Here is a 226419-nt window from a genome sequence, read left to right on the forward strand (position 1 = left end):
CCCGTAACCAACTTTACTTGCTGAACGTCGTCTTGGGAAACCGGAACGGCGTTTTTTGCTGTCTGGGACAGAGCAAGAATGCCCGCGAGGTTGCCTTCGAGGCTGACAGCCGGCACTCCGGTCTCCAAGTCGGGGGTGACTGTGATCCGGTCGATCAAGCCGCGCAGAATATCGGCAGCCTCCGTTCTGGAGCCTGCGCTGTTCAGGGAAGTGGCAAGGCTCTCAACCTGCTGGCGATAGAACTTGCCCATGTTGGGGTGGACCAAGATCGGGTCTTCTTTGGCGGCTGCCAGTTTATGCTCCAGATCCTGTTGCCGTTCTTCCAATGTGATCATGCGGTCTTTCAGCTTGCTTGCTGGCACACCGTCACAGATGGCATCCACAAGCTTTTCCTGCTCCCCGATAACCTTCCTGAGTTCGGCCTTGTCACGCTCGATCGAGGCGTACTTGGTTAGTCTCAGCGTATTCAAATGGCGGTTGTATTCTGCGGCAAGCAGTTTGGCTAAATCGGGGTCCATCAAATGATGACGCAGACCGCCAAGAACGTAGTCTTCCAGTGTTGCCCGTTTGATCCCGCGCAGGTTTTTTCAGGTACGCTTGTTGCGCGCGGTCGAACAGCCGAGATGGGTTTGAGAGATAACTGAATAACCGTCACCACAATGGCCGCACTTGTTAAGACCGGAGAGAAGATAGCGCGGACGGCGGCGATCCCACATGCCATCGCCGGTGTTCTATTTGACACGGAGGTCACCCTGACGGGCCTTGACCCGATCCCACAGGTCCTGGTCGACAATGCGCAGGTCCGGAACGTCGTGGACCACCCAGGCGGATTGGTCATTCAGACGCGAAATGCGCTTGCCGGTGTCGGGATCTTTGAGATAGCGCAGCCGGTTCCAGACCAGACGGCCGATATAGAGTTCGTTGTCGAGTATCCCGGTGCCCCGCTCGAGATTGCCGTTAATGGTGCTTTGTCCCCACGCCTTTCCGGAAGGTCCGTGGATGCCATCGGCGTTTAGGTGTGATGCGATGGCTTTCGGCTATTTTCCGACGGCATAGTCTGTAAAGATCCGGGCGATAATGTCGGTTTTGTGTGGATTGACCGTCCGGTCACCGCGAACAGCTTCACCGGAGGCATCGAATTTTTTGACAACGTCAAAGCCGTAGGAGTTACCGCTTCCAGATTTACCGGCTTGGCTTTGTCAGAAGAAATTGGCTTGAGCCGGGCAAGGCAGTTTCGTAGCGTCTATCCATGACAAAACGAGACCCTTTCAAGTACTATCAAAGCAGCCCTGAGATCATCCGCCTGGCGGTCATGATTTACGTTCGCTTTCCCCTTTCGCTCCGAAGCATCGAGGACCTGCTGCACAAGCGCGGGATCGACATCAGCCATGGAACGGTGCGGTGCTGGTGGAACCGGTTCGGCCCAATGTTTGCTGCTGAGATCCGGAGAGAACGGGTGCAGCAGTTGCAGTCGTATTCGAACTGGCAGTGGCACCTGGACGAGGTTTTCTTGAAGATAAACGGCGAGACGCACTACCTTTGGCGGGCCGTGAAACACGAGGGCGAGGTGCTCGAAAGCTATGTGCTTAAGCGGCGCAACTGTAAAGGGGCGTTGAAATTCCTCAGGAAAATCATGAAACGCCATGGCAAGGTTCAGGCGCTCGTCACCGACCAACTGCGTTCCAATGACGCTGCGATGAAGGTCATCGGCAATGCTGATCGGCAAGAAACCGGTCGTTGGCTCGACAACAGGGCGGAGAATTCTCACCTGCCGTTCCGAAGACGAGAACGGGCCATGCTACGCTTTCGGCGCGCGCGAAGTCTGCAGAAATTTGCCGCCGTCCACGCCGCCGTTCACAACCATTTCAGTGAGCGCCACCTTTCCTCACGCGCCACTTTCAAGCTCAACCGCGCCGCCGCACTCTCTGAGTGGCGTCAGCTTCGTTCAGCATAGGTTCTGGCGTTTGGCGGCAGACTGAGACCGGTTCGAAATGGTCGGACAGCACCTATTGAAGTAATCTGCAGCAAAAAGAGCGTGAAATTTTTTATTCAAATAAGGCGGAGAAGACTGGAGAAATGAAACCGCTTTTTTTGATCATAGCTTACCTTGTTGCCGTCACATTGCCGTTGATCTTGTCGCGGTCGATCGGAGGACCACCACGCCCGTTTCACCAAGAACTTGCATCTGGTCTTGGTATTCTTGCCTTCTCGATGGTCCTCATGGAATTCGTCCTCTCCGGTCGCTTCAAGAGCATTTCGAATGGCGTTGGCATGGATGTGACCATGCGGTTTCATCAGGTGATGGCGCGCACGGCGCTAAGTTTTGCCTTGCTACATCCCTTCCTCTACCAAGGTACGCCTCCCGGTGGTCAGCGTCCATGGGACCCAACGCGCCAACTGACGATCACAACCGATTTCTCCAACCTGTCCACAGGCATTGCCGCCTATCTGCTTCTTCCAAGCCTTGTTCTACTGGCAATCGGACGCACTCAACTGGACTACAAATACGAGACGTGGCGCCGGATACATGGTGTCGGCGCACTCTTGATCGCGTTACTCCTGTTACATCATACCGTCTATGCGGGGCGATATGGATCGCAGCCAGTGATGACAGGATTGTGGGTGGCAATGACGGGTGTCGCGGTTGGGTCGCTACTTTATGTTTACCTGCTCGTGCCATTTCTGGACAAGGCTCGCCCGTGGCGCGTGGCCACAGTTGTGCAATTGACGCCAAAGCAGTGGGAATTGTCAGTGAAACCAGATGGTCATTCTGGCCTTGATTACAGGGCTGGGCAATTTGTGTGGTTGAATGTGGGGCAAGGTTCGTTCTCGATGAAAGAAAACCCATTCTCTATTTGCTCCGCGCCAGGTGCCGGATCGAAAATTTCCTTCATGATAAAAGAGCTTGGCGACTTCACACGAACCATTGGCCAGATAAAGGCTGGAACAGTCGCTTATCTTGATGGCCCTTATGGCAATCTGTCTATTGATGGCCGCACCGAACCCGGGGTCGCTCTTATTGCAGGTGGTGTGGGGCTGGCGTCGCTGCTTGGCATCCTTAGGCAAATGCGCTTGGCCGGAGATCCACGCAAGGTGAAGTTGATCTATGGAAACCGGGTGGTTGATCAGATTGCCTATCGTGAGGAATTGGGCGCGGAGGGCGTATTCTATGTTCTGTCAGAACCGCCAGAAACCTGGCACGGAGAGACAGGTTTCATTGACGCAGCGCTGATGGATCGCGTTTTTTCAGCAGAAGAGTTAAGCGAATGGGTCTTTGTGATGTGCGGACCGGGGATCATGATGGATATCGTTGAAGATCACCTGATTGAGAGGGGCACACCCTCTCATCGTATCCTGTCGGAGCGGTTCGACTATGACTAATCCATTCAAAGATATGAGTCTGCGGCGACGGATTTCCTTGACGATCTGGGGTCTGAACATCGTTCTATATTTGATAGTTCTGGCATTTGCACTGCGCTGATTCACGGCTTTAATTTTCACGAGTTTACTCCGCGGGCAGGCTTTAGGGCTCTTTGCATTTCAGACTTCCCAAATTTGGGTAGCCCGGCTTGAGTGTTAGCACATGCCCCGCCTTTGGTTCATGGGGTGATTTTTTGAGTCGCGAAGGGCCCTGAAGCAAAGGTAATGGGTCGAAGAGAAATGCTGACGTGGGCTCGGAGCGGACTTGCGGCGACGCGGCACGCATCCTGATTATCCCGCTCGTCTGATCGACGTGAGCGGCCCATTACAGCCGTTCACGGATCCATCTGATGCTGCGCTGCAGCTTTCGCATTGCCGTCGTCGGCGCATAATGCAGCATCTCAACAGCCTCAATAACCGGTGTGCGGACAATGTGACCGCACTTGTTAACAGTTGTTGCTATGGCGCTGCATCGCCCAAGCCATTCAGATTAGGGAAGACTGAACTTCATCGCTCGAATTTGGAGTTAAGGTGTCGGGGCCCCGTACGCGGAACTGATGAGCTCGCGTGCTGCTGTGCGGCCGTCGGGGCATGCGAACAATCAAGGAAGGACCGCTAAATGATCGACGGCGAAACACTGCCCGCTCCGCCCGTTATGCCTGAACCCGAGGACGATTCAAAACCCTTGCGTGTGAAGATCAAGGACGCGATTGACGCCCGCGATTCTGAGACGCTGGCGGCACTTCTGGAGCCGTTGCCGCCGTCAGCCGCGCTGCGTCAATTGCTGTTGCTGGTTGCCGACGATCGCGACGTCTTGATGACGTTGATCCCTACGGACCTGGCCGCCAAGCTGATCGTGGAGGCGCCTGTGCAGGCCGCCACCGATTTGTTAGAGCGCATGGAAATCGACCGCGCCGCAGAGGTGCTGGACCAGCTGAGCTCTGACCTGCAGGCAGACATTATCGGCAATTTCGAGACAGAGGATGCCAATGCCATTCTGGCTCGTTTGCATCCGGATGATGCCGCCGACGTCCGGCGCCTGGCAGAATACAAGGATGGCACTGCGGGCGGCCTTATGGTTGCCGAGGCGTTTAAGTTCTCCGAGACGGCAACGATCGGGGCTGTTTTGCAAGGAATTGTTTCAGAGGAAGCGGATTTCGAACGCTACCGCGGTCAGCATCCCTACGTCGTCGATGCCGAGGACCGCCCGGTCGGAGTCGTTTCACTTCGCAACCTACTTACATCCAACCGTAGTGAAAGGCTGGCCACTATCATGGTGCAGCCAGTCACGATCGGTGTGGACACAACGCTTGACGCTCTGCAGGACCTCTTTGACAAACACAATTTCTTTGGGCTTCCGGTCGTGGAAGCTGACGGGCGATTGGTTGGTGTCGTGTCACGCACGGCGGTACACGACGCCGCCCTGGCGCGGTCCGAAAGCGAAAGCCTGAAACGACAAGGCATTGTGGGCGACGAGTTGCGCTCAATGCCGACCTGGTTGCGGTCACGGCGGCGCCTTGCTTGGTTGTCGGCCAACATCGTACTGAACATAATTGCCGCGTCGGTGATTTCGGCTTACGAGGAAACCCTCGCGGCGCTCATCACAATTGCCGTCTTTCTGCCTATGGTGTCCGACATGTCAGGGTGCTCAGGCAATCAGGCTGTCGGTGTAACCATGCGGGAATTGGCGCTGGGTGTCGTGCGAACCAAGGATGCGATGCGGGTTTGGCGGAAAGAAGTCACGGTCGGAATTATCAACGGAATCGCCTTGGGTATCCTGATCGGACTGGTGTGCTGGATCTGGAAGGGTAACCCGTGGCTTGGCCTTGTGATCGGCACGGCGCTTGCCATCAACACAGTCCTGGCGGTATCTATCGGCGGTGTCGTCCCGCTGCTTTTGAAACGACTCGGTCAAGATCCTGCGGCAGCCTCGGGGCCCCTTTTGACGACCATCACCGACATGGCGGGGTTCTTTCTTGTGCTTAGCTTGGCCAGCCTAATGATGCCGTTGTTGATCTGAACCTACTGCGAGCAGTTGCTATTTGCCCAGTGGCTGGTTGCGAACTTCACTGCCAAGACAATTGCACGGCAGGACTGCAAAATTTAACTCGGTGCCGACACAGATGCGGCGGGGGGAATGTCAAAATCTAGATTATACGAGCCACAAGGAAGGCCCGAAGCTGTCCTCCACTGTTTGGAATGAAGCCGCATCGCAGCTTTCGCATCGTAGATGCGCAGCATTAAACCGTCGTTTTGAAATAGATCTTTTTTGCGGCCGCTTGAACTTGTGAGCCGATCTCAAAGTGGCCTTGCTCCAAGTCAAAGACGGACCTGAGCCTCATGCAATTTTTGTCGTCGAAGATCGAAAACACAGTTCGCTTGCGCCATAGGACAAGCCGGTCCAACACCATTGGCGCGAGCAATGCCAGCCGGATCACCCGACTGACATAGCCTTGGCAGACGGGTCGCCCTGAAGCAGTTTGTGCAGCCAATCAAAGTGCATTTCGGCCCATCGCTGATGACCTGCACCGCACAGATTCCGCTATTTTGGGTAAGATCTATTCAGGTTTTGATCTTCCTGGGACCCGGCAACGGAAATGCCGGTCATGTTCTTTCAGAATACCAATGATCTGTTCTTCGGTGAATCGGGATTGTTTCATCTCTGGTTATTTCAATTGGACCAGAGCCTATCTCAATTTGGATTAAATCAAGGGGACAACATCAGAGCAAACGGCGCCCAAAAGGGACGCCGTTCACAAAATGCATAAGAAAATATGAGCCTTTAGAACGTAAAGTTTAGGCCTATTTGCAGGCCATGGCTTTCGTAATCACTACCGAATGCTCCGCGATAGCCGCTCTGCAAGACAACCTTGCGAGACCCTCTGGCAGAGACCACACTTTCAAGACCAAGGTTCAGGCTTACCAGGTTTTCACTCAAACCATCCACTGTATACGAGATTCCGGGCAAGCCTACCAATCCGCTTTGTATGACGAGGTCATCACCAGATGCATTGGTATATTCAAGGCTTCCGGTCAGGAGAGTATCACTGGAAACACTTTGAATTTGATATTCGCCGCGAACACCGACTGAAGCCATGAGAGTGTCACCAGATTGCTTTGCGACATTCAGGTTCCAGATACCTGCCCCAGTTTCAGTGAAGGCATCAGTTGAGACGTCATAGTATTCCAATGATGCGGTCGGGCCGAATTTGAAAGAGCCGAAATCTTTCAAGTAGTCAACTTTCAGCGCAGCAAAGAACTGTGAGCCATCGGTATCACCTCGCGCCGTTTGCCCCATCACAGTTCGGGTGGAGTCATATGACAGATCCTGATAGCCTATTAGCGCTTGAAACAAACCTCCTTCACCAAACTGGTTCCGCGCAAAAGCAGCCAGAGAGTATCCGTCTGTGTCAATTTCGCCAAGGCCTTGATTGGCATCGGCCGATCCGGTTGTACCGCCAACTATCACACCAATAGAGGTGTTGGAGTCCGAAAGGCGTTTTTCCAAACCCAGAGAGAAGGACGCCATATCAACATCATAACCGACAGACCCGGTTGTGGGGTCATAGGATGAACGCGATCCACCTATAGAGAATAGTCCGTAAAGACCGTCACCCATCACCCAAGGCTGCGCGACGCCCTGACTGGAAATAACGTCTGCATCTCCGCCGGTTCTTTCCCAAGGCACTGAGTAGTCCAAGATTGTCGCAATTTGGTTGCGGGCAGCCTCAAACCCAAGGCTGGAGAAAGCCGGCGCAAAGCTGAACCCGATACTATTCAGAGCCGTTGATCGGTCTGCCGGACTGAGAGCGAGCATGCCGACAATCGCAGCTTGATAAGCCGCTGCATTCCCCAAATCCCAATAAGGCACATTTGCAGCCGCATCGAGATTGCCCGCAAGCTTAAATTGATAAGTGTCTTGAGCACTGGCGACGATCGGCGCGAAGATTGGTACGAGACGTAAAGTGAATTCGCCCCCGTCAACTGTGCCAACGGTCATAGTGTAGTTCAGGTTGGCATTGCGCAAATCCTCGACCGCATCCACAGCAAAAAGACCATTGGCCTGCGCGAGTGCAACAATGTCAGCAGGGACCAGACCACCGTCAACATAACCGAGATCAGCCACAGCAACACCCAGCGTCGATGCCAGTTCTGTCAGCCTTGAATTAAGATTAGCAGCGGTATCCAGCGTTCCATAGGTCCAGCCACCTGCAGCAATATTATTCCAGGCGACTAATGACGACTCGTCGGTCGGGTCGTTGTTATCGTCCCAGAACAGACCATTCGGCACCATCGAATTGTCAAGGAAGGCCGTTCCGAAGTTTGCGACATATTCGGTGTTTCTCAGCGCACCGAAAGCGAGTTCGTTAACCGACGCTGTGAGGTCAAGTGTCGCCTTGTTCGCCGAGAAAAAACCGATCTCGCCTTCGTTACCGCCGTCGCCGAACAGCCCGTCAGGCAGACCAGAGCCAAGGCCAATTTGGGTGGCCGCCAGATTGAACAAAACAGCGTTGTTAGGGTCGGCGGCGTCCATCAGAACGCCATTCGAATCTAGCAACTGCAAAGAGAATCCGGTCATCCGAGCACCGGTAAAGTTAGACACCTTTCCAAAGGTGAAGTAATCCACTGTCGGGGAAACCATACTCGGTGTCGTTTGCAACCTCATGTCGAATGGTGCTGGTCCGGTGATGTATGTCTTGATCCGCTTTCCGGATCCGGATTCGGAATCACAGAAAACGTCAGGATTACTGGCCATCAAGCAATTCGTAACGTTGCCGCGAGACGTGAGACCGGAAAAATCTGTAACGATCTGTTGAAAGGGATCAACATATGTAAATCCACCCGATCCGTCAGGTATTCTTGTGCTGGTGAAGGTGACGGCTTTGATGCCCGGTTCCACCACACCTTCTGCCGGGTCGGAAAAAATCATACCGTCCCCGAATGTGCCGATCAAAACATTGTCGGGCAAGACATCAGCCCAAGACGCACTGCATGACAAAATCAACAGTGCTGCTGGTGCGGCAGTTCCAAACTTGTAACTCTTAGATTTCATCGAAATGCTTCCTTCTGTTGCACTCATACGACCTGAAGATATTCAACTATTGGAATGCGAAGCCCATTGATCTAGATCAACGTGGGTGCGTGATCGAGATCAGCTTAGGAAGAGTGTTGCATAAATGCGTCGAGCAGAGTTCTTTGGTGCGGCACGCAGCTAACTGTCGCTTGTCGAACTTTTCAGCCTGACGCTGGAATGTGGCGGTTAACCGATGAAACGGTCCTGCAACTGCCCGTTGGTAAATACGCGGCCTTGGCGCTGTTTGTGAATTGCAGCAATGCCGGATGGTAATACTCACCGCCCGACCTGATAGCGCCCTCAGACCTCTTGCCCCTCAGGCGGCGCGTTTGTGTTCGCCGGGGTGATGAACACATACCGGTCCCCGGCTTCGCGCAGTTGCTTGGCTGTGTGCTCCGGGTTGGCCTGTAGGTCCCGCTGCAAGTGATCAGCCGTATCGCCAAAGAACCGTTGCGGATCGTCCATTTCGATCCCTTCCAACGTCGCCAGCGTGATTGTGCTGCCCTTGATGTTTTTCAGGAGTGTGCTGGTGTGATACTCGCGCTGCACCTCCTTGAGTGGGTTCGGGTCAGCCAAGACCTTCTGATCATAGACGAACTGGGCTTTGTTCCGCTGTCCAAGACAGGCGCCGGATTGCTGTTCGAGATCATATCCCAGCGCTACGAGCGCGGCTCGATAATCATCACCTCAAACCTGCCCTTCGATGACTGGACCGAGGTCTTCGGCTCAAAACGCTTGACCGGAGCCATTCTGGACCGCCTGACCCATCATGTGCTCATCCTCGAAATGAACGGCGAGAGCTTCCGTTTGCGTCAAAGCCGAAAAGCCCAATCCTGAAAACCATAAACCCGGGATCAGAAGGGCTGGCCTGCGGCCAGCGCGCCTTGACACGCGTCAACTATTTGGCGAGCACGCGCGCCAAGGCGCCGCTAACTCCCAACCGAACTATCCAATTTTACACCGGGAAACTGACCCTCTTTGCGCCGGGACTGACATGCCCTTGAGATGTCGAAGTGAACGGCCAAGGCCACCGAATTATCGTTCCGCTCGCTTTCTTTGCTGCAAAACGAAGTGGATTATGCGGAATGTAAGCTTTCAAAGTTCAACGTTGGAAGATGGGCGCCAGCGGTGAATGCCCGGAAACCGTCCACGAACAAAGCTAAAAGGTAACAGATTTGTTGAAAGCTGTAACAGAAAATGTTTAGAATATCGCTCAACATTTCTGTTACTTTTTTTAACATATTTGCTACTACTTTCAACAATCCGTATACTTTTTTAGGGAGTAATGGGGGGAGAACATGGAATTGCAATCTCTATGTTTTCCGCTGCGTATGCGTAAATATTTTGATCTGGAAGATATCTGACAATTTTGCAGTCTCTATCCAGTACGAAAGGCCTACTTCATAACCCCCAAAGCGTCCTCCTTCTGGGCAATAGATTTCTCACGCTATGACTTCGAATTCATTCGGACTCGCTGCGCTCGCAGCCGTGAATCGTTATTTCTGTTCGCAGTCTAATTATAATTTTTCTGGCAATCTTCATTCTTCGACTTTCGATTTCTGCTCGAGCCAGTCCGCAATAATCCTGCGGATCATTTCCGGCCGCGTTGGAAGATCGGCTTCGTCTCGTCTCACGTCGTCAAGGGCCTGCAGCATGTCGGCATGAAGACGTAGGGTTACTGCTGAGGTGTCAGTCTTAGGCCGCCCAAATTTAACCATTTTAAGATTCCAGAATTATCTATTGACTTTATGATGGCATAATGTCATAGTTATGCAAGCGAAGCAAGAGGTGCAACTCTCACTCCGCTCTAATCACAACGATCTGAGAAGGAGATCATCATGACTAAAAATATTACTATCATTAACACACCGGCTTCGGAAGCCACGGGCAGAGCGCAATCCTATCTGTTTGAGCATTTTTGCGAGCTCATGACCCGCGTATTTATGGCGTTCGAAAAGGAAGAGTGGGCAGAAGACGCTGGCTTTGATATTGCGTTCGGTCAGTCTGTATCGGATGCGGACGCCGCCTGGAGATTGGTGGCCATTCGAGCTGAAACCGTGACAGCCGTGCAGCCTCTTTCCGTGAATGACTTGGTACTTCACCGCATGGCAGGGCTTATTTCGCGAGCCGTGTCAGCAACCAGTCTCGCTGCGCTGGAGGCCGTTCAATCGCGAGCGGTGCATTGCATTGCGCAAGCCCCGGCGCATATCGCAGCGCCAGTTCGCGATCTCGCGGATGAGGCCCAGACCTGCATTGATCAAATGATCGAGCATGCGCTGACCAGCGGATCTTGTGAGAGACCCGGTGCGGGTCTGCCGCTGGCCGCCTGATTTTCAGAGATTTTCAAGAGCTATTGAATTGCCCTGTTGGCGCGTTTCGGCGCCTGCGGGCCCCAAACATATTTACAAGGAATTTCCTATGTTTAAACAACCGCCCCTGAGCGGCTTCGAAGCGCTGTTCGCGTCTCGCGCTGCCCACCTCTCGGATAGCGATATCCGTCAATTTCCAGACCTGTCACCGGACTTGCTCACACGCCATGCAAAATGGTTTGGCCTGTCTGGCGAGCACCTTGTGGACAGCATTCTGTTGCGCTTCGGGATCTATACCTCGCAGCTGCCAGAAATGCTGCCTGCCGATCGCATCGTCTATCATCCTGATGGCGACCTTCGACTGCAGATCAAAACCTGCTGTCGGCCTAGAAATGGATATTTCCACTTCAGCCTCACCAAGGGGTACCATCGCTCTCCAACCGGCGTGAAACCCTACGCACCGGATGACTTCGATATCGTTGCGCTTGTCGCCCTGTCTGAAAACGTCGTGAAGTTCACCGCGGACCGGCATCAATCTCATCGGATTGCGCTCTCTGAAATCGATCTCCTGCGCCGGGAGCCATGCGTCAGTCTCGAGCGCGCCGTCAAAGACCTAGGCCTATCGGCGACAAGGGTTTCCACTCCCGGGCCGGCACCGGTCCTCAATGATGGGAGGGGCCTATGACCAACAAAACTGAACCAAATTCTACACCCCCGGCAGACTTCCCCTCGGATCTCGCAGGCGCTATGGCACGGAGCCTGTTCGACACTGTGTGGGACGGTATCGTAAAGCTTTCCAGAGCACCTGCAGATCCAGATGATGAGGATTTTATCGCAAATCTGCCGGACGATATGATCCAGTCAGCCGCCGAAAGATCCTGGGAGCGACCGAAAACGCCGCTCGCGGACACCATGACCGAGGCTGAGATTGCGGCGGCGATCAGCGTGGGTGATGATCCTTGGGCGCAATCTTCTCGTGGCTGCGGGCGAGCCTTGCTCAAGGGTGACCCGCCTCCGTCTTTGATCGCGGCGGCCCTGACATTGGAACAACTCGTGGGCAGCGAAGTGCATCTGCAAGACCTATTCTGTCCGGGCAATGTAACGAATTTTGTTTGCCCCACTGGGTCGTTCCTTTGGGCCCTGGCTCAGATCCTCCCAAACGTGATCGAGCACTGGAACGGGTATCTGACCGCAGGAAGGAAGGCAGACCTGCATTGGTATGTTCAAGATGAGGACGATGGAAGCGCGCTTAAAAGCCGTCAGCGCAGGCGGGGCATGCAAGACGCGCGCATCGAACGCAGTCTCGCCCAGGGCGCTTCTGTTTTAATGGTGACCTTCGGGAGTTCACATCCGTCTGATGCCATGAATGCGCTCGTGACACGGACGGTCGCGTGGACTGGCATCACTCCGGAGATCGTGATTGAAACCATGCGCCTGACCCATAGCTCGACAGGGCACTTGGCCACGGCTGAACTCCGCGCCCGGTTGCCAATTGGGGGAAACCTAAAAGCCTTTAGCCCGGCCCAGATCGACGCTGCCTTCGCCGCACCGACGACACTTATGGTCGCTGATCGTCTTGCGGCCATCGCCAAAAAACTCGTGACGCAGATGCCGGAACTGACGCTTGACGCCATTCATGGTCTGAAGGAAGTGCGCCTGTCTCTAGATCGCATGCTGAACGATTTACGGCTCTGGAGAGATGGCGCTCTTTCTTGGTCCGAGGTGGCATCAAGCGCGGTCTTCCATGGTCCGCCTGGCACGGGCAAGACCACTTTGGCCAAAGCCTTCGCGGGGTCTGCGGGTATCCCGATCATCGAGACTTCATATTCTGACTGTCAGAAGCACGGGCATCAAGGCGATATGCTCGCGGCGCTGGACAGGGCCTTCGCAAAGGCGAAAAATGCCGCTCCCGCGGTGCTCTTCATCGATGAACTGGACAGCTTCTCGCAGCGAGACGCTCGACGATCTAACACCGACTATATGCGCGGTGTGGTGAATGGATTGCTTGAACAGATCAACAGGGCGAAAGATACAGGCGGCCTGATCGTGCTTGGCGCGACCAATCACCTGGAAATTGTTGACCCGGCAGTGATCCGCAGTGGCCGCTTTGATCTTAAGCTGCATGTGCCCTATCCCGACAAGAGCGGGCTCGAGGCAATCCTGGCTGCGAAACTGGGGCGAGAACGGGCGGGCGAGCTGCGTCTTGCATCTATCGCAGATCGGCTTTTGGGCCAGTCGGGCGCGATGGCGGAAGCCGTCGTTCGCGACGCAAAGGGGCGCGCCCGGGCGGATCGAACACCGGTTCAACAGCACCATCTCGACAGCGCAACCGGTCAAGTCGTGCCCCGGCTTGATGACGAGATGCTGCGCCGGGCAGCCATCCACGAGTCGGGTCATGTGGTGGTGATGGTCCGGCTTGGCTGGTCTTTTCCAAAACGTGTTTGCCTGACAGCTCAAGGGGGGCAGGTGGACCACTTTCCTTTCAGGATGCTGACGCCCACAACGGCTCAGGAGCGGTTGCAGGTTCTATTGGCAGGTCGCGCTGCAGAGATCTGTGTGTTCGGCAATCCGAGCTCTGGAGCTGGCGCAGGCGAGAAAAGCGATCTTGCCCAGGCGACCAGCCTCGCCCTCGCGATCGAGCGTCAGTGGGGTTTTGGGGAGAGTGGCCTTACTTGGGATGCTGCGACCGCGGACGAGACGTGGCGGGTTCCTGAGGACGTCAGGCACCGCGTTGAGCGGCATCTGCTGGAAGCCGAAAAGAAGGCTCTTTCTCTTGTCGCGGCGAACAAGGCACATGTCCTGGATTTGGCAGACAGACTGATGCGCGCCCGAGAACTAGACGGGCGGGATATCGAACAGTTCATGCAGGATGCGGATGCCAGGAAACCGGCCATGGCACCGGCAAAAGCAGGAAGCAGCGTGCATGACGCAAACCTGCCGGGCTGAACGTGGCTCTGCACATCGCATGAAGATACAAACCCCGCCCGGCGCGAGAGGCGCCGGGCGGGGTCTTGTTAAAGCCCTGCTCTTGATCAGACCTCAGGGCGGTCAGCCACCCAGTCTGAGATGATAGTGCTGCGCCAGCCTATGAGGCGGTCCGTCAGTTGGATCGGGGCCGGAAATGTGCCCGCATTGACGTGTCTGTAAATGGTCGAGCGGCTGAGCCCGGTAATGTCCTGAACGTCTTTTTGTCTTAAAATCCTATCCGTCATTTATGTCCTCTTTCTATTTTTATGAGGCATACTTAACAGAAAATTATTAAACTCAGGTTTACGTTTTGTTCAGGTTTTTCCGCTTACATACGCCGCCCAATCGGTCATGAAAGTCGCGCGCTTCATGACATAGGCCGTGCGATTGTAGGTATCGATGGCGGCATCTCCCTTCCTGACATGGCCAATGCAGGCTTCTGCGATCTCGAAGGGACAATCGGTCTGATCTGACAACCAGGTCCGCAAGGACGCCCGGAACCCATGGGGGCGCGCTGCAACATTAGTCTCCACAAGATGATTTCGCATGGCCATCTTGTTCAAAGGCCCACCTCGCGCATTGGGAAACAGATACCCGTTTTGTTCTTGCTTCTTCGCCAATGCGATCACATGCAAGGCTTCCTGGGACAAAGGCACATCAAACCCGGCCGTATTGGAGGCGCGGCCTTTCACGTGCAGAGGCGGGATCTGCCACATCTCTCCTTCGATCTGTCCCAGCTGCATGTTGTTCACGGAATCTGCCCGCACCCCCGTCAGGATCAGCATTCGCAATGCCAGTTGCACCGGATCGTCATCGGAAAGGGTCGCGTAGAGGGCGGGGACCCCTGACCATGGAAGGGACAGACTTTGTCTGACCGGTTTCTTGTTCTCTCCCAAGAGAATGACCGCTTCTTCGATGACAGCCCGGTTTACAAGGAAGCCTTTGGCCCGCGCATACTTGAATACGGTTCTGAGCCGGGAAAGGGCTTTCTTGGCCGTGACCGGTTTCTCATGCCAGATCGGGGCCAGGGCATGCGCAATGTCGTCCTGATCGATCTTAACAATCGGCATCTTGCCCAACTTGGGCAGAAGATGCAGGCGCAGGGGGCTGACCCATAATCCGTCCGCGCCACCATGCTTCAAGCTCGCCTTGTGTGTGCCGTACGCCTCCCACGCGAGGCTTTCCAGACGACCATCCCGGGAGTTCGACTGCTGTCTCTCCAGACGGCGCTGTTTGACCGGATCAATATCGGCCTGCACCTGCAGGCGGACCCAGTCCGCTTTCTTGCGAGCCTCGCCTAATCCGATCCGCTTGAAAGATCCGATCCCCATTTCCCGTTGACGACCCCACAGTTGAAAGCGGAAGGTCCATTGTGCCCCGCCATCCGCGCGCTTATGGAGCCATAGACCCTGTCCATCGCAGTGTTTTCCCACTGGGAGTGATTTAAGTTGTGCGACTGTGAACACGTTCGATTTTGCCATTGATATATCTCCTTTATTATCTACGATCTCAAGTGACACTGCCCGGAATTTCCCGGAACAGAGTGACACTATAACCCACTGAACCTTAAAGGAACTTTAAGGCCGGTGAGACGTCATGAGACCGCATGACACAAAGAAGATACCCCTCCGGCGGGGATATTTTTAGCAAAAAGAAATGGCGGTTTCTGTTTTCGTTGGCCCGCGCTGTGCTGGCGCCGTTATTGGCGCGACGTTTGGCTGGGCGGCAAGGACAGTCGGCGGACGCTATGCCGAGCAACTGGCCCCGCCCAAAACGCAGAATTTCGCGCAGTGGGGATGGTTCAGCGCCACGTCGCGCTCTGCCTCGGCCAGCGTCTCGCCGAGTTCGAATTCGGGCGCGTAGGGCAGCAGGGTACAGGCCAGCACGGCAGGCTTGGCGGCCCCCTTACGTTTGACCACCATTCGGGATGAAGCGCACATCACGGCATCGGGTGATTTCCCCAAAATATCCCAGCAGGCGGTGGTAATTTCGGGCACCTCTGTTTCCTCGTCCATTTCCGGAAAGAGGACAGTCGCGCCGGGGTCTGCGGCATCGATGTCATAGCCATGCTGCGCGTAAAGCACGGCGTAGCCGGCCCGGCCCTCGGCCTCGCTCTCGCCCCAGACGGTGCGGCCGGCGACGGCCATCCTCACGCCCGAGTCGCGCAGCCAGTCCATACCTTCGATCGTGCGGGCGAACGCGCCTGTGCCGCGCTCCTTGTCGTGCAGCGTTTCGGACCAATGATCGACCGATATGCGGAACGTCATCTTGCCGGGGTAGGCGGCATTCAATTCCTCGATGCCCGCGCGCATGGATTTTCGCATCATCGGCCGCATCGCGTTCGTCAGGATCAATACGTCGTATCCTCGCGCGAGCGCCGCGCGCGTCATTCCGATCATCTGAGGGTTCATAAACGGCTCGCCGCCGGTGAACGCGATTTCGCGCACTGGCCATGCGCGCACTTCGATCTGGTCCAGATAGTCCGCTACCTCGGCCTGTGTGATGTAGACCAGCGCGTCATTGGTGGGCGAGCTAAGGATATAGCAGTTTGCGCATTCGATGTTGCATAGCGTCCCGGTATTGAACCACAGCGTTTCGGCGCGGCTCAGCGCGACATGTGCGCGCGGCTCGCCCTTGGCGGTGTGCAGTGGATCGCGGAATTTACCCGCATTGGGGAGGGCGGGGATAGCGGCGTGTTTCATGGCATCCTTTCGGGAGCTGTCACAATGTTACCTAACGCGATGCCTGCCTTAGGGAAACCCGGGCCTTGGTGTCTGACACAGTTGTGAACGCAGCGCAGAGTGCTAAGGTGCATGCTGACTCAGGAGGCATGTCCATGGTATCGCGCGTCATTCCCGCCCAACCCTTTGATCTAGTGATCTTTGGCGGCACTGGCGATCTGGCCCGGCGCAAGATTTTGCCCGCGCTCTTTCGCCGTTTTTGTGCGGGCCAGATGGACCCGCAGGCGCGCGTCATCGGCGCCGCGCGCGGCGATTTGGACGATGCGGGCTACCGTGATTTTGCGCGCGCCGCGATCGGGGAGTTCGACGATGATGTCTGCTGCGCCGCCGAGCATTTGGACGCGTTTCTAGGGCAGCTGAGCTATGTCACGCTGGACGCGCGCGGCGACGAGGGGTGGGGCGCGCTGTCGGCGCTGCTGGACGGGGCCGACCGGATCCGCGCCTTTTACTTCTCGGTCGGGCCGGGGCTGTTCGGCGATCTGGCGACGCGGATTGAGGCGCATGGCCTGGCCACGCCAGACGCCCGCGTGGTCGTGGAAAAGCCGTTCGGCCGCGATCTTGCCTCGGCGCGCGCGCTGAACGCCGAATTGGCGCGCCATTTTGACGAAACGCAAATCTACCGGATCGACCATTATCTGGGCAAAGAGACGGTGCAGAACCTGATGGCAATCCGGTTTGCCAATACGCTGTTCGAGCCGCTGTGGAATAGCCAGTATGTCGACCATATCCAAATCACCGTGGCCGAATCCGGCGGCGTTGGCACGCGCGGCGGTTATTACGACAAAGCGGGCGCGATGCGGGACATGATGCAAAACCACATCATGCAGCTCTTGTGTCTCACGGCGATGGAGCCGCCTGCGAAATATGACCCCCACGCCGTGCGCGACGAGAAGCTGAAGGTGATCCGCGCACTGTCACCGGCCCAGCTGGGCGATGTGGTGCGCGGGCAGTATGAGGGCACCGATAGCCTGCCAAGTTATCGCGGCGAGGTCGAGGACCAAGACAGCACGACCGAGAGCTTTGTCGCGGTCAAGGCACGGATCGGCAACTGGCGATGGGCCGGCACGCCGTTCTATTTGCGCACCGGCAAGCGGCTGCGCGCCCGCGCCAGTGAAATCGCTGTTGTTTTTAAGGATGCGCCTCATTCGATATTTGGGTCTGACGCGGGGCGGCACCGCAATATCCTGACCATCCGACTGCAACCCAATGAGGGCATAGAGATGGGCGTGACCATCAAGGAGCCGGGACCGGGAGGGATGCGCCTGATCGATGTGCCACTGGACATGACCTTTTCCGAGGCACTTGGCCCAGATGCGGACCTAGTACCGGACGCCTACGAGCGGCTGATCATGGATGTCATTCGCGGCGATCAGACCTTGTTCATGCGCGGCGACGAGGTAGAGGCAGCGTGGGAATGGACCGACCCTATTATCGACGCGTGGGAGGCATCGAATACGCCCCCGTGCCCTTATGCGACGGGTAGCGCGGGACCCGATGACGCATTGGCCCTGATGCACCGCGACGGGCGCCGCTGGCGGGAGATTAAGCCATGAACCTACAGGAATATCCCGACGCCGAAGTTATGGCGATGGGCCTCGCCGATGTGATCGGCACTCAGTTGAACGCAGCGCTTCGCCAACGCGACCGCGCTCTGTTCGTGGTGCCGGGTGGCAGCACGCCCGGTCCTGTCTTTGACACGCTGTGCGGTGCGCGGCTGGAGTGGGAGCGTGTCGACATCATGCCCAGCGATGAGCGGTGGAGGCCTCAGGCGCATCTGCGCTCTAACGCGGGGATGATTGCGGAACGCCTGATGGTGGAAAGGGCGGCATCCGCCACGCTGATACCTCTTTATGTGGCAGATACCTCGCCAGAGGATGCGGCGCCGGGGCTGGCGGCGGCGCTGGCGCCGCGCCTGCCAATTGATGTGGCGATGGTTGGCATGGGCGAGGATATGCACACTGCCTCGATGTTTCCTCGCGCAGCTAATCTGGAGGCGGCTCTGGCCCATGACGCGCCGCTGCTGGTGCCCATGCGGATTGAGGGTGAGCCGGAGCCGCGCATTACGCTGGCCGCGCGCGTCCTGATCGGTGCGATGCATCTGCATGTCGTGATCACTGGCGATGCCAAGCGCGCGGCGCTGGAGCGTGCGTGCGGGATGGACGCCGCCGAGGCGCCCATCTCGGCGCTTTTGCACGATGCCACCGTACATTGGGCGCCCTAAGATGTGGCGCGATCTCAAATCAATGGCAACCACCGCACGCGGTCGCGGCATTGCGCCTCTTTTTGATGGGACGCGCGCCGCGGATTTCACGGTGCGGTTCGATGGGATGCTGCTGGATTATTCCAAGACGTCGATGGATGGCGCGGTGCGGGGTGCGCTACTGGCGCTGGCCGAAGAGCGGGGCGTGCCAGCGCGCCGCGAGGCAATGTTTACCGGAGAGCCGATAAACGAGACTGAGGGCCGCGCCGTATTGCATACCGCGCTGCGCAATCTGTCGGGCCAGCCTGTGATGGTGAATGGCGAGGACGTCATGCCCGGTGTGCTGGCGACCCTTGCGCGGATGCGCAGCTTTGCCGGTTCAGTGCGCAGCGGCGCGTTCAAGGGGGCAGGCGGAGCTATTACCGACGTGGTTAATATCGGGATCGGCGGCTCGCACCTAGGCCCCGATATGGCCGTGCGGGCGCTGATGCCTTATGCGGACGGCCCTCGTTGCCATTTCGTCTCGAATGTGGACGGCGCCGACATCGCGGGCACGCTGGCGGGCCTTGATCCTGCGCGCACGCTGGTACTGGTCGCGTCCAAGACGTTTACCACGACCGAGACGATGACCAATGCCGCAACCGCCCGCGCTTGGATGGCGGCTACGGTGGATGATCCCGGCGCGCAATTTGTCGCGCTCTCCTCGGCCGAGGATAAGGCAGGGGAATGGGGCATCGACCCTTCGCGCGTATTCGGGTTCGAGGATTGGGTTGGCGGGCGCTACTCCATCTGGGGGCCGATCGGGCTGTCGCTGATGATCGCCATCGGAGCAGAGAACTTCACCGAATTCCTGCGCGGCGCAGAGGCGATGGATATCCATTTCCGCAAGGCACCTGCGCAGGATAATATGCCGATGATGCTGGCGCTAACGGGCCTTTGGCACCATCAGGCCTGCGGATATGCGACGCGCGCAGTGCTGCCGTATGATCAGCGGCTGGCGCGGCTGCCCGCCTATCTGCAACAGTTAGAGATGGAATCGAACGGCAAGGGCGTGGCGATGGATGGCCGCACGCTCAACTATGGTAGTGGCCCCGTCGTCTGGGGCGAGCCGGGGACCAACGGACAGCACGCATTCTATCAGTTGATTCACCAAGGTCCCGAAGTGGTGCCGTGTGAATTCATGGTCGCCGCGCGCGGGCATGAGCCGGATCTGGCGCATCAACACGCGCTGCTGGTCGCCAACTGCCTCGCGCAGTCCGAGGCGCTGATGCATGGGCGGGACCTGAACGCTGCCCGCGCATTGATGAAGGAAATGGGATTTACCGGCGCCGAGCAGGAGCGGCAGGCACGCCACCGCGTTTTCCCGGGCGCGCGCCCGTCCACCACGTTGATTTACGATCTGCTGACCCCGTATCGTCTGGGGCAGATCATCGCGCTTTACGAACACCGGGTTTTCGTCGAGGGGGTGATCTTGGGCCTTAATTCGTTCGATCAGTGGGGGGTGGAACTGGGCAAGGAGTTGGCCAATACGCTAGGCCCGGTTCTGGCCGGTAACGTGCCGATGGACGGCAAGGACGGATCAACGCAGCAACTCGTAACTTACGTGCAATCTTCAAACGGTTGATCCGCCCTCTTCGCCTTAGACACCGCCCGCGGGGGAGCGTGCCAATGGCGTTCCGTACGCGCCTCAATAGCTTGTGACGCTAAACCCTCTGCCTAAGCTCGGGCTGTGCAATAGATACGCGTGCAGCCGCCGTAAAGTTTCACGCCGCGCGCGATTTTCTGCCTGATCGTGCGTCATGGCTTGGGGGGGGATGGAACCTTGGCCTACTTCTTGCGTTAGTGCATCGGCGCATGCGTTCTGTTGTTCCGGCGAGAAGGACGACATGCGAGAACGAGAGATAAGAAGGAGTTTTTTAATGAAAAAGTGGATAACTGCGGCCGCCATGACGGCTGTACTGGGCCTTGGCGCATGCGAAAACATGACATCTAACCAGCGTACGGTCGCTGGCGCTGCAGGCGGTGCTGCCGCTGGACTGCTGACCGCCAAGGCGCTTGGTGCTGGCAGTGACTGGCAACTGATCACTGCCCTCGGCGGCGCTGCTGCCGGTACGGTCGTTGCGCAGAACAACCAGCGCAAAGTGTGTGCCTATTCGCGCGGCGATGGCACCTATTACGAGGCGGCCTGCCCGTAAGTTTCGCGACATTGGATTTAGAAAGGCGCGGCAGTTCTGCCGCGCCTTTTTTCGTGTTTGATGGTCATCTAGCCTGCACCAAATCCGTGATCAACGGGAGCGGCATCAACTAGCGAGAAACTTCGCCTTTACCCTCGCAGCACGCTTGGCCCGGCATATTCAGCGGCCTCGCCCAGCATCTCTTCGATACGGATCAGCTGGTTATACTTTGCCAACCTGTCCGAGCGTGCCAGTGAGCCAGTTTTGATCTGCCCGCAATTTGTGGCGACGGCGAGGTCTGCGATGGTCGCATCCTCCGTCTCACCCGAGCGGTGCGACATCACGTTGGTATAGCGCGCGCGATGCGCCATATCCACGGCGCGCAGCGTCTCGGTCAGCGTGCCGATCTGGTTGACCTTGACCAGCATCGAATTGGCGCATCCGCGCGCGATGCCGTCTGCCAGCCGGTCGGGATTGGTCACGAACAGATCGTCGCCGACCAGTTGCACTTTGTTGCCCAGCTCGTCCGTCAGCGTCTTCCAGCCGTCCCAGTCATCCTCGGCCATGCCGTCCTCGATCGAGATGATAGGATAGTCGGCGACCAGCCCGGCGAGGTAGGCGACGTTTTCGCCTGAGGTCAGCGATTTGCCCTCGCCAGTCATTTCATACTTGCCGCCCTTGTAGTATTCGGTCGCGGCGCAATCGAGGGCCAGATAGATATCCTCGCCAGGTTTATAGCCCGCCTTTTCAATGCTTTTCAGAATGAAATCGAGCGCTTGGCGCGCGCTGGCGATATCGGGGGCAAAGCCGCCTTCGTCGCCGATGCCAGTTGATAGCCCGGCGGCCTTCAGCTCGCCCTTGAGCGTGTGAAACACTTCCGCGCCCATCCGGATTGCCTCGCGGATATTCTCTGCCGCGACCGGCATGATCATAAATTCCTGAATATCGATGGGGTTATCTGCATGCTCGCCGCCGTTGACGATGTTCATCATCGGCACTGGCAATAGACGCGCGGACGTGCCGCCGACGTAGCGATAAAGGGGCTGGCCGGTGTAGTCAGCCGCCGCTTTCGCCACCGCGAGCGATACGCCGAGGATCGCGTTCGCGCCCAGACGCGACTTGTTGTCGGTGCCGTCCATTTCAATCATCGCCAGATCGATCGCCACCTGCTCGGTCGCGTCGAAGCCGTCGAGCGCATCTGCGATCTCGCCGTTGACGGCATCAACGGCGTCCAGCACGCCCTTGCCCATGTAACGGGCCTTGTCGCCATCGCGCCGCTCGACCGCCTCATGCGCGCCGGTGGATGCGCCCGACGGCACAGCGGCGCGGCCCATTGTGCCGTCCTCTAACGTGACGTCGACCTCAACAGTGGGGTTGCCCCGGCTGTCGAGGATTTCGCGTGCGTGAATGTCGATGATGCTGCTCATGCGTGGTTCCTTATGGATGACAGTGCTTTGCGATGCGTTTAGCAAAGCTGCGCAGTAAAGGGAAATACCCCCGAGGCTATAGCGGCCCGTTGGGCTTGGCCTGCCGGAACGCGCGGCGGGCCAGCCGCTGTTCGCGGATCAGGGTATAAAGGCCGGATGCGATAATTATTGCCGCGCCGATCAGCGTCCACACATCAGGCCGCTCGCCCAGCAGGGTCATGCCGATGATCAGAGCAAACAGCAGCCGCGAGTAGCGAAATGGCGTGACAGCGGCAATTTCGCCGATGCGCATGGCGCCAACGATGAAGTAATACCCCAAAACGCCAAATATCAAAGCCCCCAGTAGATAGGCCCAAGCCAACAATCCCGGCATCGCAGCGCCGCCTTGAATGGCCAGCATAACCGCTCCGGTCGGGACCATAGTACCGAACGCATAGCACGACAGCTGCATCGACGACACGTGCGACGGAATTGCCCGCGTTGCCAGATCGCGGATGGCAAGGCCGATCACTGATATGACCGCAAAGACCGACGAGATGTGGAAGGCATCCAAGCCCGGCCGCACGATCAGCAGCACCCCGGCGAGGCCCACCAGAATGGCTGACCAGCGCCGCCAGCCCACCTGCGCACCCATAAAAAGTGCGGCGCCAAGCGTGACCGCCAGAGGTGTCGCCTGAAGGATCGCCGAAACGGTTGAAAGGTCCGCAAGCGCCAGCGAGGTGACATACGTGACCGCCGCGATAATCTCGCCCAAGTTGCGCAGCATGACGGGGCGGCTCAGCAATACCGGGCTGATAAGGCGGGTGCCTTGGGCGCGCGCGGCGACGGCGAACACTGCGCATCCAGCGCCGCCCAGCATCATCAGAATTTGCCCAACAGGCATGTCCTGCGACAGCAGCTTCACGAAGAGATCCTCGATAGCGAATCCCGCCATCGCCAGCACCATCAGCATGCTACCGCGTAGGTTATCCATCAGAGTGCCCTTTCCGGGACAAATCAGGCGCGCAATTTCACCCAGACTGGAACGTGGTCCGAAGGCTTTTCGCGGGCGCGCACGTCGCGGTCGATCTGGCAATCCTCCAGCAGGTCCGCACACTGAGGGCTTAGCAGGAAGTGGTCGATGCGAATACCGTCATCGCGATTCCACGCGCCCGCCTGATAATCCCAAAAGCTGTAGTGACCGGGGCCGTGCGTTTGCGCGCGAAACGCCTCGGTAAAGCCGAGGTTCAGCAGTCGGCGAAAGGCGGCCCGCGTCTGGGGCAGCGCCAGAGCATCCTCTTGCCAGACCTCAGGGCGCTTTGCGTCCTCGTCCTGTGGGATCACGTTGTAATCGCCGGCCATTAAAAACGGCTCCTCCAGCGCCAGCAGGGCAGTGGCGCGGGTCTGCATCCGCTCCATCCATGCCAGCTTGTAGTCATACTTTGGCCCTGGCACCGGATTGCCATTCGGCAGGTAGAGGCCGCAGACGCGGATCGCGGTGTCCCCTATCACCGTCGCCTCGATCCAGCGCGCTTGGTCGTCGCTTTCATCGCCCGGCAGACCACGCGTGACATCCTCAAGGGGCAGTTTCGACAGGATCGCGACCCCGTTAAATCCCTTCTGCCCGTGCGTCTCGACGGTATAGCCGCGATCCTCGAAAATCTCGCGGGGGAACGCCTCGTCAACGGACTTGATCTCTTGCAGCAACACCACGTCGGCGCCTGCCTCATCCAGCCAATCGGGCAGGGCGTTTATGCGGGCCTTTATGCCGTTGATGTTGAATGTGGCAACTTTCATGGGGCTGTCCTCGCGGTCTGTGATGCGCCGCTACTCTATCGCCTAGCGGCGCGACAGGGGCAAGCAGCACATGGCGGCGAATCGACGGCGGATGGGATGGTCTCAAGATACCGATTCCATCTGTCGCGAATCGGGACACACGTAAAGGTTGTGTTGTAAACGACTGTTTCAAGATCAGAAACATGCCTTAAAACACCCAAATTACCCCTGTGGATAAGTTTTTTTGCCTACCAAGAATAGTCAAGAGTCCGTGCATCTTAGGCCATGTTCTTGATTTTCAACCATGGAGAGAACTCGCCTTTAGGTTGAAAAATGTCTTGGCAGTTTTGCGGCGAGGTGCCAGCCTTTGGGGGTCTGAAACATAAATCTGGGGATTAAAAAAATGACAGCACAACTCAAAGTTGAAGCAACTCTCGCCGCCATCAAAACAACACACACTGCCAACCTGCATGACGGCGCCGCGACCGAGATGTTCACATCGTCCATGGCGCCGAGCATGACAGCCGACATCTCTGCCGGCGATGCGGTGCAAATGTTCACTTCGTCGATGGCGCCCAGCCTGCGCAGCGACGTGTCCGCTGGCGACAATGTCGAGATGTTCACTTCGTCCATGGCACCTTCGGTTCGTGCCGATGCATCAGCTGGCGATAACGTCCAGATGTTCACTTCGTCGATGGCCCCTTCGGCCCGCAGCGACGCATCTGCCGGCGACAACGTTGAGATGTTCACATCCTCGATGAGCCCTGCAGCAACAGCCGACGCCGTCTCGGGCGATGCGGTTCAGCTCTTTACCTCGTCGATGGCACCTGCCGTGACAGCGGGCGAAGCTGTGGGCGCATTCACGTCCTCAATGGCACCTGCGGCCGAAGCGCGCGAAGGCGACGCTGTCGAAATGTTCACCTCGAGCATGTAAGACCAGCCTCCGAAACGCAGCAGAACGGGGCCTTGTGCCCGGACCATTCAAATGGAGATCGCCAATATGACCACCATCGTCCAGCTCAACGTCCCGTTCCGGCAGCACAGCAAGGCCGCACGCCAAGCGGCCTTGCTCAAGACCTTCGCCCAGACCCGCCGCACCCAAGAAGACGTTTTCTGGCTCAAGGAAAACGCCGAGATGCTGAACATTCTTGAATGCACAGGTGCAGAATTGGCGCCAAACGCGCTGGGTGCGTATCAGAAATTTTACAACGACATCGAACAGCGCATGGAATTCTTTCCGCAGTATTATCGCTTTTTGCTGTCGCTCTGCCTGGATCTAGAGGATCTGGGAATGCCCGGAGACAAAGGCGCGGTGCTTACCGATTGGGTCGCGCGGCAGGGCCTGGCCGACGCCGAGCTATCGGATCTGCAACGCGCCGAGGCGCGCCGCCTATGCGCCCGCCGCGGGGTTGAGCCACTGCCGGGCGATACCGGCCTCGACGACCGACTGCGCAGTTTCGCCGCGCGCTCGCAGACATTTACTATGCCGAACAAAAAGGCTGCGTACGAGCTGACGCATATCGTATTTTATCTATCCGAGTATGGCCGCGTCGATCCGATGCTGGACACGGATGCGCTGCGCAGCCTGATGTTTGCCGGAACGCTCGCCTTTTTGGACTTTAATGCCGATCTTCTCGCTGAAATTTGCCTCGCACTGCGATTTTCCGGTGCAGAAGCGCCCGAAGTGTGGGAAATATGGCTGACCCAGCAAATTCGCACTTTCGCGCTGGAGGAGGGGGACGGCCTGCAAGACGATTATCACGAGTACCTGATGCTGAACTGGTTTATGACGCGCGCGGGTCAGGGCGGCTTTGGCGACTATGTTCCTGAGGGGCGCGTCACATTTGCCCGTACACGGCCCGGCTCGGCGCCGCTGCGCGAGTTGTCGCACTGCATCTATTCCATGGGCGACGCCCGCTCGGCCGATTGGGAGGTCATGCGCAGCGAGGTCGCGGCGCACGTGTCGGACGAGGCGCAGGCGGCATTGGTCGCGGCTGAAGCATCGACCGATCAGTTCGGCGCCTTTTTCGAGGGGTTCGCGCGGGTTGGTTTGCGCGGCCGGATGGCTGGATCGTGCCCCTCGATGGGTGCCGCGGTATGATAGGCGCGCGCATAACGGGCGCGGCCATTGCAATCGGCGTTTGCCTGACGGTGGTTTACACCGCGCTCATTTCCAGCGCCGATGCGATTACCAAGATGTTTGCGGCCAGCTATGCTGCGCCGCAACTCTTTGCATTGTCGGGCGGTATCGTTGCGTTACTGGCCTTCGCGTTCAATCGCGCAGGGCATAACCCACGCGGCTTGTCCACGCATTGTCCGCGCGCCATGGCATTGCGCAGCGTGGCAACTGTGCTGGGAGCCGGCGCGTTTTTCTATGCATTCCGCTTGCTGCCCTTTGCCGAGGTATTTCTCTTTATCGCGATGATCCCGCTTTTCACGGCGATCCTGTCCGGCCCGGTTCTGGGCGAGGCGGTGCGCCCGCAAGCATGGGGCGCTGTCATGCTGGGTTTTGTCGGCCTGTTATGCCTTGCACCCGGCGGGTTGGAAACTTTGCAGATCGGCCACGCTGTCGCGCTAGCGGCTGTGCTATTGGGGACTGTGTCGATGATGGCATCGCGCTATATCGGCGTTCGCGAGTGTAATCTCTTAGCGCAGGTGTTCTGGCCCAATCTGGCGCTTGCCACTGTCTCGGTCTTCGCCTTGCCGTTCGTTTGGGGGCCGATGGGGCTGGGCGATCTGGGCTGGGCCGTCGTCTATGCGGCGTTGCTGTTCGCTGCTCGCTGGGTGCTGGTTGGCGCACTCAAGGCGTTGCCAGCATATGTGATCACGCCGCTGATGAACCTGCAATTCCTATGGATGGTCGCCATTGGCGCCACTGTTTTCGGCGAAGTGCCGGGGGCCGCGCTGTATCTAGGCGCCGCATTTGTGATCACAGCGGGAGGTTGGTTGATCTACGACCAAGCGTTTCCAGGCGTCGAAACGCGCAAAGTGATACCCGCTGAGTAAAGTGATACGTTAAGTTTTCGGGGTATCTGGCGGATTACATGGAAAAAGACGTGCCGCAGCCACAGCTGCTGCTGGCGTTTGGGTTTTCGATAACAAAGCGCGCGCCGATCAATTCCTCGCTGAAATCGATAACCGCGCCTGTTAGAAATGGCAGAGATATCGCGTCAACCACGACCTTCTGGCCTTGTCCCTCCAGCACCAGATCGTCATCGGCCGGCGTGTCCAACTTAATCTCGTACTGAAAACCTGAGCATCCACCGCCCTCAACGGCGACGCGCAGAGCCTGTCCTTGATCGGATGCGCCAATCTCACTCAGGCGCTCAAAGGCGCGGGGGGTGACGTGGGGGGGCAGATTCATTTGGGTGGCCTCCGGGGGAGTGGTGCGTTTGGGCTGTTTCGCAGCGCCTCGAATTGCAATATATGGGGCGCAGCACCCCTCGGCAAGGAGGCCGTCCCGAATGACCTCGCGTATCGCCGCGCATCCAGATCGCTCGCGTAGACGCCTCGCGCCCGAGGAAGAGAGCGAGTTCCGCTCGTGTTTCCAGCGCGATCGCGACCGGATTATTCATTCCAGCGCCTTTCGCAGGCTCAAGCACAAGACGCAGGTGTTCGTCGCCCATGAAGGTGATTATTTTCGCACACGGCTGTCCCATTCGATCGAGGTGGCGCAGGTGGCGCGCACGATCGCAGGCGCCTTGGATCTGAATGGCGAGCTGACGGAGGCCGTCGCGCTGGCGCATGATTTGGGGCACACGCCCTTTGGCCACACGGGCGAGGACGCACTGCATGCGATGATGGCGCCCTATGGCGGGTTCGATCACAACGCGCAGGCGATCCGCATCGTCACCATGCTGGAGCGGCACTATGCGGGCTTTGACGGGCTAAACCTGACGTGGGAAACGTTGGAGGGGTTGGCGAAACATAACGGGCCCGTGATCGGTGATTTGCCTTATGCACTGGCCGAATACGATGCCCTCCACGATCTGGAGCTGCACACCCACGCCAGCGCCGAGGCGCAGGTAGCCGCACTGGCCGATGATATCGCCTACAACAATCATGATCTGCACGACGGCCTGCGCGCTGGCCTCTTTACCGAGGTCGAAGTAGCCGAGCTGCCAATTCTGGACGCTTGTTATGCCGAGGTGGATCGCCTGCATCCCGGTCTCGATGCTTATCGCCGCCGTCACGAGGCGCTGCGCCGGGTGTTTGGCGTAATGGTGGCAGATGTGATCGTAACGTCGCGCGATATCATCGCCGCAGCGGGATGCAAAAACTCCCATGATGTGCGGCATCTGGGCCGCCCGGTGATCCGCTTTTCGGACGCGCTGTGGCGCGATCTTCAGGTCATCCGGCAGTTTCTCTTTACGCGGATGTACCGGGCGCCGATGGTCATGGTTCAGCGTGCCCGCGCGTCTGAGGTGGTCGAGGGTTTGTTCCCGTTCTATATGGAGCGCTCGGAACATTTGCCGCGCCGCTGGCAGAGTGATGTGGCAGCAGCAGACACAACGACCGAGCTAGCCCGGCTGGTTAGCGACTACATCGCCGGAATGACCGACCGCTATGCGCTGGCCCAGCATGCCGCGCATCTGGGCGGCGCTGGTGGCGCGGGATCGTGGCCCGAAGGAAATGGCCCCGAGGGCATTGGAGAGAGACGCAATGGCAATTGAGACAGCGGGCGCGATGTCGCCGGTTATGGCTTTCGCGCTGGTAGGCGCTATTGGTGTTGGTGCGCAGTGGCTGGCCTGGCGTCTGCACCTTCCGGCCATCGTGTTGATGCTGTTGGCAGGTCTCGCTATCGGGCCGGGTCTGGGCCTTTTTGACCCGGAGCGTGATATCGGCCCATTGATGGGGCCTATGATCAGCATAGCGGTCGCAATCATCCTCTTTGAGGGCGGTATGACGCTAAATTTGCACTCTCTGCGAGAGGCAGCGAAGGGCGTCAAGCGGCTGGTGCTGATCGGCGCGCCGCTGGGCTGGGCCGGATCGGCACTGGCGCTGCATTATATCGCAGGTCTTAGCTGGGCCAGTTCGGCAGTGTTTGGCGGCATCATGATCGTCACCGGGCCGACCGTGATCGCGCCGCTTTTGCGTACGGCGCGCCTCAGCAAGCGCCCGGCGCAGTTGCTGCAATGGGAAGCGATCGTGAACGACCCCATCGGGGCGCTGGCCGCGGTTTTGGCGTTTGAGGTGGTGTTGGTCATCTACTCGACCGAGACGTTCGGGGCCGCGATCTGGGATATGAGCATCGGCATCGTGACTGCAACCGCGATGGGGATCGCCGCAGGCTGGCTGCTATCTGAGGGCTTTCGCCGGGGGCGCGTGCCAGAATACATGAAGGTGCCGGTGCTCTTTGCGTCGCTTTTGCTGGTCTTTGCCGTTGCCGATGGCATTCTGCACGAAAGCGGGCTGTTGGCCGTGACGATCATGGGCTTCTACATCGCGAATGCGGAGCTGCCTAGTTATACCGAGTTGCGCCGCTTCAAAGAGCACGCGACGATCCTGCTGGTATCGGGCGTGTTCATCCTGTTGGCAGCCTCGATGGACATTGAGCGGCTGAGCCTGCTTGGCTGGCCCGCGCTGCTGTTCGTACTTGCGGTCGTCCTTGTTGTGCGTCCGCTGACAGTGATGACCTCGCTCGCCTTTTCCAACATCCCTATGCGTGAGCGGCTGCTGGTCGCGTTCACCGGGCCGCGCGGTGTGGTGCTGGTGGCGGTTGCTGGCCTCTTCTCCACCCGGCTGGTCAGTGCGGGTATCGAGGACGCGGCACTGCTGACGCCCTTGGCCTTTGCATTGGTCGCGGCAACGGTGGTGCTGCATGGCTTCACGCTGCGCCCGCTGGGCCGGATGCTGGGGCTGGCGGGCGGGCAGGTGCCGGGCGTGATCTTTGTCGGCGGATCGCGGTTTAGTGCGGCCTTCGCGGCCGCCCTCCAGGAAGAGGAGATCCCAGTTCTGATTGCCGATGCCAACCGCGCCCGCCTGCGCAGCGCGCGCGAGGAAGGCCTGCCTATCTATATCGGCGATATCCTCTCGGACGGGGCTGAACACGGCGTGGAATTTATTAGCTTTGGCCGCGTCGTCGCCACATCCGACAATGATGCCTACAATACGCTGGTTGCCACCGATCTGGCGCCCGAATTTGGGCGCGAGCATGTATTTCAGTTGCGCCGTGCCAAGCAGGAACAAACGCGTCACGCGCTGCCTGCCACGCTGGGCGGGCGCACTATTGCGAACGGTTTGCGCTATCTTGAGCTGGGCCGCCATATGGAGGAGGGGTGGGAGATCCGCGCGACAGGCCTGACAGATGAGTACGGGCTGGACGAATGGCGCGGCGATAACCCCGACTCAATTCCGCTGGCCGAGATTACTCCGGGCAAAAACATGCGCATTCTGGCAGCGGATGCGGAGTTGAAGGCCGGGCCGGGCATGCGCCTGCTGGCACTGTCGCCCGCGCGTGACCGGATGAATGAAGCGGCAGAGCGCAAAGGCGATGAGGGCGCCAAGGAGGCCGCAGCCGAGGTGGCAGTGCGCGCCAATGACGCATCGGCGGATTGACGCCCCGCCTTTCAGTGCTAAACGGGGGGCAAACGGACTGCCAAACCGGGGCGGAATTTGAAGGATAGCTGCGATGAACCTTTTTAACGATATCCGCGGCGTCGTTTTGGACGCGCTGGCCACAATGACGGCGTCCGGTACGCTGCCTGCCGGGCTGGACCTGAGCAACGTCACAGTAGAGCCGCCCCGCGATCCGGCACATGGCGACATGGCCACCAATGCGGCTATGGTGCTGGCCAAGCCTGCGTCGCTCAAGCCGCGCGATATCGCCGACGCATTGGCCGCCGAGCTGGCGCGCGATTCCCGGATTGAGACCGCCGAAGTGGCCGGACCCGGCTTTCTTAATCTGCGTCTTTCGCCAGATTGCTGGCGCGCTGTTGTTCGCTCGGTGCTGGAGACCGGAGATAGCTTCGGACGCTCGACACTGGGGCAGGGCGCCCGCGTCAACGTCGAGTATGTCAGCGCCAATCCCACCGGCCCTTTGCATGTGGGTCATACGCGCGGTGCGGTGTTCGGCGATGCGCTGGCAAGTCTGCTGGACTTCAACGGCTACGACGTCACGCGCGAATATTACATTAACGACGGCGGCGGGCAGGTCGACACGCTCGCGCGGTCGGTCTATCTGCGCTACCTTGAGGCGCATGGCCGCGCGGTCGATTTCCCTGATGGCACCTATCCCGGCGACTACCTGATTGAGACGGGGCAGGCGCTGAAGACCAAGGTTGGCGATGCTTGGGTCGACCAGCCCGAGGATGTGTGGCTGGCCGAGCTGCGCAGCTTTTCCACCGATGCAATGATGGACCTGATCCGCGCCGATCTGAAATCGCTCGGCGTCGAGATGGACAAATTCTCGTCCGAGAAATCATTCTACGGCACCGGCCTGATCGAAGAGGCAATTGCCTCGCTCGACGCCAAGGGACTGATATACGAAGGTGTGCTAGAGCCGCCCAAGGGCAAACTGCCAGAAGATTGGGAGCCGCGCGAGCAGACGCTTTTCCGCTCGACCGCGCATGGCGACGACGTCGACCGGCCCGTGCGCAAATCGGACGGTGCGTGGACCTATTTCGCGCCCGACATCGCCTATCACTACGACAAGGTCACGCGCGGGTTTGACCTGCTAATTGATGTTTTTGGCGCCGATCATGGCGGCTATGTGAAACGGATGAAGGCCGCCGTTTCGGCCCTGTCGGATGGCAAGGTACCTTTGGAGATTAAGCTGACCCAGCTGGTCAAACTCTGGAAAAATGGCGAGCCGTTCAAGATGTCCAAGCGGGCAGGAACGTTCGTCACCCTGCGCGACGTTGTCGATTTGGTGGGCGCCGACGTGACCCGCTTTGTAATGCTGACGCGCAAGAACGACGCGCCGCTTGATTTCGATTTTGACAAGGTGCTGGAGCAGTCCAAAGATAACCCTGTGTTCTACGTCCAATACGCCCATGCGCGCGTCCGGTCCGTGCTGCGCAAGGCAGATGCCGCTGGCATCGACGTATCAGATGCGGCGCTGAACGCGGCTGACCTGAACCTGATCGCACACGAGGCCGAACTGGCACTGGCGCGCAAGATCGCGGAGTGGCCCCGCTTGGTTGAGATCGCGGGCCGCACGAGCGAGCCGCACCGCGTCGCCTTTTATCTCTACGATCTGGCGTCGGATTTGCACGCGCTGTGGAACCGTGGCCATGACGTGCCAGAGCTGCGCTTTATCCAAGAGGGCGATCCGGCCACGTCTCAGGCGAAAATCGCCCTCGTTCGGGCCGCAAGCGTTGTTATTTCCGCAGGTTTGGGTATCTTGGGCGTAACTCCGGCTGAAGAGATGCGATAAAAATTGCGCGCCGCCGGGATGACTTGAGGCAGATTTCACACCCCGGCAGCTTTGTGTGCGCCGGTGGACGAGAGGCGGGACATGGCAGATTTCCACACGCGAGATGCAGCAGATGACGATGCTGGCAGCGTTTACGGCACGGCCCAAACCGCGCCACGATGGGACGGCGACAAGCCGCAAAATCCTGTATCCCGCGCGACTTACGCTCTCGGCTCCATCATATCAGTCGGTCTTGTGATCGGCCTTGGCGTCTGGGGCTACAAGCTGCTCGTGCGCGACGTCAGCGGTGTACCGGTTATTCGTGCAGTCCAAGGCCCGATGCGCGTCCAGCCCGAGGATCCGGGCGGGCGGCAAACGTTGAACCAGGGGCTGTCGGTCAATGATGTAGCCGCATTGGGCACTGCCGCCGCCGCGCCGGATGAGTTGATCCTCGCGCCCGCGCCCCTAGACCTTAGCGAAGAAGACGCGCCCCGTGCGCCCGCGCCTGAGCGCCCCCAGCAGGCCCGCAGCGAGGCCCCGGTGCCCGAAGTCGCGCAAGTCGAAGATCCTGCACCTGCGGCGGAGCCAGAGCCAGAGGTGGCCCCCGTTCCGGATGAAGTCGTTGTTGACGTTCCCGACGATATGCTGGCCCTCGCCGCCGCTATCAGCGAAGGCATCACGCCCATGGCGGAGCTAGACGATGCGCCAAACGCCCCGCTGCCCGGTGCAGAAGAAGGCACCGCCGACGAGGACGAACAGGCCGAGCAAACCGATGGCAATATGGCCGCATCGCTGCGCCCACGTGCGCGCCCGGCGGACTTGCGCAACGTTCTGCAGGTCGCCGCTGCTGCGCCCGAAGGCGGGGTTCGCGACGTCGATCCCGACTCTATCGCCATTGGCACGCGCCTGGCGCAGCTGGGCGCCTTCGCAAGCGAGGAAATTGCGCGCGACGAATGGACCAGACTTGGCAGCCGCTTCGAAGAATATCTGGCTGGTAAGGACCGCGTCATCCAAAAGGCCACCAGCGGCGGGCGTACATTTTATCGCCTGCGTGCGATGGGCTTTGACGATCTGGCCGATGCGCGGCGCTTTTGCTCGGCTCTTGTGGCCGAGAAAGCTGAATGTATCCCAGTCGTTACACGATAATCCTAATCTAAGAGAGCATGGCAATGATGCGCTTTGGTGCCACTATACTGGACGCGGCGGGGCATAGGCTAAGTGCGGACGAAAAACGCTTCTTTGCCGACGCAGATCCATTCGGTTTCATCCTCTTTGCGCGCAACATTGACACCCCAGATCAGGTGCGCGCGCTTTGCGCGGACATGCGCGATGCAGTGGGCCGCGACGCGCCTATTACGATTGATCAGGAGGGCGGGCGCGTGCAGCGCCTGCGTGCCCCGACATGGCGTAACTGGCCTGCTCCGCTACCCCATATTGAGGCGGCAGGCGACCGCGCGCCCGAGGCCATGTATCTACGTTATCGCCTGATTGCGCATGAATTGCACACGCTTGGCATAGATAGCAACTGTGCGCCGCTGGTCGATGTGGCGGGACCGCAAACCCATGAATTTCTGCTTGATCGCTGCTATGGCACCGATCCTGACCGCGTGGCCGAACTGGGCCGCGCTGTGGCGGATGGTCTGCTGGATGGCGGCGTTTTGCCGGTGCTAAAACATATTCCCGGCCACGGACGCGCGCAGGCCGACAGCCATCTGGATCTACCAGTGGTTGAGGATGACCTTGCCGCGCTGACAGCGTGCGATTTCGCCCCCTTCAAGGCGCTGAACGATCTGCCAATGGGCATGACCGCGCATTTGGTTTATTCAGCTATCGACGACAAGCCTGCGACAGTCTCGCCCAAGATGATGCGGCTGATCCGCGACGAGATCGGCTTTGCTGGCCTAATCATGACCGATGACATTTCAATGAAGGCACTCAGCGGCAGCCTGACTGGTATCACGCGCGCATCCCTAGAGGCGGGCTGTGACATTGTGCTGCTGTGCAATGCCTCGCTGGAAGAGCGGCGCGCGGTGGCAGACGCTGCAGGACGTCTTGATGATGCCGGACAAGCGCGGGCAGAGGCAACGCTGGCAGCCCGGAAAACACCCACCGAGGTTGACATTTCCGCGCTGGAGGCAAAGCTGTCCGCCATGAGCGGCGGCATAACATATGGCAGATGACGATTGGGAAGACCGGCGCGCAGATGCCGCCGAGAGGCTCGCCGCCGAGGCGCTGATCGTCGATGTTGACGGCTATGAGGGCCCGCTCGACCTGCTGCTGACGCTTAGCCGGACACAAAAGGTGGATTTGCGCCGGATCAGCGTTCTGCATCTCGCTCGGCAATACCTTGAATTTGTTGAGAAGGCCCGCGAACTCAGATTAGAGTTGGCGGCCGATTACCTTGTCATGGCCGCATGGCTGGCCTTTCTTAAATCACGGCTGCTTCTGCCGCCCGACCCTCAGGACGAGGGGCCGTCGGGCGAGGATTTGGCCGCGCATCTCGCATTCCAGCTTGAGAGGTTGCAAGCCATGCGCGACGTTGCTGCGCGGCTGATGGCGCGCGGGCAGCTGGGGCGCGACTTCTTTGGGCGGGGCGCACCCGAGAGTGTGACGCGCACGCGCCGCATCACCTATACCGCCTCGCTGTTGGATCTTATGCAGGCCTATGCCCGCACCCGCACACGCGACGAATTTCGCCCCTACGCGATGGACCGTGACGCGATCTTTTCGCTAGAGCAGGCGCTGGACCGGATGCGAGGGCTGATCGGGTTTGCAGGTGACTGGACCGATATTTCGACCTATTTGCCTGAAGGTTTCGGCACCGACCCAGCGCGCCGCCGCTCGGCTGCCGCGTCAACATTTGCCGCATCTCTGGAGCTTGCAAAGGAGGGCCGAATCGAGCTGCGCCAAGCCGAAGTATTTGCGCCCATCGAAGTCAGAAGACGGAGTGAAGAGCGTGGCTGAAGCGACTGAAGAAAAAGAGGAAAGCCTGTTTGAAGCGCCTCCTATTGCCGAGCAGGAGCGCATGGTCGAAGCTATCGTCTTTGCCGCGTCTCAGCCGATTACGGTACGCGAACTGGATCTGCGTCTGCCGCACGGCAGCGATGCCGCAGAGGCGCTGGTCCATCTGCGAAAACGCTACGCTGGGCGCGGTGTGCATCTGGTACGTATCGGTGATGCCTACGCGATGCGCACGGCACCCGACTTGGGTTTCTTGATGGAGCGTGAGACCACAGAGATCCGCAAGTTGAGCCGTGCCGCGATCGAAACGTTGGCGATCATTGCCTATCACCAGCCGGTCACCCGCGCTGAAATCGAGGAAATCAGGGGCGTGTCGGTCAGCCGAGGCACGGTTGATCAACTGCTCGAAATGGAATGGATTCGTTTTGGACGTCGCCGGATGACGCCGGGCCGCCCGGTGACGTTCGTCGTGACGGATGTCTTTTTGGATCACTTCGGGCTGGAAAGTGCCCGTGATCTGCCGGGTCTGAAAGAGCTGCGCTCGGCGGGCCTTCTGGACAGCCGTCTGCCGCCATCGTCGATGCCGGGGGCCGCAGCCGACGAGGACGAGGACGACTTGCCATTGAACGAGGGCGATCAGAGCGAGCTTTTTGAAGAATAGTCAGCAAACGCCCTGAAAACACCGCGATCTTGTGCTATGTAATCTAGGCGAGGGCAAAAGCAGGAGGGCGCAATGAACGCCAATACTTTGATTAACATGGCTGTGCGCATGATCATGCGCCGTCTAATGCGCGGCGGTGTCAACGCAGGGATCGGCGCATTCGGCAAGCATATGAGTAAGGGCAAGGAGGGCGGCCGCGCGCCTGACAGCAAAGCCACGCAAAAACGCGCCCGGGACACGATGAAAATTTCGCGGCGTATAGGCCGGATGTAAAACAGCATGAAAGGCCGCTTATAGCGCCTTGAAATGCTTTGATAGTTTCAGACCTTGACCCTGATAGTTTGAGCTGAGCCCGGCGCCATAAAGCGTATCGGGCACTTCGCTCATACTCTCGTATATTAGCCGTCCTACGATCTGTCCGTGCTCCAGCACGAAGGGCGCCTCATGACAGCGCACCTCAAGCACGCCGCGCGATCCGGTGCCGCCAGCCGCGCTATGGCCAAACCCTGGGTCGAAGAAGCCGGCGTAATGCACACGAAATTCGCCCACCATCGCCAGATAGGGCGCCATTTCAGCAGCGTAGCCCGGCGGGATATGCACCGCCTCGCGGCTGACAAGAATGTAGAACGCACCGGGATCGAGGATGATCTGGCCGCGATCTGTATGCACCTCTTCCCAGAAGTCTGCGGGCGCATAGTGGCCGATCTTATCCAGATCAATCACACCTGTGTGCGGCTTGGCGCGGTAACCGACCAAGGTGCCACTGCGCGGTTTCAGATCAACGGAAAACCCGAGGCCGTCATCAATGACCGGCGCCGAATCGACGAGCGTATCGGTGCGGTGCAGCGCCGCCAGCGCCGCGTCGCCGAGTACCGCATCACCACTGGTGAACCGGATCTGGTTAAGCCGCATCCCGGGCCGCACCAGAACCGAGAAGGAGCGCGGGCAAATTTCCGCATAGAGCGGGCCGTGATAGCCCGGTGGGATACGGTCGAATTCGGCGCCGCCATCTGTGATCGTTCGCGTTAGTAGGTCTAGTCGACCTGTCGAGGATTTGGCATTTGCCGACGCTTGAATGCCAGATGGCAGCGCCAGCGATTCCATCAGCGGCACGACATAAACGCAGCCCTTTTCCAGTACCGCGCCAGCGCTGAGATCGATGCGATGCATTTCGAATTCGGACAGGCGATCCGCGACGGCGCGGCCCTCACCGGCCAGAAACGATGCGCGCACACGGTACGCCATCGTGCCAAGGCGCAGATCAAGGCTGGCCGGCTGAATCTGTTCTGGAATCACAGCAGGATCGGCAATAATGGCCCGCTCTGCGATCATTGATTTAAGTTGCTGGCTGGAGAGAACCCCGGTCATCGCGTCATCCCTTTGGCGGTTGGGGTCTGATAGCGGCTTGGGAGGGGCGTGGCAATTCTTGCGTCGCCCCGTCGCCACATGATCTGCCCGTGGCAAGACGCTGGATCGGTAGTGCGAATTTGCGAAAGAGGAGGGGAGTTTTTGGTCGGGCTAGCAGGACTCGAACCTGCGACCTTCCGTCCCCCAGACGGACGCGCTACCAGACTGCGCCATAGCCCGACGATTGCGTCGTCATATCTGTTTTTGGGGCAGGGACAAGGGGTAATTGCCATTTTTCGTTCCGCCACGTCACGGCGTTTTCGCGTTGCCGGACATGCGCGACCTAAGATCGGTCAGGCGGTTGGCAATATCGGCAATGCGCGCTGCGTCTTGGGGCTTAGGCTTGCGGTCGTACGCCGCCAGGTGGGTAAGTGCAGAGGCGGGCGCAGGCTCGGTATCAGACGGATCGTCCGCTGTCTGGACCTGCTCAACGCGAGGGCGCGTGTCACTTTTGGCCTCGGGCGCTTCTGCCTCAGTCACAACTTCGTCCTCGGGATCGACGGGCTGCGCCATGCGCTTGGGTGTAGGCTCCGGACTTGCACCAGAAACCTCATCAGGTGCTTCGTCTTCGACTTGGGTATCCTCGGACGTGGCGCTGCCATCGCCGTCAGGTGTATGCTCGGGCGGGGCTGCGTCGCTTGGATAAGCAGCCTCAGCCGCCTCGGTGATCGGAGCGGCCTGATCGCTGGCGGCGCTCTCGCTGGGGGCGGTGTCCTCAGTCTGCTTGGCTGGCTCTGGCGCAGTCAGGTCGGCCGGTTCCTGAAGGGCGGTATCTTCCGGCGAAGTATCCTCGACCGAAGGTTCTGGCGAGACCGGCGCGCTTTCGACATTCTCTTGCTGGACGTCTAGCACGATATCGGTGGGCTCAGAATCGTTTTTAGCGGGCTCTTGCACTTTACTGGAGGGGGCCGGCGCTTCTGCTTGAGGACGCCCAAAGTTGACGATCTGGCCACGCGGCTCGACTTCGGGCACGTCCAACGCAATGCCCGCGACATCGGTGTCTAGATCGCCGTCAAGGGGCGGTGACATCGCCGCTACATGGTGCACGCCCTGTTCACGCATGACCTTCTGCACGCCCTTTATCGTCATGCCCTCGTCGTGCAGCAGCTTGCGAATGCCGCCCAGCAGTTGCATGTCGGCAGGGCGGTAATAACGGCGCCCGCCGGCACGCTTGACGGGCTTCACTTGGGTGAACTTACTTTCCCAAAACCGCAGGACATGGGCGGGAATACCCAGCCAGTCTGCGACTTCGCTGATCGTGCGAAAGGCGTCTGCGGATTTGGACATAGTCTGCTCTAGTGCTTGTTGCCGGCGGCCACACGATCTTTCATCAGATGCGAAGGACGAAAGGTCAGGACACGGCGCGGATTAATCGGGACTTCTTCGCCGGTCTTGGGATTGCGGCCCACACGCGCCGATTTCTCACGCACTGAGAATGTGCCGAAGGATGATATTTTCACCTGCTCGCCGCGCACAAGTGCGTCGGACATATGAACCAATACGCTTTCGACCAGTTGCGACGAATCGTTGCGAGACAGACCAACCTCGCGAAAAATTGCCTCGCTCAAATCCATACGTGTCAATGTCTTGTCAGTCATAGCCATCCCCCCGATTGCTTTGGATCGTTAATAAATTTCTTTTGGTAAACAATAGGGGGATAGAAATTTGCGAGTCAATTACAATGACTTGGAGGCGGCAGTTTAAGCGAGTTTGAGGCCAATTTTGGCGCAGCTACCACCGGAGGGCGACTGCGCCCCATGCCAATCCGCCGCCAATCGCCTCGCTCAGGATCAAATTGCCGCGCTTGATCCGGCCATCTGCGACCCCAACGGACATAGCGAGAGGAATCGATGCGGCCGACGTATTGCCGTGGTCTTGAACTGTCTGAATCACGTGCTCCATTGGAACATTCAGCTTTTTCGCGGTGCCTTGGATGATGCGGATATTGGCCTGATGCGGCACAATCCAATCGACATCCGCCGAGGTGAGCCCCGTACGCTGCAACGCTGTCTCAGCGGTCTGGCTTAGCTTCTCGACAGCTTGGCGAAAGAGGGGATTGCCCTGCATACGCAGCTTGCCTGCAGTGCCGGTAGACGACACGCCACCATCGACATACAGCATCTCGCGGTAGCGACCGTCGGAATTTAGATCTGTCGAAAGGATGCCGCGATCCTGGGCGGTTCCCGCGCCCTCTTGGGCCTCAAGGATCAGCGCACCGGCTCCGTCACCGAATAGCACGCATGTGCTGCGGTCGGTCCAGTCCATGATTCGGCTGAACGTTTCGGCGCCGATAACCAGCAGACGATCAGCCTGGCCCGATACGATCATCGCGTTCGCGGTGCAAAGCGCATAGATGAAGCCCGCGCAAACTGCTTGCACGTCGAAGGCAAAGCCGCGGGTCATCCCAAGTTCGGCCTGCACTATTGTCCCGACCGACGGAAATGTGAGGTCGGGGGTAGATGTGGCGACGATTATGCCATCAAGGTCGCCTGCTGAGATACCAGCGTTTTCCAGTGCGGCACGCGCGGCGCGGGTGGCCAAATCGGACGTCAATTGACCGTCTGCCGCGAAATGGCGCCTTTCGATCCCCGAGCGTGTCCGAATCCATTCGTCGCTGGTATCTACCAGCGCCTCGAAATGGCTGTTTGGGACGATGCGATCCGGCAGATAATGCCCGATGCCGATGGGGACGGCGCGGCGGGTCATAGCGCTTTTTCCGGTGTGGCATCATTTTCGGCTGCGTCGGTTGTATCATCGGCAGAGGGTACTGTGGCGGAAGCGACGCGCGCCGCCAGCTTTGCCGAAAATCCACCTTGGGCCAGCTGAAACGCAAGTTTGACGGCAGCCGAGACGCCGGTCGCATCTGCCGCGCCATGTGATTTCACGACTGTGCCGTTCAGACCTAAAAACACGCCGCCATTGAATCTGCGCGGGTCGATCCGCTTTTTCAGGCGGCGCAGCGAAGGATAGGCCAGGACCGCCGCAATGCGTGACAGCAGCGAATACTGAAACGCCTCGCGCAGCAGGTCGGCGATAAGATTTGCCGTGCCTTCGCCGGTTTTCAGCGCGACGTTGCCGGTGAATCCATCCGTCACGATTACGTCGACAGTATCGCCGGGCAGGTCGCGTCCCTCGACGAAGCCCACAAAATCGAAATCGGCACCGCGTGCGTGGGCACGAATCAGGTCATGCGCCTCGCGTAGTTCGGCGCGGCCCTTATGCTCTTCTGTGCCGACATTCAGCAGGCCGATGCGGGGGCGCTCCACGCCTAGCCCCTCGCGGGCATAGGATGCGCCCATGAGGGCATATTGCATCAGATCTTTGGCATCGGCGCTGATATCGGCGCCGCCATCCATCAGAAGGTTGAATCCTTGTGGATTGCGGGAGGGCCACATCACTGCAATGGCAGGGCGGTAAATTCCGGGCAGGCGACGAAGGCGTAGGACCGACATCAGCATCAGCGCGCCTGTATTCCCGCATGAGACGCAAACTGTCGCCTCGCCGCCGCGCACTGATTCGAGTGCCGACCACATTGAGGTGTCCTTGCCGTTGCGAGCGACATGGCCGGGCTTGTCGTCCATAGTGACGACACCGCGCGCGTCGCGCAGCGTGCAGCAGTCTGCCAGCGCGCGGTGCTTCGCGACGAGCGGTTCCAGTTCGTCCTTGGGGCCGTGCAATATGAACGCAATATCAGCGTTTTTCGCGGCGCTGGCAGCGATGCCTGCGATGACTGTGGCGGGGCCCATGTCCCCGCCCATGGCATCGACCGATACAACAGTCTTGCCCGCAAACAGCGTGCCGGCAGGGGCGTCGCCGGAATCGTCAGCCAATGGCCGACGCGACGATGTGCCGGCATTGCCTGTCTGCGCCGGAGTGCTGGCCGATGTGCTATCTGGACGCGCGATCATGCGGACGATCCATCCTCGATAATATGTCCGGCCAGCGACGGCGTGCTAGGTGAGGTGTGGATCAGGCCGCGTCTTCGTCCAGATCGACCTCGTCGGCCATCGCGACGATTTCGCGATCAGCGTAGTGGCCGCATGCCGAACATACGTGGTGCGGGCGCTTCAGCTCGCCGCAGTTCGGGCACTCGTTGGGGTTGGCGCCACTGAGGGCGTCATGTGCGCGACGATTGTTGCGGCGCGATTTCGATACTTTGTTCTGCTGGACAGCCATGTCGCGATCCCGATTCCTGATGGGCCGGTGCGGCCCTGTTTCCATTAGGTTCCGCGGCTCTTAATCCCTCAAGCGCCGCAGGTACAACCCTAAATTCCGGTGAAGTCGCGAAAATACAGCGAATTGGCGTTATCGCAAGCGATTTCTCGCAAAGGAATGGCAGATGGCGCTCTTTATTCGTCGTCGTCCATCTTGGCGCGGAGGGCTGCCAGTCCTGCAAACGGCTTGACCGCGTCGTCATCCAGCGGGTCCGCGCCGGGGGGCGCGGCGGCGGCCTCGGCAGCGCCTGCACCGACTTTGCGAGGATAGTCGGGCAGGGCCAGCGCGACCGCCTCGATCAGGACGCGGCCCAGATCGATGATATCGCCCAGCGGCTCTTCGGCCTCGTCATCCGGGATGGGAACGCCGTCTTCGGATGTTGGCTCCAGTTCCTCGGGGCGTGGCATGTCGGCCAGAAAGCGGCGCTGGACGCGCGCGTCGATGCGGCAGGTCACCGGCTCAAGTGTTGCAATGCAGGCCTGCGACGCGGTCGCGCCCAACTCGGCGGTCAGTTGCCAATCGCGGCGGCCCAGCGGTGCCAACTCTCCGCGAAAGGTCAGCTTGCGCAGCGCGAGGATGCCAAGCTCATCGGCCATGAGGGCGCGCGCGGCGGCGTCCGGCGCAATGTCAAAGGGCTGCGTCGTGCCCTTGGGCAACTCGGCCACGCGGAGGACTACAATATCTGTGAGCGGCTTTGCCATGGGCGGGACGCTTCCTTTCTTGAACCTTGTAGGCTCATTGCTGTAAGCCGGATAAAAGGCCCGGCGGGCCGGGATGCAAGAGGGCAGTCATGTTTGGGACCGATTTTTCGCTAAAGACCGTTTGTGCGGTGCTTGCCGTCATGTGCTTTGGTGCGCTCGCGGGATGCACTGCATTATACCAAAATCACGGATATGTCCCGCCTGATGAGGATTTGGCGCAGCTTGTACCGGGCGTCGATACGCGCGCTAAGGTCGATGAAGTGATCGGCGCGCCGTCGGCGTCAGGCGTCCTTTCGGCGGGCGACTACTACTACGTACGAAGCCGGGTCCGTAGTTTCGGCATGTTCCGCCCCGAGGTTATAGACCGCCAAGTGCTCGCCATCAGCTTTGACGCGCGCGATGTGGTCGCCAACATCGAGCGCTTCGATCTGCGTGACGGCTATGTCGTGCCGCTATCGCGGCGCGTCACGGATTCCACCGTTGAGGGCAAAGGGTTCTTGCGCCAGATGTTGGGTAATATCGGCAACATCAACCCAGCCGATTTCTTCTAAGACCTCGCTGCTGCAATGCAGCCCGACTTGACCGATCGCTTTAAGGGTGGCCAAGCGCGCCGCTATATCGTGCGCGCGGTGGCAAGTGCCTCTGACCTGCGCGCAGCGCAGGCACTGCGCGGGGCGGCATTCGGTCTAAGAGGGCCTGACGTTGATCCGTTAGACGACATCTGCGAACATATGTTGATTGAGGACCGGAGGCTGAACAGGCTTGCCGGTTGCTTTCGCCTGCTCCCGCTGGCCAGCGGTTCAGACATAGCGCGCAGCTATTCGGCGCAGTTCTATGATCTAAGTGCGCTGACCAGCTATGCTGCCCCGATGACTGAACTGGGGCGATTCTGCATCCACCCTACCGCGCGCGATCCCGATATCTTGCGGGCTGCATGGGCGGCCATCACTGCGCATGTGGATGCTGGTCGGGTGGAAATGCTGTTTGGCTGCACATCATTTCGCGGCGTCGATCCCGCACCCTATGAGGGCGCTTTTGCCGCGTTGGCCCGCGCGCATCTGGCGCCGCGCGCATGGGCGCCGGTGGCCCGCGCTGCGCAGACCATACCTCTTGGAGGGCGGTGCGCGCGTGCCTCGCTGGCCGCAGTGCCGCCGCTTTTGCGTAGCTATCTGGGGATGGGTGGCTGGGTTAGCGATCATGCCGTGGTCGATCCGGCGATGAACACACTGCACGTCTTTACCGGGCTGGAAATTGCGGCGATTCCGCCTGCGCGGCAGCGCTTGCTGCGCGCCACGCTTGACGGCGGCGGCGCGGCGCGGTAGCGGGCGCCATGGCAGCACGTCCTCCTCTTTTGCAACTCAGCGACATCTCCCTCACCTTTGGGGGCGATCCTGTGTTTTCAGACCTATCTTTGGTCGTCCAGCTCGGCGACCGCGTCGCGCTTGTCGGGCGGAATGGATCGGGCAAATCGACCCTGTTGAAGGTTATGGCCGGTCTGGTCGAGCCGGATGCAGGCACGCGCACCGTCGCGCCCGCAGCCTCGGTCGGGTATATGGAGCAGGAGCCGGACATGGCCGGATTCGCCACGCTGGGCGATTTCGCCTCAAGCGAGCTGGACCCGGCCGAGATGTACCGCGTCGAGATGGCAGGCGAGGGCCTGAAGTTTGATCCCGCCCGCGCAGTCAGCACCGCCTCTGGCGGCGAACGGCGCCGCGCGGCGTTGGCCAAGCTAATGGCCGAGGCGCCGGAGTTGATGCTACTGGACGAGCCGACGAACCACCTTGATATCGAGGCAATCGCGTGGCTGGAGCAGACGTTGAAGGACACGCGTACAGCCTATGTCCTGATAAGCCATGACCGTGCATTTCTGCGCGAACTTACGCGCGCAACCCTTTGGATAGACAGGGGAATGGTGCGGCGTCAGGAAAAGGGTTTTACCCATTTCGAGGAATGGCGCGACAAGGTTTGGGAAGACGAGGACCAATCCCGTCACAAACTGAACCGCAAGATCAAATCAGAGGCCCGATGGGCCGTCGAGGGTATCAGTGCCCGTCGCAAGCGCAATCAAGGCCGGGTCCGCGCGCTTCAGGATTTGCGCGCGGAGCGTAGTAGCCAGATCAAGCGTCAGGGCGCCGCTGCGATGGCGCTGGATGCTGGGCCGAAGTCCGGCAAGAAAGTGGTTGAAGCCATAGGGATATCAAAGGCTTACGGCGGCAAAGTGATCCTATCGGACTTCTCACTCAAGATGCAACGCGGTGACCGTGTGGCTCTGGTCGGCCCCAATGGAGTGGGCAAGACCACTTTGCTGAATATGTTGCTGGGCACCGAGGCGCCCGATAGCGGCACGATCAGCCTGGGGACTAATTTGATGCCCGCGGTTTTCGATCAGGCGCGTGCGCAGCTGGACCCCGATATGAGCCTCTGGGACAGTCTGACAGGCGATCCGGACATGCGTGTATCGGGCAAAGCTGATCAGATCCTCGTGCGTGGCTCGCCGCGCCATGTGATCGGCTACCTCAAGGAATTTCTCTTTGACGAAGCGCAGGCGCGCGCGCCCGTACGGTCGCTGTCGGGCGGTGAAAAGGCGCGGCTTCTGCTGGCCAAACTGATGGCCCGCGAGAGCAACCTACTGGTGCTGGACGAGCCGACGAACGACCTGGATATCGAGACGCTGGACCTCCTTCAGGAGCTGCTTGACGGGTATGACGGCACGATCATCCTCGTTAGCCACGACCGCGATTTCCTGGACCGCGTCGCCACCACCACCATCGCCATGGAGGGAGATGGCAATGCCACCGCCTATGCTGGCGGCTGGAGCGACTATCGCGCGCAACGCCAAGAGGGCGGTGCAGCGGATTCGCCAAACGCAGGCGGCACATCAAAGCCGAAGGCTAACGCCCCGGCGCAAAAGGAAGTAGCGCCAAAGATCAGCTTTACGGAGAAGCACCGTCTTGCCGAGCTGCCCCAGGTGATCGCGAAGCTGGAGTCTGAGATCGGCAAGCTGGAAGGGCTGATGGCAGATCCAGAACTCTTCACGCGCGAGCCGGTGAAGTTTCGCAAAGCGACAGAGGCGCTGACTACTAGGCAAAAGGCGCTGGCCGCTGCCGAGGAGGAATGGCTCGTGCTGGAGGAAAAGGTCGGCTGATCAATTCAGCAGTCGGCGACCTCAGGATCAAACCAAAGCCCGCAACATTCTTTTGAATGAAAACAGGCGTTCATCAGCTAACTTCGAAGATGGAGCGGGTAACGAGAATCGAACTCGTAACTAAAGCTTGGGAAGCTGCCGTGATACCTTTTCACCATACCCGCCGTGATGGTCTGAATAGCACTTAGGCATCGTCGTGATCAAGGTGAAATCAGCAACCTGAGAGTCGCACATTGGCGCCGTTAATGCAGGCGTCTTAGCCGCCCCAGCTGCGCACAACGCCGCAATCCATGTGAACAAAGTTCGAGCGGGAGTATTTGCCGACGCCGCCTGCGTTGCAGGCGATGGCCGCCTTGCCCATCTGTCCAACCGAGCGGGAGCCAAGGCGTAGATCGGCGGCCTGACCCTTGAGGTGCAGAGAATTTTTGGCGACGCCGCCTGATTTGCTGCGCAGCATCGAATTAGTTTGAGGCGTGCGGTAGCCCGACAGCAGTGTGTAAGGCTCGCTTGTATCCATCAGGTTATGCGCGGCGACCATGATGTCGATCGTTCGGATGTCGATATTCTTGACCGCGTCCGAACGCCAATCGCGCATGAAGGCCGAAATCTCATCGACAGATTCGCGTATGTATTGGCCTTCGATCCAGTAAATCGTATCGATCCGTTCACCGGTGCGCGGCGACGTCATGCGCAGTCGGCGTATGTCGCCGGCTCCGCGCAAAAAGCTGAAAGCATTTGCATATGTGGGGGCTGCGATTAGGGCTGTTGCCGCGAATGCACCAAAGAGTGCACGCCGCGACAGGCCATTCGAAGATGTATCTGTCATTGCTTTGCCTGTCCGTCGCTTCAAGTTTCCCCCGCTTGTCGCGGGCGTTCATCACATCCCCAGATGCTCTTGTAGCTATGACATATTAAGAATCGCTAACCAAGCTTTCGGTTCCCTCATATTTGAAATTCAATAAATTTCGGCATTAATCCGCGCATTTCCTGTTGGGCGTGGTGTCATTGCAAGGGGTTGATGCGTTTGCGACCCATACGATGTAAACCGTGGTTCGCGCTGCGATCCGGGGTGGACAAATCTAGCGTGGCAAGGCTGTCTGAAGATACGACAGCCACCTTTGCCATCTGCCGGGAATTCAAATGATCATATCAGCTATCTTCAATGCCACGCGCCGCGCGCGCCGCGGGATTTTGCCCGCTGCGGTCGCTCTTATGATCTTTGCAGCGCCGCCCGCCTCGCTGGCGGGTGTCACCGCGTTCAAGCAGGCGGTCGCCGAGGGCGCCGCGCGGGACGATGCGCTGGCCGCGCATTACCGCACCAGCGGATATGACGCAATCTGGACAGGGCAAGACGAGGCCAGCCGCGCGCGCCGTCTGGCGCTGCTTCAGGCGATCGACGCTGCGCCTGCGCATGGTCTGCCGGCCAGCCGCTATGACGCAGCGGGCCTCATGACCATGATGCGCAATGCCCGCACTCCGCGTGATATCGGCGCGGTCGAAATCGAGATGTCGCACGTTTTCCTACGCTTGGCCCATGACATGCAAACCGGCATGCTGACGCCCTCGCGCGTTGATTCTAACATCGTCCGCGACGTCCCCAAGCGCGACGCAGCAGAGTTGCTGGGCGCATTCGTTGCGTCTAATCCCAGCGGTTTCTTTCGTGGGCTCGCGCCAAAGTCAGGCGAATATGCACGCTTGATGCGGGAGAAAACACGGCTGGAGGGGTTGCTGGCTGCGGGTGGCTGGGGCCCTGCCGTGCCCGCCGCATCGCTGGCGCCGGGCCAGTCGGGCGCGGATGTAGTCGCGCTTCGAAATCGGCTGATGAGGATGGGATATCTGGAGCGGACAGCCTCGGCCAGCTACGACATTCCCCTGCAGCAGGCTGTGCAGCAGTTTCAGGCATCCCATGGCTTGGTCGCGGACGGCACCGCCGGCGGGTCTACCATCGCCGCCATCAACGCACCTATTTCCGAGCGCCTGCCGATGATCATCGTCGCAATGGAGCGCGAGCGCTGGCTGAACATCCCGCGGGGCAAGCGCCACGTTTTGGTCAACCTCGCCGACTTCAGCGCCCGCATCATGGACGACGACAAACTGACGTTTGAAACGCGCGCCGTCATCGGCAAGAACGCGGCCGGGCAGGAAAGCCCGGAATTCTCGGACGAGATGGAATATCTGGAGATTAATCCGGTCTGGAACGTCCCGCGTTCGATCACTGTTAAGGAATACCTGCCGCAGATGCAGCGCAATCGCGGCGCGATGAGCCATCTGAAGCTGTACAATTCGCGGGGCCAGCAAGTGAGCCGTGCAAACGTGAATTTCAACGCCTACACCGCTCGGAACTTTCCATTTGATCTAAAACAGCCGCCCTCGACGCGCAATGCGCTGGGACTGGTCAAGTTCATGTTTCCAAACAAATACAACATCTATCTGCACGACACCCCGTCAAAAAGCCTGTTTCAGCGCAACGTCCGCGCATTCAGTCACGGCTGTATCCGTCTGCAGGACCCCTTTGATTTCGCATACGAACTACTGTCCCGCCAAGAGGCCGATCCCAAAAGCTACTTTGACCGTATTCTGAATTCGGGTCGCCAAACGCAGGTGCGGCTGGACCAAAAGGTTCCGGTGCACATTATATATCGCACCGCCTCGGTTCCTGCGAAGGGGCCGGTTCAGTATCGCGGTGATGTCTATGGCCGTGATGGGCGGATCTGGGACGCGCTGCAAAAGGCAGGGGTTTCGCTGCCCGACGTTCAGGGGTAGATATCGCACCGCCAAGCATGGGGTGCAAAATGTCCTACACCATTGATGAAATCGCGCGCGCTCTGGGGGCTACAGCCCACGGCGCTGTTGATCTGCGCGTCACCAGACTAGCCGAGCCGGGCGATGCCGGAGCGGATGACCTGGCACTGGCCACCAAGCCGGAATATGCCGCCGCGTTGCCCGAGGGCCGCGCGCGCGCCGCGCTGGTCTGGGAGGGCGCCGATTGGCAGGCAATGGGGCTGGAGGCCGCGATCATAGCGCCGCGTCCGCGCTATGCGATGTCGGGCCTCACACGGATGATGGACCTTGGCGAGGGTTGGGGCGACGGTATCCACCCCACCGCGGTCATTCACGACACAGCCGAAATGGGCGAGGGCGTCCATGTCGGCCCGCTTGCCGTGATTGGCGCGCGGGCGCGGATCGCTGCAGGCTGCCGGGTTGGGCCTCAGGTATTCATCGGCGCGGATGCGGAAATTGGTCCAGATGGCCTGATCCGCGAGGGCGCCCGCATTGCAGCCCGCGTGCGCATCGGGGCGCGGGTGATCATCAATCCCGGCGCGGTTATCGGCGGCGATGGTTTCAGCTTTGTCACGCCCGAAAAGTCGGGCGTCGAGTCGGTTCGTGAGACGCTTGGGGATCAAGGGGATGCCGCCGCGCAAAGCTATGTGCGCATTCACAGCCTTGGCTCTGTCCGTTTGGGCGATGATGTCGAGGTGGGCGCGAATGCTGCAATCGACCGCGGGACCATCCGCGATACTGTCATCGGCGACCGCACAAAGATCGACACACTCGTGATGGTCGCGCATAATGTGGTGGTCGGCACTGACACGCTGCTATGCGGTTTGGTCGGTGTCGCGGGCTCGTCGCGGATTGGCAATAACGTGGTGCTGGCGGGGCAGGTGGGTGTTGGTGACAACCTCTTTGTCGGGGATAATGTGATCGCCGGTGGCGGCACCAAGATCCTGAGCAATGTGCCCGCCGGGCGCGTCGTGCTAGGCTATCCTGCGATGAAAATGGATGCGCATATCAATATGTACAAACACATGCGCCGCCTTGGTCGGCTGGTAACGGACGTTGCGCAGCTCAAAAAATCGGTTTTCAAGGATGGGCCGAGTGACTAATTCGGTCTCACTATCCCAAGGAGGCGCCGCATGAGCATCCCTGACCGCGTGATCGCCATTATCGCCGAGCAGGCCATGCTGGAGCCGGGCGACGTGACGTTGGAGTCGACACTCGAGGATCTGGGCGTTGATAGTCTGGGCCTCGTGGAGAGTATATTCGCCATCGAGGAAGCGTTCGACATATCTGTACCCTTTAACGCGAACGAGCCGTCGGCAGGCGATTTTGACATCTCGACCGTGGGTGCCATCGCGCAAGGTGTACAGCGGCTGGTCGCCGAACAGTCGTGAAACGCGTCGTTATCACCGGCGCCGGAACCATCAATTCTTTGGGCCAAGATGTGCCATCGACCTTTGAGGCGATGCGCGAGGGGCGCTGCGGGATCAGCGATCTGGAGTTTCGCGATGTGGAGCGTCTGTCGATCCGTATCGGCGGTCAGGTCAAGGGATACGACCCCGAAGCCGCGTTCACCCGGCAGGAACTGGCGCTCTATGATAGATTCACCCAATTTGCTGTGATTGCGGCGCGGCAGGCCATTGCGCAATCGGGGATCGAATTCAGCGAGGAGCTGTCGCTGCGCGCCGGCGTCGTGCTGGGCAATTCGGGTGGCGGAATGACCACCCTCGATGAGAATTACCGCTCCGTCTATGAAGACGGCAAAAACCGCGTCCATCCCTTTGTGGTGCCCAAGCTGATGAACAATGCCGCGGCCAGCCATGTGTCGATGGCATGGGACCTGCGCGGCCCCAGCTTTACCGTCTCGACGGCCTGCGCATCATCTAATCACGCTATGGCGCAGGCGTTTCAGATGGTGCATGGCGGCCTGTCGCCTGTGATGGTGACGGGCGGATCGGAATCCATGTTGTGCTTTGGCGGGGTCAAGGCCTGGGAGGGTCTGCGCGTGATGTCAAAGGACGGCTGCCGCCCGTTTTCGGCTAATCGTAACGGGATGGTGCAGGGCGAGGGGGCCGGGATCTTTGTCTTTGAGGAATATGAGCATGCACGCGCACGCGGCGCCGAGATTCTGGCCGAAGTGATCGGCTATGCCATGTCGTCGGACGCGTCCGACATCGTCATGCCGTCCAAGCAAGGCGCGGCGCGGACGATATCCGGCGCGCTGCGCGATGCGCGTCTGGCACCCGAGGATGTGGGATATATCAACGCGCATGGCACCGGAACGGCCGCCAATGACAAGACCGAATGTGCCGCCGTTGCGGACGTGTTCGGGCGTCACGCCGACAAGCTGATGATGTCGTCCACCAAATCTATGCACGGGCATCTGATCGGCGGTACCGGCGCGGTTGAACTCTTGGCTTGCATCATGGCGGTGCGCGATGGGGTGATCGCGCCCACGATCAACTTTGAAGAGGCGGACCCCGAATGTGCGCTGGACGTTGTGCCGAATGAAGCGCGCGAGGCGCATGTCGACGTGGCGCTGAGTAATGCGTTCGCTTTTGGCGGGCTGAATGCGGTACTGGCGCTGCGCCGAGCAGAGTAAAGGGCGCTGTCTGTGCCGCGAATGATCCGTGGCCAGCACCCCGCCCGCCTCATGTGGTGCTCAATTCATATCGCGCAAAAAAAGGGCGAGCCTTTCGGCTCGCCCCTGAATTCTTGACGTCAGCGACAGTTACTCGGTGAACGCGGCCACCGCTTCGAACCCTGCGGTGAACCCGCTGAGCGATATGTCGATCTTGACGATCTGATCTGGCGCCTGCGCGGGCACCAGCACCATCTGCGCCTTATTGCCCTTCTTGAACGCTGCGATGTCTTGCTCTGTCAGGCCGATCTGGGCAATGCAGCCAGCCTCGGTGCAGACGCGGTAGGGATAGCTCTTGGCCGTGCCGCCATCGACCGAGATTTTCAGCTCTTCGGTCAGCAGCGTGATCAGTGGAACGATAGCCGTCGCACCGGCAATGGCAGGGGCCTGATTTTCGATTCGAAAGATGCTGAACTCGGCCACAGGATTGCCGCCGGATTCGCGCAGCAGCTGGTAGAGCTGGCATGGATCCTCGCCATCGGCATTGTGGAAGCAGCGCAAGCTCCAATCGCCGAATTTTTCCTTAACATACACTGCGGGCTGATCAGTGCCGACCTCCCGCCCGGTCGCAAAGCTTTCGTCGGTGGCGGTATCGGCCGTATCTGCGGCCTCTGAATCTGTTGCCTCCGTGCTGGCGGCCTCAGAGGCGCTATCGGTCGCTGTGCCTTCGGTCGCTGTGCCTTCGGCTGCGGTGCCGGTCTCGGTCGCTGCGCCAGTAGTGGCATCGGCCTCGACGCCCGTAGTCGTCTCAGTTGCGGTGTCGGCTGCGGTGTCCTGCGCATAGCCTGCGCCAGCGAGGCTCATGGCGGCAGCAAAAGACAGTAGTGAAAGTGATCTGGGCATAGTGTCCCCGTAATTCATTGAAGTTTCATGGCGCGTCTAACATGGAGCGCGGGTGCTGTCAGGATAAAACATCAGACCCATCAAGCGTGCAAGGCGGATTTCCGCGCGGAGATCTGCAGCGCGGCAACAAGCCCGCTTCCAAAGAAAAAGGAGCCTCGCGGCCCCTTTTCCCCTATTCTCCCTGCCGGACTTGGCCGGCTTGCTCATTAGGACGGACGCTACGGCACGAATAATTCTTCGTCAACAGTCAAAATTGCGTGATCTTTCAGACCCTACAAATTGCAGGACGCCGTGACGTGCCACCAGCGAAATAAGGGCGAGCGGAAAAAAGGCCGCACCCATGGGCGCGGCCAGTCTGACAGGGAGGAAGTCACCCCGGCACCCAAGGACATGATGCGCCGGAATGAAATTGATACTGGCACCATTAGGTTAAGATTGTATGTTCATGCGGTACGCCCAGACTGCGTGCGCAGGCAGTAAAGGCGGTAATTGTGAGCGACAGCATTTTCATCGGTGGCGGCGGGCCGGATTACGCGGCGGCACAGACCCTTGGCCTGAAATACGCTAACCGGCATGGCCTGATCGCTGGCGCCACCGGCACCGGCAAGACGGTGACACTGCAAATCCTCGCCGAAGGCTTCTCGGCAGCGGGTGTTCCGGTGTTTCTGTCAGACGTCAAAGGCGATCTTTCCGGCCTCGCCGAAGCGGGCAGCGACGACTTCAAGCTGCACAACGCCTTCACCACCCGCGCGTCCAAAATCGGGCTGACGGAGTACAACTATCAGGCGTTCCCCGTCACGTTTTGGGATCTCTTTGGCCAGCAGGGCCACCCGGTGCGCACGACGCTTGCCGAAATGGGACCACTGCTGCTGAGCCGTCTGATGGAGCTGAGCGAGGCACAAGAAGGCATCATGAACATCGCCTTTCGTGTCGCCGACGAGCAGGGGATGCCGCTACTGGACCTCAAGGACCTGCAATCGCTGCTGGTTTGGGTTGGCGAAAATCGCGAGACACTGTCGCTGCGTTATGGCAACGTATCAACGGCCTCCGTGGGCGCGATCCAGCGCCAGCTTATGGTATTGGAAAATCAGGGTGGCACCGAACTCTTTGGAGAACCTGCGCTGGAGCTGTCGGATCTTATGCATATCGGCGCAGACGGGCGGGGCCAGATCAACATCCTCGCTGCAGACAAGTTAATGGGTGCGCCGCGCCTATATGCTACTTTCCTTTTATGGCTGCTGTCCGAGTTGTTTGAGACGCTGCCTGAGGTAGGCGATCCGGACAAGCCCAAGTTGGTATTCTTCTTTGACGAGGCGCATTTATTGTTCGATGACGCGCCCAAGGCGCTGGTGGACAAGGTCGAGCAGGTCGCGCGCCTGATCCGCTCCAAAGGGGTCGGCGTCTATTTCATCACGCAAAACCCTGATGACGTGCCCGAAGATATTCTTGGCCAGTTGGGCAACCGGGTTCAGCACGCTTTGCGCGCATTCACCGCGCGCGACCGTAAGGCGCTAAGCCGCGCGGCCGAAACTTACCGGCCAAACGAGCGTTTCAGCACCGTTGATGCCATTCGCGACGTTGGCGTGGGCGAGGCGGTGACATCCATGTTGGAGAACAAGGGCGTACCGGGCATCGTGGAGCGAACGCTGATCCGCCCGCCATCATCCAAGCTGGGGCCGATCAGCGATGCCGCCCGCCGCGCCGCGATGCAGGCGTCACCAGTCGCAGGCAAATACGAGGCGTTGGTTGATCGCAAATCAGCCTATGAGATCCTGAGGGACCGGGCCGATGAGGCCGCCAAAGGAGCCGCAGAGGCCGAAGTGGAAGCGGAGGAGAAATCCGTTGCCGAGCGCGAGTTCAACGCGGGTCGCCGATATTCAGGCAAACGCGTCGACCGTTCCACCGCGCAGCCGCGCGAAGGCATGGGCCTCCAGTTCGGCCGCGCAGCTGCAAATGCGGTACTTAAAGAGTTGAAGGGGACCACGGGCCGCCGTCTGGTGCGGGGTATTCTTGGGGGACTTTTCAAGGGACGTTAACCCATCGCAAGGTAAGGCAAGTCTGGCAAAATGCGCGCAAGGCAGCTAGTCTGTTGCTAAGATAGAAACAATAAAGGGGCAGCCACAATGGCAAGCCGTAAATCAGCAGGCAGTAAGATGAAATCTAAGGGACTAAAATCCAGCCGGCCCAGTGCCATGCCACCCAAGACACCAGCGCCCCTGCGCGCGCAGGGCGGGCCGACCACGCTGGTCCCAAAACCACCTCTGAAGGGCGAAGATACCGGTAAAATCGCGAAGCCGCCACGCGACGCCTCAATGCCTGATGATGCAGGCGACAATCCCCTCAAAAAACAAGAGTTGATCGCGAAGGTCGTCGAACGCTCGGAGGTGGCTAAAAAGCACGCCAAGCCGGTCATCGAGGCCATGCTGGCGGTGCTGGGAGACGCGCTTGCTGAGGGCCGCGATCTGAACCTGCAGCCCATGGGCAAGATCAAGCGTAAGCGCATGAAAGAAACTGAGAAGGCGCGCATTATCGTCGCCAATATCCGCCAGCCTAAATCACTGGGTTCCAGCGGCAATGCGCCATTACCCGGAAGCACGCCTGGCGGCGCACTCGCCCCACCCAAACAATCGGTTGCAGAGGACGGCGAGGGGCGCTAAAAAACGCCCCGAGGGTGATTAGCTCAGTGGTAGAGCGCTTCGTTCACATCGAAGATGTCAGGGGTTCAAGTCCCTTATCACCCACCATCCTCTTGCTACATATTCTGTCGTTAAATTAATCGCTTAGGTATGCATCCTGAATGCGATGTGATGCAAGTCGGCTGCAGATTAACGCTGATAAGCGGGAGTAAGATGTGATCGATAAATTATGGCTAGATTAGCACAAAGAGAGCCATACGCATGACGTTTAGGTCACGCGGGCGTCGCGAGATTTCAGGTTTTACTAACGTTATCAGGATGATGTTCGATAAAGATAATCTATTGAGTGTGTCACCGCTATGACACCCGGTGCGCGTGTCCAAGCTGCGATTGAACTGCTCGACAGTATCGATACTGGCGGGTCCGCCGAAAAGGTGCTGACCAGTTGGGGGCGCCGTTCGCGCTTTGCCGGGTCAGGCGATAGGGCAGCGGTCCGTGATCACGTCTTTCAGGTGCTGCGCTGCTATCGGTCCTACGCTTGCCTCGGCGGGGCGCAAACTGGTCGGGGCCGTATGATCGGTGCGCTGCGTGCTGAGGGGCTGGACCCCGCGGACACCTTTACGGGCGAAGGTCATGCGCCTGCGCCACTGACGAACATGGAACTATCTGCCGGTGTTGAGCCGGTCGGCGCTGATGCCCTTGATCTGAACGATTGGGTGCTGGACGAGTTTCGCGCATCGCTCGGCAGTTGCGCTGAGGCTGCTGCCATGGCTCTGCGCACGCGCGCGCCTGTGATGGTGCGCGTGGATCTGCGCCGTGCCACGCGCGACGATGCAATTGGGGTGTTGGCTGGAGATAACATTAGCTCCGCCGTTCATCCGATTGCAACTACAGCATTATGCATTACTGGCGGTGCCCGACGTATTGCGCGTAGCCGAGCTTATCTCGACGGAATGATTGAGCTTCAGGACGGTTCCGGACAGGCGGCGATGGAGGCGATTGAGCTGGAAGGCGTGCAAAGCATCCTTGATTATTGCGCGGGCGGCGGTGGCAAGGCGCTGGCGCTCGCCACACGGTCAGATGCGCGAATATACGTGCATGATGTTGATCCGTCGCGGATGCAGGATATTCCTGCGCGTGCGGCGCGCGCAGGTGTGAGCATCACCTCACTTTTAACATCAGCTTTGCCGCGTAAGGCGCCGTATGATATAGTTTTATGTGATGCGCCATGTTCTGGCAGCGGGACGTGGCGGCGCACTCCCGAGGCAAAATGGCGTCTGACGTCCGAAAGGCTAACGGCATTGACGCAATTGCAGTCTCAGATCCTGCCCTCTGCAGCGGCGCTTGTCGCCCCTAAGGGTCAGCTCATTTACGCCACATGCTCGCTGCTGAAAGCAGAAAATGAGGATCGCATAGATGCCTTTTTGAGCACGGTGCCGGGATGGAAACTTGTGCGGGCGAGGCGCTTTGATGTGACTGACGGTGGTGACGGCTTCTTTCTGGCCCGGATGATACGCCTCTGATAACTGCTGCCGGAATTCTGAATTCTCTGCCCTGCGTTAAGACGACATTAATCCGTTTAAACGAATATCTAAGGGACCGAACCCGTAGCACGAGGCCTGTTCGCTTGACCATATTTGTAAAAACTCTTGGCCCGATCCAACGCGCGGCTACCCAGATGCGCCCGCATGCCGGACTTATCCTTTGTTCGGCCGTTCTGTTCGCGATAACCGCGTTCTTGATTCAGCCGGGGGCAGAGCGGTACCTCACTGTGCTGGTATCGTTGGCCTTGGGATGCAGCGCGCTCTGGATTGTGATTGTTTCGCGGATCGGCGATTTGGCGGGCGCGCAGGCGGTGTGCGGCGTACGCACGCTGATTGCGCATGATGCGGCGCCTAGCATCGTCACTGGCCCCGACGGTGCCGTTATCTATTGTAATGATGCGGCGGAGCGAGCCTACAAGGCACGAAAGTTCGATACCCTGCCAGCGGCATTGCAACAACTCATCGCCAATCCCAGCGCGTTGCTTCATCGCCTCAGGACAAAGGCGGGATCCGCAGGATCAGCCCACGAGGATATAGTGACTGGGACGGGCCATGTGCGCCTGTCGGTCCACGAGGCCGGGTCTGAGATGCTGTTGTGGCGGATCGAAAAATCGGCAGACATCGCCGCGCGTCGCAGCGATGCAGTGCCCCTGCCCATGCTTACGGTTGGGCGCAACAACGCAGTCCTTTTTATGAATGACGCCGCTCGCTTGCTGATTGGCGAGCGGGCCCGGACCCTCGACCGGATTTGTCCCAAACTGCCGCTCAGATCGGGACAAATGAATGACATCAGCACACAGTCTGGTGTGCAATCATGTCTGGTTGTGGAGCTTGAGGGAATCGCTGGCCGGCGCGAGGTTTTCGTGCTGCCCGGCATCGCCGCCACGGAGCGTCCTTCTGATGGGTGGACATTCTTTGACGAACTGCCCGTTCCACTGCTCAAGCTGACACGTGCGGGTGCAATCCAGCTTTGCAACAAGCCGGCGAGCGATCTTTTGGGTTGCAGAGACTGGACTGGCAAACAGATTACCGACCTGCTTGAGGGGCTGGGTCGATCTATTCCCGACTGGCTGGAGGATGCCGCACTGGCGCGCGGCACAACGCATTCAGAGTTTTTGCGCGTGCGACGCTCTGATCGGGAGGTTTTCCTTCAGGTGACACTCAACCGCGCCACGGAGGACGGCGAGCCTGTGCTTATCGCCGTCTTGAATGATGCGACCGAATTGAAATCGCTCGAAGCGCAATTTGTCCAATCACAAAAAATGCAGGCAATCGGCCAACTTGCGGGCGGTGTGGCGCATGATTTTAATAACTTGCTTACAGCGATTTCCGGTCATTGCGACCTGCTTTTGCTGCGCCATGATCAGGGCGATTCGGACTATGGCGATCTTCTTCAGATCGCTCAGAACGCAAATCGCGCCGCAGCGTTGGTCAATCAGCTGCTGGCCTATTCCCGCAAGCAGACCCTAAGACCAGAGGTCATGGACCTGCGCGACGCGATGTCGGATCTGACGCATTTACTTAACCGCCTTGTTGGTGAAAAGGTCATTCTGTCGCTCAATCACGATCCGACCCTATGGTCGATCCGCGCAGACAAACGCCAGTTTGAGCAGGTGGTCATGAACCTCGTCGTCAACGCCCGCGATGCGATGCCGGATGGAGGCGAGATTCGTATTGAAACTCAGAATGTAACCTTGACTGATCCCATCCACCGCGATCGGGCCGTTGTGTCACCCGGCCGCTGGGTTCGCATCAGCGTGACCGATGAAGGTAGCGGTATCCCGCGAGATCGGCTGCAGAAGGTATTTGAGCCCTTTTTCACTACAAAACGGACCGGCGAGGGAACCGGGCTCGGCCTTTCCACGGCCTACGGGATCGTAAAGCAGACCGGTGGTTTCATATTTGTGGATAGCGAGCATAACGCCGGAACCACGTTCTTCTTGATGTTCCCGGCTTACGAAAACGTTGTCACACCAGTCAAAGCGCTGCCCAAACCTCAATTCGACGAAAGCCCGGCAGAAGGTATCGTGCTTTTGGTCGAGGACGAGGCACCGGTACGCGCCTTTGCATCGCGCGCGTTGCAGATGCGTGGATTTACCGTTCTGGAGGCCGATTCAGCCGAGGAGGCGCTGGAAATCTTGGCCGACCCAACCGTCAGCGTAGACGTCTTTGTCACCGATGTGGTCATGCCCGGACTTGATGGCCCGAGCTGGGTGCAACAGGCACTCAAAACGCGGCCGCACGCGCGCGTAGTGTTCGTTTCAGGATATGCCGAAGAGGATTTTGGCGATACGCAGGCTCGAATTCCAAACTCGGTCTTTCTTCCAAAGCCGTTTTCGTTGACAGATTTGACGGAGATCGTGCAGCGCCAACTACAGTAGTCGTAGCAATGACGCGAAGACTGGTGCCTAGTCAGGAGAATGTTAAGTGCCTGGCCTTGATACCAAAAAACCAAAAAATGGCTGGGCCAGTCGCCGGACGGCAGCGCCTCGTTCAGTTGATCGGCGATGGGATCGGCTCTGGGCGGTAAGTTCCATTGGCCTCCACACTATCGTATAATCGAAAATCTGGCGCGTATTTTCGGCGTAAGACTGCCTCAGTTGCGGGCAGCAATATCAGTGGATCCTTGGGTGATGCGTTCATCCGCGTCGTGCTGAGGCTGACACCTAGCCTCGATTCGAGATAATTCGTAAGACTGTGTTGATCATCATATCGAAAAAGGTGCGTGGCGGCGGTGCCGTTCTTCTGTGGCTCTAGAAATTTCGATTGCGATCCCACATTGGCGGGTTGGGGCTGCTTTCCCTGAACATACCCTTGGACGAATGTGTCGAAGCTTACGTCATGCGTTCCAGTTGGGCGGCCCTTAAGAAAGGGCCTCTGGCGATAACGATACCAACTTCCCAGCCAATCAATGGGCTCGCGTATGACCGCGATCACATGCAAATCTTCTCCGATGAATTTTTCCAAGGCAGGCCGAAAGAAGCGATTGTAGCGAAATACGGGCGCGTGTTTCAGTTCAGGCGGATCGTTGATTACCATAGATGCGTGTGGGCCGAGGGCTGCTTGCCATGCGGTCGTGCCTGTCTTTGGTACTGACAGGAAAACCAATTTGTGCTTGGAAAACACCAGCATGTCTCTCTCCGTGGGGCGCAGGCGACCGTCATTAGCCGACCTTAACCCTTTATCAATACTTATCGCCAAATGTGTAGTTATGAATATTTGACTTGAAATGTTCTCTGTTTGTCTTCATTTAGCTTGGAACAAGAAGAGAACATTTACAGCAATTGCCGCTTGGGGCAGGGTGTGGAATAAGGACGGAAATGCAATGGCAACGGCAGATCTTTTGACGATGGACAATAAAAAAAGCGCAGACAAGCAAAAGGCACTCGACAGCGCGCTGGCGCAGATTGAGCGGCAGTTTGGTAAAGGATCGATCATGAAGTTGGGGGACAACCCCATCACGGATATTGAATCGACGTCTACCGGATCACTCGGTCTTGATATCGCCCTTGGTATTGGCGGCATTCCCAAAGGCAGGGTCGTCGAGATTTATGGCCCTGAAAGCTCGGGCAAGACTACGCTAACGCTGCATTGTGTCGCTGAGGCGCAAAAGAAGGGCGGCGTTTGCGCGTTTGTTGATGCAGAACATGCGCTGGATCCACAGTATGCGCGCAAGCTGGGCGTAGACTTGGATGAGCTTCTAATTTCGCAGCCAGATACGGGCGAGCAGGCGCTTGAGATCGTGGATACGCTGGTGCGCTCGGGTGCCGTCAGCATGATCGTGGTCGACTCCGTTGCGGCTCTGACGCCGAAATCTGAGCTAGAGGGCGACATGGGCGACAGTAGCGTCGGCGTTCACGCTCGCCTGATGAGCCAGGCCATGCGTAAGCTGACGGGTTCTATTAGCCGTACGAAATGTACCGTCATTTTTATCAACCAGATTCGTATGAAAATTGGCGTTATGTTCGGTAGCCCCGAAACGACGACGGGCGGTAACGCGCTGAAATTCTACAGCTCGGTTCGTTTGGATATTCGGCGCATTGGCGCACTCAAAGACCGCGACGAAGTCGTTGGTAATGCCACGCGTGTTAAGGTCGTCAAAAACAAGGTCGCGCCGCCGTTCAAGCAGGTCGAATTCGACATCATGTATGGCGAAGGCATCAGCAAGATGGGCGAGATTTTGGATCTGGGCGTCAAGGCTGGTGTAGTCGAGAAGTCTGGTAGCTGGTTCAGCTACGGGGATGAGCGCATTGGCCAGGGTCGCGAAAATGCGAAGACTTTCCTCAAGGAAAATAGCAACATGGCGCTAGAGATTGAGGACAAGATCCGCGCGGCGCACGGCCTTGATTTTGACATGGCCAACCCTGCCGATGTTGCCAGCGGAGACGACGAAGATCTCATGGAGGGCTGATTGGCCCTGCCTGCAAGTTAAGAAGGCCCGGCCGCATATACGCGCCGGGCCTTTTTTCTTGCGGTGGACAGGCGTGGCGGGGCCGGATAATCAGAGCGTCGCCCAACCCGTCTGAAAACGCCGCGAAAAGAGGTTCCCATGCCGACGCTGAACGATATCCGCTCGACCTTTCTGAGTTATTTCGACCGACACGATCACCGCGTTGTCGAGAGCTCGCCATTGGTGCCGCGCAATGACCCGACGCTGATGTTCACCAATTCCGGAATGGTTCAGTTCAAGAACCTTTTTACCGGGGTTGAGCGGCGGGACTACGTACGCGCGACCAGCAGCCAAAAATGTGTGCGCGCGGGCGGCAAGCATAACGATCTGGACAATGTTGGATATACGGCGCGCCACCACACATTCTTTGAGATGATGGGCAATTTCAGCTTTGGAGACTACTTCAAGGAGGATGCGATCCGCTTTGCTTGGGAGTTGCTGACGCGCGATTTTGGCATCGACAAGTCCAAGTTTCTGGTGACAGTTTATCATACCGATGTTGAGGCAGCAGCCATCTGGAAGAAGGTGGCCGGCCTCGGCGATGATCGCATTATTCGCATCGCCACTGACGACAACTTCTGGTCGATGGGCGCGACGGGCCCTTGCGGGCCGTGCTCTGAGATTTTCTATGACCACGGGCCAGAAATCTGGGGAGGCCCTCCGGGCAGCCCGGAGGAAGATGGCGACCGGTTTATCGAAATCTGGAACCTCGTCTTCATGCAGAACGAGAGGTTTGAGGACGGCACGCAGCGTGATCTGGACATGCAGTCGATTGACACCGGAATGGGGCTAGAACGGATCGGGGCGCTGCTTCAGGGCAAGCACGACAATTACGACACCGACGTTATGCGCGCCCTGATTGAGGCCAGCGCACATGCCACCAGCACTGACGCGGACGGGCCCGGCAACGTGCATCACCGGGTCATCGCTGATCACCTGCGGTCGACGTCCTTTCTGATGGCCGATGGCGTGATGCCGTCGAATGAGGGGCGCGGGTATGTCCTGCGTCGCATTATGCGACGCGCCATGCGCCATGCGCATTTGCTGGGGGCCAAGGATCCGGTCATGTATCGGCTGGTGCCATCGCTGGTCACGCAGATGGGGCAGGCCTTTCCCGAATTGGGCCGCGCTCAGAACATGATCGAGGAAATGCTGCGACTGGAGGAGACGCGTTTCAAGCAAACGCTTGACCGCGGACTTGGCCTGCTGGACGAGGCGTTGCTAGATCTTGGCGAGGGTGCAGACCTGCCCGGTGCCACCGCGTTCAAACTCTATGACACGTTCGGCTTTCCGCTGGACCTGACGCAGGATGCGCTGCGTGAAAAGGGACGCGGTGTGGATATCGCGGGATTCGATGCGGCGATGGCCGAGCAAAAGGCCAAGGCGCGCGCCGCTTGGGCCGGCACCGGCGAGGCCGCTGATCAGGGCGTGTGGTACGACATAGCCGAGGCTAGCGGCGTGACCGATTTTCTTGGCTACGACACTGAGAGCGCCGAGGCGCAGATCGCCGCACTGGTCCAAGATGGTGCGACGGTCAAGAGCGTAGGCGCGGGCGAAACCGTTCAAATCGTGCTGAACCAAACGCCATTCTATGCGGAATCGGGCGGTCAGGTGGGCGACCGTGGCACCCTGCGCTGCGAAGACGGAGAAGCGCGGATTACTGATACGCGTAAGGTAGCAGGCGTGTTCATCCACTTTGCTGAGGTGACGCGCGGCACGCTGACCAAGGGCGCGGCTGTTCAGATGGAGGTCGATCACGGCCGCCGCAGCGCTATCCGGGGAAACCACTCCGCGACCCATTTGCTGCATGAGGCACTGCGGGAGACGCTTGGCGACCATGTCGCGCAACGCGGCAGCCTGAACGATGATGGGCGCCTGCGTTTTGATTTTAGTCATACGCAGGGCTTGTCGGAGGATGAGTTGGCTCGCGTGGCGGCGGACGTGAATGCGTTTATCCGCCAGAATGCACCGGTCGAGACGCGGATAATGACGCCGGACGAGGCGCGAGCGTTGGGCGCGCAAGCGCTTTTTGGTGAGAAGTACGGCGACGAAGTGCGCGTCGTTTCCATGGGTGCGCAGGACGGATCGGGCAAAGGCGCGGACAAAAGCACTTACTCGATTGAGCTGTGCGGCGGGACGCATGTGGCCCAGACGGGCGATATTGGCCTGTTTGTGCTGCTCAGCGATACAGCCTCCAGCGCGGGTGTGCGCCGAATCGAAGCGCTGACCGGGGCTGCTGCGCTAGAGCACCTCACAGATCATTCCAAAACGCTGACCGAGATTGCGGGCGCTTTGAAAGTCCGTCCAGCTGATGCACAGGCCCGCGTCCGCGCGTTAATGGACGAGCGCCGCACGTTGGCGAACGAGGTCGCCCAATTGCGGCGCGAGCTGGCCATGTCGGGCGGTGCGGGGCAGGGCGGCGAGGCCGAGATCGAAGAGATCGGCGGCACTAAGTTTATCGCACAAGTGGTCAGCGGCATTTCGGCGAAGGACCTGCCAGGCCTTATCGACCAGCACAAAGAGCGCATCGGTAGCGGTGCCGTGTTGCTGATTGCGGACACTGGCGGCAAGGCTGCGGTTTGTGCGGGTGTGACCGATGACAAGACGGGCGCGCTGTCCGCAGTTGACATCGTGCGCACTGCTGTCGTTCATCTAGGTGGCAAAGGTGGCGGCGGCAGGGCTGACCTGGCGCAGGGCGGCGGCGCTGATGCGTCGGGGGCCGGCGCCGCAATTGACGCCGTCCGCACATTACTGAAAGGTTAAATATATGCCCGCACTTTGGATCGCCCATGTCACCGTCACCGACGAGGAAGCTTATGGTCGCTATGCTGCGCTGGCCGGGCCCGCTATAGCAGCGCATGGTGGCCGCTTTGTTGCGCGAGGTGGCCGTTTCGTACAGCTTGAGGGCAAAGAGCGTCCGCGCAACGTGGTAGCGCGGTTCGACAGCGTCGAGGCCGCTGAAGCCTGCTATCATTCGGCAGAGTATCAAGAGGCGCTAGATCACGCGCGGGGCGCCTCAGAACGCGAATTGATGATCGTCGAGACAAGCGAGTAGCGCTAATCCGAAGGCCTGACCTAAGCGTCGCTGCCAGCACTGCCAAAAATGCAAACGGCCAGATGTAATCATCTGGCCGTTTTCGAATTTAATTTTAAGGCTTAAGCCGACTTTGAAGCGCGCTTACGCTCGTGCGGGTCGAGGTGCCGTTTGCGCAGGCGGATGGAGTTCGGCGTAACCTCAACCAGCTCATCATCGTCGATATAGGCGATGGCTTGCTCCAGGCTCATCTCGACGGGCGTAGTCAGGCGAACGGCCTCATCGGTGCCCGATGCGCGCACGTTCGTCAGTTTCTTGCCCTTGAGCGGGTTCACTTCCAGATCGTTTTCGCGGCTATGTTCGCCGATGATCATGCCGGTATAGATCTTGGTCTGCGGGCCGATGAACATCTTGCCGCGATCTTCGAGGTTCCAAAGAGCGTAGGCGACCGATTCGCCGTTCTCCATCGAGATCAGGACACCGGCGCGGCGGCCCGGAATTGGCCCGCGGTGCGGCGACCAGCTGTGAAATACGCGGTTCAGCACGCCGGTGCCGCGCGTGTCGGTCAGGAACTCGCCGTGATAGCCGATCAGACCGCGCGACGGAATATGCGCGATGATGCGCGTCTTGCCTGCGCCTGCGGGCTTCATCTCGGTCATCTCGCCCTTGCGGGGACCGGTGATCTTTTCGATAACGGCGCCCGAATACTCGTCGTCGACGTCGATTGTGACCTCTTCGATTGGCTCAAGACGCTCGCCATTCGGACCCTCACGCATAAGGACTTGGGGGCGCGAAATGCTCAGCTCAAATCCTTCGCGGCGCATATTCTCAATCAGGACGCCCATCTGCAATTCGCCGCGGCCGGCGACCTCGAATGCGTCACCGTCGGGGGTGTCGCTAATTTTGATGGCGACGTTCGATTCAGCCTCCTTCATCAGGCGGTCGCGGATAACGCGGCTTTGCACTTTCTTACCGTCGCGGCCAGCCAGCGGGCTGTCATTGATACCGAATGTAACAGTGATGGTGGGCGGGTCGATGGGCCGCGCCTCCAGCGCTTCGTCCACGGCGAGTGCACAGATCGTGTCGGCCACCGTTGCCTTGGACATGCCGGCAAGGCTGACGATATCGCCGGCTTGCGCCTCTTCGATGTCTTGGGACGCCAGACCGCGGAATGCCTGAATACGCGTGACGCGGAACTGCTCAATCTTTTGGCCACTGCGGCTAAGGGCTTGCACGGTCGCGCCGACCTTCAGCTTGCCCGATTCTACGCGTCCTGTCAGCAGGCGGCCAACGAACGGATCCGCGCCCAGCGTCGTGGCCAGCATGCGGAAATCTTCGTTCTGATGTTTGACCTGCTTCGGCGCGGGGACGTGGTTGACGATCAGCTCGAACAGCGCGGACAAATCCTTGCGCGGGCCGTCCAAGTGATGATCGGCCCAACCGGAGCGGCCAGAGGCATACATGTGGGGGAAATCCAGCTGATCCTCGTCCGCATCCAGGTTGCTGAACAGATCAAATACCTCATCCAGAGCGCGATCTGGCTCGGCGTCGGGCTTGTCGACCTTGTTCAGCACGACGATGGGGCGCAGGCCCAGTGCCAGCGCTTTGGACGTGACGAATTTGGTCTGGGGCATCGGGCCTTCGGCCGCGTCAACCAGCAGAACAACACCGTCGACCATGCTGAGGATACGTTCCACCTCGCCGCCGAAATCGGCGTGGCCGGGCGTGTCCACGATGTTGATGCGCAGGCCTTTCCACACGACGGAGGTCGGCTTGGCAAAGATGGTGATGCCGCGCTCACGCTCTAGGTCGTTGCTATCCATCGCGCGCTCGTCCACGGCCTGATTGGCGCGGAAGGCGCCCGATTGCTTGAGCAGCTCGTCCACCAGCGTCGTTTTGCCGTGGTCAACGTGAGCGATGATCGCGATATTGCGAAGGTCCATTCGGGTCAATCCTTGGGGTTTTTTTCAGCGCCCTATAGCTTGCGCGCGTGATTTACCAGCGCAAAGGTGTGGGGGCGCAGTTATCGGCGGGTAGATGTGGCAGAGTGTGTGCCCTTGCGCAGTGTTTACAGGCAAAGCGTCGTGGCGCCCAAATCACGCAGGACGGCGCCGGTGCCCGTCTTGAACCGGGTGATGCCAGGGATGCGCGCGGTATCGGTGCGGCCAAGATCAAGCCGTTTGTAGCCGGCCTGCGCCAGATGACACGACGCGCGCCACATCAATAAGGTATGCGCGTTCAGGCTGCGCCCATGCGGGCCTGTCCAGCCGATGTGATACGTGGCTGTAGGTGCGTGGAGCAGCATTAGCATAAACGCGACGGGAGTGCCTTGTTCCTCTGCGATCAGTATCAGGGTGCCGTCCGGAGCAATTTGTGTCCATTTTGCGATGAATTTATGCGGTAGAGTAGCATAGCGCCGTTGTGCGCGCTGCGCTGCCTCCTGCGCCAGCAGCGGGCCGTCGCGGGCCAGATCGAGCGGGCGAATGGTGACCGCTAGATCGAGATTCTCGGCCCGACCCAGCCGATTGCGCCACTTGCCGTGTTGCGCGCTGCGGCGCGCGGCCTCGCTGCCTGTCAGGTTCAACTCTGCCATCTGCACACCCTTGGCTACGGGCAAGCCCTTACGCGGCTGGCCTGCATCCGCGCCGATCGCCCAGAGGGCACGCCAAGGCGCGGCGCGGGAAAGGCCGGCGAGCGCGCGATTCTTTTGGTCGGTCGATGCGCCAGTTGCCCAGACGGGTCCGCGCGGTAGCCAAGCGATACGCAGCGGTCCGACGCGCCGGGCATAACTCCGGGCGCGCGCTATCTGGGCGCCATCCTCAGTTACATCCATCACTGCCGTCTCGCAGCCAAAGCTGCGCATGACGGCGGCGTAGGTGTCGCTTTGCTGGAGGGGGGTGCCGGGCAGATTACCTGCCGTGGCCGGATTGGCTAGGGTGATTTGCATGGACGCAACTTAGCCGCGCCCATGCCTAAGATTTCGTTAAGGTGCTATCAGAACGGGATCTCGTCGTCGAAATCGCGTGAGGGGGCGCTGCCGCCGCCTGACCCACCGCCCGATCCGCCGCCAGACGGTCCGCCGCGATCACCGTCGCCGCCATAGCCACCGCCGCTGTCGCCGCCATAATCGCCGCCGCCTCCATCGCCGCCGGAGTAGCCGCCGCCACCACCACCACCGCCGTCGCGACCATCGAGCATGGTCAACGTGCCGTTGAAGCCCTGCAACACGATCTCGGTCGAGTATTTATCGACGCCGGCCTGATCCTGCCATTTGCGCGTCTGAAGCTGCCCCTCGATGTAGACCTTGGAGCCTTTCTTCAAATATTGCTCGGCAATGCGCACGAGACCCTCGTTAAAGATTGCGACGGAATGCCATTCGGTCTTCTCGCGCCGCTCACCAGTGCTTTTGTCTTTCCAGGTTTCCGAGGTGGCAATGCGCAGGTTGCACACTTTACCGCCGTTCTGGAACGTGCGCACTTCGGGATCGCGGCCCAGATTGCCGATGATGATGACTTTGTTAACCGACCCGGCCATGCGCGTCCTCCTTATGGGGCTTGGAATTTAACTCCGTGTTACATCACCTGAACAGGGTTAATGCCAGCCTAAAATATGGCATGACGAGGGGCTCGGCGCGCGTAAGGCTGGAATTATCCGGCGGAATCGGTTAGCCAGACACAGACTTGGGTGGAAAAAGCGATTTCAGCATGAAGATATTTCCTGGAACTGCAGTCGTATCCTGCGCGCTGGCATTCGGTTTATTTACGCAGATGGGCCATGCCGAAACACTGTCGACTAAAAGCCGCGTCAAGATGTTCAAATCACAGACCAGCGTGCTGGATAATCGCGCGGCATCGCAATACAAAGCGTCCGTGCGTCTGCAGCCAGCCGCGATCAACACGCCGACCAAGTGGGACAACGCCAAGACCTACACCGGCAAATATCGCGGCGAATTTCTGATGATGGCCAAGGCCGCAGCACGCAAGCATTCGGTGCCCGAGGATCTATTCCTGCGGTTGATCCAGCAAGAGAGTGGATGGAAACCGGGCGCACTTTCGCACAAGGGCGCGATCGGGCTGGCGCAGCTGATGCCGGGCACGGCCGCGGTTCTGCGCGTTGATCCGCACGATCCACAGCAAAACCTTGAAGGCGGCGCGCGCTATCTGGCGATCCAATTCCGCGAGTTCGGAACGTGGCGACTGGCGCTGGCGGCGTACAATGCCGGACCGGGTGCCGTAAAGAAGTACGGCGATGTGCCTCCCTACGAGGAAACCACCAATTATGTGCGCGTCATCTGGGGCAGCTGATCGGTCACGCCTTGCGGGCGCGCTTGCGCAGCTCTGATGGACTGGCCTTGGTGTGCTGCGCGATAAAGCGCGAGAAGTAGGCCGCGCTGCCAAAGCCCAGTTGGGCGGCGACATGACGGATTGCGTCGTCTCCGTCCTCCAGCATTTCGCGAGCGGCATGCAGCGTGCGCTGCACCAGCAGATCGGCAGCGGTCAGATCGCAGCACGCCTTGCAAGTGCGCGTCAGATGCGTGGGCGTGACCCCCAAATCGCGGGCATAGTTGGCCATAGGCTGTCCGGTGCGGTGGTTTTGCTCAACCAGAGATGCGTAGGCCGTCACCAGCCGCTGCGCAGCGGTAGGGCGCGGAGGCACCTCCTGATCGATCAGCGCGCGGCGCAGCCAGACGGTAATCAAAATCGCAAGCGCCTGCGCCGCTTCATCCGCGAAAGGTCTCATCCGGGCTGCCTCGCGCGCCATGGCGTCCAGTAGCGCCGTAAGCTCGGCCTGATTCTGTACCTCGCGGATGCGCAAATGCTCAGGCTGGTCCGGCATCAGGGCAGGGCCGCCGGGCGCAATCAGGCAGACCTGACCATAACAGGCCGGGCCGATATCCAGCGAGAACAGCGTTCCTGCAGGCACGGCAAGTGCATTATGCGCACCAATGCCGCGCCTTACGCCGCTAACCGTGGCGCGCGCCTGCCCCCGCGTGACCCAGATCAAGGCATGACGCGGCTGGCTATGCGGCAAATTCAGCCGCCAAGGCGCGCCGCGCGACCATTGCGCAAGCGTCAAAAGTTGTGAGGTGTCGGTCATTCACGTCTGCCCATGTCGGAATGGTCCAAGTTTATCCCGCGATTGCAGGGATATACATTGCAAAAAATCGTAAATGGGAAAATCGGCGGTTTTAGGGCAGCGTGATGGCCTGCCAGCCATTCATACGCGCACGAAACCACGTGCGCTGGCGCTTCGCAAATTGCCGAGTGGCGATCGTGGCGGCGTCGGTCGCGTCCTGTAATGGCATTTCACTGCGCAGATAGGCCGCCAGTTCGGGCGCGCCGATAGCCTTGGCACTGGGGCGCTCCATTCGACCGCTATCTATCTGAGCGCGTACCTCATCCAGCGCGCCCGCCTCGATCATCGCATCCAGTCGCCGCGCGATGCGCGCATTCAGCCACTCACGCTGGGCGTCCAGCAGCAGGGCATGACAGCCAGCCAGCGGCAGCAAGGGCGGCGGCGTACTATCCTGCCAATCTGCCAGCCCGCGCCCGGTGGTGCGCTGCACCTCCCATGCGCGCTGCACGCGCATGGGGTTCTGCAGGTCAATGCGAGTGCGGGTTGCAGCATCCAGCGTGTCGGTCATCTGGTCGAGCTTGCCTGCGTTGCGCAGGCCGTCGCCCTCGGCCCGGACGTGCGGCGGGGTCGGCGGAATTTCGGCCAGCCCCTCGGTGAGTGCTGTAAAATACAGACCTGTGCCACCGACGATGATCGGCCTCGGCCCGTGTGTTAGCAGCGGCGCTACATCGCGCAGCCATTGGCCCACGGAATACTCTGCATCCTGAGGGACGTGGCCATATAGCGCGTGAGGCGCGCGCGCCTCATCCGCCTGCGTCGGGCGCGCGGTCAGCACGCGCCACCCGGCGTAGACCTGCATGGAATCGGCGTTGATGATCCTGCCGCCGAAACGCTCTGCGATTTCTAACGCCAACGCCGATTTGCCAGACGCTGTGGGTCCGGCGATAAGCACGGGCAGATCCTCGGATATGTTCAAACCGCTCAGCATGGCGGCGCTTTTAACGCAGGCACTTGGCACTGGCGAGGCGTTTTGCCGTCTCGGCCACATAAGAGCCCCGTTTAAACGATTGAACTATGCCGCCGTTTGCGACATTTTGCGCGCCAGACAGCCGCAGACAGCCGCAGATAGCGCCAGCCAGCCAATCAGGAGTCATCCCATGCCCGACAGCGACACCCCCAAGACGACCTTTCGGCGCGTAATGCTGAAAATCTCTGGGGAGGCGCTGATGGGTGATACGGCATATGGCCTGCATCCGCCCACAGTTGAACGGATCGCGCGCGAAGTTAAGGTTGTGCACGACATGGGCGTCGAGATTTGCATGGTCATCGGCGGCGGCAACATCTTTCGCGGGTTGCAAGGCTCTGCGCAGGGGATGGAACGGACGACCGCCGACTATATGGGCATGCTGGCCACCGTGATGAACGCGCTGGCAATGCAGAGCGCCCTGGAAGAATTGGGCGTATTCTGCCGGGTGATCTCGGCCATCCGCATGGACGAGGTCGCCGAGCCATACATCCGCCGCCGCGCCGTCCGCCACTTGGAGAAAAAACGCGTATGCATCTTTGCCGCGGGCACGGGCAATCCCTACTTCACGACTGATACCGCCGCGACACTGCGGGCCAATGAAATGGCGTGTGAGGCGATCCTGAAGGGCACCAAAGTCGACGGCGTCTATGACAAGGACCCGATGACGAACCCTGATGCAGTGCGCTATGATCGCATCACCTATGACGATGTGCTGCAAAAACACCTAAAGGTTATGGATGCCAGCGCAATTGCACTGGCGCGCGACAACAATCTACCCATCATCGTCTTTTCCCTCGACGAGCCGGGAGGCTTTAAGGGCATCTTAGCCGGTCAGGGTACATACACAACTGTCCACGCCTGACAGGCGCCCGGTCGATATTGGCCGCGAACTGATAGACTGACTGCAAGAGGATACATCATGGCCGACGATATCGAAATCGACACAGCCGATCTGGAACGGCGCATGGAGGGGGCGATTGCATCGCTTAGAGTCGAATTTGCCTCGCTGCGCACGGGCCGCGCCAGCGCCTCGCTGCTGGAGCCTGTGATGGTCGACGCCTACGGCCAGATGACCCCGATCAATCAGGTTGGCACCGTCAACGTCCCAGAGCCGCGCATGGTCACGATCAACGTGTGGGACAAGGGGCTGGTCAACAAGGTTGAAAAAGCCATCCGCAACAGCGGCCTTGGTATTAATCCGCAAATGAACGGCACCATCATCATGCTGCCCATTCCGGAGTTAAACGAGGAACGCCGCCGCGATCTGACCAAAGTCGCATCGACATATGCCGAAAACGCCCGCGTCGCCGTGCGCAACGTGCGCCGCGACGGCATGGATCAGATTAAAAAGGGCAAGGTAAACGGCATGTCCGAGGACGACCAGAAATTCTGGGAGACTGAGGTGCAGGACCTGACCAACCGCTTTATCGGCCGCGTGGACGAAACGCTTGAGACGAAGCAGGCGGAGATCATGCAAGTTTGATGTTTGGACGCAATGGCATAAATGGCGCAGGATGTGTCGAAACGGCGGGCGTTGAGGCGCAGCAGGGCCCGCGCCATGTCGCCGTCATTATGGACGGCAATGGCAGATGGGCGCAGGCGCGCGGGCGTCCGCGCCTTTTTGGCCACCACGCTGGCGCAAAGCGCGTGCGCGAAATTGTAAATGCCTGCCCTGATTTGGGGGTCAAGTATCTGACGGTCTTCGCCTTTTCCACCGAAAATTGGAATCGCACTCAGACCGAGGTCGCGGGCCTGATGAGTCTCTTTCGCCGTTACATCTCCAAGGAGACACGCGCGCTGCGCGACGAGGGCGTGCGTGTGCGCTTTATCGGGGACCGGGTGCGACTGGATAACAAGCTGGTCGTGCTGATGGACGAGCTAGAGACGATTACAGAACTAAATGACCGGGTTCACCTGACCATCGCGCTGAATTACGGCAGCCGCGATGAGGTGAGCCGCGCGATCAAAGATTTGGCAGGCGACATCGCTGCAGGCACGCTGGCGCCCGAAGATGTGGATGAGGAAACGCTGACAAGGTATTTGGATACAAAGGTTTTGCCCGATCCAGATCTTGTTATCCGTACGTCTGGCGAGGCTCGCGTGTCAAACTTCCTGCTGTGGCAATCGGCCTATGCGGAATATGAATTCGTCGACACGCTCTGGCCCGATTTTACCAAAGATATCTTCGCCGGGATTGTTTCCGCCTATGGCGTGCGCGACCGGCGCTATGGGGGGGTCCGCCCGTGACCCGAAAGGACCGTTGGAGCGATCTGAACGTCCGCCTGATTTCGGCTGGTGTAATGATCGTGCTCGGCATCATTGCGGTTTGGCTGGGCGGCGTCCCCTTTACAGTGGCCATCTGGGTGCTGGGCGGCGCTATGGTCTGGGAGCTGTCGAGGATGCTGGGCGGGCAGGCTTGGGCGCCGGGTATGGGCGTGGTCGCCTCGCTTGCGCTGGCGCTGGCGTGGCTGCTGCCAGTGTGGCTGGCGCTACCGGTGCTGATCGCGGTCGCGTGCTTTGGCGCATGGCAAATCGCAGAGCGCCGAATCCTTTTTGGCGCTTTTGCGGCAGCGATCCTTTTGGCTTGCTACGCTACGCTCCTCTTGCGGATTGAGGCGGGCATGGCGTGGCTTCTGTGGGTCGTTTGTGTGGTCGTCGCAACTGATGTTGCAGGCTACGTGGCTGGGCGCGCTTTGGGCGGACCCAAGCTATGGCCCGCGATCAGCCCTAAAAAAACATGGAGCGGTACTGTCGCTGGCTGGCTGGCAGCAGGCGTTATGGGCGCCGGTTTTGGTATTTTTCTAGGCGAGGGTACAGGCCTAATGCTGCTTTCGGTCGTTCTGTCCGTCGCGGGGCAGGCTGGCGACATTTGGGAGAGCTGGATCAAGCGCCGCGTCGGCGTCAAGGACAGCTCCAACCTGATCCCCGGTCATGGCGGCGTGCTGGACCGGTTCGACGCGATGCTAGGTGCGACGTTGCTCGCCGGCGCGCTCTGGCTCTTCGGGCTGTTGCCGGGCATTATATGAGGCGCATCACTATTTTGGGTGCCACCGGCTCGATCGGTCAAAGCACGCTCGACCTGATCCGCCGTGCGCCGGGCGATTATGCGGTGGTTGCGTTGACTGGTGGACAGAATATCGCGCAGCTAGCACGCGATGCTTGCGAACTGCGCGCAGAGGTGGCGGTGACCGCTGATCCGGCACGGTTGAACGATCTTCGCGCCGCGTTGGACGGCAGCGGTGTTCGCGCGGCAGCGGGTGAGGCCGCGTTGATTGAGGCCGCAACCATGCCCGCCGACTGGATCATGTCGGCCATCGTTGGCGTGGCTGGACTTGCTCCGGGGCTGGCCGCATTGGGGCAGGGCACTACACTGGCGCTTGCCAATAAGGAATCGTTAGTGACCGCGGGGCCACTGATGCTTGCCACAGCCGCTGCGCATGGCGCGCGTATCCTGCCGGTCGACAGCGAACATTCCGCAATCTTTCAGGCGCTCGTCGGCGAAGATCGCGCCGCGGTTGAGCGTGTGGTGATCACCGCGTCGGGCGGCGCGTTTCGCGATAGGCCGCTGGCCGAACTAGCGCATGTCACAGTGGCCGAAGCATCCAAACATCCCAACTGGGATATGGGCCAGCGCATCACAATCGATAGTGCCTCGATGTTTAACAAGGCGCTTGAAATCATTGAAGCCAAAGAATTCTTTGACCTTGAATCTGATTGCATTGAAGTTCTGGTGCATCCGCAGAGCACCGTTCACGCGCTGGTTGGCTTCAACGACGGCGCGATGATGGCCCATGTCGGTGCGCCCGATATGCGCCACGCCATCGGCTATGCGTTGAATTGGCCGCACCGGCGCGCGCTGCCTGTCGCGCGGCTGGATCTGGCCGCGATCGGTACGCTTGATTTTGCGCACCCCGATCCGGCGCGCTATCCGGCGTTGGCCCTCGCGCGGCAAGTGATGGCGGCCGGCGGTCACTCTGGCGCGATCTTCAACGCAGCCAAAGAACGCGCGCTGGATCACTTCATTTCCGGACATATCAATTTTACAGCGATGAGCACGCTAGTCGCGCGCGCTCTGAACGAGATCGGCGGCGATACCAGCGGCGAAATCACGCTTGAAAGCGTGGGGCGCTGGGACCACCTTACACGGCAACACATAGATCGGCTTGTCGCCGCCTGACGCGTGCGCCGCCAGCACTCACAAAAGCCACCAACGGCAGAATAGGACATCTCTTGGACATCTCCGCGCTTATCCCGCAATTCGGCAGTTTTATCGGTGTGGTGGCGGCCTTCGTGGTCGCGCTGTCGGTGATCGTGGCGATCCACGAATACGGCCACTACATCGTTGGCCGTTGGTCCGGGATCAAGGCTGAGGTGTTCTCTCTCGGGTTCGGTCCGGTCATCTACTCGAAGGTTGACCGCCATGGCACGCGCTGGCAACTGGCCGCGCTTCCCTTTGGCGGCTATGTAAAGTTCCTCGGCGATGCGGATGCGGCCAGCGGCAAAGATGTGGCCGCCATGGCGGCCACCCCGCCCGAGCGGCTACGCCAGACGATGCACGGCGCACCGCTATGGGCGCGCACTGCTACTGTCGCTGCGGGACCTGTCTTTAACTTTGCGTTGTCGATCCTGATTTTTGCCGGCGTCATGATGGTGCAGGGCCAGCGGGCCGAGCCGCTGGCAATCGGCGCACTAAAGCCGGTGCCGGCCCAAGGCGTCGAGTTGCGTCCCGGCGATACAATATTGGACATCGCGGGCGCGGGCGTGCCGGGATACGATGACCGCGGCGCGTTCGACGCGTTTTCGGAAGCCCTGCCTAACCAACAGGTGATGGATTACCGCGTTCTGCGTGACGGCACTGAGGAAACCGTGCTAGGGCCGCATCCGCTTCCACCGATTGTGACTGGTCTGGCTCCGCAATCGGCGTCCTACCGTGCGGGAATAAAGACTGGCGACGTGATAACCGCCGTGAACGGCGATCCAATTTCGTCCTTTACTCAGCTTAAAAACATCGTTGAGGCATCGAACGGCGCGCCCCTCGCGCTGGATGTGTGGCGCAAAGGCGAAACGTTGTCGCTGGAACTGACACCGCGCCGCGTGGACGAGCCGCAAGAAAACGGCGGCTTTGCCACCGCGTGGCGCATAGGCATCGCCGGCGGCTGGGCATTTGAGCCGGGCACAGAGCGGATGGGCCCGCTGGCGGCACTGGGAACCGGGGTGGAGCAGACCTATGCGGTCGCCGCAGGCTCGCTGTCAGGCCTCTACTACATGGTGACAGGCGCAATCAGCAGCTGCAATATGTCCGGCCCCTTGGGAATCGCCCAGGCATCGGGGGCAATGGCGTCACAAGGCGCATCAGATTTTATTTGGTTCATCGCTGTCTTGTCGACGGCCGTGGGACTATTGAATTTGTTTCCCGTACCGGTTTTGGACGGCGGACATCTGGTGTTCTACGCCTATGAGGCCGTGGTGGGGAAGCCGCCCAGCGACGGTGCATTGCGGGTAATGATGACCGCAGGTTTGGTCATGATCTTAGGCCTGATGGTCTTTGCGCTCTTCAACGATATCTGGTGCCCTTAAGGCCAGTAATCGATCTCTGCCCACCACATATTGCGACTTTGCGGCGTAGCGAGTAGGCACGCCGCAAACACGATTTGCCCTTATTTTGCCACATTTTCGCGCCGGATCGCGCCATAATGCGGCGTCATACCTCGTAGCGAAGCTGCCCGTTAACCAAGGGCGCCACGCATCAGACGAGGAGATGACCGATGCAACACATCACCGGCGGATACAAAGGCCTCGGCCTATTTATCGATGTGAACTGCGATCGCTTTCTGATGCCCGGCGCACTGGCTATTGCGCTCTTTGCAGGGGCATACATCGCCTCACTCTGAGGCGTGTCTGAACCGCTCACTTGTCTGCCTCAGTGGTGCGCTCTTGGGCGGGCGCGCGGCTGAATTGGCATTTTGACAAGCCCACCCGGACCCGTTACTGAAAGTCGTTATTAGCACGTCTGACCGGGTGGAAACATGAACCTTACAAATTTCCTGTGCGCGCTGCGCCTTCGCAAATTTTCGCGCGGTAGCAGCGAAACCCGTACCGGGTCTCGCCGTGTTACTGCAGGGACGCTGCTCATCGCGTCTATGGCGCTCGTGTTCTCACTGGCGCCCACAGCGCCAGAGGCGCAATCTTACCGCTTTACCAACGTCGTGATCGACGGCAACCAGCGGATCGAGTCTGGCACGATCCTGACTTATGCGGGCATCGGGCGCGGGCAGACCGTTTCGGCGGGCGAGTTGAACGAGGCGTATCAGCGCATCGTCGGCAGCGGGCTATTTGAAGAGGTCTCAATCGATCCACGCGGTAGTACGCTGCAGATCACGGTTACTGAGTATCCGACGATCAGCAAGATCGCCTTTGAAGGTAACAAGAAAATCAAGGACGAAGATCTGGCCGGCCAGATCGAGAGCGCTTCGCGAAAGGTCTTTAATCCGGCCACGGCCGAGCGCGACGCCGCGACTATCGTCAGCGCATATGCCGAAAGCGGCCGCAGTGCTGCGCGCGTCAATCCAAAGGTAATCCGCCGCAATGATAACCGCGTTGATCTGGTTTTTGAGGTTTTCGAGGGCAAGAAAATCGAAGTTCAGCGTCTTAGCTTTGTCGGCAACCGTGCCTATTCAGACCGCCGGTTGCGCCGCGTCGTTGACAGCAAGCAGGCGGGCCTCTTTCGTGCGCTGATTAACCGAGACACCTTTGTTCAGGACCGTATCGAGTTCGACAAACAGTTGCTGTCAGATTTCTACGCTGCGCGGGGATACGTCGATTTTCGCATTACAGGCGTCAATGCCGAACTGGCGCGTGAACGTGACACCTATTTCCTGACCTTCAACATTCAGGAAGGCCAGCAGTTCAAGTTTGGCCGCATCACCACTGTTAGCGAGATGAACGGTGTGAATCCCGCCGAGTATCAAGATGTGTTGAAGGTGAAGCCGGGTCAGATTTATTCGCCCACGCATGTCGAAAACTCGATCGCCCGTATGGAGCGTTTGGGTGTTCGGCAGGGCGTCGATTTCCTGCGCGTTGAGCCGCGTATCACCCGCAACGACCGCAATCTCACGCTGGACGTGGAATTCGCGCTGGTGCGCGGGCCGCGCATCTTTGTTGAGCGGATTGATATTGAAGGTAACACCACCACATTAGACCGCGTGATCCGCCGCCAGTTTGATACGGTCGAGGGCGACCCATTCAACCCGCGGGAAATTCGCGAATCTGCCGAACGCATCCGTGCATTAGACTTCTTTGAGACGGCCGAAGTGGAGGCACGCGAAGGCTCAACCCCCGACCAGGTTATCGTGGACGTTGACGTTGAAGAGAAAAGCACAGGCTCGCTGTCGTTTGGTGCGTCCTATTCGACCAGCAGCGGCGTCGGCTTCTCGGTCGGCTTTGCCGAGCGTAACTTTCTTGGACGGGGCCAGCGCCTATCGGCACAGGTTTCGGCTAGCGCAGATCAGGCTAATTACAGCCTCAGCTTTGTCGAACCTGCCTTTCTGGGCCGCGACGTGGCGTTCGGGCTGGACTTTGGTCTGATTGAGACGACTGATGACTTTGCTTTCTACGACACCACGATCGGGACACTTCGCCCCAGCCTTACTTTCCCGGTCAGCGAAAATGGTCGCCTGTCGCTGCTCTATAGTGCCGCGTATAAGGACATGAGCAACTATACAGGCACCAGCGGCATCCTCGCGAACGAGACGCTGCGCGGCGGGGAGTTTTCTAGCGGCTTGGGTTACGAGTATACCTACGATACCCGCAGGACAGGTCTGAACCCGAATGCAGGCGTTTTGCTGTCCTTCGGGCAGGAGTACTACGGTTTGGGCGGCGATCAGGAATACATCAAGTCCGGCTTTCGCGGCATTGCCCAGACCAAGGTGCTGAACGAAGAGCTGACCTTGCGTGCCACCTTGGAAGCCGGCGCGCTGAACTTCACTGGCAGCGATAACAGCCGTGCCGTTGATCGTTTCTCGGGCCAAATCATGCGCGGCTTTGAGCCAAACGGGATAGGACCCACAGAAGCAGGCGAGCAACTGGGCGGCGACTTCTTTGCCTCGCTGAAGTTCGACGCTGAGTTCCCTCTGGGCCTGCCGGACGAGTATGGCATCACCGGTGGCGCGTTCTACGACATCGGCAGCATCTGGGATATCAACACGGCAGGCGCAACGGGCGTTCTGGCCTCGACCGGGTTCAAGGCACGCCACGCAGTTGGCCTGTCGGTCATCTGGCAGTCACCGTTCGGCCCGCTGCGCTTTAACTTCTCCGAGGCGCTGCAAAAAGAGCCGGGCGACAAGACGCAATCGTTCGATTTGTCCATCGCCTCCAGGTTCTGATGCTACTGGATGTGGCGAGGGCTGCTTGCCGTTTGATGCGGGGGGCGGCCCTGACGGCGGCGCTTACGCTTTGCCATCTGCAGGGCGCGCAGGCGCAGGATGTGGGCGTCGTTCAAAGCCAGATATTGGTGCTGGACCCGGATCGCTTGTTTGCTGAAAGCCAAGTGGGCCAACGGCTGACCGATCAGTATCAAAGCGAGCGTGACGCACTGATCGCAAGTAACCGTGAGCTAGAGGCGCAACTGCGCGGCGAAGAGCAGGCGCTAACCGCATCGCGCAGCACGATGAGTGCGACTGATTTTAGAGCCGAGGCCGATGCCTTCGACGCGCGCGTCCGCTCGATCCGGACCGAAAATGAGCGCAAGGCGCGTGATCTTGAGCGGGGCCGCGAACTAGCCCCCTTGGCCCTGATGCGGATGGCCGAGCCGATTTTGATTCAGGTGATGCGCGACACGGGCGGGCAGATTATTTTGGATAATCGCCAGGTTTTACTACGTGCCGACGCAATAGACATCACGGATCTCGCGATTGCGCGTGTCGACGAGACGATTGGCGATGGCACTGACATAGGCGCAGAGGCGGCGCCGATCCCCGATGCACCGAAGTCGCAAGATACTGCGCCGGAAGCGGGCGATACCGCTGATTGATCCGGTGGTTCTTGCTCCGCGCTGGCCGAATTGTTACATGGTTGCGCAGCTTGCCTGCGCCGCCGCGCGCGCCTGAAAGGAATTAAATGACACAGCCGCTCGCCTCTGCCGACATCTCCATGATCCAGCGGCTGATCCCGCACCGCTATCCGTTTTTGTTGGTAGACAAGGTGCGCGACATCGACGGATATCAAACCGCCGTCGGAATCAAGAACGTGACGATGAATGAGCCGCATTTTCAGGGCCACTTCCCCGGCAAGCCGATCATGCCCGGCGTCACGATCATTGAGGCGATGGCGCAGACCGCTGCCGTCATGGTGGGCACTGCGCTGGAGATGCAGGACAAGAATATGCTGGTCTATTTTATGGCCATCGATAAGTGCAAATTCCGCCGCATGGTCGTACCTGGTGATGTTCTGGAAATGCAATTGACGACCGCACGCGGCAAGCCCGGTGGCAAGGTTTGGAAGTTCGCGGGCGTTGCCACCGTTGACGGCGAAATGGCCTGTGAGGCCGAATTCACCGCCATGATGGATCTTGGCGCCGCATGACCGCGGCGGGCATCCACCCCAGCGCCATCGTTGAGGCGGGCGCGCAGATCGGTGCAGGCTGCACCATCGGCCCGTTTTGTCATATCGGCCCGGATGTCACGCTGGGTGACGAGTGCACGTTAAAGAGCCACGTGGTCATTACTGGCCAGACGTCTATCGGAGCGGGCAGCACTATCTACTCGTTCGCCTGCATCGGAGAAGTGCCGCAAGACCTAAAGTTTCAGGGCGAGAAGACTCGTCTAGAGATCGGCGCGCGCGCCCGTATCCGCGAAAATGTGACGGTCAACACCGGCACGGCGGGCGGCGGCGGCGTAACGCGGATCGGCGATGACTGTTTGTTGATGGCCGGATGCCATGTGGCGCATGACGTGCGCATCGGCGACCGGGTGATTGTCGTGAACAACGCTGCGCTGGCCGGACATTGTGTGATTGAGGATGACGTGATCCTCGGCGGTCTGTCGGGGGTACACCAGTTCGTGCGGATCGGGCGCGGCGCAATCATCGGCGCGGTCACTATGGTGACGAACGACGTCATTCCCTATGGGCTAGTGCAGGCGCCGCGCGGCGTATTGGACGGGCTCAATCTGGTCGGGCTAAAGAGGCGCGGTGTGGGCCGGGCCGACATTACCGCCTTGCGCGCCGCGTTTCAGATGCTGGCGCAGGGCGAGGGCACCTTTCAGGAGCGGGCGCGCCGTATGGGCGCCGAATCGGATAGCGCTTATGTGGCGCATATCGTCGATTTCGTGACCGGTGACAGTGATCGCTCGTTTCTCACGCCGGGACAGGGCTGATATCGTGACAGACCGCCTCGCCATTCTCGCCTGCGGCGGTGCGCTACCGGTGCTGCTAGCGCAAGCGCATCCAGATGCGCTTCATTATACGCTGCGCGGCGTACCTAGCGAGTTGTCCGGCAGCGCGCAGGAGTTTGCGCTGGAGAAGATTGGCTCGCTCTTTGCGGCGATGAAGGAAGCCGGTATTGGCCGGATGGTTTTTGCCGGATCGCTGAGCCGCCCCGCACTGAACCCCGCTAAATTCGACGCCGAGATGACGCGCATTGCCCCCGGACTGATGGCCGCGATTCCGCAGGGCGACGATGCGCTGCTTCGCTTTGTCATCGCTACGTTCGAGGCGCAGGGACTTACCGTTCTTGGTGCGCATGATTTGCTACCGGGTCTGACGGTTGAGCAAGGGCTGGCCGTTGGTCCTGTACCAAGCGAGGCCGAATTGGCCGATACCGCCCGCGCGGCGCACATCCTCAGTGAGATTTCTGCGCTGGATATCGGGCAGGGCTGCGCTGTTGCAGCTGGGCAATGTTTGGGGATCGAGACGGTGCAGGGCACTGACGCTTTGCTGGCTTATGTGGCTCAGGTGGCACCCGAGCTGAGGCGCGGGCAACGCGGCGTCTATGTCAAAGCGCCCAAGGCGGGGCAGGATCTGCGCATTGATATGCCCACGATTGGCCCCTCGACAATTGCAGCGGTCGCCGATGCGGGTCTTGCCGGTTTGGTCGTTGCGGCGAATCAAGTTGTAATCATAGACCGTGACGCGACGCTCGCCCTTGCCAAAGAGCGCGGTATTTTCCTGATATCCCAGATATTTGCATGAAGGTGTTCATCCTCGCCGGTGAGGCCTCTGGCGATCGTTTGGGCGCGGCGCTGATGGCTGGCTTGAAAACCCTATCAGATGTTGAGTTCGAGGGAATCGGTGGCCCCTTGATGCAGGACGAGGGGATGGACAGCCTCTTTCCAATGGACGAGCTTAGCGTCATGGGCATCACTGAGGTGCTGCCAAAATATCGCCACCTCAAACGCCGAATTCGCCAGACAGCTGATGCAGCTTTGGCGAGTGGCGCGGATGTCTTGATCACCATCGACAGCCCTGATTTTTCGCTGCGCGTCGCCGGTCTGGTCAAGACGCAGAGCGATATTCGCACGGTCCATTATGTTGCGCCGTCGGTCTGGGCATGGCGGGCCGGGCGGGCGGCCAAGATGGCACGCGTCATCGATCATGTGCTTGCCTTGCTGCCGTTTGAGCCGCCCTACATGCACGCCGCCGGTATGGAGTGTGATTTTACCGGCCATCCCGTCGTGGCCGAGCCGCAGGCAAGCGCGGCCGAGATGGCTCAGTTCAGGGCGCGCCACGCCTTGGGCGACGCGCCCGTGCTGCTGGTTCTACCCGGCTCTCGCAAGGGCGAGGTGGCCCGGCTAGGTCCGATTTTTGGCCGGGCACTGGCGCCTGTGCTGGCACAGCATCCCAGCCTCAGGCTGATCGCGCCAACGACAGCGCATGTCGCGCCGGTGTTGCGCGAGGTATCGGCAGATTGGCCGACTGCGCCGCTCATCATTGACCCATCGGACATGAAGAGTGATGATTACAAGGCTGAAAAGAGGGCGGCATTTGGCATCGCATCGGGCGCGCTGGCAGCGTCTGGCACCGTCTCACTAGAGTTGGCGGCAAGCGCGACACCCATGGTCATCGCCTATGATGTAAGCTGGATCAGCCGCCAGATTATTGCGATGATGCTGAAAATTGATACGCTGACGTTGGTCAACCTCGTTAGCGAAACGCGCGCAATTCCAGAGTGTAACGGGAAGCATTGTAATCCGGCAGAGATATCGGCAGCGGTGCTAAAGATGCTGGATATGCCCGGCGCGCAGATAGCCGCGATGGAGGATACTATGCTACGCCTTGGCAAGGGCGGCGAGGCGCCGGGCCTACGCGCCGCTCGTGCGATATTGGCGGGCCTGAAGCGTTAGTAGCCGCGCCAGATCCAACCACCGCCCAAGATACGGCTGCCGCCCGCCTCATAGAATACGCAGGCCTGACCGGGCGACACGCCTTCCTCAGGTGTCAGCAATTCCACCTCGGCTGTGGTGGCCGACAGGGGCCGGATTACCGCCTCGCGCGGCGCTCGTGTCGACCGGATCTTCACCATCACATTTCGCTCTGACACCGCATCGAACGTATCGTCGCCTAGCCAATTAATCTCGCGCACGGGCACAATCGCTGCGCTCAGTAGCTCCTTTGGTCCGACGATGACTTGACGCGCATCCACATCCAGTTTGACCACATATAGCGGCGTCTCTAGCCCGCCGATGCCAAGGCCGCGCCGTTGGCCGACGGTGTAGTGCAACACGCCGTTGTGCTGGCTTAGGACGTTTCCGTCCATGTCGACGATCTCGCCCGGTTCAGCGGCGCCGGGACGCAGCTTCTCGATGACGGAGGCGTAATTGCCATTCGGGACAAAGCAGATGTCCTGACTGTCAGGCTTGTCCGCGACGCTTAGACCGTATTTCGCGGCCAGTGCGCGGGTCGCATCCTTTGACGGCAAGTGGCCGAGGGGAAAACGCAGATAGTCCAGCTGCTCCGCCGTAGTGGAAAAGAGAAAATATGACTGGTCCCGATTCGCATCCGCCGCCGAGTGAAGCTCTGGGCCGTGCGTGCCCGTCTTGCGCTGGATGTAGTGCCCGGTTGCCATGCAATCGGCGTCCAGATCGCGGGCGGTCTCTAGCAAATCCTTGAATTTCACCCGCTCGTTGCAGCGGATACACGGTACGGGCGTGGCGCCTGCCAGATAGCTGTCTGCAAACTCATCTATGACAGCCTCCTTAAAGACGTTCTCATAGTCGAGGACGTAGTGAGGAAACCCCATTTTTTCGGCCACCCGCCGCGCGTCATGAATATCGAGGCCCGCGCAGCATGCCCCTTTTTTCGCTAGCGCCGCGCCATGATCGTAGAGCTGCAGTGTCACGCCGACGACGTCATAGCCTTCCTCGGCCAGTTGCGCCGCCACGACCGAGCTGTCGACGCCGCCCGACATCGCGACGACGACACGCGTTTCGCACTCAGGCTTGGCAAAGCCGAGGGAGTTAAGGCGGTGTGCGGTATCCAGGGACATTGGGCAGGGTCCGTTTGAGGGGCGTTATTCTGTCACATAGTGGTCCGCGCGGCAAAACGCAAAAGGCTTTCCAGCCTGAGTGCGAACCCGGTTTAGGCAAATCCTAGCTATTTGGATCGCGTCGTTTCAGGCGCCGTTAAGGCTAAGTCGGCCATCTTGACCTCGTCAGCATGAGGATAATGACGATGTATTTGAAAAAAGTTGAGGGCCCCCGGGCCGTGACCCTGCCAAGCGGCAAAGTGATGACGCAGGCCGATCTACCGCCTGCCGATACCGCGAGATGGGTCGCCTCGCGCAAGCTGTCTGTGGTGCGCGGCGTTCTCTATGGTCTTGTTACGCAAGGGGAAGTTTGCAAACGGTATCAACTGAGCGAAGAAGAGTTCGAGGAATGGGTCCGCGCGGTGTCGCTGCATGGTGAGGACGCGTTAAAGGCGACGGCGCTGAAGATTTATCGACAACCTTGAGTTGTTTTCGCGAAATGTTCGCCTATGGTAACTTGTAGTTAACCAATTTTCACCAGTGTGTGAATAACAGGTCATTTTGCGGAGATTAATGAATGCGTGTCCTTCTGGTAGAAGACGATCCTACAACATCCAAGAGCATCGAATTGATGCTGACCCATGCGAACCTCAACGTCTATACGACCGAGTTGGGCGAGGAGGGCATCGATCTAGCCAAACTTTACGACTACGATCTTATTTTGTTGGATTTAGGTCTTCCCGATATGACGGGCCATGACGTTCTTCGTCAGCTTCGCCTTGCGCGGATCGAAACCCCGATCCTTATTCTGTCTGGCGCCGACGATACCGACAGCAAGATCAAGGGCTTCGGTTTTGGCGCAGACGACTACCTGACCAAGCCATTCCACCGCGAAGAGCTGGTGGCGCGTATTCATGCGATCATCCGTCGGTCAAAGGGGCATTCGCAGTCGGTGATCCGGACGGGCGTGATCAATGTCAATCTCGACGCCAAGACGGTCGATGTCGCAAGCAAAGCAGTCCATCTTACTGGCAAAGAGTACCAGATGCTTGAGCTGCTGAGCCTGCGCAAAGGCACAACTCTGACAAAGGAAATGTTCCTGAACCATCTTTACGGTGGCATGGACGAGCCTGAGCTAAAAATCATCGACGTCTTTATTTGCAAGCTTCGCAAAAAGCTGACCGAGGCGACAGGCGGTCAGAGCTACATCGAGACAGTCTGGGGCCGCGGTTATGTGCTGCGTGATCCCGAACCTTCCGAGGTGGACCAAGAGAGGCTGGCGGTAGGGGCCTGAGACGACAGGGCCGGGGCAGAGGATAAAACTGTGGCACCAATCTGCACTTAACCGCCGCCTTTGTCCTACTATAATCCCTGCGAGACGAGGGTTTTTGAGTGCTGCAAGCGCATCTCTCTCGCTTGCGCACTGGACCTCACCGTTGCTGCGTCTTATCACGTGATCGACATGGCCGGCCCGGCGCGACAGGGGCCGCCGAGCATGGAGAGCACGGATGCAGGACGCGCCTGATGTCGACAAGCTGACCGAGGAGGAGGCCAAGGCCGAACTCGCGCACCTGGCCAAGGTTTTGCTGAAGGCTAACCTAGAGTATCACGCGGGCGACGATCAGCGGCTGAATGATGCGGAATACGACGAGCTGAAGAGGCGGAACACTGCGATTGAGGCGCGCTTTGCCTATTTGAAACGCGCCGACAGTCCGAGCGACGTGGTCGGGGCTGTTCCATCCGGACGCTTTGGCAAAGTAACGCACGCTCAGCGCATGATGTCGTTGGGCAATGCCTTTGATGCGGGTGAGATCCACGACTTTGATGACCGTATCCGAAAATACCTAGGTCTTGGTTCAGATGCGCCTCTTGCCTACACCGCCGAGCCCAAGATTGATGGGCTTAGCCTAAGCCTGCGGTATGAGGCGGGTACGCTGGTCCAAGCCGCGACACGCGGCGACGGCGCTGTGGGCGAAAACGTGACCGCTAACGCACGCATGATTACCGATATTCCCAAAAATCTTGATGACGCGCCCGAAATCCTTGAAGTGCGCGGCGAGGTTTATATGAGCCACGCCCATTTTGAGGCACTTAATGTGCGGCAGTCAGAGGCGGGCGCCAAGACGTTTGCCAACCCTCGAAACGCCGCTGCCGGATCGCTGCGCCAACTGGATGCCGAGATCACGCGCGCACGCCCCTTGGCGTTTTTCGCCTATGCTTGGGGCGAGGTCAGCGCGCCTCTGGCAAACACACAATTCGGCGCGGTCGAGCGGCTTGCTGCCCTTGGATTCTCCACGAATCCGTTGACCGCGCGATGCGATGGCCCCGCCGATCTGCTGGCACATTACGCCGACATCGAACAGCGCCGGGCCAGTCTGGGCTATGACATTGATGGCGTTGTATACAAGGTCGACGATCTCGATCTGCAGCGCCGCCTCGGCTATCGTAGCACGACACCTCGCTGGGCCATCGCGCACAAGTTTCCGGCCGAGCTTGCGTGGACGCGGCTTGAAGCAATCGATATTACAGTGGGCCGCACCGGCGCGCTTAGTCCTGTCGCGCGGCTGTCGCCCGTGACCGTCGGCGGCGTCGTCGTTAGCAACGCGACGCTACACAATGAGGATTACATCGCAGGGCGCGGCGGTGATGGTGGCGATATCCGAGACGGCAAGGATATTCGCGTCGGTGACTGGGTGCAGGTTTACCGCGCCGGCGACGTCATCCCCAAGATTGCAGATGTCGATCTGTCAAAGCGGCCCGAAAGTGCCGTGTCATTCGAATTCCCAGTGATTTGCCCCGAATGTGGATCGGACGCGATCCGCGAAGAGGGCGATGCCGTCCGGCGTTGCAGTGGCGGTATGATCTGCCCTGCCCAAGCTATGGAAAAGTTAAAGCATTTTGTCAGCCGCGGCGCATTCGACATTGAGGGGCTGGGCGCCAAACAAGTCGAGATGTTTTATCGCGATGATCTGCTTCCAATCCATACGCCCGCAGATATCTTTACCCTGCAGGCGCGGGATAATGAGAACCTTTCGAAGCTAGCCAAGCGTGACGGTTGGGGCGCGACAAGCGCGGGCAACCTCTTTGCTGCGATTGAAGAGCGCCGGACCGTGCCACTGGCACGTTTGATCTTTGCGCTTGGTATCCGCCATGTCGGCGAGGTCGCGGCCAGCGATCTGGCGCGTCATTTCGGCAGTTGGCAGGCGTTTGTCGACGCGGTTGATGCAGCCGGTCCGGCGGCAGCCCGCCACCTGCAGGCTGACGCAGCCGAAGCAGAGGAACGGCGTATTGCCGCCCGTGAGGGTCGGCGCGCACGGATCAAACCTGCGCGCGATGCGGTTTGGGACGGCACAAGTGAGGCCGCGCGCGCGGCTTGGGATGATTTGATCGGTATCGACGGCATTGGTGCGACGGTGGCGGTATCCCTCGTCACCGCGTTTCAGCAGCGGGCTGAGCGCGCTTCAATCGACCGCCTGATCGCCGAATTGGCGGTCGAGGATGCCGCCGCGCGGGACACGCGCGGCAGCCCCGTCGCGGGCAAAACCGTCGTCTTCACCGGCACACTGGAGAAGATGACCCGCGCAGAGGCCAAGGCGCGCGCCGAGTCCCTGGGCGCCAAGGTGTCGGGGAGCGTATCGGCGCGGACCGATATTCTAATCGCTGGGCCGGGCGCGGGGTCCAAGGCCGACAAGGCCGCCGAACTGGGCGTCCAGACAATGGATGAGGACGCTTGGCTTGCGCTGATCGGCGGGACATGAGCGAGACGCCCAAAGCGCCAGCCAAGGGGCGGCCCGAAGCGCTCTTTCCGCTCTTTGCGGATATCGAGACGCTGCCGGGTGTTGGACCCAAATCGGCCAAGCTGATGGCGGCGCTGCATGTCGAAAAGCCTGTAGATCTGGTCTTTACCCTGCCAGCATCCGGAATTGACCGTCGCAAGCGGGCATCAGTGCTGGGCGCCGATCTGCCAGGCGTTGTGACGGTCGAAGTAACCGTTGGCCAGCACTGGGCGCCTGCGCGGCGCGGCGGCGCCTACCGGGTTACGGTGGAAGATGCGCAGACCAGTTTTCAGATTGTTTTCTTTCGGGCGCATGATGAGTACCTGCGCAGGATGCTGCCCACCGGCGAACGCCGTATCGTTTCGGGCAAGGTAGAGCTGTTCGACGGCGTGGCGCAAATGGTGCATCCCGACCACATGCTGCCTGTGGAAGAGGCAGGCAATATCCCAGATTTTGAGCCGGTCTATCCGCTGACAGCCGGACTGACCCAAGGCGTAATGCGCAAGGCTGTGGCTGGCGCGTTGGCTCGCCTGCCGGAGGTCGCCGAATGGATCGATCCCGGGCAAAAGGCGCAAGAGGATTGGCCGAATTGGCCGGACGCGCTGCGAGCGGCCCACACGCCGCAGGCGATGGCCGACTTGGGTGCTGCGCATCCGGCGCGCGTTCGGCTGGCCTATGATGAGTTTCTGGCGCATCAGCTGACACTGGCGCTGGCCCGGTCGGCGTTCAAACGTGCCAAGGGGCGCGCGACTGTTGGCAGCGGCAAATTGCAGCGCCGTGTAATGGACGCGCTGCCCTACAGGCCGACGGGTGCGCAGACGCGGGCCATTTCCGAAATCGCCGCCGATATGGCGCGCGAGATCAAGATGAATCGCTTGCTGCAAGGCGATGTCGGATCGGGCAAGACATTGGTCGCGCTGAACGCACTCCTGATTGCAGTCGAGGCGGGCGGGCAGGGCGTGATGATGGCCCCGACCGAGATCCTTGCGCGGCAGCATCTGGAGGGGTTGCGCCCGCTAGCCGAGAGCGCTGGCGTGGTGCTTGAAATCCTGACCGGCCGTGACAAGGGGCCGGAACGGCGCGCAAAGCTGGCCGCGCTAAAGGCGGGCAATATCCAGGTTCTGGTCGGCACGCATGCCGTTTTTCAAAAGGACGTGGAGTTTGGCGATCTGCGCCTTGCCATCGTGGACGAACAACACCGCTTTGGCGTTCGCCAGCGGCTAGAACTTGGGCGCAAAGGCGCCTCTGTCGACGTGCTGGTAATGACGGCAACACCCATCCCGCGCAGTCTGAGCCTTGCGCAATATGGGGATATGGACATCAGCGTTCTGGACGAGAAGCCGCCGGGCCGCAAGCCGATCTCGACCGCGATGGTGAACATGGCCCGCATGGATGAAGTTGTCGATCATCTGCGCCGCGCCATCGCCGAGGGGCGGCAGGCCTATTGGGTTTGCCCGCTGGTCGACGAGAGCGAGGTCAGCGATCTAAGCAGTGCGGAGGAACGGTATCGCCGTTTGCGCGCAGCGCTTGGCGAAGGCGCGGTCGGACTTGTCCACGGCCAGATGCCGCTCGAGGACAAGGATGCAGCAATGCGCGCCTTTCAACGTGGTGAGATATCCGTGTTGGTTGCCACGACGGTGATTGAGGTGGGCGTCGACGTGCCCAACGCCTCAATCATGGTGATTGAGCGCGCCGAGAGCTTTGGCCTTGCGCAACTGCACCAGTTGCGGGGCCGGGTTGGCCGCGGCGAGGCGGCGTCGACCTGCCTATTGATGTATCAGGCGCCTCTCAGTGAGGGGGGCGAGCGGCGGTTGGTAACAATGCGCGATACCGAGGACGGTTTTCGAATCGCCGAGGTTGATCTGGAAATGCGCGGCGCGGGCGATGTGATCGGCACCGCGCAATCAGGCCTGCCAAGGTTTCGCATCGCCGATCTGGAAGGGCAGGCAGCGCTGATGGCAATCGCGCAAAGCGACGCGCGCAAGTTGCTATCGGACGACCCTGAACTTATCGGGCCGCGCGGGCAGGCCGCGCGCGTGCTGTTATGGCTGATGGAACGCGATCAGGCGATCCGTTTAATTTCAGTGGGTTAGTCGATACATCACGATTTGTTCACGAATGTTCTTAATAAGTTCTTTACATTTCCCGCGAAAAATGAGAACAAAGTGGCAACTGATCAATTGAAAGGTCGTTGCCATGATACACCAGATCAAAACAGTCGCCGCCCGCTCGCAAGAGACATTGCTGGGTGATGCCGTAGGCGCCGCTGCCTTGATGGTCATGTTAATGGGATGCCTCTATCTGCCGGGCCTTGCCCAAGGGTTTTGATAGAGGGGTTCTGATCAACCAGTTTCTGCCTGCGATATCCTGTGCCTCTTCGCTGACCGCATCTCCTGTCCCCAAAACTTGATGCAACGCGATTGACACTGCCTGTCACCGATCGTCTCGGGGTTCTAAAATCCCCACAATGGCGAAGAGGGTCCCACACGGGAAAACGCATACTTCCGCCGCCATCCAAACCGGATGTGCGGCGGTTTTTTTGTTGTATGTGGTTAATCTCAGGCGCAAGCCGTCTCGATCGCCTCCACGGCCGCGTCCAGCGCCAGCATGATCGACGCGTGCCGATTCTTGTATTCGCGTGCCGGCATCAGCACTTCGAGCCCGTCGAACGGCGCGGCGGGTGGCGGGCCATCCTCCTTCAGCATGGCGCGCAGCGCGCCTTGCGCCTCGCGCACCTGCGCAGACGTGCAGCCGACGATGTTTGCGCCGACCACACTCGCCGCCGCTTGGCCGAGGGCGCAAGCCTTCACGTCCTGTCCGTAATCGGTGATGGTGCCATCCGCGCATGTCAGGTCAACTGTCACAGTTGATCCGCAAAGAGGCGCGCGCCGCTTAACCGTCGCGCCGGGGGCGTCAAGCCGGGTGTGCCGGGGAATGTCGGCCGCCAGTGCGAGGATGCGGGTCGAGTATAGCTTGATCATATCGGTATCGGCGGTCATGGCTGGTCCTTCGCAGTGATGCCCCTTAGATAAGGCGCGCACCGGCAGATGCAAAAGGAAAGTCCGATGAGTTTCGATCCTGCAAGTTTGACGTATAATGATACCAGCCTGATTCCTGCGATCGCGCAGGATGCCGCGACCGGCGAAGTGCTGATGATGGCATGGATGAATGCGGACGCTGTCGCCCAGACGCTGAAGACAGGGCGCGTGACGTATTGGTCGCGCTCACGCAGCGCACTCTGGATCAAGGGCGAGACGTCGGGACATGTTCAGAAACTGATCGAGTTTCGCGTCGACTGCGACCGCGATTGCCTGCTGCTAAAGATCGAGCAGACGGGACCAGCCTGTCACACCAACCGGCGCAGCTGTTTTTACACGGTGATTGAGGACGGTGCTGAAAAAGTTGTGATGGCGCCCGTCGCTGACTGATTGCTTGGTTATTCGGGGCCAATACAACGCGCTAGGGCAAGCCGCAGATGCGGCGAATATCCTGCGGTGTCGCACCGTCGTCGCGGTATTTGGCTATGGCGCGGGCGTCGTCACGCTTGGCCAGACGCTTGCCCGCATCGTCGCGGATCAGGCGATGATGGTGATAGGCCGGAGTGGGTAGAGACAGCAGGCGTTGAAGGATCACGTGGATTGCGGTCGCGTCAAACAGATCGGCGCCGCGTGGGACCAGCGTGATGCCTTGGGCTGCGTCATCCACCACGACCGACAGATGATAAGACGTACCCATGGCCGTGCGCGCGAGGACGATGTCGCCAATTCCCTCAACGGCGTGACGCCAATCGATAGTGATGAGGCCTGTCTCTCCGTTCGGCCCGGCGCCGATTTCCGTAAAGGTGAGCGGGGCGTCTCCAAGTGCTGCATGCGCGGCGCGCATGTTTAGCCTGAGCGCGACGTTGTCGGGTAGCGACCCTTGCGCTGCGGTCTTCTGGCGGCATGTGCCGGGATAAACGATGCCGTCTGGGCCGATCAGCGGAGTGCCTTCCTGCGGGGCGCTGGCCGAGGCGGCAATATCGCGCCGTGTACAGACGCAAGGATAGATTAGGCCGCGTTGCCACAGTGTGTTAAGGACGTCGCGGTAGTCGGGCAGGCGATCCGACTGATGCATGACTGGCTGCGTCCATGAAAGGCCGAGCCATGCCAGATCGTCATATATCTGCGCCTCCCACTCGGGGCGACTGCGCGAGGTGTCTATGTCCTCGATCCGCAGCAGGAACGTACCGCCCTGCGCCTGTGCCAGATCATATGCAAGCATAGCAGAGTACGCATGACCCAGATGTAAAGGACCCGTCGGGGATGGGGCAAAGCGCGTTCTAATGGTCATTTTAGATCAACCATGCTCCGTCCTATCCTCATCCAAATCATGTGGTCAGGTCGGACTTGAATCCAGCCACCCCTGCCAGGCTTCCTTGGCGCGGTCGGTATAGGCTTTGTAGCGGTCCATGCGGCCACGGCGTCCGCCCTTCAGGCCCTCGACAGGGCGGAAAAGACCAAAATTGACGTTCATCGGTTGAAACGTTTTCGCCTCGGCGCCGCCAGTGATGTGGTGGATCAGCGCACCCATCGCGCTGTCCTGCGGCGGTGTATCCAGTGGCAGGCCCAGTATCTCGGACGCGGCGAGGCGGCCGGCGAGCAAGCCCATGGCGGCGGATTCAACGTAACCCTCGACGCCGGTGATTTGACCGGCGAAACGGATGTGTGGGTGCGCTCGCCAGCGCATCTGGTCGTCCAGCAGCGTGGGCGAATTGAGGAATGTGTTGCGGTGGATACCGCCAAGCCGGGCAAAGCGCGCGGCCTCGAGGCCGGGGATCATGCGCAGCACGTCTGCTTGCGCGCCGTACTTCATCTTGGTTTGGAAGCCGACTATATTGTATAGCGTTCCTAGCGCGTTATCGCGCCGCAACTGAACAACCGCCCACGGCTTCACGTCCGGCTGGTGCGGATTGGTCAGGCCCACAGGCTTCATCGGGCCGTGGCGCAACGTCTCGCGGCCGCGCTCGGCCATCACTTCGATCGGCAGGCAGCCGTCAAAATAGCCAGCTGTTTCGCCCTCGTGAAATTCGGTCTTGTCGGCGGCCAGCAGCGCGTCGATGAAGGCGTCATATGTCTCGCGGTCCATCGGGCAGTTAAGATAGGCCGTGCGCTCGTCCTCGGTCGCGCCTTTGTCGTAGCGCGACTGCATCCAGGCGCGCGACATATCTATGCTGTCATGGTGCAGGATCGGCGCGATGGCGTCAAAGAACGCAAGCGCCTCCGTGCCGGTTTCCGCTGCGATGGCCTGCCCGAGTGCAGCAGAGGTCAGTGGACCTGTGGCTATAATCCAGTGCCCGTCCTTGGGGATTTGGGTAATTTCACCGTCTGATATGGTGACGTTCGGATGCGCCCTCAGCGCTTTGGTCACCGACTCGGCAAAGGGATCGCGGTCAACAGCCAGCGCACCGCCTGCGGGCAACCGATGCTTGTCTGCGGTTTGCATAATCAGGCCATTGGCAGCGCGCATTTCCCAATGTAGCAGGCCGACCGCGTTCTGCTCATCATCGTCCGAGCGAAAGGAGTTGGAGCAGACCATTTCCGCCAGATCACCGGTGCGATGGGCAAAAGTAGCAACCGTTGGGCGCATTTCGTGAATGATGACCTGCACACCCATATGGGCGGCCTGCCATGCTGCCTCGGCCCCGGCCATGCCGCCGCCAACGATGTTCAAAACTTGTGTCATAGCGGGCGAGATAGTCCATCGTCGGCGCTTTGGAAAGGGCTCAGCTAGGGCCGTTGTACCCCGCCGCTATTGCTCGCGTGAGGCCAACATTTCTGACGCTCAAGAACAGTGAGGCGTCACGGCTGATGTTGGGGAAGTAATTTCGGGTCACCGCGCCGGGCAAGTCGGTGGCCAGAGAGAGGCTGGCCTGGAGGGACATGACTGCGGCTGCGGTGACCGAAATTCTCATTTGAAGTTAGCGCTAAAAACTATTCGTAGGAAGCATAACTTAGACGAATGGGGCAGAAAGACGGCAGATGTGGAGATAATAAGGTATAAAATTAGAAACATTTCGCACGGATTGGCGAAGATTGGCGGAGAATCATCAACGACTGTGGTGCTTTTTCGCCTAATTTACCGCGAATCGGGTCGCGACTGGGTGCGCCCGGGGATGAGCCTGACAAGAATAGCCGCGATTCGCTCGGCTGTGTCGGTCATCAACATTGTTGCGGTCACGATGGCATCGGTGTGGAATTAAGTCTCCTAAATCGGCAACTCCGCTTAATCGTCGAAGGCGTGCTTCAGGGCCGCTGGACGTCCGCGCAGGTGCCGCTGCGCTCAATCATCGCCATCTTGTCACTGCCTATGATATCCGCTCATGTGAATCGACGGCACAGGGCGGGGTAAGCATGACGTTAAAGATGAGCGTAGATGATCTGGCCCGGTTCATGTCCGCGGAATTTCCGCAGGTGGCAGATGATTTCGTGGTTGAGGATTTGCGACCGATGCATCTGACCATTCGCCTGAAAATCGGCGCGCAGCACCTGCGCCCCGGCGGCACGGTGTCGGGCCCAGCGATATTCGCGCTGGCCGATGTGGGGATGTATCTAGCCGTTTTAGCAATGATCGGGCCGCAGGCGCTGGCCGTTACCACGAATTGCAGCCTTGATTTCATGCGCAAACCAGCCGCGGGCGCGGACCTTATCGCGGATATTCGCTTTCTCAAGTTGGGGCGCGTGCTGGCGGTGGGGGATGCCATGATAAGATCGGACGGAGCAGACGAGGTCGCCGCGCGTGCCAGCCTGACTTATGCGATCCCACCAGCGCTGCGGGGTAGGAAGGGCTGATTTCAGCAAGCAGTGATGGGGTATTAATATACCCAATTTCTAAGCCATTGAAATGTTGATGTTTTTACGTACGGGTGCGTATTGACGCGGCGCAGACACCCTATATAACCCGCTCATCACCAAGGGGGAACCGGACCTTTCCACACCCCCAGCGGCAATTAAGGATTCTGCGGTCATGAAGACATTTTCTGCGAAACCGGCGGATATCGACAAGAAATGGATCCTGATCGATGCTGAAGGCATCGTTCTGGGACGTCTCGCGTCGGTTATCGCCATGCGCTTGCGCGGCAAGCACAAGCCCAGCTTTACCCCTCACATGGACATGGGCGACAATATCATCGTCATCAATGCCGAGAAGGTTCAGCTGACCGGCAAGAAACGCGACAAGCCCAACTATTGGCATACCGGCCATCCGGGCGGTATCAAATCACGCACCACCGGCGAGATCCTCGAGGGCAAGTTCCCCGAGCGCGTCGTGATGCAAGCGGTAAAGCGCATGCTGCCAGGCAACACCCTGAGCCGCACCCAGATGACAAATCTGCGCGTCTACGCCGGCGGCGATCATCCCCATGAGGCCCAAGGCCCTGAGGTGCTGGACGTCAAAAACATGAACTCCAAGAATACGCGGGTGAATTACTGATGGCTGACGAAATCAACTCCCTCGAAGATCTCGAAGCGATCACATCGGGCACCACGAATGTTGAGGCCCTCGCACCGCGCGAGCCGGTCCGCGACGAATTAGGCCGCGCCTATGCGACAGGCAAGCGGAAGAACGCGATTGCCCGCGTCTGGATCAGGCCCGGGTCGGGCAAGGTCGTCGTCAACGGCAAGGAGCTGAACGTGTATTTCGCGCGTCCAGTTCTGCAGATGATCCTGCGCCAACCCTTCACCATTTCGGGTACCGAGGATCAGTTCGACGTGATGGCCACGGTCGTCGGCGGCGGCCTTTCTGGTCAGGCCGGCGCGGTCAAGCACGGTATTTCCAAGGCACTGCAGCTTTATGATCCCAGCCTTCGCGCCGGTCTAAAAGCAGCAGGTTTCCTGACCCGCGACAGCCGCGTTGTCGAGCGCAAGAAGTACGGTCGTGCCAAGGCGCGTAAGAGCTTCCAGTTCTCCAAGCGTTAAGTTTGGCGGATACGTTTTGCAAAAGGGCCGCCTTCGGGTGGCCCTTTTCGCGTTCAGATTAGGGTGTTGCCGCAAGTACCTGATTAAGTGGCAAAATCAACTGTGCCAGTGAGCCACAAAAGCCAGATCGCAAGCGCCCAGTTGACGGCAAATCCGGCAAATACCACCAGTCGCGGCAGTCCATAAGGCCGGCCATCCGCCACCTTGCGGCTGCTCGACCATGCCACATACCCCAGTCCCGACGCGATCGAGATAGCGACCGTCGGCCCAAGTCCCACTTGGGCCGACTGGGCCATACTATATGTCAGTAGTTGATAACCCGCGCCGATTGCCAGAAACACCAGCGCTTGCCAACGATCCCGCATCACGAGATAGCCCCCGAAAAAGAGCGCCGATAGCGCGGCTGTCATCGCCATATCTTATACCTCAGATTACTCATCCTGCGCGATCAGGCCTAAACCTCGCAGGTAAATTCCGATACCCGATTCCAGCAGATCCTCTGGTGCGAACGGGCTGGCGGCCCCCGGTGCGCCGCGCGCGAATAGCTCAACCACACCATGGCTCATCGCCCAGATATGGGCAGAGAACATGGCCGCAGGCGGGCGTTTGCCCTCCGGGATATGCTCGCAGATGCGGCCTGCCGCCTCCTCTAGTACGCGGCGCGCGGCGAGGGCGGCAGCGGCCAGTTCGGGCGTTCGGTTGACCGATATACCGCTTTCGAACATCGCGATATAGTGGCCGGGATGGCGCCGGGCAAAGGCGAGGTAGGCGCGCCCAGTCGCCTCGAACGCCGCCAGCGCCGACGGCTGGCCGGATTGGTACGCATGCTCCATAAGCGCGCCAAACATCTCGTAGCCCTGCAGCGCCGCCTCGGCGATGAGGTCCTCGCGGCCCGCAAAGTGGCGATAGACCGCGGCTGGCGTGACGCCCGCACGACTTGCCGCTTCGGACAGCGTGAATCCTGCAGGCCCCTTCGCCTCTATCAGGGCAAGCGCGGACTCCACCAATGCCTGGCGCAGATTGCCGTGATGATACCCGCGTTTAACCATTCGTAGCCTGGCTTGCAGATGCATCCACCCAAAGGTCCGGCCCGCCGCTGATCGCAGGATCGGACGGACCGATGGCACCTGCATCTTTGCCGTCATAGGGCACGGCGTTCAGGATACTCTGGATAGCAGCAAGGCGTGCGCGCCGCTTGTCGTCTGACCGGATAACCGTCCACGGCGCATGCCGCGTATGGGTACGGTCTAGCGTCTCGCGAATCGCGACCGAATAATCATCCCACTTTTTTAGCCCTTCGACGTCGATCCAGCTTAATTTCCAATGCTTTAGCGGATCGCCCTCGCGGCTGAGAAAACGTCTTAGTTGCTCGGCCCGGCCGACATTTAGCCAAAATTTGATCAGGATAATTCCATCCTGGGTCAACATGCGCTCGAACGCGGGCGCCTGCTCAAAGAAAAGCGCCCGATCGGCGTCGGTGCAAAAGCCAAAGACATGCTCGACCACTCCGCGATTATACCAACTACGGTCGAAACACACGATTTCGCCGGCGGCAGGAAGATGGGCGGTGTAGCGCTGAAAATACCATTGGGTTGCCTCGGTGTCTGATGGCTTGGGGAGGGCAACGACCCGCGCGCCGCGCGGATTAAGATTCTCTCGCACCCTCTTGATTGTGCCGCCTTTCCCGCCGGCGTCGCGCCCTTCGAATATAATTGCGATACGCGCGCCAGACGCCTTGGCCCACGCTTGCATTCGGACCAGCTCAATCTGCAACATGTGCAGGTGCGCTTCGTACTCCTTGCGTTTCATTCGCGATGAATACGGGTGGTCCGGCTCAATAATTTCGTCCTTGCTGGCTGCGCGGATAGCCTCGCGGATGTGCGCCGGCGCGCCATGTTGGAAATACGCGCTGATCGCGCCGTCAAAAGGCAATGTCATCGTATATATCTCCTGTCCGGGGAATAGTATGGGGCGCAGCGGTGCAGGGTGCAACGGGCGCTAAAGGCCCGCGCGTCTCGCAGCCCGGTCGATGGCGGCGATCACCTCGTCCGCGGCCACGTGCTGTACCATATGGCCAATACCGGGAAGGCGGGTGAGGGTCGCACCGCGAATTTGGCGCACCAGCTTTTCCGAGTGTATCTCTAACCCGACGGTCGTATCGGCGGTGCCATGCAAAATTTCAGTGGGCGCGGTAATCTGGCCATAGAGCGGCACAAGATCCTCAATCTCGCCCAGTAGGTTAGCGCGCTGATCGGCATTTGCGCGCAAGGATATGCGGCGCAGCGTCAGGGGCGCGCCGATGAAGTCCGAATACCCTTCTGGCGCCTCCTGCGGCGCGAACACGGCCTCGACCGACGATTTTACCACCGATTGCGGGACGAACGCGGTAAGCGGCGGCACGATCAGCGCCTGTCCCCAAGCCGAGGACGTCACGTCGTAAAACCAGCCCAGCCCGGTGTCCCATGGGTTCGACGCCGCCGCCACGGGAATCAGTGCGGCCACGTCATCTGGATATTGGGCGGCCCATGCAAGGGCGACGGCGCCGCCATAGCTTTGCCCCATGAGAATCGGCCGGTCTGCGCCCAGCTGCCGTGCGGCGGCGCGCAAAAGCGTGGCCTGCTGCATTAAGGTCGCACCGGTGCTGTTCAGCCGCTCAGTATAGCCCAATCCGGGGCGGTCGAATACGATCACGCGGTAGCGCTCCGCGAGGCGCGGCGCGAGTGAGAATGTCATGTCGCGCGTGTTGCCGCTGGCGCCGTGGATAAGGACCAAATCGGGGCCGGCGCCCATGACGACCGCATGAACCTGCGTGCCATCCACGTCCAGAATTTGCCCTTCGGGGGGAAATTCCTGCACTGCGCGCCTCTCTCGAACTGCCGCTGTCACCTGAACCGCGGCAATGAACAGCGCGATAGAAAGGCCGAAAAGTATCATAGCCTTGCGCACCTTTTCATATCCCAATCGCGGCGATATCATAAGGGACAGTCTGATAGATCTGGCTGATCCAGTTGCCGTAAAGTAGATGCGCGTGGCTGCGCCAACGGTTGCGCGGCGCAACTGATGGATTGTCGCCGGGATAGTAGTTGCACGGCACGTTAATCGGGGTGCCAGCAGCGGCGTCGCGGTCATATTCCTGCTTCAGCGTATCGCTGTCATACTCAAAATGGTTAAAGACATAGAGTGCGCGATGCGCCGCATCCTCGACCAGACAAGGCCCTACCTCGCTTGAGTGCAGCAGGGTGGTCAGGCCGGGCGCCGCGTCGATTTCAGCTTGGCGCATTTCGGTCCAGCGACTGACGGGGATCACCAGATCGTCGGAGAATCCGCGCAAGTAAGGCGAGGCGGGTTGCATGTTTTCATGGCGAAAGCAGCCGAAAGCCTTGGCGTCCAGCATGTGTTTTTGGACGCCGTGCAGGTGATTTATCATCGCCATGCCGCCCCAGCACACACCAAAGGTCGAGTGGACATGGCTTTGCGTCCAATCGAACACGCGGCGAAGCTCGTCCCAATAAGTGACATCGGCGAACTCCAGATGCTCGATGGGCGCGCCGGTGATGATAAGGCCGTCAAACTTCTCGCCCGTGGCGGCCACTTCGGCAAAAGAGCGATAGAAGCTCTCCATATGATCGGCGGCGGTATTGCGCGCCTGATGCTCGCTCATGCGGATGAGGCTCAGCTCAATCTGAAGGGGGGTCGCGCCGATCAGCCGGGCAAACTGGTTTTCAGTCTGGATCTTTTTCGGCATCAGATTCAACAGGCCGATGCGCAGCGGGCGAATATCCTGCGTGGCTGCCTGATCCTCGTCCATAACCATGACGCCCTCGCGCGTGAGCACGTCGTAGGCGGGCAGGTTCGAGGGGATCTTGATAGGCATGGGGCAGGGTCCGGATGTTTGGGAAAATCTTAGATAGGCGTTTGAGTGCGCCTCTCAATGGCATCGGCGATCACATCATTAAAACTGGCGGAATCATTGACGCGCTCGACATCTGCGGGGGTTAGTGTGACGCCCCATGAGGCCATCGCTTCATACCGCGGTTTGCGATGCGCGAGCGCGCGGGCATAAGTCCAGCGGATGAAGCTATCAGGATCAACATCGGCCTCTTCCATGTTGTTATCGCGTAAGTAATCGCTCCACGCTGTGACCAGAAACTCAGGCAGATATGCCATCGGCTTGGGCGCGCGATCAAAGCGGCGGATCAGCTCTGCGGTGTGGGCCTCGCTACCCTCAAGCCGGACCAGCAGGCAGTGCTGCGACAGTTCTGTCAAAAGCGGATCGTTCGGATCGGTCCCATCGGCCCATTCGCAGATCGACCCGCCCGTGTCGCAGATAAAGTGCGGATACCCATAGAGGCGTGCAGCGCGTTCGATGAAATATCCTGTATCGTTCAGCGCCGCGATTTCGGCCCGGCGAAACTGTTCCTGCCGGGTGCGGTATTCAGCTATTGGCATACCGCCCTTGGCAACTGACCCTGGCTTGCCCAGATAGGTCGAGACGGGGGCGAGGTTATCAAATGTGATATTTGAGCCGATATAAATCGAGTCGGACAAGAGCAGATCGCGTAGGAACGGCACCTGCATCGCGTGCGCTTTGGCGTTGTCGGCGATCAACTCGCCCATGTGTCGCGTGCCGATGCGGTAGTCGATTGAGTAATGAAACCAGTCGCCAGCCTCGCGCAGCATATTCGACAGATGTGTCTTGCCCAGCCCAGACATGCCGTAGAAGAGCACGTGTTTCCGCGGCGCGTTGCGCCAGCTTTCAGCGTCGGGATATAGCATTGTGCGGCCTTTGGGATGTTTCACCCCGATGCCTAGCCAGCGGGGCGCACGGCGTCAAACGCTAACGCCTATTCCCATTCGATGGTACCGGGCGGCTTGGACGTGATGTCGTAGGTCACGCGGTTGATGCCACGCACCTCATTGATGATGCGCGTCGCCGTTTCGCCCAGAAAATCATGGGTGAAGGGGTAGTAGTCGGCGGTCATGCCGTCGACGGACGTCACCGCACGCAGGGCACAGGCGAAATCGTAGGTCCGGCTATCGCCCATGACGCCCACGGTGCGTACTGGCAGGATCGCGACAAACGCCTGCCAAATCTCGTCATATAGGCCATGTTTGCGGATCTGGTCGATATAGACGGCATCAGCCTTGCGCAGGATGTCCAGCTTCTCGCGGGTAATTTCGCCGGGGCAGCGGATGGCAAGGCCGGGACCGGGAAAGGGATGGCGCCCGATAAAGCTGGCGGGCAGCCCCAACTCCATGCCGAGGGCCCGCACCTCGTCCTTGAACAGCTCGCGCAAAGGCTCGATCAGTTTGAGGCCCATCTTTTCGGGCAGGCCGCCGACATTGTGGTGCGATTTGATCGTCACCGAGGGACCGCCAGAGAAGCTGACAGATTCGATAACATCAGGGTAAAGCGTGCCTTGGGCCAAGAATTCGGCGCCGTCGATGCCGTTTGCGTATTTCTGGAACACATCGATAAAAAGGCGGCCGATTATTTTTCTTTTGGTTTCAGGGTCGCTTACGCCATCAAGCTCACCTAAAAATAGGTCTGCCTCATCTGCGTGAATCAATGGGATGTTATAGTGATCGCGGAACATGGTGACGACTTCATCGGCCTCGCCCTGTCGCAGAAGGCCGTGATCGACGAAAACGCAGGTTAGTTGATCGCCGATCGCCTCGTGAATGAGAACAGCCGCGACAGAGCTATCGACGCCGCCTGATAGTCCGCAAATCACCTGTTTATCGCCGACCTGCTCGCGAATTTGGCGAACGGCCTCTTCTCGGTAGGCGGCCATGGTCCAGTCGCCAGTAAACCCGGCGTCCTGGATGAAGTTCTGATAGAGCGTCTTGCCATTCGGGGTGTGGTGCACCTCGGGATGGAATTGGACGGCGTAAAACCTGCGTTCCAGATCGGCGGTGACCGCAAAGGGCGCGCCGGGCGAGGTGCCGTAAATCTCAAAGCCGGGCGCGATGGCAGCAACGTGGTCGCCATGGCTCATCCAGACCTGTTCGCGCTCTTCCAGAAACCAACCTTTGAGCAGGTCGATACGCTCGGCTGTCGGCGTGACATAAGCGCGGCCAAACTCGGCAGTTCCGTCACCGCGCTCAACGCGGCCACCCAGCATATGCATCATGACCTGCTGGCCGTAGCAGATGCCAAGTACGGGAACGCCCATCTCGAATACCGACTTCGGGGGGCGGGGCGATCCTTCGTCGATAACGCTGGCCGGGCCACCTGACAGGATGATGGCGCGCGGGGCCATTTCCGCCAGAAAGGCATCGGTAACCTTCTGGAATGGATGGATTTCGCAATAGACGTCCAACTCTCGCAGGCGGCGCGCGATAAGCTGCGTCACCTGAGAGCCGAAGTCGATGATAAGAAGGGGTTCGTGGTGTGTCTCTGTCATGGCGCCCTAGTAGGACGGACCGCGCTTTTGCGCAAGAGGGGCGCGCGTGTCGCTTTCCCCCCACAAGTGGCGCAATTTAGCCCCGCCGGGCGTAGGCGCTGGGATATTGAGGGTGCAGAAATCGGCCCCCAACCGGGGGCGGCAAGGCATTAAAGAGGGGCACATCATGGCAGAAGCATCAGCTGGTAGGCGCGCGCGTGGGGGCGGAGGCGCCGCCCGCCGCGCCGAGCGGACTGCAGTCAGCGTCGAGACCGCCAAGTATATCGAACGCAACATCCCCGTCTATGACCTGCTAAGCGAGGAAGCGCTGGAGATTATCGAGACGAACGCCGAGACGGTTCTGGCCGAAATTGGCGTCAACGTGGTCGATAACCCCGCCGCGCTAGAGCGCTGGCGCGAGGCTGGCGCCGAGATCGACGGCGAGCGCGTGCGCATCCCCCGCGGGTTGGCCCGCAAACTATGCGCGACCGCGCCCAGCCGCTACACCCAGCACGCCCGCAACCCCGAACGTAGCGTCGAGATCGGTGGCAAAACCCTCGTGACTGCGCCGGTCTACGGCCCTCCCTTCGTCCGCGATATGGAGGGCGGACGCCGCTATGCCACGATGGACGATTTCCGCAAATTCGTGAAGCTGGGCTATATGTCCAAATGGCTGCATATGTCGGGCGGCACCGTCTGCGAGCCGACGGATATCCCCGTGAATAAACGCCATCTGGACATGCTCTATGCCCACATGACCCTGTCGGACAAGCCGTTCATGGGGTCGGTCACCGACCCCAGCCGCGCACAGGACAGCGTCGATATGTGCGGCATCCTCTTTGGCGAGAAGTTCGTGCAGGAAAATACGGTGATGACGTCGCTGATTAACGTCAACTCGCCGCTGACGTTTGATGACGTGATGATGGGCGCGCTAGAGGTTTATGCCGCGAACAATCAGGCGTGCATCATTTCGCCCTTTATCGTGGGCGGTGCCATGGCGCCTGTATCAGTCATCGGCACGCTGACCCAGGTTCTGGCCGAGGTTATGGCGGGCGTCGCCTATAGCCAGCTAATCCGCCCCGGCGCGCCGGTAATCTTTGGCGCGTTTGTGACGTCGATCGATATGAACTCGGGCGCGCCCACATTCGGGACGCCAGAGGCCACCAATATCCTATACGGCGCGGGGCAGCTTGCCCGGCGGATGAACCTGCCGTTCCGATCAGGCGGCGCGCTCTGCGCCTCTAAGCTGCCCGATGCGCAGGCCGCCTACGAATCAGCGCACACACTGAACGCGGTTCTGCTGGGCGGCGTGAACTTCATGCTGCACAGTTGTGGTTGGCTGGAGGGCGGGCTTGTCTCCAGCTTTGAGAAATTTGTGATCGACGCCGACCAGCTGGGTGTGCTGCATCATCTGGCGCGCGGCGTGGAGCATGACGAAAACGGCCAAGCCATGGACGCCATCCGCGAGGTCGGCCCGGGCGGGCATTACCTTGGTTGCGCCCACACACAAGCCAATTTCAAGACCGCGTTCTGGCGCACCGAACTGCTGGATTACAAGCCGTTCGAGACGTGGGACGAGGAGGGCGCGCGCGATACGATGACGCTGGCCAATCTTCGAATGCACCGGATGCTGGACACCTACCAGCGCCCCGCTCTGGATCAGGGCATCACAGAGGCGCTGGACGAGTATATCGCGAAAAAGAAGGCGTCGATGCCCGACGCCTTCATGTAAATACCCAAGACCCCACGCGGCCCTTATTTCTAGGCCGCGTGGGCCATGCGCAGGATCTGCGCCTCGCCCATCATGGCGATCAGAATATCAACGTGCTTTGCTGCAGAATATCGCGTGCGATCACTGTGACGCTGCTGGTTCAGCGTATCTTCCATTTCTGCCAAACGGGCCAGCGCGGCGGCGCTGCGCGGTAGCGCGCCGTATCCTAAATGGCGGCGCAGATGCGCGTCGCGCCTGTATTCGGCGGCGCCAATGCGCGCGGCACGGATCAAAAGGCGCGGACGGCGCAGGCTATCGAGGGCTTTGAGGATTTCAGGCATCTTTGGTCTCCAATCTGAATTGCGACCTTTTCATGGCACAACTATGGCGGGTGTTGCGCAAAGCGGCGATCCATCGCTCGCACCTGTTTCTCTTTGTTTACACCTTGGAAACCATTGTTGCCAAACCGTTTACAATTAACGAACCGGTAACTTTTTCTCGCATAGGTTGCATGCCAAAGACGTGGATAAGTCTGTGGATAAGCAGCGGCGAAGGGGCAACGACCCCAAATGGGAACGCCGCGAAAAGGCTAAAAGAAGGGTAATGATGTTGAACTGGGGAACAGACAGCGGCGGTGCGCCTAGCGTGCCGTCATGGGTGCCGCAAGGGGCGATGCTATACCTCGCCCATACCGAGCAAGGATCGTCGATCCGTGCCCTTGCGCGACAAAATGGCTGTCACGCCTCGACGGTTCTGCGCCGTATTCGCAACATCGAAACCCGCCGCGACGATCCTATGGTGGACGAGGCGCTACGCCGCCTTGGCTGCCGAATTGCACCGCGAGAAGAGGCCGGCTCCCATCCTCAGGAGACTGCCGTGAATACCCAGACAAAAGAAATGCCAGCAGACGTGGCCGAAGTGACCGAAGCCCAACTGACGCGCGAGGCGGGCCGTATTCTGCGCCGCCTGTCCGAGGCGGGGGCAGTGCTGGCCGTCGCGGCGCAGATGGACAAGGCTGTTGTGGTGCGCGGCGATGGTGGGGGCGATCCGACGCGTACCGCTGTGGTTGACCGGGCAGTGGCCGAGGCGATGGCGCTTAAGGGCTGGATTGCTTGCGACGCGCCAGGACGCCTCGCGCGGTACCATATCACGAAGGCTGGCCGCACGGCACTGGGCGGTATGTTGGCCAAGGCAGAAAACTCCGCGTCAGGATTCGCCGATGCGCAGGCGCCGTTCAGCATGAAGGAGGGGGCAAGTGAGGCGCCCGGCCGCGTCCGGTACAGCGCATGCGACAGTCCTCTGGCCTCGCTGGCCCGGCGGCGCGACCGCGACGGTACCCGCTTTGTCCCCGATGATCTGGTGCGCGCAGGCGAGCGCCTCCGAGAGGATTTCGAGCTGTCTCAGATGGGCCCGCGTGTGACGCAGGACTGGAGCCGATTTTTGACCGCACCCGGCGGCGGTGGCGGCGCCGGCGGCCATGCCCGCGGCTTTGAGGCTGCCCGTCGCCGAGTTGAGGGTGCGTTGCATGATCTGGGTCCCGGCCTGGGTGATATAGCGCTGCGCTGCTGCTGCCATCTAGAAGGATTGGAGAAGGCCGAAAAACGCATGGGCTGGTCTGCACGCTCGGGCAAGATCGTGCTGCGCATCGCGCTGCAGCGGCTGAAACGGCACTATGACGAGTTGGGCGAAGCGGGCGGAATGATCGGTTAACGCCCGTCAGCCCCCGACAACGACGCCCACAGTATAGGCGACCACAGCGCAGACGGTGCCGACCAGCACCGTCTCGCTCACCGTGCGTGTTAGCCGCTCGCCAGTGGCGCTCCAGCGTAGAAGGCCAAGAGCGACCAGCGCCGCCCCAGTCGCACCCACCGACAGCCAGAATGTCTGTGGTTCGGGTTCAAGCAAAAAATAAGGAATTAACGGCACAGCGCCGAAAATCACGAAAGATACAAAGGTCATAAACCCCGAAAGGGCCGGGTTTTCCTGATCCGGGTCCAGCATTCCGAACTCGTATGTCATCATCAGATCACCGGTGATCTGAGGATGGCGCATCAAAAGATCGGCGAGGCTGCCGGCGTCGCCTTCTGGCACGCCGCGCTGGTGAAGGATCTGGACCAACTCGCCCCGCTCATGCGCGGGGTTCTGGGTAATTTCGATCATCTCGCTGGCGCGGCGGTTACGGTAAAGATCATGCTGCGAGCGCATCGAAAGGAATTCGCCCAACCCCATGCTGACCGCGTCGGCGAGAAGGTTGGCGATGCCAAAAACGAGTACGGCGATCCCGCCGATTTGTGCGACGCCGTCGGCCTGCGCCCCGGCAAAGCCTGCGACAATCGCAAAGGTGGTGACGATACCGTCATTGCCGCCATAGACGATCTGTTTCAGAAACTCTTGGGTGCGTCCAAGGGCATGTGCCTCGCGCCGGTGCGTTCCCCAGTCCATTGCTGCCCCTTTTTACTGCATACAGTTTAGAAGACGGCGCGAGGCAGGTCCACAAACGATGAACCCTGCCGCACAAAGCGGCGCGCAGAAAAAAGAGCGGGCCGCCAAGCCCGCTCTCGTTTGTTTCTTGTTACCCAAAGATCACTTCAAATCAAAGCGGTCCGCGTCCATCACCTTGGTCCATGCGGCAACGAAATCATGCACGAAACGCGGCTGTGCATCGTCCTGCGCGTAGACCTCTGCGACGCTGCGAAGCTGCGAGTTGGAGCCAAAGACCAGATCGGCGCGCGTGCCAGTATAGCGGACTTCGCCAGTCTTGCGATCCTTGGCCTCGAACGCATCCTGCTCCTCGTCCGTGCTGGTCCACTCGATATCCATGCGCAGCAAATTGACAAAGAAATCATTGGTCAACTGGCCGGGACGGTCTGTCAGAACACCGTGCTTCGTGCCGCCATGGTTTGCACCCAGCGCACGGATGCCACCAACCAGAACCGCCATTTCAGGCGCCGTCAGGTTCAAAAGCTGCGCGCGGTCGATCATTAGATGCTCGGCTTTGACGCTGAACTTTTGCTTTTGGTAGTTGCGGAAGCCGTCAGAGACAGGCTCCAACACGTCGAAGCTCTCGACATCGGTCTGCTCGGCGCTGGCATCGGTGCGGCCCGGATGGAACGGCACGTCGACCGTGTGCCCTGCATCGGCGGCGGCCTTTTCCACCGCAGCCACACCGCCGAGCACGATCAGATCGGCGAGCGACACAGGCTTGGAGAACGCGGACTTGATCGCTTCCAGCTTGTCCAGAACCTTTGCTAGGCGGGCAGGCTCGTTCGCGTCCCAGTCCTTTTGCGGGGCCAGACGGATGCGCGCGCCGTTGGCGCCGCCGCGATGGTCCGACCCGCGATAGGTGGAGGCGGACGCCCAAGCGACAAACACCAGATCCGCAGTCGAAAGGCCACTGTCCAGAATCTGGCTCTTGAGCGATTTGATGTCAGCGGCATCCACCGGTGCATGATCCGCAGCAGGGATCGGGTCCTGCCAGATCAGATCCTCGGCCGGCACGTCCTTGCCCAGATAGCGCGTCTTGGGGCCCATATCGCGGTGGGTCAGCTTGAACCAAGCGCGCGAGAATGCCTTTGCAAAGGCCTCCGGGTCTTTGTGGAAGCGGCGCGAGATCTTCTCGTATTCTGCGTCGAACCGCATGGCCAGATCGGCTGTGGTCATCATTGGCGGATGCATTTTGCCTGCCTCATGCGCGTCGACGACCATGTGCTCGGGCTTGGGGTCCCTTGGCGTCCATTGTTGCGCACCTGCAGGGCTCTTGGTCAGCACCCACTCGTTATCAAACAGCACGTCGAAATAGCCCATGTCCCACTTTGTTGGATTCGGCTTCCAAGCACCTTCGATGCCAGATGTCGTGGCATGAACGCCATGGCCGGTCTCGTGGCTGTTTTTCCAGCCAAAGCCCATATGCGCCATGTCGCCGCCCTCAGGTTCAGGTCCCATGTAGATGGGGTCTGTTGCGCCGTGTGCCTTGCCAAAGGTGTGACCTCCGGCAATCAGCGCCACAGTTTCCTCGTCATCGACGCCCATTCGGGTAAAGGTCTGGCGAATGTCATAGCCCGACGCGACAGGATCGGGATTGCCGTCCGGCCCTTCGGGGTTGACGTAAATCAGGCCCATCTGAACGGCGGCAAGTGGGTTGTCCATGATGCGTTCGCCGGAGTAACGGCTGCCTTCCTTGTCAGAGGTTTGCAGCCATTCTGCCTCGGCGCCCCAATAGACGTCTTCTTCGGGGGCATAGATATCGGCACGCCCACCGCCAAAGCCAAAGATTGGCCCGCCCATCGATTCGATCGCCACATTGCCTGCAAGGATTAGCAGGTCAGCCCAGCTGAGGTTGTCGCCGTACTTCTTCTTGATTGGCCACAGCAGACGGCGCGCTTTGTCGAGGTTGCCGTTATCAGGCCAGCTGTTCAGCGGTGCAAAGCGCTGGTTGCCGGTGTTCGATCCGCCGCGTCCATCAGCGGTGCGGTAGGTGCCGGCAGAATGCCACGCCATCCGGATAAAGAGGGGGCCGTAGTTGCCGTAATCGGCGGGCCACCAGTCCTGGCTGTCGGTCATCAGCGCATGCAAATCGGACTTCACAGCGTCCAGATCGAGTTTCTTGAACGCCTCGGCGTAGTTGAAATCCGCACCCATCGGATTGGGGCTACGGCCATGCTGGTGCAGCACGTTGACGGGCAGTTGGTCAGGCCACCAGTCGCGATTCGTGCGCTTGGCTTTGTTGGTGACGGGGCATTTCAGATTGCCGTCCATGGTGTTTCCTCCGTTGGGGCGCCTGCCGGTGCGGTGCGCCTGATGTGTTCGCTGATCCCTGAGCGCGAGGCATCTGGAATCATTCCAAGTTGAACATGAGTGTTTCGAGCTATAAATGCAAATTGCAGTTTCTTCTGATACCGATAAGGAAAAGCTATGAACGTCACCTTGCGCCAATTGACCTACTTTCGCGCTTTGGCCGAACATCGGCATTTTGGCAGGGCGGCGGCGTCCGTCTCAGTTTCGCAGCCGGCCCTGTCGGTCCAGATCCGCGATCTTGAGCATGACTTGGGACAGCCACTGGTGGAGCGGCGGGCGCGCGACGTGGTGCTGACGCCTTTTGGCCGCCTTATGCTAACCCACGCAGAGGCAGTTGGCGAGGGCGTGCGCAGCATGGAGGAGGCCGCGCGCTGGCATGGCGGGCTGTCGGGTCGCCTTCGCATCGGACTGATCCCGACGCTGGCGCCCTATCTGCTGCCCGGCACGCTGGAGGCATTGCGTAGCGGCGACATTTCCATGGATGTGCAGGTGCAGGAGGCCAAGACGGATCGTCTGATTGCCGATCTGGTCGCAGGTCGTCTGGATGCGGCCGTGATGGCGCTGCCCATTGAGGCGGCGGGCCTCGTGGCGCAGACGCTGTTTGAGGATCGTTTTTTGCTTGCGGGCAGCGCGGCGCGGCTGGACGCGATGAAAAGCGGGGCCGAGGCATTGAGGCCCGATGGTCTGGGCGCGCAGCAGCTTTTGCTGCTGGAGGACGGGCATTGCCTAACCGATCAGGCACTCGATCTATGCGGTCGGGGCAGGGGGCATGCCCAGATCGACATGGGCGCCTCATCGCTGGCCACTTTGACGCGGCTGGTTGCCGCAGGATTTGGCCTGACGTTAATGCCCGAACTGGCCGCTGAGGCGGAGGTGCGCGGCGCACCCGGCGTGCGGCTGGTGCGGTTTGCCGCGCCCGAGCCTGCGCGAACGGTGTGTCTCGTGCGGCGGGCTTCGACAGGGGGCGAGGGATGGTTTGCACAGTTGGCAGAAGTGCTGACTGCTGTGGGGACGGGGATCACCGCGGCGGTGCGAAAGGTGTGAGCTTCGCCTTACCCGCGGCGGCCGGGCGCACGCCGCGTGACTTAGCCCTCTGATAAATCGTCGCAATCGTCACAGGGCCGCGCCGCAATACTGGCAACTCTCCCGTTCCGCCCCTATAGTTACACCAACCTACCACACCATTCGCGGGGACCAATTCGTGCGTGATCTGAAAATTCCGAGCCAGCGCCATCCCGAAAAGGCGCGCCGCCCCGACAACGTACAGCCGAAAAAGCCTGACTGGATCCGCGTCAAAGCGCCCGGTGGCGAGGGCTACGCCAAGACCGCCCGCATCATGCGCGAGCATAAGTTAACGACAGTCTGCGAAGAGGCGGGCTGCCCGAATGTGGGCGAATGCTGGTCCCAAGGTCACGCGACCATGATGATCATGGGCGAGGTTTGCACCCGCGCGTGCACCTTTTGCAACATAGCCACCGGCAAGCCGCCCGAAGATCTGGACGCGTTTGAGCCGGGCCGCGTCGCCGATGCCGTGCAAAAGCTGGGGCTGAACCATGTCGTCGTCACCTCGGTTGATCGCGACGATGTGGCCGATGGCGGGGCCGAGCATTTCGCCCAGACAATCCGCGCTATCCGCCATCGCAGCCCCGACACCACAATCGAGATTCTAACGCCCGATTTCCTGAACTGCGACCCTGCGGTTCTAAAACTGGTCGTCGACGCCAAGCCGGACGTGTTTAACCACAATCTAGAGACTGTGCCGGGCCTCTACCCGTCCGTCCGCCCCGGCGCCCGCTATTTCCACTCCCTTCGCCTACTTCAGCGCGTAAAGGAAATGGACCCCAGTATTTTCACCAAATCCGGCATCATGGTCGGATTGGGAGAGGAGCGCGCAGCCGTCCATCAGGTCATGGATGACATGCGCGCCGCCGACATTGATTTTCTGACCATCGGGCAATATCTGCAACCCACGCCCAAGCATCACGTTTTGGATCGTTTCGTGACGCCCGAGGAGTTTGCAGCCTACGAAAAGGCAGCGTTCGGCAAGGGTTTCCTGATGGTGTCTGCCACGCCGCTCACCCGCTCGTCCTATCACGCGGGGGATGATTTCGCGCGTCTGCGCGAGGCCCGGATGAAGAAGCTGGCCTGAGATCACAGACGGGCCAGCGCGCGGTCTATCGCGGCGATGGCTATGTCCACCTGCGCGGGCCCGAATGTCAGTGGCGGTCGCAGTTTCAGCGTCTGGCCCAGTGCGCCGGATGTGCCGGTGATGACGCCCTCACTAGCAATTAAATTGCCCAGTCGCGCCATTTCCGCACGGCAGAACGGCGCGCGGGTATCTGCATCTGAAATCATATCCAGCCCATAGAACAGTCCAGCACCTTGAACCGCGCCGATAACCGGATGTCGTGCTTGCAAACCCTCTAACGCTTCGCGGAAATAGCTGCCGGTGCGCGCGGCATTGGCCAGCAACCCTTCATCTTCGATCACGTCGATCACTGCGTTCGCCACGGCGGCTGATACCGGATTGCCGCCAAACGTGTTGAAATAGAACGATTTATCGGCCAGCGCTTGCGCCACGTCCCTTCGCGCAAACGTCGCGGCGACGGGGTGGCCCGCACCCATCGGCTTGCCGCAGGTGACGATGTCGGGCGTGACGCCGTAATCCTCGAACCCCCACCAATGCGCGCCCATCCGGCAATAGCCGGCCTGCACCTCGTCGCAGATCACGAGCCCGCCGCGATTGCGCACTTCTTGGCACAGCGCGGCCACATATCCTGTCGGGGCCACCAGCGGGCCGTTCGCGTCCCAACTGGCATCCAGCAGCAAGCACGCCAGATGCTGGCCGCGCGCCTCAAGCGCGTCCATGGCTTGCACCGCGAGCGCCAGATATTTCGCAGCTGCTGCCGGATCATCGCCTCGGTACGGGCCTCGAAACAGATTGGGCGGCTCCAGCACGCATAGCCAATCCGGGCGCTCATCGGCAGGATATTCGGACGGCGACGCCGCTAGCGTCAGCGCGGTATTGCCGTGATAGGAGTGGTCGAAAACCGCCACGCCGCGTGCCCCGGTAAATCTGCGCGCCATTTGCAACGCCAGATCATTCGCCTCGGACCCGGTGCAGGCAAAGGCGGCAACCTCAATGCTACTTGGCAGCTTGGCCAGCAGCCGCTCGGCCAGCCTCACGACGCCTTCGTGCAGATAGCGGGTATGGGTGTTCAGCACCTGCGCCTGCGCTGCCAGCGCAGCGGTTACATGCGGGTGGCAATGCCCCACCGACGGCACGTTGTTGTAGCAATCTAAGTACCGCGTGCCGCCCGCATCCCACATCCATACGCCATCCCCGCGCACCATATGCAGCGGCTCCTCAAAAGCATGATAGTAGGAGGGTGCGAGGACGGCGGCGCGCCGGCGCATCAAACTATCGGTCACTTTCACCCCCTGCACAGGCGGCATGGATCGCGGCTGTCACCTCGGCGCCGTTCAGTGCGGCGAGCACAGTCAGGCGCTCTATCAGTCCCGCGCGTATCTCGCGCAAGGCATCCGTGCGAGGACCGCAAACCGACAGCTTTGCGTCCAGAAGCAGCACCGAAAGCGCCTGCCGCGAAATCATCGCGTCAAAAATCAGGTCTAGCTCGTCTATGGTGAACGGGCAGGCGGTGTGATAGCCGGCCACGGCGGCGGCGGCCATAGCCGAAGGGTCGCGCGCATCTTCGGCAAAGCCGAGAGCAAGGATCGCCGCATCACAAAGCAGCGGCGCGCGCGCCATGTCGCCAAAGTCGATCAGGCCGCAGACGCTGCGGGCGTCCGGCGTACTGCGCAACAGGTTCTCCAGATGCGCGTCGCCGTGAATTAGCTGCCATCGCTGCGTGTTTAGGCGGTATCGCAGGCGCTCATAAGATGGCCGAAGATCGGCCTCAAAGCTGCGAATGTCCTTTTGGCCCATCCCCCAGAACGCTGGATTCGCCAGCAGTCCATTTTCGATACCCCATTCATTGAAGGCAGGCGGCGGCGCGCCCTCTAGCTTGGCCAGTGCCTGCGCCGTGCAGCCCAGCAGGATACCGGCATCATGCGCCAACTCAGGTGCCGGCGGCGCACCATCCGCGACGGGCTGGCCGGGCGCATAGTCCAGCACGCGTAGCTCGCAAATTCCGTCGCCAAAGGCGACTTTCTGGACGATCAGCGCGCCATCCTTGGCCGCATAGGCGCCGGGCAAGCCGCAATCCGGCATGTGCTGGGCCAGATGTTCCAAGGCGCGCATTTGGAACGCCGCCGCGCCGGGCGCATCCCTCTTGCGCGTGACCTTGACCACGAATTTCTGACCGTTCTCGCAATCAAGGCGCAGAGTTTGTTCGCCCTCGCCATCCAAGGCGAGCAGATCGCCGCGCAGTCCGTATTCTTGCACCAGAAGCGGGGCAATGATTTCTCGGCCCAAACTCGGCGGATTAAATTGCACGGCTAGACGCGCGCGCAATTCATCGATGCCGTCTAGCCCCTCGACACCCGGAAAATGACCCGGAAAGAGACCATTCAAAAAGCGATAAATCACGCGTTCTGCGCGAGGCGCGTCATAGCCATCAGGATGCAGCATGAAATCGGTCCATATCCCATCCAGCAGCGCAATAGTGCCGCGCATCGCATCCTTCGCTAGCGCGCTATCACCATCGGCCAATTCCGAAAAGGCCCGCGTCAGCACCTTTTCCAGACGCCCGCCGCGCGTGTCGCTATGGGCGGCGATGGCGGGAACGGTGCGCGCGGCGCCGCGCAACTCGTACCAGATGCCGACGGTGCGCGAATTCATCACCGCCTTTGAGAGATCGCAAGCGACAACTGCTCGTATCTGCGATGTTGGTTCAGGCGCCGCAGCGCCCAAATGCGTGTCCAATTGCGTGTAATATCCATCGCTGGCATGCTTCGCGGCCGCTGCGATCAGGGCGTCCTTGCCTTGGAAATGCAGGTGGATCATGCCGCGCGACAGGCCTGCGCGCGCGATGATCTCGCTGACCGAGGCCGCAGCGTACCCGCGTTCAGCAATCGCCTCCAACGCGGCGTCGATCAGGCGCCGGTGATTGGAAATCTTGCGCGGGCTTTCTGCGGTTTTCATGATGAATAGCGGCGCCTCCATTAACGGTCTCAATGGTGAGAAGAGTTGACAGGAGCGGCGCGGACAAGTCAATTATGGACAATCGTTCATTTTAGCCAGCCTCAGCTAGACGCAAGGAACCATCGCCATGACAGCCGGAAAATATGCGGCGCTTTTCGAGCCGGTCCGCATTGGCCCGGTGACCGCGCCAAACCGTTTTTATCAGGTGCCGCATTGCACCGGCATGGGGTATTTGCGCCCGCGTGCCGACGCTGCCGTGCGCGGCATGAAGGCCGAGGGCGGCTGGGGCGTGGTATGCAATCAAGAGACGGAAATACACCCCACCTCCGACCTCTCGCCATCTCCCGAGGGGCGCCTTTGGGATGCCGCTGACATCCCTGCGTTGCGGCTGATGACGGATGCAATTCACAAACACGGTGCGCTGGCGGGGGTCGAGTTGGCGCATAATGGCGCACATGCCGCCAATCTTTTGACGCGCGCACCGGTGCTGTCGCCTTCGGGCGGCGCGATAAATGCGATGCACCCAAAGCAGGCGCGTGCGATGGACAAGGCTGATATCCGCGACCTGCGCCGTTGGCATCGCGACGCCGCGCGGCGGGCGCGGGAGGCGGGCTTCGACATCATCTACGTCTATGCCGGGCATGAAATGACGCTAACGCAGCACTTTCTGCTGCCTCAGAACAACCAGCGCAGCGACGAATATGGCGGCACTCTGACAAACCGCGTTCGGCTGATCCGCGAACTGCTAGAGGAGACGCGAGAGGAGGTCGGTGATACCTGCGCCGTTGCGTTCCGCTTTGCCGTCGATCAGATGCAGGGCGAGGCGGGGATGCAGGCGACTGGCGAGGGGCGCGAGGTTGTCCAAATGCTGGCCGATCTGCCCGACCTCTGGGACGTCAACGTCTCGGGCTGGGAAAACGACAGCGCTACCACCCGTTTTCAGCCCGAAGATGGCTATCAGAATGATTATATCCGTTTCGTCAAGGAAGTGACGCAGCGGCCCGTCGTGGGTGTCGGGCGGCTGACCTCGCCCGATATGATGGTGTCGATGATAGAAAAGGGCATCGTTGATTTTATCGGTTCTGCGCGCCCGTCTATTGCCGATCCGTTCCTGCCCGCAAAAGTTCGCGAGGGCCGGATTGAGGAGATACGCGAGTGTATCGGCTGCAACATCTGCGTCGCCAGCGACAACCAATCGGTTCCCATCCGTTGCACGCAAAACCCGACGATGGGCGAGGAGTGGCGCCGCGGCTGGCACCCCGAGAAGATCGCGGCCAAAGGTGCCGCCGAGTCCGCGCTGGTCATAGGCGCGGGGCCTGCGGGGCTGGAATGTGCTATGCAACTGGCCAAGCGTGGCTACGACGTCACGCTGGCCGAGGCGCGCGAGGAACTGGGCGGCCGCGTGCGGCGTGAGGGTAGTCTGGCGGGCCTCGTTGCATGGCGGCGCGTCGCGGACAATCGCCTGCACGATCTGCGCCAGCGCGCCAACGTCTCGATCTATGCGCAGAGCAGGCTGAGCGCCGCCGAGGTCGGCGAGCTTGGCATCGCGAACATTTTTGTCGCGACCGGCGCGACGTGGCGGCGCGACGGGGCAGGGCGCACGTCGCATGGCCCTATAGCGGTGGATGGCGCGATGCAGGTGCTGACGCCCGACGACATCATGGACGGCACGTTGCCACACACTGGTCCGATTGCGATTTATGATGATGATCCGGGTTATATGGGCGGGGTACTAGCATCGCAACTGGCGGAGGCGGGGCGCGAGGTGACATTGATCACGCCTGCGCCCATCGTGTCCCCCTGGACCGAGATGACGCTGGAGCAGGATCGTATTCAAAGCGCGCTCGTTACGCTTGGCGTGCGGATAATGACGGGCCGCGCGCTGGTGCGCGTGACAGCCGAGGCGTGCATCACAGCCGGCGTCTACGGCGAGCCCGAGCAGGCCGTTCCTTGCGCCTCCCTCCTGATGGTCACGTCCCGTCAGTGCGAGACCGCGCTGTATGATCAACTCGCCGCGATGCGCGCATCAGGCGATATTGCACTGGACACGCTGGAGCTGATCGGTGATGCCGCGCAGCCCGGTCTGATCGCAGATGCAATTTACGCGGGCCATGCCGCCGCCCGCGCATTCGAGGGCGATCCAAGTGCCACCAATGCCGCATATTTCCGGCGCGAGATGGTCGCACTGACAGACGAGGGAGGTCAGGCATGATCCGCGCCAATAGAGCCAGCATGAGGGCCGCCTATCGCCCCGGATTTGCCATGCCGCGCGACTTTTACATGTCGCCTGAGGTCTATGAGAGCGACCTTCGCGACTATTGGAACCGCAGTTGGATCTGGGTCGGTCATGAAAGCCAGATTGAGGCGCCCGGTGATTTCTTCGTCTTTGACTACGGCCCGGAATCGGTGATCGTCGCGCGGGACCGCGAGGGTGCTATCGGCGCGTTTCAGAACGTCTGCCGCCATCGCGGATCGCGCGTGTGCCTTGAGGCCTCTGGCAACACCCGTGTTTTCGCCTGCCCCTACCACGCTTGGACCTACGAGCTGACGGGCAAGCTGCGCCGCGCCCGCGAGATGGGCGAGGGGTTCGACCCGTCGGAGTACGGCTTGCTTCCACTGCATCTGCGCAACTTCGAAGGGTTGCTGTTCGTCTGCGCCGCCGAGCATCCGCCCGAGATCGACGACGGATTGGCTCAGCTTGCACCGCTGGCCGCGCCGTTTGACTTGCGCAATACGCGCATCGCCCACACGGCCACATATACTGTTTCAGCAAACTGGAAGCTGGCGGTCGAGAATTACATGGAATGTTATCACTGCGCCAACGCGCATCTGGATTTTGCCCGGTCGCATAGCATCAAGGACCCCGGTCACAAGACCGAGGAATTGGTGCAGGCTTTGCGTCCCCGCAGCCGCGCGGCTGGCCTGCCAATAGACGAGGTGCAGCGCTACGAGCCGGGCAAGGCGACGCTGTTCTACAAGCGCTATCCGCTGTTCGATGGCTTCCAAACTGGCAGTCGCACCGGCGCGGCGCTGGCGCCACTATTGGGCAACCTCAAGGGGTTCGACGGCGGCGCAACCGATCTTCAAATCGGTATCTTGAACAACTTTATCGTCTATTCCGATCACATGGTCGGATACCGTTTCTTGCCGGTGTCACAATTGGAATGCCGGATCGAGGTCGTCTGGTTCGTCCGCGCGGGCGCCGAGGCGGGCGTAGACTACGACCATGATGACCTGACATGGCTCTGGCACGTCACTTCGCTGGATGACGAGCGGATCATCCGCCACAATCAAGAGGGCGTAAAATCACACCATTTCGTGCCTGGCCCGCTGTCAGAGATGGAGTGGGGCATCGCCGCGTTCTACGATGATTATTTTAGCGTCAGCGCTGGGTAATCCGCGCTGCCAGCTCTGGCACGAGGCGCGCGGCCATCCTCAGCGTCTCATCCATGCAGCGCGCGGCGCTGTACTGCTCGGGCGCAACATGCAGATGCTGCCAGTAACCATCCGAAAAGGTGTCGATCCATTCAGCCGCCCGGTTCACGTCTTCGCCCGTCGCGCCCGTCATCAGCGCGGCGCAGGCCTCGCGCATGGCACCGATGCGCGCTGTATCAAATTGCACCAGAATTTCGGCGTATTTCGGGGTGAATTTCTGTTCGCCCCAGTAGGCAAACCAAAATGACAATGATTCGGGATTGCAGATGACCGGATCAAAATCAGCCCGTATCAGCGCGATCAGGCGGTCGGCAGGATCATCGCCAGCCCCGGCGAGCGCGTCCTGCCAATTCTGTTGATAGCGCGCATAGTGATCCAGTAGGGCCTCGGCCAGCAGGCCTGCCTTTGACTTAAAATAGAACACTGCAACGCCTTGCGAGAGGCCCGCCTGCGCGGCGACGGTCGCCAGCGTGGTGCGCGACAGCCCATTCTCTGCAATTGAACGCCACGTCGCGTCCAGCAGTTGCTGGCGCCGCTTGTCGGCGTTTTCCTTGCGCTCTTTGCGCGGTTTTACTGGCGGTTGATCGGTCATAGGCTCGCTACAATTGTTCGATAGCCCACATATCGGGGTGCGCCTCTTTGTGCCACACTGAATTTATTTATTTGAGCGCTCAAAAAAACTTTACGTATGCGGCAGACGTGATACCTTGGCGGGCAACACCCATCAAAAGGATGACCGCCATGACTATTGCCATCAATGCATCCACAAACCAGCCGGACACCGAAGAGCTGCACGATTGGGATCGTACCCATCAGCTCCATCCTTGGGCGGCGATGGATGATTGGCGCGGCTACGATCACATGATGGTGGGCAGCGCCAAGGGGATTTATCTGTGGGACGCCTCAGGCAAGCGTTTCATTGACGGACCGGGGGGCATGTGGTGCGTCCAGATCGGCTATGGCAGGCAGGAAATGGCAGATGCCATATCTGCGCAGGTGATGACGCTGCCCTACACCTCGCCGTGGACCACGGTAACGGAGCCATCGGCGCAACTGGCCAAGAAGATCGCCGACCTGGCGCCCGGTGATCTGAACAATGTGTTCTTCACCACGGGCGGATCGACGGCTGTGGATACTGCGATCCGCACGATGCATTTCCTGAACAATCGCCTTGGCCGCCCGGACAAGAAGATCGTGATCGCGCGGGAAAAGGGCTATCACGGCTCAACCTATCTGGCCTCATCAGTGACGGGCAAGGAGCGGGACAAATCCAAGTTCGACGTAGAAAGTCGGCTGGTGCGATTCCTGCCTGATGTCAATCCATATCACCGCGCCGAGGGACAAAGCGTCGAAGCATGGTGCGACGAAAAGGTCGCCGATCTCGAGAATATGATTGCCGAGGTTGGCCCCGAAAACGTGGGTGCTTTCATCGCTGAGCCGATACTGTGTTCGGGCGGCGTAATCATCCCGCCTGAGGGCTACCACAAACGCACGCACGCGATCTGCAAGGCGCATGACATCCTTTATATCTCGGACGAGGTCGTCACCGGATTTGGCCGTCTGGGCCACTGGTTCGCGTCGCAAGACGTGTTTGGCATCACGCCCGATATTATCACTTGCGCCAAGGGCCTTACCTCGGGCTACCTGCCGCTGGGCGCGTGCATCATATCGGACGCTGTGATGGAGCGGATGACCGACCCGGACGATCCGGTGCTTTTCGCCAATGGGTATACCTACTCCGCACACCCAGTCTGCTGCACGGCGGCGCTAAAGAATATCGAGATCCTCGAAAATGAGGGCATCCTTGAGCATGTGCGCGAAGTTTCACCTCATTTTCAGGCGCGTCTGCAAGCGCTGCGCAAATTCGACGTGGTCGGCGACGTGCGCGGGATGGGCCTCTTGGGCTGTATCGAGGGCAGTGCGCGCACGTTGGCGGGCGAACGGCGATTGGGCGCGATGCTGGACGAGGTTTGCGAAGAGATGGGACTGCTGGTGCGGCCCCTGATCAACATGGCGGTCTTTTCGCCGCCGCTGATTATCACGTTGCCCGAGATCGACGAGATGTTCGATATTCTGGAACGCGCTTTGGAAGAGGTGGAGCGTAGATTGGCGGCATGATTGCATTAGGATCGGATGATAAGCGTCGGTTATTAAGGTGATTAATTAACTTATAGATTTCTGAATGAGCGCTCAGATAAATCTTGTGAGAATTCCGTTTCGTGTTAGCCTCAATATCAAGGCCACGGGCAATACGCGCCCGAAATAAGGCCGCCCAACAAGGAGAACTATATGTCTGCCTACCGCAAGATTGCTATCGCTGTGTCCTCTGCCGCCATCATCGCCGCCGGAGCAGTGTCTGCCAATGATTCCGAGCTAACCATTTTTGACTGGGCCGGCTACGAGGATCCCGGATTTTTCCAGTCTTACATCGACGAGCATGGCGAGGCGCCTACGTTCGCCTATTTCGGCGACGAGGAAGAGGCATTTCAAAAGCTGCGCTCCGGTTTTGCCGCTGACGCGGCGCACCCATGTTCGCAATCCGTGCCCAAATGGATCGAGGCTGGCCTGCTGGAGCCGATTGATAAATCGCGCATCGACCGCTGGGATGATCTGAACCCTGGCTTTCGCGACATCGAAGCGTACCAGAAGGATGGCGAGACCTACTTTATACCCATTGATTGGGGCAACACGGCAGTCATTTATAACACCGAACTGCTGACAGACGAGGACGTTGCCTCGCTGCAAGCGTTCGCCGATCCCAAGAATATGGGCCGTATTTCCATCGGTGATAATGTCGACGACGCCTATGCGCTGGCATTTCTTGCAGGCGGCGTGACCGATTGGACGAAGGCGACAGACGAGGAATTTGAGGCCGCATCAGCGTTTTTACGTAAGGTGCATCCAAATGTGCGGGCCTATTGGTCGGACGGATCATCGCTGGCGCAATTGATGCAAAGCGGCGAGGTTTATCTGGCCTGGGCCTGGAACGAGACTTTTTCGACGATGAGCGCCGAGGGCCATCCCATCGGCATCAAGAGAGACACTGCCGAGGGCGCGTCAAGTTGGGTCTGCGGCTATACCAAGATGGCGGGCGGCACTGGATCGGACGACAAGTTCTATGATTTCATCAATGCATGGCTAGAGCCGAAATCGGTGGAATACATCGTGACGGCATGGGGTTATGGCCACGCCAACGCGGCAGCAATGGCAGAAATTCCTGCCGAAACGCTGGCCTCGGTCGGACTAGAGAGCAGCGACAAGCTGCGCGAGAACACACTGTGGCAGGCTCCCGTGCCGTTCGAACTGCGTGAAAAGATGATAGCGGAATTCGAGCTGATCAAAGCCGGCTTTTAAGGTCTGATATCTACGCAATTCTAAAAGAGAGCGGGCCTTACGGCCTGCTCTTTTTTGTTTGTGGGTTACTCCAGCAGGACGATGGAATCCGCGCCCCAGCCGACAGTCACCTTGGCTCCGTCTCGCGCCACTGCGCGCCCAGCGGTGTTGCGCATCGAGATCGTGACAGGATCGGAGGCGCCGGGCAGGGCGACGGTGTAGTAGGTCATGTCGCCGTAGTAGTCGGTGCTGGTCACTGTGCCCTCCACCTCATGCTCAAAACTTCCGGTATCTCCGTCCAGAATAGTGAACATTTCGGGTCGCACTCCGACGACGTTGATGTTTGCAGCATTCAACCGCTTTGGCGCCTGCGCGACTGGAATGTCCACCTTGCCCAAGGCCGGAACTGTAAGCTGATAGGGTGCATCACCGCCCCCTGTGGCTGTCGCGTCTAGGAAGTTCATCACGCCGATGAAGGATGCGACCTTGCGCGTGGCAGGCCGGCGATACAGCTCTTCGGGGGTGGCGAGTTGCGCTATCGTCCCGTCAAAGATGACGGCGATCCTATCGGACATGATCAGCGCCTCTTCTTGGTCATGGGTGACGAGAATAAAGGTAATTCCCAGCGACTTTTGCAAGCTGCGCAGCTCGTGCTGCATCTGGTCGCGCAGTTTCTTGTCCAGCGCAGATAGCGGCTCGTCCAGCAGTATGACCTTGGGCCGCATGACCAGCGCGCGGGCAAGGGCGACGCGCTGGCGCTGCCCGCCCGACAACTCATGCGCCTTACGCTCGCCGTAACCTGCCAGATCGACCATCGCGAGGGCCTCATCGACTTCCTTGGCCATCGCGGCCTTGCCCAACTTTTTGCGCACGAGGCCGTAGCCGACATTCTCGGCCACGTTCAGATGTGGAAAGATCGCATAGCTTTGAAACACCATATTGGTCGGGCGCTGGTTGGCGGGGATACCCTTCATCGGCTTGCCGCCAATCATGATCGTGCCACCTGTGACCTGCTCAAACCCTGCGATCAGGCGCAGCAATGTAGTTTTTCCGCAGCCCGATGGGCCCAGCAGTGAGAAGAACTCACCCTCGCGAATGGTGGCATTGACACCGCTGAGGGCCGTGACGGCGCCAAAGCTTTTGGAAACGTCCTTAATTTCGATGATCGGTGCGGCGTCGGCCATGTTTAGACAAGTCCTTGTGTTGATCCGGCATCCATCCCTTGCCTGCGGGTCGCGCGGCGGCGAAATACCTCGGCCACGATCAGCAGCCCGACGGAGACCGCCAGCAAAATCGTGCCTAGTGCCATCACTGACGGCAGCTTGGACGGGAAGCGTAGCTGGCTCCAGATATAGACCGGAAGAGTGACGTCTGTGCCGGTCAGGAAAAACGAAATGATGAATTCGTCCAGAGAAATAGTGAAAGTGATCAATAGGCTAGAGATAACGCCCGGCATGATTAGCGGCAGCGTCACGCGCCGGAACGTACCCCAGCGCGTCTCGCCCAGATCAAAAGACGCCTCCTCCAGACTACTTTCCATTCCGGCGAAGGCCGAACTGAGGATTGCGATGGAGAAGGGCGTGCAGATCAGGACGTGGCCGGCAATAACCGTCCAGAGCGAAAGGGACATGCCCAGTTGCATCAGCATGACGAGTAAGGCGACAGCGACGATAATCTCAGGCAGGACCAGCGGCAGCATAATGAAGCCCATGACGCCTTTTTGCCCCGGAAAGCTGTAATTGGCGGCCGAACGCGCAGCGCAGGCGCCGAGAAAGGTGCTGATCAGCGCCGTGGACAGAGCCACAAACCCGCTATTGCGCACAGCGCCGTGCAATGCGTCGGTCGTCCATAGCAGATCAAACCATTTCGTGGTGAAGCCCGTCAGCGGAAATGCCACGATCGTCGCATCGTTGAACGCAAAGAGCGGCAGCAAGATCACCGGCGCATAGAGGAACAGCATGTAGGCAACGGCATAGACCACAAGCCACTTGGACGAGATGAATTTGCCAAATCCGCGCATCATTTCACCTTACCGCCGAATTTCTTGCCGGCAAAATAGATGCCGATGCTGATCGCCGCGACCACGATCATTGACGACACCGCCAGCGCCGCGCCCAAGGGGGCGTTGTTCGCTTTTCCGAACTGGATCTGAATCATGTTGGCCACCATGAGCCCGTCGGTACCGCCAACCAGCTTGGGCGTAATGTAGTCGCCCACGGTCGGGATCAGCACGATCAGCGTTGCCGCGACAACACCCGGCATCGCCAGCGGCAGGGTGATGCGCCAAAAGCGGCGCAGCGGGCCGTCGCCAAGGTCCTCGGCGGCCTCCAGCAGTGAGCGGTCGATTTTTTCCAGCGCGATAAAGATCGGCAGGATTGCGAAGGGCGCCCATGCATGCGCCAGCGTCAGCACGACGGCATTGGCATTATAAAGGATAAATGTCAGGGGCTCGTCGATGATGCCGAGGTTTATCAGTGCTGAATTCAGCACGCCGTTATAGCCCAGGATTACTTTCCATAGGAACACGCGCAGCAGATAGCTGGTCCAGAACGGCACGGTGATCAGGAACAGCCACAGCGCCTTACGGCTACGCACATGGAACGACAGGTAGTAAGCGATGGGAAACGCTAGAATGACCGTCGTAGTTGTCACGATGAGCGATATTTTCAGCGAGCGCCACATCAGCACCTGAAATATCGGCTGCGTCCATGCCTCGCGATAGTTGGCGAGGGTAAACGTCTTGTCCAGGTCCAGATAGTCCTGCGTCCAGAAGCTGAACATCACCACCATCGCTAGCGGCGCGGCCAGCATTACCAGCGCATAGGCCAGCGTAGGGCTGAGAAGGGTCAGGCCCTGTCGACTCTCTTGGCTCAGACTAGGCACGGCTGGCGCATCTCCCGCAGGGCAAGATCAGCGTTACATGCAGCCATCGCCAGATCAAGCGCTCTCATGTGGCAAGCGCGCCCAGACGGTCGTCATTGGCCTTTTGCAGCGTGCCAGCAGGCGGCTCATCCCCGTCCAGCACCGGGAACAGTTTTCGTAGGGCGTCGTGATACGTCTTTACCCCGTATTCCAGATCCGACAGCGTGATCCCGTCAAAGCCGCTGGAAAACGCGGCCTCCCACGTCCATTCGATCAGCTGTTCGTCTTCCTTGCTGGTGATGCGGTCGATGCGCATCGACAGGTAACGTGCGGCGCGCATCTGCCGATCTTCGTCCTTGTGGCGGTAGGTGGTGCCGCGCTGGATGGTCATGCCATTTTCAACCGGGAATTCGTGGTAGAAATTGACTGAATCCGGATAAAAGCCAAAGACGAGGTTCGGGAACATCCCCACATAAAGCCACGCGGCCTTGTGATCGTCATCCAGCCGGGCAGGCGGGCTGAGGATGTTGCGATATTGCTCGACACTCCAAAGGCGGTGCTTGCCCTGCCGGAACTGCCCCAGCGAGCGGGAGGTGCCGTCTGTAAACGGCTCGTCATGGTAGTTGGTGCCAAATAGGTCATGCAGGCCCGGATGGGCCATCGGCACGTGATAGCCCTCGTTGTCGACGTCGCGCACACATTTCCAGTTCGCCTCAATCTCGGACGCCCAGAAGCTGTCCTCGACTGGGACCAGATTTTCCAGATCGTATTGAGCCAGTTCCTTGTCAAAGCGCGCCATGATCTTGGCGACGGCGGGCTGCGGACCGGGCTTGAACCGCACAAAAACGAATCCTTGCCAGATCTCCATTTCGATTGGTTTCAGGCCCATTTTGACCGGGTCCAGATCGGGCAGGGATTGCGGCTGCGATGCGCCGCGCAGCGTGCCGTCAAGGTTATAGGCCCAGCCATGGAAGGGGCAGATGATCGCCGAGCGGCAATTGCCCGAATTTTCTGCCACGACGCGCGATCCGCGATGGCGACATAAGTTATGAAACGCCCGGACCACATCATCTTGGCCGCGAATAACCAGCGCGCGCTCGCCCACCAGATCGGAGGCGATGAAATCACCCGCATTTGGGATATCGCTGACATGGCATACGACCTGCCAATGGCGGCGGAACAACTGCTCCTTTTCGGCCTCAAGCATCTCTGGGCTAAAGAAGCTCCACGCAGGCAGACCCTTGCGATCCCAGTGGTTCGGGACTTGGGTGTTTTGCGGTTCCATGGCGGGTGCTCCTGTTGGCTTGGGGTGACTATAGTTAATTTAACTGAGCGCTCAAACAAAAAATTTAATAACTAAGTTTGACGCTCGATTGCGCGGGCCAAAAAGCGGTAAAATCGGGCGTCGTCGACACGCGCCACGTTAATCCGGACTGCGGGGCAGGGCGCAGCATCACCGCAATAAAAAAGGCGACCTGGCGCAAGGAAAATACCGGCCTCTGCAGCGTCGCGGACCAGAGCACGCTCGTCCAGATGCGCAGGCAGACGCAGAAAGCTATAATAGCCAAACTCGTGTTCAGCGACTGGTGCAAGGCCCATGGCGCGCACGCGGGCCTTGGCGGGTGCCCCTACGCCCCCTACGCCCCCCGAAATGTAGCGACTGAACTGCTAGCAGAACACTTGGCAAAGCGCGGGCTGAATGCAGGTGTAGACATGAAACGCCTCGCAGTCGCTGCCGCCCTAGCGCGGCGCATCACAGGCACTAATGGCTAAGAGGGGTGCTGAGCGCGATTGCACCCCACAAACCTGCGCTTCCCGCAGCCTCAATCGCGCCCCAGATCCACTCCCATCAAGGCTAGGTCTCGTCCATCCATCCCCTTGATAAAACTAACCTGATCTTTTGCCCGAAACAGACTGGACGCCACCGAATCCCATTGCTATACGGCATCTCGTGTTCCGGCGTAGCTCAGCGGTAGAGCAGTTGACTGTTAATCAATTGGTCGTAGGTTCGATCCCTACCGCCGGAGCCAATATTGACTTAAGTCACTGACAACATTGCCATCTTCTACTTGAAGTTCGGCGGTGTCCCACCAAGGCGTATCACCGCTATGGTGTGAATGTGCGGCGAGATCCCATCAATGGGATCCAAGACTGCATAAACATCTTCATCTGATGCGACGCGGCGACACCTATTACTGGCGTCGAAAAGCGCGCCGCTTATCCACATGTTTCTTCGACTGGCAAATCTCATTGCGCACGGCAGATCGCGCGCGGGCCGTTATTCTGTGTCGGAGATTACTTGCAGATAGTGAGCACGTTTTGGAAGCGATTGAAGAAAAACGCCTAACACAGCAAGAGGCTGGTGCTTTTCTTTGGCGTGTTGTGCACACTGAGACTGCGCGCACTTCAGATGGATCAAACTGGTCTCAGTTTGCCGCCTGCCGTATTATCTCAAAGTTTGATTGTGCGATCTTGACCATTGGGTCAATGTGGACTCGGACGGATAAACTAATATGGGAGAGAAACGAATGTCCTTGAAACATACCATAGCCACTGGCTTGCTGATGACGACGCTTGGCGTATCGGCATCGGCTCAATCGCTTGTCTATTGTTCCGAAGGGTCACCAGAAGGGTTCGACCCGGCGCTCTATACAGCTGGCACGACGTTTGATGCATCCAGCCACCCGATCTATGATCATCTGACCGAGTTCAAGGTCGGGACCACCGAGGTCCTGCCTGGCCTTGCCGAAAGCTGGGAAGTCAGCGAAGACGGCATGACGGTAACGTTCAAGCTGCGCGAGGGTGTAAAGTTTCATTCCAACAGTGAGTTCACCCCAACGCGCGACTTCAACGCGGACGACGTGATTTTCACGTTTGATCGCCAAGGCAATGCTGAAAATCCCTACAATCAGGTTTCTGGCGGAACGTGGGAATACTATTCAAGTATGTCGATGCCCGATCTTGTCGAAAGCATCGAAAAGGTCGACGATTATACCGTCGTCTTTCATCTGACCCGTCCCGAAGCCCCCTTCCTTGCCAACATGGCGATGGATTTTGCGTCGCTCATGTCGAAGGAATACGCAGACGCGATGATGGAAGCCGGTACACCCGAGATGCTGAACCAGGCCCCGATCGGCACAGGCCCGTTTGCATTCCAAGCCTACCAGAAAGACGCCGTCATCCGCTATCTGCGCAATGACGACTACTGGGGCGACCAAGCCAAGGTCGAAAGTCTGATCTTTGCCATCACGCCGGACGCCTCGGTGCGCTACCAGAAGGTGCAGGCCGGTGAATGCCATGTCATGGCTTATCCGAACCCCGCCGACGTTCAGGCGATGAAGGATGCCGACGACATCGTGGTGATGGAGCAGGAAGGCCTGAATGTCGGTTACCTGGCATACAACACCAAGGTCGCGCCCTTCGATAACGTCAAGGTTCGCAAGGCGCTGAACATGGCGATCGACAAGCAGTCGATCATTGATGTGGTGTTCCAAGGCTCTGGTCAGATTGCCAAGAATCCGATTCCCCCGACAATGTGGTCCTACAACGACGCGGTCGTGGATGATCCCTATGATCCCGAAGCCGCCAAGGCGCTTCTGGCCGAAGAAGGCGTCGAGAACCTGAACATGAGGATCTGGGCGATGCCGGTGCAGCGTCCTTACAACCCCAATGCGCGGCGCATGGCCGAACTGATGCAGGCCGACATGGCCGAAATCGGTGTCACCGTCGAAATCGTGTCATACGAGTGGGGCGAGTATCTGGAACGCTCCAAAGCAGAAGACCGCGATGGTGCCGTCCTGCTGGGCTGGACCGGCGACAACGGAGACCCCGACAACTTCCTGGCAGTTCTGCTGGGCTGTGACGGTGTCGGTGCGGCCAACCGGGCACAGTGGTGCAACGAGGAGTTCGACGCCAAACTGCAGGAAGCCAAAGTGCTGTCGGATCAGTCCGCGCGTGCCAAGCTGTATGAAGAGGCGCAAGTCATCTTCAAGGAGCAGGCACCTTGGGCCACGATCGCGCATTCGGTCGTCTACATGACCATGCGCCCTGAGGTCGAAGGCTATGTCGTCCATCCGCTGGGCGGCCATATCTTCAACCAGGTCGGTCTGAAGCAGTAACCCTCTTGCCTCGGGGGCGGCGCGTTACGTGCCGCCCCCAATTTCCACTTCAAACGGAATAGTCCCTTGCGCAGCACTCTCACCGGCCGCCTTGCGGCGCAGCCCGACCCTGAGATCATGGAGGCGGAGAGCAAGCTTTCCGCGCTGCGGATGAACAAGACGTCTGATAATGTTGCCATTATTGAGCAAACGCTGGTGCGGATCCTGTTTGAAGAAGACGCTGACGATCTGGCTTCTACGCCCATCATGGCGACGGGCGACGTCTTGTCATTAGACTTTGGGGCCCGCAGCAAAGGGATCTGCTCTGACATGACGCGCACAGTGTATCTGGATCAGTTTAGCGACGAAGGACGCGCAGCCTATGACACCGTCCTGCGCGCCAATGTGGCAGGCCTTGCGGTCGCCCGCGCGGGTGTCACCGCGCATGAAATCGACGATGCCGTGATCTCGGTGCTCGATGCGTCACCCTACGCCGACCGCATCCGCACCAAGACTGGCCACGGTCTGGATCGGGAAGGACATGACGCACCCTACATCATGAGAGGCAACGACATGGTATTGCCGACAGGTACGGTCGATACGAACGAGCCCGGGCTCTATGAGCTTTGGAATTTCGGCATAAGAATCGACGATGACGTGCAGATCACAGAAGGCGGATACGATACGCTCACGCATTCTCCCAACGAACTGATGGTACTGGCATGCTGAACTATATCCTCAGTCGTCTGCTGACCTTCATCCCCACCTTCATCGGCGTGACGCTGATCTCGTTCAGCTTCATCCGGGCACTGCCGGGCGATCCGATCGTGGTCATGGCCGGCGAGCGGGGACTGAGCGACGAGCGCTACGCCGAACTCTCTGCCCAGTTCGGCTATGACCGGCCGATTTATGTGCAGTTCTGGGAATATCTGACCGGCGTACTGCAGGGCGATCTTGGCACGTCCTTCGTGACCAAGCGGCCGGTCTGGGACGAATTCTTTGCGCTGTTTCCGGCCACTTTGGAACTGTCCGTTTGCGCCATGATCTTTGCCATTGCACTGGGTCTGCCCGCGGGGGTGATCGCGGCCGTCAACCGGGGCAAATTCTTTGATCGTGCGCTGATGTCCACCGCGCTGGTGGGCTATTCGATGCCGATCTTCTGGTGGGCGCTGCTACTGATCATCGTCTTTTCGGGTAATCTTGGATGGACGCCTGTATCGGGCCGCATCGACCTGATTTATTATTTTCCCGACGCTACGGGTTTCATGCTGATCGACAGTCTGGCCTCCGGGCAGGGTGGCGCCTTTGTGTCGGCCATCCGGCACCTGCTGCTGCCGACGATCGTGCTGGGCACGATCCCGCTGGCAGTGATCGCGCGCCAGACGCGCTCGGCCATGCTGGAGGTGCTGGGCGAGGATTACATCCGCACCGCCCGCGCCAAGGGCATGTCGCCCGGGCGGATCAACGGGGTGCATGCCCTGCGCAACGCCATGATCCCCGTCATCACTGTCATCGGCCTGAGCGTTGGAACGCTGCTGGCGGGGGCAATTCTCACCGAAACCATTTTCAGTTGGCCGGGCATCGGCAAGTGGATGGTCGACAGCATCTTTCGGCGCGACTATCCGGTGGTGCAGGGCGGGCTATTGCTGATCGCCGTGATGGTGATGGTGGTCAATCTAACGGTCGATATGCTGTACGGCGTCATCAACCCCAAGATCAGGAAGCGCTGAGATGGACAACGCCCTATCCGCCGAGGCAGAAATCGTCCCCCATCGTCCGGGCCGGTTGCGTGAGTTCTGGTTCTATTTCCGAGAGAACCGGGGCGCTGTCATCGGGTTGTATATCTTTGCTGTCTTTGTCTTTCTGGCACTTTTCGGGCCATGGGTTGCCCCGCACAGCGCGACAGAGCAGTTCCGCGCCAATGCGTTGGTGCCGCCTGTCTGGCAGGACGGCGGCAGCTGGAAATTCATTCTCGGCACGGACCCGCTGGGCCGCGACATGTTATCCCGGCTGATTATTGGTGCGCGGTTTTCGTTCTTCGTGGGCATCGTAGTGGTTGTCGTCGCCGCGACCGGCGGCATCCTCCTGGGGTTGATCGCCGGTTTTGCGCCTAAATGGCTCGACAGCATCATCATGCGGATCATGGATATCATCCTGGCGTTTCCGTCGCTGCTGCTTGCGCTGGTGCTGGTGGCCATTCTGGGCCCCTCGCTGACGAATGCGATGATCGCAATCGCAATCGTTCTGCAGCCCCACTATGTGCGCCTCACCCGTTCCAGCGTGCTGACCGAAACGCAGAAGGATTACGTGACCTCGGCGCGCGTGGCGGGCGCGGGTTATCTGCGGCTGATGTTCATCACCGTTCTGCCCAACTGCCTTGCCCCGATCATCGTGCAGGCGGCGCTGTCATTCTCGACCGCGATCCTTGATGCGGCGGCTCTGGGGTTCTTGGGCATGGGGGCGCAGCCGCCGACACCGGAATGGGGCACCATGCTGGCCGAGGCGCGCGAATTTATCCTGCGCGCTTGGTGGGTCGTGACCTTTCCCGGCCTCGCCATCCTCGTGACCGTGCTAGCGATCAATCTGATGGGCGACGGACTAAGGGACGCGCTCGATCCGAAACTGAAACGGAGCTAGGCCCATGGCACTGTTACGCATTCGCAATCTTAGCGTCGATTTTGCTACCGCCTCGGGTTCTTTTCTGGCTGTGGATAGCGTGGATCAGGACGTGGACCCGGGCGAAATCCTCGCCATTGTCGGCGAAAGCGGATCGGGCAAGTCAGTGTCAATGCTGGCTGTGATGGGCTTGCTGCCCTGGACCGCGACGATCACCGCGGACGAGATCAACTTTGACGGTCACGATCTGCTGACTATCGAGAATCGCGCCCGGCGCCGGATCGTCGGCAATGATCTTGCCATGATCTTTCAGGAACCGATGTCGTCGCTCAACCCCTGTTTTACCGTGGGCTGGCAGATCAAGGAGGCGTTGCGCTTTCATCTCAAACTGGGCCGCCGCGAACGTCAGGCCCGCGCCGTGGAATTGTTTGAGCAGGTCGGTATCCCCGACGCTGAAAAGCGTCTGTCCGCCTTCCCGCACCAACTGTCAGGCGGCATGAACCAGCGCGTGATGATCGCAATGGCCATCGCCTGCAAACCCAAATTGCTCATCGCAGATGAGCCTACAACCGCGCTGGATGTGACCATTCAGGCGCAGATCCTTGATCTTCTGGCATCGCTGCGGGACGAAACGGGGATGGGGCTGGTGCTGATCACGCATGACATGGGCGTCGTTGCGGAAACCGCAGAAAGGGTCAGCGTGCAATATGCAGGCCAGAAGGTGGAGGAGCAGCCAGTTGCTGATCTTTTCGCCACTCCGCATCATCCCTACACCTCGGCTTTGCTGGGTGCGCTGCCCGAACGGGCGACCGAACGGATGCTACCGACGATTCCCGGAGTGGTGCCGGGGCAGTTCGACCGCCCGCAAGGCTGCTTGTTCTCACCGCGCTGCAAGTTCGCCGATGCCCGATGCAAAAGTACGCCCCCGCCGCCACTTGGAAGTGATCTGGGCTTCGCGCGGTGCTTTTATCCGCTTAACACAGATGAAAGGATTGCCTCGTGACCGACGCTCCGGTGATGCAAGCCACCAATCTGCAGCGACACTATGAAGTCAGAGCCGGCTTTCTGCGTAAGCCGCGCGTGCTGAAGGCCGTGGCCGGATTTGATTTCGAGGTGCGGCCGGGCAAGACGCTCGCTGTCGTTGGCGAGTCGGGCTGCGGCAAGTCCACGCTCGCACGCATGGTTGCCATGATCGAAGAACCGACAGACGGCACCCTGACGTTGAATGGCAAACCTGTCCAGCGTGAGGATTGGGCCGACCTGCGCAAGTCGGTGCAGATCGTGTTCCAAGACCCTTACGGATCGCTCAACCCGCGTCAGCGGATCGGCACCATCCTGATGGAGCCGCTGGTGATCAACGGCAACCTTTCGCGGCCCGAGCGCGAGACAAAGGCGCGCGACATGCTCAAGCTTGTCGGCCTGCGTCCGGAGCATTTCGACCGATATCCGCATATGTTCTCGGGCGGCCAGCGCCAGCGCATCGCCATCGCGCGTGCGCTGATGCTGGATCCCAAGGTATTGGTATTGGACGAGCCTGTCTCGGCACTGGATCTGTCGATCCAGAGCGCGATCCTGAACCTGTTGCTGGGCCTGCAGGAGCGGCTTCAGTTGGCGTATTTGTTCATCAGCCATGATCTGAGCGTCGTGCGCCATGTCGCTGACGAAGTCATCGTGATGTATCTGGGGCGCGCCGTCGAAAAGGGCCCAAAGGAAGCGCTGTTTTCGGCGCCGCAGCATCCCTACACCGTGGCGCTTTTGTCAGCGACACCGCAGGCCGACCCCACTAGCGTCAAGAAACGGATCAAGCTCGAGGGCGAGCTGCCGTCGCCACTTGCGGTCCCGGATGGCTGCGCCTTTGCGCCGCGCTGCTGGAAAGCGCAGGATCGATGCCGCAAGGAGACGCCGAAGCTTGGTAATCGGCCTCATACGGCAGCCTGCTTCTTCCCGGAGAACAAGGTCTGAAACAGCGTCTCATATCCGGCGCAGGGTTGGGCAAACCATTTCGAAAAAGCCTCGGCGGGTGAGCAGGTGAGTTTTCCACAAAATCGGCGGGAAGCTGCGATTCGCCGCGCTTTGAATAGAGGTCTGCAACGCGGACTTTGCAGCCGTTAACCGGCGAACCGTGAATGTCGGTTTAGATCACCGCATCCCGTCAATTTTATTTAGCCGGAAGTTCTCGTAGCGGCATAGTGCTATTTCTTTCCGACGTTCTTTGGTTCGGTGATCGCATCATGATCGACTACGCTCCATGGCAGTCCCGCATTTCGGTAGATGCGCATTTTCTTGTGAGGATAATCGCCTACGTCGTGAGCGAGACGTTCACCAACAACAATGCAGCGTAGAGGGCGACTACCGGTGTTGCGAATTGTGTGAGCCAATCCGCCTTTTCGGTATCCGATAAAGTCGCCCGGACCAATGGTGTGCTCCTTCTCACCAATCAGAGCAGTCGCCTCGCCGTCAAGAACATAGACGCATTCGTCTTCATGGTGATGTAGGTGATACTCAGTCGTTTCATGGCCAGGTTCGACCTCGATGATATGAAAGCCAAAGCCAGTCAAACCCACCAAATCACCCAACGACTTGTTGGTACGTTTGGCGTTTGAATTCAAAAAATGGGCCTTGGAAAGTCCCTCCATAGCATCGATCTTGGCTGCACTTAAAAGGTAGACTTCATCACAATCACTTCCATTGCACTCCACTCCAGTTCCTTTCGCGGATTTCATTGATCGGTCATTGTGACAATCTCATAGCAATATTTTTAGGGCACACAACATAGCAGCCCTTTGTCCTCGACGCAGCATTGGGTAAAGAGGGCTCAAACTTGTTCTTCGTTGCGTAGAGCACCAAGGTCCGGTTTGGGCCGGTTGCGACGGTCGGCAGTCAAGGCGAATTCCCGACGTTAGCTGCGATCTGTCCCGAAGCTCGCTCTGCGGAGTTAATTGCTACAGGTTTCCACTTCGACAAGGTTTTCTTTAATGCTCCCCTTCCGCAGAGCGTAAACAAAAACGACATTGAGTCGCAATTGGCAAAGCACGTCGAACCTAGCTGTTCATGTTCACATCAAGCTAGATTGAGCTTTTCAAATGCACGAACGCCGAATTCCTGAGTGGCTGCGCCATGCCCCGACACCAAGTGTGCGCGGATTTGCAATTTTGGCTGGAACAGAGGCTATTGCACGGGGCATTCTCATTTCGGTTTTCCCGATCCTGATGTACGGCACGATCCGGGATGCCGCTGCCATTTCCAAAATCTACTTTATTATTGGATTGCTATCATTGCTCGTGGGGTTGTTGATTCCCTACGTGATACGCTTTGTCCCGAGACGGTGGGTCTATGGTGTCGGGTCATTGATGTTCTCCGTGGGTGCAATGCTGGCGACCCTTGAGACTCCAAACGCTGTGATCATTGGCCTGGCGCTTACAACAATTGCGACTGTCACGATGTTTGTCTGTTTCAACGCCTATGTTCTGGATTATGTGGCTAAAATCGAGCTAGGGCAGCTTGAGACTTCGCGCCTGTTCTACAGCGCATTGGGGTGGACCATTGGCCCTGCGTTGGGGGTGTATCTTTACAGCTGGTGGTCTCTTGCGCCCTTCGTGATCGCGGCTGTGGCGGCTAGCATGACGCTACTGACGTTTCTTGCCATGCGCCTTGGAAACGGAAAGTTGATTATCAAAAGTCAGCGGGCTCCGGCGAACCCCTTCGCGTTCTGTCATCGCTTCTTTGCGCAACCACGATTGATCACGGGTTGGCTTTTTGCGGTTGTCCGATCTTGCGGATGGTGGGTCTATGTCGTGTACCTACCTATTTTCGCTGTGCAAAACGGTTTGGGCGAGCAGTTGGGCGGGATTGCACTTTCCATATCAAATGGGGCCCTTTTCCTCACCCCCTTGATGCTACGGTTTATGCAGCGCAAATCCGTACGGACAACAGTCAGAATCGGGTTTTTGATGTCTGGGATTTTATTCATGATGGCTAGTCTGCCATTTGGCATCCCGCTTGTGGCGGTCATCTGCCTGATGTTGGGGTCGTTTTTTCTAATCCTTCTGGATGTCTCCGCTGGCCTGCCATTCTTGCTTGCCGTCAAACCGTCCGAGCGCACCGAGATGTCGGCGATCTATTCCAGCTTTCGCGATGTCTCGGGCATTGTTACCCCCGGTGCTGCTTGGCTGGTACTGTTGGCGGCACCAATCTCGGGGATATTTGTTGCAGGGGGCGTCGCGCTGATTGGCGCATGGATCTTGGCAAACAAATTGCACCCAAGGCTCGGATACGCGCGTATTTCCGTCGAAGGGGCTTCAGGTTTTCAGGCTTTACCTGAGGGCTTCGATGCGTTGCCACGTGAGGTAGCTTTAGAATAAGCTCGAATTTCACGAAGCCGACGTTCGCCGCTTTGCAGCAATCCGCCACAATGGGATCAGAGCCGACATGCGGCGGCGCGATGCAACTATTGTCCCCATGGACGACGCCGATGACCCCGAAACTGAATGCAGAGAGCCCAAAGGCGCCGCTGGCTGATGCCACTGATGCCGTGCCGCAGCGTTACAAGACCAGCAATCCGTAGATTGCGCAGCATACTGGTTAGGCGATGGTCCGGTGTGCAGGACAAAGCGACCATTACCTGGCGTTGAAGAAACTCAAAAATACTGCGGGTCTGATCCAGTAATTTCCAACGACAAAGAAAGAAAAATGTATGGTTCCGAAGCATTTCTCATCGCTCGTTCCAGAACTGTCATGTTCAGACTTTCAGGCCAGTTTGAAATTCTACACGGAGATGCTCGGTTTCGAGATTATGCACGGGTGTCCAGAAAACGGATTCGCGTATCTTGGGCTTGGTAGGGCGGCTCTACAAACATGTGGCAGGCCATGGCGTCACAGTTTCCGCTGACTTAGAAATATCATGGTATCGAATTAATGACGCAGAACGTGGTCAGAGTGAATTCTTGATTCAGTACCCTGATGGATACCTCCTGAGGTTCAGTGAGCATGACGGTGACAGACCCGTTACGTAGGGCTCAAACTTATCCTTCGCTGCATAGCGCACCAATGTTCGGTTTGGGCCGGTTGCGTCGATCAAATGGCCAAGATAATCAGGATGCTTGCGTCGCTGCATGTCCGCACTGAGCCCTTGTTGACTTCGTCCGAGACCAGTGCTGGGCAACGAACGGCATCGAAATGCCGCTCGTTGTTGGTTATGCAGCGAGACTTTTACGCGTTCTTGTCAGCAGGAGGGCGGCGTCCGCAGCCTCTCGTCCCTTAAGAACAAATTGCTCTCGATAGATTGTGTTGTGATGGTCGGTTTCTTGGTATTGATGCGGTGTGAGCGAGATCGATAGAATCGGCACGTCGGTTTCAAGCCCAACTTGCATTAGTCCATTGACCACGGCTTGCGCTACAAAGTCATGCCGATAGATGCCGCCGTCCACTACGAAGGCAGCGGCAGCGACTGCGGCATATTTTCCGGATCTTGCAAGGTCACGCGCTAACAGCGGCAGTTCAAAAGCGCCCGGAACATCGAAGACATCTATTTGATCTTCCGGTATTATTTGTCGAAAGCCTGTCAAAGCTTGGCTTACAATATCTGAATGCCAGTTGGCTTTAATAAAGGCGTATCGGGTGGGTGTCATATTGATCTCCTTTCATGGCGACACGTCACCCAAGGCGATCACATGCGTGACGAACCACGATGTGGTTCGGCTGCACATTCTCTTTCATCCGGACTATGACCGTCGGCTCAGGATTTGGACCTGATCTGCTTGACCCTTCCCAAGAGAAGGCGCTCGCGGGCTCACAGTTCGCACTGCCTACCGCCGGTGGGGAATTTCGCCCCGCCCTGAGAACAAAATCACTATTGCTCAAATGTTTGTCGGATTGCAATAGATGTGGCCGGGAGCTGATCGAGCAGTATTTTGTTACGGTGCGTCAAGATCTCGTGTTGCGCATCACTGGCTAGAAAGCACTTGTGCACGTGAAATGGGCGCTATGCTCCCTGGGTACAGTTCAAGGTGTCGCAACTGGACCTCGACTTTCATAAATGCGGGATGTGGAAGCTGATGAGGTTTCATCAGATAACTGGCCATTCTGATTGGCCGATGCATTTACGCGTCCTTTAATCGCAAGGCCTGTAGCGGATTGTTGCTCCCGCCTTACGCTGTGATGAAAGGTTACGCCCCATCTTCGTTGCGCGAGTAAGGTGTCCTGGCGATTTCCCTGCAGCACAGCCCAGATGGTTCGCATGCCGGACTTCGCTTTGGAAAAGCGAAAAGTCTCTCCTTGATCTGGACTTACACCACTACGTCCATCCGCTGTATGAACCCAATGATATCAAACTCTCGGTTCGGCACGCTGTCATTCAATGTTTGAATGCGCTTCAGGCGGCGGGCGCATTGGCATCGGTGAGGCGCCTATGCGGCGCCGGGTCGAACGCAGTGTTTGGGTCGCCCAGAAACTCACAGCAAGCTTTTCTCGGGCTCGGAAACCCGCCTCGCGATTATGGCAATTCACGATGGCGAGCCGAAAACCTCCCGGCGGCATCGCATGCCACGACGCCGGGCGATCCTCGTCAAAAGTGATCTGCACACTGGTAATTCCCGGCTCCGACGTAATCTCGTCGATCAAATCTTGCGGTGGGTGCCTGTATTGCAGGCCGTGACCACCAAAAAGCACGACACTATAACCATCGCGGCGGTTGAAATCGGTAAAGTTCCACTGTCCATACGCATATAATGCGACCAAAGCAGCGACCCAGTCACGTCCTCCGTAAAGATCGGGCCACTGGTCAGCGAACCTCAAATGCACTTCGATGATTTTGGCGTCGATAGTCTCAATATTCAACATTCCAGTGTAATCTGGCAGATGCGTCGCAATCCAATTACCCCCATAGGCCTCAATGTCGGGGCGTTGCTCGGCCAGCACCAACCAATGATCGAACATCCCGTCTTTAATCGGTTCACCGACAGTATGGCGCCACCATCTGGCGCGCCCTGCAACAACCGCCACGTCTGTGGATACATGTTCGCCGGTGAACATGGGCATCCAGACATGGCCGGGACGCTGTGCAGATTTATACTCCCGCAGTGTGCGTAGTGGGCGGCTGCCGGTTCCCATGCCCCGCAGATTAAAAATCGGCTTGGAAAAGACTGGAAAAGACGGCGGTTCAATTCCGTGCGGACCGCAAGCAAAGCCTTGTGTCTCAGCGATCCTTAGCTTGTTATAAACCCATCTATGCTGCGGAAACCACTGCCATGCGTCTCCATCCTCGGTGGGTATGAACACGTTTTCCGGGCATGGCAGCCCCTCAAAATATTGCAGACGCCAAGGATCAGCTTCACAAATCGGCATATTTCAACATGCATGAGTTTGGGAAATAGCAAACTCAACCTTTCCGGCTGATCAACGGCCGACCAAGAGTATCGGTTCCAGCTTGCGATTATGCCGCGAGTGGCCTCTCGTTCAGGAGCGTTCTCGGTATTGATCGGTGCGGAGCGGGGGCAGGATGCAAAGAGTGGCAGCATGCAGGCTTTTAACAATACATCTTTGCTTAGTTCGGCTCCGGAGGCGGTGTGCCAAATAGTTTAACAGATCGGTCCGAAGCCTTGAAAGAGAATAACGCAACGTGACGGTGAGACGGTGAGACGATGGATCAAGACTTTAAATATCCCCGTCAGCCCTGCAGAAGTTTCCGTGCATCGCTCCATAGTTCCGCAACCAATTTTGCCGCAGACTCAGCACGAGCCAGTTTTGCCGACTGCCCGGCCCATGCCTGCATCGTGTCGATTCCAGCGCCACTCGCTCGCATCGGCGCCGTAATATTTCGCTGAATGGGATACGGTGCGGGTATCGGTTCGTGTTCTGCCGCGTCGGTATAGGCCGTGCGAATACTTCGACCTAACCGCCCGGAAAATGCCCGGGTCGCTACAGTTCCTTCGGGCAACGCGTCTCTGATGGCATCGGCCCAGACTGGTGTGATGCCTGCCTCTGGGGTGCGCAGAAGGCCAGTGCCGATCTGGACAGCCGAAGCGCCCAGCATCACTGCTGCCGCGATCCCGCGGGCATCGGCGATTCCGCCCGTCGCCACCACAGGCAGACGCACGGCGTCGACCACGGCAGGAAGCAGCGCAAACAATCCCACAAGAGAACGGGCGGCGTCGTCGGCCTTGAACGATCCGCGATGCCCGCCGGCCTCCATGCCTTGGGCGACGATCACATCCGCACCCGCCGCCTCGGCCATCAACGCCTCGGTGACAGTCGTGACGGTCGCAAACCACTTGACCCCGCGGTTTTTCATCTGCGCTACAAACGGCTCAGGGAAGACACCCATGATGGACGAAATGACGTGCGGCCCCGCTGCCAGCATAACGGCACATTGTGCCTCGAAATCTGGCATCAAGCCTTCGGCATCCTCGGCCGAAACCTTCGGACCCCATTGGCCAAGAAACGCGCGGACCTTTTTTTCGTGTACGGGATCGCGAAGGGGGTCAGGGTCCGGTATCCACAAGTTGAGCTGAAACGCGCCACTCGATCCGGCCTGCATTTCCCGCGCCCATTCCGCTATTTCATCGGGTTGCATCAAGAGGCAACCGCAGGCGCCCATTCCGCCGCCATTTGCGACCGCAATCGCGAGGGGTGCCGGGCATGCCCCCGCCATCGGAGCCATCAGGACCGGAACCTGCAAGTTATATGAATTACAAAAGCTGTCAGTTCGGCTCAGGGGAGTGGAGGACACGGGCCTCTCCTATGGCGAGGTAAGTTCATGCACCTAAATATCGCTTCACCATTCACCCGGGTCCGACGAAGGTCAAGACTGACGGTTGGGAAATAAGGTCGTTACATGGAGCATGCTTTCCGCAGGGCTCTGATAATGTAACCGCCCTACGGCACCATCGCTGTTCCAAGGGGGGGCTGCCGGGATAATCATATCTCAGTGGGTGGACCAGATCAGAGGGTGCATTGCAGCAGGGCGCAAAAGTTAATCGTCAGCGTGTCTGCACGAGCTGGTTGCGCGAACTTGAAGGTCATCCTTGATGCACGAAAAAAACTGCGTGATGCGTCACACCTCAATGTAATACCGCCGATCTAGATCGCTTAAAGCTTTCAACGATTTCAGGTCGGTGAAATTCAATTCAATGATGGAAATCTTAGTCGAGACCTGCCGATGAACGCCCAGCTTGTACCCGTCCGTTAGGCCATTTTGCAGTTTCGCAATGATGTCAAATCGACCCGGAATGCAACTGGCAGCAGGTTTGGAGCGGGAAGAGTTTCGGCGTTATTGTTCCAACAATGTCTGAAGCGCTTGGATCACACCATCGCTTAACGTTTGCAGGTCAGGTAGCAGCATTGCCGCGGGACAAGGCCTCTTTATCCTCGCGGCCATATCAGAGATCGAAAATCGGTTTGCCCTGTCCAGTTTCTTGAGTTCCGCCCATGTCACCGGTACGGCGACCGGAGCACCGGGGCGGGCGCGCAAAGAATAAGGCGCGATCGCCGTCGCTCCGCGCTCATTTCGCATCCAGTCGATAAAGATGCGCTCCTTTCGCTTCGCCTTGGACATTGTGGCGGTATAGCGGTCCGGGTTTCGTGCTGCCATCACATGAGCCAAGGTCTTGGAGAAAAGCTTGACCGTTTCCCAGCCTCGGGTGCGGCGCAAAGGCACCCACACATGCACGCCCTTGCCGCCGGTGACGATCACGCCACTTTTCAGACCTAGACCCGTTAGGGTGTCCCGCACATCGAAAGCGGCCTTGCGAACGTCGGCCCAGTCAAGTCTCTCGTCCGGGTCAAGATCGAATACCAGGCGGTCGGGTTTTTCTAGGCGGTCGGTGCGGGCACCCCAGATGTGGAATTCAATACTGCCCATCTGTGCCGCCGCGATCAGGCTTTCCGGGCGCGTGGCGTAGAGGTAATCGGCGCTGTCGCCGTCGCTTTGCTCAATTGTGATGCGGGAGAGTTCGCTGGGCATGCCGTCGCCGCCGTGCTTTTGAAAAAAACAGGGATCGGCGATGCCGGACGGGCAACGATAAAGCGAGAGGGGCCGGTGACCGGCGAGCGCGATCATCCGTCCGCCAACGCGCTCGTAATGCCGGGCTACATCGCCTTTTGTGTAGCCCGCATCGGGAAAGACCGAGCGGTCCGCGTTGCTGATCCGGATGCCGCCTACCAAGAGTTCTTTGTCTGCTTGCATCGGTTCCTCCAGTTGCACGTCTGCGGCATTCTTGTCGTTGCGCAGGCCACGGAAACTGCCATGCCTGACGTAACCGTCGGCTGTGAATTCGGTGAATTCGACCTCCGCTACCAGATCGGGACGGACCCAATGCGCGGTCTTTGCGATTTCCTGTGGGACGTCAGAGCAGGGCGACGTCTTGCGACCCACGATGGCGCGCATCACGTCGTCCATCGCCTCCTCTGAGAATCCCGTGCCGACGCGGCCTTTATAGCGCAAGGCGCCCCCCTCATAACTACCAAGCAGGAGCGATGCGAAGGGACGCCCCGACTTGTCCGACGGGGAATAGCCGACGATGACGAATTCTTGCCTGCGGGTGCATTTGACCTTGAGCCATGCCTTGCTCCGCGTGCCGCGATAGGGAGCGTCGATGCGCTTGCTGATGATCCCTTCCGCGCCCGCCTTGCAGGCGGAGGTGAAAACCATGGCTCCGTTGCCGACGATATGATCGCTCAAGCGCAGCGGACCGCCGGGCTGCGCACCCGAGAGCAGATGAGCCAGCCGTTTGCGGCGTTCAATTTGCGGTGATTTGCGCAGATCCTCACCGTCGATGCGCAGCAGGTCAAAAGCAAAGAAGACGAGCGGATGGGAATGTTTCAACGCCTTCTGCAGCGACGAGAATGCCGACCCTTCGATGCGGGCCGCCATGACTTCGCCGTCGATCAGGGCTGCGTCGCAGGGTAGGGGATCGAACGCGCCGTTCAGCGCATGAAACCTGTCGGTCCAATCCTTGCCCGACCGCGTATAAAGCCGTGTGCCGCCTTTGCCGAGCGCGGCGAGGCAGCGGTAGCCATCGAACTTGGTCTCATGCAGCCAGTCGTCGCCAACCGGGGGCGCATCGACGAGCGTGGCAAGCTGCAGTTTGGCGAAAGCCGGCCTCTTTCGGCTGCGGTCTGGGGTGGTGTCGGGCGGCGTTCTGGCGGGGGCATCTGTTGCAATTTCGTCCATCGTCCGGCCGGTTTTTATGGACAGTTCCGTGTCGGAGGTGAGTGCATCGGCGTCATCGGTCGCATAATCGTCGCGTTCCTTGATCAAAAGCCAGTTTTCCCGCTTTTCCGTCGCCATTTTCCGCATCCGCACCAGCGTCCAGCCGCCCTTCATGCGTTGGCCTTGCAGCGTGAATTTCAGCTTGCCTTCCCTGAGGCCTTTTCCAACTTCCTCTTGCGGGACCCAGCTGCCCGTATCCCACAGCATGACCGTGCCGCCACCATATTCGCCCTTGGGGATCGTGCCCTCAAAATCGCCGTAGTCCAGCGGATGATCCTCTGTCCGCACCGCCAAGCGTTTTTCCGAGGGGTCGGAGGAGGGCCCCTTAGTTACGGCCCAACTGAGCAGGACGCCATTCCATTCAAGTCGGAAATCGTAATGGAGCCGACTGGCGGCGTGTTTCTGGACCAGGAAGCGTCGTCGCTCGAGCGGCTCTCCCACCTGACCGCGCGGCTCAGTGGTGCGGGAAAAATCGCGCTTCCGGTTGTAGTCCGCCAGAGGATCGGGGGGTTTCGCCATCTATGATGCCTTCTTGGCCCGCGCCTTCTTTTTATCCCCGCCGTCCGCGTCTCTCAGGCTTTGCTTGAGCGCGCTCATGAGATCGACCACATTGTCGCCATGGCCTTCGCCCTCATCGTCCGCATGGACGCGCGGGGTCTTCTTATTCTTGATTTTAGCGTCAAGAAGCGCCTGCATCGCTTCGGCATACTTGTCGCGATAGGCGCTTGCGTCAAACGGCGCGCTTTTGCGGTTGATGAGCGAGGTCGCAACTTCGAGCAGGTCTTCGTCAACCTTCTCGTCTTCGATGTCGGTAAATATCTGGTCGGCCTCGCGTAGTTCATCCTCATAATGCAGCGTCTCCATTAGCAAACCGTCGCCGCAGGGTTTCACTGCGGCGAGGTATTCCTTGCCGCGCATCGTGACTTGTCCAAGACCGACTTTGCCTGCTTGGCGAAGCGCGTCGCGCACGACGCGGTACGCATCCTGAGCCAGATCATCTGACGCAGTTATGTAATAGGGCTTGTCGAAATAGAGCGGCGAGATTTCGCAGGCATCGACGAATTGCACTAACTCAAAGGTCTTTTTCGTCTCCAGTTTGATCGCATCGATTTCGTCAGGGTCCAGCAGGATGTACTCATCATCGTCCACCTCATAACCCTTGACGATATCGTCAGTTTTGACCGGGCCGATACCGGGGACCGATTTTTCATAGCGAATACGTTTGCCGGAAGGTTTGTGTATCTGCCGGAATGAAACACGCGCCCCGGATTTTGAGGCCGAGAAAATCTCGATAGGGATGGATACCAAAGACAAGCGAAGCTGGCCTTTCCAGAGTGCGCGAGGTGCCATATCGATCCTTTTGCTAAGGCCGCCGCCAGAAAAATCGGCGCCGCCTAACAATAGAAATGCATTTGACGCCGCGATTGTTCCACGGGCCCGGCCCGGAACCTATTCTCAAGCCTCAAGGTTATCGCAGCAGATTATTGAGACAGCATTTGCACCAAGTCAAAGGAAGCAGCGTGCGTTCCACTTTCACGTCTTCTCGGTCTTCGCGTACCGTCAAACTCGTGCTGTCGATCGCCATTGTCGGTCTGCTCTCCGCCTGCAGGGTGCCGGATGACCCGGAACTTACAACCGAAAAGGTGACGGACAGCGTTCTTAAGGTCGGGGTATTGACCAACGCAGTTGACCCGGTGGATGCCAAGGCACTCGCACTGGTAGCGGACATGCTGCAGGCAGAGCTGCAATACGTCACGGGGGATCCTCACAGCCTGTTTGCTCAACTGGAGGCCGGGGAAATCCACATTATCGCAGGGCGCATCCCGTCTGATACGCCCTTTGCAACTGATGTTGCGCTGACCGACCCGCTGGGCAGCGTGACGCTGGTGGATGACACCCAAGACCGTGTTCTGGCTATTCGGAAAGGCGAAAACAGGTTCTTGGTCACCGTGAACCGCGCCATTCGGGAGTCGGCCAAATGACGCGCCACATTCCAGATGAGATCGACCGAAAACTACGCCGCGCTGCAACGCTGGAATGGTGGTCGATCTTTTGGCTGCTGACCATCATCGCAGTGATGTATTTCGCAATGGGGTCAAGCCAAGCAATGAAGACGGCATGGATCGAGGACACACTCAGTCTTCTGCCGCCCGTGCTATTCCTTCTGTCGCGAAAGTTTGAAAGCAAGTCCGCCACCGATAAATACCCATTTGGGTTTCACCGCGCTGGCTCGCTAGGGTTTTTTCTGGCCGCCGCCGCGCTGACTGCAATGGGGTGTTTCCTACTGTATGACTCCGCAAGGGCGCTGATCCTGCAAGAACATGCAACGATCGGTAACGTCACGATCTTCGGTTGGGATGTTTGGCTGGGCTGGGTGATGGTCTCAGCGCTGTTTTATTCTGTCATTCCTCCGGTCATCCTCGGCCGCATGAAAAAGCCGCTGGCCCAGGCGACGATGGACAAGATCCTCTATACTGATGCCGACATGAACGCGGCCGATTGGAAGACGGGGCTGGCGGGTGTTGCGGGAATCATCGGCATCGGTTTTGGCTTTTGGTGGGCCGATGCGGCAGCGGCGGGATTGATCTCCTTCGACGTCTTGCGGGACGGCTTGCGCAATCTGCGCATATCCGTGGCTGAGCTGCTGGACGGTGCGCCGCGAAAGCTGGACTCAGCAGATATTCATCCGATAGTTGACACGCTCTCAGACAAGCTTCGCAAGCGATTTCCAGAGCATGACGTGCAGGTGCGCGAGACGGGGAGGTTTGTGCGCGCCAGTGTGGTATCGGCCAAGGGGGCCGAACTGGACGACCAAGAATTGCGCGCCCTTGCTCCTGAGGATCAATCTTGGCGGCTGATAGCGGTGAGCCGTCAGTTGCAGAGGCTGCCTGAAACTTCGGAACCAGACTAATCACAACGTCAGCCATGTCGCCACAATTGGCGATGCACATCAGTTCAGGACCGGTGGTGATCTGCCTGCGTTTCCGCCGTCCGTTACTTGATCGCGTCCAAAAGGTCTTCGATCAGCTGATATGTTGCGCGGACCCGGACGTCGTTCGGATAGTTGCGATTTGCGAGGACGACAATGCCAAGGTCCTGCGCGGGCAAGAGCGTCATGTATCCACCAAAGCCATTGGTCGATCCCGTCTTGTTCAGGATGACATCCTGCTGAGGCGGTAAGGGCGGCGTGATGGCGGTGGCGGGCTGGGGTGACAGAATGAAGTCGTATCCGTTGCCAGCCTCCATCGTATCGCGATCGATTGGCCATGGATATTGCTCCCAGATCATGTCCTGCGTGTAGTAGGCTGTCTTGGCGCGTCCTTCCCGTGTCCTTTCAAGCGCGGTATAAAGCTCGGGGTCTGCCGCGCCGTGACCTAGTTCAAGGTCCAGCAGGCGCACCATGTCACGGGCCGTTGATTTCACGCCGTAGGCCTCGTCAGACAGCACGCCAGGATTAACGCGGATTGGGGCGTCGGTCTTGCGGTCGTAGCCGTAGGCATAGCGATCCATCGCGGTGCCCGGCACGGTGACGTAGGTGCTGGTCAGGCCCATGGCGGGAAACAGGACCTTCTCTGCCGCCTCAGCGTAGGTCACGCCCATCGCATTTGCGGTAATGTATCCAAGAAGGCCGATACTGACGTTCGAGTAGCTGCGCGCGCCGGGCTGTGGCGGCTGCCAACCCGCCAGCCAGTCGATCAGAGCTGGCACATCCTGCACCTCATCCGGCACCTGAAGCGGCAGACCTCCGGTCACATGGGCCGAGAGGTCGGCCAGAGTGATCCGGTCAAAGGCCGAGCCCCTCAGCTCCGGCAGGCTGTACGACACGGCCGCATCAAGATCAATCTGGCCACGCTGTTCGGCCAGTGCCGCAAGACTTGCGCTAAAGATCTTGCTGATCGATCCAAGCTCAAAGATCGTCTCCGGGGACGCCGCCACTTTGCCATCCCGCGAGGCCAGCCCGGTCGCGTAGAAATGCTGTTCGCCGCGGAAGGTGATACCAACCACCAGCCCCGGAATATCGTGTTTAGCGATCACGGGCGCAAAATTGTCACGTGCGATTGCTGCAACCTGATCTTCGGTGATGCTCTGTGCGGCAAGCGCATGCGGGAGCGACAGGAGCGCGGCCGCTGCAAGGGTGAAGTTGTACATATCTGCCTCAGTCTTGTTCGTGTTTTTGTGGTTTCGCGGATTTATAACCGAACCAGTCAACGCGCGAACAAGAAATCAAGCTACACCGTGACCGCGCGACAAGACGCTCATGGTGGAGATGACAACCCGTCCCTTGGCGCGGCGATGTCAGTTTCTCCGTTGCAAAGTGCAGCCGCGCGAGACCAGCTAGTTCCGGCCCCCGTATGAGAGCCACCCTGTGCACCGGGGAAACGTTCGCCGCCCAGAAACTGGTCGGTGACGAGGCAGCGCGGACGAGCCGGGCACCAGATTGGTGCCCGCCATCAGAGAAGTGCAGCGCCTTTTAGTCGCTAAAGGCAAACAGTTCTAATCGCCTGCCCTTATGCTGTCTCACATTGCTTCAAGCACCATGTTCAAGGGCGTCGTGGCAACTCGTTTGACCCGATCAAAGCCGCCGGATTTGATTACCTCGGCCACCCGCTTCTCGCCAGCTTGGGCGCCGAGCGCGAGGCCAGTCTCCTGTGCCAGTGACGTCGGGACGCAAATCATCGTCGATGCCGCATAGTAGATGCGCCCGATAGGGTTGAGGTTATCCTCCAGCGCGTCGCCGGCTGCGGGCTCGACGACCATCCACGACCCGCCGGGTTTCAGCGCCTTGCGGACATGCGCCGCCGCCGCCGCAGGATCGCCCATGTCGTGCAGGCAATCGAAGCAGGTGACGAGATCGTAATTCTCGCCTGGAAAGTCCTGCGCTCGGCCCACTTCGAACCGCACGTTTTTCACGCCATGCGCCTTTGCGTGCGCCGTCGCCGCGGCGATAGAGCCGGAGTGGAAATCGTAACCGACGAAATCAGACGCCGGAAACGCCTGCGCCATGACAATCGTCGAAAGGCCGTGACCACACCCCACATCCGCGACCTTTGCGCCGGCGTTGAGCTTGTCCACGGCGCCATCCAGCGCCGGCAGCCATTCCTGCACCAGCGCATTGATATAACCGGGACGAAACAGCCGCGCGACCGCACAGAACAGGCATCCGGCCTGATCGCCCCACGCGACGCCCTTACCGGTCTTGAATGCCAACTGGACCTTGGTCTTGTTCTCGATCATCGCCCCGGCGGTGTCGAAGGCACCGATTAGGTTCACAGGGCTGTCTGGCTCGGCGAACACCATCGCTTGTTCGGGATTCAGCGAAAACCTCCCGTCTTCGACGGTGACATATTTCGATGCCGCCTGCGCCGAGAGCCACTCGCGCACATATCGCGGTGCGCAGCCTGTTGCTGCAGCCAAATCCTCGGCCGACGTCGGTCCGGTGTCGCGGAGTGCCCGGTATAGCCCCAGCGCGTCACCGATCAACACCAGCGGGATGCTTACGGCGCCGCCGATGTCCCCCAACACGCGGCCAACAAATTCATTGAGTTTTGCTTCATCAACCTTGGTCATCACCTTTCTCCCATCATGTGGCAGCACCTCGCCGCCCTGATCGAAGGATGAGTGCTGTTCAGGTGCAGCGCATGGGGCATTCGTCCCGGTAGCCGCTGAAATAGTGATGTGGACGTAGGCCAAACGACCCGGGGGATCGCTTTTTCGCGGCGATCAGTGCTCCAGCGCCATCACGATTGCCTGTGCCCGGCTTTCTACGCCGAGTTTGTCTAAGATAGTCGAAAGCTGGTTTCTGACGGTCTTTTCGCTTTTTCCCAACTGTTCCGCAATCCTGCGGTTGTTCAGCCCTTTGGCGACCAACTCCATAACTGCGGCCTCGGCGGGGGTCAGGGCAGCCCTCTGCAAAGAGCGAGACGTTGCGGGAGCGTCCTGTTGCAGGAAGGCCGAGATCTCACGGTGGAACACCGCCCAAGCGGGTTCATCCGGCAGCAGCGCGTGGTTCCTGCTTTCGAGGGGAACGAAGCGAGCGCCCGGAATGGCAGCGGCGAGCTTGCAGCCTTCCTCGAATGGGACCCGCATGTCGCCTCGGGAATGTAGGATCAATGTGGGCACGCTGATATGTGATGCCAGATCGAGAACGTCGATGCCCTGCATTTCCCGTAGTAGTTCCGCAGCCACCTTGGGGCTTGCAGTCATGCGCTCCAGATCGCCCCACCACCGGTGCTGGTCATCGGTGCCATCCGGAATGAAAAGATTGGTGAAGAATTGGCAGAAAGCTGGATTCTCGCGGCCCCAACCGATGCGCACAAAGTTGACCAGTGTTTCGGCTTCCAGCCGATCGACATCTGTTTGGGCCCGGGTCCGCCGACCTTGCCCGTAGCTGTTGACTAAAACGAGATGCGACACGCGCTCGGGATGGGCCAAGGCGAAGCGAATGGCGATCGAGCCACCCTGCGACAGCCCCAGCAGGACGAAACGCGGCGCGGTTATCGTCGCGGCAACCGCTTCGAAATCGGTCTGCCAAGCTTCAAGCGACAGGTCAGCGATAAACCGATCCGACAAACCGCAGCCGCGTGGATCATAGCGCACGTAGCAGTTTTGCGCCGAAAAGGCTTCGAGCCAAGGCCTCCAAACCGGGCTTTCGAGGTCGTATTGGCAGTGGCTCAGCCAATGCGCGGCACGCAAAATGACAGGGCCTTCGCCGCACGTTGCAACCGCGATACGTGTGTCGTCGGCGGATTTGCAGAAGCGTATGTTTTGGCGCAGTGTCATGGTGGAAATATATCCCAGAATACGCATTCAGCATAGATACCGCATCTTGGGGCGGCCTTGTGTCATTGGTCTGATGCGACTGGCGCAAACGGCCAGCATGCGTGAGGCCCGTGGATATTTGGATCGGTGGCGGCGATGGCAAGAATGTCGACTGCTTCAGCAGCCCGTTTAGGGTAGTTCGGTCACCTGAGCGCTGAAAACGAGACCCGGGTTTTCCCGTCAAACCACCCTTGGCCCAGCGCGCCGTGGCGGTTCTAAGCCGAGCGACGCAGGCGGGGTCGATAAGGCCCAAAGGCTGGGCAAAAGCTGACGTGTTCGCAGACTGTAACGCCTATGCCAGTTGGCCGGCGGAACATTCCGGTGCTTCGATGGTTGTCTGCGAAAGAGGGTCGTAACCTGTCGATGCGGCGCCTGTTACCATCACTCACAATTTTGTCTCTCAAAGGTCTCTTAAATGGACCAAACAGAAAGCCTAAGAAATGATTAACCGAATTGTCATCGCTCTTGCCCCGCTGCTGCTAACTGTTGCCTGCGCAACGACGGGCCCGGCAGTTACCGGCGGGGCCCAGCCGGGCACCGATGTGGTTATCGATATGCAACCGATCCTTCGTTTTTCACCGACGCCGCAGTCTGTTTCAGTCGGCGATACCGTCGAATTTCGCAATGTGTCAGCATTTGTGCATACAGTATCGACCCGCCCAGCAAATGCCGAAGAAACGGCGGTAACACAGATCCCTGCCGGAGCGGAAAGTTTCGATTCAGGTGATATTCCGGCAGGTGGAGTTTACCAGCACACCTTTACCGTGCCGGGCACATACAAATACTTCTGTGATCCCCACCATGGGGCCGGAATGGTTGGGACGATTATCGTAACTCCTAGCTAAACGGGTGATCTCATTGCAGCCAGACGCGTTTTTATCATTGCGGGTGGTATCGGCGCAGCATTTTCCAAGAACAGAGGCCCGCAGAACGGGCAACAGGAACAGTTAGGGGGTTCGGGGCTGACGCAGGACTTTTGCAACTCGGCCTACGCCTCTGGCAACTGGGATCGCCGCGAGCATTTCCATATTCGCATTCTAAGCTGTTTTCACACCACCCGGAGTTACGAGGACGCCGCCGCGTTGCTTTGCAAAGGGAACCTTGCCGGGCCCTCGCGCATTTCAGTCGGGGGGCTGCTGGCTCTCGCGATATAACGAGGGCCCCGCAACGGGCGGAATGGGAGCAGCTATGAAAACCGACCTGACGATCAACGGTAAAGCGCATGCGTTGGAGGCGGATACCCGCGTCACGCTACTGGACGCGCTGCGCAATCATCTCGGTCTGACCGGGTCCAAAAAGGGTTGCGATCACGGCCAATGCGGGGCCTGCACCGTTCTGGTGAATGGACGGCGGATAAACTCCTGCCTCACGCTGGCCTGCATGCACGATGGCGATGAGATTACCACGATCGAAGGGCTGGGTACGCCCGATGCGCTGTCGGCGATGCAGGCGGCTTTCGTTTCTCATGACGGTTTCCAGTGTGGTTATTGCACACCGGGGCAAATTTGCTCGGCCACAGCGATGCTGGCCGAGGTGCACGATGGCTGGCCCAGCCACGTCACCGATGACATCACCGCCCATGCGGAACTGACCGATCCCGAAATCGCAGAGCGGATGAGCGGCAACCTCTGCCGCTGTTCGGCCTATCCCAACATCGTGGATGCGATCCGCGAGGTTGCCAACAACGCAACCAAGGAGGCCGCGGAATGAAACCTTTTGAGTATATCCGCGCAAGCACGCCCGAGGCCGCCGCAAAGCGTGCAGGGCAGGGGGCCTGCATCATTGCTGGTGGCACCAACCTGCTGGATTTGATGAAGCTGGAGGTAATGACGCCCGCTGCGCTGACCGACATCAACCGACTGGACCTCAAGACGATTGATGAAACCAGTGGGGGTGGCCTGCGGATCGGGGCATTGGTCACCAATAGCGATCTTGCCGCCGACGCTCATGTACGTCGCGATTGGCCGGTTCTTGCCAAAGCACTTCTGGCCGGCGCCAGTGGCCAGTTGCGCAACAAAGCGACCACCGGGGGCAACCTGCTACAACGCACCCGGTGCTACTACTTCACCGATACGGCCATGCCTTGCAATAAACGTGACCCCGGCAGCGGTTGCGGCGCAATGGAGGGCCATAACCGCATCCACGCGATCCTCGGCGGCAGCGAACATTGTATCGCTACGCATCCCAGCGACATGGCTGTGGCCATGATGGCGTTGGAGGCACAGGTCGAGATCATGGGTGCCGGCGGCGCAAAGCGCGACGTGGAGTTGGCAGAGTTTTACCGGCTACCTGGCGACACGCCGCATATTGAGACGATCCTTGAGCAGGGCGATCTGATTACCGCCGTCACCCTTCCCAAACCAATCGCATCACGCCAGATCTATCGCAAGGTACGGGACCGCGCGTCCTACGCCTTTGCACTTGTCTCGGTGGCGGCGATCGTCCGCGTAGAGGAAGGCCGCATTGCCCATGCGGCGCTGGCGTTCGGCGGGCTCGCGCCAAAGCCATGGCGCGACATAGCGGTTGAGGAGGCGTTGGTGGGGCAGAAACCCACAGAGGCGCTGTTCGCTCGGTCGGCCGATATTCTGCTGGACGGCGCTCAGGGCCACGGCAGCAACGATTTCAAAATCCCTCTCGCACGGCGCACGCTCATGGCGGTGTTGGTCGAAGCAACGAAAGGCACGTCCCAATGACAGCGCATCTCAAGGTCGATGAACCCGATCGCCGCAACCGGCTGGACGACATGGTGCAGGGGGTGTTGGGCGCCGGCCTCGACCGCCCCGACGGTCCTGCCAAGGTAACAGGCACCGCGACTTACGCCCATGAATGGCAGATTGACGGGATGGCACATGGGGTATTCGTGCGTGCAACCGTCGCCGCAGGCACGCTGACGGGCATTAACGAGGACACTGTGAAAGCCATGCCGGGCGTGCTTGGCGTCTTCAGCGGCGAGCGCTTCTTGCGCAATCCTGCTCAGGGAACGGCCAACGAGGCGCCGGTGCAGGGCTCGATAAATATCGCTTATTTCGGGCAGCCGGTGGCGTTGGTCGTCGCCGAGACATTCGAGCAAGCGCGCCATGCGGCACATGCGACCGTTTTGCAGATCGACGGCGGTGAGGCGACGGTCGACCCTGAGAGCGCCGATTGGGAGACACCCGATGGCAAGCAATCCAACATGGGCGACCTTGACGACGCCATGTCGACAGCGGCGCACCGGATCGACGTGACGTATACCACGCCCAGCCACAATAGTGCCGCGATGGAGCCGCACGCCTCGATAGCGTCGTGGGAAGACAGCAAACTGACACTGCGCGGCTCCTACCAGATGTTAAAATACAATCGCAATGAACTGGCCGATGCGTTGGGGATCGATCCTTCGGATGTGCGGATCCTGTCGCCGTTCGTCGGCGGCGGGTTCGGCTCAAAACTGGGTATCGCCCCCGAGGCAGTGGGCGCCGCGTTGGCGGCAAAGGAACTGGACCGGCCCGTTGCTGTCGCTCTTACGCGACCTCAGGTTTTCGAGGCGACGATGCGGCGCTCCGAAACCCGTCAGCGGGTGCGAATTGCGGCAGATGCGGATGGGCGCCTGACCGGGATCGGTCACGAGGCTTGGGTTTCGAACCTGCCGGATGAGGAATTCTCCGAACCCGTCACGCAGGCCACTCCCTTCGTCTATCGGGGCGAGAACCGCGAGATCGGCCATCACATCGCCCGCGTGAACCGCACCTGCGCCGGATCGGTCCGCGCGCCGGGCGAAGCGGTAGGCATTACAGTGATGGAGAATGCGATGGATGAATTGGCCCACGAGGTGGGGGTTGATCCGGTCGAACTGCGCCTGCGCAACATTCCTGATCGCGATCCGTCACAAGACATCCCCTTTTCGTCCCACCGGTTAGAGGAAGCGCTGAAAAGCGGTGCAGAGGCGTTTGGCTGGAACAAGCGCGATGCGAAGCCCGGTAACCGGCGGGAGGGAAATTGGCTGATCGGCATGGGCATGGCATCCGCGGTGCGTGTCAACATCCTTTCGGAGTCCAAGGCCCGCGTGACGCTGCAGCCGGATGGAACGGCTTTGGTCGAAACCGACATGACCGACATTGGCACCGGCACCTACGCGATCTTGACGCAACTTGCCGGTGAAATGTTGGGACTGCCCGTCGACCGGGTGCGCTGCGTTTTGGGCGACACGGACCTGCCACCTGCGTCCGGGTCGGGTGGTTCTTGGGGCGCATCCTCGTCAGGGACATCGGTGTTTCTTGCCTGCGAAGAACTGCGGCGCGAGATCGCAGGCAAGCTCGGTGTTGACGAAACTGACCTCACGCTGAAGGACGGGCACGCCATCGCGGGCAATCGCAAGGTGCCGCTAAGCAATCTGGTCGATGCGCCGATGACCGTCGAAGGTCACGTGGAACCGGGCGACACCTCTGATGCGGTGCGCCAAGCCACTTGGGGCGCCTATTTCGCAGAGGTCGCCGTGGACGCCGCAACAGGGGAAGTGCGCGTACGCCGTATGCACGGCACCTTCGCGGCGGGGCGAATTCTCAATGCCAAGACGGCCCGCTCGCAATGTTTGGGCGGCATGACCTTCGGGATCGGCATGGCCCTGACCGAGGAACTGATCCACGACCCGCGTGACGGCCACGTGGTAAACCACGACCTCGCTGAATATCACTTGGCTGTGAATGCAGATGTGCCGCAAATCGACGTGGTTCTGCTGGAGGAACGCGACCCTTGGGCCAACCCGATGCAGGCGAAAGGCATCGGAGAACTCGGAATTTGCGGCGTGGCGGCGGCGATCACGAATGCAATTTTCAATGCCACAGGGGTACGGGTGCGGGACTATCCGGCGACACTGGACAAGATACTTGGCGGACTAGAAGGCTGATGGCATCTTGACTGATTTTGGCCCCGCGTTGAAAACGCAGATGACGGCGGCGGTAGGGTACCCTGCCAGCGCCGTGCGTTAGCAAAGTCGACGCGTAAATGACCGCTCTGCGCAAATCTGCCTGTTTTGATGCAGCGTTAACGGCGTGCGCAGCTTTTCGGTCCCTGTAATATTGGAGATCTGGCGGCAGAATATGACCGTCGCCGAAAGAGCGATGCGCTGTGGGATGTCGCGGTGCAGGGACAAGATGATGGCGATCCAATCACCGATACACAATCAAATGTGCAATTGGGCCATTAGGCAAGGTCCAGAAAGGGGGGGGCGGCCCCTTTGTCTACCGGCATGCTGTATACCTAAAGCGTCTGACACGTTGGCGAGTGATCCGGCCTGGTGCCGATGCGGTTTTCCAAAGGTATGTATCTGACAAGGTTGTGATGCTCCAAAGCCGTCCAACGGCGATTCGGTTGTTCGAATAATCGGCGTTTTCGTTTACAATTGGCTGACCCTACCAACGCGGAAAGCCCTGACATGCCCAGCAAGATGCTTCGTTCTGTTCTGCTTATGACTGCGCTTTGCCCTCCTGCGGCCGCTTTTGCACTGCCCGACGGCGAAGGCCGGGAGGCCGTCGAAGCAATCTGCGCGGCCTGCCACCAAGTAAATCTGATCGAGCGTAGCTCGGGGTATTCATACGACGACTGGCGCTTTCTTACCTCCACGATGATTGACCTGTCGGATGATCCCGCGATGGAGGCCGAGATCCTCGACTATCTCGCCGAGAACTTCCCGCCCGGCGAGGGTCGAGCAGCGACACCCGCTTCGGGCCCGCTGACCATCCGATTTGAGGAGTGGAAGGTGCCCACACTGGGCCAGCGCGCGCGCGATCCGGTAGAAGCACCTGACGGCCACATCTGGTGGGTGGGGCAATGGCAGGACATCCTCGGCCGGATTGATCCTGAAATCGGCTCAATGGAAGAATTCGACTTGCCCGCGGGCGCGCGGCCGCATTCAGTCAACGTTGGCCCTGACGGCGCCGTCTGGTACACAGGCAACCGCAATGCCACCATGGGCCGGTTCGACCCGGCAACCGGCGAAATTACTGAATACCCCATGCCAGTTGCGGCAGCACGCGACCCACACACCGCCGAGTTCGACGCAAGCGGTATCCTTTGGTTCAGCCTTCAGGGCAGCAACATGATCGGCCGACTGGATCCGGCAACAGGAGAGGTTCGGCTGGTCACCAGTCCGCGCGAAGGCTCGCGTCCCTATGGTGTGAAAATCGCCGCAGATGGCACGGTTTGGGTGGCCTGTAACGGCGCCAACTGTCTACTGCGCGTCGTTCCCGAGACGATGGAGATCACCGAGATACCCTTGCCCGAAAACGGCACCACTGTGCGCAGGCTGGATATTGATGAGGACGGGATCATCTGGTGGGTCAATTCCGGGCTGGGACGGCTGGGCCGCTACGATCCGGTGACAGGAGACATTGAGGAATGGGACTCGCCCAGCGGTCCGCGTTCGCACCCCTATGCTATCGCGGTCTTTGACGGGGCGGTTTGGTACAATGAAAGCGGGGTTCGGCCAGACATGCTGGTGCGTTTCGATCCTGAAACGAAGGCATTCCAGAGCTGGCCCATCCCTTCGGGCCCGGTGTATGCTGGTATTTTGCGGCACATGCGCACCACCCTTGATGGCGAGGCACTCCTGATCCACCAGAGCGGGACCAACCACATCGCCCGGGTGACCGTAGAGCGCGGCGGCGTGATGTCAGAGTGACGCAATGCGCAGGGTCGTTCGGCTAGGCACAGTTGCTGACCGGACCATCAGGGCCTTGCCACCCGCCTGTTTCGCCTCGGCGAGTTCAACTTTTGAAGAGCGGCGTTTTGGAACGCCGCAGGCTGGCCTGATCTTTGAGTCCCGTTGCATTCGAGCGATAAGGTCTACGAAAGCCATATCTATGAAGGTGCTACCTGCGGCTTTCGCAATTACAACACCACTCGTTACGGTCAGGCGATGGCGAAACTCGCGCGGCAGCGGACACCTGATTGGCTCAAAGAATATCTGACCAGAAGGCCAAAATTATCAGAACCTGAGATGAGGCTGGGCCTGCGGGTCATCGCCTCAATTCATTTTATGTCTTGGTCAGATTTCTTTTCGGGCGTCTTCGCCCGGAGGATGGCTTTGATCCACAGCGCGGCGGCGACCGCCATCACCAGTGCGACTACAAACCCTATGAGATTGCTCATGATATCGGCCACGTCGGCGATCTGGTCAAAAAAGACATAGCCAAGCCCGACATAGATCGTGACCCAAAAGACTTCACCCAGAACATCGCCCATTGTGAAGCGGACCCACGACAGGCCTGTCGCTCCTGCAATGAAATTCACCCAAGGCCCAAGTGGGGCCACGGCCCATGTCGAGAGGAACACGCCAAGAGTGCCGCGCCTGTCGATCAGCTTTCTTGCCCTGCCAAGAACAGCGGCGCGGCTTGGCGCGCGTTGCAGCCGCATTGTGATCGGCGTCCCCCATATTCGCCCGATCACGTAGCCCGCCTGATCCCCAAACACGGCCCCAAGGAATGCCGCAGTCGAGACATGCCAAACTGAAAGATCGCCAGACGCAATGAAGGCACCGCCGGTCAACATCATCAAAGACGTTGGGATCGGAATGGCCAGGCAGGACAGAAATGCCGATGCGAAGATCACATACACACCATACTGCGACACCAATTCGAAAATCGTTTCAGTCATTTGCGCGGGCGATCTCTGAACGCGGCGATGGCGGCTTGCGCTTCTTCAATGAGCAGTTGGGGCGTCACACCCCGGTAATCTGCAAGCTGGGTCAGGCTCATCGGGCCGTTTGGTGGCGGACGTGGCGCATGGATTGCGTCTAGGATGACCTCTGGCGGCACTCCCCAAGACCGGGCGATGTAGCGCGGCGTCATCCATGTCGCGATGGTCAGCTCGCGTTCTGCGGGAGGTGGTCGGTTAATCCAGAATACTGCTGACCGGGCTCCAAAGACTGTCGCTGCGATAAGCGACAGGACGAGAATGACAGTTGCGATGGGGGCTGCGGCCCAGAGCCTGTTGAGGCGCTCACTAATCTGTCTTCTCATCAGTCTGACGTTTCTTTCGAGTTCATTCCGGATTTCGGAATGGACAGCCTAGCGACAAGGGCGAAAAGGGTCCACGACGATGTCGCCCGCAGCGTCGACGCATCTGCACGATGTGGTTATGCGTCCCCGGTTTGTCCGGCCTGTCGGCGATGGTGTGAGAACGGCAAAGCATCTGAAGTTTTATCTTCGCCCCTATTGACCTTCCAGTGGGTAGAACCCTTATCTCTGTGGCGAAGCACTTGCAGGAGCCCTCAATGTCGTCATCGCAAACTATTCGGCTATCAGTTCAGAACATGTCCTGCGCATCCTGCGTTGGGCGGGTTGAGCGCGCTCTGACACCTCTTACCGGAGTCGGCGATGTCAGCGTGAACCTTGCCAGCGAAACCGTTCAGGCGCAGATTGATGCGCCCGCACGCGTTTCCGAAATCGTGGCCGCGCTTGATACGGCTGGTTATCCTGCGCGCGTCCAGAGTGTTCGGCTGAATGTGGCGTCGATGTCTTGCGCGTCCTGCGTTGGGCGCGTGGACAAGGCGCTGGCGGCGGTGCCGGGTGTTTTGGATGTGAACGTAAATCTCGCGTCGGAAACAGCGACCGTGACCTATGCTGAGGGCGCGGTTCAACTGGATGATCTGCTCCGCGCTGCAAAGGAGGCGGGATATCCAGCAACACCTGTCGACGCCCGGGCGCATGAGGACACCAGCACCCGCAAGACCGAGGAGGCCCGCGCACTGGCACGCAAGACCATGCTGGCCGCCGCACTGGCGCTGCCGGTTTTTTTACTGGAAATGGGCGCGCATGTCGTGCCGGGGATGCATGACCTGATTGGCAATACTATCGGGCATCAGACCAGCTGGATGATCCAATTCGTGCTGACGACCGTGGTTCTGGCTTGGCCGGGCCGCGCCTTCTACACCAAGGGGTTTCCGGCGCTACTTAAAGGTGCGCCCGACATGAACAGCTTGGTCGCGGTCGGTACCTCGGCGGCTTATACCTATTCGCTCATCGCGCTTTTCGCGCCAATACTGTTGCCCGAAGCCGCGCGCGCAGTCTATTTCGAGGCGGCGGCGGTGATCGTTGTGCTGATCCTTCTGGGCCGCTGGCTGGAGGCCCGCGCCAAGGGCCGCACCGGCGCCGCGATCCAGAAACTTCTGGGGCTTCAGGCGCGCACTGCACGGGTGCTGGTGGACGGAGAGCCGCAGGATATCGCTATTGAGCAGATTAGCACGGGTGCCACCCTTCTGGTGCGCCCCGGCGAGCGGATTGCGGTCGACGGCGAGGTAACCCAAGGCAGCGCCCGTGTTGATGAGAGCATGATCACAGGAGAGCCTGTTCCGGTAGCCAAGGCCGAGGGCGATCCCGTTACCGGCGGCACCGTCAATGGCACCGGTAGTTTCCAGTTCCGCGCGACCCGCGTGGGGGCCGACACCACGCTGGCGCAGATCATTCGCATGGTCGAAGAGGCGCAAGGCGCAAAGTTGCCCATTCAGGGCATGGTGGACCGGATCACGCTTTGGTTTGTGCCCGCCGTTATGGCAGCCGCGCTGTTGACCGTGCTGGTCTGGCTTATCGTCGGCCCCGCGCCGGCCCTCTCCTATGCGCTGGTCGCAGGCGTCTCTGTGCTGATCATCGCGTGTCCTTGCGCCATGGGGCTGGCGACGCCGACCTCGATCATGGTTGGCACAGGACGGGCGGCGGAAATGGGCGTGCTTTTCCGCAAGGGCGACGCGCTGCAGCAATTGACTGGCGTCAGCGTCGTGGCCGTGGACAAGACCGGCACTGTGACCGAGGGGCGTCCTGAGCTGACCGATCTGGTGCTGGCAGATGGGTTCGAACGCGCCGAAGTGCTGGCCTTGGTGGCGGCAGTTGAGGCGCAGTCCGAGCATCCTATTGCCGAGGCGATCGTGAGGGCCGCCGAGGCCGAAGGCGCAGAGCGGCACAAAGTCGACAGTTTCGAATCCATCACCGGCTACGGCGTCCGCGCGCAAGTCGCGGGCCGCGACGTGCTGATCGGGGCAGATCGCCTGATGGCGCGCGAAGGGCTGGAGACCGGCCCACTGGCGGACGCCGAGACGGACCTTGCCAGCCGTGGCCGCACCGCGCTTTACGCTGCAATCGACGGGCAGGTGGCTGCGGTCATCGCAGTGGCCGACCCGGTGAAGCCGTCCAGTGCCGCCGCAATCCGTGCGCTGCATGACCTGGGGCTGAAAGTGGCGATGATTACCGGCGACAAGCGCGAGACGGCTGAGGCCATCGCGCGGGAGACCGGCATTGACCACGTCGTCGCGGGCGTTCTGCCGGACGGCAAGGTCGCGGCGCTGGATGAATTGCGCGCAGGTGGCAAGGCGCTCGCCTTTGTCGGTGACGGGATCAATGATGCGCCCGCGCTGGCACATGCCGATGTCGGCATTGCGATTGGCACCGGCACGGACGTCGCCATCGAATCTGCCGATGTTGTGCTGATGTCGGGCGATCTGCGCGGTGTGGTAAACGCGTTTGAGGTGTCCACGCGCACGATGCGCAACATCCGGCAGAACCTATTTTGGGCGTTTGGGTATAATGTGGCGCTAATCCCGGTCGCGGCGGGCGTGCTCTATCCTACCTTTGGTCTGCTGCTGTCACCAGTTCTTGCCGCCGGCGCGATGGCGCTCAGCTCGGTCTTTGTTCTGACCAACGCCTTGCGTCTTCGCCGTGTCCGCCCGGCGATGGATGAGGTCGAAGCCGTGCGCCCAAACGCCACCCTTTCCCCTACACCAGCCGAATGAAGAGGGCGCTAGAATGAACATCGGAGATGCTGCCACCCGGTCAGGCCTGCCAGCCAAGACGATCCGCTACTATGAGGATATTGGCCTCGTAAAACCCCTGCGCAGCGCCAATGGCTACCGGACCTTTCGCGATAGCGACGCGCACAAGCTGGCGTTCTTGGGCCGCGCACGCGCGCTCGGTTTTAGCATTGACGACTGCCGGAGCCTGATAAAACTGTATGAGGATACCGGCCGCGAAAGCGCCGAGGTCAAGCATATCGCCGAAGAGCATCTGTCCCGGATTGACGAAAAAATCACCGAGCTGACCGAGATGCGTGCCACGCTCGCGACCTTGGTGCATGCCTGCGCGGGTGATCATCGCCCCGATTGCCCAATTCTGGCCGACTTGGCGTCAAAGCAGTAGGACCTGACAGAGCCATAGGCGGCGGTAATCCTACCACAGCGCCTACCATTCATCTCACCCAGTTGAAAAAGCGTAGCTAATGCACGCCAGTCCCTGCGTGCGGGATATCCAACCGGACGAACGTCGCCTCTGCGTTCAAAGAGCCATCGACGTGCAGTCTGCCGCGACCGTGCAAATCAATCAAATGTGCCAAAACGTTTCGCGTTGCGGCAGGCATCAGTCGGGCGGGCGTAGAGGTATAAATTGCGCGTGCTAGGATCGCAGCCGTCGCAGGCGCCTTGCTTAGCTGCGCGAGAACCTCGCGTTCGCGCATTTGGCGGTGAGCAATCAGCCAGTCAAGACGCGAGGCGGCATCCGTCACGGGCGCGCCGTGACCGGGGTGCAGCACACTCGCACCAAGTTCCATCAGCCGCATACAGGAGGTCATGAATTGCGTCAGATCCCCGTCCGGCGGCGAGACGAGGGAACTGGCCCAGCCCATCACCAAATCGCCAGTAAAAACAGCATCATTCCATGCAAAGCACAGGTGATTACAGAAATGGCCGGGCGTCCATAACGCCTTGATCTGCCAGCCATCGCCGACGATCCACTCGCCATCAGCAAGGCAAACATCGGGCGCGAAATCCCCGTCGACCCCTTCGCCGCCGCCGATCATCCCGCCAGCCGCCAGCCGCTGCATCATAGGGCTGCGCCCGGCGACGGCGTTCCCAAATGCCAGAATCGGCGCGCCTGTTACAGCAGCGAGGGGGCGTGCGAGTGGCGAGTGATCCAGATGGGCATGGGTTATGAGGATATGCGTGATGCTCTGGCCCTGTTCCAGCGCCGCCAGAATCGCGTCCATGTGCGCCAGATTGTCCGGGCCGGGATCAATCACGGCAATGCCGCGCGTTCCAATGAGGTAGGTATTGGTGCCGCGATATGTCATCGGCGACGGGTTCGGCGCGAGTATTCGGCGCAGGCCGGGGGCAAGTGTAAAGGCCACCCCGGCGACCGGATCAAAGGTGTCGGGCTCGGGCAAACTTGGCACTCCTCCGGGCAGCCACCGCAGGCTGGCGATGGCCAGATTACCGCTGTGGCGCCGCGCCGTCCAGCGGGGCGGGGCGCGGCATAGCGTGAACCTATATGAACACCTCTGCTTGCGCCCGCTCGGGTGCGTGGCGTAGCGTCTGGCATGATGTTTCGCTGGCTCAAACGAACAATGCCGCGCAGCCTGTATGGCCGCGCCTTCCTTATCCTGCTGTTGCCGGTGATTTCGCTATTGCTGGTGGTGTCGATCGTGTCGGCGCAGCGCCTGTTCGAGGGGGTGACTCGCCAGATGACAACATCTGCCGCCCGCGAGGTGCGCCTGCTTCTGGATAGCGCCGATCCCGCGCCCCTTGCCCAAACGCTGTCAATCACAATCAGTCCGGTTACGGCCCAAGATATCCCGCCCGGCGACATGCGCCGCTGGTTCGATATAACCGGCATCGTCTTGATCGACGAATTGAGTATACGGCTGCCACAGCTTGCGGGTATCGATCTAAGCGACGGCCAAGTCGTGCAGCTCTACCTACCCTCAAATGGGGAATTTGTGCGCATGACGATGGACAGGCGGCGTTTCTCGGCCTCCAACCCGCATCAGCTCTTTGTGAACATGCTGTTCTTTAGTATTCTAATGACGATCATCGCGTATCTATACTTGCGTAATCAGCTGCGGCCCATTACGCGGCTCGCCCGCGCGGCCGAGGCCTTTGGGCGCGGGCGAAGTGTGCCGTATCGTCCGTCTGGCGCCAATGAGGTGCGCGCGGCCGGCAGTGCCTTTTTGGACATGCGCGCGCGCATTGACCGCCAAATTGAACAACGCACATTGATGCTGTCGGGTGTCAGCCACGATTTGCGCACGCCCCTCACGCGGCTCAAACTCAGCCTAGCGATGTTGGACGACGAGCGCGAGCGCGAGCCGATGTTGCGCGATGTGCGCGACATGGAGCGGCTACTGGATGCCTTTCTTGATTTTGCCCGCGGCGCTGCAGAGGGCGAGCCAGAACAGGTCGATCCGGGCGTATTGGTGCAGCGCATCGTCGGTGACTGCGCCCGTGCTAACATCCCTGCTACCCTTCACGAAATAGTGGGCAGCGGCACGCTGCCTCTGCGCGCCGTCGCAATTCGCCGCGCGGTGGACAACCTGATTGGCAACGCCGTGCGCTATGGCACCCGCGCCGAGGTGTCGGTGGTCCTGACCGAACGCGCCCTGCGTATCCGTGTCGAAGATGATGGCCCTGGCATTCCCGAGGATCGCCGCGAGGAGGCGCTGCGCCCCTTCGCCCGATTGGAGCCGTCACGCAACCAAGACAAAGGGCCTGGCGTCGGCTTAGGCCTGTCGATCACCACTGATATTGCACGCGCGCATGGCGGTAGCCTGCGCCTAAGCCAATCCGAAAGGTTGGGCGGTCTATGCGCAGATTTGGTGATCGCACGCTAGCGCGGCGAAGTCATTTCCATTGACGAATAAATAACGCGCTTTGCAGTGGCGAGCGCGCGACCTGTCACCTGCCAGCAGCGTTCCAGCCGAGGTGTATCATATCATTCCAGCAGCGGGAAAAATGCTCAGTATCCCGTCCGCTTGATCACTGCGCCGATGGTGCGCCACAAGATCTTTGCATCTTCACGGATGGAAATATCTACGTCATAGGCCGCATCCAAGGCTACGCGCGCGCGAAATGCGCTCTCGTTGCGCTGGGACACCTGCCAATAGCCTGTGATACCGGGACGCAGCGCAAAGTAGTGGGCCGCATCCCCATACATTGGCAACTGCTCGGGCAGCATGGGACGTGGGCCGACAAGGCTCATGTCGCCCGTCAGCACATTCCACAGTTGGGGCAATTCATCCAATGATGACTTGCGGAGGAAGGAGCCGAGGCGCGTGATGCGTGGATCATGCTTTAACTTCTGAGTCTTGTCCCATTCGGCGCGCAAGGCAGGATCGGCGGCGAGGTTCGTCTCAAGAAGGCGGTCAGCATCGCGCACCATTGTCCGCAGCTTTAGGATCGAGAAAGTCTCGCCCGCGCGGCCAAGACGCTTTTGACGGTAAAAGGGCGAGCCGCCCTCAATCCACAAAAGGGCTGCTGCGCCACCAATCAGCGGTGCAGCGATGGGCGCAGCCAAGGCGACCAAAGCCAAATCCAACACCCGCTTTCCAAGGCCCCGATAGCCAAACACAGACTTGCGGCTATCGACCACAGGAGTCGGTCTAAAATCGTGGTAAAAAACCGGCTGGAGGGGTCGCAAATATCGGCGCACCCTCAACGGCTGGGTCGAATTCTGAGTGGGCGAAGGCGCGATTTCGACCTTAGCTTCGGACATAACAGACCTACCTTAACAATAACAAATGCGATCCTCGACGGACGCACCAAACTACACACTTCAACTGCCCAAACTCTTTTACGTGCAACGCCTTTGCCACACCAAATTGGGGTGGCGCACGTATCGCTCTCTTAAGAGACCGGACCAACTAAGGGCAAGAAAGCGCCCCAATACTGACTAGGTTCAAGTTAACACTGGCTGCTAAGACTTTCAGAAAATTCTACAGAAACACATTGTTTCCGGCCAATACCCGCCGAAGCTGTTTAGTCTTGGCGAAATACCCGTTTTCCGAGTGTTTCAATCCCTGAATTCATAACGACCTTATCGAACACCCCCCCACTGTTTCGATGCGAGCAACCAGCAGCTAAGGCGCTCACTCTCTTTTTAGTAAATTACAGCGGATTTGCAACTTCGATTTCGTGCCAGCGCTTGCAAAAATCAGCGGTTTTCAATGTCATCACAGAAATATGAGCCGATTTTGGCCACAAATGGGCCGCAAAATTGGCGCGCTGATTCCCGGCGTTGGCTAAACCATCATCTCTTTGGTCGCGGTCAGGCGGATGTCCGGGTAATCACGCTCGACGCGGTCAATATCCCACTGTAGCCGGGTCAGGTAAACGACGTCGCCATCGTTGTCATGCGCGATATGCAGCGGGTTGGCCTTGATGAAGGCGTCGAGCGCCGCGCGATTCCCCTGCGCCCAACGGGCAGATGTGAATTGCGACGACTCAAATCTGACGGGCAGGCCGTATTCCAGCTCAATCCGCGACGCGAGCACCTCAAATTGCAGCGCCCCAACGACGCCCACGATAAAGCCGCTACCGAAGGCGGGTTTGAACACCTTTGCCGCGCCTTCTTCGGCGAATTGCATCAGCGCCTTTTCGAGATGCTTGGATTTCAACGGGTCCCCCGCGCGGGCAGTTTGCAGTAACTCAGGCGCAAAGCTGGGTATGCCGGAGACGCGCAAGGCTTCGCCCTCGGTCAGGGTGTCGCCGATGCGCAGTTGGCCATGGTTCGGGATGCCGATGATATCGCCGGCCCATGCCTCGTCCGCCAGTTCGCGGTCAGACGCCAGAAACAGCACGGGATTGCTGATCGTCATAGGCTTTTTGCTGCGCACATGGGTCAGCTTCATGCCGCGCTTGAAATGGCCCGATGCCATGCGCACGAATGCCACGCGGTCACGGTGTTTCGGGTCCATATTCGCCTGCACCTTAAAAACGAAACCGCTTACTTTGGTCTCATCTGGCGCGATTGCGCGGGGCTCGGCGCTTTGGGGCTGCGGCTCGGGGCCGTAGGTTGCGATGCCGTTCATCAGTTCTTTGACCCCAAAGGAGTTTATCGCAGAGCCGAACCAAATGGGGGTCATATGTCCCTCCAGCACGGCTTGCGGATCCAGTGGTGGCAGCAGCTCGCGGGCCATTTCGACCTCTTCGCGCAATTTTTTCACCAGATCGGCCGGCAAATGTTCGTCCAATTTGGGATCATCCAAGCCGTTGATCTCAATGCTGGCCGCCACTTTGTTACGGTCAGCGCGGTCCATCAGCTCCAGCCGGTCATTTAGCATGTCATAACAGCCAGCAAATTCGCGGCCGACACCAATGGGCCAGCTGGCGGGCGTCACGTCGATTGCCAGATTTTCCTGAATCTCGTCGATAATGTCGAAGGTGTCGCGGCTCTCGCGGTCCATCTTGTTACAAAACGTCAGGATCGGCAGATCGCGCAGGCGGCATACTTCAAAGAGCTTTTGGGTCTGCGATTCCACACCCTTGGCGCCGTCGATTACCATGACGGCGGCGTCGACGGCCGTCAGTGTCCGGTAGGTATCCTCGGAAAAATCGGAGTGGCCGGGGGTATCAACCAGATTGAACCGAAACTCTTTGAAATCAAAAGACATTGCCGAGGCGCTGACAGAAATGCCGCGATCCTTTTCCATCTGCATGAAGTCCGACCGCGTGCGCCGCGCCTCGCCCTTGGCCCGCACCTGACCCGCCATCTGGATCGCGCCGCCAAAGAGCAGGAATTTTTCGGTCAGCGTCGTCTTGCCCGCATCGGGGTGCGAGATGATCGCAAACGTACGGCGCCGCGCGATTTCGGGCGGCAGGGCGGAGGTTTTTTGGGCGTTATCCAGCATCAGGCGCGTATAGTGCGGCCCGGCTGGGCGCGCAATGGGGCGCGGCTGGCCTAGCGCGTTGAAGCGCGGCGCAGAATCTCGGCAGCGTCGGGTCGTTCCACCAAATCCTGCTTTACCTCGAAATCTTGATGCGCGCGGCGCGTGTGGCCGGGCAGGGGCTGCGACAGTGTCCCGTCGGCCCCCTCGGCCAGCGCCTCAGGTAGCACACTGCGCGTACGTGGATCGACCAGCATCGTCTCGGCAGCGATACCTTCGGCATAGATTATCTGATGCTCATCAAAGAGCAGTTGGAAGTAGTCAACAAAGCCGCCATCATGCTGCACGATGCTATCGCCGTTCACCAGATGACGCGCGCGCACCATCACCTCATGCCGCCCGGCGCCTAGCGCGTCTAAACGCTGGTAAATGAACAGGCGGCTTTCGGGGCTGACCACCAGATCACCGGAATTGTTCAGCGCGCCAGCACGGATACGAACTGGGGCGAATTCGCCCACCGCCCGTGCAGTTGACGCGCCGATCCAGCGCAGGGGCCGAGGGCCGTCGTCACGGGTCAGGATCATATCACCAGGAGCAAGGTCCTGGATCGGCGTCTGCGCGCCCGACGCCAGCGTCACCAGCGTGCCCCGCGCAAAGGACACGCACGCCACCTCGGCAAAACGGGCGCGGGCGCTGGTGCGGTCAATGCCGACCAGCGTATAATCAGTGCGCGGGGTCATCCGCGCAAGGGGCATGGCGTAAATCGCGTCAATATCGCCGGAGCCATCGACCTCAACCAGCACGAGCAATTCTGTCGTCGTGCCATTAGCTGTCATTAGCGTCAGCGCCGCGTCCAGATGCACCGCATTACCAGCCGTCCCGATGACCGAGCCGGGCACAACCGCCAAGTGGCCCGCGCCCCCCGGCTGGACCGCAAGGCGCGCAGTCGCCGCGCGCGCGCCAAGCTCGTAGACATCATCAAGGTCCATCTCATCGGCGATCGAGAGTACATCGCCCAGATTAGCACCGCGCACGACCGTTAGATCAGCAGCGCTGAAAACGGGGAGTGTCTGAACAAAGCCGGTACTCATCTGTTGGCGCTCCTTACTTTTTCGGGCATCGCTGCGAGGGCGATTTTGCTATCTAACTGCACGCGGCGCGCAGAGGTGTACATTCGCCTTTTGGTAGCACGGCGCGTGGCTTAGAGTTGGTCATATAGCCCGATTTTGACATCGTCACGTTAATCGTCGGCAATTATTTAGGCATCCCCGTGTGTTGCGGGGTACATACGGGAGAATTTTACATGGATATGGGGCTGAACGGCAAGCGCGCACTGGTATGCGCATCGTCCAAGGGTCTGGGGCTGGGTTGCGCACGCGCATTGGCCGCTGAGGGCGTTCATCTGGTGATGAATGCGCGCGGTGCAGAGGCGCTGGATGCCGCCGCAGACGCGATTCGGTCGGAGTTCGGCGTCGAGGTAACGACGGTCGCCTGCGACATCACCACAGAGGAGGGCCAGTCCGCCGTACTAAAGGCCGCAGGCGATATCGACATTCTCGTGACCAATGCAGGTGGCCCCCCTCCGGGTGTTTGGAGTGATTGGGACCGCGATGACTTTATCGCAGCCCTTGATGCGAACATGCTGACGCCCATTGCCCTGATGAAGGCGGTCCTGCCCGGCATGATGGATCGTGGCTGGGGCCGTGTGGTGAACATCACCTCTCAATCGGTCAAGTCGCCCATTCCGGCGCTGGGGCTGTCAAATGCCGCGCGCACCGGCCTGACTGGCTATGTCGCAGGCACCGCGCGGCAAGTGGCGCAGCACGGCGTGAATATCAACAATCTGCTGCCCGGCATCCATGCAACCGACCGCGCCATCCAGTTGGATAGCGGCGTGGCAAAGGCGCAAGGCATCACCATGCAAGAGGCGCATGATCAGCGCTGTGCCACGATTCCAGCGCGCCGATATGGCACCCCGGATGAGTTTGGCGCAGCTTGCGCGTTCCTATGCTCGGCGCAGGCCGGGTTCATCGTGGGGCAGAATCTGTTGCTGGATGGCGGCGCGGTAACCTCGACGATGTAGGCGGCACACCATTGGCGCGCGGGCGATCACAACTTCGCCAGCGTGCCGATTGCGCATGGCCCGGTAGTGTATGTCCGGTTAGCCCTAGGGGAAAACACCCGTAGGGAGCGCTATCCATGCAAGCTGCTATCATCATCGCCGTCTTTGGCGCTGTCATTCTGGCCAGCCTGCTGGTCGCGCCGCGCCGCGCCACTGTCGAGGGATTTTTCGGCGGCGCGTCCGAGGATGGCCGTGCGCCGGGCCTTCTTGTGCTGATTCTCAGCCAAGTCACGACATGGATCTTTGCCCGGTCACTGATGAACTCTGCGATATTGGGATACTTCTACGGTATATGGGGCACGATGGCCTATGCCACATATTACGGCTCGTTCCTGACGGGCGGCTTTATCGTGGCGCGCCTGCGCGAGGGCGGCGCAGGGTCGGTGCAGGACTGGCTGGGCGGACGCTTTGGCAGCGCCGGCACGGGATGCTACAACCTTGTCGTCGCGCTGAGGTTGCTGTCTGAGGTCTTTGCGAACCTGCTTGTCGTCGGTCTGATCTTTGCCGCCGCTCTGCCAGAGGTTGGGGTCGCGCGCGACGCCTCCATTGTGATCGTGGCTATGCTCGGCCTTGGCTATAGCGCGTGGGGCGGTCTAAGCGCGGCGCTTCGGACGGACGTTCTGCAAATGGCAGTGTTCCTTGCCGTTTTTGCCGCCGCGTTTGTGGCGCTCCTACTCAGCCCCGGCTTTGATCTGGGCCGCGTTCTGACTGCGTCTGGCACGTCTGGGGCGTGGGACGGGCAGGTGCTGCTGTTGGTCGCGTTCTTGCAGGTGTTTTCATACCCCGCGCATGACCCGGTGATGATGGATCGCGGATTTCTGGCTGATCCAGAGACGACGCGCCGCTCGTTTCGCCACGCCTTCTGGATATCGACGCTGTGCATCGTCGCGTTTGGCATGTTCGGCATTCAGGCCGGCGTGATCGGCGCCGCATATGATGGGGAGCTGATCGGCACATGGGCGGCGATGTTTCCCTCATGGCTCTATGTCGCGCTGCTGGTGTCGCTGCTGATCTCGGCACTCAGCACGCTGGACTCGGCGCTGGCCAGCGCCGCGCGGCTGGTGGTGGAGGAGCTGCATATTGGCGTCCGCAATCTGGCCTCCGGGCGGATCGCGATGACAATGTTCATGGTGGCTGGCGCTGCGCTGACAATATGGGGCAACCAGACGCTATTCGATGCGGTTGCAGTAAGCGGTACGGCCAGCATGTTCCTGACGCCAATCCTGATCGTAGGTCTGGTGATGAACCGGCGCATTGCGGTCTGGTCTTATGTAGCGTCATTTATGGCGGCGATCTTTGGCGCCGCACTCTATTTTGCGCGGGGCGCTGACTGGGCCGTGGCGATTCTGCCTGAGGCGCATAAGTATGAGCAGCTTTTGGTGATATGCATCGCCGTGCTGATCGCCGGATTTGCCGCCACGTTGGCAGGCGCGCGCCGCACCCTATGAGGCGGCAGACCTACTCGGGCTTGCACGAGCCTGAGTGCATTGCTATCTGCGTTCCAACATATCCCGACTGATTTGATCGGATAGTTTGAGAGGCGGCAAGCGTGCCAGCACAGGTTCCCAGGTTGCAGATCGACAACCTCAGCCGCCAGTATGACGGGCGGCTGGTGGTCGACGATATCTCGCTTTCGGTGATGCCGGGGCAGGTGACGTGCCTTTTAGGGCCGTCGGGTTGCGGCAAATCGACGACGTTGCGGATGATCGCCGGGGTCGAGGTGCAGGATGCGGGCACGGTGCGCGTCGACGGCGAGGTGATATGCGACGGAACCGCCCGTGTGCCACCCGAAGATCGGCAAATCGGCCTGATGTTTCAGGATTTTGCGCTGTTTCCGCACCTGACTGTCGAGGGTAACGTCGCCTTCGGCCTTAGCGGACCCAAGGCCAAGACGCAGGCGCGCGTGGCCGAATTACTGAACCGCGTCGGGCTGGGACATTTTGGCAAATCCTTTCCACACGAGTTGTCGGGCGGTGAGCAGCAGCGGGTCGCGCTTGCCCGCGCCATTGCGCCGCGCCCGCGCATCATGCTGATGGATGAGCCGTTTTCGGGCCTCGACAACCGCCTGCGCGACGGGATCCGCGACGAGACGCTGGATATTCTGCGCGATGAGGATACCGCCGTTTTGCTGGTCACGCATGAGCCCGAAGAAGCGATGCGCATGGCCGATGACATCGCGCTGATGCGCGGCGGGCGCATTGTGCAGCAAGGCGCGCCCTATAATATTTACAACGCGCCGGTTGATCGGGACGCCGTTGCGTTTTTCAGCGATATCAACGTGATACGAGGCACTGTTCGCGGGGCGTTGACGGAAACGCCCTTTGGCCACTTCCTTGCCCCCGGTGTGCAGGACGGCAGCGCGGTCGATATCGTGATCCGCCCGCAGCATATCAAAATCGACTTCGACCGCGCCGGCCGCGGCCCAGACCCTACGCCGCAGGACGGAACACCCGCGCGCGGAATTGTGCAGCGCGCCCGCTTCATGGGGTCCGAAAGTCTGGTTGAGTTTCGCATGGACCACGACGGCTCTATCCTCAAGGCGACGGTGCCGAACGTGTTTCTCCCCAGCCCCGGCAAGGCGCTGTGGCTGATGATCCGGCGCGACCGTTGTTTTGTCTTTCCCGCGCGCGGATAAGGTTGTTGGTGGCGCGCCAATCGGCAGCACGCAACGACGTAAAGTACCTAAATCTGAATACCGCGCCCACGTCCGTTATCGCTTTTTTCACGATTCCCCGCACAGCCTTCGCCGTTACCCCTTTCAACCGGCCGCACCAGCGTTTAAATACATTTTGATATCCAAGCGGGGCCATCTAAAAGGCGCCCCGCCACAAGGGAGAATGACATGCTGCAAAATATCGGCCTTCCCGGCCTACTGCTGATCGCCGTCGTCGTGCTGGTCCTCTTTGGACGTGGCAAGATTTCGTCGCTGATGGGTGAGGTTGGTAAAGGTATCACGTCCTTCAAAAAAGGCATCGACGAGGGTAGCAAAGAGATCGAGACAACCGACAAAGAGACGGACATCGATCACAAGGCTGGCACGTATGACGTGACCCCCGAGAAAAAAGACAAGGTCTGAGCGCACCATGTTCGACCTAGGCTGGACCGAGATTCTTGTCATCGGTGTTGTGGCGCTGATCGTGGTCGGCCCCAAGGATCTGCCGGGAATGTTCCGCGCTGTCGGGCAGTTCGTCGGCAAGGCCAAAGGCATGGCCCGCGAATTTTCCAAGGCGATGAACGACGCCGCCGACGATGCGGGCGTGTCCGGAATGTCCGACACGCTGCGCAAGGCGACCAATCCTATCGGATCGGCCATGGATGAGGTGCGCAAAAGCACCAAAAGCTTTACCGAAGCTACCCGCGATGCGGGCAAGCCGAAGTCCAAGCTATCGCCCGAGCGGCAAGCGGCCAAGGACAAGATCACAGCCCATTCCGCCAAGGCCACCCAAGAACGGTTGGACCGCGAGAAGGCGGACGCAAATGCTGCCAACGCGGCAGCCGCCAAGTCGATCGCGCCCGCGCAGGACGGACCCAAGAAGGCGCCCAAGAAGGCTGCCGCAAAGAAACCTGCTGCCGTCAAGAAGCCCGCGGCTAAAAAATCAGCTGCCAAGGGTCCTGCAATTGCCAAGGCCGCGCCAAAGGCAAAACCGGCGAGCAAGCCTGCGCCCAAGCCAAAGGTTGCCAAGCCCGCCGTTAAAGCCAAGTCCGCGACAAAATCGGCGCCCAAGACGGCCAAAAAGGCCGCGACATCCGCCAAGGATAAAGCATGAGCGACGACATTGAGGAGAGCAGCGCGCCGCTGATCGAACATCTGGCCGAACTGCGCACACGCCTCATTCATTCGGCAATGTATTTTCTTGTCGGCATGATCATCTGCTTTACCGTTGCACAGCCCATCTTTAACTTTCTGACCGCCCCGCTTTGCTCGCAACTGGCCGAACGGGGGCAGGACTGCGATCTGATCTTCATCAGTCCGCAAGAAGGCTTCTTTGTCGCGATCAAGGTGTCGCTTTTGGGCGGCCTGATCCTGTCATTCCCGTTCATCGCAAACCAGATGTGGCGCTTTGTGGCGCCCGGCCTTTACAAAAATGAGAAGGGCGCGTTCCTGCCTTTTATCATCGCCTCGCCCTTCATGTTCGTGCTCGGCGCCAGCTTTGCGTTTTTTGTGGTCACCCCGCTGGCCTATGATTTCTTCCTTGGCTTTCAGCAGTTTGGCACCTCTGGTGAGGTGATTGACGGGGTTGAGGGCGCCGCGCCGCTGAGCGTTGTGTTCCAGGGCTCCGCTCAGGAGTATCTGAACCTCACGATCAAATTTATTGTCGCCTTTGGCCTCTGCTTTCAGCTTCCTGTCCTGTTGACGCTGATGGGAAAGGCCGGCCTCGTTAGCGCAGGCGGCCTGCGCGCCGTGCGCAAATATGCTGTGGTTGGTATTTTGGTGCTTGCCGCCTTGGTCACGCCGCCCGACGTCATTACGCAAGGTATTCTTTTCGTTGTGGTCTACGGCCTATACGAGATTTCGATCCAGCTCGTCGCCCGTGTTGAGCGTCAGCGCGAAGCCAAACTGCGCGCCGAAGGTCTGTGGTTCGAGGACGACGAGGATGAGGACGATCTAGCTGGCGAGGATACGCATCCCGAGGATGACGAGGAGCCGAAGGCGTGAGTGACCCGTTAGACCGGATCGCCGCGGCGCTGGAGCGTATCAGCCCGCCGCCCGCGCCCGCGCCCGATCTTGCCGCGCATGACGCCTACGTCTGGCATGTGTCGCCCGATCACCTACAGCCCGTGCCGGATGTCGCCCGCGTGGATATGGCGCTGCTGGTCGGGATCGACCGCGCCCGCGATACGCTGCTGGAAAACACGCTGCATTTCGCGCGCGGTCTGCCTGCCAATAATGCGCTGCTCTGGGGCGCGCGGGGCATGGGCAAATCCAGCCTGGTCAAGGCGGTCCATGCTGACGTGGTTGCGCAGGGGCTGCCCCTCAAGATAGTGGAACTTCAGCGCGAGGATCTGACCAGCGTAACGCGCCTTTTGGCTCTCTTGCGTGCCAGCGACGCGCGTTTCGTCCTCTATTGCGACGATCTCAGCTTTGGCCATGACGACCAGCAATATAAATCGCTTAAAGCGGTGCTGGACGGCGGCATTGAAGGGCGGCCCGAAAATGTCATCTTCTACGCCACGTCAAACCGCCGCCACTTGATGCCTCGCGACATGATCGAGAATGAGCGTTCCAGCGCAATTAATCCCGGCGAGGCGGTCGAGGAAAAGGTGTCACTGAGCGACCGCTTTGGCCTGTGGCTCGGCTTTCACGCGTGCGATCAAGACGGGTTCCTGTCGATGATCCGTGGCTATTGCGATGCGTATCAGATCGACATTTCGGATGACGATCTGCGCGCTGAGGCGATCGAATGGCAGGCCACGCGCGGAGGCCGCTCAGGCCGCGTGGCGTGGCAGTTTATTACCGATCTGGCCGGGAGGCGCGGGATCAAGCTGCCTTAAGTCTCGTGCAGCGGCAGTTCAGTCGTGTCTTTGATCTGTTCCATTACAAAACTTGCGCTCACGTCGCCCATTGGCACCTTCGCAATCAGTGCCCGGTAGAGGCGATCGTAGCCTGCCATGTCACGCACCCGTGCGCGAATCAGATAGTCCAGATCGCCGGTCATGCGGTAAACGCTTTGAATTTGGGGCAGACTAGCCGTCGCACGGGCAAAGCGTACCAACCAGTCGGCGTCATGCGCACCCGCCCGGATCTGCATGAAAACTGTTAGGTTCAGGCCCAGATGCTCAGGCTCAAGCAGCGCAACCCGCTTGGTTATGGTGCCCGCCGCCTCAAGCGCCTTGATGCGCCGCCAGCAGGCGTTGCGCGACAGCCCGACGATCTCGCCCAGTGCATCAAGCGGCAGATCGGTGTCACGCTGCAATTGGATTAGTATCTTGCGGTCGAAATCGTCAATGTTTTTCATATTATGGATTATACTTGGGATAATATCCCAATACCAACGAAATAGACATGAAGATTGGGACTGCGTTCAAACAAGAGTCGTTTAGATTGGAAACAATCAGGCAGGGGAGCCATTCCATGATCGACCGCGTCTTTCTAAACCACCCACGTAGTATCGATGAGACTTATCTGGAGCACGCAGCGTTCGCTGGAAAGTTTAGCCTGCGTCTTTTTGGTGCGGCCTTTGCGGCATTGATCCACGCGATAATACCTGCGGCCTTTGATAAGACTGCCAGCCGGATCGTGGCGGACCTGTATAGCAAGACGCATAACCGCGGGAAATAGACGCCTTGGCAAATCGCTTTGGACACAAAAAAAGGGCAGGCCAATCGGCCCGCCCTTTTGTAGTTTCAACGGCGTGTGTATCAGCCGTTCAGCGCCTTGTTCAGGTTCTCGTCGACCTTCTCCAAAAAGCCCATCGTCGTGAGCCAGCTTTGATCGGGGCCGACCAGTAGGGCCAGATCCTTGGTCATGTCGCCCGCTTCGACGGTATCGACGACCACCTTCTCCAGCGTTGTGGCAAAGTTGATCAGCGCCTCGTTTCCGTCCAGCTTGCCGCGGTGCTTTAGCCCGCCAGTCCATGCGTAGATCGACGCGATCGAGTTCGTCGACGTCTCCTCACCCTTTTGGTGCTGGCGGTAGTGACGCGTAACGGTGCCGTGCGCCGCCTCGGCCTCGACCGTCTGGCCATCGGGGGTCATTAGTACGGATGTCATCAGGCCAAGCGAGCCGAAGCCCTGCGCGACGGTATCGGACTGCACGTCGCCATCGTAATTCTTGCAAGCCCAGACATAGCCGCCGGACCATTTCATTGCGGCTGCCACCATGTCGTCGATAAGGCGGTGCTCATAGGTGATGCCTGCCTCTTCGAACTTGTCCTTGAATTCCTCGTCAAAGACCTGCTGGAACAGCAGCATGAATTGGCCGTCGTAGTTTTTGAGGATAGTATTCTTGGTCGACAGATACACCGGCCATTTGCGTTGCAGGCCATAGTTCATGGATGCGCGGGCGAAATCCTTGATGGAATCGTCAAGGTTATACATCGCCATGTAAACGCCAGAGGACGGTGCCTGAAACACTTCCTCTTCCATCACGGTGCCGTCTTTGCCGACGAATTTCATCGACAGCGTGCCGGGGCCGGGGAACTTCATGTCGGTCGCGCGGTACTGGTCGCCGTAGGCGTGGCGCCCGATGACGATGGGCTTCGTCCATCCCGGCACAAGGCGCGGCACGTTTTTGCAAAGGATCGGCTCGCGGAACACGACGCCGCCCAGAATGTTGCGGATCGTGCCGTTGGGGCTGCGCCACATCTTCTTCAGGCCGAATTCCTCGACGCGGCCCTCATCGGGCGTGATGGTCGCGCATTTGACGCCGACGCCATATTTCTGGATCGCGTGCGCGGCATCCACGGTGATCTGGTCGTCCGTCTCGTCGCGGGCCATGATGCCGAGGTCGTAGTATTTCAGATCGACGTCGAGATAGGGCAGGATCAGCTTTTTCTTGATGAAATCCCAGATGATGCGGGTCATTTCGTCGCCGTCTAGCTCGACGATGGGGTTATCAACCTTAATCTTGGACATAGGGCGGCCTTTCGGATGAGAGGGGCAAATTATGCGCGCGTTTTAGCGCAATTCGGGGCAGAAGGGAAGGTGGCAGTATGCAGCGGTATGCCGAGACTAAGCGCCAGATTCGGCGGCGCGCTGCGCGATGATTTCGTCCATCACAGTCAGCCACATGGCGGTGTCCTGTGCGCCCGGAACCGCATGCTGGGCTGCCACGATGAACGTCGGAACCGAGTTGACGCCCATCTCGCGGAATTGTGCGTCGCGCGCGCGAATGTCATCCGCGTCAGCGTCCGAGGCCAGCAGCTTGGCTATGATTGCGGCGTTCATGCCAATGCCATCAGCAATGTCGGCCAGCACCTCGGCATCGCCAATGTCGCTGCCTTGGGTAAAATAGGCCGCAAAGAGCGCCATCGCGGCTGCATTTTGTTTGCCTTCGATGCCGGCCCAGTGAATCAGGCGGTGTGCGTTCAGCGTGTTAGGCGTACGTTTGATCGCCCCAAAGTCGATATTCAGACCCACGGCCTCGGCGCGCTCGACCACGGGCGCATAGGCGGCGATGGCAGCGTCCTTGCCGCCGAACTTGCCCTCTAGATAGGCGCGGCGGTCCATGCCGACGGCTGGCATATCAGGGTTCAGCTGAAAGGGATGCCACTCGACCACAAAGGGATGCTCGGGGCGTTGCTCCAGCGCGCGGTCCAGCAGGGTCTTGCCAATATAGCACCAAGGGCAAATCGGGTCGGAGACGATATCGAGTTTGACCATTCGGGCGGGCCTTTCATTCATGGGCGCCGCCTTGGTATGCGCAGGGCAGGCCCAATGCAAGGCTCGCGCCGTTTGCGCAGGCGGCGATCCACCGCAGTGCCGCAGCGTCTGATCCGGCGACTATGCCCGGCCTAGAACCAGCCTTGAACACCGCGCGCGGCGCCCGAGATGTCTTGGCCGACGCCGTCGACTGTCGCGCAACCTGCCAGCAATGCCAGCGCACATATTGCGATCATGGTTTTCATCAAAAATACCTGTATTTGCCTATGCCTGCTCGTCTAGCCGCGCCGGAATTTCCCGGTCTTTGGCGGATCTAGTCGGCCATCCACCAGACTTCGGGCAGGAAACCCACGCCGTCGCCATAGAGGGGCAGCCGGTCCTCAGGATAGTGCAGGCGGGCGTCATGGGCAATACGGCCCACCGAATACTGATGTATCGGAATGACATAGCGGCCCGAAATCAACACCCGGTCCAGCGCACGTACCGCCGTGACGAAATCATCGTGGTTGGTAGCAGCCAGCATGGCGCGGATCATACCCTCGGCCGCCGGGCTGTCCATGCCCATCAAATTGCGGCTCCCGGGCTGATCTGCGCCCTCTGCGCCCCAATAGAAATACTGCTCACCGCCCGGCGAAAGCGATAGCGACCGTCGCATATAAGTGAGGTCAAAGTCATAATTCGCCTCACGGACGGTATATTGCGCCTTGTCGACGCTCTCGACGTTCAGGGTGATGCCCAACCGCTCGAGCGCGCGGGCGTAGATGTCCATCATCGCGGTTGCCTGCTGCACCAGCGCGTCCTGTTGCAGCACCACGGTCAGGACCAGCGGCTGGCGATCCTTGTGCAGGACGCCGTTCTCAACCTGCCAGCCGGCGTCTGCCAGCAGGTCGGCGGCGGCGCGGATATTGTCGCGGTTGCGCTTGGACCCGTCGGAGGTAGGCAAGGCGTATCCTTCCAGCGTGCCGGGCAGCAGGCTATCGGCGTAGGGGGCCAGCAGCGCGGCCTCAGCATCGCTTGCCGGGCCGGGGCGCATCCCCAGTTCGGAATTGGAGTAATACGAGGTGATGCGCGGTTGCCGCCCGCCAGTCAGCGTGTCGTTGATATATTCAAAATTGAACGCATCAATCAGCGCTTGGCGCACCCGCCAGTCGTCCAGCGGGGGATTGCGGGTATTCATAACAAAACCGGATATGCCCGATGGCTGGCTATTTGGGACCTCACTAAGCTCGATATCACCGCGCTTTACTGCGGGCAGGTCGGCCATCTCCTGCCAACGTTCGGCGTTGAATTCGCGGATATAGCTGATCTCACCCGCTTTGAATGCCTCTTTCATCACGGCGTCGTCGCCGTAGAAGTCGATGCGGATCTCATCAAAATTGCCAGTGCCGCGGCGATAACCCAGGTTCTCCCCCCAGTAGTCAGGGTTGCGCCGCAGCTTTACCTGCCGGTCAATCTGGTAGCTGTCCACAACGTAGGGCGCGGTGCCGATGGGGATATCCTCGATCGCGCCATCCTCAAACTCTGTGCCTGACCATTGCGATTTTTTCAGGATCGGACGCAGGCCGGCCAGCAGCACCAGATCGCGGTCGGGCGGGCCATTTGACGTATCGAACTCGATGCGGATCTTACCCGGACCAGACTGCGCGATGCTATCGACGCGCGTCCAGAAATCGCGGTAGCGCAGATGGCCGCGCGTGCCCAGCGTCTCAAACGACCAGATCACGTCCTCGATCGTGACCGGGCTACCGTCAGAGAACGCGGCGGCGGAATTCAGCGTAAATTCCACCCATTCGCGGCTTTCATCAGTCTCCAACGTCTCGGCCAGAAGGCCATAAAGCGTAAACGGCTCGTCCCAAGAGCGGCCCAGAAGCGATTCGTAGGCCAGGTAGCGCAACTGCCAAGGGGGCGTCCCCTTGGTCGCAAAAGGGTTAAGCGAATCGAATCCACCGACATTGGCACTGGTGATGCTACCGCCCTTGGGCGCGTCAGGATTGGCATAGGGTAGCGACGAATAGCCGCGCGGCAGGGCCGGATCGCCGTACATCGCAATACCGTGAACTGGCTGGCCAAGGGCGGGCAGTGCCGCGAGCACACCCAAGAAAACAAAGGCTGCAGCGGCTGAAAGGCGCTCAAGGTATTGGAAACTATATGATCTCATAGTGGCAACAATTCCTGATCTGCGTTGTTTCACTGGGTTTGACCGTAGAGAGGGGTTCTAGCCATTTCAAACTTTTAGCTTGGATGCCAGCGCGAGATTGCTTATAAGAGAGTCACTGCTCGATAGGTTTCTTGCCTGTATGAAACCTGCCTCAATAACTTTAACGCCAGCTTCGCGCTGGCGTTTTTTTTTTGGCCTGCCGTTATGACGTCATTGCGCAAGGGACAGTGACATTTGCAGATGCAGCATTATATGCTGCAACGCAACACAACTCAGGAGAATAATAATGAGCATCAAGGGCAAGACCGTCATCGTCACCGGCAGTAACTCAGGCATAGGCTTGGGCATTGCGCGCGAAATGGCGCGTGCTGGAGGTCATGTCGTGCTCAACTCATTCAGCGACACAGATGAAGATCACCAATTGGCCAAGGATCTGGCCGCTGAATTTGCCACAGATGTCCGCTATATCAAGGCCGACATGTCAAAGGGCGACGAATGCCGCGCATTGATCGAGCAGGCGGGCGCCTGCGATATTTTGATCAACAACGCAGGCATCCAGCACGTTGCGCCTTTGCAGGATTTCCCTACCGCCAAGTGGGACGCCATCATCGCGATCAACCTCAGCTCGTCCTTTCACACCACCGCCGCCGCGCTACCGATGATGCGCAAGGCAGGCTGGGGCCGGGTTATCAACATCGCGTCGGCCCATGGCTTGACCGCCAGTCCCTTTAAATCGGCCTATGTCGCAGCGAAGCACGGCATTGTCGGTCTGACCAAGGTGACCGCGCTAGAGACAGCACGAGAGCCAATCACAGCCAACGCCATATGCCCCGGCTATGTCCTGACCCCGCTGGTCGAGGAGCAGATTCCCGATACGATGAAAGAATACGGCATGAGCCGCGAGGACGTGATCAAGAACGTCTTGTTGGAGCGCCAACCCTCCAAGGAGTTTGCGACGGTCGAGCAGCTGGGCGGGACCGCGCTATACCTGTGTTCGGACGCGGCGGCGCAGGTGACAGGGACCACGATCAGCGTCGATGGGGGCTGGACGGCGCTGTAAGCCGCGCGTTTTGCAAATGGATCAGGGCGCCGCGCGGTTGGCGCGGCGCCTTTTGATTCGGCAGCGGCCTGTGAGTTTTGATGCCGAGCAGTAATATTTACCCCGAAATCATTCCGAAAGGCAGTAATGGAAACGAAGCGGATCAATCTGGCGCTACAAGGCGGCGGCGCGCACGGAGCGTTCACTTGGGGCGTTCTCGACCGGCTTCTGGACGAGGAGGCGCTAGAGGTCAGCGCAATATCGGGCACGTCTGCCGGCGCCCTGAACGGCGCCGCGTTCAAGGCCGGATGGGCGACGAATGGCCGCGAGGGCGCGCGCGAGGCGCTGGACTGGCTGTGGGGCCAGATGGGCGCTGTCGAAGATATGCGCATGCCCGCTTGGATGATGGGGCTGATGCCTGGGGCAGGGGCCGTCAGCGCGGCGCTGGAACACTCGCTTCCAGTGACAATGTCGGGCGCCGTGACGCGCGCGTTTTCACCCTACTCGTACGGCCCGTTCTACACCAACCCACTGCTCAAGGTCGTCGAAAACTTTGCTTACGACAAGGTGTGTGCCGATGATGCGCCGCGCCTAAATGTATGTGCGACCAACGTGCGTACAGGAAAAATAAAGATATTCAGCGGCGATGCGATCGGCGCTGATGCACTGCTGGCGTCCGCATGCCTGCCGACTTTGTTTCAGGCGGTCGAAATCGACGGAGAGCATTACTGGGACGGCGGCTATACCGGTAATCCGGCGCTATATCCGCTTTTCGAGGCCGATCTGCCCAGCGATATCGTGATCGTCAACATCAATCCGCTGGAGCGGCCCGACGTGCCGCGTCAACCGCAGGAAATCCAGAACCGTATCAACGAGATCAGCTTCAACTCGTCGTTGTTACGCGAGTTGCGCGCGATCGGCTTTGTGCAGCGGCTGCTGAATACGGGCACTTTGGGCGAGGGAGTGATGAAGCGGATCCACGTCCACATGATCGCCGACGATCCGTTGATGGCCGAGATGTCAGTCGCAACCAAAATGATGCCGAACCCTTACATCTTGTCGCGCCTCAAAGAAGCAGGCCGCGTCGCGGCAGACAAGTTTCTTGAGGCCCACTGGGACGATTTCGGCCAGCGCAGCACCGTCGATCTGGGCGAGATGTTCTCGTGATCGGGGTCATGCGTCCTTGTGAGGCAGTTCCTCGGGCTTGATCTGATTGGGATAGACGAGGCCTGCTGAAATCACCAGCTTGGCCGCATCCTCGACCGTCATCTTCAGCTCAACCACGTCCTCCCTAGGCAGGAACAACAAGAAGCCGGAGGTCGGGTTCGGCGTGGTGGGCAGGAACACACTGACCAGCGCGCCGCCCGTCTCAGCCTTGCCCGCGATTTCGCCCTTGGCCATGGTCGAAATGAAACCGATAGCCCAGATGCCTTTGCGCGGGTACTGGATCAGGCACGCTGTCTCAAAGCTGCGCTCGGTCTGGGCAAAGATCGTCTCCGAGATTTGCTTCACCCCCGAATAGATCGAGCGAACGACAGGCATTCGCCCAACCAGATTTTCGCCAAAGCGGATCAACGTTCGGCCAATCAACCCCTTCGCGACAGAACCAATAAGGATGGTAAAGACGAGGAAAACGACCACGCCCACGCCGCGCAGATTGATCCCCAGATAGTGCTCGGGCGTCAGATCGTATGGGATCAGAGGCAGCACCAGCCCGTCGACCCAGCCGATCATCGTCCAGATCAGCCATATCGTAAGCGCAACAGGCAAGACCACGACAAGCCCTGTCAAAAACCGCGCGCGCAGCCGTGCAAATATGCTGGCACGGCGAGGCGGGTTAGTGTCGTCATTAAAAGGTGCTGTCATGGTCTTTTTCAGCCTCAAAAACGGAATTTGATAGATGTAGGGGCAAATGCCGGGGGCATCAATGGCGCAAAGCGCGCGCTCGCGCTTCTGGTCGCTTGCGTGCGCGTAGCCCTTTGATGTGGCGGGCCATGGCGGGGGGCTTGCGCCTGCATAGCCTTGCGTCTATACGCGCACACACTAGAAATCCGCAGGCACGGGCGGGCCGTCCGGGGGAGACATCCCCGGCTGTCCACCGGTTGAGGCATTCCGCCTCTCACCCCGTGCCGAGGCGAAAACCGGAAAAGGAATACAAGGCATGGCTCTTCCCGAGTTCACCATGCGCCAACTGCTTGAAGCTGGCGTTCACTTTGGTCACCAGACGCAGCGATGGAATCCCCGCATGGGCGAGTACATCTATGGCGCACGCAACGGCATCCATATCATGGACCTGACGCAGACCGTCCCTATGTTGGATGCCGCGCTTAACGTCGTGCGCGAAACTGTGGCCAAGAACGGCCGCGTTCTGTTCGTAGGCACCAAGCGTCAGGCGGCCATTCCCGTCGCCGAAGCCGCCGAGAAATGCGCACAGTATTACATGAACCACCGCTGGCTGGGCGGCACGCTGACCAACTGGCAGACCGTGTCCAAGTCGATCCACCGCCTCAAGGAAATCGACGAGTCGATGGAGCACGGCTCGGACGGCCTGACCAAGAAAGAGCGTCTGGGCATGGAACGTGACCAGACCAAATTGCAGGCGTCGCTGGGCGGCATCCGCGAAATGGGCGGCGTTCCCGACCTGCTGTTCGTCATCGACGTCAAGAAAGAGGCGCTGGCCGTCGCCGAGGCGAACAAGCTGGGCATTCCAGTTGTCGCGATCGTCGACACCAACTGCTCGCCCGACGGGATCGACTATATCATCCCCGGCAACGACGACGCGGCACGCGCGATTGCACTCTACTGTGATCTGATCAGCCGCGCGGCGCTGGACGGCATGTCGGCCCAGATGGGCGCGGCAGGCATCGACATCGGCGCAATGGAAGAGGCCCCCGTCGAGGAGGTCACAGCACCCGCGCCCGCAGATGTGAAGCCTGGCGTCGAAACCGGCGCTGTGTCGGCAGAGACAGCCAAGGACGACATGGCCGCCAAGGAAGCTCCGCTGGACATCAAGTCGAGCGAAGAAGTGTCCGAGATGGCAGCCAAGGCCGGCGAGAACAGCTAAGCTGCGCTGAACCTCAACTTACAAGCGCCCGGCGGGAAAACCGCCGGGCCGTTTCGATAATTTTAGGAGAGCCAAATGGCGATCACTGCTGCAATGGTGAAGGAACTGCGCGACACGACGGGCGCAGGCATGATGGACGCGAAGAAAGCGTTGACCGAAAACGACGGCGACATGGACGCCGCCGTTGACTGGCTGCGCACGAAGGGTCTGGCCAAGGCCGCCAAGAAGTCGGGCCGCACGGCAGCCGAGGGCCTCGTCGCCGTCAAGGTCGAGAATGGCCGCGGCGTCGCTGTGGAAATCAACTCCGAAACTGATTTCGTCGGTAAAAACAGCGACTTTCAGGCCATGGTTGCCTCCATCGCGGATGCTGCCGTCAAGGTCGACGACATTGAGGCGCTGAAAACCGCAGACTTGGGCGGCAAGACCGTCGAAGAGACAATCACCGCCAAGATCGCCACTATCGGCGAGAACATGGGCCTGCGCCGGATGGAGTCCATCAAGGGCGATACGGTCGTGTCCTATATCCACAACGCCGCCAGCGATGGCATGGGCAAGATTGGCGTGCTGGTCGCGCTGAAGGGTGACGAGGCATTCGGCCGCCAGATCGCAATGCACATCGCAGCGACCAATCCTGTCGCCTTTGACGAGGCATCGCTGGATACCGCCGTTGTCGAAAAGGAAAAGCAAGTCCAGATGGACATCGCCCGCGAGAGCGGCAAGCCTGAGCGGGTTATCGAAAAGATGATCGAGGGCCGCATGAAGAAATTCATGGCCGAGTCTACACTGATGGGTCAGGCGTTCGTAATGAACCCCGACCTGACCGTCGCGGCCGCCGCCAAAGAGGCCGGCGCCGAGATCACCGGCTACGTCCGCCTGGAAGTGGGCGAGGGCATCGAAGTGGAGAAGGAAGACTTCGCCGCCGAGGTCGCGAAGGTCGGCAAGAGCTGATTTTTCGAATTTCGTGAGTTTGAAGAGAGCGGGCCAAATGGCTCGCTCTTTTTCGTTCTGGGTGATGGGTGCGGTGTTTTTAGGGCGCAATCACAATCGCGATGGCGGCTTCGAGCCCAAATTACTGTTTGCACCACCGACTGTCTTTTCGTCACTGGATCTGCGCAACAGCAGATAGAGTCCATTGGCCCCTATCATCGCAATGCCACCGATTTCGAATGCCCAGTTCACTCGAATACTGCCAACCTCATAACCAATAAACTGGTCGAAGTGATGAAATCCAACGGCGCGGATAGCAATGAACGCAAGCAGTAATGCAGTACCGGTCAGTGCGAGCCATATATGTTTTAGCTCCCGTCGCATCGCCCAGAATAGTAGCACTGCAATCAACACGCTTGCTATGATGATTGAAATTATGAAGCTGAGTTGGAAAGTCCGACGCTCAGCATACCATCCTTGCGCTTGAGACAGGCAACGCCCCACAGCCGTCAACGCGGACTGTAGATCAAGCTGCTTATTGATCGCTAACGCAAAAAGAAGGGCTGATAAAAAGAGCCAGAACATGCGGCTTCGTCCAGACTGTCTGAGAAAAACCAACACTGAAATCACGCTGACAATGAAATATGAAGCGACCGTTAGCCAACCTACGATTGTCGGGTCACCTATTTGCGGTGACCATCTCGAGAACACGCAGTCTGCAAGGTCGTTAAAGCTCAAAACATGCTCCAGTGTGAGGCTGTCGAGCCGCCAGCCGGCCGAACGGAATCACGCTGCGCTCATCTCAGGATAACGTGGTCGTTTGATTTATAGCCAGCATATGTTTGCAAACTCCAATGGCAGAAACGTCCCGCAAGCAGACCCTCAACCCTTCTGCGCCAGATGCGCCAATAGCGCGTCCATGGCTAGCGGATAACCTGCCGCGCCAAAGCCGCAGATCACGCCCAATGCGACCTTTGCGATGTAGCTGACGTGGCGAAACTCCTCGCGCGCGTGGATGTTCGACAGGTGCAGTTCAACCACCGGCAGCTCGACCGAGGCAATAGCATCCATCAGCGCGATAGAAGTGTGCGTGTAGGCCCCCGCGTTCAGCACGATGCCCTGATGCACACCCTTGGCCGCGTGGATGTGGTCGATCAGCGCGCCTTCGCAGTTGCTTTGGGCGAACGCCATGTCGGCCCCGCGCGAGGAGGCATGACCGCGGCACATCGTCTCGATATCCGCGAGGGTCGAGTGGCCGTAAACCTCGGGCTGGCGCGTGCCCAGCAGGTTCAGGTTTGGCCCGTTCAGGATCAAGATCGAGGTCATGGGATAGCTCCTTTGGCCACGGTTCTAGACCGCGCGCCGTGCCCCTGTCGAGAGGATGCGTTATTCAGCTGCCTGCCGCAGGCTGGTCATGAGGTAGTGAAACTTCTCGCCCTGCACAGCGACGTGCCCGCGCAGGGCATCAGCGGCGCCGGGCGCGTCGCCGCGCGTCAGGGCCGCGACGATGTCCACATGCTCGGCCATGGATTGCGCTAACCGGCCGCGCAGGCGGAGCTGTTGGCGCCGGAATGGGCGCAGGCGGCGGTGCAGGCGTAGCGCCTCGGCCCGCAGAAAGGCGTTGCCGGACTGCTCATAGATGATCTGGTGAAATCGCTCGTTTTCGAGGTAATAGGCGGCAGGGTCCTGCGCCGCGACAGCGCTTTGGCATTTTGTATTGGCGGCACGCAGATCGGCGAGCGCTGCGTCGCTGATGCGCAGGGCGGCGAGGCGCGCGGCGGCGGCCTCTAGCTCGGCCATGACCTCGAACATCTCCATCAGCTCAACGGGGCCGGGCTGGCGTACGAACACACCCCGGCGCGGGATCTGCGTGACCAGCCCCGACAGCGACAGCTTTTGCAGGGCCTCGCGGATTGGGGTGCGCGACACGCCAAACCGCTCGGCCAGCGCCGCCTCGTCCAGCCGAGCGCCGTCGCCATAGGTGCCGCCAAAGATCAACTCTTCAATCTCTTCTGCAATCATATCTGCGCGGCGCTTTTCCATCGGGTCAGCTTAGCGCTCAGCTCAGTGCATGCAAAGATCAATTTGTTGTATACAAAGTGATTGACTTGGAAAACATGGCCCGCCTAACCTGCACGCCAGGGTTCGGGGGACACCGGGCCAACAAGAATAACAGTCTGGGAGGACACACTATGAAATCCATGCTCAAGGCCGCCGTCGCGGCAACAGCCCTTATGGCACTGGCGCCCGCCGCCTATGCGACCGAGCTGCGCCTGTCGCATCAGTGGTCCAACAATGACGTGCGCCACAAGGTTGCGCAGATCGTTGCGGATGAGGTAGCCGCCGCCGATGTGGATCTGGAGATCAAGATCTTCGGCTCCAAATCGCTGTTCAAGCCGCGCGAGCAATATAAGCCGCTGAGCCGGGGCCAGCTTGATATGACCGTCTTTCCGCTATCCTATGCAGGTGGCCAGCAGCCCAGCTTTAACCTGACGCTGATGCCGGGTTTGGTGAAAAACCATGACCATGCAGCGCGCCTTAATGCGAGCCCGTTTATGGACGCAATTGAGGCCAAGATGGCCGAGGATGACGTCATGACACTGGTGCACGGCTATCTGGCGGGCGGATTTGTTGGCAAGGATAAGTGCATCACCAAACCTGCCGACGTGGAAGGCCTGCAAACCCGCGCCGCCGGCAAAGCGTTTGAGCAGATGCTGGCCGGGGCAGGTGCGTCCATCGCATCAATGTCCAGCGCCGATATCTACAATGCAATGCAAACGGGCGTTCTGAATGCGGCGAACACGTCATCTTCGTCCTTCGTCAGTTACCGCATTTACGAGCAGGTGGCCTGCTATACCCCAGCCGCCGAAGTGGCGCTGTGGTTCATGTATCAGCCCCTTTTGATGAACAAGTCCAAGTTTGAGAGCCTGACAGAAGAGCAGCAACAGGCGCTGCTTGATGGGTCGGCCAAAGCCGAGGCGTATTATCTGGAAGAGGCAAAAAAGCAGGACGCAGAGTCCGTCCAAGTCTTCCGCGATGCTGGTGTCGAGATCGCGACGATGACGCAGGATGATTTCAACGCTTGGCGCGAAATTGCCAAGACGACGTCCTACAAAAACTTTGTCGAGAACGTGCCGAATGGCCAGGAATTGCTGGACATGGCGCTGGCGGTCGAGTGATCTCGCCGGGGGCAGGGGCATGATTGCCCCTGCCTAACACGCAATCTTAGCCAGACGGATAATTGCCCGCCGATAGGCGAAGGCGCTCGTTCGGCTGCATTGCCGCTGTTCGGACTATGACACCCCGCATATCCTAGCAACTTTAGACAACATTCAAGGGAGCGCGACATGGCCGGACAAGTAACGCACCGCGTTGCCAGAACAGGCGACAACACATTTCTCAAGGTGGTTGCCGCCCTCTCAAACGTCGCAGGGTGGATATCGGCTGCAATGATCGTCGTTGCAGTTGGTATCACCTGCCAGATGATCTTTGTCCGCGCCGTCCTGAACCAGTCGACCATTTGGCAAACCGAGATGGTCGTCTATCTGATGATCGCCGCCACCCTGATCGGCCTACCATATGTGCAACGCCTGCGCGGGCATGTGAATGTTGATCTGATCCCCATATCTTTGCCGCCGCGTGCGCGGTTTATCCTCGCTTGTTTCACCCTCAGCCTCAGCGCCGCAGTCGTCGCCGTGATGCTCTATTACGGCTATGACTACTGGCATTTCGCGTGGGAGCGCGGCTGGCGATCTGACACAATCTGGGGCGTGCGGCTGTGGATTCCCTACATGTCGCTGCCTATCGGCTTTGGCCTCTTGCTGCTGCAACTTATCGCAGACCTCGTCGCCCTGATCCTCCGGATCGAGGCACCATTCGGATTGGAGGATACCTGATGGACCCGCTGACGCTGGGCGCGCTTGTCGCGATTTGCACCATTGCAGTGCTGTTCTCTGGGGTGTCCGTTGCCCTTGGGCTGCTGATCGTCTCGGGCGGCTTTCTGGTCGCGTTTGACGGGATGCGCTCATTGGAGCTGATGCCTGAAATCTTCTTTAGCAAGCTTGATAGCTTTGCCCTGCTTAGCATTCCGATGTTTATCATCATGGGCGCATCAATTGCATCCACACGGGCGGGCGCGGACCTTTATGAGGCGCTGGAGCGGTGGCTAACCCGCATCCCCGGCGGTCTGGTGATCTCAAACCTTGGCGCTTGCGCACTCTTTGCCGCCATGTCCGGCTCCAGCCCTGCGACCTGCGCGGCGATTGGCAAGATGGGCATCCCCGAGATGCGCAAGCGCGGCTATCCCGACGGTGTGGCCGCAGGCAGCATCGCGGCGGGCGGCACGCTGGGCATCCTTATCCCGCCGTCCGTCACCATGATCGTCTACGGCATCGCGACCGAAACCTCGATCGGGCGCCTGTTCTTGGCCGGCGTGATTCCGGGGTTGCTGCTGGTCACACTCTTCATGGCATGGTCGCTCTATTCCACTTGGAAATCGGGCAATGCTGAGGTGCTCACCGCTGGCAGCTACACGTGGAAGCAGAAGTTTGAAATCCTGCCGCGCGTGATCCCCTTTCTCATCATCATTCTTGGCGTGCTTTATGCTATGTATGGCGGTATCGCGACTCCGTCCGAAACGGCGGCTGTCGGTGCGTTGCTGTGTATCGTCATCGCCATGCTTATCTACAAACTATGGAGCCCTGTCGGCCTATGGCTGATCCTGCGCGACTCGACGCGCGAGTCTGTGATGATCCTCTTTATCATCGCCGCCGCAGGCGTATTTTCCTACATGCTCAGCAGTCTGTTCATTACGCAGTCCATCGCGGAATGGATCGGCACACTGGACGTGAACCGGTGGGTTTTGATGGGCGCGATCAACCTCTTCTTGCTGGTTGCGGGCTTCTTTTTGCCGCCCGTCGCCGTGATCTTGATGGCAGCCCCGATCCTTATGCCGATTATCACCATTGCGGGGTTCGATCCGATCTGGTTCGCGGTGGTCCTGACTATCAACATGGAAATCGGTCTGATCAGCCCGCCCGTTGGCCTGAACCTATATGTCATCAACGGCATTGCGCCCGACATCTCGCTCAAGACGATCCTTATGGGCTCGCTGCCGTTCGTGGGCTGCATGGTGCTGGCCATCATCCTTCTGTGCGTGTTCCCCAGCCTTGCTACTTGGCTGCCTGACTATGTGATGGGCACCGCGATATGACCGTCCTCAGCGATCTTCTGGCCTCGGTTTTTGAGCGGGGCGCAAACGCGGCCAAGCGCGGCGACTGGAGCCGCAGGCCGGTCAAGGAACTGGCAGACGCTCTGGTCAGCGCCCAAGGAGAAATTTCCGGATCGCTGCTGGCCGAGCAGATATTGGCGCGGTACCGGGCCGAGGATGATGCGGCAAAGCTGGCGTTCTTCCATCACCTTGCGGGCGCGATGAATGTTGACCCTGCCGCCGCGCGCAGCGCTCTTGATGCCTACGAATCCACGCCGTCGCGCGCCAGCTACCGCGCGTTCCTGACCGCGACCGAGCCACCGAGGCAGGAGCTAATTCGCCGCCTCAATCGGATGCCGGGCGCGACCGGCGCATTGGTTGAAATGCGTGCCGACCTCTTGCGTCTGGGCCGCGGCGAGCCCGAGCTGGAGGCGCTGGATCTGGATTTTCGCCACCTGTTTGCGTCGTGGTTCAATCGCGGCTTTCTGGTGCTGCGCCGCATCACTTGGGATACGCCCGCTAACATTCTGGAGAAAATCATCGCCTATGAGGCGGTTCATGCCATCGACAGCTGGGATGATCTGCGCCGCAGGGTGCAACCCGAGGACAGGCGCTGTTTCGCATTTTTCCACCCTGCTATGCCGGACGAGCCGCTGATATTCGTCGAGGTCGCGCTGACGCGCGGTATTCCCGGCGCGGTGCAGCCACTGCTCGTGGAGGGGCGCGAAGCGTTGAGCGCAAGTGCCGCCGATACTGCCGTCTTCTATTCCATTTCGAACTGCCAGTCGGGGCTTGCCGGCATGTCATTCGGGAATTCGTTGATCAAGCAGGTCGCCGGTGATCTATCGGGCGAGTTGCCAAACATCGCGCGCTTTGTCACGCTGTCGCCCGTTCCCGGCCTGATGAATTGGATAAAGTCCGAGGGAATTGATGCGAAGGCCACCGATTTGCCCGGCCTCGCGGCGCATTACTTGCTGAACGCCAAAGGGCGCGGCACTGCACCGCTGGACCCGGTTGCGCGGTTTCATCTGGGCAACGGGGCGATCATTCATGCCTTGCACGCCGATGCCGATCTGTCCGACAAGGGCCGCGCGCAGTCGGGCGGCGTTATGGTTAACTACCTCTATGATCTGCGCCGTACGGCCGAACGGCATGAGGCATTTGCAGATAGCGGGGCCATCGCCGCGACGAGCGGCGTGAAGTCACTTGCCGCAAGTGGTGAGAAAACGCTGGCCGCTAGCAAGGAAAAAAGTACCGAAAATCCTACCCCGACCAAGACGGCCAAAGGAACCTGAGCCATGGCAAACCCCCTTTATGACACGCTGCTTGGCCGCCACGCAGGCAAGGATACGACGTTCCTGATCCTGCCGGACGGCGCCCGCATCACACATGCGGAATTCCTCGTCACCGCCGCACGCATAGCCGGGTACCTGACGTCGCTGGGGCTGTCGCCGGGCGACCGCCTTGCCGCGCAGGTGGCCAAATCACCCGAGGCGCTTGCCCTCTATGCGGCGTGCGTACAGGCGGGCGTGATTTTTCTGCCGCTGAATAGCGCCTACACGGCTAGCGAAGTCACGTATTTCGTCGAAGATTCGGGCGCCGCGCTGGTCGTATGCGACAGCGCCGTATCTGCGGATCTCGCACCAATTGCTGAAAAACTTGGCGCGCAACTGGCCACGCTGAATGCGGACGGGACCGGGACGCTGATGGACGGGGCTGCAGGGCAGGGCAGCGCGTATCCGACCGTGGACCGCAGCGAGGACGATCTGGCCGCGCTTCTATACACGTCCGGCACGACGGGCCGGTCAAAGGGCGCGATGCTGAGCCAGAAAAACCTGCTGAGCAACACAGAAGTCCTGTCGGATGAGTGGCGGTTTACGGACAACGACGTGCTGATCCACTGCCTCCCGATTTTTCACACCCACGGCCTGTTTGTAGCGACGAACACAACGCTTTTGGCGGGCGGCGCAATGATCTTTTTGCCGAAATTCGATGTGGACGCTGTGTTGCACCACTTGCCCAATGCGACTTCGATGATGGGCGTGCCGACGTTTTACACCCGGCTGCTTGATGATCCGCGTTTTGACCGTAACGCGGCGCAGCATATGCGCCTCTTCACCTCTGGCAGCGCGCCTTTGCTGGCCGAGACGCATGAAAAGTTCAGCGCGCGCACAGGCCACGCGATCCTTGAGCGGTATGGCATGACCGAGACGAATATGAACACGTCGAACCCCTATGATGGCGACCGCCGTGCCGGGACTGTCGGATTTCCGCTGCCCGGCGTCGAATTGAAAGTGACTGATCCGGCCACCGGCGCAGACCTGCCCCAAGGCGAGGTTGGCCAGCTAGAGGTGCGCGGTGACAACGTCTTTCTGGGGTACTGGCAGATGCCGGAAAAAACCGCAGAGGAGTTGCGCAGCAATGGCTTCTTTATCACTGGCGATCTGGGAAAGATCGACGACGACGGTTATGTCCACATCGTTGGGCGCGGCAAGGACCTGATCATCTCGGGCGGCTATAACATCTACCCCAAAGAGATAGAGTTGGTGCTGGACGAGCAGCCCGGCGTGCTGGAAAGCGCCGTGATCGGCGTTCCACATCCAGATTTTGGTGAAACGGTCGTGGGCGTTCTGGTGGCGGAGCCCGGCCAGACGCCGGACGCGGACGCCATCATGGCCGCAGCCGCCACGGCGTTGGCGCGTTTCAAGCATCCTCGCAAGCTGATCGTGCTGGACGAATTGCCGCGTAATACGATGGGCAAAGTGCAAAAGAATATTCTGCGCGAGCGATATGGCAATCTGTTCAAGGACGGCTGACACGCTTGCGCTGCGCTGCGCTATGGTGAAAACTCAAATCAGCGCGGCTATCACAAACCGTGATAGCGGATTTCGCCATGCCTGATTGCGCGGATAGCCGGGCAGGGCAGACAGTGGCGCCAAGCCAAACCGAGGAGCGATCATGGGCAGACTGGCAGCGTTCAACTTTCACAAGTGGATTGCAGAGCATCAACACCTGCTAAAGCCCCCCGTTGGCAATAAAAAGGTGTTCGAGGATGCCGATCTGATGGTCACCGTCGTCGGCGGCCCGAACAAGCGTACCGACTATCACGATGATCCGGTCGAGGAATTCTTTTACCAGCTTAAGGGCGATATGCTGCTGAAGCTAAAGGATGGCGATGATTTCTACGACGTGCCCATCCGCGAAGGCGACGTGTTCCTTTTGCCGCCGCATGTGCGCCATTCGCCCCAGCGCCCGCAGGAGGGCAGCGTCGGTCTGGTGATTGAGCCAAAGCGCCAGACCGGCGAACTGGACGCCGTGGAATGGTACTGCTTTGACTGCGATGCGCTGGTCCACCGCGCCGAAATGCAGCTGAAATCCATTGTCGATGATCTGCCGCCTGTCTATGAAGGATTCTATGCCTCGACCGAGGCGCGCACCTGCCCAGATTGCGGCACCGTCCATCCGGGCAAGGAGCCGCCCGAGGGATGGGTGAAACTGGACCCCGCATAACGACAAGCGCCCCGCAAGAGCGGCGCGATACCAACAATCACCGGAGGAGACACCCTAGAATGACATTCCTATCCAAACTGCTCGCCACACTCGCAGCCTCGATTGCGTCCGCCACGATGTTGCTGGCCAGCGCCGCCACAGCGCATGAGCTGCGCCTGGGGCTGATTACCCCGCCAAACCACATCTGGACAAAGGCCGCCGAGGATTTTGGCGCCGATCTGGCCGAGGCGACGGACGGCGCGCATACCGTCACCGTCTTTCCCGCGCAGCAGCTGGGCAGCGAAGCCGAGATGATGCAGCAGCTGCAAACCGGCGCGCTGGACATGGCGTTCCTGACCGTGGCCGAAGTATCGAACCGCGTGCCCGATTTTGGTGCCTTCTATGCGCCCTACCTCGCAAATGACATCGGCCATGCTGGCCGCATTCTGCAATCTGATCTGGCCGCCCGCATGCTAGAGGATCTGCCTGCCAAGGCCGGCGTCGTCGGAATCGGCTACGGCATGGCCGGCCTGCGCCAGATAGTCTCCAAGGGCGAGGTTCAGACCGCCGCTGACCTCAAGGGCAAGAAGCTGCGCATCACACCGTTCAAGCCTATCCTTGATTTCTACAACCTTCTTGGCGCCGCGCCGACGCCCATGCCACTGCCCGCGGTTTATGACGCGCTGGCCAATGGTCAGGTTAACGCCATCGACATGGACGCCGAACTGATATGGAAGCTGAAATACTTCGAGCAGGCCGATACGGTCATCGTGTCCAACCACATGATGTTCCCGATGGTCGGCCTCGTATCGGCCAAGGTCTGGAAGGACATGTCGGAGGAGGACCGCGCGACCATCACCGAGCTGATGAAAAAGCGCTTGGATGAATGCATCGCGACCTACATCGTCAAGGATCAGGAGTGGCTGGATGAGGTGCGCGGAACCGACACCGCGTTCATCGACGTCGGCCCCGAATTCTTTGGCGATGTGCCCGCCGAGTGGGACAAAATCTGGTCCGAGCAATCGGGCGTTCTGGGCGAGATGCGCGACGCCGCAGCGGCCTCGGCTGAGTAATCCATTACGATGATGATCATGCTGGCCGCGCGGGCGAACGCGCGGCCAGCTTTTTAGTGCGGGGGCAGAGTGCTGCACAAGGTTTCACATGGTTGGGCGCGGCTTGAGATGGCAGTCGCCGCTATTCTGGCGGTGGCGATCACGTGCCTTGTGCTGCTCAACGTCGTGACCCGCGCGATGAGTGCGTCGATCTTTTGGGTCGATGAGGCCGCGATCATGGCGATGACGTGGATGACATTCCTCGCTGCGTCTGCCGCTGTACATTTTGGCCACTCTGTCAGTGTGACGCTCTTTACTGACATGTTGCCATCGGGCGCCGCCCACGCTGCGCGGCGGGCAGTCGATGTCATCGTCCTGACCTTTGCCGCGCTGATGCTATGGTTCTGTTGGCGTTGGTTCCTGCCTCTGGACCTTTTGCGCGCTGGTCTCGATACCACGGCGTTCCAAGGCGAGACCTTCAATTTCATCTATGCGGAGCCGACCCTGACGCTGGGCATCCGTAAATTCTGGCTATGGCTGATCATGCCGATCTTTGCGCTTGGTCTGACGCTGCACGCCATTGCCAACATTGCGCGGCCATGGACACCGGGCAGGGTACTGCCATGACGGCGCTGCTGTTTCTGTTGCTGCTTTTCGGCGCGGTTCCGATCTCGATCGTGCTGGCGATGACGGCGATGAGCTATATCTGGCAGTCAGATAACACCGTCCTTTTTGACAGCTTTGCCCAGCAAATGTTTGCGGGCACCGAAAATTACGGCCTGCTTGCCATCCCGCTCTTTATGCTAACCGGCGAATTGATGAACGAGGGCGGCATGACCAAGCGGCTGATCAACGCCGCGCGCGTTCTGGTCGGTGGATTTCGCGGCGGGCTGGTCTGGATCAACCTTCTGGCCAACATGTTCATGGCTGCGATCATCGGCTCTGCCGTCAGCCAGATCGCGGTAATGAGCCGCGCGATGGTGCCTGCGATGGAAAAGGAGGGCTATGACCGGGGTTTTGCCGCCGCCACCACGGCGGCGGGCGGCCTGCTGGCCCCGGTTATTCCACCCTCGATGCTCTTTGTGATCTATGGCGTTCTGGCGCAGATCCCCATCGGTGATATGTTTCTGGCGGGCATTATCCCCGGTCTGTTGATGGCTGTTAGCTTCTTTGTGGTCGTCACGCTGATCGGCCTTGCCGCCAATTTCCCCAAGGGGCAATGGATGAGCGCCGGGGACGCGGGCCGTGCCTTGCTGGCCTGCCTGCCGGCCGCGTTGATCCCAATCGCGATCATCGGCGGCATCGTCATGGGCATCGCCACCCCGACCGAGAGCGCAGCGGTCGCATCGCTGATCGCCTTCCTCATCGGTTGGCTGGTCTACCGCGAGTTGAAGCCGTCACATCTGGCCGCGCTGTTCCTGCGTACGGCGCAAAACGCGTCGATGGTGATCTTTATGGTCGCCGCCGCCAACGTCTTTGGCTGGGTCGTGATCTATGAGGCGATACCGCAGAAACTGGCCGCGCTGATTACGTCAATGACGTCCGATCCGTTCGTCTTCCTGCTAATAGTCATGGGCGCGCTCTTGCTCGTCGGGATGCTAATCGATGGGATCGCGGCGCTGATCCTCGTCACGCCGATCCTTTTGCCCATCGCGACTGGCGACTACGGCATAAGCCCGTTCCAATTCGGCGTGGTCATCAGCATCAATCTGGCGCTGGGGCTGCTGACGCCGCCGGTGGGCGTCGGTCTGTATATCGCCGCCTCGATGAGCGATGTGAAGGCAACGGCGATCTTTGCCGCGCTCTGGCCATTCTTGATCGCGGTTTTGTTGGTGCTGCTGGCCGTTTGCTACTTTCCGTCTCTGTCGCTGATACTGCTGGGTTGAAGGATGTTTGCGGCCTCCTCCAGCGCCTCCAGCAACGCTGAGGCGGCGGGGGTTAGCGACGTGGCGCTGCGAAATGATGCGCCCAACGGGCCATCGCCAAAGGGCAGGGACAGCCTCAATTCAGCAAGCGCGCTGCCTGTGCCTAGCCCAGCCGCCTCTGCTGGCATGGCGCAGATCATATCGCTGGCCGCCAGCAGGCCGCGATTGGTGACATAGCTGACCGATTCGACCAGCGTCGGCGGCACATACTGCCCTTCCGCGACAAAGAATTGATCTATCTGGCGGCGTAGCGTGGTATCGGGCGGCGGCAATATCCAACCATAGCAGCGCAGATCGTCAAACCCGAGGCTGCGCCCCAGCAACGGATGACCCGCACGCACGACCAGCGCGATGCGCCCCTGCATCAGGCGCCGCTGCTCCAAATCCGAACGATGGCGAAGGACGGGTAGGCGGCCCACCACCAGATCCAGCTCGCCCGCGCGAAGTCGGGGCATCAGCACCTCGTTGGTGCCCTCGACCACCTTGATGGCAAGGCGCGGGCGCTGCAACAGCACTGCGTTGATCGCCATGGGGAGCAGCCCGCCAGAGGCCGCAAGTAGCGTGCCGACCACGATCCGCCCCGCATTTCCGCCTGCCAGATCCTCCATCTCCTGCGCGGTGGTGCCTATCTGCGAGAATATCAGTTGCCCGCCCCGGATTAGCGCCTCGCCGAACACGGTCGGGACGACGCCCCGGTTGGTGCGGTCGAACAACAAAACGTCAAAGTCGATTTCCAGATCCTTGATCATCTTGGTCGCGGCGGGCTGTGAAAGGTTCAGCTCACGCGCGGCGTGCAAGATGCTGCCGTGGCGCGCCACCGCAATCAGCAGGCGCAGCTGCCGCAGCTTGAGCCGGCCAATAACGCGGGCCATGATCTGGGCGTGGCTGGGCATGATCCTAAAGCCGCATCCACGCGGTCTGGTTTCTCACCGCGCGCACCGCACTCATCGCCGCAAGGGCCGAAGATTTGGGATTATCGGGTAGCGCGTTGCCGGAAATGATAAAATCTAGTCGGCCGAAAGCGCCTTGCGCCTCGATCCGGTGGATGTTCTGCGCTGCCGCCGGATCGGCAATCAGGCACACCTCGGTCGCGTCAAATCCGATCCCGGCCAGCGCGACGGCGGCGGCGACATTGGCGTTCTTGGGATAGCTCAACGCTGCCTGCCGGGCCGTGCCGGTGAAATGCGCGGTAGCCTCTGTCAGGCTCGCCAGTTCCAGCACCTCCTCAGCCGGTGATCCGGCCCAGCCTGCGGGCGGTTTGGTCCCAGTATAGCAAACATGGTCGAGGCCACCGATCGCCGCCGCCGCCAGCGCGTCCAGCGCGCCGATCGCGCCTGACGCCAGATGCAGGGTGGTGCCGCCAGCCTCTGCGCCCTGCTTCAATGCCTCTTTCAGCATATCGTTCGCTAACGCGCCCAGAGACAACGTAATCACGTCACAGCCCGCGCCCAGCAGCGCAGCACCATTTGCAGATAGGCCCGCGTGTCCCGCGCAATCGACAACCAGCCGCGCATGACGTGCCATCTCGCGCGCCTCTGTGACAGGCACGAGGCCCAAAGCAGCTTGCGCCGCAGCTTCGCGGCCGGGTCGGGCCAACACGGCGCTGGCTGGCGTTCCGCCCATCGCCAGCGCCTGCGCCACGTAACGCGCAATCGCGCCATGCCCGATGATACCAATGCCCGTCATGGTCGTCCTCCGCCGGAATTCTGCCCCCCGGTTTAGAGTAAGCATCAGGCCCGTGCTATCTGTTTTCGTGATACCAATCGTGACAGCCGCTATTTGCACCCTTTCGCGACGCGGCGCATCATGCGCCATGACTTTGATATGCAGGCATCACGCGCTATGACACCCGGTGTTCGGCCACAAGATAATCACACGCTTTTGCGCGGGGCGGGTCAGTATTGCGATGATATCGTTCTACCCGGCGCGCTGCGGGCCGTCTTCCTGCGCAGCGACGTGGCTGCGGGTGCGATTTCTGGTTTGGATATCACGGACGCTGGCAACCAGCCCGGAGTGCGGGCCATTCACACCGGCGCGGACGTGGCCCATCTGGGCCCGTTACCTGTAAATAAGGTGATGCCGCTGGAACTCGCGGTTCCTTATGCGGTCCTTGCCCAAGGGCATGTGACTGCGGTTGGCCAGCCTATCGCGGCCATCTTGGCGGCCAGCCGGAGCGAGGCGCTGGACGCGCTGGATTGCATCGTGCTCGACATTGAGACGGTGGACCTTCCGGCGCCGTCGCTTATCGCGCAGCGCGAGTGGCGCGCAGGTGACCCGGACGGCGCGCTGCGAACGGCGGCGCATATAGTTGAGGCGACCGTCCAGCACGCGCGCCTTGCGCCATGTGCCATGGAGCCGCGCGGCATTGCCGTGCGGCCTGAGGCAGGCGGCGGCGTGACGATCTGGCATTCGACCCAAACACCGCACCGCACACGTAGCCATCTGGCGCAAATTCTAGGGATAGACACGGGCCTTATTCGCGTAATCGCGCCTAATGTTGGCGGCGCATTCGGGATGAAAGCGTCGCTTTACCCTGAGGAGGTGTATTGCGTCTGGGCGGCGATGCAACTGGGCGCACCTGTCAGGTGGGCCGCATCGCGCAGCGAGGATTTCCTGTCAGCGACGCATGGCCGGGGCATCAGCGCCAAGGGCACTTTGGCGATGGACGCCGGTGGCCGTTTCACCGCGATGACGGCAGATGTTGTTGCGCCCGTGGGTGGCTGGCTTTCCAACAGCGCGCTAATTCCGGCGTGGAACGCGGCGCGCATCCTGCCGGGGCCGTACGTGATCGACGATGTCAATATCACCGCCGCCGTACAGATCGAACATCGCGCGCCAACCGGGATTTATCGCGGGGCAGGGCGCCCCGAGGCGGCAGCCCTGACCGAGCGGCTGGTGGATAAGGCAGCGCGCATCGCCAACCTCGATCCGTTCGAAATTCGTCTGCGAAACGTGCCAGCCAAAGACGCGCTTCCCCGCCAGACAGCGACGGGCCAGATTCTGGACAGTGGCGACTACGCAGGCGCGCTGCACCTGCTGCGAAAGGCATCGCGCTATGAAACGCGTGTGGCCGACATCGCCCGGCGACGTGACGCGGGCGAGCTGGTCGGCCTCGGCCTTGCCGTCTTTCTAGAGCCGTCGGGCGAGGGGTGGGAAAGCGCGCGCGTGACATGGGGGGCAGATGGCCGCGTTCGCGTCGACAGCGGAACCTCAGCCCAGGGACAGGCTCGCGCCCGAAGCTATGCAGCTATCGCGGCGCAGGCGTTGCAAGTGGCGCCTCAGGACATCGACGTACGCCACGGCGACACCGAAACCTGCCCCGAGGGGATAGGTGCCGTCGCCTCGCGCAGCACGGCTATCGGCGGTAGCGCTGTGCTTGAGGCATGCCAGCGCCTGCGCGAGGCGCGCTGTGCGGGCGCGAACCTGCCTCTGAGCGAAGAGGTCCGTTACACGGCGCAAGGGCAGGCTTGGGGCTATGGCGCTTACTTGGTGCAGCTGTCCATCGACGCAGATACCGGCGCGCCGCATATCGAGGCGGTGATATGCGTGGATGATGCGGGCCGGATCATCGACGCGCAGGCGGTGGCCGATCAGATCACCGGCGGCCTTGCCCAAGGAGTCGGCGAGGCGCTGATGGAGGCGATCCACTATGACGCCGACGGCCAATTGCTGACCGCATCGTTCATGGATTATGCCTTGCCGCGTGCCGATGATATGCCACAGATAAGCCTGCACGAGATGCAGACGCCCAGCCCGGTCAACCCCTTGGGCGCCAAGGGCGTGGGCGAGGCAGGCACCATCGGCGCACCTGCCGCCATATTGAACGCCGCCATAGACGCGCTTGCGCCCCTAGGCGTCACCGATTTGCAAATGCCGCTCACCTCCCAGACCCTCTGGCAGGCGATGAGCGAGGCGAAAACCCGAAAGGCCGCGACATGAACTACTCAAAACTCGACGCCAAAGATTATGCCCGCGAGCATATGCGCGGCATTTGGGCCGCCGCTCTGAATCCGTTTTGTCCTGATGGCACCTTTGACGAGGTCGGGCTAAGGCAAAACATTAGACATTGGGTAGATGACCTTGATATAAAGGGTCTTTTCATCGCTGGAAAGCAGGGAGAATTCTTCTCTATGTCGCTGGAGGAGCGCAAGCGCAACTTTGAGGTAGCTGTCGATGAATGTAGCGGACGCGCGGGCACGATCATGTCGGCGTCGGATCAGAACTTCGACACTGTGCTTAGTTTGGCCCGTCATGCGCAGGATTGCGGCGCCGATTATATCGTCGTCCATGCACCGATGTTGCATTTCGTGACGGACCACGATGAGTTAGTTTACAACTATTACAAAACGATATGCGACGAAGTTGATATTGGCATCGCAATGTGGAGCCATCCCGACAGTGGATACCTCATGTCGCCAGAGTTGTGCGCACGCATCGCAGACCTGCCTAATATCGTCGCGATTAAGTACTCTGTCCCGCGCGAGATGTATGTCCGACTGAGCCATATGGTCGGCGATAAAATCCACGTCTCGACCGCGTCAGAGGTTGAGTGGCTCGACAATGTAGAAGAGCTCGGCTGGAAGCTGTACCTATGCTCGTCGCCGCCATATCTGCTGCAATCGAAGGTGGACAGGAGGATGCACGACTACACACAACTGGCCTTTGCGGGGGACTTTGCAGCAGCGCGCCGCGTGCGCGACAGTCTTGACCCGGTGCGCAACGCATTTAGACTGACCAAACCGGGCGGAAAGCCGCAGGCGCATGCCAAGTACTGGCAAGAGCTGCTGGGGCAAGTTGGCGGCCCGGTACGTGCGCCGATGCTTCAACTGACGGACGCTGAAAAGGCAAAGACGTATGAGGCATTCGAGGGTTGCGGGCTCAAGATCTGATCGCCAACGATGAACGGAAAAGGCGCGCTGATCGATGAATGTCGACCATCAGTCATATCAGATTAGCAAACTTGCATTGTTTACATAATACTGATTATGCGAAAATCCGATGTACGCGCAAAGTTAGAATGTCCCACATCTGCAAAGTAGAAATGTCACACTTCCCTGTTGATCAAGCAGGATTGGAGTGTGGCCGTGGGGTTGGTGATCATGAGCGAACGCGAACTAAACCGGATCGAAGTGCTGAGCCAAGTGACACAAGGCCGGATGACGGCTGTCACGGCTGCCAACGTATTGGGGCTGAGCCGCAGGCAGGTTCATCGGTTGCTGAAGATATTTCAGTCGGATGGCGCGGCAGCGATCCGGCATAAGGCGCGTGGTCGCAGATCCAACAATTGGATCGACCCTGCGGTGCGTGAGTTTGCGGTGACGTTGGTCCGAGAGAAGTACAGCGATTTTGGGCCGACATTCGCCGCTGAGAAGCTGGCTGAAGACCACGATTTGAAAGTATCGCGTGAGACGCTGCGTAAATGGATGAAAGACGCTGGAATTTGGCTCAGTCGTAAACAACGCCGCACATTTCACCAGCCGCGGCTGCGTCGGGAATGCCTTGGAGAGTTGATCCAGATTGATGGCTCGGATCATCACTGGTTTGAAGACCGTGGTCCGGCCTGCACTCTGTTGGTGTTCATCGATGACGCGACCAGCACCCTGATGCAGGTGCGGTTCGTTACTTCCGAGAGCACGTTCAGCTACTTTGAGGCGCTGGATCTATACTTGGCAGCGCATGGTCGGCCGGTTGCGTTCTATTCCGACAAGCACACGGTGTTCCGTGTGGCAAATCAATCCGCCAAATCGGGGCACGGCATGACCCAGTTTGGGCGTGCCCTGAATGAGTTAAACATCGAGATTCTTTGCGCAAACAGCTCTCAGGCCAAGGGCCGCGTCGAACGGGCAAACCGCATATTGCAGGATCGTTTGGTCAAAGAACTCAGGCTGGCCGGGATCTCTGACATGGACGCCGCCAATGCGGTCCTCCCCGGCTTCATGGAGCGCTACAACGCCAAGTTTGCGAAGGCCCCACGCCGTGCTGACAATCTGCACAGGCTTATGAACATCGAACCAGATCGCCTGCGCGACGTCTTTTGTTTGCGCGATGAACGCTACGTCGGCAAACAGCTGGCCTTCTCGTTTGAGCGGCAACGGATCATCCTGATTGAGAACGAGATCACGCGGGATCTCGTTGGCAAATACGTCGACAGCTACGCCTTTCCGGATGGTCGCCTTGAGTTTCGCTGGAAGGGTGTCGGACTCCCCTACTCCGTCTTCGACAAGGACCAGCGCGTCACGCACGCTGCGATCACCGAGAACAAACATCTCAGTGCCGTCCTGGAGCACATTAAGGCCGAACAGGACAAGGCACCACCAATGCCGCGCCGCGCTGGCAAGCAGAAAACCCGCTATGAACCAACGGGGCGGCGCAACGATGGCTGGAACTCAAAGCTCGCCCGGCGCGCCAAGGCAAAGCTCGCAGAAACATCACCGCCAGACGCAGGGTGACCCACCCACGCAAGGCTTAACAACCCTGCGATATTTGAGGTCTCCGGGCTGCTAAGCCTTGCTGCCGTCAGCGCCCTTGGTGACATTTCTACTTTGCGCGCCGAGGGACATTTCAACTTGGTTGCAACATCCGATTAATAGGAAAGCCTTTGGGATAAGGCCCCGGCGCGTATCTCCGCCGAGGCCCCTAGCGGCTTTGTCGACGTCAGGCCTTGGCAGCTGTGACGATGAACTCGACCAGATAGTCAGGGGTTGCCAATTTGGCCTCGCCAGCGGCGCGGGCCGGTGTGTGGCCCTGCGGCACCCAAGCGTCCCACTCGGCGTTCATCTCAGCAAAATCCTTCATGTCGGCCAGCCAGATGATTGTCTGGAGGATCCGAGTTTTGTCTGATCCAGCTTCGGCCAGCAAACGGTCGATATTCTCGAGGCACGTTTTAGTCTGAGCTGCGACAGTATCACCGGCAGTGCCAACTTGGCCGGCTAGATAGATCGTGCCGTTATGCGTAACAATCTGGCTCATGCGGGGTCCGGTATGGCTACGGGTCACTTCAGTCATGGCGTTCAACTCCTTGTTTGGGTTTGGTAAAAACGGTCTGGCGCAATAGCGGCCAAGATATCTGGTGCTAAGACTTGCACGCCTCCGCTGATCAATGCCGCTGCCGCTTGCGATAGTGCGGGCGCGGTCTGAACGCCATAGCCGCCCTGTCCTGCGAGCCAGAAAAATCCCTCGGCATCAGGCGCGTAGCCGACAACCGGCGATTTATCGGGCGCAAATGTGCGCAGCCCGGCCCAGCTACGCTGAATGCGCGTGACCGGCACCGTCACGGCCTGTTCGTACCGGTCTAACCCTTCGGCCAAAACCATATCGTCTGGCCACGCGTCATGTGGCGCGACTGGGTCTTGGTCTGCGGGCGATACCATTAGCCTGCCTGCATCCGGTTTGGCGTACCACGTTTCAGACACGCTGCCGAACAGCGGCCAGCGGCTTACGTCATGCTCAGGGCCAAGCGCCAGAATTGCTGCCGAACGGCGCATCGGTTGCAGCTTCATCTGCAGCGCGCCCGCCAGTGCAGCGATCTGGTCGGCCCACGCACCGCCCGCATTGACGATTGTGGGCGCGCCATACGTCTCTGCTCCGGCTGATACTATCCATTCGCCACCGCTGCGCTCGATATTCGTCACGCGGGCGTTTGTGATCACACGCCCTCCGCGCGATTTGAACAGCCGCGCATAGCCTTGCAACATGAGATCCACGTCGATGCCCTGTGCGCTGTCCTCGTAAATGGCGCCAGCGATCGGCCCGGCGCGCAGAATAGGCACCATACGGGCGGCCTCTGCCCCTGTCAGCCGGTCCAGCCCGGTGGCATCTGCGGCATACGCCTCAAGGGTAGGCAGCTCTTCCTCGGATGCAATTAATAGCTCACCGCGTGGCGACAGAAGGCTGTGATCAAAAATGCCTTGGGGATTGGTCAGCGTAGGCTCGGAGGCGTCATTAATGGCGCGCAAGACCGCATTGCCATAGTTGCGAATGTAGATCGCGGCGGAGCGCCCCGTGGCATGGTAGCCAAGTTGCGCCTCAGCCTCTAGCACGATCACGTTGGCATGGCGCGCCAACTCTGCCGCAGCAGATATTCCGGCAATTCCGCCGCCTATGATGATGATATCGCTAGACACTTTGGTCATGGTGCCTATCCCTAACATTGCGTGTGCGCTCATGTTTGCCGCAATACCGCGCGAATGCCAAGGGGCTGGTGTTTGCGAATGCCGCTGGCCTCAAGGCGGGCCAGGCGTGTGCCCTGCCCGCCCATGCCGCTCGTTTAGAAAAACGCCTGAAGTCCGGTCTGCGCACGTCCCAGGATCAGCGCGTGAACGTCATGCGTGCCCTCGTAAGTGTTGACCGTCTCTAAGTTCATCATGTGGCGAATAACCTGATATTCCTCAGAAATACCATTGCCGCCGTGCATGTCGCGGGACATGCGGGCAATATCCAGCGCCTTGCCGCAGTTGTTGCGCTTGATCATGCTGATCATTTCGGGCGCGGCATTGGCGGCGTCCATCAACCGGCCAACCCGGAGCGCCGCCTGTAGGCCCAGCGTAATTTCGGTCTGCATATTCGCCAACTTCAACTGAAACAGCTGCGTTTGCGCCAGCGGCTTGCGGAATTGCACCCGATCGAGGCCGTACTGCCGCGCGCCATGCCAACAGAACTCGGCTGCGCCCATGACACCCCAAGCAATGCCATACCGCGCACGATTCAGGCAGCCGAACGGCCCCTTTAGGCCCTCTACGTTGGGCAACAACGCATCCTCACCAACTTCAACGCCCTTCATCACGATCTCGCCGGTGACGGAGGCGCGCAAAGACTGCTTGCCGGTGATTTTAGGGGCCGAAAGGCCTTCCATTCCCTTTTCCAGCACGAAACCGCGGATCTTGCCATCATGTGCGTCCGACTTGGCCCAGACGACGAAAACGTCGGCGATGGGGCTGTTGGAGATCCACATCTTGGCGCCGGACAGGCGATAACCGCTTTCGGTTTTTTCGGCGCGGGTTTTCATGCCAGAGGGATCACTCCCCGCGTCAGGCTCGGTCAGGCCAAAGCAACCGATCAACTCGCCAGTGGCCAGCTTCGGCAGGTATTTCTGGCGCTGCTCTTCGGTGCCGTAGGCATAGATCGGATACATGACCAGGGATGATTGCACACTCATCATCGAGCGGTATCCACTATCGACGCGCTCAATCTCGCGCGCGACGAGGCCGTAGCTGACATAGCTGCCGCCGATGCCGCCATATTCCTCGGGGATGGTCGTGCCCAACAGGCCCATCTCGCCCATCTCTGTAAAAAGTTCGGGGACGATGGCCTCGTCGGCATAATCTTTGATCACGCGCGGTTGCAGTCTTTCCTGAGCAAAAGTGCGCGCGCTCTCTGCTATCATCCGTTCCTCTTCGTCTAGCTGGTCATCCATGCGAAAGGGATCCTGCCAGTCAAAGCTGGACAGATCGGGGGCGTCTTTTGGCTTGATGGATGGCTTGGCTTTGGCTTCGTCGAGGCTCATGTTCAATCCCTCTCATGAGTTTTTCAGGAGTTCTGATTGAAATATAGGATGCTCTGCCCCAAAAGTGTAGCGAGTCTTTTGTCGCCAAGTATGAGGAAATGGAATAGATGGCCCTGCCCCGCCGGTTTTTACCCTCTATCGCCAGCCTGCGCGCGTTGGAGGCTGTCGACCGCCTTGGGAGTGCGACCGCCGCCGCCGAGGCGCTATCACTGACCCAAAGCGCGGTCAGCCGCCAATTACAGGCGCTTGAAGAGCAACTGGGCGTGACGATCATCTTGCGCGATGGACGCCGAATTTCGTTGACGCCTGACGCTGTGCTCTATGCCGCCGAGGTGCGCGCGGCATTGGGCCAAATCGCGCAGGCGTCGATGAAGCTGACGGTCAATCCGGCCGGCGGCGCGCTAAACATTTCGATCCTCCCAACGTTTGGCATGCGTTGGTTGGTGCCGCGCCTGCCGGACTTCGCCCGGACACATCCTGAAGTGACGCTTAACCTGTCGACGCGAATAAAGCCATTTAACTTCGACGTTGAACCCTTTGATGCAGCGATACATTTTGGCGAGGCGGATTGGCCTGATACGCAATCCATGCGCTTGCGCGGCGAGGCAATGATTGCCGTGTGCGCGCCCGATCTGATCGCCGTACGCGCCCCCGCCTCTGCGGCGCGGCTGCTGGACATGCCTCTGATGCACATCGAAACACGCCCCGACGCGTGGCGTGCATGGTTTTCAGCGCATGGCGTGGATGCTCCGCGCGTCACAGGCACAATCTATGACCAGTTCGCGACCATCACGCAGGCGGCCTTGCACGGTTTGGGGGTGGCGCTGCTACCGGAATATCTGGTGCGGGGCGATATTGCGGCGGGCCGCCTTGCGATTGCGTGGGGCGGCGCGACCTCTGGCCCCGGCGCATACCACCTCATCTGGCCGACGACAAAGGCCGGGCATGGCGCATTGGCCAAGTTTCGTAGCTGGCTGGTCACTCAGATCGGGGACGAAGATCTGCTGCCGCGTTAGGGGGGCATCAAAGAGCAGTCAGCCCGGCGCGAAACCGGCGCATGTTCTGCTGGTAGTGCAGCGCACTTTGCCTAAGGGCATCAATCGCGGCGATGTCCATGCTGCGTATCACCTTGCCCGGCGCGCCCATCACAAGGCTACCGTCGGGGATCTCTTTGCCCTCGGTAATCAACGCGCCTGCGCCAATCAGACAATCGCGCCCGATGCGGGCGCCGTTCAGGACTGTCGCGCCCATGCCAATCAGAGAATTTTCGCCAATGGTGCAGCCATGCAGCATCGCCTTGTGTCCTATCGTGCAGCCGGCGCCGATGGTTAACGGATGGCCCATATCCGTGTGCAGCACGCAGTTTTCCTGAATGTTCGTACCGGCGCCGACACGAATCGGCTCGTTATCACCGCGCAAGGTGGCGCCGAACCAGACAGACGTGCCGCCCTCCAGGACCACGCGCCCAATGACATGCGCACCGGGGGCGATCCAAAAATCGTCGTCCTGCGGCAATTCGGGCATTTGCCCGTCCAATGAATACAATGTCATGTGCGTTCCTCGAATTCCATTTGCAGCTTGCGGACATGCTCGGTCAGCGCGGGCTGCTGTATGCGGCGCAGTCGGGCGGCGGCGATGATTTGCTTGAGCGAAGCATCCGTGCGGTCCAGATCGTCGTTGGTCAGAACATAGTCATACTCGGCCCAGTGGCTGATCTCGTCCCAGCTTTTCTGCATCCGCTTGGCGATCACTTCTGGGCTATCCTGCCCGCGCGTCTCTAACCTGCGGCGCAGCTCCGCGATGGAGGGCGGCAACAGAAAGATCGACAGCGTATGCTTGCCCAGATCCGAGTTCTGGATCTGCTGGGCGCCCTGCCAGTCGATATCAAACAGCACGTCGCGGCCCTGATTTATCGCTGCCTCGACCGGGTCCTTAGGCGAGCCGTAGAGGTTGCCGAAAACATAGGCATGCTCCAGCATCCGAGAATCGTTGACCTGATGTTTGAAATCATCGACGCCGAGAAAGTAGTAATCCTTGCCATCCACTTCGCCCTCGCGCGGCGCACGTGTGGTGGCCGAGACTGAGAACGAGATACTTTCGTCCCAGTCACGCAGGCGCCGCGATAGCGTGGATTTGCCCGCGCCCGACGGCGATGAGAGGATTATCAGAAGGCCGCGCCGCTCTGGCATAGTCACATTTCACTCCACATTTTGCACCTGCTCGCGCATTTGGTCGATCACTGCCTTCAGGTCCAGCCCGATGACAGTCAGCGGGCTGGATTGGGCTTTGGCGCAAAGGGTGTTGGCTTCGCGGTTGAACTCTTGGCTGAGGAAATCCAGTTTTCGGCCAAGCGGCGCGGCGCTGGCAAGCAGCTCGCGCGCGGCCGCGATATGCGCTTCAAGGCGGCCGATCTCTTCGGTCACGTCGGCCTTGACGGCGATCAGCGCCAGCTCTTGCGCGACGCGGTCCGGGTCAGCGCCCGGCGCACCATCCAGCACCCGCGCGAGGCTGGCCTTCAGCGCCTGAGACATTTCTGCGCGGCGCGCCTCCGCGGCGGACGCCGCGGCGGTAGTCAGGCACTCAATCTCGTCCAGATGCGCTGTTAGCAGCACGGCCAGCGCAGCACCTTCCTGCGCGCGCATGGCCGCAAAATCGGCGAGGACTGCCTCAAAATCAGTCATCAGCTCGGTCTTGAGCGTGGTAGTATCGATCTCGGCCTCAGATGTCTCAAGCACGCCGCGCACCGAAAGGACGTCACCGGGCCGCGCTGGTGCCAGAGACAGGCCGCGCGCCATTGCGCGCGCCTCGACCTCGGCCATTGCGTCCAATGCAGCATCCAACTGAGCCGAGTTTACCGACAGCCGTCCGCCTGCCTCGCCCGTCTGTATCCGCAGCGCGAGCGACACGTTTCCGCGTGCCAGCGCGCCGGACAGACGCGCGCGCAATCCGGCCTCAAGTCCTGCGATCCAGTCCGGCACACGCAGGCGCAGATCCAGCCCCTTGCCGTTGACGCTGCGCAGCTCCCATGTCCACTCAATGCGATCGGCGCCGCCGCGACCGGTGGCAAATGCCGTCATCGAATTGGTGATGCTTAACGGTGTCATAGCGGCCTCTTGATCATGGATCGCGCGAATAGGACCGTCCTACGCCCTGCGGATGAACGAGGCAAGCGGCCCCCTTTGTCGACTATGACAACGGCACCGCGCGCACCCGTCGGCGGAAATTAACCACTTACCTTGGATTTTAGACAAATGCCCGCTTATCCGTGGCATACTTTAACCCTTAGGTAACCATGGGATAGAATCCGCGACGTTTCCTGAAGTAGAAATCTGCGCAGTCATGCGGATCGCCGCAGTGCAGAAAAAAGTTCTGCGATACAAGGAACGCCCGCCAACGGTCGTGAGTTTGTAATGAGTAAATTAGTATACGATGCCGCGATGCGCGGCGCAGAGGGAATGGCAGATGAACAATGACAAAATTGGCGGCGAAACGCAGCCTGAGATGCCACGCATGCCTCGACTGACCCGCAAAAACCAGAAGCCCGAAACGACGGCTGCGCTTGCTGCATTTGAGGCATACTGGAATGAAATGCGCCGCGGCGCGCAGGTACCGCGCCGGTCAGATATTGATCCGCGTGGTATTGAGCCATTATTGAGCAACGCCTTCATCGTAGAGCGGATCGCCCCCGGCCTTGCGCGGCTGCGCATCGCGGGCAGTCATCTGACCGATTTGATGGGGATGGAAGTACGCGGGATGCCGATCAGCGCGTTTCTGGAGCCATCGTCGCGCGACGCGCTGGCGCATCATTTGGTGCGTCTATTTGACGAGCCGGCAACGGTGCGGTTGTCACTATCAGCACCCGGCCGCCCCAGCGCGCCGACGCTTACGGGCACGCTGCTGCTGTTGCCGCTTCGCAGTGATCTAGGCGATATATCGCGTGCGCTGGGTTGCCTCGTCAGTGATGGATCAATTGGGCGCGGCCCGCGCCGGTTTGCGATCGAGCACGCGGTATTAACACCTCTGGGCGCTGCATCCGATGGCGGACCTGCGCCTCAGCTCATTGGGCAAACGGCGGCGCCTGTCTCTGTGCATCCCTGCCCAGTTCAGCCTCAAAGCGGTACTCTGCAAGGGTCGGAACGCCCTTATCTGCGACTGATCAAGAGCTAACCGTTTCGTCCTGCAGGCAAACGTCCGGACAATTGTTGGAGAGGGCCGCACGGGACATCGTGCGGCTCTTTTCATGTATCTCCTCCCCAATCCTGTAAGTCTATCAGTGCTCACATGATCAACAAGAAAGTGGCCGAGCGAATTTCGCCCGGCCACGTCCTGTTGGACTATGTTTTTTTGCCTGCACCGGTGGGAGGAGAAACCGCCGCAGGACCATTTTGCAAATCGCTCGTGATGGGAGGAGGTATCACTTCCGATCTGTTCGTTCCTTGAGTAAACGTGCATTGCTGCGTTGCGGCAAGGGGAAATGCTGCAATTGCATATGCTCCAACTCGGGCGCTGAATATTTGGGATGCTTGCTCCCGCGCCGCTTAAAAAATAAGCACTATTTGCGGGGGCCTACCGCTTATCCCAATATCAATAAAGGGGCGCACAGATTACCTGCACGCCCCCCTAAGTCGAAATTTGATGCGGATCAGGCCGCTTCGGCGCTGCGCTCTTGCCTTAGGGCCGAAAGCTCTTCGGCGACGAGAAACGCAAGTTCCAACGATTGCGACGCATTCAAGCGCGGATCGCAGGCAGTGTGATAGCGATCGCTCAGATTTTCGTCGGTCACGTCCGCGGTGCCACCGATGCACTCGGTCACGTCTTGGCCCGTCATCTCGAAATGGACGCCGCCGGGGATTGTTCCCTCGGCTTTGTGCACGGCGAAAAACTCGCGCACCTCGCGCAAAACCGCATCGAAGGGGCGCGTTTTATACCCGGACGCTGATTTGATCGTGTTGCCATGCATGGGGTCGCAGACCCACACCACTTTCGCGCCCTCTTGGCGAACGCATTCGATCAGCCGCGGCAGATGCTCGGCCACCTTGCCGGCGCCGAAACGCGCGATCAAAGTCAGGCGGCCAGCCTCGTTTTTCGGGTTCAGCTTGGCCATCAGCGCCTTGAGATCATCTGCCGTCATTGTCGGGCCGCATTTCAGGCCGATCGGGTTCAGCACGCCGCTGGCAAACTCGACATGCGCACCGTCCGGCTGGCGGGTGCGATCCCCGATCCAGATCATGTGGCCAGACCCAGCGAGCCAATTGCCGGACGTGGTATCAAGCCGCGTCAGCGCCTCTTCATACTCTAGCAGCAGCGATTCGTGGCTGGTGTAGAAATCGACTGTTTGCAGCGTTTCGGTGCTGGTACTGTCGATACCAGCGGCGCGCATAAAATCGAGCGCATCGCTGATACGGCTGGCCATCTCGCGATAGCGTGCGGCCTTTTCACCATCGGTAAAGCCAAGCGTCCAGCTATGAACCTTGTTCATGTCGGCATAGCCGCCCTTGGAAAAGGCGCGCAGCAGGTTCAGCGTGGCCGCCGACTGCGTATAGGCCTGCAGCATTTTGGCCGGATCCGGAATGCGGGCGGCCTCAGAGAACGGCAGCTCGTTGATGATATCGCCGCGGTAACTGGGCAATTCCACGCCATTTACAGTCTCGGTCGGGGCGCTGCGTGGCTTGGCGAACTGGCCGGCCATGCGGCCCACTTTGACCACCGGCACCTTGGCGCCAAAGGTCAGAACCATCGCCATTTGCAGCATCACCTTGAACGTATCGCGGATCGCGTCGGCGCTAAACTGGTCGAACGCCTCGGCGCAATCGCCGCCCTGAAGCAGGAACGCCTCGCCGCGCGATGCCGCGCCGAGCTGCGCCGTAAGGCGGCGGGCCTCGCCAGCGAACACCAGAGGTGGATACTGCGCAAGCCGCGCCTCGACAGCCGACAGCGCATCCGCGTCGACATAGTCGGGCATCTGAACGCGCGGTTTGGCGCGCCAATCGGATTTTTTCCATGCCATGTGATACAACTCCGCCAAGGGTAATTCTGAGACGGTTGCATAGCAAAGCCGCAAGCAGGGCGCCACACGAATAATTATGCGCCTGCACCCTATTGACGCGGTATCTATTGTCAAACTGTCTATTTTCGTGGAACACCCGTGTATCTGAAACGCCAGCGAGGGGGCCGCAGACATGCACAGCCACCAGCCCAAGAGCCATTCCAGCAAAGCCGAAACCGCGCAGGTGCCACGGCGATTTGTCTTTGTCCTTTTGGATAATTTCACGCTTCTTAGCTTCGCCGCTGCCATCGAATGTCTGCGTATTGCAAACCGGATGGCCGAACGCACGCTCTATGAGTGGAGCGTGATCGGCGATGGCGAGGTTGTCGCCTGTTCGGCCGGGTCGCGCTTTCAGCTGGATGGCCCGCTGGGCGAGCTGGGACGCGACGACACAGTGCTGATTTGCGGCGGCGTTGATATCCATCAGGCCGCGACCAAGAAGATGCTGAACTGGCTGCGCCGCGAGGCACGGCGCGGGTTAAAGATGGGCGGTCTCTGCACAGCCTCGTATCTGATGGCGCGCGCTGGTCTGCTGGATGGCAAACGTGCGACGATCCACTGGGAAAATCACGACAGCTTTGCCGAAGAGTTTCCTGAGGTCAGCCTGACAAAGTCGGTATTTACCATCGACGGCACCCGCATGACGACGGCCGGCGGCACATCTTCTATCGACCTCATGCTGAGCCTCGTCGCACAGGACCACGACGAGAAGCTGGCCAATGCCGTCGCTGATCAGCTGATCTATTCGTCGATCCGGACCGATCAGGACACGCAGCGTCTGTCTGTCCCTACCCGCATCGGCGTGCGTCATCCCAAGCTGAGCCAAGTCATCCAGATGATGGAGGGCAACATCGAAGAGCCGATTAGCCCGTCGACGCTGGCGCGCGATGCCGGCATGTCGACCCGTCAGCTTGAACGCCTCTTTCGCCGCTATCTCAGCCGCTCGCCCAAGCGATATTATATGGAGCTTCGCCTGCAAAAGGCGCGCAACCTGTTGATGCAGACCGACATGACGGTGATCAACGTGGCACTGGCCTGCGGATTTTCATCACCCTCGCATTTTTCCAAGTGCTACCGCGCGCATTATAATACGACACCCTACCGTGAGCGCGGTGCGCAATCCTCGCGGCTGTCAGTCTAGCGCACGTATTTGGCCCTCAGGGCGCCATACGATAAAGGGCGCCCTGCCCTTCGCTGAGAAACCAGATCGCGCCATCCGGCCCCTCGCGGATATCGCGCAGGCGTGCCGTCTCCGGCCCCTCCAGCCGCTGCACTTCACGAAGTGGATTGCCTGACAGTCGCGAAATAAAGCCAAATTTCAGCGACCCGACAAAGAAATCACCATTCCACTCGGGCCATAGCGCGCCTGAGTATATCATCAGCCCAGAGGGCGCGATGCTGGGGTCCCAGTAGAACTCGGGCTGTTCCATGCCCGGCTTTGACGCTCCGACACCGATCCGTGCGCCCGAATAGTGCCTGCCATATGAGATAACCGGCCAGCCATAATTCGCCCCGGCGTTAATCCGGTTCACTTCGTCGCCGCCGCGCGCGCCATGTTCGTTGACGTAGAGCTGTCCAGCCGCGTCCAGCGCCGCCCCTTGCGGATTGCGGTGACCGTAGGACCATATGGCAGGTCGCGCGCCCTCGGTGCCCTCGAACGGGTTGCCCGGCGCCGGATCACCTGCGCGCGTTAGCCGCAGGACGCTGCCATTCTCGCGCGCCAGATCCTGCGCCGCAGGGCGATCACCCCGCTCGCCGACTGTCATAAAGATCGTGCCATCCGGTGCCTCGACCAAACGCGATCCAAAATGCTGTCCACCGCGGCTACCCTCAGCAATTTGGTAGATCACGCGCCAGTCGGTCAGCGCACTTGCGCCTTTGGGCAGCAGCGCAGTGGCCAGCGCCGTGCCTGCCCCCGCGCCTTGCGACACTGCATGGGTAAAGTAGAGCTGCCGGGTCTGTGCGAAATCGCGCGGCACCAGTACGTCCAGCAGGCCGCCCTGCCCCACGACAGCCACTGGCCCGACGCCGCCGATCTGGCTGCGCTTGCCGTTCTGCAATTGCCAAAGCCGCCCGGCCTTTTCCGTGATGAGAACGCTACCATCGGGCAAAAAACCAAACGACCATGGGCCCTCCAGCCCGGTTGCCATCGTCGATACAGGGATCGGGCCATTCGGCCCTTTCAGCGTCTGCGCCGAAAGCGGGGAGGAGATCAGCAAGATGGTGATTAGAATTCGGATCATACGCTAAGATATAATCCATAATTCCACTAAGAAAAGATGAAACAGTTGCGCGCCGTCAGGCACGCTTGCCTGCGATCTGCGCGACACCCAGCACTTCCAGCACCTTTGCCTCGATCTGCGCTGCATCCATGCCCGCAACGGCATACATATCCGCAGGACTGGCCTGATCGATAAAGATATCAGGCAGCACCATTGAGCGGAATTTGAGACCGTGATCGAACACACCCTCATCGGCTAATAGCTGCGCGACGTGGCTGCCAAAGCCGCCGATCGCGCCCTCCTCGACACATATCAGCGCCTCGTGGTCCTCGGCCAGCTTTAGGATCATGTCCCTGTCCAGCGGCTTGGCAAAGCGGGCATCGGCGATGGTGGGCGTGATACCGCGCGCCGATAGTGCCTCGGCGGCCTTGCGCACCTCGCCCAGCCGCGTGCCAAAGCTGAGGATTGCGACCCGGCTGCCATCCGCAATGATCCGGCCCTTGCCGATTTCCAGCGGGACGCCGCGTTCTGGCATCGTCACGCCCTCGCCCTCGCCGCGCGGATAGCGGAATGCGATGGGCCCGCCGTCGTGCGCCGCGGCGGTCGCGACCATATGCACCAGCTCGGCCTCATCGGCGGCGGCCATGACAACGAAACCGGGCAGATTGGCCAGAAACGCCACGTCAAAGCTGCCCGCATGGGTGGCACCATCGGCGCCAACCAGTCCGGCGCGGTCGATGGCAAAACGTACAGGCAGGCGCTGGATTGCCACGTCATGCACGACCTGATCATAGCCGCGTTGCAGGAAGGTCGAATAGAGCGCGCAGAACGGCCGCAGCCCCCCTGCTGCCATGCCAGCGGCAAATGTCACGGCGTGCTGCTCGGCAATGCCGACATCAAAGGTGCGCGAGGGATACCGCTCGGCCATAAGGCCAAGGCCGGTGCCGTCCGGCATAGCGGCAGTAACCGCCACGATGCGGTCGTCGCGGCTGGCATGATCGACCAGTGCGCGGCCAAAGACTGAGGTGTAGCTGGGCGCGTTGCTGGGCGGTTTGCTCTGTTTGCCCGTCGTCACGTCAAATTTCGCGGTCGCGTGGCCGCCATCATCCGCGCCCTCGGCGGGGGCGTACCCCTTGCCCTTTTTCGTCAGCACGTGGATCAGCATCGGGCCGGTAGCGCGCTGTCGAACGGTCCGCAGGACCGGTAGCAGCTGGTCCATGTCATGCCCGTCGATGGGGCCAAGGTAGGAAAACCCCAGCTCCTCGAACAGCGTGCCGCCTACGGCCAGCCCCTTGAGCATATCCTTGGCGCGGCGGGCGCCCTCCTGAAACGGGCCGGGCAGCAGCGACACCGCCCCCTTGGCGGCGGCCTTCAACTCCTGAAAGGGTTGCTCGGCGTATAGGCGGGACAGGTACGACGACAGTGCGCCCACGGGCGGCGCAATCGACATCTCGTTATCGTTGAGGATAACAAACATCCGTTTGCCAAGGGCGCCCGCGTTGTTCAGCGCCTCAAACGCCATGCCGGCACTCATTGCGCCGTCGCCGATGATCGCGACCGCATCGCCATGCCCGGTATCGCAGGCCCCGCCCAGATCACGCGCCACGGCAAAGCCTAACGCGGCGCTGATAGAGGTGCTGGAATGGGCCGCGCCGAAAGGATCGTAGGGCGACTCGGAGCGTTTGGTAAATCCGCTGATCCCGTCTTTTTGGCGCAGTGTGCCCATGCGTCCCCGGCGGCCAGTCAGGATCTTGTGCGGATAACTTTGATGGCTGACGTCCCAGATAATCTTGTCGCGGGGCGCGTCGAATACGGCATGCAGCGCCACGGTCAACTCGACCACGCCCAGACCCGCGCCCAGATGGCCGCCTGTCTTTGAGACGGAGTTAATTGTCTCAGCCCGCAACTCATCTGCCAGACGGCTCAGTTCGGCATCGCTCAGCCGCTTCATGTCTGCGGGGCTGTCGATACGGTCAAGCAGCGGTGTTTTGGGCCCGCTCTCAGGCGTCATGGTCATGGCATGGCCCTCCTTGGGGCGTCAGGTCAGCTGTCACGCGAGATAGCGAAGCGAGCGATGGCCCGCAAGGTATCTGCGCCTGTACCATACTCAGATAGCGCCGACACTGCATCGTCAACCAACGCGGCGGCGCGGGCGCGGGCGCCGTCCAGACCCAGCAGCGAAACGAAGGTGGCCTTACCCGCTGCCGCGTCCTTGCCCACCGCCTTGCCTGCGGCGGTGGCATCGCCGGTGACATCAATGATATCATCATGGATCTGAAATGCTTGCCCCATTGCGGCAGCATAGCGGATTAATCGCTGAGGATCGGCGCCAGCCATGCGCGCGCCTGCCGCAGCGCTCCATTCAAAAAGCGCGCCGGTTTTACCTGCCTGTAGCGCTGTAATCTGCGTCAGGTCTAGCTGCGCGCCGGGCCGTTCCGCGGCCATGTCCAGCGCCTGGCCCAGCACCATGCCCTGCCCGCCAGCCGCCCTCGCAAGGCTAAGCGCCAGATCAGCGCGGACATCGCCGGCGCCAACGTTTGGATGCGCTGCCAGTTCAAACGCCAGCGATTGCAAGGCATCGCCCGCCAGCACAGCCGTCATCTCGTCCCATTTCACATGCACTGTGGGCCTGCCGCGCCGCTCGTCATCGTCGTCCATGCAGGGCAGATCATCATGCACAAGGCTGTAGGCATGCATCGCCTCAATCGCCGTGGCGGGCCAGATAGCAGCCGCCTGCGACACCCCGTTCAGACGCGCCGATTCCAGCACAAGACACGCGCGCAGACGCTTGCCGCCCGCAGCGGCATGGCGCATCGCCTCTGCCACATCGCCAGCGCCATAGGGGGTCAGAACATGCTCCAGATGCGCGCTGACTGCCTCTTGCGCCTCAATCAGCTGTGCTTCCATCCCGCTCAGAGACCCTCAACCGGCTTTAACCCGGTCGGCTCGCCGTTGTCGTCCAGCGTGATCGCGGCAACCTTCTCTTCGGCTTCTTTCAGCTTTGTCTCGCAGCGTTTCTTTAGCGCTGCGCCCCGCTCATACAGGGTGATGGATTCGTCCAGCGCGACATCGCCGCGTTCCAGCCGCCCGACCACCTGTTCCAGCTCGGCCATGGCTTGCTCGAATGTCATCTCGGCTACGGGTGTATCGCTCATTCATGGGCCTCATGATTTGGTATCTTCGGGTTCGCTTACACCATAGACGCAGCCAATCCGGGGTTCAATCGCGGCCGGGGCATTTAGGTTGACCGCGCAACGTCCCTGCGCTTGAGTGCGCGGATGAGCGCCAAACTGCCCCCCATGCCCGACCTAGACGTAATGATGCGCCTTAACGCACGCCTGACAGCCGCTCGGAGCGAAGAGCCGCGTCTGGAGCAGGCCCAACCGACCGACCTGATCCGCGATGTGACGGGCAAGCGGGCTATATTTCGCGGCCAGCTAGAGGGTCGGCGCGTGATTTTCCGCGTGCATCTCAAGCCAGAGACCGGCGCGGCGCAGCGCGAATGGGACGAGTTGAACCGTCTATGGCCCTACATGGCGACCGGTGATCTGCGCGTGCCCGAGCCGATCTGCGCCGCACCCGGCGCCGGTGTCACCGTTCAGCAGGACGCCGCCGGCACCCCCCTTTTGCAATTGCTCTACAGCCTGGACGTCGGCCAACGGGTCGCTTATCTGGCCCCCGCCGCCGCATGGCTACGCACAAGCACCGCCATGACCGAAGGCTGGCGTCTGCCGCGAGCGGATGCATGGATCAAGCGGGCCGCACGCGCCTCTGCTCAGCAGCCGTTCGCACAGCTCCGCGCGCTGGAATTGCGCATCCTCGCCCAGATGGAGCGTTTAGCGCCCCTTGTCGCGTCCGAGCCGTGGCGCGTGGCGGTCTGTCACGGTGATTACCATCCGAACAACCTGATCGCGGACGGCGCCCTCTTGACCGGCATTGATCTGGGCGGATCTCAGCGCCTGCCGTTGATGAAGGATATTGCCCGGTTCGCCATGCATATGGGCCGCCGACGCCTGCGCCTGTCGGGCAATACGGCGCTGGGCGTGGACCGGGCATGCCTAGAGGCCTTCGCCGGCGCCTTTGCCTTCACCAAGGTCGAGCGCACGGCGACGCTGCCCTTCTTTCTGGCGTTCGAGGCACTGATCCGGGTTGAGAATACGGGCCTACCACGCGCACGGATCATGCGGGCGGAAAAAACCTACGGTCAGTTACTTCAGAGTCTAGAGCAGTGTTGCGCCGATGCGACACTCTTTTGACACAGGTGAATAACCACGGACCAAGGCCGCTTGACCCAACGGAATGTTGATGCAAATATCGAAGTTGCGCGTCTGGCAAGCCTTTGCTGGTAAGGGCAATCGCAGGCCGCGACTGGCCAAAAATAACCAAAGAGTCATTCCTAGGGGACGATCATGAAAAAAATGATACTGGCGGCAACAGCCGCAACCGCGCTGGCCGCAGCACCTGCCATGGCCGGGAACTACAGCGAGCCCGTGATGGAGCCTGCAATCATCGAGGCGGAGGCTGTCAGCTCGTCAGCCAATCAGGCCGAGATGGTGGCAATTACCCTCACTGCATTAATCTTTCTGACGGCGATCATCAGCGCGAACTGACTATCACGGCCCCGCGGGTTGATCTGATAAAGCCTACTAAACGAAGAAGGGGCGCCCAGTAACGGGCGCCCCTTCTTTCCTTCATAGCCTTTGCCAGGCTCAGTGCGCCGTCGCGCCCGTTCCGTCATTGCCGGATTTTAGCGCGGCCTCAGCGGCGGCGGCCTCCTCGGCGGCTTCGTCCCATTCGATCGGTTCAGGGTCCCGGGTCAGGGCCAGCTTCAGTACTTCGCGAACGTGCGACACAGGGATAATCTTTAGCCCCTGCTTCACGTTATCGGGGATCTCGGCCAGATCCTTTTCGTTCTCCTGAGGGATCAGCACCGTCTTGATGCCGCCGCGCAATGCGGCCAGCAGCTTCTCTTTGAGGCCCCCGATCGGCAGCGCGTTACCGCGCAGCGTGACCTCGCCGGTCATGGCGATATCCTTGCGCACCGGAATGCCAGTCAGCACCGATACGATGGACGTGACCATGGCCAAGCCAGCGCTCGGCCCATCCTTAGGCGTTGCACCCTCAGGCACGTGGACGTGAATGTCCCACTTCTCCAGCCGGGGCGGTTTGATCCCGATGGCAGGCGCGACCGAGCGGACATAGCTGTTCGCCGCATCGATGGATTCCTTCATCACATCACCCAGCTTGCCAGTGGTCTTCATCCGGCCCTTGCCCGGCAGGCGCAGCGCCTCGATATTCAGCAACTCGCCGCCCACCGACGTATAGGCCAGCCCCGTGACGACACCAACCTGATCGGCATCCTCGGCCAGACCAAACTTGTGCTTGCGCACCCCAAGGAAGTCATCAAGGTTTTCAGCCGTCACCTTGATAGATGTCGCCTGTTTTTTGATGATCTGCGTCACCGCCTTACGGGCGACCTTGGCAATCTCGCGCTCTAGGTTCCGGACGCCCGCCTCGCGGGTGTAGTAGCGAATGATGTCGGTCAACGCATCATCGGTCAGCTCAAACTCGCCCTTCTTCAGACCGTGGTTCTTGATCTGTTTCTCCAGCAAATGTTGCTTGGCGATTTCGCGCTTTTCGTCCTCGGTATAGCCGGCCAGCGGGATAATCTCCATACGGTCCAGAAGCGGGCCAGGCATATTATAGCTGTTCGACGTGGTCAAAAACATCACATTGCTGAGGTCATATTCAACCTCCAGATAGTGATCGACGAACGTGCTGTTCTGCTCGGGGTCCAAGACCTCTAGCATCGCTGACGCAGGATCACCGCGGAAGTCCTGGCCCATTTTGTCGATCTCATCCAGCAAGATCAGCGGATTGGTCGTCTTGGCCTTTTTCAGCGCTTGTATGATCTTGCCCGGCATGGAGCCGATATAGGTCCGGCGGTGGCCGCGGATCTCGGACTCGTCGCGCACACCGCCAAGGCTGATGCGAATAAATTCGCGCCCTGTCGCCTTGGCCACGGATTTGCCCAGCGATGTCTTGCCCACGCCCGGAGGGCCGACGAGGCACATGATCGGCCCCTTCAGCTTTTGCGAGCGTTGCTGCACGGCCAGATATTCGACGATGCGCTCTTTGACCTTGTCGAGGCCATAGTGGTCGTCGTCCAGTACCTTTTCGGCGCGCGCCAGATCCTTCTTGACGCGGCTTTTCACGCCCCAAGGGATCGACAGCATCCATTCCAGATAGTTGCGTACGACGGTTGCCTCGGCACTCATCGGGCTCATGTTTTTCAGCTTTTTCAGTTCGGCATCCGCCTTTTCGCGGGCCTCTTTGCTCAGCTTGGTCTCACTGACGCGCTTCTCCAGCTCGGCAACTTCGCCTTCGCCGTCCTCGCCATCGCCCAATTCCTTCTGAATGGCCTTCATCTGCTCATTCAGATAATATTCGCGCTGCGTGCGCTCCATCTGGCTTTTGACGCGGGTCTTGATCTTCTTTTCGACCTGCAGCACGCTCATTTCGCCCTGCATCAGGCCATAGACCTTCTCCAGGCGCTCGCTGACGCTGAGTGTTTCAAGCAGTTCCTGCTTTTGCTCTACCTCGATGCCCAGATGTCCGGCCACCAGATCGGCGAGGCGCGCAGGCTCTCCGGCGTCTGACACGGCTGTCAGCGCCTCTTCCGGCACATTCTTTTTGACCTTAGCATAGCGCTCGAACTCACTGGAAACGCTGCGCAACAACGCCTCTATAGTGGTCGCATCGCCCGGCATTTCGGTCAGGTACTCGGCGCGGGCCTCAAAGAAATCATCGTTTTCGAGATACTCGATAATCCGCACACGCGCGACGCCCTCGACCAGCACCTTGACGGTGCCATCGGGCAATTTCAGTAGTTGCAAAACGTTCGCCAGAACACCCGCTTTGTAGATGCCCTTGGCGTCCGGATCGTCAACGCTTGGGTCGATCTGACTCGACAGCAGAATCTGCTTGTCGTCAGCCATAACCTCCTCCAGCGCGCGCACCGATTTCTCGCGACCCACGAAAAGCGGCACGATCATGTGTGGGAACACAACGATATCGCGCAGCGGCAGCACCGGATAGGAGGAATTCAGGGGCTCTTTCATGCTCTTTCCTTATGTATCGGTCCAGAGTTCTGTCTGGCCCTTTCTTGGCAAGAGGGTCCGGCCCCGCTAGGCGGCGACCATGCCCTCTCCATCTGACTGGTTAATTTGGGGCAGCTATGCCGCGCTTTCAACCTTGCGGTGCAGAATGACGCTGCGCCACGCTCGCGGCAAGGACCTTCCCCCGTCATTTCATCTTAAATTACCCACGCCTCGTTATAGCAACACGGCCCTCAGCCTTTTCTTGGTGAAAATACCTGAATCCTGACACTAGCCTATAGCGGCTCGATATCTCCCTGAGCCCGCAGGTCGTGAAATTCGGCCCGCCACGCATCGAACCGCGTCGCGGCGATGGCATCACGCATCGCGCCCATAAGCTGCTGATAGTAATGCAGGTTATGCCACGTCAGCAGCATCCCCGAGATCATTTCCTGCGACCGGAACACGTGATGCAGGTAGGCCCGCGAATAATTGCGGCAGGCAGGACAGCCACACTCCTCGTCCAAGGGGCGCGGATCGTCGGCATGGCGGGCATTCTTGATATTGATCTGCCCCCGCCGCGTCCACGCTTGCCCCGTCCGGCCCGATCGGGACGGCAGCACGCAATCCATCATGTCGACGCCCCGCGCCACCGCTCCGACGATGTCGTCGGGCTTGCCGACACCCATCAGGTAGCGCGGTTTGTCCTCAGGCAGCATATCGGGCGCATAGTCCAGCACCCCGAACATTGCCTCCTGCCCTTCGCCCACGGCCAGCCCGCCGATGGCATAGCCGTCAAATCCGATTTCCTTTAGATGCTCTGCGCTTGCAGCGCGAAGCTCTTGCGTAACGCCGCCCTGCTGGATGCCAAAGAGGGCGTGACCGGGCCGGTCGCCGAATGCCTCCTTGGAGCGGCGCGCCCACCGCATTGACAGCTCCATGCTCTGCTCAACCGCCTTATCCGTCGCCGGTAGCGCGGGACACTCGTCAAAGGACATGACGATATCGCTGCCCAACAGCGCTTGGATTTCCATCGACCGCTCAGGCGTCAGCATGTGTTTTGAGCCGTCTATATGGCTGCGAAACGCCACGCCCTCTTCGGTCAGCTTGCGCAGGTCCGCGAGGCTCATCACCTGAAATCCGCCACTATCGGTCAATATCGGTCCCTGCCAGTTCATGAATTTGTGCAAGCCGCCAAGGCGCGCAATCCGCTCTGCCGTGGGGCGCAGCATCAAATGGTAGGTATTGCCTAGCAAAATGTCGGCGCCCGTGGCCGCCACGCTTTCGGGCATCATCGCCTTGACTGTCGCCGCAGTCCCGACGGGCATAAAAGCCGGCGTGCGGATCTGTCCCCTCGGCGTCGAAATGGCGCCTGTGCGGGCGCGCCCGTCCGTCGCCGCCACCTGAAACTCAAACCGCGCTGTCATCTGGAATGCACCCCTTATTCGCTTTTGCGTTTCCTTAATCCCCATTAGGGTAATTTGCAAAAGCCAACGCGCGGCACCTGCGGCGCCATTTTCAGGAAATGCATTATGACCGAAGACGTTATTATCGACGCACTCTCGTCCAACCTTATCTATATTTTGCTAGCGCTGCTGCTGATCGTCGTCATCTTCAAAAGCATCAAGATCGTGCCCCAGTCCGAGCAGCACGTCGTCGAACGCTTTGGCCGCCTTCATTCGGTGCTTGGCCCCGGTATCAACATGATCGTGCCTTTTTTGGACAAGATCGCGCACAAAATTTCGATTTTGGAGCGTCAGTTGCCTACGGCAAGTCAGGACGCGATAACCAAAGATAACGTGCTGGTGCAGGTCGACAGCTCGGTCTTTTACCGCATCGTGCAGCCGGAAAAAACGGTGTACCGCATCCGCGATATCGACGGCGCTATCGCCACGACCGTCGCCGGCATCGTGCGCGCCGAAATGGGCAAGATGGATCTGGACGAGGTGCAATCTAACCGCACGCAGCTAATCGGAACGATCAAGGCGACGGTCGAGGATGCCGTGGATAACTGGGGCATCGAAGTGACCCGCGCCGAGATCTTGGACGTCAACCTCGATCAGGCAACGCGCGAGGCCATGCTGCAACAGCTGAACGCCGAGCGCGCCCGCCGTGCACACGTGACAGAGGCCGAAGGCCGCAAGCGCGCGGTTGAGCTGAATGCAGATGCAGAATTATATGCTGCCGAGCAGATCGCCAAGGCCCGCCGCATCGCATCAGATGCAGAGGCATACGCCACCTCAGTCGTCGCGCGTGCAATCGCTGACAATGGTCTGGAGGCAGCCCAGTATCAGGTTGCGCTCAAACAGGTTGAGGCACTGAATGCGCTGGGCGCCAGCCCGTCATCGACCACCATCCTCGTGCCGGCGAACGCGCTGGAGGCATTCGGTAACGCGTTCTCGATGCTCAAGGGCAAGGCATGATTGACGCGGTCCAGATCATCCCCGTTTGGTCGCTCTGGTGGGTATGGGTGGCCGCCGCATTGCTGCTCGCTGTCATCGAAATCGTCCTGCCGGGATTTCTTTTTCTGGGGTTCGCAATTGGTGCGGCGGTGACGGGCCTCTTGCTGGTCTTGGCGCCGCTCACGCTTTCGCTGCCGATACTGCTGGTGATTTTCGCCGCGCTGTCGCTGGTCGCGTGGGCGGGGCTGCGGCGCATCTTTCGGCTAAAGGACGGCCAGGTGCGGCGTGTTTACGATGACGTGAATAAGGGGTAGTCTAATCAGCCCCGGGGGCGGGTGCGGCTCAACAAAGCCTTTACGTTTGAGTGAAACGCGATACATCTGTGCGTTTCATACAGCTTCCCCAGCAGATAAGGATTCCCACACATGTCCCCATCCGAGCCGCCAGTGCCGCTGCAATTCGGGTGGGAGGAGTGGGTTGGCCTGCCCAAACTAGGCGTCCCGGCCATCCGCGCCAAGGTGGATACCGGCGCGCGCACCTCCGCGCTGCATGCCTTTGACATTGAGACCTTCGGCCCCGCGGCCAAGCCTAAAGTGCGCTTTACCTTGCATCCCATTCCGGGGCGCGACGATTTGGTCATCCCATGCTCCGCCCTGATCCTTGACCGCCGCGACATCACATCATCCAACGGAGAGAGCGAGTCGCGCTTTGTCATTGAGACGCCGCTATCGGTGAATGGTGACGACTGGCCGATCGAAATAACACTGACCAATCGCGGCGGCATGGCCTCGCGGATGCTTCTGGGGCGCCAAGCGCTCAAGGATCACATCTCAATCGTTGCGACGGACCGGTTCCTTCAGCCTGAGCTGAGCTATGACTTTTATTCCACCGCCAAAATGCGCAGCGAGGCGCCCGACCGTTCCTTGCGGATCGCCGTTCTTAGCCGCGAGGATAACTACAGCACCCGCCGTTTGGTAGAAGAAGGCGAGCGTCGCGGTCACACGGTCGAGGTTGTGAACACGACGCGCTGCTATATGGCCATCAACGCGATGGCGCCCGAGGTTCATTACGACGGCAAACGGCTGCCCCGTTTTGACGCCGTGATCCCGCGCATCGGCGCGTCGATTACCCCCTACGGTGCCGCGATTCTGCGCCAGTTTGAGACAATTGGCACGTACTGCGTCAACGGAAGCGCCGGCATCGTCGCCAGCCGTGACAAGCTGCACGCGCACCAGATCATGGCCCGCGCTAAAATCGGCATGCCCAACACTGCATTCGCCGCCAGCCCCCGCGATACCGGCAACATCATCGCGCTGGTCGGCACCGCCCCTCTGATCGTCAAGTTGCTTGAATCGACCCAAGGCAAGGGCGTCGTGCTGGCCGAGACGCGCAAAGCGGCCGAAAGCGTTATTGATGCGTTTCGCGGCCTTAAGGCTAACTTTCTTGTGCAGGATTTTGTCAAGGAGGCCGCAGGCGAGGATATTCGCTGCCTCGTGATCGGCGGCAAGGTCGTCGCCTCGATGAAGCGCACCGGCGCCGATGGCGATTTCCGCTCGAACCTGCACCGCGGCGGTAGCGCCACCGCGGTCAAAATCACCAAGGAAGAGCGCGACACTGCGCTGCGCGCTGCGCGTGCATTCAATCTGAACATGGCGGGCGTGGATCTGCTGCGCGCCGAAAAAGGCCCGAAGGTGCTGGAGGTAAACTCCTCGCCCGGCTTTGAGGGAATCGAAGGCTCAACCGGTAAGGATATCGTCGGTAAACTGTATGAGACGATCGAGGCGCGGGTGCGTCCGGCGCCCATTCGTAAACGCAAAGGGGGCTAAAGGCATTAGCCCTTGGCCTGAGTAGCTGCGCGTCTTTTCTTGAGGGCGCGTTGCAAGGCGTTCGTTGTCCCCCACTGGACGCCCTGCCCCATAATCCCTATATATTCACTCAGGCAAATTCGCAGGAATTGATATGACCGAAAATCCACAACCCTTCGAGGGTATTCCACTGATCGCGCCCTCCTCGACCGGGCATCCGCAGTATGAGGCCATCGTGGCCGCGTGCCGGTCCGTGTTTGATCCAGAGATCCCGGTGAATATCTACGATCTGGGTCTGATCTACACCATCGACATTGATGCCGAGAACGCGGTCAAGATTATCATGACGCTCACCGCCCCCGGCTGCCCCGTCGCGGGCGAAATGCCTGGATGGGTCGCAGATGCAATTGAACCGCTGGATGGCATCAAACAGGTCGACGTCGATCTGGTATGGGAGCCGCCCTGGGGTATGGACATGATGAGCGATGAAGCCCGGCTGGAACTCGGCTTTATGTAAGGCAAGCGATTTTACTTGCTTTTTCTAAAAGCAAGTGATTAGGCTTGCACATGAAATGGGCAGTTCTCACAGGTGATATTGTAGCGTCGTCGTCCATTGAGGCCGATGCGCTGGACGCTCTATTGCAGCATATTGAGCGGGTTTCGCTGGAAGCAGCGGCTTGGACCGGGCATGGCCCCAATATCATGACAGGCTTTGCAAGACGTGGTGGTGATGGCTGGCAAATGGCAATCAATCGCCCTGACCTTGCCCTCCGGTTGTCCCTCTATATCCGGGCGCAACTGCGCTTGCTGGATCCGCAGTATGCCACACGCATCGCGGCCGCAGCGGGGGATGGCGAGGTGCCAGAACAGCCGATGACGGATTTGAATAGCGCCCATGGCGCGGCCTTTACCGCATCTGGGCGCCTCTTGGAAAAGCTCGATGGTCACACCCTCATGGCACATGCAGATGGCGGCGCAATCGATGCGGCCTTTCGCCTTGCCGACTATATCTCGCAGAATTGGACACAGGCTCAGGCCCGCTCGTTATGCCTGATGCTACCTCCCGGCGCTGGGCCTCGCCGCGTCGCTGCCGAAACGCTGGGTATCTCGCGCCAAGCAGTGGATCAGGCGTTGAACGGGGCCGGATATCCCGCGCTGATCGACGCGCTGGAGGCGATTGAATGAGGTCGCGCAGGCATATTGGCTTGCATACGCCAAATGCAAGCCAATCCACTTGCCTTAGCTGGAGGCCTACGTAATGATTGAGACGTTCACCGCGCTTATCTTTGCCCACGTCCTCGCCGATTTCGTCCTGCAAACGGCGTGGATCAATGCACAAAAGCGTCGTATTCCGGTGATGATGCTGCACGGCGCGCTGGTACTGGTCTGCGCACAGGCCGCGACCGGACAATGGGCCAGCCCTTGGCTACTAGCGCTGGCTGCTGTGCATGTGGTGATTGACGCCGCCAAGATCCGGGGCGGCTTTCACCACTTTCGCGGCTTTGTCATCGATCAGGCAGCGCACATCGTTACACTGGTGATCGTGGCCGTTGCCGCACCCGGACTATGGGCCACGGGCCAGTGGGCCGCCCTGCCCGCGCTACTGCCGCTGATGGCGATTGCATCGGGTCTGGTAGTCACGCTCACGGCGGGGCAATACGCGGTGGCGCTGCTTATGCGTCCGCATGGAAACCGTATCCGCAACAATGGCTTGCGCGAAGGTGGTCGGCAGATCGGCCTTTTGGAGCGAGGCCTGATATTCGCCCTTATCATGCTGGGGCAGCCGCTTGGCGTTGGCTTTCTTATTGCTGCGAAATCCATCCTGCGCTTTGGCACCGCCGCCCGCGATCAGCGTACGGCAGAATACGTCATTATCGGCACGCTGGCCTCATTCGGCTGGGCCATTCTGACAGCCGAGACGGTGCGCTGGGCACTAACGCACCTACCGCCGCTTGAGATCGCAGGCCTAAGCCCCTAGATTACGTGCAAAGGCAAAGGATCGTAAAATGTTCGGCATCCCCGGCAAGCAAGCCGTCACAATCACTGACCGCGCAGCGGGGCAGATCGCAAAACTAATGGCCAAGGACGGGCATCAGGGACTGCGCATCGGCGTCAAAAAAGGCGGCTGTGCGGGCATGGAATATACCATGGATTACGTCACCGAGGTGGACCCCAACGACGAGGTCGTTGAGGAAGCAGGCGCGCGCGTGATGATTGCGCCAATGGCGCAGATGTTCCTTTTTGGCACGCAGATCGACTACGAGGTCAGCTTGCTCGAATCCGGCTTCCGCTTTAACAACCCCAATGTCACCGAGGCCTGCGGCTGCGGCGAGTCCATAAAGTTTGCCGATATGTAAATTTCGCCGCGTAGTCCATTGATATTGATGCTTATTGGCCGCCATACGCCACCTTGCAAAGCAACCGCGCTTCGGCGATGATTGAAGCTGGTTTTTATCGGAGGCGACATGCGGCGAAAACTGGCAGCGGGCAATTGGAAGATGAATGGCGGCAACGCGGAATTGGATGGCCTGCGCACGCTAAGCCAGATCCACTCCGGTGCCGCCATTGATATTCTCATCTGCCCGCCCTTTACACTGATCGCCGCCGCCGCAGAGTGTGCGGGATCCATCGCGATTGGGGGCCAGAATTGCCACTCAGACGCATCCGGCGCGCATACGGGAGACATCTCGGCCCAAATGCTGGCCGATGTCGGCGCGAGCGCCGTAATTCTGGGCCATTCCGAGCGGCGCGCAGATCACAGCGAGACGAGCGAAGATGTCCGCGCCAAGGCCCATGCCGCCCATGCCGCCGGGCTGATTACAATCATCTGCGTCGGCGAAAGCTTGGACCAACGCGAGGCGCAGAACACCCTTGATATCATCGGTGGGCAGCTATCCACCTCGGTGCCGGACACCGCAACTGGCGAAAACACGGTGATCGCGTATGAGCCATGCTGGGCTATCGGCACAGGCCTGACGCCCACGACCGATCAGATCGGTGACGTGCATGATTTTATCCGAACGCGACTGGAAAAGCGGCTCGGCACGGGCGCGGGACGCTCGATCCGGCTGCTCTATGGTGGATCGGTCAAGGCTGCCAACGCCGCCGAGATCTTTGCCGTGTCAAACGTGGACGGGGCACTGGTCGGGGGCGCCAGCCTGAAATCGGATGATTTCTCGCCAATCATCAGTGCCTTGGAGGCCGCAGCTAACGTATCATAGCGGCAGAACGGTGGTTGATTTAATCTCTTCCATCGACAGCAACGCGGTAACGTTATGAACCTTCACCTCTGAAATCAGCGCTTGATAGAACGTGTCGTAGGCGCGCGCGTTTTCGACCCTAACCTTAAGGATGTAGTCGATATCACCCGCGAGGCGGTGCGCCTCCTGCACTTCGGGCCTGCCTTGCAGCGCACGCAAAAATGCCTTCTGCCACGCTGCGTCATGTTCGGACGTGCGGATCAGGACAAAGAAGCACGCCTCGAATCCCAGCTTTTCCGCGTCCAGCAGATAGGTCTGGTGGCGGATCACGCCGACCTCGCGCATTTTGCGGATGCGATTCCAGACGGGCGTCTTGGAACTGCCCACCAATTTGGCAATATCGTCCAGCGATTGCCCGCCATCCGCCTGTAATTCAGCGAGAATTTTCCGATCCAGATCATCCAGACGAACAGCCATGCTGGTTTTCCTCGTTCTGTAGAATTTTACCATTGCGCAGTGGGTGAAGTGGAACAAATTTCCTTATTCACCCAGCCCCATGGCGTAATGGTGGGAATATTTTCTATATATGAGGCTAAGTCAAACGGAATGGACAGGTCTTGAGACATTTTCCCATCTTCATCGCATTGCAGGGCCGCCGGGTCGTAGTGTCAGGGGGCGGTGACGCCGCTCTGGCCAAGCTGCGCCTGCTGATGAAGACCGAGGCACACCTGACCGTGTTCGCACCCGCGCCCGCACCTGAGATTTGCGAATGGGACGCGAATGGCCACCTCGCGCTGGTGCGCCGCTCAATGGCGTCCGGCGATGCGCTAGGCGCCGCGCTGTTTTATGCCGCCGATGAGGATGCGGCTGAGGATGCCCGCACAACTGCGCTGGCCCGCGCCGACGGCGCGCTGACAAATATCGTCGACAATCTGGAGGACAGCCAGTTCATCACGCCCGCCATCGTGGACCGTGACCCAGTGACCGTCGCCATCGGGACCGAGGGCACCGCCCCCGTGCTAGCCCGCGCGATCAAGGCTGACATCGAGCGGATGCTGCCGACCACGCTTGGACCGCTTGCGCGCGCCGCACGCGCCTTTCGCGGCATGGCCGAGGCGCTTCCGATGGGCCGCGCGCG

The 226419-nt window shown here is 59.7% G+C and carries 209 protein-coding genes, 4 tRNA genes, 1 pseudogene and 1 riboswitch (2 of these 215 only partly in view); of the genes and pseudogenes, 124 read left to right on the top strand and 90 right to left on the bottom strand.

The genetic code is table 11. The features are described 5' to 3' along the window. Together MK6180000_RS06225 and MK6180000_RS21000 are read right to left on the bottom strand one after the other, a co-directional pair. Positions 1-521, bottom strand: partial view of a hypothetical protein gene (locus MK6180000_RS06225; protein ID WP_138933951.1) — the 5' portion only. It extends 34 nt beyond the left edge of the window; only the first 521 of its 555 coding nucleotides appear in the window; it begins with the start codon at positions 519-521; its stop codon lies off the left edge, out of view. A gap of 210 nt (positions 522-731) precedes the next feature. Then, positions 732-1028: a recombinase family protein gene (locus tag MK6180000_RS21000; protein WP_138936369.1), complete on the bottom strand. Its 297-nt coding sequence runs from the start codon at positions 1026-1028 to the stop codon at positions 732-734. Between the two features lie 221 nt (positions 1029-1249). On the opposite strand from MK6180000_RS21000, the gene MK6180000_RS06235 reads away from it, so the two are divergent. From MK6180000_RS06235 to MK6180000_RS06245, 3 genes are all read left to right on the top strand, one after another. After that, positions 1250-1954 carry an IS6 family transposase gene (locus tag MK6180000_RS06235; protein ID WP_138933952.1) on the top strand — a complete coding sequence of 235 codons (705 nt, stop codon included), beginning with the start codon at positions 1250-1252 and terminating at the stop codon, positions 1952-1954. A gap of 122 nt (positions 1955-2076) precedes the next feature. Further along, positions 2077-3381: a ferredoxin reductase family protein gene (locus MK6180000_RS06240; RefSeq protein ID WP_138933953.1), complete on the top strand. Its 1305-nt coding sequence runs from the start codon at positions 2077-2079 to the stop codon at positions 3379-3381. A gap of 658 nt (positions 3382-4039) precedes the next feature. Next, positions 4040-5440 (top strand): magnesium transporter, encoded by a 1401-nt coding sequence (locus tag MK6180000_RS06245; protein ID WP_246040445.1) that lies wholly within the window; start codon positions 4040-4042, stop codon positions 5438-5440. Positions 5441-6202: 762 nt separating this feature from the next. Here the strand turns inward: MK6180000_RS06245 and MK6180000_RS06250 are convergent. Together MK6180000_RS06250 and MK6180000_RS06255 are read right to left on the bottom strand one after the other, a co-directional pair. Further along, on the bottom strand, positions 6203-8473 hold the full coding sequence (locus MK6180000_RS06250; RefSeq protein WP_212751878.1) for a choice-of-anchor F family protein: 2271 nt from the start codon (positions 8471-8473) through the stop codon (positions 6203-6205). A gap of 321 nt (positions 8474-8794) precedes the next feature. Beyond that, entirely contained in the window at positions 8795-9043 is a 249-nt protein-coding gene (locus MK6180000_RS06255) for a hypothetical protein (RefSeq protein ID WP_138933955.1), read from the bottom strand. Between the two features lie 30 nt (positions 9044-9073). Here MK6180000_RS06255 and MK6180000_RS06260 point away from each other — a divergent pair. The 4 genes and pseudogenes from MK6180000_RS06260 to MK6180000_RS06280 form a co-directional block, all read left to right on the top strand. After that, positions 9074-9331, top strand: a pseudogene (locus MK6180000_RS06260) (ATP-binding protein); the annotation flags it as partial. Between the two features lie 1001 nt (positions 9332-10332). After that, positions 10333-10824: a hypothetical protein gene (locus MK6180000_RS06270; protein WP_138933957.1), complete on the top strand. Its 492-nt coding sequence runs from the start codon at positions 10333-10335 to the stop codon at positions 10822-10824. 88 nt (positions 10825-10912) lie between these two features. Continuing rightward, positions 10913-11488, top strand: coding sequence for a hypothetical protein (locus tag MK6180000_RS06275; RefSeq protein WP_138933958.1), 576 nt, complete (start codon positions 10913-10915; stop codon positions 11486-11488). After that, a complete protein-coding gene (locus MK6180000_RS06280) occupies positions 11485-13749 on the top strand; it encodes an AAA family ATPase (protein WP_138933959.1) in 2265 nt (754 codons plus the stop codon). The genes MK6180000_RS06275 and MK6180000_RS06280 overlap by 4 nt, the downstream gene beginning before the upstream one ends. An 86-nt stretch (positions 13750-13835) precedes the next feature. Here MK6180000_RS06280 and MK6180000_RS06285 read toward each other — a convergent pair whose 3' ends face one another. The 3 genes from MK6180000_RS06285 to MK6180000_RS06295 all read right to left on the bottom strand — a co-directional run bounded on the left by MK6180000_RS06285 (position 13836) and on the right by MK6180000_RS06295 (position 16472). Next, positions 13836-14015: a helix-turn-helix transcriptional regulator gene (locus MK6180000_RS06285; RefSeq protein ID WP_138933960.1), complete on the bottom strand. Its 180-nt coding sequence runs from the start codon at positions 14013-14015 to the stop codon at positions 13836-13838. Between the two features lie 69 nt (positions 14016-14084). Further along, positions 14085-15251, bottom strand: a complete 1167-nt coding sequence (locus tag MK6180000_RS06290) for a tyrosine-type recombinase/integrase (RefSeq protein ID WP_138933961.1) — start codon at positions 15249-15251, stop codon at positions 14085-14087. A 264-nt stretch (positions 15252-15515) separates the two neighbouring features. Continuing rightward, on the bottom strand, positions 15516-16472 hold the full coding sequence (locus MK6180000_RS06295; RefSeq protein ID WP_138933962.1) for a radical SAM protein: 957 nt from the start codon (positions 16470-16472) through the stop codon (positions 15516-15518). Positions 16473-16606: 134 nt separating this feature from the next. Between MK6180000_RS06295 and zwf the strand changes: the two genes are divergently transcribed. From zwf to MK6180000_RS06315, 4 genes are all read left to right on the top strand, one after another. After that, positions 16607-18064 (top strand): glucose-6-phosphate dehydrogenase, encoded by a 1458-nt coding sequence (gene zwf / locus MK6180000_RS06300; protein WP_138933963.1) that lies wholly within the window; start codon positions 16607-16609, stop codon positions 18062-18064. Further along, positions 18061-18732 carry a 6-phosphogluconolactonase gene (pgl, locus tag MK6180000_RS06305; RefSeq protein WP_138933964.1) on the top strand — a complete coding sequence of 224 codons (672 nt, stop codon included), beginning with the start codon at positions 18061-18063 and terminating at the stop codon, positions 18730-18732. Before zwf ends, pgl begins: the two co-directional genes overlap by 4 nt. 1 nt (position 18733) lies before the next feature. Next, the gene (pgi, locus tag MK6180000_RS06310; protein ID WP_138933965.1) at positions 18734-20335 is read left to right on the top strand and encodes a glucose-6-phosphate isomerase; all 1602 of its coding nucleotides are present in this window, start codon (positions 18734-18736) and stop codon (positions 20333-20335) included. Between the two features lie 295 nt (positions 20336-20630). Next, positions 20631-20906 carry a glucose-6-phosphate isomerase gene (locus tag MK6180000_RS06315; protein WP_138933966.1) on the top strand — a complete coding sequence of 92 codons (276 nt, stop codon included), beginning with the start codon at positions 20631-20633 and terminating at the stop codon, positions 20904-20906. Positions 20907-21034: 128 nt separating this feature from the next. Here MK6180000_RS06315 and eno read toward each other — a convergent pair whose 3' ends face one another. From eno to xth, 3 genes are all read right to left on the bottom strand, one after another. Continuing rightward, positions 21035-22312 carry a phosphopyruvate hydratase gene (eno, locus tag MK6180000_RS06320; protein WP_138933967.1) on the bottom strand — a complete coding sequence of 426 codons (1278 nt, stop codon included), beginning with the start codon at positions 22310-22312 and terminating at the stop codon, positions 21035-21037. 76 nt (positions 22313-22388) lie between these two features. Further along, a complete protein-coding gene (locus tag MK6180000_RS06325; protein ID WP_138933968.1) occupies positions 22389-23285 on the bottom strand; it encodes a DMT family transporter in 897 nt (298 codons plus the stop codon). 23 nt (positions 23286-23308) lie between these two features. After that, the gene (gene xth / locus MK6180000_RS06330) at positions 23309-24088 is read right to left on the bottom strand and encodes an exodeoxyribonuclease III (RefSeq protein ID WP_138933969.1); all 780 of its coding nucleotides are present in this window, start codon (positions 24086-24088) and stop codon (positions 23309-23311) included. A gap of 382 nt (positions 24089-24470) precedes the next feature. Here xth and MK6180000_RS06335 point away from each other — a divergent pair, with 382 nt between their 5' ends. The 3 genes from MK6180000_RS06335 to MK6180000_RS06345 all read left to right on the top strand — a co-directional run bounded on the left by MK6180000_RS06335 (position 24471) and on the right by MK6180000_RS06345 (position 27073). Further along, positions 24471-25001, top strand: coding sequence for a DUF6749 family protein (locus MK6180000_RS06335; protein WP_138933970.1), 531 nt, complete (start codon positions 24471-24473; stop codon positions 24999-25001). Between the two features lie 66 nt (positions 25002-25067). Further along, positions 25068-26168 carry a DUF6902 family protein gene (locus MK6180000_RS06340; protein ID WP_138933971.1) on the top strand — a complete coding sequence of 367 codons (1101 nt, stop codon included), beginning with the start codon at positions 25068-25070 and terminating at the stop codon, positions 26166-26168. Beyond that, positions 26165-27073 (top strand): DMT family transporter, encoded by a 909-nt coding sequence (locus tag MK6180000_RS06345; protein WP_138933972.1) that lies wholly within the window; start codon positions 26165-26167, stop codon positions 27071-27073. Before MK6180000_RS06340 ends, MK6180000_RS06345 begins: the two co-directional genes overlap by 4 nt. Positions 27074-27107: 34 nt before the next feature. On the opposite strand, the gene MK6180000_RS06350 is transcribed toward MK6180000_RS06345, so the two are convergent. Next, positions 27108-27431: a HesB/IscA family protein gene (locus MK6180000_RS06350; protein WP_138933973.1), complete on the bottom strand. Its 324-nt coding sequence runs from the start codon at positions 27429-27431 to the stop codon at positions 27108-27110. Between the two features lie 100 nt (positions 27432-27531). Between MK6180000_RS06350 and MK6180000_RS06355 the strand changes: the two genes are divergently transcribed. The 8 genes from MK6180000_RS06355 (at position 27532) to MK6180000_RS06390 (ending at position 36318) form a co-directional block, all read left to right on the top strand. Continuing rightward, positions 27532-28740, top strand: a complete 1209-nt coding sequence (locus tag MK6180000_RS06355; RefSeq protein WP_138933974.1) for a deoxyguanosinetriphosphate triphosphohydrolase — start codon at positions 27532-27534, stop codon at positions 28738-28740. Continuing rightward, a complete protein-coding gene (locus MK6180000_RS06360) occupies positions 28730-30625 on the top strand; it encodes a cation:proton antiporter (RefSeq protein WP_138933975.1) in 1896 nt (631 codons plus the stop codon). The genes MK6180000_RS06355 and MK6180000_RS06360 overlap by 11 nt, the downstream gene beginning before the upstream one ends. A 73-nt stretch (positions 30626-30698) precedes the next feature. Further along, a complete protein-coding gene (gene argS / locus MK6180000_RS06365; protein ID WP_138933976.1) occupies positions 30699-32444 on the top strand; it encodes an arginine--tRNA ligase in 1746 nt (581 codons plus the stop codon). A gap of 81 nt (positions 32445-32525) precedes the next feature. Continuing rightward, entirely contained in the window at positions 32526-33569 is a 1044-nt protein-coding gene (locus MK6180000_RS06370) for an SPOR domain-containing protein (protein ID WP_138933977.1), read from the top strand. A gap of 26 nt (positions 33570-33595) precedes the next feature. Continuing rightward, entirely contained in the window at positions 33596-34603 is a 1008-nt protein-coding gene (nagZ, locus tag MK6180000_RS06375) for a beta-N-acetylhexosaminidase (RefSeq protein WP_138936371.1), read from the top strand. Continuing rightward, positions 34593-35387, top strand: a complete 795-nt coding sequence (locus MK6180000_RS06380) for a segregation and condensation protein A (RefSeq protein WP_138933978.1) — start codon at positions 34593-34595, stop codon at positions 35385-35387. Before nagZ ends, MK6180000_RS06380 begins: the two co-directional genes overlap by 11 nt. Then, entirely contained in the window at positions 35380-36045 is a 666-nt protein-coding gene (gene scpB, locus MK6180000_RS06385) for an SMC-Scp complex subunit ScpB (protein ID WP_138933979.1), read from the top strand. The genes MK6180000_RS06380 and scpB overlap by 8 nt, the downstream gene beginning before the upstream one ends. Positions 36046-36117: 72 nt before the next feature. Continuing rightward, positions 36118-36318 (top strand): hypothetical protein, encoded by a 201-nt coding sequence (locus tag MK6180000_RS06390; RefSeq protein WP_138933980.1) that lies wholly within the window; start codon positions 36118-36120, stop codon positions 36316-36318. Positions 36319-36336: 18 nt separating this feature from the next. On the opposite strand, the gene MK6180000_RS06395 is transcribed toward MK6180000_RS06390, so the two are convergent. The 8 genes from MK6180000_RS06395 to MK6180000_RS06430 all read right to left on the bottom strand — a co-directional run bounded on the left by MK6180000_RS06395 (position 36337) and on the right by MK6180000_RS06430 (position 42368). Beyond that, positions 36337-37413 (bottom strand): 2'-deoxycytidine 5'-triphosphate deaminase, encoded by a 1077-nt coding sequence (locus MK6180000_RS06395; protein WP_138933981.1) that lies wholly within the window; start codon positions 37411-37413, stop codon positions 36337-36339. Positions 37414-37555: 142 nt separating this feature from the next. Next, positions 37556-37632, bottom strand: a tRNA-Pro gene (locus MK6180000_RS06400). A 69-nt stretch (positions 37633-37701) separates the two neighbouring features. Then, entirely contained in the window at positions 37702-38739 is a 1038-nt protein-coding gene (locus MK6180000_RS06405; protein ID WP_138933982.1) for a MerR family transcriptional regulator, read from the bottom strand. An 8-nt stretch (positions 38740-38747) separates the two neighbouring features. Further along, on the bottom strand, positions 38748-39050 hold the full coding sequence (gene ihfA / locus MK6180000_RS06410; protein WP_138933983.1) for an integration host factor subunit alpha: 303 nt from the start codon (positions 39048-39050) through the stop codon (positions 38748-38750). A gap of 133 nt (positions 39051-39183) precedes the next feature. Next, entirely contained in the window at positions 39184-40158 is a 975-nt protein-coding gene (locus tag MK6180000_RS06415) for a beta-ketoacyl-ACP synthase III (protein WP_138933984.1), read from the bottom strand. Continuing rightward, the gene (gene plsX / locus MK6180000_RS06420; protein WP_138933985.1) at positions 40155-41360 is read right to left on the bottom strand and encodes a phosphate acyltransferase PlsX; all 1206 of its coding nucleotides are present in this window, start codon (positions 41358-41360) and stop codon (positions 40155-40157) included. Before plsX ends, MK6180000_RS06415 begins: the two co-directional genes overlap by 4 nt. Before the next feature lie 61 nt (positions 41361-41421). Next, positions 41422-41628 (bottom strand): 50S ribosomal protein L32, encoded by a 207-nt coding sequence (gene rpmF, locus MK6180000_RS06425; protein ID WP_138933986.1) that lies wholly within the window; start codon positions 41626-41628, stop codon positions 41422-41424. Between the two features lie 173 nt (positions 41629-41801). After that, positions 41802-42368 carry a YceD family protein gene (locus MK6180000_RS06430; protein WP_138933987.1) on the bottom strand — a complete coding sequence of 189 codons (567 nt, stop codon included), beginning with the start codon at positions 42366-42368 and terminating at the stop codon, positions 41802-41804. Positions 42369-42508: 140 nt separating this feature from the next. On the opposite strand from MK6180000_RS06430, the gene MK6180000_RS06435 reads away from it, so the two are divergent. The 3 genes from MK6180000_RS06435 to MK6180000_RS06445 are packed head-to-tail and all read left to right on the top strand — an operon-like array spanning position 42509 to position 45513. Further along, positions 42509-42919: an outer membrane protein assembly factor BamE gene (locus MK6180000_RS06435; RefSeq protein ID WP_246040597.1), complete on the top strand. Its 411-nt coding sequence runs from the start codon at positions 42509-42511 to the stop codon at positions 42917-42919. A 27-nt stretch (positions 42920-42946) separates the two neighbouring features. After that, positions 42947-43690 (top strand): GNAT family N-acetyltransferase, encoded by a 744-nt coding sequence (locus MK6180000_RS06440; protein WP_246040446.1) that lies wholly within the window; start codon positions 42947-42949, stop codon positions 43688-43690. Positions 43691-43698: 8 nt separating this feature from the next. Next, positions 43699-45513: an ABC-F family ATP-binding cassette domain-containing protein gene (locus MK6180000_RS06445; protein WP_138933990.1), complete on the top strand. Its 1815-nt coding sequence runs from the start codon at positions 43699-43701 to the stop codon at positions 45511-45513. 90 nt (positions 45514-45603) lie between these two features. Here MK6180000_RS06445 and MK6180000_RS06450 read toward each other — a convergent pair. Together MK6180000_RS06450 and mepK are read right to left on the bottom strand one after the other, a co-directional pair. Then, positions 45604-45677 (bottom strand) — tRNA-Gly (locus MK6180000_RS06450). 92 nt (positions 45678-45769) lie between these two features. Then, positions 45770-46339: a peptidoglycan L,D-endopeptidase MepK gene (gene mepK, locus MK6180000_RS06455; protein ID WP_138933991.1), complete on the bottom strand. Its 570-nt coding sequence runs from the start codon at positions 46337-46339 to the stop codon at positions 45770-45772. A 314-nt stretch (positions 46340-46653) separates the two neighbouring features. Here mepK and MK6180000_RS06460 point away from each other — a divergent pair, with 314 nt between their 5' ends. Genes MK6180000_RS06460 through MK6180000_RS06475 form a run of 4 tightly spaced genes read left to right on the top strand, consistent with a single transcriptional unit; the run spans position 46654 to position 50893 of the window. Next, the gene (locus MK6180000_RS06460) at positions 46654-48276 is read left to right on the top strand and encodes a L,D-transpeptidase family protein (RefSeq protein ID WP_246040447.1); all 1623 of its coding nucleotides are present in this window, start codon (positions 46654-46656) and stop codon (positions 48274-48276) included. A 29-nt stretch (positions 48277-48305) separates the two neighbouring features. Further along, positions 48306-49397 (top strand): UDP-3-O-(3-hydroxymyristoyl)glucosamine N-acyltransferase, encoded by a 1092-nt coding sequence (gene lpxD, locus MK6180000_RS06465; protein ID WP_138933992.1) that lies wholly within the window; start codon positions 48306-48308, stop codon positions 49395-49397. 30 nt (positions 49398-49427) lie between these two features. Beyond that, positions 49428-49685 (top strand): acyl carrier protein, encoded by a 258-nt coding sequence (locus tag MK6180000_RS06470; protein WP_138933993.1) that lies wholly within the window; start codon positions 49428-49430, stop codon positions 49683-49685. Continuing rightward, positions 49682-50893, top strand: a complete 1212-nt coding sequence (locus MK6180000_RS06475; RefSeq protein WP_138933994.1) for a beta-ketoacyl-[acyl-carrier-protein] synthase family protein — start codon at positions 49682-49684, stop codon at positions 50891-50893. Before MK6180000_RS06470 ends, MK6180000_RS06475 begins: the two co-directional genes overlap by 4 nt. 129 nt (positions 50894-51022) lie before the next feature. Here the strand turns inward: MK6180000_RS06475 and MK6180000_RS06480 are convergent, their stop codons facing one another. Beyond that, positions 51023-51775, bottom strand: a complete 753-nt coding sequence (locus MK6180000_RS06480; protein ID WP_246040448.1) for an invasion associated locus B family protein — start codon at positions 51773-51775, stop codon at positions 51023-51025. Positions 51776-52266: 491 nt separating this feature from the next. Between MK6180000_RS06480 and MK6180000_RS06485 the strand changes: the two genes are divergently transcribed. The 5 genes from MK6180000_RS06485 to MK6180000_RS06505 all read left to right on the top strand — a co-directional run bounded on the left by MK6180000_RS06485 (position 52267) and on the right by MK6180000_RS06505 (position 58336). Continuing rightward, positions 52267-53811, top strand: coding sequence for a helicase HerA-like domain-containing protein (locus MK6180000_RS06485; protein ID WP_138933996.1), 1545 nt, complete (start codon positions 52267-52269; stop codon positions 53809-53811). An 87-nt stretch (positions 53812-53898) separates the two neighbouring features. After that, positions 53899-54432 (top strand): HU family DNA-binding protein, encoded by a 534-nt coding sequence (locus tag MK6180000_RS20595; RefSeq protein WP_246040449.1) that lies wholly within the window; start codon positions 53899-53901, stop codon positions 54430-54432. A gap of 12 nt (positions 54433-54444) precedes the next feature. Next, positions 54445-54519: transfer RNA gene (locus MK6180000_RS06495), tRNA-Val, on the top strand. 251 nt (positions 54520-54770) lie between these two features. Beyond that, positions 54771-55934: an RsmB/NOP family class I SAM-dependent RNA methyltransferase gene (locus MK6180000_RS06500; RefSeq protein WP_138933997.1), complete on the top strand. Its 1164-nt coding sequence runs from the start codon at positions 54771-54773 to the stop codon at positions 55932-55934. 155 nt (positions 55935-56089) lie between these two features. After that, positions 56090-58336 (top strand): hybrid sensor histidine kinase/response regulator, encoded by a 2247-nt coding sequence (locus tag MK6180000_RS06505; protein WP_138936374.1) that lies wholly within the window; start codon positions 56090-56092, stop codon positions 58334-58336. Positions 58337-58448: 112 nt separating this feature from the next. Here the strand turns inward: MK6180000_RS06505 and MK6180000_RS06510 are convergent, their stop codons facing one another. Next, positions 58449-59087, bottom strand: coding sequence for a sulfotransferase family 2 domain-containing protein (locus tag MK6180000_RS06510; RefSeq protein WP_138933998.1), 639 nt, complete (start codon positions 59085-59087; stop codon positions 58449-58451). Between the two features lie 193 nt (positions 59088-59280). On the opposite strand from MK6180000_RS06510, the gene recA reads away from it, so the two are divergent. From recA to MK6180000_RS06525, 3 genes are all read left to right on the top strand, one after another. Further along, positions 59281-60366 (top strand): recombinase RecA, encoded by a 1086-nt coding sequence (gene recA, locus MK6180000_RS06515; protein ID WP_138933999.1) that lies wholly within the window; start codon positions 59281-59283, stop codon positions 60364-60366. Positions 60367-60504: 138 nt separating this feature from the next. Beyond that, positions 60505-63168: an alanine--tRNA ligase gene (gene alaS, locus MK6180000_RS06520; protein ID WP_138934000.1), complete on the top strand. Its 2664-nt coding sequence runs from the start codon at positions 60505-60507 to the stop codon at positions 63166-63168. A gap of 4 nt (positions 63169-63172) precedes the next feature. Continuing rightward, on the top strand, positions 63173-63460 hold the full coding sequence (locus tag MK6180000_RS06525; RefSeq protein ID WP_138934001.1) for a DUF1330 domain-containing protein: 288 nt from the start codon (positions 63173-63175) through the stop codon (positions 63458-63460). Positions 63461-63561: 101 nt separating this feature from the next. Here MK6180000_RS06525 and typA read toward each other — a convergent pair whose 3' ends face one another. The 3 genes from typA to ssb all read right to left on the bottom strand — a co-directional run bounded on the left by typA (position 63562) and on the right by ssb (position 66973). After that, positions 63562-65382 (bottom strand): translational GTPase TypA, encoded by a 1821-nt coding sequence (gene typA, locus MK6180000_RS06530; protein WP_138934002.1) that lies wholly within the window; start codon positions 65380-65382, stop codon positions 63562-63564. Between the two features lie 125 nt (positions 65383-65507). After that, positions 65508-66386: a GNAT family N-acetyltransferase gene (locus MK6180000_RS06535; RefSeq protein ID WP_138934003.1), complete on the bottom strand. Its 879-nt coding sequence runs from the start codon at positions 66384-66386 to the stop codon at positions 65508-65510. A gap of 47 nt (positions 66387-66433) precedes the next feature. After that, on the bottom strand, positions 66434-66973 hold the full coding sequence (ssb, locus tag MK6180000_RS06540; RefSeq protein WP_138934004.1) for a single-stranded DNA-binding protein: 540 nt from the start codon (positions 66971-66973) through the stop codon (positions 66434-66436). Between the two features lie 233 nt (positions 66974-67206). On the opposite strand from ssb, the gene MK6180000_RS06545 reads away from it, so the two are divergent. After that, positions 67207-67743 (top strand): lytic transglycosylase domain-containing protein, encoded by a 537-nt coding sequence (locus MK6180000_RS06545; protein WP_246040598.1) that lies wholly within the window; start codon positions 67207-67209, stop codon positions 67741-67743. Between the two features lie 4 nt (positions 67744-67747). Here the strand turns inward: MK6180000_RS06545 and MK6180000_RS06550 are convergent, their stop codons facing one another. Together MK6180000_RS06550 and miaA are read right to left on the bottom strand one after the other, a co-directional pair. Next, on the bottom strand, positions 67748-68536 hold the full coding sequence (locus MK6180000_RS06550) for an AraC family transcriptional regulator (RefSeq protein WP_138934006.1): 789 nt from the start codon (positions 68534-68536) through the stop codon (positions 67748-67750). 91 nt (positions 68537-68627) lie between these two features. Further along, on the bottom strand, positions 68628-69503 hold the full coding sequence (gene miaA, locus MK6180000_RS06555; protein WP_138934007.1) for a tRNA (adenosine(37)-N6)-dimethylallyltransferase MiaA: 876 nt from the start codon (positions 69501-69503) through the stop codon (positions 68628-68630). A gap of 169 nt (positions 69504-69672) precedes the next feature. Between miaA and pyrH the strand changes: the two genes are divergently transcribed. The 13 genes from pyrH (at position 69673) to lpxB (ending at position 81877) form a co-directional block, all read left to right on the top strand. After that, a complete protein-coding gene (pyrH, locus tag MK6180000_RS06560) occupies positions 69673-70404 on the top strand; it encodes a UMP kinase (RefSeq protein ID WP_138934008.1) in 732 nt (243 codons plus the stop codon). Positions 70405-70461: 57 nt separating this feature from the next. Beyond that, positions 70462-71025, top strand: a complete 564-nt coding sequence (gene frr, locus MK6180000_RS06565; protein WP_138934009.1) for a ribosome recycling factor — start codon at positions 70462-70464, stop codon at positions 71023-71025. Next, positions 71025-71789 (top strand): polyprenyl diphosphate synthase, encoded by a 765-nt coding sequence (gene uppS, locus MK6180000_RS06570; RefSeq protein ID WP_138934010.1) that lies wholly within the window; start codon positions 71025-71027, stop codon positions 71787-71789. The genes frr and uppS overlap by 1 nt, the downstream gene beginning before the upstream one ends. After that, the gene (locus tag MK6180000_RS06575; RefSeq protein WP_138934011.1) at positions 71786-72568 is read left to right on the top strand and encodes a phosphatidate cytidylyltransferase; all 783 of its coding nucleotides are present in this window, start codon (positions 71786-71788) and stop codon (positions 72566-72568) included. Before uppS ends, MK6180000_RS06575 begins: the two co-directional genes overlap by 4 nt. Continuing rightward, positions 72565-73719, top strand: a complete 1155-nt coding sequence (dxr, locus tag MK6180000_RS06580) for a 1-deoxy-D-xylulose-5-phosphate reductoisomerase (RefSeq protein WP_138934012.1) — start codon at positions 72565-72567, stop codon at positions 73717-73719. The genes MK6180000_RS06575 and dxr overlap by 4 nt, the downstream gene beginning before the upstream one ends. Before the next feature lie 53 nt (positions 73720-73772). Further along, positions 73773-75119, top strand: a complete 1347-nt coding sequence (rseP, locus tag MK6180000_RS06585) for an RIP metalloprotease RseP (RefSeq protein WP_138934013.1) — start codon at positions 73773-73775, stop codon at positions 75117-75119. Positions 75120-75307: 188 nt separating this feature from the next. Then, complete coding sequence (locus MK6180000_RS20850; RefSeq protein WP_281283954.1) at positions 75308-75433, top strand: hypothetical protein; 126 nt, start codon at positions 75308-75310, stop codon at positions 75431-75433. A gap of 135 nt (positions 75434-75568) precedes the next feature. Next, positions 75569-77923 carry an outer membrane protein assembly factor BamA gene (bamA, locus tag MK6180000_RS06590; protein ID WP_425466826.1) on the top strand — a complete coding sequence of 785 codons (2355 nt, stop codon included), beginning with the start codon at positions 75569-75571 and terminating at the stop codon, positions 77921-77923. Positions 77924-77958: 35 nt separating this feature from the next. After that, positions 77959-78570, top strand: a complete 612-nt coding sequence (locus MK6180000_RS06595) for an OmpH/Skp family outer membrane protein (RefSeq protein ID WP_171054564.1) — start codon at positions 77959-77961, stop codon at positions 78568-78570. Positions 78571-78656: 86 nt separating this feature from the next. Continuing rightward, positions 78657-79121 (top strand): 3-hydroxyacyl-ACP dehydratase FabZ, encoded by a 465-nt coding sequence (gene fabZ / locus MK6180000_RS06600; RefSeq protein ID WP_138934015.1) that lies wholly within the window; start codon positions 78657-78659, stop codon positions 79119-79121. Beyond that, a complete protein-coding gene (gene lpxA / locus MK6180000_RS06605; RefSeq protein ID WP_138934016.1) occupies positions 79118-79912 on the top strand; it encodes an acyl-ACP--UDP-N-acetylglucosamine O-acyltransferase in 795 nt (264 codons plus the stop codon). The genes fabZ and lpxA overlap by 4 nt, the downstream gene beginning before the upstream one ends. A 4-nt stretch (positions 79913-79916) precedes the next feature. Then, positions 79917-80726 carry an LpxI family protein gene (locus tag MK6180000_RS06610; RefSeq protein ID WP_138934017.1) on the top strand — a complete coding sequence of 270 codons (810 nt, stop codon included), beginning with the start codon at positions 79917-79919 and terminating at the stop codon, positions 80724-80726. Continuing rightward, positions 80723-81877: a lipid-A-disaccharide synthase gene (gene lpxB, locus MK6180000_RS06615; protein ID WP_138934018.1), complete on the top strand. Its 1155-nt coding sequence runs from the start codon at positions 80723-80725 to the stop codon at positions 81875-81877. The genes MK6180000_RS06610 and lpxB overlap by 4 nt, the downstream gene beginning before the upstream one ends. Here the strand turns inward: lpxB and mnmA are convergent. Continuing rightward, positions 81874-83019 (bottom strand): tRNA 2-thiouridine(34) synthase MnmA, encoded by a 1146-nt coding sequence (gene mnmA / locus MK6180000_RS06620; protein WP_138934019.1) that lies wholly within the window; start codon positions 83017-83019, stop codon positions 81874-81876. The two genes, lpxB and mnmA, sit on opposite strands and share 4 nt — an antisense overlap. 185 nt (positions 83020-83204) lie before the next feature. Here mnmA and sciP point away from each other — a divergent pair, with 185 nt between their 5' ends. From sciP to MK6180000_RS20855, 5 genes are all read left to right on the top strand, one after another. After that, a complete protein-coding gene (sciP, locus tag MK6180000_RS06625; protein WP_138934020.1) occupies positions 83205-83483 on the top strand; it encodes a CtrA inhibitor SciP in 279 nt (92 codons plus the stop codon). 92 nt (positions 83484-83575) lie between these two features. Further along, complete coding sequence (gene ctrA / locus MK6180000_RS06630) at positions 83576-84292, top strand: response regulator transcription factor CtrA (protein ID WP_138934021.1); 717 nt, start codon at positions 83576-83578, stop codon at positions 84290-84292. A gap of 214 nt (positions 84293-84506) precedes the next feature. After that, a complete protein-coding gene (gene ligA / locus MK6180000_RS06635) occupies positions 84507-86756 on the top strand; it encodes an NAD-dependent DNA ligase LigA (RefSeq protein ID WP_138934022.1) in 2250 nt (749 codons plus the stop codon). Next, positions 86753-88867 carry an ATP-dependent DNA helicase RecG gene (gene recG / locus MK6180000_RS06640; protein ID WP_138934023.1) on the top strand — a complete coding sequence of 705 codons (2115 nt, stop codon included), beginning with the start codon at positions 86753-86755 and terminating at the stop codon, positions 88865-88867. The genes ligA and recG overlap by 4 nt, the downstream gene beginning before the upstream one ends. Before the next feature lie 103 nt (positions 88868-88970). Next, positions 88971-89102, top strand: coding sequence for a hypothetical protein (locus MK6180000_RS20855; protein WP_281283974.1), 132 nt, complete (start codon positions 88971-88973; stop codon positions 89100-89102). A 230-nt stretch (positions 89103-89332) separates the two neighbouring features. Here the strand turns inward: MK6180000_RS20855 and MK6180000_RS06645 are convergent, their stop codons facing one another. Next, positions 89333-89773: an iron-sulfur cluster assembly scaffold protein gene (locus MK6180000_RS06645; RefSeq protein WP_138934024.1), complete on the bottom strand. Its 441-nt coding sequence runs from the start codon at positions 89771-89773 to the stop codon at positions 89333-89335. A 66-nt stretch (positions 89774-89839) separates the two neighbouring features. Between MK6180000_RS06645 and hisI the strand changes: the two genes are divergently transcribed. Then, positions 89840-90202 (top strand): phosphoribosyl-AMP cyclohydrolase, encoded by a 363-nt coding sequence (gene hisI / locus MK6180000_RS06650; RefSeq protein WP_138934025.1) that lies wholly within the window; start codon positions 89840-89842, stop codon positions 90200-90202. 31 nt (positions 90203-90233) lie between these two features. Here the strand turns inward: hisI and gluQRS are convergent, their stop codons facing one another. After that, on the bottom strand, positions 90234-91103 hold the full coding sequence (gene gluQRS / locus MK6180000_RS06655) for a tRNA glutamyl-Q(34) synthetase GluQRS (protein ID WP_138934026.1): 870 nt from the start codon (positions 91101-91103) through the stop codon (positions 90234-90236). A 45-nt stretch (positions 91104-91148) separates the two neighbouring features. Then, complete coding sequence (gene trmFO, locus MK6180000_RS06660; protein ID WP_138934027.1) at positions 91149-92495, bottom strand: methylenetetrahydrofolate--tRNA-(uracil(54)-C(5))-methyltransferase (FADH(2)-oxidizing) TrmFO; 1347 nt, start codon at positions 92493-92495, stop codon at positions 91149-91151. Positions 92496-93163: 668 nt separating this feature from the next. On the opposite strand from trmFO, the gene MK6180000_RS06665 reads away from it, so the two are divergent. From MK6180000_RS06665 to rpsI, 3 genes are all read left to right on the top strand, one after another. Further along, a complete protein-coding gene (locus MK6180000_RS06665) occupies positions 93164-93601 on the top strand; it encodes a PaaI family thioesterase (protein WP_138934028.1) in 438 nt (145 codons plus the stop codon). A gap of 175 nt (positions 93602-93776) precedes the next feature. Then, positions 93777-94241, top strand: a complete 465-nt coding sequence (gene rplM / locus MK6180000_RS06670; protein WP_138934029.1) for a 50S ribosomal protein L13 — start codon at positions 93777-93779, stop codon at positions 94239-94241. Next, positions 94241-94726 carry a 30S ribosomal protein S9 gene (gene rpsI / locus MK6180000_RS06675; RefSeq protein ID WP_138934030.1) on the top strand — a complete coding sequence of 162 codons (486 nt, stop codon included), beginning with the start codon at positions 94241-94243 and terminating at the stop codon, positions 94724-94726. Before rplM ends, rpsI begins: the two co-directional genes overlap by 1 nt. An 83-nt stretch (positions 94727-94809) precedes the next feature. Here the strand turns inward: rpsI and MK6180000_RS06680 are convergent, their stop codons facing one another. From MK6180000_RS06680 to guaA, 7 genes are all read right to left on the bottom strand, one after another. After that, positions 94810-95142, bottom strand: coding sequence for a hypothetical protein (locus MK6180000_RS06680; protein WP_138934031.1), 333 nt, complete (start codon positions 95140-95142; stop codon positions 94810-94812). Positions 95143-95157: 15 nt separating this feature from the next. Then, positions 95158-95775: a TetR/AcrR family transcriptional regulator gene (locus MK6180000_RS06685; protein WP_138934032.1), complete on the bottom strand. Its 618-nt coding sequence runs from the start codon at positions 95773-95775 to the stop codon at positions 95158-95160. Continuing rightward, positions 95768-96664: a polyphosphate kinase 2 gene (gene ppk2 / locus MK6180000_RS06690; protein ID WP_138934033.1), complete on the bottom strand. Its 897-nt coding sequence runs from the start codon at positions 96662-96664 to the stop codon at positions 95768-95770. The genes MK6180000_RS06685 and ppk2 overlap by 8 nt, the downstream gene beginning before the upstream one ends. Before the next feature lie 60 nt (positions 96665-96724). Next, entirely contained in the window at positions 96725-97660 is a 936-nt protein-coding gene (locus MK6180000_RS06695) for an alpha/beta fold hydrolase (protein WP_138934034.1), read from the bottom strand. 16 nt (positions 97661-97676) lie between these two features. Beyond that, positions 97677-98600: a homoserine O-succinyltransferase gene (locus MK6180000_RS06700; RefSeq protein ID WP_138934035.1), complete on the bottom strand. Its 924-nt coding sequence runs from the start codon at positions 98598-98600 to the stop codon at positions 97677-97679. 29 nt (positions 98601-98629) lie between these two features. After that, entirely contained in the window at positions 98630-99502 is an 873-nt protein-coding gene (locus MK6180000_RS06705; protein WP_138934036.1) for an ATP-binding protein, read from the bottom strand. A 68-nt stretch (positions 99503-99570) separates the two neighbouring features. Continuing rightward, the gene (gene guaA, locus MK6180000_RS06710) at positions 99571-101133 is read right to left on the bottom strand and encodes a glutamine-hydrolyzing GMP synthase (protein WP_138934037.1); all 1563 of its coding nucleotides are present in this window, start codon (positions 101131-101133) and stop codon (positions 99571-99573) included. Positions 101134-101299: 166 nt separating this feature from the next. Here guaA and MK6180000_RS06715 point away from each other — a divergent pair, with 166 nt between their 5' ends. Next, on the top strand, positions 101300-102844 hold the full coding sequence (locus MK6180000_RS06715; RefSeq protein WP_138934038.1) for a trimethylamine methyltransferase family protein: 1545 nt from the start codon (positions 101300-101302) through the stop codon (positions 102842-102844). A gap of 29 nt (positions 102845-102873) precedes the next feature. Here the strand turns inward: MK6180000_RS06715 and MK6180000_RS06720 are convergent, their stop codons facing one another. Next, a complete protein-coding gene (locus MK6180000_RS06720; protein ID WP_138934039.1) occupies positions 102874-103164 on the bottom strand; it encodes a DUF6477 family protein in 291 nt (96 codons plus the stop codon). A gap of 265 nt (positions 103165-103429) precedes the next feature. On the opposite strand from MK6180000_RS06720, the gene MK6180000_RS06725 reads away from it, so the two are divergent. Next, positions 103430-104533, top strand: a complete 1104-nt coding sequence (locus MK6180000_RS06725) for a DUF6456 domain-containing protein (protein ID WP_138936376.1) — start codon at positions 103430-103432, stop codon at positions 104531-104533. 6 nt (positions 104534-104539) lie between these two features. Here the strand turns inward: MK6180000_RS06725 and MK6180000_RS06730 are convergent, their stop codons facing one another. Then, positions 104540-105265: a VIT1/CCC1 transporter family protein gene (locus MK6180000_RS06730; protein WP_138934040.1), complete on the bottom strand. Its 726-nt coding sequence runs from the start codon at positions 105263-105265 to the stop codon at positions 104540-104542. Between the two features lie 141 nt (positions 105266-105406). Next, entirely contained in the window at positions 105407-107578 is a 2172-nt protein-coding gene (gene katG / locus MK6180000_RS06735) for a catalase/peroxidase HPI (RefSeq protein ID WP_138934041.1), read from the bottom strand. A gap of 156 nt (positions 107579-107734) precedes the next feature. Here katG and MK6180000_RS06740 point away from each other — a divergent pair, with 156 nt between their 5' ends. Then, on the top strand, positions 107735-108661 hold the full coding sequence (locus tag MK6180000_RS06740; protein WP_138934042.1) for a LysR substrate-binding domain-containing protein: 927 nt from the start codon (positions 107735-107737) through the stop codon (positions 108659-108661). A 157-nt stretch (positions 108662-108818) separates the two neighbouring features. Continuing rightward, the gene (lipA, locus tag MK6180000_RS06745) at positions 108819-109766 is read left to right on the top strand and encodes a lipoyl synthase (protein ID WP_138934043.1); all 948 of its coding nucleotides are present in this window, start codon (positions 108819-108821) and stop codon (positions 109764-109766) included. Positions 109767-109768: 2 nt separating this feature from the next. On the opposite strand, the gene MK6180000_RS06750 is transcribed toward lipA, so the two are convergent. Next, the gene (locus MK6180000_RS06750; protein ID WP_212751879.1) at positions 109769-111049 is read right to left on the bottom strand and encodes an aspartate aminotransferase family protein; all 1281 of its coding nucleotides are present in this window, start codon (positions 111047-111049) and stop codon (positions 109769-109771) included. Next, positions 111039-112721, bottom strand: a complete 1683-nt coding sequence (locus tag MK6180000_RS06755; protein ID WP_138934044.1) for a phosphotransferase — start codon at positions 112719-112721, stop codon at positions 111039-111041. The genes MK6180000_RS06750 and MK6180000_RS06755 overlap by 11 nt, the downstream gene beginning before the upstream one ends. 127 nt (positions 112722-112848) lie before the next feature. Between MK6180000_RS06755 and MK6180000_RS06760 the strand changes: the two genes are divergently transcribed. Both MK6180000_RS06760 and MK6180000_RS06765 read left to right on the top strand, forming a co-directional pair. Then, the gene (locus tag MK6180000_RS06760) at positions 112849-114933 is read left to right on the top strand and encodes an FAD-dependent oxidoreductase (protein ID WP_138934045.1); all 2085 of its coding nucleotides are present in this window, start codon (positions 112849-112851) and stop codon (positions 114931-114933) included. Then, positions 114930-116117, top strand: a complete 1188-nt coding sequence (locus MK6180000_RS06765; protein WP_138934046.1) for an aromatic ring-hydroxylating oxygenase subunit alpha — start codon at positions 114930-114932, stop codon at positions 116115-116117. The genes MK6180000_RS06760 and MK6180000_RS06765 overlap by 4 nt, the downstream gene beginning before the upstream one ends. Here the strand turns inward: MK6180000_RS06765 and MK6180000_RS06770 are convergent. Beyond that, positions 116104-116748 (bottom strand): TetR/AcrR family transcriptional regulator, encoded by a 645-nt coding sequence (locus MK6180000_RS06770; protein WP_138934047.1) that lies wholly within the window; start codon positions 116746-116748, stop codon positions 116104-116106. The two genes, MK6180000_RS06765 and MK6180000_RS06770, sit on opposite strands and share 14 nt — an antisense overlap. 149 nt (positions 116749-116897) lie before the next feature. On the opposite strand from MK6180000_RS06770, the gene MK6180000_RS06775 reads away from it, so the two are divergent. Both MK6180000_RS06775 and MK6180000_RS06780 read left to right on the top strand, forming a co-directional pair. Next, the gene (locus MK6180000_RS06775) at positions 116898-118274 is read left to right on the top strand and encodes an aminotransferase (protein WP_425466827.1); all 1377 of its coding nucleotides are present in this window, start codon (positions 116898-116900) and stop codon (positions 118272-118274) included. A gap of 171 nt (positions 118275-118445) precedes the next feature. Then, positions 118446-119510 (top strand): extracellular solute-binding protein, encoded by a 1065-nt coding sequence (locus MK6180000_RS06780; RefSeq protein WP_138934049.1) that lies wholly within the window; start codon positions 118446-118448, stop codon positions 119508-119510. A gap of 65 nt (positions 119511-119575) precedes the next feature. Here the strand turns inward: MK6180000_RS06780 and MK6180000_RS06785 are convergent, their stop codons facing one another. The 5 genes from MK6180000_RS06785 to MK6180000_RS06805 all read right to left on the bottom strand — a co-directional run bounded on the left by MK6180000_RS06785 (position 119576) and on the right by MK6180000_RS06805 (position 123950). Next, entirely contained in the window at positions 119576-120673 is a 1098-nt protein-coding gene (locus tag MK6180000_RS06785; RefSeq protein WP_138934050.1) for an ABC transporter ATP-binding protein, read from the bottom strand. A gap of 2 nt (positions 120674-120675) precedes the next feature. After that, positions 120676-121509, bottom strand: a complete 834-nt coding sequence (locus MK6180000_RS06790; protein ID WP_138934051.1) for an ABC transporter permease — start codon at positions 121507-121509, stop codon at positions 120676-120678. Next, positions 121509-122372 (bottom strand): ABC transporter permease, encoded by an 864-nt coding sequence (locus MK6180000_RS06795; RefSeq protein WP_246040450.1) that lies wholly within the window; start codon positions 122370-122372, stop codon positions 121509-121511. The genes MK6180000_RS06790 and MK6180000_RS06795 overlap by 1 nt, the downstream gene beginning before the upstream one ends. A 64-nt stretch (positions 122373-122436) precedes the next feature. Next, on the bottom strand, positions 122437-123636 hold the full coding sequence (locus tag MK6180000_RS06800) for an aromatic ring-hydroxylating oxygenase subunit alpha (RefSeq protein WP_138934052.1): 1200 nt from the start codon (positions 123634-123636) through the stop codon (positions 122437-122439). Positions 123637-123707: 71 nt separating this feature from the next. Further along, complete coding sequence (locus tag MK6180000_RS06805) at positions 123708-123950, bottom strand: hypothetical protein (protein WP_138934053.1); 243 nt, start codon at positions 123948-123950, stop codon at positions 123708-123710. A gap of 356 nt (positions 123951-124306) precedes the next feature. Here MK6180000_RS06805 and MK6180000_RS06810 point away from each other — a divergent pair. The 7 genes from MK6180000_RS06810 to MK6180000_RS06840 all read left to right on the top strand — a co-directional run bounded on the left by MK6180000_RS06810 (position 124307) and on the right by MK6180000_RS06840 (position 131026). Beyond that, positions 124307-124381 (top strand) — tRNA-Asn (locus tag MK6180000_RS06810). 498 nt (positions 124382-124879) lie between these two features. Then, a complete protein-coding gene (locus MK6180000_RS06815) occupies positions 124880-126469 on the top strand; it encodes an ABC transporter substrate-binding protein (protein ID WP_138934054.1) in 1590 nt (529 codons plus the stop codon). Between the two features lie 66 nt (positions 126470-126535). Next, entirely contained in the window at positions 126536-127177 is a 642-nt protein-coding gene (locus tag MK6180000_RS06820) for a M24 family metallopeptidase (RefSeq protein ID WP_246040451.1), read from the top strand. After that, positions 127171-128178 (top strand): ABC transporter permease subunit, encoded by a 1008-nt coding sequence (locus MK6180000_RS06825; protein ID WP_138934055.1) that lies wholly within the window; start codon positions 127171-127173, stop codon positions 128176-128178. The genes MK6180000_RS06820 and MK6180000_RS06825 overlap by 7 nt, the downstream gene beginning before the upstream one ends. Position 128179: 1 nt before the next feature. Continuing rightward, the gene (locus tag MK6180000_RS06830; RefSeq protein ID WP_138934056.1) at positions 128180-129085 is read left to right on the top strand and encodes an ABC transporter permease subunit; all 906 of its coding nucleotides are present in this window, start codon (positions 128180-128182) and stop codon (positions 129083-129085) included. 4 nt (positions 129086-129089) lie between these two features. Next, positions 129090-130067 carry an ABC transporter ATP-binding protein gene (locus MK6180000_RS06835; protein ID WP_138934057.1) on the top strand — a complete coding sequence of 326 codons (978 nt, stop codon included), beginning with the start codon at positions 129090-129092 and terminating at the stop codon, positions 130065-130067. Positions 130068-130081: 14 nt separating this feature from the next. Further along, on the top strand, positions 130082-131026 hold the full coding sequence (locus tag MK6180000_RS06840) for an ABC transporter ATP-binding protein (RefSeq protein WP_138936380.1): 945 nt from the start codon (positions 130082-130084) through the stop codon (positions 131024-131026). A gap of 230 nt (positions 131027-131256) precedes the next feature. On the opposite strand, the gene MK6180000_RS06845 is transcribed toward MK6180000_RS06840, so the two are convergent. After that, the gene (locus tag MK6180000_RS06845) at positions 131257-131787 is read right to left on the bottom strand and encodes a cupin domain-containing protein (protein ID WP_138934058.1); all 531 of its coding nucleotides are present in this window, start codon (positions 131785-131787) and stop codon (positions 131257-131259) included. 360 nt (positions 131788-132147) lie between these two features. On the opposite strand from MK6180000_RS06845, the gene MK6180000_RS06850 reads away from it, so the two are divergent. Then, entirely contained in the window at positions 132148-133425 is a 1278-nt protein-coding gene (locus MK6180000_RS06850) for an MFS transporter (protein ID WP_138934059.1), read from the top strand. Between the two features lie 831 nt (positions 133426-134256). Here the strand turns inward: MK6180000_RS06850 and MK6180000_RS06860 are convergent. The 5 genes from MK6180000_RS06860 to ku all read right to left on the bottom strand — a co-directional run bounded on the left by MK6180000_RS06860 (position 134257) and on the right by ku (position 141620). Beyond that, a complete protein-coding gene (locus MK6180000_RS06860; protein WP_138934060.1) occupies positions 134257-134691 on the bottom strand; it encodes a 6,7-dimethyl-8-ribityllumazine synthase in 435 nt (144 codons plus the stop codon). Between the two features lie 72 nt (positions 134692-134763). Beyond that, positions 134764-134909, bottom strand: a riboswitch (FMN riboswitch). Between the two features lie 503 nt (positions 134910-135412). Continuing rightward, entirely contained in the window at positions 135413-136405 is a 993-nt protein-coding gene (locus tag MK6180000_RS06865; protein WP_212751881.1) for a hypothetical protein, read from the bottom strand. A gap of 322 nt (positions 136406-136727) precedes the next feature. Continuing rightward, positions 136728-137789 (bottom strand): NAD(P)H-dependent flavin oxidoreductase, encoded by a 1062-nt coding sequence (locus tag MK6180000_RS06870; protein WP_138934061.1) that lies wholly within the window; start codon positions 137787-137789, stop codon positions 136728-136730. 540 nt (positions 137790-138329) lie between these two features. After that, complete coding sequence (gene ligD / locus MK6180000_RS06875; protein WP_138934062.1) at positions 138330-140789, bottom strand: DNA ligase D; 2460 nt, start codon at positions 140787-140789, stop codon at positions 138330-138332. After that, positions 140790-141620 carry a non-homologous end joining protein Ku gene (gene ku / locus MK6180000_RS06880; protein ID WP_138934063.1) on the bottom strand — a complete coding sequence of 277 codons (831 nt, stop codon included), beginning with the start codon at positions 141618-141620 and terminating at the stop codon, positions 140790-140792. A 170-nt stretch (positions 141621-141790) separates the two neighbouring features. Here ku and MK6180000_RS06885 point away from each other — a divergent pair, with 170 nt between their 5' ends. Both MK6180000_RS06885 and MK6180000_RS06890 read left to right on the top strand, forming a co-directional pair. Beyond that, positions 141791-142252, top strand: coding sequence for a hypothetical protein (locus MK6180000_RS06885; protein WP_138934064.1), 462 nt, complete (start codon positions 141791-141793; stop codon positions 142250-142252). Next, the gene (locus MK6180000_RS06890) at positions 142249-143181 is read left to right on the top strand and encodes a cation efflux transmembrane domain-containing protein (RefSeq protein ID WP_138934065.1); all 933 of its coding nucleotides are present in this window, start codon (positions 142249-142251) and stop codon (positions 143179-143181) included. Before MK6180000_RS06885 ends, MK6180000_RS06890 begins: the two co-directional genes overlap by 4 nt. 83 nt (positions 143182-143264) lie before the next feature. Here MK6180000_RS06890 and ampC read toward each other — a convergent pair whose 3' ends face one another. The 3 genes from ampC to MK6180000_RS06905 form a co-directional block, all read right to left on the bottom strand. Next, entirely contained in the window at positions 143265-144419 is a 1155-nt protein-coding gene (gene ampC / locus MK6180000_RS06895) for a class C beta-lactamase (protein WP_138934066.1), read from the bottom strand. 369 nt (positions 144420-144788) lie between these two features. Next, entirely contained in the window at positions 144789-145838 is a 1050-nt protein-coding gene (locus tag MK6180000_RS06900; protein ID WP_138934067.1) for a class I SAM-dependent methyltransferase, read from the bottom strand. A gap of 153 nt (positions 145839-145991) precedes the next feature. Beyond that, on the bottom strand, positions 145992-147077 hold the full coding sequence (locus MK6180000_RS06905; protein ID WP_212751882.1) for an alpha/beta fold hydrolase: 1086 nt from the start codon (positions 147075-147077) through the stop codon (positions 145992-145994). A 452-nt stretch (positions 147078-147529) separates the two neighbouring features. Between MK6180000_RS06905 and MK6180000_RS06910 the strand changes: the two genes are divergently transcribed. The 5 genes from MK6180000_RS06910 to MK6180000_RS06930 all read left to right on the top strand — a co-directional run bounded on the left by MK6180000_RS06910 (position 147530) and on the right by MK6180000_RS06930 (position 153744). Next, complete coding sequence (locus MK6180000_RS06910; protein WP_138934068.1) at positions 147530-147934, top strand: cupredoxin domain-containing protein; 405 nt, start codon at positions 147530-147532, stop codon at positions 147932-147934. A gap of 343 nt (positions 147935-148277) precedes the next feature. Beyond that, a complete protein-coding gene (locus MK6180000_RS06915; protein ID WP_138934069.1) occupies positions 148278-148799 on the top strand; it encodes a 2Fe-2S iron-sulfur cluster-binding protein in 522 nt (173 codons plus the stop codon). Further along, the gene (locus MK6180000_RS06920; protein ID WP_138934070.1) at positions 148796-149782 is read left to right on the top strand and encodes an FAD binding domain-containing protein; all 987 of its coding nucleotides are present in this window, start codon (positions 148796-148798) and stop codon (positions 149780-149782) included. Before MK6180000_RS06915 ends, MK6180000_RS06920 begins: the two co-directional genes overlap by 4 nt. Beyond that, complete coding sequence (locus MK6180000_RS06925; RefSeq protein ID WP_138934071.1) at positions 149779-151971, top strand: xanthine dehydrogenase family protein molybdopterin-binding subunit; 2193 nt, start codon at positions 149779-149781, stop codon at positions 151969-151971. The genes MK6180000_RS06920 and MK6180000_RS06925 overlap by 4 nt, the downstream gene beginning before the upstream one ends. A gap of 528 nt (positions 151972-152499) precedes the next feature. Beyond that, entirely contained in the window at positions 152500-153744 is a 1245-nt protein-coding gene (locus MK6180000_RS06930) for a Vgb family protein (RefSeq protein ID WP_212751883.1), read from the top strand. A gap of 350 nt (positions 153745-154094) precedes the next feature. Here the strand turns inward: MK6180000_RS06930 and MK6180000_RS06935 are convergent, their stop codons facing one another. Both MK6180000_RS06935 and MK6180000_RS06940 read right to left on the bottom strand, forming a co-directional pair. Beyond that, complete coding sequence (locus tag MK6180000_RS06935) at positions 154095-154718, bottom strand: DedA family protein (RefSeq protein ID WP_138934072.1); 624 nt, start codon at positions 154716-154718, stop codon at positions 154095-154097. Then, positions 154715-155083: a hypothetical protein gene (locus MK6180000_RS06940; RefSeq protein WP_138934073.1), complete on the bottom strand. Its 369-nt coding sequence runs from the start codon at positions 155081-155083 to the stop codon at positions 154715-154717. The genes MK6180000_RS06935 and MK6180000_RS06940 overlap by 4 nt, the downstream gene beginning before the upstream one ends. A gap of 254 nt (positions 155084-155337) precedes the next feature. Between MK6180000_RS06940 and MK6180000_RS06945 the strand changes: the two genes are divergently transcribed. Together MK6180000_RS06945 and cueR are read left to right on the top strand one after the other, a co-directional pair. Continuing rightward, positions 155338-157845, top strand: coding sequence for a heavy metal translocating P-type ATPase (locus MK6180000_RS06945; protein WP_138934074.1), 2508 nt, complete (start codon positions 155338-155340; stop codon positions 157843-157845). Between the two features lie 13 nt (positions 157846-157858). Continuing rightward, positions 157859-158248 (top strand): Cu(I)-responsive transcriptional regulator, encoded by a 390-nt coding sequence (gene cueR, locus MK6180000_RS06950; RefSeq protein WP_138934075.1) that lies wholly within the window; start codon positions 157859-157861, stop codon positions 158246-158248. Positions 158249-158324: 76 nt separating this feature from the next. On the opposite strand, the gene MK6180000_RS06955 is transcribed toward cueR, so the two are convergent. Next, a complete protein-coding gene (locus MK6180000_RS06955; RefSeq protein WP_171054566.1) occupies positions 158325-159266 on the bottom strand; it encodes an MBL fold metallo-hydrolase in 942 nt (313 codons plus the stop codon). 153 nt (positions 159267-159419) lie between these two features. On the opposite strand from MK6180000_RS06955, the gene MK6180000_RS06960 reads away from it, so the two are divergent. Next, the gene (locus tag MK6180000_RS06960) at positions 159420-160709 is read left to right on the top strand and encodes an ATP-binding protein (RefSeq protein WP_138934076.1); all 1290 of its coding nucleotides are present in this window, start codon (positions 159420-159422) and stop codon (positions 160707-160709) included. Between the two features lie 125 nt (positions 160710-160834). Here MK6180000_RS06960 and MK6180000_RS06965 read toward each other — a convergent pair whose 3' ends face one another. From MK6180000_RS06965 to MK6180000_RS06975, 3 genes are all read right to left on the bottom strand, one after another. Beyond that, complete coding sequence (locus tag MK6180000_RS06965; protein ID WP_138934077.1) at positions 160835-161590, bottom strand: sugar transferase; 756 nt, start codon at positions 161588-161590, stop codon at positions 160835-160837. Positions 161591-162116: 526 nt separating this feature from the next. Further along, positions 162117-163724 carry a peptide chain release factor 3 gene (locus MK6180000_RS06970; protein ID WP_138934078.1) on the bottom strand — a complete coding sequence of 536 codons (1608 nt, stop codon included), beginning with the start codon at positions 163722-163724 and terminating at the stop codon, positions 162117-162119. 50 nt (positions 163725-163774) lie between these two features. Next, the gene (locus MK6180000_RS06975; protein WP_138934079.1) at positions 163775-164791 is read right to left on the bottom strand and encodes a Hint domain-containing protein; all 1017 of its coding nucleotides are present in this window, start codon (positions 164789-164791) and stop codon (positions 163775-163777) included. A 212-nt stretch (positions 164792-165003) separates the two neighbouring features. Here MK6180000_RS06975 and MK6180000_RS06980 point away from each other — a divergent pair, with 212 nt between their 5' ends. From MK6180000_RS06980 to MK6180000_RS07010, 7 genes are all read left to right on the top strand, one after another. Further along, entirely contained in the window at positions 165004-165783 is a 780-nt protein-coding gene (locus tag MK6180000_RS06980; protein ID WP_138934080.1) for an SDR family oxidoreductase, read from the top strand. A 116-nt stretch (positions 165784-165899) separates the two neighbouring features. Further along, positions 165900-167270, top strand: a complete 1371-nt coding sequence (locus MK6180000_RS06985) for an SLC5/6 family protein (protein WP_138934081.1) — start codon at positions 165900-165902, stop codon at positions 167268-167270. Positions 167271-167371: 101 nt separating this feature from the next. Then, complete coding sequence (locus MK6180000_RS06990; protein WP_138934082.1) at positions 167372-168457, top strand: ABC transporter ATP-binding protein; 1086 nt, start codon at positions 167372-167374, stop codon at positions 168455-168457. Between the two features lie 207 nt (positions 168458-168664). Then, positions 168665-168898, top strand: coding sequence for a twin-arginine translocase TatA/TatE family subunit (locus MK6180000_RS06995; RefSeq protein ID WP_138934083.1), 234 nt, complete (start codon positions 168665-168667; stop codon positions 168896-168898). Between the two features lie 7 nt (positions 168899-168905). Further along, a complete protein-coding gene (tatB, locus tag MK6180000_RS07000) occupies positions 168906-169589 on the top strand; it encodes a Sec-independent protein translocase protein TatB (protein WP_138934084.1) in 684 nt (227 codons plus the stop codon). Further along, positions 169586-170479, top strand: a complete 894-nt coding sequence (gene tatC, locus MK6180000_RS07005; protein WP_138934085.1) for a twin-arginine translocase subunit TatC — start codon at positions 169586-169588, stop codon at positions 170477-170479. The genes tatB and tatC overlap by 4 nt, the downstream gene beginning before the upstream one ends. Continuing rightward, entirely contained in the window at positions 170476-171315 is an 840-nt protein-coding gene (locus tag MK6180000_RS07010) for an ATP-binding protein (RefSeq protein WP_138934086.1), read from the top strand. Before tatC ends, MK6180000_RS07010 begins: the two co-directional genes overlap by 4 nt. On the opposite strand, the gene MK6180000_RS07015 is transcribed toward MK6180000_RS07010, so the two are convergent. Then, positions 171312-171779 (bottom strand): Lrp/AsnC family transcriptional regulator, encoded by a 468-nt coding sequence (locus MK6180000_RS07015; RefSeq protein WP_138934087.1) that lies wholly within the window; start codon positions 171777-171779, stop codon positions 171312-171314. The genes MK6180000_RS07010 and MK6180000_RS07015 overlap by 4 nt on opposite strands. Before the next feature lie 116 nt (positions 171780-171895). Between MK6180000_RS07015 and MK6180000_RS07020 the strand changes: the two genes are divergently transcribed. After that, a complete protein-coding gene (locus MK6180000_RS07020; RefSeq protein WP_138934088.1) occupies positions 171896-172102 on the top strand; it encodes a DUF6356 family protein in 207 nt (68 codons plus the stop codon). Positions 172103-172182: 80 nt separating this feature from the next. On the opposite strand, the gene MK6180000_RS07025 is transcribed toward MK6180000_RS07020, so the two are convergent. From MK6180000_RS07025 to MK6180000_RS07040, 4 genes are all read right to left on the bottom strand, one after another. Next, positions 172183-173397 carry an NADP-dependent isocitrate dehydrogenase gene (locus tag MK6180000_RS07025; RefSeq protein ID WP_138934089.1) on the bottom strand — a complete coding sequence of 405 codons (1215 nt, stop codon included), beginning with the start codon at positions 173395-173397 and terminating at the stop codon, positions 172183-172185. A gap of 96 nt (positions 173398-173493) precedes the next feature. Continuing rightward, positions 173494-174144: a DsbA family oxidoreductase gene (locus MK6180000_RS07030; protein WP_138936384.1), complete on the bottom strand. Its 651-nt coding sequence runs from the start codon at positions 174142-174144 to the stop codon at positions 173494-173496. Between the two features lie 131 nt (positions 174145-174275). Further along, entirely contained in the window at positions 174276-174389 is a 114-nt protein-coding gene (locus MK6180000_RS07035) for an entericidin EcnA/B family protein (RefSeq protein ID WP_138934090.1), read from the bottom strand. A 68-nt stretch (positions 174390-174457) separates the two neighbouring features. Further along, positions 174458-176302: an extracellular solute-binding protein gene (locus MK6180000_RS07040; RefSeq protein ID WP_425466828.1), complete on the bottom strand. Its 1845-nt coding sequence runs from the start codon at positions 176300-176302 to the stop codon at positions 174458-174460. Positions 176303-176588: 286 nt separating this feature from the next. On the opposite strand from MK6180000_RS07040, the gene MK6180000_RS07045 reads away from it, so the two are divergent. Both MK6180000_RS07045 and MK6180000_RS07050 read left to right on the top strand, forming a co-directional pair. Further along, positions 176589-177362 carry a 3-hydroxybutyrate dehydrogenase gene (locus MK6180000_RS07045; protein WP_138934091.1) on the top strand — a complete coding sequence of 258 codons (774 nt, stop codon included), beginning with the start codon at positions 176589-176591 and terminating at the stop codon, positions 177360-177362. A gap of 126 nt (positions 177363-177488) precedes the next feature. Further along, positions 177489-178508, top strand: a complete 1020-nt coding sequence (locus tag MK6180000_RS07050) for a patatin-like phospholipase family protein (protein ID WP_138934092.1) — start codon at positions 177489-177491, stop codon at positions 178506-178508. Between the two features lie 6 nt (positions 178509-178514). On the opposite strand, the gene MK6180000_RS07055 is transcribed toward MK6180000_RS07050, so the two are convergent. After that, complete coding sequence (locus MK6180000_RS07055; RefSeq protein ID WP_138934093.1) at positions 178515-179207, bottom strand: DUF502 domain-containing protein; 693 nt, start codon at positions 179205-179207, stop codon at positions 178515-178517. 295 nt (positions 179208-179502) lie between these two features. Between MK6180000_RS07055 and rpsB the strand changes: the two genes are divergently transcribed. Next, positions 179503-180405 carry a 30S ribosomal protein S2 gene (rpsB, locus tag MK6180000_RS07060; protein ID WP_138934094.1) on the top strand — a complete coding sequence of 301 codons (903 nt, stop codon included), beginning with the start codon at positions 179503-179505 and terminating at the stop codon, positions 180403-180405. 75 nt (positions 180406-180480) lie between these two features. Beyond that, positions 180481-181353 (top strand): translation elongation factor Ts, encoded by an 873-nt coding sequence (gene tsf / locus MK6180000_RS07065; protein ID WP_138934095.1) that lies wholly within the window; start codon positions 180481-180483, stop codon positions 181351-181353. Between the two features lie 90 nt (positions 181354-181443). Here the strand turns inward: tsf and MK6180000_RS07070 are convergent, their stop codons facing one another. The 3 genes from MK6180000_RS07070 to MK6180000_RS07080 all read right to left on the bottom strand — a co-directional run bounded on the left by MK6180000_RS07070 (position 181444) and on the right by MK6180000_RS07080 (position 183375). Further along, positions 181444-182070, bottom strand: coding sequence for an isopropylmalate isomerase (locus tag MK6180000_RS07070; RefSeq protein WP_212751884.1), 627 nt, complete (start codon positions 182068-182070; stop codon positions 181444-181446). A gap of 144 nt (positions 182071-182214) precedes the next feature. Next, a complete protein-coding gene (aroQ, locus tag MK6180000_RS07075) occupies positions 182215-182658 on the bottom strand; it encodes a type II 3-dehydroquinate dehydratase (RefSeq protein ID WP_138934096.1) in 444 nt (147 codons plus the stop codon). A 60-nt stretch (positions 182659-182718) separates the two neighbouring features. Further along, entirely contained in the window at positions 182719-183375 is a 657-nt protein-coding gene (locus MK6180000_RS07080; protein ID WP_138934097.1) for a GntR family transcriptional regulator, read from the bottom strand. Positions 183376-183524: 149 nt separating this feature from the next. Between MK6180000_RS07080 and dctP the strand changes: the two genes are divergently transcribed. The 9 genes from dctP (at position 183525) to MK6180000_RS07125 (ending at position 192968) form a co-directional block, all read left to right on the top strand. After that, a complete protein-coding gene (dctP, locus tag MK6180000_RS07085) occupies positions 183525-184511 on the top strand; it encodes a TRAP transporter substrate-binding protein DctP (protein WP_138934098.1) in 987 nt (328 codons plus the stop codon). Between the two features lie 168 nt (positions 184512-184679). After that, positions 184680-185228 carry a TRAP transporter small permease gene (locus tag MK6180000_RS07090; protein WP_138934099.1) on the top strand — a complete coding sequence of 183 codons (549 nt, stop codon included), beginning with the start codon at positions 184680-184682 and terminating at the stop codon, positions 185226-185228. After that, positions 185228-186544, top strand: a complete 1317-nt coding sequence (locus tag MK6180000_RS07095; RefSeq protein WP_138934100.1) for a TRAP transporter large permease — start codon at positions 185228-185230, stop codon at positions 186542-186544. The genes MK6180000_RS07090 and MK6180000_RS07095 overlap by 1 nt, the downstream gene beginning before the upstream one ends. Beyond that, complete coding sequence (locus MK6180000_RS07100) at positions 186541-187836, top strand: malonyl-CoA decarboxylase (RefSeq protein ID WP_138934101.1); 1296 nt, start codon at positions 186541-186543, stop codon at positions 187834-187836. Before MK6180000_RS07095 ends, MK6180000_RS07100 begins: the two co-directional genes overlap by 4 nt. Positions 187837-187839: 3 nt before the next feature. Further along, on the top strand, positions 187840-189357 hold the full coding sequence (locus tag MK6180000_RS07105; RefSeq protein WP_138934102.1) for a malonate--CoA ligase: 1518 nt from the start codon (positions 187840-187842) through the stop codon (positions 189355-189357). 142 nt (positions 189358-189499) lie between these two features. Next, on the top strand, positions 189500-190051 hold the full coding sequence (locus MK6180000_RS07110) for a 3-hydroxyanthranilate 3,4-dioxygenase (RefSeq protein WP_138934103.1): 552 nt from the start codon (positions 189500-189502) through the stop codon (positions 190049-190051). A 59-nt stretch (positions 190052-190110) separates the two neighbouring features. After that, a complete protein-coding gene (locus MK6180000_RS07115) occupies positions 190111-191103 on the top strand; it encodes a TRAP transporter substrate-binding protein (RefSeq protein WP_138934104.1) in 993 nt (330 codons plus the stop codon). Between the two features lie 69 nt (positions 191104-191172). Beyond that, positions 191173-191709, top strand: a complete 537-nt coding sequence (locus MK6180000_RS07120) for a TRAP transporter small permease (RefSeq protein WP_138934105.1) — start codon at positions 191173-191175, stop codon at positions 191707-191709. After that, entirely contained in the window at positions 191706-192968 is a 1263-nt protein-coding gene (locus MK6180000_RS07125; RefSeq protein WP_138934106.1) for a TRAP transporter large permease, read from the top strand. The genes MK6180000_RS07120 and MK6180000_RS07125 overlap by 4 nt, the downstream gene beginning before the upstream one ends. Here MK6180000_RS07125 and MK6180000_RS07130 read toward each other — a convergent pair. Both MK6180000_RS07130 and MK6180000_RS07135 read right to left on the bottom strand, forming a co-directional pair. Continuing rightward, complete coding sequence (locus tag MK6180000_RS07130) at positions 192932-193900, bottom strand: LysR family transcriptional regulator (RefSeq protein WP_342777707.1); 969 nt, start codon at positions 193898-193900, stop codon at positions 192932-192934. The two genes, MK6180000_RS07125 and MK6180000_RS07130, sit on opposite strands and share 37 nt — an antisense overlap. A 4-nt stretch (positions 193901-193904) precedes the next feature. Further along, complete coding sequence (locus MK6180000_RS07135; protein ID WP_138934108.1) at positions 193905-194693, bottom strand: aspartate dehydrogenase; 789 nt, start codon at positions 194691-194693, stop codon at positions 193905-193907. A 120-nt stretch (positions 194694-194813) separates the two neighbouring features. Here MK6180000_RS07135 and MK6180000_RS07140 point away from each other — a divergent pair, with 120 nt between their 5' ends. From MK6180000_RS07140 to MK6180000_RS07150, 3 genes are all read left to right on the top strand, one after another. Then, on the top strand, positions 194814-196946 hold the full coding sequence (locus tag MK6180000_RS07140; protein WP_138934109.1) for a xanthine dehydrogenase family protein molybdopterin-binding subunit: 2133 nt from the start codon (positions 194814-194816) through the stop codon (positions 196944-196946). Beyond that, on the top strand, positions 196943-197896 hold the full coding sequence (locus tag MK6180000_RS07145; RefSeq protein WP_138934110.1) for a dihydrodipicolinate synthase family protein: 954 nt from the start codon (positions 196943-196945) through the stop codon (positions 197894-197896). The genes MK6180000_RS07140 and MK6180000_RS07145 overlap by 4 nt, the downstream gene beginning before the upstream one ends. A gap of 195 nt (positions 197897-198091) precedes the next feature. Beyond that, positions 198092-199456, top strand: coding sequence for an ISNCY family transposase (locus MK6180000_RS07150; protein ID WP_138934111.1), 1365 nt, complete (start codon positions 198092-198094; stop codon positions 199454-199456). Between the two features lie 205 nt (positions 199457-199661). Here the strand turns inward: MK6180000_RS07150 and MK6180000_RS07155 are convergent, their stop codons facing one another. The 3 genes from MK6180000_RS07155 to MK6180000_RS07165 form a co-directional block, all read right to left on the bottom strand. Next, positions 199662-200012 (bottom strand): RidA family protein, encoded by a 351-nt coding sequence (locus MK6180000_RS07155; RefSeq protein ID WP_138934112.1) that lies wholly within the window; start codon positions 200010-200012, stop codon positions 199662-199664. 5 nt (positions 200013-200017) lie between these two features. Then, on the bottom strand, positions 200018-201139 hold the full coding sequence (locus tag MK6180000_RS07160) for an NAD(P)/FAD-dependent oxidoreductase (RefSeq protein ID WP_138934113.1): 1122 nt from the start codon (positions 201137-201139) through the stop codon (positions 200018-200020). A 134-nt stretch (positions 201140-201273) separates the two neighbouring features. Further along, the gene (locus MK6180000_RS07165) at positions 201274-202509 is read right to left on the bottom strand and encodes an acyl-CoA dehydrogenase (RefSeq protein ID WP_138934114.1); all 1236 of its coding nucleotides are present in this window, start codon (positions 202507-202509) and stop codon (positions 201274-201276) included. 107 nt (positions 202510-202616) lie between these two features. On the opposite strand from MK6180000_RS07165, the gene MK6180000_RS07170 reads away from it, so the two are divergent. After that, positions 202617-203525 (top strand): LysR family transcriptional regulator, encoded by a 909-nt coding sequence (locus tag MK6180000_RS07170; protein WP_138934115.1) that lies wholly within the window; start codon positions 202617-202619, stop codon positions 203523-203525. A 7-nt stretch (positions 203526-203532) separates the two neighbouring features. On the opposite strand, the gene MK6180000_RS07175 is transcribed toward MK6180000_RS07170, so the two are convergent. From MK6180000_RS07175 to MK6180000_RS07185, 3 genes are read right to left on the bottom strand one after another with little or no spacing between them, the layout of a single operon-like run. Further along, positions 203533-204060 carry a gamma carbonic anhydrase family protein gene (locus tag MK6180000_RS07175; RefSeq protein WP_138934116.1) on the bottom strand — a complete coding sequence of 176 codons (528 nt, stop codon included), beginning with the start codon at positions 204058-204060 and terminating at the stop codon, positions 203533-203535. After that, a complete protein-coding gene (gene gmk / locus MK6180000_RS07180) occupies positions 204057-204698 on the bottom strand; it encodes a guanylate kinase (protein WP_138936386.1) in 642 nt (213 codons plus the stop codon). The genes MK6180000_RS07175 and gmk overlap by 4 nt, the downstream gene beginning before the upstream one ends. A 9-nt stretch (positions 204699-204707) precedes the next feature. After that, positions 204708-205613 carry a YicC/YloC family endoribonuclease gene (locus MK6180000_RS07185; protein WP_246040452.1) on the bottom strand — a complete coding sequence of 302 codons (906 nt, stop codon included), beginning with the start codon at positions 205611-205613 and terminating at the stop codon, positions 204708-204710. Positions 205614-205971: 358 nt separating this feature from the next. Here MK6180000_RS07185 and MK6180000_RS07190 point away from each other — a divergent pair, with 358 nt between their 5' ends. Next, positions 205972-206676, top strand: a complete 705-nt coding sequence (locus tag MK6180000_RS07190; RefSeq protein WP_246040453.1) for a PAS domain-containing protein — start codon at positions 205972-205974, stop codon at positions 206674-206676. A 475-nt stretch (positions 206677-207151) separates the two neighbouring features. Here MK6180000_RS07190 and MK6180000_RS07195 read toward each other — a convergent pair whose 3' ends face one another. Beyond that, positions 207152-208516, bottom strand: coding sequence for a class II 3-deoxy-7-phosphoheptulonate synthase (locus MK6180000_RS07195; protein WP_138934117.1), 1365 nt, complete (start codon positions 208514-208516; stop codon positions 207152-207154). Between the two features lie 172 nt (positions 208517-208688). Between MK6180000_RS07195 and MK6180000_RS07200 the strand changes: the two genes are divergently transcribed. Further along, positions 208689-209696 (top strand): GlxA family transcriptional regulator, encoded by a 1008-nt coding sequence (locus MK6180000_RS07200; protein ID WP_138934118.1) that lies wholly within the window; start codon positions 208689-208691, stop codon positions 209694-209696. A gap of 16 nt (positions 209697-209712) precedes the next feature. On the opposite strand, the gene MK6180000_RS07205 is transcribed toward MK6180000_RS07200, so the two are convergent. Genes MK6180000_RS07205 through MK6180000_RS07220 form a run of 4 tightly spaced genes read right to left on the bottom strand, consistent with a single transcriptional unit; the run spans position 209713 to position 213932 of the window. Further along, the gene (locus tag MK6180000_RS07205) at positions 209713-210798 is read right to left on the bottom strand and encodes a PQQ-dependent sugar dehydrogenase (protein ID WP_138934119.1); all 1086 of its coding nucleotides are present in this window, start codon (positions 210796-210798) and stop codon (positions 209713-209715) included. A 55-nt stretch (positions 210799-210853) separates the two neighbouring features. Then, on the bottom strand, positions 210854-212794 hold the full coding sequence (gene dxs / locus MK6180000_RS07210; protein ID WP_425466829.1) for a 1-deoxy-D-xylulose-5-phosphate synthase: 1941 nt from the start codon (positions 212792-212794) through the stop codon (positions 210854-210856). A gap of 26 nt (positions 212795-212820) precedes the next feature. Further along, positions 212821-213684: a polyprenyl synthetase family protein gene (locus MK6180000_RS07215; RefSeq protein ID WP_138934120.1), complete on the bottom strand. Its 864-nt coding sequence runs from the start codon at positions 213682-213684 to the stop codon at positions 212821-212823. Positions 213685-213689: 5 nt separating this feature from the next. Beyond that, positions 213690-213932, bottom strand: a complete 243-nt coding sequence (locus tag MK6180000_RS07220) for an exodeoxyribonuclease VII small subunit (protein WP_138934121.1) — start codon at positions 213930-213932, stop codon at positions 213690-213692. A gap of 123 nt (positions 213933-214055) precedes the next feature. Here MK6180000_RS07220 and MK6180000_RS07225 point away from each other — a divergent pair, with 123 nt between their 5' ends. Further along, positions 214056-215033 carry a phosphotransferase gene (locus tag MK6180000_RS07225; protein WP_138934122.1) on the top strand — a complete coding sequence of 326 codons (978 nt, stop codon included), beginning with the start codon at positions 214056-214058 and terminating at the stop codon, positions 215031-215033. 153 nt (positions 215034-215186) lie between these two features. Continuing rightward, a complete protein-coding gene (locus MK6180000_RS07230) occupies positions 215187-215387 on the top strand; it encodes a hypothetical protein (RefSeq protein ID WP_138934123.1) in 201 nt (66 codons plus the stop codon). Between the two features lie 99 nt (positions 215388-215486). Here the strand turns inward: MK6180000_RS07230 and lon are convergent, their stop codons facing one another. Both lon and tgt read right to left on the bottom strand, forming a co-directional pair. Then, positions 215487-217898, bottom strand: a complete 2412-nt coding sequence (lon, locus tag MK6180000_RS07235) for an endopeptidase La (protein ID WP_138934124.1) — start codon at positions 217896-217898, stop codon at positions 215487-215489. Positions 217899-218170: 272 nt separating this feature from the next. Beyond that, the gene (gene tgt, locus MK6180000_RS07240; protein ID WP_138934125.1) at positions 218171-219301 is read right to left on the bottom strand and encodes a tRNA guanosine(34) transglycosylase Tgt; all 1131 of its coding nucleotides are present in this window, start codon (positions 219299-219301) and stop codon (positions 218171-218173) included. A gap of 105 nt (positions 219302-219406) precedes the next feature. Between tgt and MK6180000_RS07245 the strand changes: the two genes are divergently transcribed. From MK6180000_RS07245 to tpiA, 8 genes are all read left to right on the top strand, one after another. Further along, positions 219407-220297, top strand: a complete 891-nt coding sequence (locus tag MK6180000_RS07245; protein ID WP_138934126.1) for an SPFH domain-containing protein — start codon at positions 219407-219409, stop codon at positions 220295-220297. After that, positions 220294-220590: an NfeD family protein gene (locus MK6180000_RS07250; RefSeq protein WP_171054568.1), complete on the top strand. Its 297-nt coding sequence runs from the start codon at positions 220294-220296 to the stop codon at positions 220588-220590. Before MK6180000_RS07245 ends, MK6180000_RS07250 begins: the two co-directional genes overlap by 4 nt. 111 nt (positions 220591-220701) lie before the next feature. Continuing rightward, positions 220702-222102 (top strand): 30S ribosomal protein S6--L-glutamate ligase, encoded by a 1401-nt coding sequence (gene rimK, locus MK6180000_RS07255; RefSeq protein WP_138934127.1) that lies wholly within the window; start codon positions 220702-220704, stop codon positions 222100-222102. Between the two features lie 133 nt (positions 222103-222235). Further along, entirely contained in the window at positions 222236-222598 is a 363-nt protein-coding gene (locus MK6180000_RS07260; RefSeq protein ID WP_138934128.1) for an SUF system Fe-S cluster assembly protein, read from the top strand. A 50-nt stretch (positions 222599-222648) separates the two neighbouring features. After that, on the top strand, positions 222649-223266 hold the full coding sequence (locus MK6180000_RS07265) for a MarR family transcriptional regulator (protein ID WP_138934129.1): 618 nt from the start codon (positions 222649-222651) through the stop codon (positions 223264-223266). 73 nt (positions 223267-223339) lie between these two features. Continuing rightward, on the top strand, positions 223340-224059 hold the full coding sequence (locus tag MK6180000_RS07270; RefSeq protein WP_138934130.1) for a DUF3307 domain-containing protein: 720 nt from the start codon (positions 223340-223342) through the stop codon (positions 224057-224059). Positions 224060-224087: 28 nt separating this feature from the next. Then, entirely contained in the window at positions 224088-224438 is a 351-nt protein-coding gene (locus MK6180000_RS07275; protein WP_138934131.1) for a HesB/IscA family protein, read from the top strand. A gap of 108 nt (positions 224439-224546) precedes the next feature. Beyond that, entirely contained in the window at positions 224547-225302 is a 756-nt protein-coding gene (gene tpiA / locus MK6180000_RS07280) for a triose-phosphate isomerase (protein WP_138934132.1), read from the top strand. Here the strand turns inward: tpiA and MK6180000_RS07285 are convergent. Further along, a complete protein-coding gene (locus MK6180000_RS07285) occupies positions 225297-225758 on the bottom strand; it encodes an Lrp/AsnC family transcriptional regulator (protein ID WP_138934133.1) in 462 nt (153 codons plus the stop codon). The two genes, tpiA and MK6180000_RS07285, sit on opposite strands and share 6 nt — an antisense overlap. 140 nt (positions 225759-225898) lie before the next feature. Between MK6180000_RS07285 and MK6180000_RS07290 the strand changes: the two genes are divergently transcribed. After that, positions 225899-226419, top strand: the 5' portion of a protein-coding gene (locus tag MK6180000_RS07290) for a siroheme synthase (RefSeq protein ID WP_138934134.1). It continues 466 nt past the right edge of the window; the window shows 521 of its 987 coding nt (coding positions 1-521); the start codon lies at positions 225899-225901; the stop codon falls past the right edge of the window.

Origin of the sequence: Roseovarius arcticus (assembly GCF_006125015.1) — a bacterium.
GTDB classification, from domain to species: Bacteria; Pseudomonadota; Alphaproteobacteria; order Rhodobacterales; family Rhodobacteraceae; genus Roseovarius; species Roseovarius arcticus.

Excerpts from the sequence above, each read along its gene's own strand:
- MK6180000_RS06235 (WP_138933952.1), top strand. The coding sequence starts at position 1,250 with ATGACAAAACGAGACCCTTTCAAGTACTATCAAAGCAGCCCTGAGATC.
- MK6180000_RS06240 (WP_138933953.1), top strand. The coding sequence starts at position 2,077 with ATGAAACCGCTTTTTTTGATCATAGCTTACCTTGTTGCCGTCACATTG.
- MK6180000_RS06245 (WP_246040445.1), top strand. The coding sequence starts at position 4,040 with ATGATCGACGGCGAAACACTGCCCGCTCCGCCCGTTATGCCTGAACCC.
- MK6180000_RS06250 (WP_212751878.1), bottom strand. The coding sequence starts at position 8,473 with ATGAAATCTAAGAGTTACAAGTTTGGAACTGCCGCACCAGCAGCACTG.
- MK6180000_RS06270 (WP_138933957.1), top strand. The coding sequence starts at position 10,333 with ATGACTAAAAATATTACTATCATTAACACACCGGCTTCGGAAGCCACG.
- MK6180000_RS06275 (WP_138933958.1), top strand. The coding sequence starts at position 10,913 with ATGTTTAAACAACCGCCCCTGAGCGGCTTCGAAGCGCTGTTCGCGTCT.
- MK6180000_RS06280 (WP_138933959.1), top strand. The coding sequence starts at position 11,485 with ATGACCAACAAAACTGAACCAAATTCTACACCCCCGGCAGACTTCCCC.
- MK6180000_RS06285 (WP_138933960.1), bottom strand. The coding sequence starts at position 14,015 with ATGACGGATAGGATTTTAAGACAAAAAGACGTTCAGGACATTACCGGG.
- MK6180000_RS06290 (WP_138933961.1), bottom strand. The coding sequence starts at position 15,251 with ATGGCAAAATCGAACGTGTTCACAGTCGCACAACTTAAATCACTCCCA.
- MK6180000_RS06295 (WP_138933962.1), bottom strand. The coding sequence starts at position 16,472 with ATGAAACACGCCGCTATCCCCGCCCTCCCCAATGCGGGTAAATTCCGC.
- zwf (WP_138933963.1), top strand. The coding sequence starts at position 16,607 with ATGGTATCGCGCGTCATTCCCGCCCAACCCTTTGATCTAGTGATCTTT.
- pgl (WP_138933964.1), top strand. The coding sequence starts at position 18,061 with ATGAACCTACAGGAATATCCCGACGCCGAAGTTATGGCGATGGGCCTC.
- pgi (WP_138933965.1), top strand. The coding sequence starts at position 18,734 with ATGTGGCGCGATCTCAAATCAATGGCAACCACCGCACGCGGTCGCGGC.
- MK6180000_RS06315 (WP_138933966.1), top strand. The coding sequence starts at position 20,631 with ATGAAAAAGTGGATAACTGCGGCCGCCATGACGGCTGTACTGGGCCTT.
- eno (WP_138933967.1), bottom strand. The coding sequence starts at position 22,312 with ATGAGCAGCATCATCGACATTCACGCACGCGAAATCCTCGACAGCCGG.
- MK6180000_RS06325 (WP_138933968.1), bottom strand. The coding sequence starts at position 23,285 with ATGGATAACCTACGCGGTAGCATGCTGATGGTGCTGGCGATGGCGGGA.
- xth (WP_138933969.1), bottom strand. The coding sequence starts at position 24,088 with ATGAAAGTTGCCACATTCAACATCAACGGCATAAAGGCCCGCATAAAC.
- MK6180000_RS06335 (WP_138933970.1), top strand. The coding sequence starts at position 24,471 with ATGACAGCACAACTCAAAGTTGAAGCAACTCTCGCCGCCATCAAAACA.
- MK6180000_RS06340 (WP_138933971.1), top strand. The coding sequence starts at position 25,068 with ATGACCACCATCGTCCAGCTCAACGTCCCGTTCCGGCAGCACAGCAAG.
- MK6180000_RS06345 (WP_138933972.1), top strand. The coding sequence starts at position 26,165 with ATGATAGGCGCGCGCATAACGGGCGCGGCCATTGCAATCGGCGTTTGC.
- MK6180000_RS06350 (WP_138933973.1), bottom strand. The coding sequence starts at position 27,431 with ATGAATCTGCCCCCCCACGTCACCCCCCGCGCCTTTGAGCGCCTGAGT.
- MK6180000_RS06355 (WP_138933974.1), top strand. The coding sequence starts at position 27,532 with ATGACCTCGCGTATCGCCGCGCATCCAGATCGCTCGCGTAGACGCCTC.
- MK6180000_RS06360 (WP_138933975.1), top strand. The coding sequence starts at position 28,730 with ATGGCAATTGAGACAGCGGGCGCGATGTCGCCGGTTATGGCTTTCGCG.
- argS (WP_138933976.1), top strand. The coding sequence starts at position 30,699 with ATGAACCTTTTTAACGATATCCGCGGCGTCGTTTTGGACGCGCTGGCC.
- MK6180000_RS06370 (WP_138933977.1), top strand. The coding sequence starts at position 32,526 with ATGGCAGATTTCCACACGCGAGATGCAGCAGATGACGATGCTGGCAGC.
- nagZ (WP_138936371.1), top strand. The coding sequence starts at position 33,596 with ATGCGCTTTGGTGCCACTATACTGGACGCGGCGGGGCATAGGCTAAGT.
- MK6180000_RS06380 (WP_138933978.1), top strand. The coding sequence starts at position 34,593 with ATGGCAGATGACGATTGGGAAGACCGGCGCGCAGATGCCGCCGAGAGG.
- MK6180000_RS06390 (WP_138933980.1), top strand. The coding sequence starts at position 36,118 with ATGAACGCCAATACTTTGATTAACATGGCTGTGCGCATGATCATGCGC.
- MK6180000_RS06395 (WP_138933981.1), bottom strand. The coding sequence starts at position 37,413 with ATGACCGGGGTTCTCTCCAGCCAGCAACTTAAATCAATGATCGCAGAG.
- MK6180000_RS06405 (WP_138933982.1), bottom strand. The coding sequence starts at position 38,739 with ATGTCCAAATCCGCAGACGCCTTTCGCACGATCAGCGAAGTCGCAGAC.
- ihfA (WP_138933983.1), bottom strand. The coding sequence starts at position 39,050 with ATGACTGACAAGACATTGACACGTATGGATTTGAGCGAGGCAATTTTT.
- MK6180000_RS06415 (WP_138933984.1), bottom strand. The coding sequence starts at position 40,158 with ATGACCCGCCGCGCCGTCCCCATCGGCATCGGGCATTATCTGCCGGAT.
- plsX (WP_138933985.1), bottom strand. The coding sequence starts at position 41,360 with ATGATCGCGCGTCCAGATAGCACATCGGCCAGCACTCCGGCGCAGACA.
- rpmF (WP_138933986.1), bottom strand. The coding sequence starts at position 41,628 with ATGGCTGTCCAGCAGAACAAAGTATCGAAATCGCGCCGCAACAATCGT.
- MK6180000_RS06430 (WP_138933987.1), bottom strand. The coding sequence starts at position 42,368 with ATGGCAAAGCCGCTCACAGATATTGTAGTCCTCCGCGTGGCCGAGTTG.
- MK6180000_RS06435 (WP_246040597.1), top strand. The coding sequence starts at position 42,509 with ATGTGCTTTGGTGCGCTCGCGGGATGCACTGCATTATACCAAAATCAC.
- MK6180000_RS06445 (WP_138933990.1), top strand. The coding sequence starts at position 43,699 with ATGGCAGCACGTCCTCCTCTTTTGCAACTCAGCGACATCTCCCTCACC.
- mepK (WP_138933991.1), bottom strand. The coding sequence starts at position 46,339 with ATGACAGATACATCTTCGAATGGCCTGTCGCGGCGTGCACTCTTTGGT.
- MK6180000_RS06460 (WP_246040447.1), top strand. The coding sequence starts at position 46,654 with ATGATCATATCAGCTATCTTCAATGCCACGCGCCGCGCGCGCCGCGGG.
- lpxD (WP_138933992.1), top strand. The coding sequence starts at position 48,306 with ATGTCCTACACCATTGATGAAATCGCGCGCGCTCTGGGGGCTACAGCC.
- MK6180000_RS06470 (WP_138933993.1), top strand. The coding sequence starts at position 49,428 with ATGAGCATCCCTGACCGCGTGATCGCCATTATCGCCGAGCAGGCCATG.
- MK6180000_RS06480 (WP_246040448.1), bottom strand. The coding sequence starts at position 51,775 with ATGCCCAGATCACTTTCACTACTGTCTTTTGCTGCCGCCATGAGCCTC.
- MK6180000_RS20595 (WP_246040449.1), top strand. The coding sequence starts at position 53,899 with ATGGCAAGCCGTAAATCAGCAGGCAGTAAGATGAAATCTAAGGGACTA.
- MK6180000_RS06500 (WP_138933997.1), top strand. The coding sequence starts at position 54,771 with ATGACACCCGGTGCGCGTGTCCAAGCTGCGATTGAACTGCTCGACAGT.
- MK6180000_RS06505 (WP_138936374.1), top strand. The coding sequence starts at position 56,090 with ATGCGCCCGCATGCCGGACTTATCCTTTGTTCGGCCGTTCTGTTCGCG.
- MK6180000_RS06510 (WP_138933998.1), bottom strand. The coding sequence starts at position 59,087 with ATGCTGGTGTTTTCCAAGCACAAATTGGTTTTCCTGTCAGTACCAAAG.
- recA (WP_138933999.1), top strand. The coding sequence starts at position 59,281 with ATGGCAACGGCAGATCTTTTGACGATGGACAATAAAAAAAGCGCAGAC.
- alaS (WP_138934000.1), top strand. The coding sequence starts at position 60,505 with ATGCCGACGCTGAACGATATCCGCTCGACCTTTCTGAGTTATTTCGAC.
- MK6180000_RS06525 (WP_138934001.1), top strand. The coding sequence starts at position 63,173 with ATGCCCGCACTTTGGATCGCCCATGTCACCGTCACCGACGAGGAAGCT.
- typA (WP_138934002.1), bottom strand. The coding sequence starts at position 65,382 with ATGGACCTTCGCAATATCGCGATCATCGCTCACGTTGACCACGGCAAA.
- MK6180000_RS06535 (WP_138934003.1), bottom strand. The coding sequence starts at position 66,386 with ATGCAAATCACCCTAGCCAATCCGGCCACGGCAGGTAATCTGCCCGGC.
- ssb (WP_138934004.1), bottom strand. The coding sequence starts at position 66,973 with ATGGCCGGGTCGGTTAACAAAGTCATCATCATCGGCAATCTGGGCCGC.
- MK6180000_RS06545 (WP_246040598.1), top strand. The coding sequence starts at position 67,207 with ATGGGCCATGCCGAAACACTGTCGACTAAAAGCCGCGTCAAGATGTTC.
- MK6180000_RS06550 (WP_138934006.1), bottom strand. The coding sequence starts at position 68,536 with ATGACCGACACCTCACAACTTTTGACGCTTGCGCAATGGTCGCGCGGC.
- miaA (WP_138934007.1), bottom strand. The coding sequence starts at position 69,503 with ATGCTGAGCGGTTTGAACATATCCGAGGATCTGCCCGTGCTTATCGCC.
- pyrH (WP_138934008.1), top strand. The coding sequence starts at position 69,673 with ATGCCCGACAGCGACACCCCCAAGACGACCTTTCGGCGCGTAATGCTG.
- frr (WP_138934009.1), top strand. The coding sequence starts at position 70,462 with ATGGCCGACGATATCGAAATCGACACAGCCGATCTGGAACGGCGCATG.
- uppS (WP_138934010.1), top strand. The coding sequence starts at position 71,025 with ATGTTTGGACGCAATGGCATAAATGGCGCAGGATGTGTCGAAACGGCG.
- dxr (WP_138934012.1), top strand. The coding sequence starts at position 72,565 with ATGAGGCGCATCACTATTTTGGGTGCCACCGGCTCGATCGGTCAAAGC.
- MK6180000_RS20850 (WP_281283954.1), top strand. The coding sequence starts at position 75,308 with ATGCAACACATCACCGGCGGATACAAAGGCCTCGGCCTATTTATCGAT.
- bamA (WP_425466826.1), top strand. The coding sequence starts at position 75,569 with ATGAACCTTACAAATTTCCTGTGCGCGCTGCGCCTTCGCAAATTTTCG.
- MK6180000_RS06595 (WP_171054564.1), top strand. The coding sequence starts at position 77,959 with ATGCGGGGGGCGGCCCTGACGGCGGCGCTTACGCTTTGCCATCTGCAG.
- fabZ (WP_138934015.1), top strand. The coding sequence starts at position 78,657 with ATGACACAGCCGCTCGCCTCTGCCGACATCTCCATGATCCAGCGGCTG.
- lpxA (WP_138934016.1), top strand. The coding sequence starts at position 79,118 with ATGACCGCGGCGGGCATCCACCCCAGCGCCATCGTTGAGGCGGGCGCG.
- lpxB (WP_138934018.1), top strand. The coding sequence starts at position 80,723 with ATGAAGGTGTTCATCCTCGCCGGTGAGGCCTCTGGCGATCGTTTGGGC.
- mnmA (WP_138934019.1), bottom strand. The coding sequence starts at position 83,019 with ATGTCCCTGGATACCGCACACCGCCTTAACTCCCTCGGCTTTGCCAAG.
- sciP (WP_138934020.1), top strand. The coding sequence starts at position 83,205 with ATGTATTTGAAAAAAGTTGAGGGCCCCCGGGCCGTGACCCTGCCAAGC.
- ctrA (WP_138934021.1), top strand. The coding sequence starts at position 83,576 with ATGCGTGTCCTTCTGGTAGAAGACGATCCTACAACATCCAAGAGCATC.
- ligA (WP_138934022.1), top strand. The coding sequence starts at position 84,507 with ATGCAGGACGCGCCTGATGTCGACAAGCTGACCGAGGAGGAGGCCAAG.
- recG (WP_138934023.1), top strand. The coding sequence starts at position 86,753 with ATGAGCGAGACGCCCAAAGCGCCAGCCAAGGGGCGGCCCGAAGCGCTC.
- MK6180000_RS20855 (WP_281283974.1), top strand. The coding sequence starts at position 88,971 with ATGATACACCAGATCAAAACAGTCGCCGCCCGCTCGCAAGAGACATTG.
- MK6180000_RS06645 (WP_138934024.1), bottom strand. The coding sequence starts at position 89,773 with ATGACCGCCGATACCGATATGATCAAGCTATACTCGACCCGCATCCTC.
- hisI (WP_138934025.1), top strand. The coding sequence starts at position 89,840 with ATGAGTTTCGATCCTGCAAGTTTGACGTATAATGATACCAGCCTGATT.
- gluQRS (WP_138934026.1), bottom strand. The coding sequence starts at position 91,103 with ATGACCATTAGAACGCGCTTTGCCCCATCCCCGACGGGTCCTTTACAT.
- trmFO (WP_138934027.1), bottom strand. The coding sequence starts at position 92,495 with ATGACACAAGTTTTGAACATCGTTGGCGGCGGCATGGCCGGGGCCGAG.
- MK6180000_RS06665 (WP_138934028.1), top strand. The coding sequence starts at position 93,164 with ATGACGTTAAAGATGAGCGTAGATGATCTGGCCCGGTTCATGTCCGCG.
- rplM (WP_138934029.1), top strand. The coding sequence starts at position 93,777 with ATGAAGACATTTTCTGCGAAACCGGCGGATATCGACAAGAAATGGATC.
- rpsI (WP_138934030.1), top strand. The coding sequence starts at position 94,241 with ATGGCTGACGAAATCAACTCCCTCGAAGATCTCGAAGCGATCACATCG.
- MK6180000_RS06680 (WP_138934031.1), bottom strand. The coding sequence starts at position 95,142 with ATGGCGATGACAGCCGCGCTATCGGCGCTCTTTTTCGGGGGCTATCTC.
- MK6180000_RS06685 (WP_138934032.1), bottom strand. The coding sequence starts at position 95,775 with ATGGTTAAACGCGGGTATCATCACGGCAATCTGCGCCAGGCATTGGTG.
- ppk2 (WP_138934033.1), bottom strand. The coding sequence starts at position 96,664 with ATGACATTGCCTTTTGACGGCGCGATCAGCGCGTATTTCCAACATGGC.
- MK6180000_RS06695 (WP_138934034.1), bottom strand. The coding sequence starts at position 97,660 with ATGATACTTTTCGGCCTTTCTATCGCGCTGTTCATTGCCGCGGTTCAG.
- MK6180000_RS06700 (WP_138934035.1), bottom strand. The coding sequence starts at position 98,600 with ATGCCTATCAAGATCCCCTCGAACCTGCCCGCCTACGACGTGCTCACG.
- MK6180000_RS06705 (WP_138934036.1), bottom strand. The coding sequence starts at position 99,502 with ATGCTATATCCCGACGCTGAAAGCTGGCGCAACGCGCCGCGGAAACAC.
- guaA (WP_138934037.1), bottom strand. The coding sequence starts at position 101,133 with ATGACAGAGACACACCACGAACCCCTTCTTATCATCGACTTCGGCTCT.
- MK6180000_RS06715 (WP_138934038.1), top strand. The coding sequence starts at position 101,300 with ATGGCAGAAGCATCAGCTGGTAGGCGCGCGCGTGGGGGCGGAGGCGCC.
- MK6180000_RS06720 (WP_138934039.1), bottom strand. The coding sequence starts at position 103,164 with ATGCCTGAAATCCTCAAAGCCCTCGATAGCCTGCGCCGTCCGCGCCTT.
- MK6180000_RS06725 (WP_138936376.1), top strand. The coding sequence starts at position 103,430 with ATGTTGAACTGGGGAACAGACAGCGGCGGTGCGCCTAGCGTGCCGTCA.
- MK6180000_RS06730 (WP_138934040.1), bottom strand. The coding sequence starts at position 105,265 with ATGGACTGGGGAACGCACCGGCGCGAGGCACATGCCCTTGGACGCACC.
- katG (WP_138934041.1), bottom strand. The coding sequence starts at position 107,578 with ATGGACGGCAATCTGAAATGCCCCGTCACCAACAAAGCCAAGCGCACG.
- MK6180000_RS06740 (WP_138934042.1), top strand. The coding sequence starts at position 107,735 with ATGAACGTCACCTTGCGCCAATTGACCTACTTTCGCGCTTTGGCCGAA.
- MK6180000_RS06755 (WP_138934044.1), bottom strand. The coding sequence starts at position 112,721 with ATGAAAACCGCAGAAAGCCCGCGCAAGATTTCCAATCACCGGCGCCTG.
- MK6180000_RS06760 (WP_138934045.1), top strand. The coding sequence starts at position 112,849 with ATGACAGCCGGAAAATATGCGGCGCTTTTCGAGCCGGTCCGCATTGGC.
- MK6180000_RS06765 (WP_138934046.1), top strand. The coding sequence starts at position 114,930 with ATGATCCGCGCCAATAGAGCCAGCATGAGGGCCGCCTATCGCCCCGGA.
- MK6180000_RS06770 (WP_138934047.1), bottom strand. The coding sequence starts at position 116,748 with ATGACCGATCAACCGCCAGTAAAACCGCGCAAAGAGCGCAAGGAAAAC.
- MK6180000_RS06775 (WP_425466827.1), top strand. The coding sequence starts at position 116,898 with ATGACTATTGCCATCAATGCATCCACAAACCAGCCGGACACCGAAGAG.
- MK6180000_RS06780 (WP_138934049.1), top strand. The coding sequence starts at position 118,446 with ATGTCTGCCTACCGCAAGATTGCTATCGCTGTGTCCTCTGCCGCCATC.
- MK6180000_RS06785 (WP_138934050.1), bottom strand. The coding sequence starts at position 120,673 with ATGGCCGACGCCGCACCGATCATCGAAATTAAGGACGTTTCCAAAAGC.
- MK6180000_RS06790 (WP_138934051.1), bottom strand. The coding sequence starts at position 121,509 with ATGCGCGGATTTGGCAAATTCATCTCGTCCAAGTGGCTTGTGGTCTAT.
- MK6180000_RS06800 (WP_138934052.1), bottom strand. The coding sequence starts at position 123,636 with ATGGAACCGCAAAACACCCAAGTCCCGAACCACTGGGATCGCAAGGGT.
- MK6180000_RS06805 (WP_138934053.1), bottom strand. The coding sequence starts at position 123,950 with ATGGGCCTTGCACCAGTCGCTGAACACGAGTTTGGCTATTATAGCTTT.
- MK6180000_RS06815 (WP_138934054.1), top strand. The coding sequence starts at position 124,880 with ATGTCCTTGAAACATACCATAGCCACTGGCTTGCTGATGACGACGCTT.
- MK6180000_RS06825 (WP_138934055.1), top strand. The coding sequence starts at position 127,171 with ATGCTGAACTATATCCTCAGTCGTCTGCTGACCTTCATCCCCACCTTC.
- MK6180000_RS06830 (WP_138934056.1), top strand. The coding sequence starts at position 128,180 with ATGGACAACGCCCTATCCGCCGAGGCAGAAATCGTCCCCCATCGTCCG.
- MK6180000_RS06835 (WP_138934057.1), top strand. The coding sequence starts at position 129,090 with ATGGCACTGTTACGCATTCGCAATCTTAGCGTCGATTTTGCTACCGCC.
- MK6180000_RS06840 (WP_138936380.1), top strand. The coding sequence starts at position 130,082 with ATGCAAGCCACCAATCTGCAGCGACACTATGAAGTCAGAGCCGGCTTT.
- MK6180000_RS06845 (WP_138934058.1), bottom strand. The coding sequence starts at position 131,787 with ATGAAATCCGCGAAAGGAACTGGAGTGGAGTGCAATGGAAGTGATTGT.
- MK6180000_RS06850 (WP_138934059.1), top strand. The coding sequence starts at position 132,148 with ATGCACGAACGCCGAATTCCTGAGTGGCTGCGCCATGCCCCGACACCA.
- MK6180000_RS06860 (WP_138934060.1), bottom strand. The coding sequence starts at position 134,691 with ATGACACCCACCCGATACGCCTTTATTAAAGCCAACTGGCATTCAGAT.
- MK6180000_RS06865 (WP_212751881.1), bottom strand. The coding sequence starts at position 136,405 with ATGCCGATTTGTGAAGCTGATCCTTGGCGTCTGCAATATTTTGAGGGG.
- ligD (WP_138934062.1), bottom strand. The coding sequence starts at position 140,789 with ATGGCGAAACCCCCCGATCCTCTGGCGGACTACAACCGGAAGCGCGAT.
- ku (WP_138934063.1), bottom strand. The coding sequence starts at position 141,620 with ATGGCACCTCGCGCACTCTGGAAAGGCCAGCTTCGCTTGTCTTTGGTA.
- MK6180000_RS06890 (WP_138934065.1), top strand. The coding sequence starts at position 142,249 with ATGACGCGCCACATTCCAGATGAGATCGACCGAAAACTACGCCGCGCT.
- ampC (WP_138934066.1), bottom strand. The coding sequence starts at position 144,419 with ATGTACAACTTCACCCTTGCAGCGGCCGCGCTCCTGTCGCTCCCGCAT.
- MK6180000_RS06900 (WP_138934067.1), bottom strand. The coding sequence starts at position 145,838 with ATGACCAAGGTTGATGAAGCAAAACTCAATGAATTTGTTGGCCGCGTG.
- MK6180000_RS06905 (WP_212751882.1), bottom strand. The coding sequence starts at position 147,077 with ATGCGTATTCTGGGATATATTTCCACCATGACACTGCGCCAAAACATA.
- MK6180000_RS06910 (WP_138934068.1), top strand. The coding sequence starts at position 147,530 with ATGATTAACCGAATTGTCATCGCTCTTGCCCCGCTGCTGCTAACTGTT.
- MK6180000_RS06915 (WP_138934069.1), top strand. The coding sequence starts at position 148,278 with ATGAAAACCGACCTGACGATCAACGGTAAAGCGCATGCGTTGGAGGCG.
- MK6180000_RS06920 (WP_138934070.1), top strand. The coding sequence starts at position 148,796 with ATGAAACCTTTTGAGTATATCCGCGCAAGCACGCCCGAGGCCGCCGCA.
- MK6180000_RS06925 (WP_138934071.1), top strand. The coding sequence starts at position 149,779 with ATGACAGCGCATCTCAAGGTCGATGAACCCGATCGCCGCAACCGGCTG.
- MK6180000_RS06930 (WP_212751883.1), top strand. The coding sequence starts at position 152,500 with ATGCCCAGCAAGATGCTTCGTTCTGTTCTGCTTATGACTGCGCTTTGC.
- MK6180000_RS06935 (WP_138934072.1), bottom strand. The coding sequence starts at position 154,718 with ATGACTGAAACGATTTTCGAATTGGTGTCGCAGTATGGTGTGTATGTG.
- MK6180000_RS06940 (WP_138934073.1), bottom strand. The coding sequence starts at position 155,083 with ATGAGAAGACAGATTAGTGAGCGCCTCAACAGGCTCTGGGCCGCAGCC.
- MK6180000_RS06945 (WP_138934074.1), top strand. The coding sequence starts at position 155,338 with ATGTCGTCATCGCAAACTATTCGGCTATCAGTTCAGAACATGTCCTGC.
- cueR (WP_138934075.1), top strand. The coding sequence starts at position 157,859 with ATGAACATCGGAGATGCTGCCACCCGGTCAGGCCTGCCAGCCAAGACG.
- MK6180000_RS06960 (WP_138934076.1), top strand. The coding sequence starts at position 159,420 with ATGATGTTTCGCTGGCTCAAACGAACAATGCCGCGCAGCCTGTATGGC.
- MK6180000_RS06965 (WP_138934077.1), bottom strand. The coding sequence starts at position 161,590 with ATGTCCGAAGCTAAGGTCGAAATCGCGCCTTCGCCCACTCAGAATTCG.
- MK6180000_RS06970 (WP_138934078.1), bottom strand. The coding sequence starts at position 163,724 with ATGCTGGATAACGCCCAAAAAACCTCCGCCCTGCCGCCCGAAATCGCG.
- MK6180000_RS06975 (WP_138934079.1), bottom strand. The coding sequence starts at position 164,791 with ATGAGTACCGGCTTTGTTCAGACACTCCCCGTTTTCAGCGCTGCTGAT.
- MK6180000_RS06980 (WP_138934080.1), top strand. The coding sequence starts at position 165,004 with ATGGATATGGGGCTGAACGGCAAGCGCGCACTGGTATGCGCATCGTCC.
- MK6180000_RS06985 (WP_138934081.1), top strand. The coding sequence starts at position 165,900 with ATGCAAGCTGCTATCATCATCGCCGTCTTTGGCGCTGTCATTCTGGCC.
- MK6180000_RS06995 (WP_138934083.1), top strand. The coding sequence starts at position 168,665 with ATGCTGCAAAATATCGGCCTTCCCGGCCTACTGCTGATCGCCGTCGTC.
- tatB (WP_138934084.1), top strand. The coding sequence starts at position 168,906 with ATGTTCGACCTAGGCTGGACCGAGATTCTTGTCATCGGTGTTGTGGCG.
- tatC (WP_138934085.1), top strand. The coding sequence starts at position 169,586 with ATGAGCGACGACATTGAGGAGAGCAGCGCGCCGCTGATCGAACATCTG.
- MK6180000_RS07015 (WP_138934087.1), bottom strand. The coding sequence starts at position 171,779 with ATGAAAAACATTGACGATTTCGACCGCAAGATACTAATCCAATTGCAG.
- MK6180000_RS07020 (WP_138934088.1), top strand. The coding sequence starts at position 171,896 with ATGATCGACCGCGTCTTTCTAAACCACCCACGTAGTATCGATGAGACT.
- MK6180000_RS07025 (WP_138934089.1), bottom strand. The coding sequence starts at position 173,397 with ATGTCCAAGATTAAGGTTGATAACCCCATCGTCGAGCTAGACGGCGAC.
- MK6180000_RS07030 (WP_138936384.1), bottom strand. The coding sequence starts at position 174,144 with ATGGTCAAACTCGATATCGTCTCCGACCCGATTTGCCCTTGGTGCTAT.
- MK6180000_RS07035 (WP_138934090.1), bottom strand. The coding sequence starts at position 174,389 with ATGAAAACCATGATCGCAATATGTGCGCTGGCATTGCTGGCAGGTTGC.
- MK6180000_RS07040 (WP_425466828.1), bottom strand. The coding sequence starts at position 176,302 with ATGAGATCATATAGTTTCCAATACCTTGAGCGCCTTTCAGCCGCTGCA.
- MK6180000_RS07045 (WP_138934091.1), top strand. The coding sequence starts at position 176,589 with ATGAGCATCAAGGGCAAGACCGTCATCGTCACCGGCAGTAACTCAGGC.
- MK6180000_RS07050 (WP_138934092.1), top strand. The coding sequence starts at position 177,489 with ATGGAAACGAAGCGGATCAATCTGGCGCTACAAGGCGGCGGCGCGCAC.
- MK6180000_RS07055 (WP_138934093.1), bottom strand. The coding sequence starts at position 179,207 with ATGACAGCACCTTTTAATGACGACACTAACCCGCCTCGCCGTGCCAGC.
- rpsB (WP_138934094.1), top strand. The coding sequence starts at position 179,503 with ATGGCTCTTCCCGAGTTCACCATGCGCCAACTGCTTGAAGCTGGCGTT.
- tsf (WP_138934095.1), top strand. The coding sequence starts at position 180,481 with ATGGCGATCACTGCTGCAATGGTGAAGGAACTGCGCGACACGACGGGC.
- aroQ (WP_138934096.1), bottom strand. The coding sequence starts at position 182,658 with ATGACCTCGATCTTGATCCTGAACGGGCCAAACCTGAACCTGCTGGGC.
- MK6180000_RS07080 (WP_138934097.1), bottom strand. The coding sequence starts at position 183,375 with ATGGAAAAGCGCCGCGCAGATATGATTGCAGAAGAGATTGAAGAGTTG.
- dctP (WP_138934098.1), top strand. The coding sequence starts at position 183,525 with ATGAAATCCATGCTCAAGGCCGCCGTCGCGGCAACAGCCCTTATGGCA.
- MK6180000_RS07090 (WP_138934099.1), top strand. The coding sequence starts at position 184,680 with ATGGCCGGACAAGTAACGCACCGCGTTGCCAGAACAGGCGACAACACA.
- MK6180000_RS07095 (WP_138934100.1), top strand. The coding sequence starts at position 185,228 with ATGGACCCGCTGACGCTGGGCGCGCTTGTCGCGATTTGCACCATTGCA.
- MK6180000_RS07100 (WP_138934101.1), top strand. The coding sequence starts at position 186,541 with ATGACCGTCCTCAGCGATCTTCTGGCCTCGGTTTTTGAGCGGGGCGCA.
- MK6180000_RS07105 (WP_138934102.1), top strand. The coding sequence starts at position 187,840 with ATGGCAAACCCCCTTTATGACACGCTGCTTGGCCGCCACGCAGGCAAG.
- MK6180000_RS07110 (WP_138934103.1), top strand. The coding sequence starts at position 189,500 with ATGGGCAGACTGGCAGCGTTCAACTTTCACAAGTGGATTGCAGAGCAT.
- MK6180000_RS07115 (WP_138934104.1), top strand. The coding sequence starts at position 190,111 with ATGACATTCCTATCCAAACTGCTCGCCACACTCGCAGCCTCGATTGCG.
- MK6180000_RS07125 (WP_138934106.1), top strand. The coding sequence starts at position 191,706 with ATGACGGCGCTGCTGTTTCTGTTGCTGCTTTTCGGCGCGGTTCCGATC.
- MK6180000_RS07130 (WP_342777707.1), bottom strand. The coding sequence starts at position 193,900 with ATGCCCAGCCACGCCCAGATCATGGCCCGCGTTATTGGCCGGCTCAAG.
- MK6180000_RS07135 (WP_138934108.1), bottom strand. The coding sequence starts at position 194,693 with ATGACGGGCATTGGTATCATCGGGCATGGCGCGATTGCGCGTTACGTG.
- MK6180000_RS07140 (WP_138934109.1), top strand. The coding sequence starts at position 194,814 with ATGCGCCATGACTTTGATATGCAGGCATCACGCGCTATGACACCCGGT.
- MK6180000_RS07145 (WP_138934110.1), top strand. The coding sequence starts at position 196,943 with ATGAACTACTCAAAACTCGACGCCAAAGATTATGCCCGCGAGCATATG.
- MK6180000_RS07155 (WP_138934112.1), bottom strand. The coding sequence starts at position 200,012 with ATGACTGAAGTGACCCGTAGCCATACCGGACCCCGCATGAGCCAGATT.
- MK6180000_RS07160 (WP_138934113.1), bottom strand. The coding sequence starts at position 201,139 with ATGACCAAAGTGTCTAGCGATATCATCATCATAGGCGGCGGAATTGCC.
- MK6180000_RS07165 (WP_138934114.1), bottom strand. The coding sequence starts at position 202,509 with ATGAGCCTCGACGAAGCCAAAGCCAAGCCATCCATCAAGCCAAAAGAC.
- MK6180000_RS07170 (WP_138934115.1), top strand. The coding sequence starts at position 202,617 with ATGGCCCTGCCCCGCCGGTTTTTACCCTCTATCGCCAGCCTGCGCGCG.
- MK6180000_RS07175 (WP_138934116.1), bottom strand. The coding sequence starts at position 204,060 with ATGACATTGTATTCATTGGACGGGCAAATGCCCGAATTGCCGCAGGAC.
- gmk (WP_138936386.1), bottom strand. The coding sequence starts at position 204,698 with ATGCCAGAGCGGCGCGGCCTTCTGATAATCCTCTCATCGCCGTCGGGC.
- MK6180000_RS07185 (WP_246040452.1), bottom strand. The coding sequence starts at position 205,613 with ATGACACCGTTAAGCATCACCAATTCGATGACGGCATTTGCCACCGGT.
- MK6180000_RS07190 (WP_246040453.1), top strand. The coding sequence starts at position 205,972 with ATGAACAATGACAAAATTGGCGGCGAAACGCAGCCTGAGATGCCACGC.
- MK6180000_RS07195 (WP_138934117.1), bottom strand. The coding sequence starts at position 208,516 with ATGGCATGGAAAAAATCCGATTGGCGCGCCAAACCGCGCGTTCAGATG.
- MK6180000_RS07200 (WP_138934118.1), top strand. The coding sequence starts at position 208,689 with ATGCACAGCCACCAGCCCAAGAGCCATTCCAGCAAAGCCGAAACCGCG.
- MK6180000_RS07205 (WP_138934119.1), bottom strand. The coding sequence starts at position 210,798 with ATGATCCGAATTCTAATCACCATCTTGCTGATCTCCTCCCCGCTTTCG.
- dxs (WP_425466829.1), bottom strand. The coding sequence starts at position 212,794 with ATGACCATGACGCCTGAGAGCGGGCCCAAAACACCGCTGCTTGACCGT.
- MK6180000_RS07215 (WP_138934120.1), bottom strand. The coding sequence starts at position 213,684 with ATGGAAGCACAGCTGATTGAGGCGCAAGAGGCAGTCAGCGCGCATCTG.
- MK6180000_RS07220 (WP_138934121.1), bottom strand. The coding sequence starts at position 213,932 with ATGAGCGATACACCCGTAGCCGAGATGACATTCGAGCAAGCCATGGCC.
- MK6180000_RS07225 (WP_138934122.1), top strand. The coding sequence starts at position 214,056 with ATGAGCGCCAAACTGCCCCCCATGCCCGACCTAGACGTAATGATGCGC.
- MK6180000_RS07230 (WP_138934123.1), top strand. The coding sequence starts at position 215,187 with ATGAAAAAAATGATACTGGCGGCAACAGCCGCAACCGCGCTGGCCGCA.
- lon (WP_138934124.1), bottom strand. The coding sequence starts at position 217,898 with ATGAAAGAGCCCCTGAATTCCTCCTATCCGGTGCTGCCGCTGCGCGAT.
- tgt (WP_138934125.1), bottom strand. The coding sequence starts at position 219,301 with ATGACAGCGCGGTTTGAGTTTCAGGTGGCGGCGACGGACGGGCGCGCC.
- MK6180000_RS07245 (WP_138934126.1), top strand. The coding sequence starts at position 219,407 with ATGACCGAAGACGTTATTATCGACGCACTCTCGTCCAACCTTATCTAT.
- MK6180000_RS07250 (WP_171054568.1), top strand. The coding sequence starts at position 220,294 with ATGATTGACGCGGTCCAGATCATCCCCGTTTGGTCGCTCTGGTGGGTA.
- rimK (WP_138934127.1), top strand. The coding sequence starts at position 220,702 with ATGTCCCCATCCGAGCCGCCAGTGCCGCTGCAATTCGGGTGGGAGGAG.
- MK6180000_RS07260 (WP_138934128.1), top strand. The coding sequence starts at position 222,236 with ATGACCGAAAATCCACAACCCTTCGAGGGTATTCCACTGATCGCGCCC.
- MK6180000_RS07265 (WP_138934129.1), top strand. The coding sequence starts at position 222,649 with ATGAAATGGGCAGTTCTCACAGGTGATATTGTAGCGTCGTCGTCCATT.
- MK6180000_RS07270 (WP_138934130.1), top strand. The coding sequence starts at position 223,340 with ATGATTGAGACGTTCACCGCGCTTATCTTTGCCCACGTCCTCGCCGAT.
- MK6180000_RS07275 (WP_138934131.1), top strand. The coding sequence starts at position 224,088 with ATGTTCGGCATCCCCGGCAAGCAAGCCGTCACAATCACTGACCGCGCA.
- tpiA (WP_138934132.1), top strand. The coding sequence starts at position 224,547 with ATGCGGCGAAAACTGGCAGCGGGCAATTGGAAGATGAATGGCGGCAAC.
- MK6180000_RS07285 (WP_138934133.1), bottom strand. The coding sequence starts at position 225,758 with ATGGCTGTTCGTCTGGATGATCTGGATCGGAAAATTCTCGCTGAATTA.